This window comes from Candidatus Accumulibacter sp. ACC012 (genome assembly GCF_907163155.1).
Classification (GTDB): Bacteria; Pseudomonadota; Gammaproteobacteria; order Burkholderiales; family Rhodocyclaceae; genus Accumulibacter; species Accumulibacter delftensis.
In genome coordinates, this window is sequence record NZ_CAJQUC010000014.1 from 1 (window position 1) to 228,837 (window position 228,837).

The window sequence follows — 228,837 nt, forward strand, 5'->3', positions numbered from 1 at the left end:
GAACATTTTCCTGCCCTTCCGGGAATGCTAAACTCCCGCCCCTTATAGTGCGGCATTCACATCGGCGAGGCACAACCTTGAGCGACGAAAACAAGCGGCTGGCGCCCGAAGCGCTGGAAAAAGGACTCGCCGACGTTCATCTCGACGAGGTGCGTTCGCTGCTCTCGCTGCAAAAGCGCGTCGAGGAACTCGTCGAGCCCTTGTTGCGCGACCAGGACAGCCTGGCGCTCGACGAAGCCAGCGCCGAGATCCAGCAACAGTATCGCCGCGAACTGCGCCAGAAGCTCAGGCTGATGCCGCCGAAAGAAGTTGCCTATATCATTGAAGCGCTGGAGCCCAACGAGCGCCTGGTGGTCTGGGAAGAAGTCAAGGAAGGCGCCGATCCGATCCTGGCCATACTTTCCGACGATATCCTCGAAGAGTTGATCGACGACAGCCATTACCGCAACGAGAAAACGGCGGTCACTGCTTTCGAACTGCACGCCGGCCACCTGCGTCAGATCGCCATTACCCGCCCCGAAGACCTGCAGGGCGTGCACCCGATCTGGGTGGACCTGATCGCGCCCACGAAGAAAATCCGCAACTGGATTGGCCGCCGCTTCGAAGTCGACTTGCCCGACCCCCGGCAGCCTCACCGATCTGGAAGCCAGCGCCCGTTTCTACGTCGATGAAGAAGGACATATTCACCTGCATTCGGACTTTCTGCTCGATACCAGGGAAGAGTCGCGCAACGTCCCGGTGGCCCTGATTCTGCAGAACGACATCCTGTTCACCATCCGCACCGAGGAATTGCCGGTGTTCCGCCTGCAGCGCGCGCGCGCGCGCACGCGGCCCGGCTATGTGACCGACGGCAAGGACGTCCTGCTCGACCTCTACGCCGCTGACGTGGAGTACTCGGCGAATGCGCTGGAGGATGTGTACGCGGAACTCGAGCGGGTCGGCAGGCAGGTGCTCCGTTCACACGTCACCGACCAGGAAGCAACGCAGATCCTGGCGGCCATTTCCGAGGCCGAGGACATCAACGGACGCACCCGGCGCAACGTGCTCGATACCCGCCGCGCCCTGTCGTTCCTGCTGCGCGGCCGCTTCCTTTCCGACGCGCAGCTGACCGACGGAAAGGAAATCCTGCGCGACATCGAGTCGCTCGACGGCCACACCGCCTTCCTGTTCAACAAGATCAACTTCCTGATGGATGCCACCGACAGCGCGATCAACATCAACCAGAACAAGGACATCAAGCGGCTGACGATTCTCAGCGTCATCTTCATGCCGATCAACGTCCTGGCCGGCATGGGTGGCATGTCGGAGTTCACGATGGTGACCGAGGGCATTCCCTGGCCGATCGCCTATTCGGCACTGCTCGTCGGCATGGTGGGCATCGGCAGCTGCATGTATTTCGGGCTGAAATATTTTGAGAAGCGCAGACTCAAGAGCAACCGCGCCGCCAACCGCAGGACCGCCTGAATACAGGGCTGCCCTGCCCACGCTGCACCAGGCGGCCAAACACCATCCCCATCACCAGGCCTTGAACAGCGCTTCGGCAGCAGCGACAGTCGCCGCAATATCGGCCTCCTCATGCGCTGCCGAAACGAAACCGGCTTCGTAAGCGGCGGGAGCGAAGTAGTGGCCGGCGTCGAGCATACCGTGAAAGAAGCGGTTGAAGGCATGCACATCGCAACTCATCACTTCGGCGTAGGTCTGCGGACACTCGGAACGGAAGTAGAGTCCGAACATGCCGCCCACTGCCTGCGCTGAAAACGGGACGCCGTTTTTGGCTGCCGCAGCTCGCAAGCCATCGGTCAGCTGCCGGGTACGCTGCGTCAATTGCTCGTAGAAACCGCTCGCGCGGACGCGCTTCAGAGTCGCCAGGCCCGCCGCCACAGCCACCGGATTTCCGGACAGGGTGCCCGCCTGATAGACCGGACCAAGGGGCGCCACCTGGGCCATGATTTCCCGACGACCGCCGAAGGCACCCACCGGCAGGCCACCGCCGATCACTTTGCCAAGCGTGGTCAGGTCCGGCGTGATGCCGTACAGCCCCTGCGCGCCCTTGAGGCCGACCCGGAAACCGGTCATCACCTCGTCGAAAATCAGCACTGCGCCGTGCTCGCTGCACAAGTTGCGCATCGTCTGCAGAAATTCCGGCCGCGGCATGACCAGGTTCATGTTTCCGGCGACCGCTTCGACGATTACCGCCGCGATCTTCGCGCCGTGCTCGGCAAACGCCGCTTCGAGCCCGGCGCTATCGTTGTAGTCGAGAACCAGGGTTTGCCGGGCAAGGTCAGCAGGCACGCCTGCGGAACTCGGATTGCCGAGCGTCAGCATCCCCGAACCGGCCTTGACCAGCAGACTGTCGGAATGGCCGTGGTAGCAGCCCTCGAACTTGATCAGCAGGTCACGCCCGGTATGGCCGCGCGCCAGGCGGATGGCGCTCATCGTTGCCTCGGTCCCGGAACTGACCAGGCGCACCATTTCCAGCGAAGGCAGCAACTCACACAACAGATCGGCCATATCGACCTCACTTTCGGTCGGCGCGCCGAAAGACAGCCCGCGCAGCGTCGCTTCCTGAACCGCCGCCAGCACGCCCGCATGCGCGTGCCCGAGAATCAACGGCCCCCAGGAGCCGACATAGTCGATGTAGCGCTGACCGTCGGCATCGGTGACATGGGCGCCGGAGCCGGCAACGAAGAAGCGCGGCGTCCCGCCGACCGAACGAAAAGCACGCACCGGCGAGTTCACGCCACCCGGTATGTGCTTCTGGGCACGCTCAAAGAGTTGTTGATTTTGGGAGATCAAGAGCATTTTCCTCGAATAGTTGTTGATAAGCGGCGGCGCGCGACGCCACGTCGGGGGCCTCGAAGAGATCACTGATCACCGCCAGCAGATCGGCACCGGCAGCCAGCAGCGGCGCGGCATTCTCGACGGTTATACCGCCAATGGCACAGGCCGGCAGCTGCAATTCGGCGCAACAGCGAGTAATCAGCGACGGCGAGGCACGCACCGCCAGCGGCTTGCTGGACGAGGGGTGCATGGCGCCAAAGGCCAGGTAGTCCGCGCCAGCCGCCGCGGCAGCGCGGGCGCGCTCGAAGTCGTTGTAGCACGAAGCGCCGAGCAGACGAGCGCCGCCAAGCGCCTCGCGCGCGGCCGACAGCTGGCCATCGGCGGCGCCCAGGTGCAGCCCGTCGGCGCCTACCGCCAGCGCCAGCGCCAGGTCGTCGTTGATCAGCAAACGGGCGCCGAACTGCCGGCAAAGCACGAGCAAAGCGCGCGCGGTCTCCGCCCGGCGAGCCGCGTCACCGCCCTTGTCGCGATACTGGACAAAGGCCGCGCCGCCCTGCAAGGCCTCCCGAACCCGCTCCAGCAGGACGGTCGCGGCCAGGCAATCAGGGGTGATCGCGTAGAGGCCGCGCAGCGGCTGCTGGGGATCCTGCTTCCGTTGCTGCATGAGCGAGCAAATCGTGTCAGACAAGGAGAGCTCCGCTGCCAGCGCGCAAGCGGAAGAAGCGATCCGGCAGGTACTGGCCCATGCCCGCACGAAAACCGGCCGCCAGTGCTTGCCAGGTGTACGCCTGCGCCGCCTGCACCGCCTCGCTCACCGGCAGGCCACTGGCGAGATGAGCGGCTATCGCCGAGGCCAGCGTACAACCCGAACCGTGATAGCTGCCGGGCAGGCGGTCCCAGACGTCGCTGCGCAACAGCCCGCTCTCGCGGCCGTAGAGGCTATTGACAACGCGTGGCGTATTGTCATGCGTTCCAGTCAATAACACGTACTGGCAACCGAAGGAAAGCAAGCGCTGCGCGCAGTCATCTAGGGCCCGGGGCGCATCCATGCCCTCCCCTTCTTCCGCCTCGTCAGCGAGGCGACGCGCTTCCAGCGAATTCGGCGTCAGGATCGTGGTCCGCTGGCCAGCAAGACCTCGCGCAGCGTGGCAATCATTTCGTCATCGGCCAGTTCGTCGCCGCGCCCGGAGGCAGTACCGGGTCGAGAACCACCGGCACATGCGGGTAATCGGCGAGAATTTCGGCGATGACGTGCATGTTCTCGGCACTGCCCAGGAGGTCCGATCTTGAACGCTGCTACCGGCATGTCCTCCAGCAGGGTTCGCGCCTGACGTTCGACCCATGTCGGCAGCGATGGCGAAAATACTGGCGACTCCGAGGGAGTCCTGAACCGTCAACGCCGTGATTACCGATAAAGCGTGACAGCCGAGCGCCGAGGCAGTCATCAGGTCGGCGAGAAGCCGGTCGCGCCAGAGGGGTCGCTGCGCCCGCGAAACTTTCAATCAATGATCGGTGGAGGCATGTGCACAGGGGCATAGGTGGTCATCAATAAGCAAACACGCGGGGTTACTAACGCGAAAGAAGTTACAGAATTTCGTGTCTCCGAACAAGAATTAACCTTGGCAGCAGAAGGGAGAGAGGGGGGGTTGGCTAGAATCGAACGGGGTTTTTTCGCTATTCTAATCCAAAAACTGAAGGTAGCCAGTATGAACACTAGCAAACGAACATACCACTACTAACCGGGAATGTGCCTCACTCTGCGATTAATTTATGACGAAGCAGCCGGCAGCCCGACGAAGTTGGCCTCGCCCCTGGCACTCGCGGTTAAGGTAGTTCAATCAACTGGAAATGTCCAGATGTTGCGGTGCGCGCAAGGAAGAACTTCGAATGGTTCGAGATTTTGTGGAAGACAAGTTGCGTTATAGTAATGTAAGAAGGAGAAGATGACGTCCGAACGCGAATCGTCTTCAAATAAAAACCTGAAGCCACCCTGGAGGGAGACCAATTGGCTGAAGCGGCAAGCGCGCGGCTCAAGGTCAGGGTCATTGACGACAGCCAATAAATACGCCGTTTAGCGCGGAAAATTTTCCTGTTAAGTGCCGGCTGCGGGGTTGCTGCTGGCAGAGGACGGTTTCGATGCCTTGCAAAAATCGGGGGGACCATTCAGCCAGAACGGCATTTCTGGGACATCGCCTAATGCCACGACTCGACTGGCTACAGACCTGTGCGTGATAAAGAAGAGAACCAGCGGTTTTCGTCTACACGACATTTTTTGGATCATGCCTGTCACGAAGGATGGCTTGTCTCGACCGTGCGCGCGGCGCATGCTCGGCTCGGACCAGTACTTCTGACCAAGCCATTCACCAAAGACAGCCTCCTGCAAGCGGTCGCCACTTTTGCACGCCGTCAGCCTGAGGAAGCCCAACGCCATGACCATCAAGAAAATTCTCGTCGTTGACGATTCGCCTACCGAGCGCCATGTCATGAAAGCACTACTGACCAGCAGCGGTTATGAGGTCATTACAGCCAACAGTGGCGAAGAGGGAATCGCCAAGGCGAAAAGCGAATTGCCGGACCTGATCCTGATGGACGTGGTCATGCCAGCCTGAATGGCTACCAGGCAACCCGCACCTTGACACGTGACGAGGCGACTCGCAACATCCCCGTCATCGTGTGCACCACCAAAGGGCAGGAAACCGACAAGATCTGGGGCTTGCGCCAGGGCGCGCAGGATTACCTGGTCAAACCCGTCAACGGCCCCGAGCTGCTGGCCAAAATTGCAGCACTCTGACTGCCAGCAAGCGCATGACCAAAAAGATCAGCCTGCACGATTTTCAGTCTTACCTGGCGGCACGGCTCGCCGGCATGGGCAATCAGAGTTCCGCCGGCTTGTTGGGTATTCAGGCGGGTTCGGACTACTGGCTCCTGGACCTGACCGACTCCGGCGAAATCGTTCCGCTGACCCCGCTGACGAGCGTTCCCTTGACCCAGCCGTGGTTCGCCGGCGTCGCCAATATCCGCGGCAACCTCTACTCGGCAGTCGATCTGTCAGCCTTTCTTGGCAAGGAAGCGACGCCGCAGAATGCGAGTTCGCGCCTGTTGTTGATCGGCACCCGCCACGGCAGCAACGCCGCCTTGCTGGTCACGCGCATGATCGGCCTACGTAACGTCGAAGCCTTGCACCTCGAAGCGTCCGATCCGGCAGCGCCGGCCTGGGCACAGGAGTCATACAGCGACAACGAAGGGCGGCGCTGGAAGAAACTCAAGGTGCGGGAACTGCTGGCCGACGAGGCGTTCATGGACATTGGCGTGTGAGCCACATCCATGAATAACTCCTCGGCTACCATCAGTAACACCGTAGCCACCGTGTAACCGGAGAAGCAATATGACGTTGAAGTCCAAGCTGCCGAGTTTCTTGTCCGGTACGACAGACCCGGCCGGCGAGACCCTGGATGCTCGCACGGTGATGGATGCACACCAGCCGACGAGCGGCGATCAAGGGAAGACCCCATTTCCGCTGCCTGTCCTCGGCCGCTACCCGGTTGCCAAACAACTACAAATTCTTGGCGGCACGCTGCTGCTGGTGATGCTGATCATTGCTGCCGTGGTTTATCGTGACGACCGACAGTCAACCTACGGCACCGCCTACATCGCCACTGCCGCTGACATGGGCATGCTCTCGCAGCGACTGGCCAAGGCATCCAGCCTGGCTTTGCTTGGCGATGCGGCGGCTTTCAAGCAACTCAGGGATTCGCGCGACAGTTTCGTGACCAGCCTCGACCGACTGATCAATGGTGGCGAACTGGGCGCTACACTGGTGCCCGCATCGCCGGCAAGCGTGCACCCGCAGTTGCTGTTCCTGACCGAGGCCTGGAAGAAGACCGACACCAATGCCGGCCGCCTGCTGGAGATGGAGAAAAACCTGATCTCGCTCGGCAAGGACGTCGCCTCGATCAACGACAAGAACCCGCAACTCCTCGACCGCTCGGAGCAGATCGCCGCACTCAAGCTGCAGAACAGTGCCGGCATCCGCGACATAGCCGTCGCCAACCAGCTGGTGATGCTTACTCAGAGGATTGCCAAGAACGCCAATGCACTGCTCGTCGGCGACGCCATCGACGCGGAGGTCGCCTTTCTCCTGGGCAAGGACACGAACACCTTTCGTGACCACATCAATGCCTTGAGCAAAGGCAGCGAGGTGCTGCGCATCAGTGCCACCACCGACGCCGATACCAAGCAGAAGCTCGGCGAACTCGATACCAGTTTCAGCGAATACCGGACTGCCGTTGGCGGCATTCTCGGCAATCTGCAGCGCCTGGTAATTGCCAAGCAGGCAGGTTCGCAGATCTTTCGTGACAGCGAGGAGCTGCTTCATGCCACTGAGCAGCTGGCCCAGGCTTACCAAGCCAACGTCATGAAGCGCACCGGTTACGGCTTCGCTCTCGCCGGCCTGATCGTGCTTGCCATCGGCCTGCTGTTCCTGTTGGCTAGGAGCTATCTTACGGAGAGCAAGCGACAGGCGGAGACCGCCGAACGCAGCCGCCAGGAAACCGAGGCGGTGAACCGCCAGAATCAAGGCGCCATCCTGCGCCTGATGAACGAGCTCGGCGACCTCGCCGACGGCGACCTGACAGTCACCGCGACCGTCTCCGAGGACATCACCGGCGCCATCGCCGACTCCATCAACTACACCATTGAAGAGCTGCGCGTCCTCGTCGGCCGCATCAACGATGCTGCCAGCCGCGTCACCGACGCCACCGGAATGGCGCAACAGACCTCTGCCGAGCTGCTCGCCGCTGCCGAGCGGCAGACCACCGAAATCAAATCGGCCGGTCAGTCGGTGCTGAGCATGTCAACGTCAATGACCAACGTCTCCGGCGATGCCAAGCAGTCGGCTACCGTCGCCCGGCAGTCCTTGGCGGCGGCCGCCAAAGGCACCAAGGCGGTCGAGGACTCGATCAAGGGAATGAACAAGATCCGCGACCAGATCCAGGAAACCTCGAAGCGGATCAAGCGTCTCGGCGAGTCGTCCCAGGAAATCGGTGAAATCGTCGAACTGATCTCGGACATCACCGAGCAGACCAACGTCCTGGCGCTCAACGCCGCCATCCAGGCGGCCTCCGCTGGTGAAGCCGGGCGCGGCTTCACGGTCGTTGCCGAAGAGGTGCAGCGCCTCGCCGAACGTTCGGGCGAAGCGACCAAGCAGATAGGTGCGATCGTCAGGACCATTCAGACCGACACTCAGGACACCGTCTCGGCGATGGAGGAATCGACCCGCGGCGTGGTCGACGGCGCCCGACTGTCGGACGCCGCAGGTCAGGCCCTGGCCAAGATCGGTGAAGTTTCGAGCGAGCTCACGGCCTTGATCGAAACCATCGCCGGCGCCACCCGTCAGCAATCGGAATTGGCCACCAAAGTGGCCCGCAAAATGCAGGACATCCTGCTGGTCACCGGGCAAACGACGGCCGGCACACAAAAAACTGCGACGGCAATTGGCGAGCTGGCCGGTCTGGCGACAGAACTGAAAGGCTCGGTTGCCGGTTTCAAAGTTACTTGAACGCCCGCGGCTATAGACTGGAGTGGAGAACCCTTCCCGGATGAATGCCCAGACGGACTTCGATATCGGCCCGCTGACCTGGGTCAAGAGCGAGATCGACCTCGCGCTGGAGCGTGCCGACAAGGCACTGCATGAGCTTGCGGCAAGCGTGGCCGTCGCCAACGCCGACCTCGGCCAGGTCAGATTCTGTCGTACCCACCTGCACCAGGTGCAGGGCGCGCTGACCATCGTCGGTCTCGACGGCGTCACCCAGTTTACGGAAGCGCTGGAGGCCCTCCTCGAGGCGGTCGAACGTCAGGAGCAGCCGTGCAGCGCAACCCACATCGAGCTGGCACGACGCGCAATGGCCAGCCTTCGTCACTACCTCGATGACCTGATCGGCGGCCAGCCAAACCAAGCCCTTCGCCTGCTACCCGTGTATCGAGAACTGCAGGCGGCGCGCGGACAAGAACGTGTTCTGGCGACCGATCTCTTCTTCCCCGACCTGCGCGTACGCCCCCCCCGTCGTAACGGCAGTAGCCCGAAAATTGGCGGCGGCGAGTTTCACAGTCGCCTGCGGCAGCAGCGCGCTTACTTCCAGCGCGGCCTGCTGTCGTGGTTGCGTGCGCCGCAGAGCGGTGCCGGGGTGCCGGAAATGCTCAACGCCGTCAAACGCATCGATGCCCTCCAGGAACTACCCTCCGCCCGTGCTTTCTGGTGGGTAGCCACCGCCTTCCTGACCGCGCTGGCCGAACGGGCGCTGCCAGCGGATGCCGATGCCAGGCAACTGTGCACGCGCATCGACCTGCAGATTCGGCGACTGCTCGAAGGTTCGAGCAATGTCGCCGAACGTCTGATGCGCGACGCGCTGTATCTGGTCGGCAACGCGGTCAGCAAGCAGCGCGCCGTCAACCGCGTCCAGGAAGCCTACCAGTTGGCCGCGCTGCTGCCCGGTGCGGCGCCCGAAACAGCGGTCGCTGAGGAATCCGTCCGCCGTCGCTTGCGTGAAGCGATCGCCGGCACAGAAGAGTCCTGGAACAAGTTTTGTGCCGGCAGCACGCAGGCACTGCCGACGTTCCGCAGCAACGCCACGGCCTTGGCCGCGGTGGTCGAAGAACTTGGCCAGGCCGACTTTTGCCGCCTGGTTCAGGCCATCGGAGAGGTGGCCGAATTCCTGCTCAAGGCGCCGATAAAGCACAGCGAAGCGCTGGCCATGGAAACGGCTACGGCCATCCTGCTGGCGCTGAATGCGCAGGGAAACATCCAGTACCTGGACGGCAGCTTCACGCACCAGGTCAATGTAATGGTCGATCGGATTCATGGCTGCCTTTCCGGAAAGCCACTGTCACCGGAATCGGAACTGCCATCACTCGACGAAATGTCTCGCCAGGCGCAGGAAAAGCTGCTGATCAGCCAGGTGGCCCGGGAGATCCAGAACAACCTGACGCACGTCGAACAGGTACTCGACGGTTTCTTCCGGGACGTCGACAAAGGCGCCGATCTTGAAGGCCTGGAAACGCCGATGCGACAGGTCATCGGTGCGCTGACCATGATGCGCCACGAGACGGCGGTTGTGGTGCTGAAAAAGTGCGCCGCCGACATCAAGGCTTTCTCCGCAGCAGACTATGTGCCGCTGGAGACCGACTTCGAGCAACTGGCGGAGAAACTGTCGCTGCTTGGCTTTTTCGTCGACGCCCTGCAGCACGGTGCGACGGACTTCGATGCCTTCGTCAGAAAGATGGAGTCCAGCACTGGCCGCGAGGTACTCGTCGAGGAACCCGCAGCGACGGTCGAAAAGGAACTCGAGCAGCAAAAACTCGACGCGCACGCCTTGCTGCAAGCGCTCAAGGAACAACCAGACGATGCCCAGCTGCGCAAGCAAGTCGCCAAACATCTCGCGGCCCTGCAAAAAGACAGCGATCTAGTAGGCGACAAGGACGGCGGACCACAGATCAAGCAACTGCTGTCGGTGCTGGCCGCCGCTGGCGACGCCGGCGCTCAGCTCGACGCGACAATGGCCGCGCTCAAGCCGCAAACCACCGAGACACCACTCCCCTCGGCTGAAACGATCCAGCTCTCACAGGCCACTAACGAGGAGTTAGACGCCGAAATCCTGGAAATTTTCCTTGCCGAGGCGGAAGAGGTACTGGCCAGCATCGACCACAACTTCCAGTTGCTGAAGACGCAGCCGCACGAGACGGCGTTGCTGACCGCCATCCGCCGTGCAGTGCATACACTCAAAGGCAGTGGCCGGATGGTTGGACTCAGGGATTTCGGTGAAGCGGCGTGGTCGGTCGAACAGGTTCTCAACCTGTGGCTGCGCCAGGAGCACGAAGTCACGCCAGCGCTCGTCGACCTACTCGGCCAGGGCTACAGCGTCTTTGTCATCTGGGTCGAACATCTGAAGACCGGCAAGGTTCAGGCGCCCGATGCCACGGCAATGATGGCCCTGGCCGCGTCGCTGCTGCGCGCCAGCGAGGACAGCAGCGCCATCGAAACGCCTTTGCCGGAAGCAGCGGCAGAACCCAATGATCGCGCCGGCGATGAACGCAGCCTACGCCAGAGGCTGACCATCACCTCGGCGCTCGCCGAGATTTTCAACGAAGAGGCGGGAGCTCACCTGGCAACGCTGCAGCATGAGTTCACGGTTCTCGAAAGCGACCCACTGGCACCCACCACGCACGAGATGTACCGTGCCGCTCATACGCTGGCCGGCATCGCCGGAACGGTAGGTATCGAGCCAGTGAATCACCTGAGCATGGCCCTCGAACACGCCGTGTCGCGGCGCAACCAGGCGGCCAATCCGGATAGTGTCGGAGCGCTGGAAACGATCCGTCAGGCAATCGCCGGGCTGGCCTTGATGCTGACGGACGTCGCCGGCTTCCACGAGCCCGAAGCAGCACCGGTACTGATTGATGCGCTTGCAGCGCTGTACCTGGAGCTGTCCGTCGAAAAACGGGCAGCGCTTGCCGAGGAGGGAGGCGACGCCGGCAGCGGAGACAGCGAAGGCGGTGAAACCAGCGCCGCAGCCCTGGATGGCGAAGTACTGGAGGTCCACGAGCGGGTATCAGCAACGGCCGGACCACAGCTGGCGCCGGTCACGGCAACGCAACCGTCAGCGGCAGCGCTGAGCGGAAGCGGACTCGAGGTCCCGGAAATGCAGGATGAGCTCGACGAGCAGCTCCTGCCGCTATTTCTGGAAGAGGCGCTCGATCTCACCCAGAGCATTGCCACGCAATTGCGCGCCTGGCGCAGCAAGCCTTCCGACAGCGATGCCCTGCGGCGTCTGGCGCGCCTGTTCCACACCCTCAAGGGTAGCGCACGCATGGCCGGCGCGATGAACCTTGGCGAGCTGACGCATGCCATCGAAACGCGCATGGCGGAAGCGCAGCAGGCGGAAAATTCGCCGCTCGAACTGATCGACGACATCGACAACGCTTTCGACGTCATCGTCCAGATTGTCGAACGGCTGCAACGTGGCGAGCTCGGCGACGCCCCGGTCGACGTCCCCGACGAGGCCGTCGGAAAAATTGCCTCGGACGCCGAGTTGGCGTGGACGGCTGCCGACCACGATGCGCCTGCGGAAGCGCCCGAGCAACAGCAGGAAGGCGAAAGCGATGGCGGCGAACAGCGTGCCTTGCTGCGCGTGCGCGCCGACCTGATCGATCGCCTGGTCAATGAAGCCGGCGAACTCTCGATTGCGCGGTCGCGGATCGAAGGCGAAATGCGGGCCATCAAAGGCTCCCTGCTCGACCTCACCGAAAACGTGATCCGTCTGCGCCGGCAATTGCGGGATATCGAACTGCAGGCCGAATTGCAGATGCAGTCACGCACTGCGCTGGCCGATGAACGCCGCCCGATCGATTTCGACCCGCTCGAATTCGACCGCTTCACGCGTTTTCAGGAACTGACCCGGATGATGGCCGAATCGGTCAACGACGTCGCCACCGTGCAACAGAATCTGTTGAAAAACCTCGACGACGCCAATGCGGCCATCCTCGCACAATCGCGTCTGAACCGCGAACTCCAGCAAGAGCTGATGTCGGTGCGCATGGTGCCATTCAGCAGTATTGCCGATCGCCTGTACCGAATTGTCCGCCAGGCCGGCAAGGAACTCGGCAAGCGCGCCAATCTGGAAATCAGTGGTGGCCAGTTGCAGCTCGACCGCACGGTCCTCGACAAGATGCTGGCGCCGCTCGAACACATGCTGCGCAACGCCATCGCCCACGGCCTTGAAAATACGCCGCAGCGTCTGGCCAAGGGCAAGCCGGAAATCGGCGAACTGTCTCTGAAGCTGACGCAGGAAGGAAACGAGGTCATTGTCGCCTTTGCCGATGACGGCGCCGGACTCGACCTGCAGCGCTTGCGCGAGCGCGGCCTGGCCGCTGGCCTGCTCAACGAGGAGCAGGCCGCGGACGAAGCGCAGATCGTGGAGATGATCTTTGCACCAGGCATCTCGACGGCCAGCGGCATCTCGCGCCTGGCCGGGCGCGGCATCGGCATGGATGTCTTGAAGAGTGCCGTCGTCAGCCTTGGCGGCCGCATTGAAGTCCTGTCCACGCCCGACCAGGGGACGACCTTCCGCCTTTATCTGCCACTGACGCTGGCGGTCACCAAGGCCTTGCTGGTGCGCTCCGGCCAGCGCGAGTATGCAATTCCGGCGGCAATGATCGAGCAGGTACTCGACCTCAGGGAAAAGGGGTTGACACGTATTCGCGAGGCCAATGCCGCGCTGTGGAGCGGTAATCCCTATCCCTTCCACTATCTGCCACACCTCCTCGGCGAGCCACAAGCGCTGCCCGAACGGCATAGCCAGTACTGGGTCCTGCTGCTGCGCAGCGGCACCCGCCGCGTAGCGCTACAAGTCGACGAAGTACTGGGCAATCAGGAAGTGGTGGTCAAGAATATCGGACCACAGCTGGCGCGGGTCATCGGCGTGTCGGGAGCGACGGTGCTTGGCAATGGCCAGGTGCTACTGATCCTGAATCCGGTTGCGCTGGCCAGTCGCCCGCGTACGGCGATCCCCGTTTCGCCGCTACCGACGCTACGCCATGCGGCGAGTACCGGCAGTGTCGCCGCCACCCTGCCGACGGTGATGATCGTCGACGACTCGCTGACCGTGCGCAAGATCAGCAGCCGCCTGCTGGCCCGTGAAGGCTACCAGGTGATGACCGCCAAGGATGGCGTCGATGCCCTCGAACAACTGGTGGCGATCGTCCCCGATGTGCTGCTGGTGGACATCGAAATGCCACGCATGGACGGCTTCGAGTTGACGCGCAACGTGCGTGCCGACGAGCGCTTGCGGGGCGTCCCGATTGTCATGATCACCTCGCGGACGGCCGAAAAGCACCGTCACTACGCCTTCGAACTGGGCGTCAATCACTACCTGGGCAAGCCTTATCAGGAAGAGGAGCTGCTGCGCCTGGTGGCCGCACACGTCAGGGAGCAGCGAGGCCCTTGACGACCGCGTAGCGCTGCAGGGTCAACTGCCTGGCCTGCTGATGGTCGACCAGCGGTGCCGGCGTATCGCGTCCGACACGCACTCCGCAAGCAACCTGCTCAGACAGGCTCATCCGCCATGGCGCGTGGATGAAGCGGTCGGGGACGGCAGCCAGTTCCGGCAGGTAGCGGCGAATGAACTTGCCGGCGGGGTCAAAGCGCTCCGACTGCAGCACTGGATTGAAGATCCGGAAATAGGGTTGTGCATCGCAGCCACTCGAGGCCGCCCATTGCCAGCCGCCGTTGTTGGCGGCGAGATCGAAATCATTCAGCTGGGCGGCAAAATAAGCCTCACCGCGCCGCCAGTCGACACCCAAATCCTTGCTCAGAAATGAAGCGGTCAGCATGCGCAGGCGATTGTGCATGTAGCCCGTGCCATTGAGCTGGCGCATCGCGGCATCGACTAGCGGATAGCCGGTACGGCCGGCGCACCAGGCGGCGAAGGCCTGCTCGGCAGGCGGCCCTTGCTCCCAGGTGATGGCCTCGTAGGCCGGTTTGAATGCACGCTCGGCAACCTGCGGGAAGCGATCGAGAATCATGAAGTAGAAGTCGCGCCAGACAAGCTCCGAAAGCCAGGTCGCAGCGCCCTCATGGCCGGGCCGCAAGGCGCCCGCGGCAATCGCTTCGGCGACCAGCTCGCGAATCGAGAGGGTCCCGAAACGCAGGTGGACCGAGAGGTAGGACACCCCTTTCACAGCCGGAAAGTCGCGCTGCTGCCGGTAGCCAGAAATTCGCCCGAGAAAATCGGCCAGCAATTGCCGCGCGCCCGACATCCCCGGAACAAAGCCCAAGGCGCGCAGGTCGGTGGCGGCAAAACCGAGTTCCGCCAACGCAGGCAGCCGCTGCACATTGGACGGCCTGACCAAGGTCCCGGCACCGCCCTCGCCGGGCTGCACGTCGTCCTCGGTCAGGCGCTTCAGCCAGGCTTTCTTGTACGGGGTAAACACCGTAAACGGTCGCCCAGCCTGGGTCAGCACTTCGTCGCCGTCAAGCACCGCCTGGTCCTTGAAAGACTCGAAGGCGATACCAACGGCGTTCAAGGCAGCGCTTACCGCGGCATCGCGGCGCTTGGCTTGCGGCTCGTAATCACGATTGGCAAAAACCGCGGCGACGCCGAGCTCGCCAGCCAGCCGGGGGATCTCCTCAACAGCCCAGCCATGGCGTACCAGCAAGCCGCCGCCGCGCCGGCGCAGAGCGGCGTCGAGCTCAAGCAAGGATTCACGAATAAACTCGACGCGTCGGTCGGTGCGCCTGACCAGGGAATCGAGAATTTCGCGATCGAAGAGAAACGCGCAATGGACGCGCCTTCCTCGCCGCAGGGCTTCGCCAAGCGCAACGTGATCAATGTCACGCAGATCGCGCCGAAACCAGACCAGAATGGAATCGAGCATGGATTACCTTTGTGTCCGCCGCCGCCGCCGATTAAAATAAGACCATGAAAAGCATCAACCTCACCGACCATTTTCTCATTGCCATGCCGGCCATGGCAGATCCGTATTTTGCCAGGACCTTGGTCTACATTGCCGAACACAATGCGCGTGGAGCGCTGGGTGTGATCGTCAATCGACCGATCGACATGAGTCTGGGAACGCTGCTCGGCAAAATCGACGTCCCGCTGGCGAGCGAAGGCTTTGCCCAGCTGCCGGTTCTTTTCGGGGGGCCGGTACAGACCGATCGTGGCTTCGTCCTGCACCGACCGCTCGGCCAATGGCAATCGACGCTGGTGATCAACGAGCAGGTCGGCCTCACCAGTTCGCGCGACATACTGCAATCGGTCGCCGAGAAAGGCCAACCGCAGGACTTGATGGTCACCCTCGGCTACTCCGGCTGGTCTGCCGGCCAACTCGAACACGAACTGGCCCAGAACGCCTGGCTGACCGTCGCTGCCGAGCTGCCGATTCTCTTCGACTTGCCCTACGAGGAACGCCTTGCCTCGGCACTGGACCTGTTGGGGGTCAGCCTTACCAACCTTGCCGACCAAGTCGGTCATGCCTGAGAGCAGCGGCCAGGCAACTGGCGCCGTGCTCGCTTTCGACTTTGGAGAAAAACGGATTGGGGTCGCGACGGGCGAGTGGCAAGTACGGCAAGCGCACGCGCTGACCACCATTCACGGCGAGGCGAACGCACCGCGCTTCGCCGCCATCGCCACCCTGATCCAGGAATGGCAGCCGCGCTCCCTGGTCGTCGGACGACCCCTGTCGCTCGACGGCGACGAACACGCCATGACCGCTCGCTGCGAACGTTTCGCCAATCAGCTGCGCGGCCGCTTCGGGCTCAGCGTCGACTACGCCGACGAACGGCTTTCATCGGTCGCCGCCCAGGAAAGCCTCCGTTCGGCCGGGCACAACTCGCGCAAGGCCAGCAAGCATCTTGATGCCGTCGCCGCCCAGTTGATCTTGCAGGACTATTTCGACAGCCGTAGCGACAGCGGTGCGAGCCCCTGATGCAGCAGTCTCCATAGGCGCCAAAACACGCCTTTTCCGACACCCCTACATGCCTTCACCAGCCCCTGACGAGCAAACAGATGCCAGCCATTGAACTCCCCGACGCCGACGTGCAATGCCGAGAACTCGCTGAACTTATCCGCCCCCGGCTGCGACCGGACACGGTCCTGGTCGGCATTCACAGCGGCGGCGTGTGGGTTGCCCGACGGCTGCGTGATCTGCTCGAACTGAACAACGAGATCGGCCTGATCGATGTCTCCTTCTACCGCGATGATTACGGCGAGAAAGGCCTGCATCCACGCGTCCGGCCGACGTCGATCCCCTTTGATGTCGAAGGCCGGCCGCTGATCCTGGTCGACGACGTGCTGTACACCGGACGCACGACACGGGCGGCAATCAACGAACTGTTTGACTACGGTCGACCGGCGAGTATTCAGCTCGCCGTACTGGCCGATCGCGGCCAGCGTCAGCTACCTATTTGCGCCGACTTCTGCACCTGGCAGGTCGATCTCGACCCGACGCAGGAGCTGCTGCTCTCTGCGGATGCCGACGCTCAGCTGCAGTGGAGTCTCGCCGGCAATGCATAACCCACAACTCAACGCCAATGGTGAGCTGACGCACCTGCTGTCCATCGAGGGTTTACCGCGTGAACTGATTCATCAGATCCTCGATACTGCGTCGAGCTTCATCGAAGTCTCGGATCGTGACGTCAAGAAGGTACCCTTGTTGCGTGGCAAGAGCGTCTTCAACGTCTTTTTCGAGAATTCCACGCGCACGCGGACCACTTTCGAAATTGCCGCCAAACGCCTCTCCGCGGACGTCATCAACCTCGACGTGACGCGCTCGTCGACCGCCAAGGGTGAAACCCTGCTCGACACCGTCGACAACCTGATCGCCATGCATGCTGACATGTTTGTCGTACGGCATGCGGCCAGTGGCGCCCCGCACCTGATCACGGAGCATCTGCGCCGCCTCGGACGAAACGACGTGCACGTGGTCAATGCCGGCGACGGACGACACGCCCACCCGACGCAGGGTCTGCTCGACATGTACACCATTCGCCACTACAAGAAGGATTTCAGCAATCTGGTAGTCGCGGTAGTCGGCGACATCCTGCACTCCAGGGTCGCACGCTCGGACATCAACGCGCTGACCACGCTCGGCGCCGCCGAAGTACGTGCCGTGGGACCGAAAACCTTGCTGCCCGCCGCGATCGAAAGAATGGGTGTGCGCGTCTGCCATGACCTGCGTGAAGGGGTGCGTGATTGTGATGTGGTGATCATGCTGCGTCTACAAAACGAACGCATGAACGGTGCGCTGCTGCCTTCCGCCCGCGAGTACTTCAGCTGTTACGGACTGACGCCAGCGATCCTCGCACTCGCCAAACCGGACGCCATCGTCATGCACCCGGGGCCGATGAACCGGGGCGTGGAAATCGACTCCGACGTCGCCGATGGACCACAGGCGGTAATCCTGCCGCAGGTGACCTTCGGAATCGCCGTGCGCATGGCCGTACTGGGCATTCTGGCAGGGAACTGAACGATGAACAGGCAAAACCTCCACATCCGAAATGCGCGGCTGATCGATCCCAGGAACGGCCTCGATGAGCCGCTCGACCTGTTCGTCAGCGACGCACGCATTGCCGCCATCGGCCAGCCGCCCGCCGGCTTCTCGGCGGACCGCAGCGTCGACGCCAGCGGACTGATCGTCTGCCCTGGCCTGGTCGATCTGTCGACCAGGCTGGGCGGCATCGAACCCGAACTCGCCGCCGCCGTCGCTGGCGGCGTCACCTCGCTGGCCTGCCCGCCGGACACCAAGCCACCGCTCGACGAGCCGGGGCTCATCGAACGCCTGGTACGACGCAGCGAAACGCTTGGTTTGGCGCGCGTCTATCCGATCGGCGCCCTGACGCAGGCCCTGGCAGGCCAGCGGCTTGCAGAAATGAACGGCCTCGCGCGTGCCGGCTGCATTGGCTTCTCGCAGGCCAACCAGCCGATTGACACGCAGTTGCTGCTGCGTGCCATGCAGTACGCGGCCACTTTTTCGTACGCGCTGCGCCTGCGACCGCAAGACCAGTTTCTCGCCCGTGATGGCGTTGCCCACGATGGCGAAGTCGCGTCACGGCTGGGGCTGACCGGGATACCCGTGTCGGCGGAAACCGTGGCCATCGCCACGGCGCTGCAACTGGCTTCCGAAACCGGGGTCCGCCTGCATCTTTCGCGTTTGTCCTCGGCTGCCGGCGTCGAACTGGTCCGGGCAGCAAAGCGTTCGCAGCTGCCGGTCAGCTGCGACGTGTCGATCCACCACCTGCATCTTTCGGAAATGGACATCGGCTACTTCGACAGCAACGCTCGCTTCGACCCGCCGCTGCGCGCACAGAGCGACCGTGACGCGCTCCGCGCCGCCGTTCGGGAGGGCCTCGCGGCCATCTGTTCGGACCACACCCCGGTCGATGCAGATGGCAAGCAACTGCCATTCGCCGAGGCCACACCCGGGGCCACCGGCCTGGAGCTCTTGCTGCCACTGACACTGCTGTGGGCGCAACAGGTGCAGCTCCCATTGGCCGAGGCGCTGGCCCGCATCACCTGCGATCCGGCCGAAATCCTCGGCATCGACGGCGGTTCGCTGAGCGTCGGCAGTCGCGCCGACATCTGCATCTTCGACCCTGACGAAGCTTGGCGCGTTAGCCCCGAGGCCTTGCGCAGCCAGGGCAAGAACAGCCCCTACCTGGGTTACGAAATGAGCGGCAGAGTGCGCATGACGCTGGTCGGCGGACGCATCGTTTTCGAGGCTTAGGCGATTGCCGGAAAAGAACATACCAGATTGCGCCGGATTTTCGGTCGGCTTCAAGGCGCGACAACAGGCGCATAGTCGAACTATGTAACTGCTGTCGCAACACAGAAGACGGGCGAAAAGACAAGCAGGATGGTAGGTTTTTTGACAGAAATCGCCTTAAGCGCCGCTCACTGCCCGAGAAGCCGCCGTAGCGTGTCCGCCGACACGCCGCGCAACATCAAGACCTTGCGACGCGAGTTGTGGCCACTCTTCAGCTCGACCAGCGACTTGGCCAGCCCCAGCCGCTGCGCTAAAAATTCGAGCAGCGCGGCATTCGCGCGACCGTCGATCGCAGGCGCCGCCAGGCGGACTTTCAGCGCGTCCCCGTGCAGGCCAACGATTTCGCTACGCTTTGCTGCCGGCTGAACATGGATGCTGAGGGTCAGCGTAGCGCCGCTCTCGCGTAGCCAGTCGGCCACCGACTAGAGAAACATCAGCACTAGCTGCGCCAGGACGATGGCGATCAAGGGCGACAGGTCGACCACCCCGATGCGCGGAACGAAACGCTGAATAGGCTCGAGAAAAGGCCTGGTCAGCTGCCCGACAGGCTGGCTCAGAGGCGAATACGGACTGACCCACGACAATACGGCCTGTACCAGCAGGGCACCAATCAGCAGATAGATACTCATGCGCAGGGTAGCCAGCACGCCCTGCCAGAGCAGAATCGGCAGCAAGTCCAGCGCTGACCGGGCTTCGCTCCCGCCCTGTAGTGAAACGACGGCGACGACAAGAACAAGCTGCAGCAGATACGCCGGCAAAAGGCTCGCCAGATCGAGTCCCCACAGGCCGGGCAGCGCTTTGCGCAGAGGCTTGACCAGCCAGTTGGTCAGGTCGACAACGAAAGTGCCGACCTGATTGTTGAACGACACCCGAAAAGCCTGCATGTAAAAGCGCAACAGCAGCGCAACGCTCAGCACACCGGTGACCACCTGCAACAGAAACAAAACCGCCTGCCCCGCCATCAACTATCCTTTCCCAGCAGCACGCCCAGTTCACGACTGCGCGCGTTGGCCGCCTGCACGCCAGCGATGAAGCCTTCCCTGACGCCGCGGTCTTCCATCACTTGCAGGGCGGCTTCGGTCGTTCCGCCTTTCGAGGTGACACGCTCACGTAGCACGGCGGCGGCTTCATCTGACTGCACCGCCAGCTTGGCCGCACCGAGTACCGTTTCGATGGCCAACTGGCGCGCCTGGACTGGCGTCAGACCGAGTTCCGTCGCGGCCTGCTGCAAGGTCTCGATGAACAGGAAGACGTACGCCGGCCCGCTGCCAGAAACCGCGGTAACGGCGTCCATTTGCTCCTCATCGGCCACCCACAGCGTACTGCCGACGGCTTGCAGGATGCGCTCGGCACCCAACCGCTCGGCCATCGAGACCGCCGGCAGCGCGCACAGGCCGGTGATGCCGGCACCGATCAGTGCCGGGGTATTGGGCATCGCGCGCACGATCTTGCTATAGCCGCCGAGCCAGCGAGCAATGTCTGCCAGGCGCAAGCCGGCAGCAATGCTGATGATCAATTGCTGCTTGAGGCGCTTGGGGAGCGTCGCACAGGCAGCGTGCATTTGCTGCGGCTTGACCGATAGCAGCAGCGCATCGCAGTCGAGCGCAGCGGCTGTTGGTGCCTCGTAACAACGTATTCCGTACATTAGGCGCAGCTTGGCGCGCCCCTGCGCACCGACCTCGATAACGGCGATATCGGCGGCCGAGAACCCGGTTTTCACCAAGCCACCGATCAAGGCGTTGGCCATATTGCCGCCACCCAGGAAAGTAATTCTCATGCTTTGTGTCTCTCACCAAAAATCGCGGTACCCACACGCACCAAGGTTGCTCCCTCGGCGATCGCCGCTTCCAGATCGTGCGACATACCCATCGAAAGCGTATCCAGCGCCAGCCCGCCGGCTTGCAGTTGTTCGGACAGTTCACGCAGCATGCGAAACGGACGGCGCTGTTCCAGAAAGACGTCACTGCGCGCAGGAACGGTCATCAGCCCACGCAAGCGCAAGTTTGGCAGCACGCCAACCGCCTGCGCCAAGGCCAAGGCTGCGGCAGGCGAAACCCCGCCCTTGCTGGCCTCGCCACTGACATTCACCTGCAGACAGACCGACAGTGGCGGCAGTGACGCAGGCCTTTGTTCGGAAAGACGTTCGGCAATTCGCAAGCGGTCGATAGAATGCACCCAGTTGAAATTCTCGGCAAGCAAACGGGTCTTGTTACTCTGCACGGCACCGATAAAATGCCAGTCCAGCCCCAGGGAAGCTAGTGCCCCCACTTTCTCGAGACCTTCCCGGACAAAGCTCTCACCAAAAGCAGCCTGCCCGGCAAGTGCCGCCTCACAAACGCACGCAGCAGGCCAGGTCTTGCTGACCGCGAGCAGGCGAACATCGCCAGGGTCACGTCCGTACTGCCGCGCGGCGCTGGCGATTCGCGCGAGAACGGCTTGCAGCTTGGCGGAGAGTAAGGTCATAATCGGGAGCTACGCAGGTTACCGCGAGTATAGCACCGCGCCCCGCCCACCGCCCGAGGACCGAACCGGATGGACATCACCGAACTACTGGCCTTCAGTGTCAAGAACAAGGCTTCCGACCTGCACCTGTCATCGGGCCTGCCGCCAATGATCCGGGTCAATGGCGATGTGCGCCGCATCAACCTGCCGGCGATGGAGCACAAGGACGTCCACGCCAGGGTGTACGACATCATGAGCGACGGCCAGCGCAAACAGTACGAAGAGACGCTGGAATGCGACTTTTCCTTCGAAATCCCGAATCTGGCACGTTTTCGCGTCAACGCCTTCGTACAGAACCGCGGCGCCAGTGCCGTCTTCCGGACGATTCCGTCGAAAGTGCTGACCCTTGAAGAGCTCAACTGTCCAAAGATCTTCCAGAGCATCTCCGAGTTTCCCCGTGGCATCGTGCTGGTCACCGGCCCTACCGGCTCAGGCAAATCAACCACCCTGGCGGCGATGGTCAATCATGTCAATGAGAACATGTACGGCCACATCCTGACCGTCGAGGATCCCATCGAGTTCGTTCACCAGTCGAAGAAGTGCCTGATCAACCAGCGCGAAGTCGGACCGCATACGCTGTCATTCCAGAATGCGCTGCGCTCGGCGCTGCGCGAGGACCCGGACGTCATCCTGGTTGGCGAAATGCGCGATCTGGAAACCATCCGCCTGGCACTCTCCGGCGCCGAAACCGGACACCTGGTATTCGCCACACTGCACACATCGAGCGCGGCCAAGACCATCGACCGTATCGTCGACGTCTTCCCGGCTGCCGAGAAGGAAATGGTTCGCTCGATGCTTTCCGAGTCGCTACGCGCGGTGATTTCGCAAACGCTACTGAAGAGCAAGGATGGCCAGGGGCGGGTCGCCGCGCACGAGATCATGCTCGGCACGCCGGCAATCCGCAACCTGATCCGCGAGAACAAGGTGGCGCAGATGTACTCGGCACTACAGACCGGTCAGCAACATGGTATGCAAACGCTTGACCAGAACCTGGTCGAACTCGTCCGGCGCAATATCGTTTCGGCAGTGGAAGCCAAGAGCAAGGCCGCCAACAAAGACACCTTCGCCAACGTCTAGACCCGCTTCGCGAGCAGGAGAGAAAGCATGGAGCACGACCAAGCGCTGAAGTTCATGCACGAACTGCTGCGGCTAATGACGCAGAAGAACGGTTCCGACCTGTTCATCACCGCCCATTTCCCGCCGGCGATCAAGATCGACGGCAAGGTCATGCCGGTATCCAACCAGCCGCTACTGCCGCAGCACTCTGCCGAGCTTGCACGCTCGATCATGAACGACCGTCAAGCGACCGAGTTTGAAGAAAAAAAGGAATGCAACTTCGCCATTTCACCATCGGGCATCGGTCGCTTTCGCGTCAATGCGCTGGTGCAACAGGGGCGCGTCGCGGTGGTCTGCCGGACGATCAACCTGGTGGTGCCAACCCTGGACGAACTGGCCTTGCCAGCGGTCCTCAAGGACATCTCACTGACCAGCCGCGGCCTGGTCATCTTCATCGGCGGCACCGGCACGGGAAAAACCACGTCACTGGCCGCACTACTTGATCACCGTAACTGCAATAGCTATGGCCATATCATCACCATAGAAGACCCGATCGAGTTTGTGCACGAGCACAAGAAGTGCATCGTCACGCAACGCGAAATCGGCGTTGACACCGACTCCTGGGAAGTGGCGCTGAAGAACACCCTGCGGCAGGCACCGAACGTGATCATGATGGGCGAAATCAGAGACCGGGAGACCATGAACTACGCCGTTGCTTTCGCTGAGACCGGGCACCTCTGCCTGGCCACGCTACATGCCAACAGCAGTAATCAGGCGCTCGACCGGATCATCAACTTTTTCCCCGAAGAGCGCCGTCACCAGTTGTTGATGGACCTTTCCCTGAATCTGCGTGCGCTGGTCTCGCAGCGCCTGCTGCCGAAGAAGGACGGCAAGGGACGAGTACCAGCAATCGAGGTGCTGCTGAACTCGCCGTTGATCTCCGACCTGATCTTCAAGGGACAGGTGCACGAGATCAAGGAGGTCATGAAGCGCTCGCGCGAACTGGGCATGCAGACCTTCGACCAGGCGCTGTTCGATCTCTACGAAGGCGGTCAGATCAACTATCAGGACGCCTTGCGCAACGCGGACTCGCTCAACGATCTACGCCTGCAGATCAAGTTGCACGGCAAGGAATCGCAAGACCGCGACCTCACCGCCGGCATCGGCCATCTGGATATCGTCTAACGGTCATGACAATGCATACACCTCAGATCATGAAAGTCATGACCGTTTTCCCTCTTCCCCGACCCTTCTCCCGCGAGGGGAGAAGGGAGCTTGGTGAGTCGCTTGCGCGACTTTCACATTAAGACGGCGGGCGGCACGCGCGCCCAATCCACTACACGGCTTTCACCCCGGCCTTGCCGCGGTTGCTGCCGGCGACCATTTTGAATTCGTACAGGCGGCAGTCAAGCGCACCGTTGAACAAGGGCGTCTTCTTGCTGGGAGTCAAGCGCATCATCTTCGGCAAACGGGTGTCGGCGCTGATCAGATAACAGGTCCAGCCGGCAAAGCCTTGCTTGAGCGCCTGGCCCAGCAAGGGGTAGAACGCGGCCAGTTCGTCATCACTGGAGACGCGCTCGCCGTAAGGCGGATTGCTGACCATGATTCCGCTGCCAGCAGGCGCCTCGATGTCAAGCAAATCCCCCGACCGCAGGCTGACCGCAGGCAGCAGCCCGGCACGGTCGAGGTTGGCCAGCGCAGCGCGCACCGCCACCGGCGAAATGTCACTGCCGAAAATTCCGGCACTGGCAAGCGGTTTTTCGCCGGCGCGCGCCGCGTCATAGAGGGTTTTCCAGGCCACCGAATCAAAATTGCGCAGCTCCTGGAAAGCAAAATCCCGCCTGGCCCCCGCTGCCACGCCAAGCGCTATCTGGGCGGCCTCGATCAGAAAAGTGCCACTGCCACACATCGGGTCAAGCAGAGGAATGCCTGGCTGCCAGCCGCTGAGGCGCAAAATGCCGGCGGCGAGGTTTTCGCGCAACGGCGCTTCGACGCTCTTCTGGCGAAAGCCGCGCTGATAGAGCGGCGCCCCCGAAGTATCAAGATAAAGCGTGCACTCGTCGCTGCTGATGAAGCCCTGGATACGCACGTCCGGTTGCCGCGTGTCCACGCTTGGACGGCGGCCGAAGTCACGGCGAAAACGATCACAAACCGCGTCCTTGATCCGTAGCGTGACAAACTCGATGCTCTTCAGAGGACTCTTAACCGCATTGACATCGACCCGAATCGTTTGCTCCGGAACGAACCATTTTGGCCATGCGGTCTCGAGCGCCAATTGGTAGATATCCTCCTCCTTCGCATAACGGCCGTGCGCCACCCGGCACAGGATACGGGTGGCAATTCGCGAGTGAAGATTGGCGCGGTAGCAGGCCCGCCAGTCGGCGAGGAAATGCACCCCACCGGAGATCTGTTTCAAATCACGCCCACCGGCCGCCAGCAGATCGTCGGCGAGCAGGGTCTCGAGACCACGCGGGCAGCTTGCAAAGAAGGTTTCCACGATTGTCTCCGATCGCTACGAACTAAAAAGGCTTGAAGACGGCGAGATAAATCGCCGCCAGCAGCAAAAGCACTGGCACTTCATTGAACCAGCGGAACCAGACATCACTACGCTTGATGCGGTCATCCTTGAAGCCCTGTAACAGGCGACCACAATAAGCGTGATAGGCAATCAGCAACGCCACCAGCGCGGTCTTGGCGTGCAGCCAGCCACCCGAAAAACCGTAGCCAAACCACAACCAGAGACCAAGAGCAATCGCCAGAACGCCGATCGGCGTCATGAAGCGGTAGAGCTTTTCAGCCATCATCAATAGGCGCTTGCGCTCTTTGTCGCTACCGCGCTCGACCATCGCCAGATTGACAAAAATACGCGGCAGGTAGAACAGGCCGGCGAACCAGCTGACCACCATCCACAGATGCAGAACCTTGGCTAGCAGCACGCAGACTTCCTTTCCTTAATGTGAAAGTCGCGTACGCGACTCACGAAACTCCCGTCTCCCCTTGCGGGAGAAGGGCCAGGAGAAGAGGGAAACGGTCATGGCTTTCATGATGTGGGGTGTTTCCACGAGTCATGACCGTTAATGTGAAAGTCATGACCGTTTGCGGCCGCGGCCACACCGTCCTCGACGCGCGGATAGTGCAGCCTGACCCGGAGCTCTTTCTTGACGCGTTGGTTGAGCAGCCGACGTGATTCACTCATGAACGACAGTTGTAGGGCCGAGAGCTGCTCTTGCGCCTCGTCACGCGACAGACGTGGCACTCTGGGCAAATCAAAACGATCGGCAACGAGATCAAAATAGTCGCCCATCCTGATCTCTGAATCATCCGTTGCGTTGTAGGCGCGGTTACTGCCGCCGTAGCGCAGCGCGGCACAGGTCATCATCGCCAGATCATCGGCATGGATGTGATTGGTATAGACATCGTCGGCCTCGCGCAGCGCCGCGACGCCGCGCCGCAGACGTTCGATCGGCAAACGGTCAGCGGCGTAGATCCCGGGCACCCGCAGGATGCTGACGGCGACGCCGCCGTGCCGGCCGAAAGCTCGCAGCTGACGTTCGGCATCAACGCGGCGGTGGGCGCGGGCGGTGCCTGGGCAGAGTACTCGCGTCTCGTCCACCCGTTCGCCGGAGCAGTCGCCATAGACCCCCGACGTACTTATATACACGATGCGCTGTGGTAGACTCATCCCACTTGCAAGTGCGGCAAGTAGCCAGCGGGTGCGGGTGTCGCGCCGATCGCTCGCCCCACCTGTCGGCTTGCACGTCGCGGGCGGCGCCAGATGGATGATGATCTGCGCCAGACCGGCAATACGCCGCAGGCTATCGGGTCGATCAAGGTCGGCAAGCACGGGTCTGGCGCCCTTGTCGCGCCAGAAGGCGACTTGTTCCGCGTCGCGGACCAGGGCGAAAACGCGGTAGTGGCCAAGCAGCCGGGGCAGGAGACGGCGGGCAATATCTCCACAACCGACGATCAATAGTTTTTGCACCGCGCAATTTTACCGGATTCGTACAGCAGCGGAGAGGCAATGAGTTTTCAGGTCAGCGTTCAGCCGAGCCAGCACAGTTTTCAAGCACAGCCAGAGGAAACGATTCTGGATGCTGCGCTGCGCCAGGGCCTATGCCTTCCCTACGGCTGTCGCGATGGCGTTTGCGGCTCTTGTCGGGGCAAAGTGCTGAGCGGCCAGGTAGCGCATGGCAAGGCAGCGCTCGATGTCCTCAGCGAGGCCGACCGCCATGCCGGTGACGCCCTCTTCTGCTGCGCCATGGCGTGCAGCGACCTGGTCATCGAAAGCCGGGAGATCCGCTCCCTCGATGACATTCCGATCCGAACCCTGCCCGCACGTGTGCATAGCCTGACCCGAGCGGCCCCGGATGTCATGATCATCGAACTCAAGCTGCCGGCCAGCGAGCGTCTGCAGTTTCTCGCCGGGCAATACGTGGACATCCTGCTCAAGGAAGGCAAGCGGCGGGCTTTTTCCATTGCCAATGCGCCGCACGAGGACGCTTTTCTGCAATTGCATGTCCGCCACATACCCGGGGGACAGTTCACCGGGCACGTATTCGACACCCTGAAGGAACGCGATTTGCTACGCCTGCGTGGGCCGCAGGGGAGCTTTTTCCTGCGCTCCGACTCGCACAAGCCGATCCTCCTGGTCGCCGGCGGTACCGGCTTCGCACCGATCAAGGCCATCGTTCAACAAGCAATTGCGGAAAAGAACGAGCGCCCGATGTTCATCTATTGGGGTGGCCGCCAGCCAGCCGACCTCTACCTCTTGCCGCTCGCCGAACAGTGGCCGGCGCAGCATCCACAGTTGCGTTTCATCCCGGTACTCTCTGACGCGCCCGCGGACGAGTGCTGGAAGGGCCGCCGCGGCCTCGTTCATCAAGCCGCTATGGCAGACCATCCCGACCTGTCCGGCTATCAGGCCTACGTTTGCGGCTCGCCAGCGATGGTCGCCGCCGCCAGGCAGGATTTCCAGACGCTCTGCCACTTGCCGGCGGAGGAGTTCTTCGCCGACTCTTTCGACTTTGCGTCCGACACCGTCGCGGCGATCGATACCATCAATACTACGGACCGAAAGGTCGGCCAATATGAATAAGGTCTTCATGTCCCGCCAACCGCTGCTCAATCGTCAGAGCAGGATCATCGCCAGCCGTCTCACGCTCCACCTCGGCAAGCACGCGAGCATGCAGGATGCCGCGAATGCTCTTGGTGCCCTGGACGACATCTGGACGCGAAGCGAGAAAACGGTGTTCATCAGCTGCGGCAGCAAATGCGACGCCGGCTTGCTGGACTGGTCGGCCCCCGACAACGCGGCCATTGAACTACCCGCCGCAGCCCTGCTCGGTGCCGACGGACCCGACCTGATTGCTGCCCTGCAAACCTGGCAGCCAACCGCCTGTCTGCTTTTTGATGCGCAAGCCACGAAAGCGCTAGCGGTCGATGTGCCGTTTCGCTTCATCGCCTTTGACGCCAAACAGTTCACGCTCGCGCAGCTGAAACTGCTGGCGGCACGCACCAAAAACTACGGCATGGGGATCGCTTTGAATATCCAGAGCAGTGAGGATTTCCGAGCCTGCATGGATGGCGGCATGACCGCTGCCGCCGGATGGTTCTTCACCAGGCCGAGCGTCCAACTCACCAAGACGCTCACTCCGGCGCAGACGAACATCGTACGGGTACTCAATCTGGTCCGTCAGAATGCTGACACTCGGGACGTCGAGGCCGCGCTCAAGCACGACGTAGCGATGTCTTACAAGCTGTTGCGCTACATCAACTCGGCCGGCTTTGGCCTGTCCTGCGAAATCCAGTCCTTCAGCCACGCCGTCAACATGCTCGGCTACGACAAGCTAAATCGCTGGTTGTCACTGCTGCTGGCCACCGCCAGCAAGGACCCGATGGCACCGGCGCTGATGTACACCGCCTTGCTGCGAGGCCGGCTGATGGAGTTCCTCTCAGCCGGACTGGTCGACAAAGCGGAGTACGACAACCTCTTCATTACCGGGGCTTTCTCCTTGCTCGACGTGTTGCTTGGCGTCGGCATGGAGCAGGCACTCGACGCCATGCGCCTACCCGATGCGATCTGCGATGCGCTGCTCGGACATGGCGGTCGCTATCTGCCCTTCCTCGAACTGGCCCTGTCCAGCGAAGGTGATCAGGGCGAGTTGATTGCCGAACAGGCGGCAATGCTCGGCCTGACGGCAGACCAGTTCAATCGCGCGCAACTGCAGGCACAGGCGTTCGCCGAAGCGATGGAGTTCTAGCAGGCAGGTAGAGCGATCGGTCTGCTGCTATCGCCGCAAGCGGCGGCAATGGCGTCGCGATGACTGCGGCTCTGCGACTCTGCGGCGACTCTGCGGCACTACTCGCCGAGGTAGGCGGCGCGTACCTTCGGGTCGGCGAGTAGTTTCTTCGACTCGTCGGTGATGGTAATTTCGCCGCTCTCCATGACGTAACCACGCTGACTGACCTCCAATGCCAGCTTGGCGTTCTGCTCGATGAGCAGAATGGTCATACCCTCCCGCGACACCGTACGAATGACCTCAAAAATCTTCTGCACCATGATCGGCGCGAGACCCATCGAAGGTTCGTCGAGCAGCATCAGCTTGGGTTTGCTCATCAGCGCGCGACCGATGGCCAGCATCTGCTGTTCGCCACCGGAAAGGGTCCCGGCGATCTGTTGGGCGCGCTCCTTGAGACGAGGGAAGTGGGCCAAAACGTGCTCCAGATCGCGTTCGATTTCGGCCTTGTCATTGCGGGCATAGGCGCCCATGCGCAAGTTTTCGAGGCTGCTCATGCGCGGAAAAACACCGCGGCCTTCGGGCACCAGCGCGATCCCTTCGCCGACCAACTGATACGGCGGCAGCGAGACAAGCTCCTTCCCACGATAGCGAATACTGCCGCCCACAGGATCGAGCAACCGTGCCAAGGCGCGCAGGGTACTGCTCTTGCCGGCGCCGTTGGCACCGATCAGAGCCACCATCTCGCCCTCATTGACGTGAAACGTGATGCCGCGAACGGCCTGGATCCCACCGTAGGAAACGCGTAGTCCGGTAACTTCAAGCATTATTTTTCTTTTCCTTCAGGCGACCGAGCCACCGAGGTAGGCCTCGACGACGCGAGCGTCCTTCTGCACCACCGCGGGGACGTCCTCACAGATCTTTTCGCCGTAGTCGAGTACCGCCACCCGCCCGCACAAACCCATCACCAGCTTGACGTCGTGCTCGATCAGCAAGACCGTCACGCCATCCCGGCAAATGCCCTCGACCAGTACGCGCAAGGCTTCGGTTTCGGTGCCGTTCATCCCCGCAGCGGGCTCATCGAGCGCCAGCAACTTGGGTTCGGTGGCCAGGGCACGGGCAATCTCGAGCCGGCGCTGGTCGCCGTAGGAAAGGTTCTTGGCCAGATCGTGCGCCCGTTCGTGAATACCGACGTAGTGCAAAAGCTCCTCGGCACGCCGAGTAATCGCCGCCTCTTCAACCATCGTCGCCCGATTGCGAATGATCGCACCAAGCACTCCCGCATGCGTACGCAGATGCCGTCCGACCATCACGTTCTCGATCGCCGACATATTGCCGAACAGGCGAATGTTCTGAAAAGTGCGCGCAATCCCGACTTCGGCCGCCTTGTGCGGAGCGTCGGCGGCCAGCTTTACGCCGTCGAAGACGAAATGGCCGCTCTCGTTCTTGTAGAGACCGGTCAGGCAGTTGAAAAAGGTCGTCTTGCCGGCTCCGTTGGGACCGATCAGGCCGTAGATCTCACCTCGCCGAATGGTCAGCGAAACATCGTGCAAGGCTTTGACGCCGCCAAAATGCTTGGCCACGTCGTGGGCTTCGAGAAGAATCTGTGGTTCGCTCATGGTCAACGCGTGCTCTCGGCAAGTTCGCGACGGCGTTGTGGCGAAGGCCACAGACCAGCCGGCCGAAAGCGCATCACGAGCACCATCGACAGGCCGAAGATGAGCATTCGCAAGCTTTCCGGATCAATGATCATGCGCCCGAAGAGGGCATCCTGCAGCGGCTCGATGCCATAGCGCAAGACCTCGGGAAGTGCGGTCAGCAGGATCGCCCCGAGAATGACACCGGGGATATGCCCCATGCCGCCGAGAACGACCATCGCCAGGATGGTGATCGACTCCATCAGCGAGAAACTCTCGGGGCTGACGAAGCCCTGCATCGCCGAAAAGACGCCGCCGGCGATGCCTCCGAAGGAAGCCCCCATGGCAAAAGCCAGCAGCTTGATGTTACGGGTGTTGATCCCGCAGGCTTTGGCGGCCACCTCATCCTCGCGAATCGCCTGCCAGGCACGGCCGACCCGAGAATTCTGCAAGCGGACATTGACGATGATCACCATGATCGCCAGCGCCACCAACAGGTAGTAGTACTTCTGGGGTCCCGAGATTTGCAGGCCAAAGATGGTCGTCGTGTCGGCAAACGAGAAATCACCGATCCTGATCGGGTCGATCAGGGTAATCCCCTGCGCACCATTGGTGACGTTGATTGGCGCATTCAGATTGTTCAAGAAGATGCGCACGATCTCGCCGAAGCCGAGCGTGACGATGGCCAGGTAGTCACCCCGCAACTTAAGCGTCGGCGCACCGAGCAGCATCCCGAAGAGACAGGCGACACCGGCTCCGAGCGGCAAAATGACCCAGAATGGCAGGTGCAGCCCGAAGTGTGGCGATGCCAGCAAAGCATAGACGTAGGCGCCGACGGCGTAAAAGGCAACGTAACCGAGGTCCAGCAAGCCGGCGTAGCCGACGACGATATTCAGGCCCAGCGCCAGGAAAATATAAAGAATCGCGAAGTTCGCGATGCGTACCCAGGCCTGGCCACCCAGGGCGGCAACGAAAGGAACGGCCAGCAGGACCACGGTGATCAGCACCACAGCCAGCCAATGCCGCTGCCAGGGAACAGACGTCTTGACTTGGCCGTTCATGCGCGATCTCCCGTACGTTCGCCAAAGAGACCCGAGGGACGGAACATGAGAACCACGATCAGGACCACGAAGGCGAAAATGTCCTGGTAGTGGCTACCCAGAAAGGCACCCGTCAGTTGCCCGATGTAGCCCGCGCCAAGGGCCTCGATCACGCCCAGCAGAATACCGCCAGCCATGGCCCCGGCGAGGTTGCCGATACCGCCCAGAACAGCTGCCGTAAAAGCCTTCAGACCGAGCATGAAGCCCATCTGGTAATGCGCAATTTCGTAATACGAACCGACCATACAGCCAGCAACGGCACCCAGCGCCGAGCCGATGATGAAAGCCATGGCAATGACGCGATTGATATCGACGCCCATCAGCGAGGCCACCTGCGGGTTCTGCGCCGTTGCGCGCATGGCCATGCCGAGGCGCGTACGGTGCACCAGATAGATCAGACCGGACATCACCAGAGCGGCGATGGTAACAATGGCCACCTGCACGTTGGTGAAAGTCGCGCCACCGATATGGAAAATGTGCTTCTCGATCATTGGCGGAAACGTAATGTAGTTCCGGCCCCAGATGATCATGGCCACGTTCTGCAAGACCATCGACATACCAATAGCGGTGATCAGCGGCGTCAGCCGCGGCGCACCACGCAGAGGGCGATAGGCGACCCGTTCCAGGAACCAGCCGAGCACCATGCACACCAGCACCGAAATCAGCAGGCCAATGCCGAGAATGAGTAGCGGCGGCATGCCGGAACCGGCAAGCGAAACAATGACCGTGAAAGCGACCATCGTGCCGATCATCACCACTTCACCGTGGGCGAAGTTGATCAGGCCGATAATGCCGTAGACCATCGTGTAGCCGAGAGCGACAAGCGCGTAGACCGCGCCGAGAGTAAGGCCGTTGATCAGTTGCTGGAGGAGAGTGTCCATGGTCGAGCTTTCCGCAACAAGGTGCGTGGGGCGAACCGCAGGTTCCGACTCATGGCGCCAGGAATCGGGCGTGCGGGCATCAGGCCCGGCTCATGCTGAGCGGATGCAGGTAAGCGCGGGGACGGCAGCAAAGCTGTCGTCCCCGGGTGCCGGTTGCCAGGTTTACTTCTTGGCTTCCGTAGCGGGAGCAGCGGCGGGAGCAGCTGCAGCCATGGCGCCGCCTTCACTCTTCAGAGTGACCAGCTTGCCATCCTTGATCTCGAAAACGGTGATTGCGCCGTTCTTGATGTCGCCTTTTTCGTCGAACTCGACTTTGCCGGTCACCCCGTCGTACGAGGTCTTGCCGACTTCCGGCAGATACTTGACGGGATCAACCGAATTGGCGCGCTTCATGGCGTCGATCAGGACCATCACGGCGTCGTAGCTGTACGGCGAGTAAATCTGAATCTGGCCATACTTGCTGGTGAAGTCGGCGAGGAATTTCTGACCATTCGGGAGTTTGTCAGCGGGCAAGCCGGCCTGCGTACAGATGACGCCTTCGGACGCCACCCCGGCAAGCTTGATCAGCTCGGGCGAGCAACCGCCGTCACCGGTGGTGAACTGTGCGTTGATGCCCAGTTCCTTCATCTGCTTGAGCATCGGGCCGCCGACCGCGTCCATGCCGCCGAGGAAGATCACGTCGGGATTGGTTGCCTTGATCTTGGTGAGAATGGCCTTGAAGTCGATGGCCTTGTCGTTGGTAAACTCACGCGCAACGACTGTCGCGCCGTTGGCCTTGGCAGCCTTCTCGACTTCGTCCGCCAGACCCTGCCCGTAGGCCGTGCGGTCATCAATGATGGCGATGGTCTTGGCGCCCAGGTCCTTGGCCGCGTAGGTACCGACCACCGAGCCCTGTTGAACGTCGTTGGCCATCACCCGGAAGGCGGTCTTGAAGCCCTGCTGGGTGTACTTCGGATTGGTCGCCGATGGCGAGATCTGCGGCAGGCCAGCCTGGTTATAGATGGAAGAGGCCGGGATGGTGGTCCCCGAATTCAAGTGACCGACGACACCGACGACCTTGGCATCAACCAGTTTCTGGGCAACGACCGTGCCGGTCTTCGGGTCGGCCTGATCATCCTCACCGAGGAGTTCGAACTTGACCAGCTTGCCGTCGATGGTGATTTTTTGTGCATTGGCGTCGTCGACCGCCATGCGAGCACCGTTCTCGTTATCCTTGCCGAGGTGGGCGATCGGGCCGGTCAGCGGCGCAACGTGGCCGATTTTGACAATCATTTCCGCCGGCGCCGGCGCGGCAGCTGCCGCAGGTGCCGCAGCTGCCGCGGCCTTGGGCTCTTCCTTCTTGCCACAACCAATCAGCGCCACAGACGCGGCCAGAGCGATCAGAACGCCAGGCATACGTACTTGATTCATAGGTGTCATCTCCAATTTTGTGTTTTTAATAAGGTAGCGAACGGGCGATTGTCCAAGCACATCATGAGCTTGTCAACATGCATATCTGCTTTCGAGATGCATGGCGCTTGCTTGGCGGCCCAAAAACAGGAAACCGGCACTGGGCCGGTTTTTCTTCATGCAGCGATCACTTCAGGCTGAGGACCCACTTGGCCAGGGTGTTGGCCTCTTCGGGCGTGACCTTGTTCGGCGGCATCGGCACCGGGCCCCAGGCCCCCTTGCCACCCTTGATGATTTTCTCGGCGAGCATGGGCTCATCCTTGGCGGTGTACTTGTTGGCCACGTCCTTGTACGACGGACCGACGACCTTCTTGTCCACCTGGTGGCAGGTCATGCAGTTCTTGGACTTGGCCAGGGCCGCTGCGTCTTCAGCCTGGACGGCACCGGCAGACATTACGCCGGCAGCAGCCAGCAGGCTCACGTAGATCGCTTTCATACTCTTACTCCGTTCAGAAAGATGGTTTGGTACGCCGCGATATTATTTCAGTTTGGCCCGCTTGCAAAGCCCGTTGATTCGCGTTACCGGTGGCGCAAACGTTAGCGCACATAACGCATTTCCAGCACGGAGCGTTGACAGCGCCCGGCAGTTGCTGCCCGCCTCGCGGCCGCTACGGCCGGTGTCAATGCCTGCTCGAAGCGCCGAGGAGGAGACCTGCGATGATGAAGAAGCCCCCGAAAAGACGATTCTGCGTCCGCAATGCGCGTGCGTCGCGCAGCCAGCGGCGCAGTCGCGACACCAGCAGCGCATAGCCGGACATGACGAGGATGTCGACCGCACACATGGTAATCCCGATGAGCAGGAACTGCGGCCACTGCGGGCTTCCCGCGTCGACAAACTGCGGCACCAGCGCGGCGATGAAGAGAATGGCCTTCGGATTGCTCAGATTGACCAGCAAGCCCTGCCAGAAAAGACCGTTGGCAGGGGCCGGCACAACCCCTGCCTGATCGATTCCCGCTATCGGCGCCCGCCATTTTTCGATGCCCAGCCAGATCAGATAGGCCGCACCAGCGAGCTTGACCAGATCGAAGACGAAAGCCGAAGTCGCCAGCAACACGTTGAGCCCGGCCGCGACGACCATCAGCTGTATCAACAAAGCGGCCTGCAGGCCGAGGATTGCGCGCAGAGCGACCCAGTAGCCGTACTGCAATCCGGCACTCATGCTGGTCACCGCTCCCGGGCCCGGTGTAACCGAGATCACCAGCGCCGCCAGCAGGAAACCGAGCCAGAGGTCAAAGGGCATTGGCGCTCCCAGATCAGCGCCTCTTCAGCTGTTCCAGATCGCGCACGGCGCCGGTCGCCGCCGATGTCGCCATCAGCGCATACGCCTGCAAGGCTTTTGAAACCACTCGCTGACGCGTAGCTGCGGGCTGCCAGGCAGCGTCGCCGCGGGCGTCCATGTCGGCACGACGCCTGGCCATTTCGGCTTCCGTTATGGCCAGGTGAATGCGGCGACCAGGGATGTCGATTTCGATCACATCCCCCTCTTCGACCAGGCCGATCGCCCCGCCTTCAGCGGCCTCCGGTGAAGCGTGCCCAATCGACAGACCGGAAGTGCCGCCCGAAAAACGGCCGTCAGTGAGCAGGGCGCAGGCTTTTCCCAGCCCCTTGGATTTCAGGTAGGACGTTGGATAAAGCATTTCCTGCATGCCCGGGCCGCCTTTCGGCCCTTCGTAGCGGATGACCACCACGTCACCCGCCTGGACCAGGTCGCCAAGAATCGCCTGCACGGCATCGTCCTGACTTTCGAACACCCGCGCCTTGCCGGTGAACACCCAGATGCTTTCGTCAACACCCGCAGTCTTCACGATGCAACCGTCGGTCGCCAGATTGCCATACAGCACGGCCAGGCCACCATCCTGTGAGTAGGCATGCTCCCGGTTGCGAATGCAGCCATGGGCGCGATCCACGTCGAGGTCCGGATAGCGCCTGTTTTGCGAGAAAGCGGTCTGCGTCGGGATGCCGCCGGGTGCTGCCCGGAAGAATTCGATCAGCGCCGGGTCCTGGTTGCGAATCACGTCCCAGCGGTCGATCGCCTCACCGAGGGTGCTGGCGTGCACCGTCGGCTGCTGGCGATGGATCAGTCCTGCGCGGTCGAGCTCGCCGAGAATGGAGAAAATTCCGCCGGCACGGTGCACATCCTCGATATGGTAATCGGGTGTCGCCGGCGCCACCTTGGCCAGGCACGGCACCTTGCGCGAGATGCGGTCGATGTCGTCCATGGTAAAGTTCACCGCGCCCTCCTGCGCCGCCGCCAGAATATGCAACACGGTGTTGGTCGAGCCGCCCATCGATACGTCGAGCGTCATGGCGTTCTCAAAGGCTTCGAAACTGCCGATCGCACGCGGCAGCACCGAGGCATCGTCGCGCTCATAGTAGCGGCGACACAGTTCGACGATCTGCCGGCCCGCTTCGAGAAAAAGCCCCTTGCGATCCGCGTGCGTGGCGAGAACGGTACCATTGCCGGGGAGTGAAAAGCCGAGCGCCTCGGTCAGACAGTTCATCGAGTTGGCGGTAAACATCCCGGAACACGAACCGCAGGTTGGACAGGCCGAGCGCTCGAAGGCGTCGACTTCGTCGTCGGAACAATTGCTGTCGCCACCCTTGACCATGGCATCCACCAGGTCGATGGCAATCACCTTGCCGCCCCAATCGACCTTGCCGGCTTCCATGGGGCCGCCGGAGACGAAGATGGTCGGGATGTTCACCCGCATCGCCGCCATCAGCATCCCCGGCGTGATCTTGTCGCAGTTCGAGATGCAGACCATGGCATCGGCGCAGTGGCCATTGACCATGTATTCGACCGAGTCGGCGATCAGGTCGCGCGAGGGCAGCGAATAGAGCATGCCGTCGTGACCCATGGCGATGCCATCGTCGATGGCAATGGTGTTGAATTCCTTGGCGATGCCGCCAGCGGCCTCGATCTCGCGCGCCACCAGCTGTCCCATGTCCTTGAGGTGCACGTGACCCGGGACGAACTGGGTAAAGGAATTGACGACAGCGATGATCGGCTTGCCGAAGTCGCCATCCTTCATGCCCGTTGCGCGCCACAGGGCGCGGGCGCCAGCCATGTTGCGACCGTGGGTCGAGGTGCGGGAACGATAGTCAGGCATTGCCAATCTCCAATCCGAAACGCGCCTGAGGGTGGCACGATATAATGCGAATTCTATCCGAAAGCCTCCGAGTCCTCGCACCGTGTTGATCCATCCCCAGTTCGACCCCGTCGCGCTTGCCCTCGGCCCACTGAAAGTGCACTGGTACGGACTGATGTACCTGGCCGCCTTCCTGCAGTTCTGGTGGCTTGGTCGGCAGCGCATCCTGAGCCATCCACAGCTCTCCGCCAGCGGCTGGACGGTGCGCCAGCTCGACGACCTGCTCTTCTATGGCGTTCTCGGCGTCATCGTCGGCGGCCGTCTGGGCGAGATTCTCTTCTATCAGCCAGGCTACTACCTGCAACACCCGCTCGAGATTCTCGCCGTTTGGCGGGGTGGCATGTCCTTCCATGGCGGCTTCCTCGGCGTCCTCGTGGCGATGGCCTTGTACGCCCGCAAGATCGGCAGGACCTGGTTCGAAATCACTGATTTCATTGCCCCGCTGGTGCCGCTCGGTCTCGCCGCCGGACGCATCGGAAACTTCATCAACGGCGAGCTGTGGGGCCGCGTGGCGGACCCTGCGCTGCCGTGGGCGATGGTTTTTCCCTGGGTCGACAACTTGCCTCGCCACCCCTCGCAGCTCTATCAAGCGGGCCTCGAAGGGCTGGCCCTGTTCGTTCTGCTCTGGTGGTACTCGGCCCGAGCGAGACCGCGCGGTGCCATTTCGGGTGTCTTTCTCATCGGCTACGGCAGCCTGCGCTGGCTCGCCGAGTATTTCCGATCTCCTGATGATGGTATCCTTGGCCTGTCATTTACCGTCAGCATGGGGCAGTGGTTGTCCCTGCCGATGATTCTTTGTGGTCTGCTTTTGGTCGTCCTCGCCCATCGCCAACGCATCTGAGCGAGACGCGCCGCTTGCCGCGGGACGGAGGAGAAAAGGATGTCAGAGGGCTTTGTTGTCCGGGGGCTGCGCCGGGTGCGCAAACTGCTCGAGAGTCCCGGCCCACTCGAGCTGGAAGGAAAACCCCTTGGTCGCGTTCGCGATCTTTTGCGCGAGTGCGCCAGTGGCGTCGGCGGTGAAGTCTCGGTCCGCCAACGCGCCGCCCTGCTGTCTGAAACCTATCAGCACCTCAATGACGACGGCCGCACCACTTTCCTGAGCACCATCGCCAATGACTTCGGTCCCGACCCGCAGTCGGTTGCCAGGGCCCACGCCGACTATCAGGCGGCGGTCGGTAGCGATCAGCAGTGGACCGCCGAATCGGCCCTGCGTAAGGCCATGCGCTCGTCGCGACTGCGCATCCTCACGCAATTCAACGCCCTGCCGCAGGGGGTCAAGTTTCTCGTTGATCTACGCGCCGATCTGCTGCGCTTTCTCGACAAGGATCCCGCCCTGCGTTCGCTCGACCGCGAGCTCGAGTCCCGCCTGAGTGCCTGGTTCGACGTCGGCTTCCTCGAACTGCAGCGCATCACCTGGAGCTCGCCGGCCGCCCTGCTGGAAAAGCTGATCCAGTACGAAGCGGTGCACGAAATCCGTTCCTGGAGCGACCTCAAGAATCGTCTCGATTCCGATCGCCGTTGCTACGCTTTCTTTCATCCGCGCATGCCGATGGAGCCGCTTATTTTCGTCGAGGTCGCCTTGACCGAGCACCTGGCCGACAACGTTCAGGCACTTCTCGACGAGCATGCGCCGGTATTCGACGCGCAGCGTGCCAACACGGCGATCTTCTATTCGATTTCCAACACCCAACCGGGCCTGCGCGGCGTCTCCTTCGGCAATTTCCTGCTCAAGCGGGTGGTCGACGACCTGAAACGGGACTACCCGAAGCTGACCAACTTTGCCACGCTTTCGCCGCTGCCCAACTTCCGACGCTGGGCCGAGAGCCAGCCGGAAGCCTGGCCAAAAGCATTCACCGACGCGGACCTGGCCAAGATCAAGCGGCGGCTGCCGCCTGAGATGGCGCCAATTGCCAGTGCTGCCGATCTTGCCGCGCTGCTTTCTGCGCAGAACTGGGCCGCGGACGAGCAGCTGGCCGCCAGCCTGCAGCACGGGCTGACACGCCTCGCCGCACGTTACCTGCTAACCGCCCGCAAGGGTGAGCAAGCGTACGACCCGGTCGCCCGCTTTCACCTCGGCAACGGCGCACGCATCGAACGCCTCAATTATCTGGCCGACACCTCCGCGCGCGGCGGCCAGCAGTCGTACGGACTGATGGTGAACTACGTCTACGACCCTGATACCATTGAAGAGAATGTCGAAGCGTTTTCCCGCAGTGGTGAAATTGCAGCCGCCACCGCCATACGTCGTTCCGCTCGCGACTGAGGTCGCGCAGCGAGCGCTTTTTTTCCTTCCGCCACAGAGAAAGAACTCCCTATGAGCCAACGTCCCTTCAAAGTCCTCGGTATCCAGCAAATCGCCATCGGCGCCCCTGACAAGATGAAACTGCGCAAGTTATGGATCGACATGCTTGGCCTCGAAATCACCGGCAACTTCGTTAGCGAACGCGAGAACGTCGACGAAGACATCGCCGCGATCGGCTCCGGCCCGTTCAAGGTCGAAGTCGATCTGATGCAACCGGTCGACCCGGACAAGAAACCTGCGGTGCATGTCACGCCACTCAACCACATCGGCCTGTGGATCGACGATTTGCCGAAGGCAGTCGAGTGGCTTTCGGCCAACGGCGTGCGCTTCGCACCGGGCGGAATCCGCAAGGGTGCGGCCGGCTTCGACATCACCTTCATGCATCCGAAAGCCAATGATGAATTCCCGATCGGTGGCGAAGGCGTCCTGATTGAAATGGTCCAGGCCCCCCCCGCAGTCATCGAAGCTTTCGCCAAACTGGCCTGAACGCCGGGCTTCACCCAAAGCCTCGCTTCCCGCAAATCGTTCGCCGACAGCGGCCACACCGGCGGACGGCTGGCGCAGAGAAAGCAAGCCTGAGCACAGCGTCCGCCTGCTCTCCGAACGCCGCGGAAACAGCAACGAGCGCCAGCCCAGCTGGTGCTCGTTTTTTTTTGCGACTCTGTCGAACACGCCGCCAAGACGGCGATCGGCAACAACTGGTGCCGAACTTTTTTGTAGTTGCAAAGGTCAATTGCACGTTTCGTGCGCCAAAATCTTCATCTCTGCGGAAAAATGCATGATAATTGCCGCCCATGGTCGTTCAGGCGCAACGAGAAAAAGAAGCATGCCAGTAATTCACGGTCGCACTGAACTATCTTTTTCCCGGCAACGAGAACGCTGCCGTCGCTTGGCGCTGCAGTTCGCGGTTTTCCGGTTGCCGCGGTATCGCTAAGGGAACATCACATCCCCATAAACTGCAGCACCGCCGAGCACGCGCTTTCATCCCCAATCCGCTTTTTAGCCACACCAAGGAGGCATCAATGAGTGAAGTCAATACCGAGCAAGCAGAGGTCGTACCCACAAGCGATCAAGCCAGCACCGAAAGCGTGACCGTGGACCAGGCCGCGCCTCCGGCCAGCGCTCCGGCCAAAGCGGCAGCCAAGCCGGCAGCGAAAGTCGCCGCAGAAGAAGCGAAGAAGGCGCCGGAAAAGGCAAAGGCAAAGGAGGAGAAAGCCGTGAAGACAGCGAAAGCGAAGCCGGCAGCCGAAAAACCGGCAGCAGCCACGGCAGCGACAAAGGAAGTGGAGAGCATCAAGAGCACGCGCAAGACGCCGCTGAAGACGAAGAACTACGAGAAAGCACTGGCGAAACTGCAGGTCGAACTCGTCAAGCTGCAGGAGTGGATCAAGTTCAAGAAACTGAAAGTCGTCGTCCTCTTCGAAGGGCGCGACGCCGCCGGCAAGGGCGGAACGATCAAGCGCATCACCGAAAGCCTCAGTCCGCGAGTCACCCGCGTCGCCGCTCTGCCGGCGCCCACCGACCGGGAAACCGGCCAGTGGTACTTCCAGCGTTACGTGCAGCACCTTCCCGCCGGCGGCGAAATGGTGCTCTTCGATCGCAGCTGGTATAACCGGGCCGGCGTCGAACAAGTGATGGGTTTTTGCACCGACGAGGAATACCGCGAGTTTCTGCGCAGCTGCCCGGAGTTCGAGCGCATGCTCGTGCGCAGCGGCATCATCCTGATCAAGTACTGGTTCTCGGTCAGCAACGAGGAGCAGGAGCGCCGTTTCCAGAAACGCATTTTCCATCCGGAAAAGCACTGGAAGCTCAGCCCGATGGACCTGCAATCGCGCGCCCGCTGGGTCGAGTACTCGCGGGCCAAGGACAACATGTTCGCCCATACCGACATCAAGCAAGCGCCCTGGTACGTCGTCGATGGCGACGACAAGAAGCGCGCCCGCCTGAACGTGATCACCCATCTGCTCAACATGATCGACTACGAAGACCTGACGCCAGAGCCAATCGTCCTGCCGCCCCGGCAGGAGGAAACCGGCTACGTGCGGCCGCCGATGTCCGATCAGACTTTCATTCCGGAAGTGTACTGAGCGACGGAGCGCTACCGACCACACAAAAAGAACCCCGCCGTAGCGGGGTTTTTTTGTCTCACGCCAATCACGGCGCTACACCAGTGGCAAGCAATCTCGCGGGTCCGGCGGCGAGAACTCTACTTGTAATAGCCGACCGCACAAACCTGGTCGCCGACCTTGGTCACGTACACCACCTTGTTCACCGGATCGGTCTGGCCGGGACGCGGCCACATATAGGAGACTTCGACAATCACTCCATCCTTGGCGGCCGCGTAGACCTCGACGCCGAGGGGCTTGCCGGCCTTGTCCTTGAGATCCTTGAGGCTCTTGCCGACCAGCGACGGATGGGCAGTGAAATTGCCGTCAGGCCCACCGCAATAGGGATACAGGTCGCGGTCCTTGAAACCGCCCTCGCCCTTGCTAAACATCGCCAGGGCCTGGGCCTTGTCGGCGTTCACCGCGGCGACCGCCTTCTGGAGCATGGCTTTGGCTTCGGCCGGCGTACCGTATTCGCCTGCCCAAGCGCTACCTGCTGCTAAAACCGCGAATGCTGAACCTATGGCTAATTGACGTAGCATCGAAACTCTCCTTGAAAAATTAAGGGATAACGACAAGCAACTGCAACAGTCCTGCAGGCGAGGGATAACACCCCTCAATGAACATGGTAGCTCAAAAACACCCTGCCGGTGACTGGCGTCGTGCAACCGACCCTATGGCGACTTTTACGGTAAGGAACCCGGTGCCAGAATGCCACTACATATTGAAACCCCGCTCATCGAATCCCGGCCGCTGAGCAGCACGGCCAATTGTTCCGTCTGGCTCAAGCTGGAAGCGCTGCAGCCACCCGGATCGTTCAAGATTCGCGGCATCGGCGCGGCCTGCGAGGAGTACAGCCGGCGTGGCGCACGCCGCTTTGTTTCCTCCTCCGGCGGCAATGCCGGACTGGCGGTCGCCTATGCCGGCCGCCGGCTGTCGACCCCGGTCACGGTGGTGGTGCCGGAAACCACCTCCGCAAGAGCCAGAGAGCTGTTGCGGCAGGAAGCAGCCGAGATCATCGTCCATGGTGCTTCCTGGCACGAAGCCAACCTCCTGGCGCAGTCGATGATCGAGGAGGCAGACGCCTTTCTCCACCCCTTCGACGACCCGCTGCTGTGGCATGGGCATGCGACCATGATCGACGAACTCGCCCGCTCGACCATGACGCCGGACGCCGTGGTCCTGTCGGTCGGTGGCGGCGGCCTGCTCTGCGGGGTCATCGAAGGCCTGCGACGCAACGGTCTCGGGCAGGTGCCGGTGATCGCTGTCGAGACCGCCGGCGCAGCGTCGTTCAATCGCTCGCTGCAGGCCGGTAAGCTGATCGAGCTCGCCAGCATCAGCAGCGTTGCCACCTCGCTCGGCGCCAAGCGCGTTTGTGAGCAGGCGTTTCAGTGGTCAAAAACGCATTCGATGCGCAGCGTCGTCGTCTCCGATCACGCCGCGCTCGAGGCCTGCGAGCGTTTTCTCGCCGATCACCGACTGCTCGTCGAACCCGCCTGTGGCGCCAGCCTGGCCTTGGCCTACGCAGGCTCACGGGCGCTCGCCGGCTTTTCTCGCGTGCTGTTCATCGTCTGCGGCGGCGCCACGGCGACCATCGATCAGATTCGCGAATGGTCGACGAAGGCAGCTGCGCGCCGGGAGGACCTATAATCGCCTGCCTGAGCACCTACCCCGCAGACAAAAAGGTCGACACATGAATTCTCTGGATCCAAGCACCACCGAAACCGACAAGGACCTTCCCCTGCGCGAGGACATTCGGCTGCTGGGCCGGATTCTCGGCGACACCGTCAGTCAGCAGGAGGGTAGCGAGGTCTTCGACGTCGTCGAAGGTATCCGCCAGAATTCGGTGCGCTTCGATCGTGATTTCGACGAAGACGCGCGCGCCGAGCTGGAGAGAATCCTCGCCGAGCTACCACGCGACACGATGCTGGCGGTCATCCGCTCCTTCACCTATTTCCTGCATCTGGCCAATATCGCCGAGGACGAGCACCACGTCCGTCGCCGCCGAGCGCACGAAATGATCGGCTCACCCGCACGTGACGGCAGCCTGGAGCTGGCGCTGACCCGCCTGCAAGCCGCCGGCATTGACGCCGAAGGCCTGCGCGCCTGCCTCGAACAGGCGCTCATCTCGCCAGTGCTGACCGCCCATCCGACCGAGGTCAGTCGCAAGAGCATTCTCTTCTGCCAACACGAAGTCAGGGGCTTGCTCGACGACCGCGATCGGCTGCGCCTGACGCCGAGCGAACTCGCCGACAACGAGGTCGCCTTGCGCCGTGCGGTGCTGACACTGTGGCGGACGCGCATGGTGCGTTCGACGCGCCTGGCGGTGATCGACGAGGTCAAGAACGGCATCAGCTACTTCGACGAGACTTTCTTCGTTGAACTGCCGCGCCTCTACTGCCAGTTCGAAGACCAGCTTCGGCAAGCTTTTCCTGGCCAGAAGTGGGCACTGCCCAACTTCTTCCGGGTCGGCTCGTGGATCGGTGGCGACCGCGACGGCAATCCCTTCGTCACCGCCGAGGTGCTGCGTGAAAGCCTGCGCCGGCAGTCGATAGCCGCTTTCGACTTTTATCTGGGCGAGATCCACGCGCTCGGTCGCGAGCTGCCGCTGTCACACACCCTGGTCGAAGTTTCCGACGCCCTCGCAGCGCTCGCCGAAGCTTCACCGGACAGCGCGCCGCAGCGCCTCGACGAGCCCTACCGGCGGGCGCTGACCGGCATCTACGCGCGCCTCGCAGCGACCTCCAGCGCGCTCGACCAGCACGAGTCGCCGGAACACGCCGTTGGCATCGCAGAAGCCTACGCCAATCCCGAAGAAATCGTCGCCGACCTGCAGGTATTGGTCGATTCGCTGATCGCCAACGGCGCCGAGCTGATCGCCGCTGGCCGCCTGCGCAGCCTGCTCCGTGCGATCGGTGTCTTCGGCTTCCATCTGGCGCCGATCGATCTGCGCCAGAATTCGGAGGTGCACGCCCGTACGGTCAGCGAACTCCTTTTGCGGGCCAAGTGCTGCGCCAACTACGCCGATCTCGACGAGGCGGCACGCATTGCCTTGTTAAGCGAGGAGATCACCAGCCCGCGACCACTCTACTCGCCACACATCGACTATTCACCCGAAACGCGTGGCGAACTGGCGATTTTTTTTGCCGCCCACGAGCTGCGTCAGCGCTACGGTGCCAGCGCCTTGCCAAACTGCATCATCTCGAAAACCGACGGCGTCTCCGATCTCCTTGAAGTCGCCCTGCTCCTCAAGGAAGGCGGTATGCTGGTGCCCGGCGAAAGGCCAGGGCTGGCGCTCAACATCATCCCCCTGTTCGAAACCATTGACGACTTGCAGCGCGCGCCGGCGGTGATGCAGCAGCTCTTCGCGCTCCCCGCCTACCGCGCGCTGGTCGCCGCGCGCGGCGACGAACACGAGGTCATGCTCGGCTATTCGGACAGCAACAAGGACGGCGGTTTCCTGACCTCGGGCTGGGAGTTGTACAAGGCCGAAATTGGCTTGACGCAGGTATTTGCCGAGCACGGCATCCGCCTGCGCCTGTTCCATGGCCGCGGCGGCAGCGTCGGCCGTGGCGGCGGACCCAGCTACGATGCCATCCTGGCGCAGCCGCCGGGAGCCGTGGCCGGCCAGATCCGGATCACCGAGCAAGGCGAAGTCATCGCCTCGAAGTACGCCAATCCCGAAGTCGGCCGCCGTAACCTCGAAATCCTCGCCGCCGCAACGCTCGAAGAAAGCCTGCTCGGCGTCGACCGCGACGACCTGCCGACCGCCGCTTTCCATCAAGCGATGGAAGAGCTGTCGACGCTGGCTTTCCAGGCCTACCGCCAGCTGGTCTACGCAACCCCCGGATTTACCCGCTACTTCCGTGAATCAACGCCGATCCTCGAAATCGCGACACTGAACATCGGTAGCCGGCCAGCCGCGCGCACCGCCTCCGAGCGCATCGAAGACCTGCGCGCGATCCCCTGGGTTTTCTCCTGGGCACAATGCCGGCTGATGCTCCCCGGTTGGTACGGCTTTGGCAGCGCTGTCAAGCGCTGGCGTGAAGGACGGCCCGACGGTCTGGCACTGCTCCAGGAAATGTACCGCCATTGGCCGTTCTTCCGGACGCTGTTGTCGAACATGGACATGGTGCTCGCCAAGTCCGACCTGGCGATCGCCTCGCGCTATGCCGAACTGGTCAGCGACGCCGAATTGCGGAGCAGCATCTTCGCGCGCATCAGCGCAGAATGGCAGGCCACGCGCGCAGCGCTGCTGGCCATCAACGGCCAGGACGAGCTGCTCGCCGACAACCCGCTGCTGCAGCGTTCGATGCGCAACCGTTTCCCCTACATCGACCTGCTCAACCACCTGCAGGTCGAACTGCTGCACCGCCTGCGCGCCGGCGACGACGACATCCGCCTCAAGCGCGGCAGCCTGATCACCATCAACGGCATCGCCGCCGGGCTGCGCAACAGCGGCTGAGCAATGACGCGGGAGGGCGGGGCAGCGGTACCCGTAGCAGCCTCGCTCTCCCGCTCTCCCCGCTCCCCCCCACTCACCTGCAGATCACGGAGTTCCTTCAACGCCACGTCTTTACCTGTCTTTGCAAACCACGACGGCGGTTAACCCGCCAGTGGCAATAATGTCTGCTTGGTCTCCAGAAACGCGATTGATGATTGATGGCCAAGCCACTGCTCGACCCGGCCAGCCGCCATTGCGCAAAGGCCGAAGCCGGCGGCGAGAACCCTTGCCGCGGCACGCGGCCTTTGCCAGACATGCGAACACACCCGCCCAACGCCCGTCTCACTGAAATCCGATGCCCTCCTCTTCTCCCTCCAGAACTCGCCTGACCACCGTCCTCAGCGTCGCCGTACTCGTGCTCGGCGCGGCCTTCGCTGCCTTTTATTTTGCCTCTGAGCGCAGCCACAGCGGCAGCGGCAACGCCAAGGCCGCTAGCGCAACGCCGACTTCTCCTGCCAAGCGCACGGCGCTGGCGGTGAGCACCGTACAAGCGCAACAGACCACCTGGTCGCAGCAACTGAGCGTCAGTGGTGGCGTCTTCCCGTGGCAGGAGGCGGTGATCGCCGCCGAGACCAGTGGTCTGCGCGTGCTCGAGGTCGCCGTCGACGTCGGCAGCGTCGTGCGCCGTGGTCAGTTGCTCGCCGAGCTCGCGCGCGACAGTGTCGACGCCAGCCTGGCGCAGCAGGAGGCGAACCTGGCAAGGGCCAGGGCTGCCGTCAGCGAAGCCGAGGCCAACGCCAACCGCGCGCGCCGGGTCAAGGGCAGTGGCGCCATGTCCGAGCAGCTGATCAATCAATACCTGATCGCCGAGCAGAGCGCGAAAGCGTCGGTCGACGCAGCGGCAGCAGCGCTCAAGAGCGAGCGTGTCCGCCTCGCGCAGACGCGCATTGTCGCCCCTGACGACGGCGTCATCAGCAGCCGCAACGCCACGCTGGGCAGCGTGGTGCAAGCCGGCAACGAACTGTTCCGCATGCTGCGCGGCAATCGCCTGGAGTGGCGTGCCGAAGTTTCTGCCGAGCAATTGCCGCGCGTGGCGCCCGGCCAGACGGCCAGGCTGCATCTGGCCGATGGTGCGCAGATCAATGGCCGTGTGCGCATGCTGGCACCAACGCTCGACCCGACGACGCGCAAGGCGCTGATCTATGTCGATCTGCCGACCGGCAGTGCTGCCCGCGCCGGCATGTTCGCCAGCGGCGAGATTCTCACCGGCAGCAGCTCGGCAAACGCGCTGCCCTCTTCGGCGGTGATCCTGCGCGACGGTCACAGCTACGTCTTCCAGGTCGACGCGCAGAATGTCGTCCGCCAGATCAAGGTCGACACCGGTCGCCGCCAGGACGGCCAGGTCGAAATCCTCGCAGCGCTGCCGGCCGACGCACGCTTCGTCGCCAGCGGCGGCGCCTTCCTCAACGACGGCGACGCGGTACGCGTCGAAGCGGCAGCAAGCGCCGAGGCGGCAGGCGCAGAAGCGCCCCAGCAAGCGCAGGCCAGGCCAGCAACGCCGGCCGCCGAGGCGCAGGCAGCAACGCAGCCGGAGGCGGCCAGATGAACTTCTCTGCCTGGTCTATCCGCAACCCGGTTCCGGCAGTGCTGCTCTTCGCCCTGTTGACCTTCCTCGGCATCAGCAGCTTCCGCTCGCTGGGCATCCAGAACTTCCCCGACATCGAACTGCCGACGATTACCGTCGCCGCCACTTACGAAGGCGTTGCACCGGCGCAGATGGAAACCGAGGTGGCGCGCAAGATCGAGGATCAGGTCGCCTCGCTGGGCGGCATCGAACACATCACCACCACCCTCACCGACGGCTCGGCATCGATCAAGGTCGCTTTCAATATCGACAAGAACGCCGAGATCGCGCTCAACGAGGTGCGCAACGCGCTGGACACCGTGCGCGCCGACCTGCCGGCGGCGATGCGCGACCCGGTGGTCTCCAAGGTCACCACTTCGGGCAGCGCCATCCTCACCTACGCCGTACATTCCGAGCGCAGCGACGAAGAGGCGCTCTCGTGGTTCGTCGACAACGACGTCGCCAAAGCCATGCTGGCGGTGAAAGGCGTCGGCAAGGTCGCCCGTATCGGCGGCGTCGACCGCGAAGTACAGGTCGATCTGGACAGCGCCCGCCTGGCCGCCCTGGGCGTCAGCGCCGGCGACATATCGACCCTGCTGCGGCAGGTGCAGCAGGACGCCTCGGGCGGCCGCGGCGACATCGGCAGCGGCATCCAGTCAGTGCGCACGCTGGCGGCGGTCGGCACGGTCGCCGAGATTGCCGCGCTGAAGATTCCGCTGTCCGGCGGGCGCAGCGTCCGCCTCGACGAGGTGGCGAAAGTCCGCGACGGCGTCGCCGAACGCAGCACCATCACCCTGCTCGACGGCCAGCCGGTGGTCAGCTTCGAGGTCACGCGCATCAAGGGCGCCAGCGAAGTCGCCGTCGCCGCAGCGGTACGGCAGGCGGTGCTCAAGCTGCAGGCGCAACACCCGCAGTTGCAGATCGAGGAAGCGTTCAATACCGTCGCACCGGTGCAGGACAACTTCGACGGTTCGATGGAACTGCTCTTCGAAGGCGCTTTCCTGGCCATCCTGGTGGTCTGGTGGTTCCTGCGTGACTGGCGTGCGACGCTGGTGTCGGCGGCGGCGCTGCCGCTGTCGATCATTCCCACCTTCGCCGCCATGTACTACTTCGACTTCAGCCTCAACACGCTGACCCTGCTGGCGCTGGCGCTGGTCGTCGGCATCCTGGTCGACGACGCCATCGTCGAGATCGAGAACATCGTCCGCCATCTGCGCATGGGCAAGACGCCGATCGAAGCCGCCACCGAAGCTGCCGACGAAATCGGCCTGGCGGTGATCGCCACCACCTTCACGCTGGTCGCGGTATTCCTGCCGACCGCTTTCATGGGCGGCGTGCCGGGCAAGTTCTTCAAGCAATTCGGGATCACCGCGGCGGTTTCGGTGCTCGCCTCGCTGCTCGTGGCGCGCCTGCTGACGCCGATGATGGCCGCCTACTTCCTCAAGGCGCACGGCGCGCAGCCGGCCGACAGCCGCCTGATGACCCGTTTTCTCGCCTCGGCAGCCTGGTGTCTGCAGCACCGCAAGACGACCGCGCTGGCCGCGATCCTCTTTTTCGTCGGCTCGCTGTCGCTGCTGCCGCTGCTGCCGACCGGCTTCGTTCCCGCTGCCGATCGCGCGCAGACCAAGGTAAACATCGAACTGCAACCGGGCAGCACGCTCGAGGAGACGCTGGCCGTCGCCGCGCAGGCCCGCCGGCTGCTCGAGGAAATGCCCGAGGTAACGGGTGTTTTCAGCGCCGTCGGGCGCAGTTCGGGCGGCAACGACGGCCCGTTCGCGGGCGCTAGTGGCAGCGATGTGCGCAAGGCCATCCTGACCGTGAACCTCGTCTCGCGCCACGACCGTGCCAAACAGAAAGTCATCGAAGCCGACATCCGCAAGCGCATGGCCGTCCTGCCCGGCGCGCGGGTCTCGGTAGGCGCCGGGCAGACCGGCGAAAACCTCAAGCTGGTGCTTGCCGGCGAGGACCCCGAAGCCTTGCGCCTGGCCAGCCAGGCCGTCACCTCCGAGCTACGCACCGTCAAGGGCATCGGTAACGTCACTTCCGGCGCCAGTCTGCAGCGCCCGGAAATCCACCTCACGCCCGACTACGCCCGCGCCGCCGACCTCGGCGTCACCGCCGCCGCCATGGCCGAAGTGATCCGCATCGCCACCGCCGGCGACTACGACGCCAAACTGCCCAAGCTCAATCTCGCACAGCGCCAGATTCCCATCCGCGTCCGCCTCGACGAGGACCTGCGTCACGACCTCGACGCCGTGCGCCAGTTGCGCGTAGCGGCCAACAAGGGCGCCGTGCCGCTGGAGGCGGTGGCCGACATCCGCCTGGGCAGCGGCCCGGCGCAAATCGACCGCCTCGACCGCCAGCGCAACGTGACCATTGACGTCGAACTCGGCAGCCGCGACCTCGGCGCCGTCGTCGCCGAAGCCAACCAGTTGCCCGCGCTGAAGGGCCTGCCGCCCGGAATCAGCCGCCCGCCATCAGGCGACGCCGAGCGCATGGCCGAGCTCTTCGGCAGCTTCGGTTCGGCGATGCTGATCGGCGTCCTGTGCATCTACGTCGTCCTGGTCCTCCTCTTCCACGACTTCCTGCAACCGGCGACCATCCTCGCCGCGCTGCCCCTATCGGTCGGCGGCGCCTTCTTCGCCCTGCTGGTGACCCACAACAGCTTCTCGATGCCGTCGGTGATCGGCCTGCTGATGCTCATGGGCATCGTCACCAAGAACTCCATCCTGCTCGTCGAATACGCGGTGATGGCCCGGCGCGAGCACGGCATGGCGCGCTTCGAAGCCCTCATCGACGCCTGCCACAAACGCGCCAAACCAATCCTCATGACCACCATCGCCATGGTCGCCGGCATGACCCCGATCGCCCTGGGGATTGGCGCCGAGCCGAGTTTCCGCTCGCCGATGGCCATCGCGGTGATCGGCGGCTTGCTGACGTCCACGGTGCTGAGTTTGCTGGTGATTCCGGTGGTGTTTACCTACGTGGATGATTTGTTGCTGTTGCTGAAGCGGCTTGCCGGAAGGCTGCATCGGGCGAATCACGGGGTGGGGGTCAAGGAATCCTGAATCAAGCGTTGCTAGTCGGCAGACGGTTCCGACTCGCCCCGCATCGCATCGCATCGCGCGTGTAGTGTTGCACGCAGTAGCGAAGCTATAAATTCCGGCTACCGCGCGGGTTTCGCGCCGCTGTCATGCTTGCTGAAGGCCGCGTCGGGAATGGTGAACGGTGAACGCGGCACCACACCACCCCCCACGTCATTGCGAGGAGGCGCAGCCGACGCGGCAATCCAGTTCCATCCTCTCACTATTTCCCAGCGCCTTGACATGGTGACCACGCGCAAAGCCAAACCTCTGCATTGCCGCGTCGGCTTCGCCTCCTCGCAATGACGGAGGGTAGGAGAGGCTTGCCGAAAGTCTCATCAAGAACGCAACACGACGCTGGTCAAAGCGTCGAGCAGCCTGCGCACCCCTCGCCCGCCCTTGTTGAGTACCTGCGTGCAGATCATCGTCGTCGCCACGTCGGCACGTTGGCACGCCCGAGGAGTTTCTGTACCGTGCGCATGTCGTAGCCACTTTTACGCAGTAAGCTCGCAGATCTGCCACCACCGCCTCGGGCAACATGGTCACCCGATCCTGCGCAGCTTTGCCGTCACGCATCAGGATTTCGCCACGCTCGCAATCCACGTCTTTCACCCGCCAACGGATCACCTCCATCAGGCGCCTGCCGGTGCCGCAAAGCAGGCGGGCAAGCAAGGCATGGACGCCCTCCATGCGCTCGAGCACCCGCGGGACTTCTGCGCGCGAGAGAAACACCGACATACGCTGCCGCCGCTTTGCCCGCAGCACGTCATCCAGCCACGGTAAATCGACGCCCATAAGCTCGCGATAGAGGAATAGCAGCGCCGACAAGGCCTGCGTCTGCGTCGCCGCGGCGAAGTTTCCGCCGACTACCAGATGCGCAAGAAACGCCGCCACCTCGGTAGCACGCATATCCCGGGGGTGACGCTGGTGGTGGAAGAGAATATACCACCTGTCACAGTGGACATACGGGGCCTCGGTTCGTATGCTGTGTTGCTTGAGGCGGATGCAATCTCGAAGTTGGTCGAGGAGCTCAGGTTCAGAAGCTGTGTTTTGCGACTCATCAGGTGCGCGCATGTCTGACGCCCTTATGCAAATCAGTGACTTACGCCTGCCGGACAAGCGTATACACTTGGGCGCGCCGAGATATATGCCGAAATCGGTGTCGACTAAACCTTGGGCCTGACACATGGAAATCAACACCGTTGGCGAGTTGCTGCACTGGTCATACGCGAACCTTGCGATGGCGCACTCATCCATTACCGCGAAAGCCGAAAAGTACGGGCGCACACAGTTCATGATTCGTTCTCGCCTCTACAAAGGCCTGAATAATCAGACCATGAGCATTGGCCCTCTAGCTGACGATGAACGCTTGAAGATGGTGCTGCCCCAGGCTTGCTGCTACTGCGGGAGTCGCGACTATTTGTCTATTGACCATCTCATTCCAACAAAGCGGGGCGGCGCAAACACCGGCGACAACCTCGTCTGGGCGTGCCGTTCATGCAATAGCTCAAAGTGCGCCCGTGACGCGCTCGAATGGCTAGTGGAGAAAAACCAATTCCCCCCTATCTTGCTTCTTCGCCGTTACCTGAAACTCGCGATTGAAATGAGCCGAGAAAGAAATCTCATGGATACACCGCTTGCCGAAGCACTAGAACTGCCATTCTCATTATCTGCAATTCCGCAGGCATTCCCACAGCCCAGCCAATTACGGTTGTGGGTGGTGGAAATGGCCCAACCCGGCGTTCCAGGCGACCTTGCGCATAAAACCGCGCAAGTCGCCTGAACTCTACGTTAGCGATTTTATTGATATGCGTATCGAAGGCACTCTCTCAAAATGGGATGATGAACGAGGTTTCGGATTCATCACACCAACAAAGGACGGCACCGCTGAGGTCTTTGTCCATGTTTCAGCCTTTCCTCGGGATGGTCAGCGTCCGTCCATAGGTGAGTTACTCTCTTTCGAGATAGAAACAGACAAGAATGGAAAGAGAAAAGCAAAAAACCTCTTGTGCCCCAATCGCGTGATTCGGCTTTCTAACCAACAGCCAGCGACCCGTAGTCGCCACGAAAAACCTAGCCTTCTTGGGCGCATCGTTCCCCTTGTGATTATTGGTGCCTTGCTCGTCTATAGTTACGGTGAATACTCTCGTCGCGCTATGCGGCAAGCGCCTGCCGCAGTTCAACACAACGATCAATTGGCGCCATCGGCCTTTCGGTGCGACGGTCGGACTCATTGCTCACAGATGACTTCCTGCACCGAGGCCACATTCTTCTTGAGAAACTGCCCAAACGTCCAGATGGATGGCAACAACGATGGCGTACCGTGCGAGCAACAGTGGTGCCGTTAGTGAGCGCATTCCTATGTTTCATTACCCACAAAGGGCTAACCCATTCATTAGCAAAAGGGCCCAGGCCCGATTTAACTGGAAGAGCCTGCCATCCTCAACGACATGCCCCGTCGTCCCCGCATTCATCTCCCAGGTTTTCCCCTGCACGTCGTTCAGCGGGGATATAAGCGCGACGCCTGCTTCTTCGCTGAGGAAGACTACCTCGCCTACCGCGAATGGCTGGGCGAGGCGCGCCAAGCCACCGCTTGCGCGCTGCACGGCTACGTCCAGATGACCAAGCACGTGCACGGCTTGCTGTCTGCGCCGGAATCCGAGGCTGTCTCCCGGCTGATGATTTCGCTGGGCCGGCGCTACGTGCAGTACATCAACAAGTCGTACCGTCGCACCGGCACCTTGTGGGACAGCCGCTACCAGTCTTCCCTGGTGCAGGCCGATTTCTATCTACGCCTTTGTCAGCGCTATATCGAACTCAATCCCGTGCGCGCAGCGATGGTCGATGACCCGGCGCACTATCGCTGGAGTAGTTATCGGACGAACGGACTGGGGCAGAGGGACTCATTGCTGACTCCGCATGCGCTGTATTCCAGTCTGGGCGCAAACGAGGCTGACCGGCTGGTGAACTCTCGCTCCTTGTTCCGCCCGGTACTGGATAGCGAGGCAATCAGCGACATCCGCATGGCCTTGGATCAGGGACAGCCGCTCGGGGATGCTCGGTTTATCGACAGCATCGAACGGGCCACTGGACAGCGGCGCGAAATTTGCCCGCGGGGTCGGCCGCGGAAGGCAATGCTTGAAGAAACGGGACCACAGGACCAGAAGTCACTGGATATGTGAGCCTGGCCCCTGTTTTTTCTTTCTTTTTTTTTTGCTCTCTTAATGTAAAAGTCGCGCAAGCGACTCACGAAACTCCCTTCTCCCCTCGCGGGAGAAGGGTCAGGGGAAGAGGGAAAACGGTCATGACTTTCATGATTTGGTGTGTCTCCACGTGTCATGACCGTTAATGTGAAAGTCGCGCAAGCGACTCACGAAACTCCCTTCTCCCCTCGCGGGAGAAGGGTCAGGGGAAGAGGGAAAACGGTCATGACTTTCATGATTCGGGGTATCTCGACATGTCATGACCGTTAGCCCTGCAGTCGCCGACTGTCGCTGCCCTCATCAAGCACGGTCAATCGTCGCCCAGGCCCCGACCAGCTCGCTGACAGCTCGCGCCGGCAAGACCATGGTCGCTGCCGCCCACCAGCAAACCCGTGCCGGCCTGGTCGATGCAAGGATCGGAGCTTCCCTGACGAGTCACGATGCTTCCCTGACGCGTCGGGATGCTTCCATGAGGCGTCACGATGCTTCCCTGACGCGTCGGGATGCTTCCATGAGGCGTCACGATGCTTCCCTGATGCGTCGGGATGCTTCCATGAGGCGTCACGATGCTTCCCTGACGCGTCGGGATGCTTCCACGAGGCGTAACGATGCTTCCCTGATGCGTCGGGATGCCTCCCGGATGCCTGCGGCCGCCTCCCTGGTCATGCAGTAGCCGATTCGGCAGGAGAGATTGCCGGCACGGATCAAGCTGTGCGCATTATCAGCGGGCCCGGTGGCCGCTGCGCGCACGCGCCACGAAACGTGTTGACAATTTTGGCGGCCCGGTCCTAATCTCTTCTCCGAGGGTAATCCGCTCCTCGGCAACTTCACTTTCCGGGAGAAAAAAATGGCAAAGAACGAGAACGTTCGTCTGCAGGCAGAAATACTCCAGGCGGATGAAAGAACCTTCTTGGCGGTCAAGGCGATCACCGATTACAGCCCGGCCAACCCGGCCTACAGTTTCGCCACCCTGGCCGCCAAGAACGAGGCCCTGCACGCCGCCCAGGAAGCCGAGCTGCGCGCCGAGAACGCCTTCAACGCCGCTCGCGACGCCAACGTTGCCATCCAGTGGGAGTATCACAATCTCATTCTCGGCGTCAAAGACCAGGTCATCGCCCAATTCGGCCCCAATTCCGACCAGGTCGCCTCGCTGGGCCTGAAGAAGAAATCCGAGCGCAAGTCACCGGCCCGCGCCAGCAAACCTGCCGCGTAGATCGGCGCCTGTGATTTGGCACGCGTTCAGGATGGCGGGAAACAGGGGAGGCGGGAAACAGGCGGAAACAGCGGAAACAGGCGACGCACCACGGTTTTCCGGAGCCAGGATCGCATTCACGACGCCCAAAACCCGGTTCTAAACCATGATCTGTCCCCGAATCTCCGAATCTCCGAACCGTGGTCTGTCCCCGAATATCGCCGAATCTCGCCGAATCTCGCCACTTGAGGCTGCGATGAGTTCATCGATTTATTGAACCTGATTCGCGTTTGGTGACTACTCGTAGAATACCAAGGAGTTTCCGTTATGACTTACTCTGGACAGTGCTTATGTGGCGCCATTCGATATCAGCTCTCGGGTGAACCAAAGGTCGTTGCCTTGTGCCACTGCAGCGACTGCCGACGAAGCGCAGGCGCGCCCATGGTGGCTTGGGCAATGTTTCCAGAAACTGCCTTGACCCTGACGAAAGGGCAGCCGAAGACGATTAACTCGTCAGGTACTGCCATGCGGAGTTTCTGCGCTGACTGCGGAAGCGGGTTGTTCTACCGGAATGCAGACGTACTCCCTGGAATTGTCGACGTACAGTCCTCAACGCTTGACCATCCGGAGGCACTACCACCAACAGTGCAAATACAGACGGCCGAACGGCTGGAGTGGATGGAGCATATTCATGAACTTCCTTATTTCGAGAGATTTCCAGTGTAGGCCGAAGATGACGCCCAACCCGGCTGTCGAGTGGGACGGCCAAGCAGCTGCGCTGCTTGCTTCCCTCCGCGCTGCGCGATTCGGCCGCCCCTCCCTTCCACGTTGGGCATCGCCGGTTGCCTATCGCAGAGCGTAGAATGATAATCTGCTTTCGCAAATGATTTCGGAGCCAGCCATGAAAGTCTATTCAGCGGTAATCGAACGCTGCCCACAAACAGGCCTGTTCGTCGGTTTCGTTCCCGGTTTTCCCGGTGCTCATTCCCAGGGAGAAACCTTGGATGAAGTCAATCACAATCTCCACGAGGTAGTCACAATGCTTCTGGAAGACGGTGAACCCACTCTTGAGTCCGAGTTTGTTGGGGTTCAAAACGTTGCCGTAGCTTGAGCTATGGGCAACGTTCCCGTCCTCAAGCCCACCGAGGTCATTGCCATTCTTCTCCGACTCGGCTTCTCGGAAGTCCGCCAAACCGGCTCGCACAAGCCATTTCGCGATGCTGTCGGTCGCTGCACCACCGTGCCGTTTCATCAAGCTCGAGACATCTCACCGATCTTGCTCCGTCAGCTCGCCAAAGACATTGGCCTCGCGCTTGATGAGTTGCTCAAACACAGATAGCCCTACCCGGCAGTCCACACGGACGCTGCGCGATAAAGCCGCGCAGCTGCGCTGACGTCTACCTTGGGCCGTGTACCCGAAGCACCGTGGGTACCCACACGGCGAATGCGAAACATTGATGCCGAGCAAAGGAGCGATATGTCGAAAGTTGCTAAAAATACGATTTGCCTTTGGTACGACGCTGACGCCGAAGATGCCGCAGCATTTTACGCCGCTACTTTCCCCGATTCTTCGGTCGACGGTGTTCACCGCGCGCCAGGCGATTTCCCTGGCGGCAGGGAAGGTCAGGTGTTAACTGTGCTCTTCACTGTGATGGGAATACCTTGTCTAGGAATCAACGGTGGTTCCGCATTCAAACAGACCGAGGCGTTCTCATTTCAAATTGCAACCACGGATCAAGCTGAGACCGATCGCTACTGGGATGCAATTGTCAGCAATGGCGGGACTGAGAGCGCCTGTGGCTGGTGCAAGGACAAATGGGGCCTTTCATGGCAGATTACCCCGTTGGCCTTGACTGAGGCAATCATCGATCCAGATCGCACTGCGGCAAAGCGCGCATTTGAAGCGATGATGTCCATGGGAAAAATTGATATCGCGACCATTGAGGCCGCACGCCGTGGAATTGCGCCAAATTAGAACTTAGGCGATTGCCGGAAAAGAACGTACCAGATTGCGCCGGATTTTCGGTCGGCTTCAAGGCGCGACAACAGGCGCATAGTCGAACTATGAAACTGTTGTCGTAACACAGAAGACGGGTGAAAAGACAAGCAAGATGGTATGTTCTTTGACAGAAATCGCCTTAAGACCGTACAGATCGAGCTTGAGCGAACTCCCGGAGTGCGTTTCACGCAGCTCGGCAAAGTAATCCAGCAGGTCGGCCTCGCTCAGATCGTCGATCTGATGAGCGAAGTAGTCTCCCACCCGGCGCACGGCGCGCGAATACGCGTCGATTGTCTTCGGCTGCAAGCCCTTGCGTTTCAGGTGCTTCTGGTGCTTCTGGTGCAGCTCGTAGTTCGTGTCAAAATTCGTCGTGGCGACAACGGACATCTCTTCCATCTTGCGGTAACCTCGCATTCGTCATGAACATCCCTCGGATGAGGGGCGAGGTCACATCTTGACTTCAGCACGACTACAGCACCGCGCTTTCCTCCGCGTAGCGGCTTCGTCCAACCCGGCAGCCAAGCTCGCGCCGTTCGCTCGCTGGACGCTGCGCGATAGCGTGCCGCGCAATGTCGCTTACCTTGCGCTTACCTTGAACGTCGGGCGTAGCCATGCCTAGCCCCGCCTCCAAGAGCAAGGGAAAGGGAAAGGGAAAAACCGTGCCGGAAATCATGAGCGACCCGGTCGCGGAACTGGACGCGAGAATCGGGGCTTACCCTGAGCTGCTACTGCTCAGCCAGCAGTGGAATCCCGAATCGGGCCTCATCCAGTTCGCCGACGGCGAGGAGGTCTACGTCCGTGCCAAGGCGACGCTCATCGGCAGCTGGGGACATTCCGGGAGCTGGCGATGGGCGTGGCCGAACGAGTCGCTACCTGCGGCCGCGCGCAAGGCTTCGCTGCGCCTGAAGGAACTCGCGCAGGTCACCGGTCGCGCCGAATTCCTGAACGAAAATTCCTTCCCCGCCACAGCGCTGGAAGCGAGGAAGCTGGTGGCCGAGGTCTGCCATCACCTCGCTGCGGCCGCTGCCTGCAACGTCGGCGCGGAGCAGGCTGTGTGGTGGTTCGCGCTGCACGCTATCGAACACCTCCGGCCGCTCGACGCGCTGACGCAGCGCGCCGGCGAGAGCGCAGCTCAAGTCCTCGCGCAGGGACATAGCGTCATGATCCTGAACGCTCTGCGGGCTCGCTTCCCCGGGCTGAGGCTGCAGCTCATCGGGCGCGACCTGCGCGGCGATCCGCAGCCGTGGGCGCATGACCTGCACGCGCAGATTCTGTTCGATTACCAGCGCCTGACTACGCACAAGGTACGCGACTTCAGCGGTGCCAATCTCGCGCATGCGCGATTCGACGACTCCATTCTGCGCGGCATCGTCCTCCAGGAAGCGACTTTCGAGGGGGCCACGCTGGTGGACACCGACCTCTCGCGAGCCGACCTGCGCGGCGCATCGTTTAGGCATGCCTTCCTCAACGGCACCAACTTCAACCGCGCACAACTCGCTGGCGCCGACTTCACCGGCGCCGAGCTGTCCGGCACCCTCCTCACCGACGTCGACCTGTCGGACGTGAAAGGGCTCGACGCGGTGCATCACATGACGCCGAGCGAGATCTCGCTGAGCACGCTCACCGCGTCGCAGTTCAAGCTGTCGCCGGCGTTCCTGCGGCGGGCCGGCGTCTCGCGCGGCCTGATCGAGGACCTCGCGAAAGGTCAGCGCTTCGCCCGTCAGTACGAGACCTGCTTTCTCTCCTACAGCTCGAAGGACACGCCCTTCGCGGAGAAGCTGTACCGGTCGCTGCAAGACGCCGGTGTGCGCGTGTTCTGGGACCGCTTCGACGTGCTTCCTGGCGAGTCGCTGCGCGACCAGGTCATCGAGGCCATCCACCAGCACGACCGCCTGATCGTTGTCCTGTCCGACAACGGCATGGCAAGCGACTGGGTGCGCCAGGAGATCGAGCTAGCGTGGCACCACAAGCGCGACTCGCTGGTGCCCATCCGCCTCTGTGCAATCGAGAAAGTTCAGGCATGGACGACAAAATACGAGACCTTGCCCGATCTTGCGGGGCTCTTCCCGATCCTCGACTTCTCGGCCTGGCGCAAGAAAGGCGACTACGCGCGCACCGTCTCGCTGCTCCTCAGGTCACTTGCCGGAGGAGCTGAGTTCTGTCCCCGGTAAGCCCCGCTCATCCCCACCGACGCCACGGGCTGTACAAAGCGCCTGGCAGGACGGGCTGGAACTCGGCGCATGCCTTGCGTGAAGAGCATCGGAAAGCGGTGTACGGGGAAACTGCATGCACGGTCTGATGAGCAGAGGGCAGGTGAAAACCTGCCCTCTACCCTGCCCTACCCGTTATGGGTAAGCCCGCGGCTATGCGGATAGCAGCCCGCTTCAGCCTATGCCCGTCGCCGCCGGCCAGACAAGAGTGCCAGCAGCGCCGAACCGGCAAGGAGCAAGCTTCCGGGCTCCGGGACATCCACAGGAGGAGCAATCTCCAGGGTAGTGGTGATGGCGAAATTTGACTCCGTAGTGTGCCGCTCGGCGAAGAATATGTCGAGATCGTAGGAGGTAGCGGCGGTCAGCCCCAATAATTTCAGGTCCTCCTCGGTAAAGCTGCCGCTTACCGCACCATGCACGCCGCCAAGATCCATCACGAGTTTTCCATCGACGAAGATCCACAGGTCGTCGTCGCCGGTGAAGGTGAAGATCTTGTCCGCACCGAGGGTGGGATCGCTGAAAGACAGCAGTCCCTCCAAGTGCATGGTGAAGTGGTAATTATGTGGGTTGCCCTGGTTGCCGTACAGCAAGCCGTCAATGGGAAAGAAAGCGCTGCTGCTGTAACTGAAAGTTCCGGCGGGACCCTCGCTCAAGGAGAGCGAAGTGGGGGTCGAGAGATTGAAGCCGGTGGAGTCGACATACCATTTTGCAAAGTTCGCCACCGTCGATCCACCGGTTACGATAGCCCCACCCGCTGTCGGCAGCCCGCCCGTCAGGGTTGAGGCCACCATTCCCGTTGTCAAACCCGGTATGGCACCTTCGAAGTCTGTCAGCCGTGTACAAGTAGTGCCGATACTCGGCGCGCAAAAGTCCCGAATCGTCCCGGTCAAGGTCACGCCCATGGCTCCCGTACTCCAACCCAAGCTCACCAGAGCCAGCGCAGCCAGCGCCCGACTTCCACTTCGGCAGTTCTTGATATTCATTACTCATTCTCCAAGAGAAAAAATTGTATGGAAGGGTACCGGCGCGTGCACCATTTGCCGGACCGACGAGAAGGCATCGATCACCTGTTGCGATGTTGGCTGCTTCGTGTCATAGAGCAAATAGCAGGTTTCGTGCCATGGCCCACAGATCGCCGACAATACTGTTTTAAATCCTTGTCCTGGATGTTGTTCACGAGGTCTTTACAGGCTCTGGACAAGTCTCCCTCCCGTTTGACTGTAAAGTTTGCCGACACGGTCGTCGCTTCTGACAGCAGGGTCACCCATTTGCCGGCCTCGGCCATGCATCGAGTAGGGCGAGAACAGGGTTAGCGATAGCCGGGCGATGCGCGTAAGCCCCCTGCGCGAGACGAGCTGATCGTCGCCGCCTACACGAGCGGCGCTACACGCATAGGGACATTGGCGATTGTTTCGGCTTACACTACGCCCTTGGGAGCAAGCTCCCAGCATTGGCAACTCTGGCGCCAAACGGGCAACAGGGAAGAGCTGACCCGGTGATCTGCCGCTTGGCCGTTGTCTGACGTCCGAGGCGCTTCGCCGGGAGTGCTGGCTTGCTCGCACATTCGTCAAGCTGCACGCCATATATCAATCAGGGGATGAACATGTCAGAAAAGAAGTCCGGAATCATTTACACACTCACCGATGAGGCGCCGTTGCTGGCGACCTGCGCCTTCCTGCCGATCATCCGGACTTTTGCCGGGCCGGCCGGCGTCGAGGTCGAGACCAGCGACATTTCCGTCGCGACCCGCATCCTCGCCGAATTCCCCGACTACCTGAGCGACAAACAGAAGGTTCCGAACACCCTCGCCGACCTCGGTCGTCGCACCCTGCTGCCGGAAACCAACATCATCAAGCTGCCGAACATCAGTGCCTCCCTGCCGCAATTGATGGCGGCGATCAAGGAACTGCAGGCGCACGGCTTCAATGTGCCCAATTTCCCCGAGAACCCGAAAACCGCAGTGGAAGAAGATATCAAGGCGCGCTATTCCAGGTGCCTGGGCAGCGCGGTCAATCCGGTGCTGCGCGAAGGCAACTCCGACCGCCGCGCACCGCAGGCCGTCAAGGGCTATGTGCGCAAGCACCCGCACTCGATGGCCAAGTGGAGCATGGCTTCGCGCACGCACGTGGCGCACATGACCCATGGCGACTTCTACCATGGCGAAAAGTCGATGACGCTGGACAAGGCGCGCGACGTCAAGATGGAGCTGCTCACCAAGAGCGGCAAGACGATGGTGCTCAAGCCCAAGGTCTCGTTGCTGGACGGCGAGATCATCGACTCGATGTTCATGAGCAAGAAGGCCTTGTGCGAGTTCTATGAAGAGCAGCTCGACGACGCCCGCGAAACCGGTGTCATGTTCTCGCTGCACGTCAAGGCCACGATGATGAAAGTCTCGCACCCGATCGTCTTCGGCCACTGCGTGCGGATTTTCTACAAGGAGGCCTTCGAAAAGCACGCCGAGTTGTTCGCCGAACTGGGGGTCAATGTCAATAACGGCATGTCCAACCTCTACGACAAGATCGCCACCCTGCCCGAGTCCCGCCGCGAGGAAATCCTGCGCGATCTGCACGCCTGCCATGAGCACCGTCCCGAGCTGGCGATGGTCGACTCGGCCAAGGGCATCACCAACTTCCACTCGCCCAGCGATGTCATCGTCGATGCCTCGATGCCGGCCATGATCCGCATCGGCGGCAAGATGTGGGGCGCCGATGGCCGCCCCAAGGACACCAAGGCGGTGATGCCGGAATCGACCTTTGCCCGCATCTATCAGGAGATGATCAACTTCTGCAAGACCAACGGCAGCTTCGATCCGGTGACCATGGGTACGGTGCCCAACGTCGGCCTGATGGCTCAACAGGCCGAGGAATACGGCTCGCACGACAAGACTTTCGAGATCCCGGAAGCGGGCGTGGCCAACGTCACCGATCTGGCGACCGGCGAAGTGCTGCTGACGCAGAACGTCGAGGAAGGCGACATCTGGCGCATGTGCCAGGTCAAGGATGCGCCGATCCGCGATTGGGTCAAGCTGGCGGTCACCCGGGCACGCAACTCCGGCATGCCGGCAATTTTCTGGCTCGACCCCTATCGTCCGCATGAAGCCGAGCTGATCAAGAAGGTCGAGACCTACCTCAAGGATCACGACACCAGCGGTCTCGACATCCAGCACATGTCCCAGGTGCGCGCCATGCGCTACTCGCTGGAGCGGATCATTCGCGGCCTCGACACCATTTCGGTGACCGGCAACATCCTGCGTGACTACCTGACCGACCTCTTCCCGATCATGGAACTGGGCACCAGCGCCAAGATGCTCTCCATCGTTCCCTTGATGGCCGGTGGCGGCATGTACGAGACCGGCGCCGGCGGTTCGGCGCCCAAGCACGTCAAGCAGCTGGTCGAGGAAAACCACCTGCGCTGGGATTCGCTCGGCGAGTTCCTGGCGCTGGCCGTCTCGCTCGAAGACCTGGGCATGAAGACCAACAACGCCAAGGCCACGCTTCTTGCCAAGACGCTCGATGAAGCGACCGGCAAGCTGCTCGACAACAACAAGTCGCCGTCGCCACGTACCGGCGAGCTCGACAACCGGGGCAGCCAGTTCTATCTCGCGATGTACTGGGCACAGGCACTGGCCGCACAGAGCGAAGACCAGGAACTGGCGGCGCACTTCACCCCACTGGCCAAAACGCTGACCGAGAACGAGGCAAAGATTGTCGAAGAGTTCCGGGCAGTCCAGGGCCGGCCGGTCGATATCGGTGGCTACTACGCCGCCGATTCGGAGAAGTGCAAGGCTGTGCTGCGCCCCAGCGCAACCTTCAACCAGGCATTGGCCGCAGCACGCGTCTGACCTGCGACACGGCCTTCGGGCCGTGATCCTTGGCAACTCCGGGGTCCCCACGGCCCCGGAGCCAGCTCCTTTCAGCTCCTTTCAGCTCCTTTCAGCTCCCTCCCGGATCCGGCTCACCCGCCGCCAGCGAGCCCGGCGCAACTTCTCTCCTTCTCGCTCATGCATCGCTACGTCTATCTCCTGCTGGCAGCACTCAGCGCCGCCTGGATCAGCAGCCAACCGCTGACCGCCCTGCTCACTCCTGCCGCCGAGCGTCCGTGGGAGTTCTATGTGGCCCTGCTCCACGGCAGCGGCTATTTGTCGGCGACCTTGATGTCGGTGGCCATGCTCCTGGCGCTGCGCGGGCCGCGCCTGGAAGCGCTCGTCGGCGGACTGGACCAGTTGTATCGCGTTCACCGGCAAGTCGCCTTGCTCGCCATCGGCCTGGGCGCTACCCACTACGCGCTCAAGCTCGCCAGCAAGGCCCTGCGCCGCAGCGGCCTCCTCGCCAAGCCGGAAGATGCCAAGAGCCTGGCGCTGCAGATCTTTGAGTCCTGGCGCCCGATCGCCAAGGACTTTGCCGAATGGGGCCTCTATGTGGCCCTCGCTCTGGTCGCCGTAGCGCTGCTGCGACGCATTCCTTACCGCTACTTTGCCCGCCTGCACCGATTGATGCCAATCCTCTTCCTGCTCTTCGTCGTGCACTCGGTGGTGTTCATGCCGTCGCCGTTCTGGACCGCAATCGCCGGCCCACTGGCGGCGCTGTTAATGCTCGGTGGCACGGTCGCCGCCATCCTCTCACTGAGTGGATGGATAGGCGCCCGTCGCCGCACACTCGGCGAGGTCAGCGAAGTCCGCCCGATCGGCCTCGGCGTGCTCGAGGTACATGCCCGGCTGCGGGGCTGGAAAGGTCACCAGAGCGGCCAGTTTGCCCTGGTCACTTTCGACCCACGCGAGGGCGCGCACCCGTTCACGATTGCCTCGGCCTGGCAGGGTGACGGACAGGTGCGATTTGGCATCAAGAGTCTCGGCGACTACACGCGCACACTGCCCAGTCGGCTGCGGGCCGGCGACCCGGTCATCGTCGAGGGACCCTACGGCCGCTTCGATTTCGTCGCCGCGCAGGCGCGCCAGATCTGGATCGCCGGCGGCATCGGCCTGACCCCTTTTGTCGCCCGTCTCGAAGCACTCGCCAGCGCGGGCGGCAAGCCCCCTCCGATCGATCTCTTCTACTGCACACGCCAGGTCGACGCCGACATCGTGGCTCGCCTGAGCGCTGGCGCCGCGGCTGCCGGCGTCTGCCTGCACGTAATCGACAGCAGCCGCGGCGATAGCCTGAGCGTCGAGCGGCTGCTCGCCGACGTACCGGCCTGGGCCGAAGCCAGTATCTGGTTCTGTGGTCCGACGGCTTTCGGCCTCGCCATGCGTGCAGGACTGACCGCCCGCGGACTTGCCCCTGGCGCCTTCCACCAGGAGGCCTTCGAGTTTCGCTGAAACTTGCGCCAGTCTGCCCCTGCTCAGTCAGGTCCAAGGCCGGCCCGTGCTAAAGTCGAAGCCGGCATGAAAACCAGACGAATCCATACCCTGCACCGACCAGCCGTCGGCCCGACGCGTTCGCCGCGGCTCCTTTTTGTCCATGGCGGCTACGCCACGGCGGGCTGCTGGGACGCCTACTTCCTACCTTACTTCAGCCGTCTCGGTTTCGATTGCCGGGCGCTTGATCTCGCCGGCCACGGCACCAGCGACGGCCGCGAGCGGCTCGACTCCTTCGGGCTCGACGACTATGTCGAAGACGTCACGCAGGTCGCGCAAGGGATCGCGGAGCCGCTGATCCTGATCGGACACTCGATGGGCTGCGTCGTCGTCGAGCGCGTCCTTGAACAGCAGCCGGCGCAAGCCGCGATCCTGATGGCGCCGGTACCGCCCGGCGGCATTCTTGGTGCGACGATGAACATCGCCTGCAGCCAACCGTCGTTCTTCGGCGAGCAGGCGCGCGCCACGCAGGGCGAGTACAGCGAGAAAACATTGCGCACGATACGCGACGTGTACTACTCACGCGACACGAAAACCGAGGATCTGCTCCGCTTCGGAAAGCTGTTCCAGTCCGAATCCCGGCGCGCCCTCCTCGATCTGACGCTACTGGCGATGCGCATCGGCGGACGCCGGCCGAAGCTGCCGGTTCTGGTTGTTGGCGGCGAGGCCGACGCAGTTTTCCAGGCGAGCCTGCTACGCTTCACCAGCAGCCGCTGGCAGGCGCAGGAGGCCGTCATTCCGGCCGCCGGCCATACCCTGATGCTCGACGCCCATTGGCAGGCTGGGGCGGCGACGATCGCCGCCTGGATCGAGCTGCTGCCGTAGCGGCTTGGCAGCAGCTTGAAAAGCGGGCTGCGCCATGCCTGTGCGCAGCGCTTTCGCGCTCAGCCGCCAGGCGTCGCCGCCTGGCAGTCCTTGAGCTGCCGACGCTGCTCGGCGTCGAGCCTCCAGACGGTTCGTTTTTCATCGGCAAATGCAATCGCCTGCTCGGGGAGGAATGCATAGCGCTGCGCCTGCGCGGTTTTCCCCCACACCCACAAGGAAGCGCCGCTGTAGGCGCACAATCGCGCCACGAACTCGCCGGGGAGAAGCAGGACGGCACGCATTCTTGCGGGGTCAAACTGGCCAGCGTCATAGAGCTCCTTGCGCCAGTTGTCGTGGGCCGCAATCGCCGCCACATCCTGCCAGCCGCTGACCACCCAGACGTCGTTCTCGGGCCGCAGATAGAAGGGCAGGTCGTACTCGTACTCGTCGATCATCACGATCTGCTCGTCGGGGCTGTACAAGGGCGCCACCTGCTTGCTCAAGCTTCTCGTCGAGGTCGAATCAAACACCAGCACCAGAGCAATCAAGGAAACGCACAGGCTGCCGGCAAGGAGCAGGCTGCCGCCCAGATAGAGCGAGCGCTCGGCGCGCGACGCCTGCGGCTCCTGCCCCTCCAGTCCATCCGTTCCCACCTCCTTGCGCTGCTGCAGCCAGCCAAGCAGCACGTCGGCGATCAGGAAGGCCAGCGGCGGCAGCGCCGGAAGGACGTAGCCGAGGAGCTTTGAATTCGGCAGCGAGAAGAAGACGAGAATGCCGAGCATCCACACCAGCATCAGGCTGCGGACCTCGACCCTCGCCGGGTCCACCAGGAACTTCCAGGAGCAGGCGCGCACGATCCACGGCGACCACGGCAGCGCGCCGAGAAGCAGCACCGGGACATAGAACCAGAAGGGCTGGGCATTGCTGAAGCCGGTCTGCGAGAAGCGCTGGAAGTGGTGATAGACGAAGAAGTAGTCCCAGAAACCGCTGTACAAGATCTGCATCCAGACGAACCACGGCGCAGCAACAGCAAAGAAGAGGCCGATCATCGGCAGCGACAGCAGCGCCGGGATCAAGCGGTAACGCTTGCGCAACAACACCCACGCCAGCAGGATCGCGCCGGGAAGGACAAAGCCGATCAAGCCCTTGGCAAGAACGCCCAGGGCAGCAAAAACGTAGGCTGCGGCCAGCGCAGGGCGATACGACTGGCCGCTAGCGAGGCGCAGAATGGCGCTCGCCCCACAGACGATGGTCGCCGCGATCATGCCGGCGACGAGCATGTCGAGATTGGCATACTGGGCGCCGGCAAAAAACATGGGCTGGGTCACCAGCACCGCCACCGCCAGGGTCGCCAGGCGTTGCTCGGCATAGCGCCTGACAAAGAAGAACAGCCCGCCGACGGCGACCAAGGCACCAAAAACAGACGCCAGGCGCCCCGCCCAGTCGTTGACCCCGAAGAGCTTCAGAGACAGTCCGGTCAGCCAGTAGAAAAGCGGCGGCTTGTGAAAATACGGCAGGCCATCGAGGGTCGGCGTCAGCCAGTCGCCACTGCTGAGCATCGCCCAGGCAACCCCGATATAGCGCCCCTCGTCAGGCAGCATCAGCGACCTTGTGCCGGCCAGCATGGCCAACCACGCGGCACAGAGGAGGAGCACGAGAAACTTGCTCCGCGCTTCGAGGAGGCTCGCCGCCACGGCGGAAAGAAAGTGCTTCATTTCTCTACTCGACAGGAAATGTTGCCGGGTTCAGGCCGCTGCCGCCCGGCGGCGCCGGCAGGGAGACAGCCGTCGCAGCGTTGGACGCCCGCCGCCCAGGCCTCGAGGCGATCACGAGAGAAGGTGCAAGGCGAGGCAATGGAGGTCATGGCGATCATGGGGACGTTGGGGACGTTGGTGGCAAGGAGACAGCGCTCATTTTTTTTGCGGCCGGCGGCTACGCGCCGTCTCGAGATGCTGGCAGAGCAATTCGGCGCCCTCGAGCAGGCGCGGCGTGTGGCGCTGGATCAGGTCGGGGGGGACGAAGAACAGATTATCGCGCGCTACCGCCTTGATCGACGTCCAGCCTTGCCAGTCATTGAGCCACTCGGGGCGCGATTCACTCATGCCACTGGCGACGATCGCTTCCGGATTGGCCGCAATGACCGCTTCGACAGTCACCGTCGGCGCCATCGTCTCGAGGCTGCCGAACACATTCTCGCCACCGCACAGGCGGATGACGTCGGAGATGATCTGGCGACGGCCGACGGTCATCAGGGGTTGCTTCCAGATCTGATAGAAAGTGGGCACCGGCGGCCGCTGGCCGTAGCGCTTCTGCAGTGCGGCCAGACGCTGGCGAAAGCTGGCCGCGGCCGCGTCGGCGACCGCCTTGCTGCCAGCCAGCACGCCAAGGCGCTCGATCTCGCTGGCCACGTCCTCGATACGGTCGGGCTGCGAGACGTAGACCGCGAAACCGAGTGCCCGCAAGCGCGCGAGATGGGCAGCGGCGTTGCCGCTCTGCCAGCCGATGATCAGGTCCGGGCGCAGCGCGATGACGCGTTCGAGGTCGATCTGCGAGTAACTGCCGACGCGTGCAATGGCGGCTGCCGCCGGCGGGTAACTACTGTACTCGACACTGCCGACGATGCGCTCGCCGGCGCCCGCGGCAAACAGCGTTTCGGTCAGGTGCGGTGCCAGGCTGATGATGCGCTGCGCCGGCTGAGCAAGGCGCAGCCTGGTGCCGACATCATCGATCACCTCGACCGCCTGCTCCGCCGCGTGCAGCAGACCGACGCTGCTCAGCAGGCAGATGGCAAGCGCGAGCCGCAAGGACGCAGCAAGCATATCAGGCAACCCAGGTGGCGAGAGCGGAAGCCAGGCGCTGCCACTCACTCTCGCGGCCGGGCAAGCCGCAGCGCAGCAAGCCGTGCGCCGGAAAATACCGGGTCAGAATGGCCTGCCGCGCCAGGTGTTCGAAGAGCGAGGCCGCGTGCGGCGTCGCCAGGCTGACGAACAAGGCGGTGCCGCCGAGCTCGCCGAAGGGCTGCAGCAGCACCGTCAGCCGCGCCGCGGCAGCGGCCAGTTCCTGGCGCGTCTGTGCCTGCCAGCGGCGATCGGCCAAGGCCAGTCTGGCCACCGCACGCGCCGGACCGGACAGCGGCCAGGGACCGATTGCTTCGCGCAGTAGCGCCAGCTTGTCGTCGGCAGCGAAGACAAAACCGACGCGCGCCCCGGCCAGGCCGAAGAACTTGCCGAGCGAACGCAGGACGATCAGATTGGGTAGCTCGGGGCTACCGGCCAGAGCGGCCAGGGAGTTCTCGGGCTCGGCGTCAGCAAAAGCTTCATCAACCACCAGCCAGCCACCGCGCTGCTGCAACTGCTGTGCCGCAGCGAGCAGCTCGGCGGCCGGCAAACGCCTGCCGGTTGGGTTGTTGGGGTTGCAAAGCACGATCATCGGCGTTGCCACGGCGAGGGCGCGCGGCAGCGAAACGTTCTCCAGGCGGCGCACCCGATGGCCGGCACGTTGCCAGGCCTGGGGATGTTCTTCGTAGATTGGCGTCATGCAGGCCACCGCCAAGGGCGCGAAAAGCGCTGGCAGCAGCTGAATCGCAGCCTGTGAGCCGGGCAAGGCGAGCAGCCGCTCACTGCCATAGTACGCGGCAGCAGCCGCGTCCAGACCATCGTCGTCCTCAGGCAGGCGTTGCCAGCACTGCGGGTCGATCGCCGGCACCGGGTAGGCGTGCGGATTGATGCCGGTCGACAGGTCTAGCCAGTCGGCAAGCGTCCAAACGCCGCAGGCCGCATAGTGCTCGGCAGCGGCGCGCAGCCGACCGCCATGTTCAAGCACGCGCCAGGCCCCAGCAGACGAGCAGCGCCAACCACAGCAGCATGCTGCGCCGGACGAGCGTCAAGGCCTGCGCAATATCCTCGGCAGCGGCCGGCCGGCCTTGGCCGAGGGGCGGTCGTTCCTCAAGATGGCCGTGATAGCAGGCCGGCCCGCCCAGGGCGACTCCCAGGCTGCCGGCGCCGGCAGCCATTACCGGGCCAGCGTTGGGGCTCTTCCAGTTCGCAGCCTGCTCGCGCCAGCAGCGCAAGGCGCTGCGCGTGCGCCCGCAGAGGGCGTAGGAAAGCGCGGTCAAGCGCGCGGGAATGAAGTTGAGCAGGTCATCGAGACGTGCGGCCGCCCAGCCGAAGTCGGCAAAACGCGGGTTGCGGTAACCCCACATGGCATCGAGCGTATTGGCCAGGCGAAAAAGCAGCGCCCCCGGCCCACCGAGCAGGGCGAACCAGAACAGGGCGCCGAAAATGGCGTCGTTACCGTTCTCCAGCGTCGATTCGAGGCAGGCACTGGCGACGCCGCCAGCGTCGAGGTCCTCGGTCTGCCGCGAAACCATCCAGCCAACGTGCTGCCGCGCCTGTCCCAGATCGCCGCTCGCCAGATCATCGGCAACGCGCTGAGCGTGTTCGCCGAGGCTGCGCGCGCCGAGCGCCAGGGTAAGCAAGAGCACATGCAAAAACCAGCCCAGCAGGCCCGCCGGAATCAGCCATTCGGCCAGAGCAAAAAACGGCAGGATCAGCAAGGACCAGGCCAGCAGACCACACAGGCGGCGCCCGCCACCGACGTTCAAACGGCGCTCGACGGCGTTGGCCAGGGCGCCAAAGCCGACCAGCGGATGCCAGCGCCGCGGCTCGCCGAACAGTCGATCGAGCCCGACGCCAGCCAGCGCGGCGAGCGGCAGGAAGAGGGCGGCGGGTATCTGAAGGGCAAGGAATGCTGAAGAGGACACGGTCGGCATGCGAAAATGGGAGCAACGAAAACCTGGATTCTACGATGAACGAGCGTTCCACCCCCAGCCTGATGGTTCAAGGCTGTACTTCCGACTCCGGCAAAACGACGCTGGTCGCCGCCTTGTGCCGCATCCTGCACCGCCGCGGCGTGCGCGTTGCGCCTTTCAAACCGCAGAACATGGCCCTCAATTCAGCGGTCACCATCGACGGCGGCGAGATCGGCCGCGCACAGGCGCTGCAAGCGCTGGCGGCCGGTATCCCGACGCACTCCGACTTCAATCCGGTCCTGCTCAAACCGGCGACCGACAAGCGGGCGCAGGTGATCATCCACGGCAAAGCCTTGACCGACCTCGACGCGCGCGACTACCACGCCTACAAGCCGCGTGCCATGCAGGCGGTGCTCGAATCGTGGCAGCGCCTGGGTGCACAGTACGAATGCCTGCTCGTCGAAGGCGCCGGCAGCCCGGCGGAGATCAATCTGCGCGACCGCGACATCGCCAACATGGGTTTCGCCGAAGCCGTCGATTGCCCGGTGATCCTGATTGCCGACATCGATCGCGGCGGCGTTTTCGCGCATCTCTGCGGCACCCTCGACCTGCTCTCGGCATCCGAGCAGGCGCGCGTCAAGGGTTTCGTCATCAACCGTTTTCGCGGCGACATCGGCCTGCTCGAAAACGGCCTGCGCTGGCTCGAGGAGCGCACTGGCAAGCCAGTGCTCGCCGTCCTGCCCTATCTGCACGGCCTCTACCTCGATGCCGAAGACGCCTTGCCCCGCGAAGCCCTGGCCAAGAAGGACGCGGCGCTGCGCGTGGTGGCTCCGGTGTACCCGCGCATTTCGAACCACAACGACCTCGATCCGCTGCGCTTCCACCCGGAAGTCGATTTTCGCTTCATTGGTCCCAACGAGGCCGCGCCGGCCTGCGACCTGATCGTGCTGCCGGGGTCAAAAGCGGTGCAGGCCGACCTCGCATGGCTGCGCGCGCAAGGCTGGGAGGAAGCGATCCGGCGGCACCTGCGCTACGGCGGCAAAGTGATCGGCATCTGCGGCGGACTGCAGATGCTCGGCCACCAGTTACACGATCCGCTGGGGCTCGAAGGCCCTCCGGGCAGCTCGCCGGGGCTTGGCTGGCTGGACTACGAAACGCGGCTGGCGGTCGAAAAAACCCTGCAGAACGTCCAGGGCGAGTTGTTGCTGCCGGGTGCGGCGAGTGTCAGCGGTTACCGCATCCACATGGGCGTCACCCAGGGCGCGGCCCTGGCCACGCCGGCCCTGCGGCTCGCCGGCCAGCCGGACGGCGCGCTGTCGAGCGATGGCCAGATTCTGGCCACCTATTGCCACGGCCTCTTCGACTCGCCAGCCGCACTGGCCGCCTTGCTGACCTGGGCAGGCCACCGGCCAAGGCAGGATTTCGACGCACAGCAGCGCCGGGAAGCCGACATCGATCGCCTCGCCGACGCCGTCGAAGCGCACCTCGACCTGCGTCAGCTGGCGGCCTGGCTGCCAGCGCAAGCGCTGCTGCCCGCGCCGTGCACGGCTCAACTCGACAGGTGGTGACCGTTAGTCGACCGGATCTTCGCCGCGCACCAGCAGCAAGGACCTGCGCCCCTTGCGAACCAGGCGCTCGGCGACGCTGCCAACGAAAAAGCGCTCGATGCCGCGGCAGCCGTGCGTGCCGACCACCAGCAGGTCGGCACGCCATTCGGCCGCCGCCTCGATGAGCATGTCGGAAACATGTTTCTGCTCCGACTCCACGACCTTGATCTCGACCTCGAGTCCGGCCGCGCGCGCCTTTTCGGCAGCCTTGCCGAGAAAACCTTCAGCCCCCATGCGCAAACGTGCTTCGGTCTTGCCGACACTGTTCGGCAACATCATCGCCACATCACGTTGGGCAAGCACGGTTTCGTCAATGGCATGGCAGATGGCTACCTGCGCACCGGTGCTCTTGGCCAGTTCGATGGCTGTTTCCAGTACCCTGTCGGTCATGAAACTCTGGTCCAGGGCGACCATGATTCGCTTGTACATTGCTCACTGCTCCTCGCTGGGCAGACAAGTTGTCTGACAACCTGGAGAATAGCACTCATCACGCTTGTCGAAAACAGCGCCGGATCAACGCAAGATCAACGCAAGGTCAGCGGCAAGCCGGCGACCACCAGCGTCACCCGCTCACATACCGCCGCCACCCGCTGGTTCAAGCGGCCCTGCTCGTCGGCAAACAGGCGCGACAGCGCCGCCATCGGTACGATGCCCCAACCAACCTCGTTGCTGACCAGGATGATCTGCCCGGGTAAATGCGGCAAGATCTCGACCAGGGCGGCGGTAGCGCCAGCAAAGAGCGGGCAGGAAACGCTTTCGCCTGCTTCGACCTGGCGCGCGGCGTCGCCGGCAAAGAGCAGGTTGGACAACCACAGGGTCAGACAATCGACCAGCAGGCAAACGCCCGGTGCCGCGTGCCTGCGCAAGGCAGCGGCCAGATCGACGGGCTCCTCGATCAGCCCCCAGTCAGCGCGGCGCCGTTGCCGATGGTGCGCGATGCGCTGCGACATTTCGCCGTCGAGCGCCTGCGCCGTCGCCAGGTAGACCACCTGCAGGCCACTCTCGCTGGCCCGGCGCTCGGCCAGGGCACTCTTGCCCGAACGGGCTCCACCAATGATCAGTTCTCGCATCCGGCGAAGATTAGCATGCCGGGGGGCGGGTATAATCGACCCTTTGCCGGGGCTCGCCAGACGATGCACTTCTCCATCCCGCCGACGATCCCGCTTCCCGCGCTGCAGGCGCGCATCGATGGCAAAACCAAACCTCCCGGTTCGCTCGGCCAACTCGAGCGCCTGGCACAGCAGATCGGCCAGCTGCAGCAATCGCTGACGCCGAGCCTCGGGCAGCCGCAGCTGCTGGTCTTCGCCGGCGATCACGGCGCCGCCCGTGCCGGCGTTTCGGCCTACCCGCAGGAAGTGACCTGGCAGATGGTCGAGAACTTCCTCGCCGGCGGCGCAGCAATCAATGTCTTCGCTCGCCACAACGGCTTGCAACTGCAGGTCATCGACGCCGGCGTGGCGCACGACTTCGGCGCCCGCGACGGCCTGGTCGACGCCAAGATCGGCTTCGGGACGAACAACTTCATCGAGCAGGCAGCAATGAGCGAGGACGACTGCCAGGCGGCCATCGCGCGCGGCGCGGCGATCGCTCGCCAGCTCGCCGATGACGGCTGCCAGGTGATCGGTTTCGGCGAAATGGGCATCGGCAACACCGCCGCCGCAGCCCTGCTTACCCATCAGCTCACCGGCACGCCCTTGGCCGACTGCGTCGGCCGCGGCACGGGCCTCGACGACGCCGGACTGGCACGCAAACAGGCACTGCTGGCACGAGCTGCGGCCCGTGCGGCACTGGCGCCTGGCGCACCAGCGCTGAGCGTGCTCGCCGAGTTCGGCGGTTTCGAAATCGCCATGATGGCTGGCGCCATGCTCGCCGCAGCCGAGCGTGGCATGCTCCTGCTGATCGATGGCTTCATCGTCACTTCGGCACTCCTGGTCGCCGCCGAAATCGCTCCGGCGATTGGCGACTATTGCGTTTTCTGTCACCGTTCTGCCGAACCGGGTCACCAGGCCCAATTACGCGCCCTGCACGCCGAGCCCTTGCTCGATCTCGGACTGCGCCTTGGCGAAGGAAGCGGCGCCGCGCTGGCCTGGCCTCTGGTCCGCAGTGCCGTCGCTTTCCTCAACGAAATGGCCAGCTTTGAGTCCGCCGGGGTCAGCACGCAGGCCTGACCGGCACCTAGTCCAACTGGGTAACTGTGCCTGTGTCGCCGCAGGGAAGGCGCGACACCAGCGCGCCGTCTACTGGCCAACCGCAGGACGCCCATCGAGTCTCTGCCCCGCCTGTTCGAACTCGGGACGAAGCTGACTCGCACCGCGGTAGCGCGGCTGGATGTGCGCTTCCGGCGTCGGGGCCACGTCACGTGGCAGCGGCGAAAACTGGACGGGTGGCGGATTCGGCGCAAAACGCCCACCGTAGTTGCGCTCGTAGCGATCGAGGAAGCGTCGCAGTTGCCCGTAATTCGCACAGTTCAAAGCCGGGCAAGGTGCAAACGAGTCGTCGGCAAACGACGGCGGAAAAACTGCGCCGTAAGGTGCGTACCGAGGCCCGACGATTACTGCGCCAGAAACGGCGAAATTTCCCGCAGTGGCGTCGACGAGAGTCGTCGCCAGTGCGGCGGCAAGGAGAAGAGTCGGGCGCATGTGGCGCAGTGTAGCACCCCAAGACCGCCCACTCCGGCAGCAGGCCCGTGCCGACGCACCGAGCACACCCGGGTCAGAGAGCGCCGACAAAAAATCCGACAAGGCAAGGCGAAGAGTGACAATCTGCACAGACAGCTGCGGAGGAATCCCTAGAATCAAGCTCATCGCGCACGGATTACCGACCACTCTTTGACCTCCGTTGCGGGGACTCAAAGCAACGATTGGAGCCTTGGCCTAAATCATGAAATGCCCTGACTGTAACTCCAAAGACATCCGCCGTTCAAGGCGACGCGGCCTATGGGAAGGAATGATACTTCGGCGCAGGAACGAGGCTCCATTTCGTTGCTGCGCCTGCGACTTGCGTTTCATTGCCAGGAACGAGGCGCTCGATCCCGGCCGCACTGACCACTACGTGCCCTTCGCTGGCTATCTCGGTCTGGCGGGATGGCCCAGGCGGGTATTTACCGATCAAATGATCTTGAGTAGCCTGCTGGTCGCGACGCTGCTGGTCCTTGCGCTCGCCGTCATCGCCCTCGCTTTCAGTTGGATTGACCCTGCTCTCCTGCGCCTGGACGGAGCCACCCCGCCCCCAAACCGCTAAGCGATCGCCACCATCAAGGGCAGCGCCAATTGCCGAGCGGATGCGCGCAGCCCATACTGCGGCGCACAAATTTTGCTCGGCCCATAGCGACAAGCGGTGTTAAAATAGGCCCTTGGTCGATGTGCACTACGGTCAACCGTTTGCCTTCATGATCGTTGTACACCCTTTCACCGTCGCTAAGGAACCCCCCTATGAAACGCTCGCTACTCCTCGCTGCACTGCTCGCTCTTGCCGTTACCGCCTGTGGAAAGAAAGAAGAGGCCAAGACCGTCGCAGCTCCTGCGCCCGCTCCGGCCGCTGCTCCTGCTCCTGCTCCTGCTGATGCTGCTCCTGCCGCCGCTCCTACTGCTGCTCCTGCGGCGGCTACTCCGGATGCTGCTCCTGCACCGGCGGCTGCGCCTGCCGACGCCAGCAAGTCCACCACCGACGAGGCCATGGACAAGGCCAAGGAAGTTGTCGACGCCGCAGCCAAGGGCGCTGGCGATGCTGCCCAGGACGCAATGAAGAAGTAATCGTTGCGCTTCCAGAGCAAGCAAAGAAAAGCCGGCGCAAGCCGGCTTTTCTTTGCCGACCCGCTGCGTCCCCTCTTAATGTGAAAGTCGCGCAAGCGACTCACGAAACTCCCTTCTCCCCTCGCGGGAGAAGGGGCTGGGGAAGAGGGAAACGGTCATGACTTTCATGATTTGGGGTGTCTCCACGTGTCATGACCGTTAATGTGAAAGTCGCGCAAGCGACTCACGAAACTCCCTTCTCCCCTCGCGGGAGAAGGGCCGGGGGTGAGACGGGGAATTCTGCGCGCATGCGCCCAGCCCGTCGAACGATTCCGGCGTGCAAGCCGGAATGCGCACTGCAAGTGAGAGGGAAAACGGTCATGGCTTTCATCATCAGGGGTGTCTCGACATGTCATGACCGTTAGCCTGACAAGCGTGCGGCTTCTTCAGCTCAACTGCCGCCAGGCGAAGCCGCCCTCCTGATCAGCGACGCCGATCCAGTCATCGCTGCAGCCGAGGGCCGCGGCGAGCGCAGTGACGGCCAGCTGCGGACGATTGTTCTCCTGGCTGAGGTGAGCCGCCACCAGATGTTGCAGGCGGGCGCCGTCGATCTGGCGCACAAGACTTGCCGCCTGACTGTTCTCCAGATGCCCGAAACGTCCGCCGATCCGCTGTTTGAGGACCGCCGGATAGCGCGACGCGGCGAGCAGGGCGCGGTCATGGTTGCACTCGAGCACGAGCGCGTCGCAGGCGCCCAGCACTTCGACGATGTACGGCGTAATCGAGCCGCTATCGGTGAGCACGCCAAGGCGATGCTGGCCATCATCAAACCGGTATTGCACGGGTTCGCGTGCATCGTGAGGAACCGGGAAAGGCAGCACTTCCAGGCCGTCAATCGCAAAAGCCGTGTGTCCGTCGATCAGTCGACACTCAGGCAAACTCGCCGAGCCTCGCGTAGCCGCCGCATGCGTACCGTGCGTGAGATAGACCGTGAGCCGATGACGACGGGCAAAGGCGAAGACACCGCCCAGGTGATCACCATGCTCGTGGGTGACCAGTATCGCCGCCAGTTGATCGGGGGTGGCGCCCAGACGGGCCAGCCGGGCCGTCGCCACGCGAGTCGAGAAACCGCAATCGACCATCACCTTCGTCTCGCCGGCCTCGACAATCAGGGCGTTACCCTGACTGCCGCTGCCCAGCGACGCGAAACGCATCACTTCAACTGTTGGTAGAGCAGGTTGAGGATTTTTTTCGAGGTTTCGGATTGATCGACGCCACCTTCGGCCGTCAGTACCTGGACCGTCGACCGACTGCCCGCATCCTTAACGAAGATCCGGTACTGAATCTTTTGCTTTTCGGCCGGATTGTCCTTGAACGGATTCAGCTTGGAGAAGAAACCGGGCTCCTGCTTCGCGTCGTCCGTTTCAGGATCAACATAGCGAACGAAGTACAGGCCCCTGGAGCGATCGCGGTCGATGACGGTAAAACCGACACGATCAAGCACCAGACCGACTCGCCGCCAGGCGCGCTCGAAGGACTCATCGACATCCAGGGTGCCGGCCCCGTCTGTACCGCGCGAAAGGGAAGCACGCTCGACGGGTTTTTCCTGGGCCGCCTGAATGGCTGCCGTCGCGCGCTTCTCGTCGCTGCCCAGGCGAATCATCAGGCGACGCAGCATCTCGGCTTCAAGTTCCGGATCGGGCGGGCGCGGCTGCCACTTGGTCTGTTCCTTGCCCTCGGAGACGAAAATCTCGTACATGCCGCGATGACTGATGAAGATGTCGGTCGTGCCGGGGGTGATTCCCGGTTCCAGACGAGTGCGGAATTTGTCCCTCTCGGCCGTCGAGTACACCGAATCGATGACCTTGCCGAGGATGTTACGAATGAAGTCCTGCGAAATCTTGGCGCGGTTTTCGGCCCAGTCGGTCTCCATCACGCCGGCATCGGGCAGATCGAGCTTGAGGACAAAGCCGGTTTCCTGCCAAAAGTCCTTGACCGGTCCCCAAAGCTTGTCGGGCGAGCCTTTGACCACCAGCCAACGCTCGTTACCGGCGCGTTCGATGCGCGCGTTGTCGACTTCCGGCAGGACGTCGCTCTTCTGCTGAGCCAGCGCCTCTGGCGAACGTTCGGCGTTGTACGCGGAGTAGGTCGCCGACCCTTTGCCGCCACCGGTGTCGGGAACGGCGTAACGATCATCGCGCGTCGGCGAAGTCAGATCAGGCGGTATTTCGAGCGTCGGCACCTGGCTCTTGGAGGCCGTCTTGTAGTCGATTTTCTTGGTCTCGAAGGTCGTGCTGCAGGCCAGCAGCAGCAGCGGCGCCATCAGCAAGCCGGCAAGTCGAACGTGCGCAACGATAGGACTCATTTGGCAACTCCGATCTAGGCGAGTACGCCAGCCTGGCGCATGGCAAGGCGAACCCGCTCGTGACAAGCGGGCGATAGTGGCGTCAGCGGCAGCCGTAGTCCAGCCTCGATCAGGCCCAACTCCTGGCACGCCCACTTGACCGGAATCGGATTCGCCTCACAGAACAACTGCTGGTGCAGGCCGAGCAGGCGCGCGTGCAGCGCGCGCGCGACGATCGCGTTTCCAGCCAGCGCCGCGGTACACATTTCATGCATCAAACGTGGCGCCACATTGGCCACCACCGAGATGTCCCCCTGGGCACCCATCAGGATCAAGGCACAGGCACTGGCATCGTCGCCGCTATAGACGGCAAAGCCTGCGGGGGCACGGGCGATCAGGTCGGTACCGCGTTCGATGTTGCCGGTAGCGTCCTTGATGCCGACGATATTCTCGATCTCGGCCAGTCGCAGCGCGGTGTCATTGCCCAGATCGGCAACTGTCCGCCCCGGCACATTGTAGAGAATCACCGGGATCTCGACGGCTTCGGCAATGGCCCGGAAATGGCGATAGAGGCCTTCCTGGGTCGGCTTGTTGTAGTACGGCACCACCGACAGCGCGGCGTCGGCACCTGCCTGGTGGGCGAAACGGGTCAGCGCGATGGCTTCAGCGGTGGAATTGGCGCCGGTCCCGGCGATCACCGGGACGCGGCCAGCAGCCTGCTTGACGGTAACCCGTATCAGTTCGCAGTGTTCGTCGACATTTACCGTCGGCGATTCGCCGGTCGTGCCGACAATGACGATGGCGTCAGTCCCCTCCTGCACGTGAAAGTCGACAAGACGGCGCAGAGCCGGCAGGTCGAGGCTGCCATCGGCGTGCATCGGGGTGACGATCGCGACGATCGATCCTGTAATCATGGTCATGGGTGGGCGCCCGAGCAAGAGCCGAAAGGGTTCGGCCGTGGAAAATCAAGCCTCCAATTTTAACTGAAGGCACGCGCCTTGGCCATGAAAATGGCCAAGCACCGGGGCGCAGGAGAAAACACCGTTGACGGAAAAACACCGTTCACGGAAAAAAAACAGCCTCAGAAATCAGCCAACACCCGCAAGTGGGCGACGACGCTGCGCGCCAGCGCGGAGAGTGCGTAACCGCCTTCGAGCATCGACACGATGCGCTTTTGCGCGCACTCTTCGGCGAGCTCGGTCAATTGGCCGGTGACCCAGGCGTAATCTTTCTCGAGCAGCCGCAAGCCGCCCATCTCGTCTTCGTAGTGCGCATCGAAACCGGCCGAGATGAAGATCATCTCCGGCTGAAACTCGCGCAGACGCGGCATCCACAACTCACTGACCACCTGCCGAAACTCTTCGCCGTCGGTATCACGGCTGAGCGGCACGTTGAGCATGTTCGAAGCCGGTTTCTCGGTGCCGCTGTAGGGGTAGAAGGGATGCTGGAAGGTGCTGACCATCAGCACGCGTTGATCGCCCTTGAAGATGTCCTCGGTGCCATTGCCATGGTGCACATCGAAATCGACAACCGCCACCCGCGACAGCTTGTGCTCTTCCAGGGCATGCGCCGCAGCGACGGCGATGTTGTTGAAGAAACAGAAGCCCATCGCCGACGCGCGTTCGGCATGGTGACCGGGCGGGCGCACCGCACAGAAAGCGTTCTGCACCTCACCGGCCATCACCAGGTCGACCGCCAGCACCCCTGCCCCAGCCGCGCGCAGCGCCGCTTTCCAGGTATGCGGGTTCATTGCCGTATCCGGATCGAGGTGCACGATACCCAGCTCTGGCGAGGCACGCTTGACACGTTCCAGATGCGCCGCCGGGTGCACCCGCCGCAGATGCTGAAAGCTCGCCAGCGGGGCATCGTGATAGGCAAAATACGAATCAACACCCTGCGCAATCATGTGATCACTGATCGCGGTCAGGCGATCCGGGCATTCCGGATGATACGAGCCCATGTCGTGTAACTGGCAGTCTCGATGGGTGATGAATGCGGTACTGGTCACTATTGCCTCTCTGCCGCAATCGGAGGTCGCCATGGACATCGGGATCTGCGGGAAATCAAGTTATCTGATGATGGTTTATTATCGTCGCAATTGCGCCACTACGACAAGCCATGCGACCAATCACCCGACAATCTCCGCTTGACGAAATCCTTGCCGCCGCCGACCAGGTGATTCTTGGCAAGAGCCGGCAGACCCGCCTGGCCCTGTGCTGCCTGCTGGCCAAAGGTCATCTGCTGATCGAAGACCTCCCCGGCGTCGGCAAGACAACGCTGGCGCATACCCTGGCTCGCCTGCTCGGTTTCCAGTTTTCGCGCGTCCAGTTCACCAGCGACATGCTGCCGGCCGACATTCTCGGGGTTTCGGTCTTCGACCGCGACCGCGGGGATTTCCGCTTTCTGCCCGGCCCCGTGTTCTCGCAGGTCGTGCTTGCTGACGAGATCAACCGCGCGACGCCAAAAACGCAGAGCGCACTGCTCGAAGCCATGGAAGAGGGACAGGTGACCACCGAGGGCGAGACACGCCCCCTGCCGCAACCGTTTTTCGTCATTGCCACGCAGAATCCCTCGAACCAGATCGGCACCTTCCCCTTGCCCGAATCGCAGCTCGATCGCTTCCTGCTGCGCATCGAACTCGGCTACCCGGATCACGCCGCCGAACGCGCGCTGCTCGAAAGCGGCGGCCGCCGCGAGCAACTGCCAACGCTTAGCGCGCGCCTGAGCGCGAGCGATTTTGCGGCACTGCAACAGCAGGTGGCAGCGGTGCATGCCTCGGCCGCCGTTCTCGACTATCTGCAGCGCGTGGTCGAAGCGAGCCGTGAAGACGCCCGCCTGGTGCATGGCCTGAGTCCCCGCGCCGCCTTGTCACTGCTGGCAGCGGCGCGCGCCTGGGCGTTTACCGCCGGCCGCGAGATGGTCCTGCCCGAAGATGTGCAGGCCGTCCTGCCGGCCGTTGCGCGCCACCGGCTGCAACTGCTCAGCGGCAGCCATGCCGGCGCGGAAGACATCGCCGCCCTGATCCGCGCCATCCCGGTTCTCTGATGCCGGCGCTGGCCTCCTTCCAGCGCTGGCTGTTTCGCCTGGCTCCTGACGAGCAGTTACCGATCGTCCTCAGCCAGCGCCGCATCTTCATCGTGCCGACGCGGGCCGGCATCCTCTATGCCGTCGTTCTGATGGTCATGCTGATCGGGGCCATCAACTACAACCTCAGTCTCGGCCACGCGCTGATTTTCCTGCTCGCCGGACTGGGTATCGTGGCCATGGTGCACACCTTCCACAACCTCTTCGGCCTGCGCCTGACGCCCGGGCGAGTGCCCGCAGTTTTCGCCGGGGATCTGGCGCACTTCCCGCTACAGCTCGAAAATACCCGTCGGCAAACGCGTCGCGCTCTCGACTTTTCCTTTGCCGGACAAGCGACGAGCAGTGTCGACCTGCCCGCAGAAGGGCGCGCTTCGGTCGCTGTCCCCTTTGCCACGCAGCGGCGAGGCCGCCTCGACCCGGGTCGGGTAACACTCGCCACGCGCTATCCGCTGGGGCTCTTCCGCGCCTGGAGCTACCTCCACCCGCGCTGGTCGTGCATCGTTTATCCACGGCCCATACGAACAGCGCTGCCCGCGCCGTCGCCGACCATGCACGCCGATCATCTGCACGGCGACAACGGCCAGGAAGATTTTGCCGGCTTGCGGCCGCGCCAGCTCAGCGACCCGACCCGGCACATCGCCTGGAAAGCGGTCGCCCGGCGGTCGGACGAACAACCGCACCTGGTCAAGCAGTTCGCCGGTGGCGCCGCCGAGGAACTGTGGCTAGCCTGGTCGCTGACGGCGAGCGAGGACGGCCCCGAAGAGCGGCTGTCGATACTGACCGGCTGGGTATTGAGCGCCGACGAAGCGCAGGCACGCTACGGACTCAAGCTGCCCGGAAAACAGCTCGCCGTCGGGCAAGGCGAGGCACACCGGGCGAGCTGCCTGCAAGCCCTGGCGCTGCATGGTGAAAGTGGTGATCAAGCTGAAAGCACTCGGCAAGCTTAATGTGAAAGTCGCGCACGCGACTCACGAACCTCCCTTCGCCCCTTGCCGGAGAAGGGTCGGGGTGAGGCGGGGAATTCAGGGAGCATACTCCCTGCCCGGCGAACGATTCCGGCGTGCAAGCCGGAATGCGCACTGCAAGTGAGAGGGGAACGGTCATCACTTTCATGATCAGCAGTGCCTGGACCACTCATGACCGTTAGCGCCAGGCCGGGGTCGCTGCCCATGCTGACGCTCGAACACGGCGCCATACCGTGGCTGCTCGCCGTTGCCCTGGCGACTGCCGGACCGCACGCCGCGCACCTGCCCTGGTGGCTGTCGCTGCTCGTCGGCGGCACGCTGCTGTGGCGCGCCTGGCTATGGCAGCAGCGGCGCCCGCTGCCACCGCGCTGGGCGCTGGCGCCACTGGTCATCGGCAGCATCGCAGCCATTGCCTGGCAATTCGGCACCCTCCTCGGCAAGGATGCGGGGGTCGCGCTGCTGGTCGTTTTCATGGCCTTGAAACCCATGGAGATGAGCAGCCGGCGCGACGCGCTGGTGGTCGTCCTGCTCGGCTATTTTCTGCTGCTCACCCATTACCTGTACTCGCAGAGCATCCCCACCGGCGCCTGGCTGCTGGCCGCCATCGCCCTGCTCACCGCAGCCTTGATCCGGCTGCACGGCGGTGCCCAGCCGGTCGCCACCATCCTCCGCCATGCCGCCCTGCTGCTGGCGCAGGCGCTGCCTTTCATGCTCATTCTCTACCTCCTCTTCCCTCGCGTTGCGGGCCCGCTGTGGGGCTTGCCGCAGGACGCCTACTCCGGACTCAGCGGCCTCTCCGAAGAGATGTCACCCGGCACCATCAGCCGCCTGACCCTCTCCGGCGCCATCGCCTTGCGCAGCCGTTTCGCCGGTGAGCCGCCGGAGAAATCCGACCTCTACTGGCGCGGTCCGGTATTCGACGAGTACGACGGCCATACCTGGCGCGCACGCGCCCTGCCGGCCAAGGCGGCGCAGCAGTTGCCGGTGGTCACAGGAATCGGCGCGCCGCTGGCCTACAGCAGCATCCTCGAAGCCCACAACCGGCGCTGGTTGCTGGCCCTGGACATCGCCACCCGCCTGCCGCCCGACAGCGCGCTGGCGCCGACGCTCGAAGCCCTGGCTCGCGAGCCGCTACGCGTACGCACGCAGTTTTCCTTTGCCTCGTCAATCGACTACCGCGCCAATGTGATCGAAGCACCAGCGATCCTGCAGCAAGCGCTGGCTTTACCGAAGGAAATCAATCCGCGCAGCCGCGCACTGGCCAGCGAATGGGCCTCGCGCCCGCCCGAAGAAATCGCCGCAGCGGCACTGGCAATGTTTCGCAACGAGGACTTCTACTACACCCTGCGTCCATCGCTGCTCGGCGCGAACGCCATGGACGAGTTCCTCTTTGACAGCCGCCGCGGCTTCTGCGAGCACTACGCGTCGGCCTTCGTCTTCCTGATGCGCGCAGCCGGCGTTCCGGCGCGGGTGGTCGCTGGTTACCAGGGCGGCGAGCTCAATCCGGTCGACGGCTATGTCGTCGTGCGCCAGTCCGATGCCCACGCCTGGGCCGAAATCTGGCTGGCCGGACAAGGCTGGGTGCGCTTCGATCCGACCGCCGCCGTAGCCCCCTCGCGCATCGAACAGGGAATCGACGCCGCCTTGCCGGCAGGCGAGCCCTTGCCGATGATCGTCCGCCTCGACAGCGACTGGCTGCGCCAGTTGCGCAACCGCTGGGAAGCGGCCAACAACACGTGGAATCAGTGGGTACTCGGTTACAATCCGCAACGCCAGCGCGAAGTGCTCTCGCGCCTCGGCTGGCGTGACCCCGACTGGCGCGGCATGAGCGCCTCGCTGGCCATACTCTGTGGCCTCGCCCTGTTGCTCGTCATCCTGTGGACGCTGCCGCGACGACTCGCCGCGGACCCGGTGCAACGCGCCTGGCAAAAGTACTGCGCAGCGCTCAAGGGGCGCGGAATACTGCGCGCCGAATGGGAAGGGCCGCTCGATTTCGCGCGCCGGGTGGACCGCGAAAGACCGGATCTTGCCGCCCTCACCAGCGAAGCAGCGGGCTATTATGCCGAGCTGCGCTACGGTCGCAGCGCCGGCAACAGCCAGCTGCTGCGACGCCTGCAACAGTGCGTACGCCGCCTGCCACCGCGAAGGAGAAAACACTCTTGAAAATAACACTCACCGGCCTGCGCTGCCGCCTGCTCGCTGCTCTGCTCACCACTCTGCTGCCACTTTCCGGCCACGCCCAGCAGTCCGCCGCCTTCAGCGAACAAGCAGAGGTGCAGGCCTTCATCGTCGACATGCACAAGCAGCACGGCTTCGACATCAGCGCATTGACCAGCCAGTTCGCCAGCATTCACTCGAACGCCACGGTGTTGCGCCTGATCCGCCCGCCGGCCCGCCCGAGCAAACAGCGCTCGTGGCAAAGCTACCGGCAACGCTTCGTCAACGGCCCGCGCGAAGCGGGTGGCCTGCGCTTCTGGGAAGAGAACGGCGCCCTCCTGCAGCGGGCCGAAGCAATCTACGGAGTTCCCGCCGAAATCATCGTCGCCATCATCGGCGTCGAGACTTCGTACGGACAAAACACCGGCAGTTTCAGCGTCCTTGAAGCCCTCGCCTCACTGGCTTTCGATTACCCGCCGCGAGCCGAATTCTTTCGCAGCGAGCTCGAAAACTTCTTGCTCCTGAGCCGCGAAAACGGCGACGACCCGCTCGCCATCCAGGGTTCCTACGCCGGCGCCATGGGCATCCCGCAGTTCATGCCCAGCAGCCAGCGCAACTACGCGGTGGACTTCGATGGCGACGGTCGTATTGACCTGCGCCACAGCACCGCCGACGCCATCGGCAGCGTGGCTCGCTACCTGCAGCAGTATGGTTGGCAGAAAGGCGCTCCGGTGGCCGTGCCGGCACGCGTCGACGGCGACCCCGCAGCGCTGATCGCAGCCGGAATCAAGCCTGCGCTGACGGTCCAGGAACTGAGCGCGCGCGGCGTCTTCATGGCCCGCCCAGCCGACGCCGACGCCCAGCGAGCGGCAGCGCTGATCGATCTGGAAACGCCGGGCCGGCCAACACAATACTGGCTCGGCTTCGACAACTTCTACGTGATTACCCGCTACAACCGCTCGAGCTTCTACGCGATGTCGGTTTTCCAGCTGGCAGAAGTCGTGCGCGATGTGCGCCACAACCGGCTGGCAGCGACGCGCTAGAGCAGGTTGTCGCGCGTCACGCCGCCGCGTCGAATGATGCGCCGTAGCTGATCGAGCGCTTCGATCTGAATCTGGCGAACGCGTTCGCGAGTCAGGTTCAGGTCGCGGGCGATTTCTTCGAGGGTGGATGTCTCGCCACCGTCAAGTCCGTAGCGGCGTTGCAGCACCTGCTGCTGTTTCTCGGCGAGTTGCCCCACCCAGGTACCGAGCAGGTCACCCACCTCGCTGCACTGCAACAGTTCGTCGGGATCCATCAGGCTGTCATCGGCGATCACCTCGCCGATGGTGCGGCTGGGGTCGACCTGTAGCGGCGCATCAAGCGAAGCGATGCGCTCGTTGAGGGCCAACACGCGGCGCACGTCCTCGACTGGGCGGTCAATCAGATGCGCGATCTGGTCGACGCCGATATCCCGCCCGTTCGCCGCTTCCAGGTGGCGAACAGCGCGCAGCACGATGTTGATTTCCTTGACCACGTGCACCGGCAGGCGGATCGTCCGCGATTGATTCATGATCGCCCGAGCGATGCCTTGCCGGATCCACCAGGTGGCATAGGTCGAGAAACGAAAGCCACGATCGGGCTCGAATTTTTCTATCGCATGGATCAGCCCGAGATTCCCCTCTTCGATCAGGTCGAGCAGGGGCATACCACGGTTGAGATAGTGCTTGGCGATGTTCACCACCAGGCGCAGGTTGTGCTCGATCATCTTCTGCCGCGCCAGAAAATCTCCGGCGCGGGCGCGTCGTGCCCAGGCCGCTTCCTCGGCCGGCGAAAACAGCGGCTTGGCGCCGATGTCGTTCAGGTAGTGCTGGGTGACGTCGTTGAGCAGTTCGGCTTCGGGCGACTGCAAAGCCTCTTCGGACTCCGGCTCGACGAGCGGGAGCGGCTCAGCGCCTAAAAACTCCGGTTCGTCGAGATAACTCTCCAGGCGACCCTCACGATCAGAGTCGGCATCGGAATCGAAGCGTCCGGACATTGGCGATCAGCGCGCCGGTAAATGCTTCAGTGGATCGACCGGCCGGCCCTGCTTGCGGACCTCGAAGTGCAACTTCACCTGGTCGGCATCGGTATTGCCCATTTCAGCGATCTTCTGCCCCTTGACGACGCTCTGGTCTTCCTTTACCAAAATCTTCTGGTTATGCGCGTAGGCCGTCAGGTAAGTGCTGCTGTGCTTGACAATCACCAGTTTGCCGTAGCCACGCAAGCCAGTGCCGCTATACACCACCTTGCCGTCGCTGACGGCCAGCACCGGGTCACCCGCCGCGCCGGCGATATCGATGCCCTTGGCGCCGCCTTCGCTGAAGGTACCGACCACCTTGCCGCTGGCCGGCCAGATCCAGTTGCTGTTGGCACTGTCCGCAGCAGCCTCCGCCTTGGCGTCTGCCGCAGGCGCAGGCGCAGCTTTCGAGGTGGCTGCCGGCGTCTTCCGCTGCACCTGTGCAAGAGCCCGTGCCAGGGTCTGCTCAGAGTAGCTTTCCTTGCCCACCTGCGGCTCACGTTTCAGGGTGTCGCCGCTGCCGCTCTGGCTTTGCTGCTCGACCGACGAAGATCCCGGCGACTGCGTACGCAGCCCCTGCCCGACAACAATGTGATTCGGATTGTCAATATTGTTCCAGATCACCAGGCTGCGGAAATCCACGCCCAGCGCGGCGGCGATGGAGTGCAAGGTATCGCCCCTCTTGACGACATAGACGTCCTTGCCGGAAGCGACAGCAGCGCCATCGCTGACCGCCGACGGCGGCTGGCTGGCACAGCCGGCGAGCAGCAGCACGGCCAGCAAGGCCAGACACCCCGGGCATCCCGGTACGGACCCACGAGCAGAGAAAAAGCCCTTATCCTTCATTCGATTCCCGTCAATAGCGGAACGAAACGCACGGCATCGAGACGGGTTTCGACAAGCGCCTCGCCCTGCTTTTCGATCAACATCAACTGCTGCGTCGCCACCCCCAGCGGCAGGATGATCCGCCCGCCGGGCGCGAGTTGCTGCACCAATGCCGCGGGCACACGCGCCGCCGCCGCGGCGACGATGATGCTGTCAAAAGGCGCGGCTTCAGGCAGGCCCAGGCGACCGTCAGCGTGCTTCAGGCGAATCTTGAGCTGCTTGATCGCGCGCAGGTTGAGCCGGGCCTTGGCCAGCAAGGGCGCGATGCGCTCGATGGCAAAAACCTCGTCCGTCAACTGCGCCAGCACCGCCGCCTGATAACCGCAGCCGGCGCCGATCTCCAGCGTCTTGCCCAGCGGGCGACCACCCGCACAGAGCGCCTCGATCATCCGTGCCACCACATAAGGCTGCGAGATCGTTTGCGCAAAACCCAGCGGCAGCGCGGTATCCTCGTAAGCGCGCGAGGCCAGCGCCTCTTCAACAAAGACATGGCGCGGTACGGCGGCGATCGCCGCCAGCACTTCTTCATCGTCGATTCCCTGCTCGCGCAAGCGCTCGATCATCCGCGCCCGCGTGCGCTGCGAAGTCATGCCCGTTCCGGAAACGACGCGATTCATGCTGCCAACCAGCCACGCAGCAGCGCCAGCTGGGCGTTGTGGGTCAGATCGACCTGCAGCGGAGTCAGCGAAACCTGCTTGTTCTGCACGGCATGGAAATCGGTCCCCTCGCCGGCATCCTGCGCCTCGCCCGCAGCACCGACCCAGTAAACGGTCTCGTGCCGTGGCGACAGCGCGCGCACCACCGGCTCCGCCTTGTGGCGTTTGCCAAGACGGGTAACAACGGTCTCGCGCAATTCCTCGTAGGGCACATCGGGAACATTGACGTTGAGCAGCACCGGCTCACGCAGCGCCTGTTTCTGCAGCATGACCACCAAATCGAGCGCCACCCTTGCGGCGGTCGCGTAATGCTCCCCCGCCTTGCTGCACAGCGAAATCGCCAGCGCGGGAACGCCGAGCAGAAAGCCCTCGGTAGCCGCGGCGACGGTCCCCGAGTAGATCGTGTCGTCGCCCATGTTGGCGCCAATATTGATGCCCGAAAGCACCATGTCCGGCAATTCGTCGAACATGCCGGTGACCGCCAGATGCACGCAGTCGGTCGGCGTCCCGTTGACGTAGTAAAAACCATTGGCGGCACGCTTCAGCGACAGGGGCCGATCCAGGGTCAGCGAATTGCTCGCCCCGCTACGATCGCGTTCGGGAGCGACAACGGTGATCTCCGCGATGTCCGACAGCACCCGTGCCAGGTGCTCGATCCCGGGTGCGAAGTAACCATCATCATTGCAGAGCAGGATGCGCATCATCAATCCACGAACACGGGCAAAGGGACAAAAAAACCGGCAAGCTGCCGGCCTTATCAAAATCGGCGCGGGCGATTGTCGCTCGCCCGGAGCGCACAGGACAGCGCCCGGCAGCCTTTGCAGAAAACCTTTGCCGGCGACATTCCGCGAGACCCGACCACCACCACTACGCCGACGTCAATTATAACCGCCTGCGCCGGACACGGAAAACTCAGTTCGCGCGCCCGGCGGAAGAGCAAGCAGTGCGCCAATAGCCCCTCGCCCCTCGCCACTCGCGGGAGAGGGGTTGGGGAGAGGGGGCCAGTGGCAATCGCCACTCCCGAAACAGGCGTGACCAGGAAAGCCCCCCTCTCCCCCAACCCCTCCCCCGCAAGGGTGGAGGGGAGCAGAGCGGTGGCTGAACGAGGCCGCCGGGGCTTACTGCCAAGCTGTCGCAGGCGGTCATTTCTTGCCTCCCGGCCCTCAACTTCGCCGCCCGGATGCCGCTAAAAGTCTTACACGGCGCGCACAAAGAAAATTACTAAAGTTTTCCGGCAGGCCGTCGTAAGTAAAGTTGTCAGCGAACAAATCGCCACACAGGATCGACCGGCAGAAGCCTCGCCAGGCAGTCACCGGCAACTGAAGTCTGAAGTCAAATTGACAGTGATAGGAGAAGCAAAATGCCCCAAGTCATCAATACCAACGTCGCCTCGCTCAACTCACAGCGTAGCCTCAACATGTCGCAGACCTCACTGGCGACTTCCCTGCAACGCCTCTCGTCCGGCCTGCGCATCAACAGCGCCAAGGACGACGCCGCCGGCTTGGCCATCTCCGACCGCATGAACGCCCAGATCCGCGGTATCAACCAGGCGACACGCAATGCCAACGACGGCATCTCGCTGGCGCAAACGGCTGAAGGCGACCTCGATCAGATCGGCAACAACCTGCAGCGGATGCGCGAACTCGCCGTCCAGGCCGGCAACGCCACCAACTCCGCATCCGACCGCGAGGCACTCAACCTCGAAGTCCAGTCGCTGGCCGCCGAAATCGACCGCGTCGCACAGAATTCCTCCTTCAACGGCACCAAACTCCTCGATGGCTCCTTCGTCGCCCAGAACTTCCAGATCGGCGCCAACGGTACGACCAACGACCGCCTGACCATCACCTCGATCGGCAGCGCAGCGCACCTCGGCCCTCGGCGGCACCGGCACCAGTTTTGCGGCTACCAAGCAAGGCACGGCAACTTCCGACGCACTCTCCGCTGGCGACCTGACGCTGAACGGCTTCCAGGTCGGTGCCTCTTCCCTCGGTAGCGGCCCTGGCCAGAGCGCTGCCAGCGCCTTCTCGATCGCTGCGGCGATCAACGGCATCTCGTCCAACTCGGGTGTGACCGCCACAGCCGATCCCAACAAGGTCGAAGGAGCAGCAATAGATGATACAGACGCTGGCGCAATTGCCGCGAACACCTTCAGCATCAATGGCATCAAAGTCGGCGCGATTGCCGACGGCACGACTGGTGCTGGCCAAGGTGCCAACATCGCCGCCGCCATCAACGCCATCGCAACACAAACCGGGGTTACCGCTTCCGCTAACGCAACCGACGGCAAGCTGACATTGACCGCCGCCGACGGACGCGATATCAGTATTGGCCTGAACGGCACAGCAGTCGACGATGCTACCGCGGACAGTGACAGAGACGACTTTCTCGCACAAACGGGTCTCGCAGACGCCAATGTCGGAACAAAAGCGGGTGACCTCCAAACTGCGACAGCCGAAGCCAATCACGGCACCGTGACCTTGAACAGCACCAGCACCGACGGAATTGTCTGGGGCGGCGCGCACGCTGACTATGCTGGTTTTGCTGCCGGAGGCGGCGTCACGAACGCTACGGTGTCATCGACGGTTTCCAGCATCGCCAAAGTGAGTGTCCTCACCGCCAACTCCGCCACCAACGCCCTGTCAGCCATCGACGGCGCCCTGGCCACGGTGAGCAACGCTCGCGTTTCGCTCGGTTCGTATCAGAACCGTTTCGCTTCGGTAGTTTCGAGCCTGCAAACGACGTCGGAGAACCTCTCGGCCTCACGGAGCCGCATCGTCGATGCCGACTTCGCGGCGGAAACGGCCAACCTGACGCGTTCGCAAATCCTGCAGCAGGCGGGCACGGCGATGCTCGCGCAGGCCAACTCGCTGCCACAGAACGTGCTCTCGCTGTTGCGCGGCTAAGCGAAAGGTTTTAAATAGCGGTAACATCGGGGCGCGCTCGCGGTCACGCGGTCGCGCCCCGGCGTCTCTTCACCAAGGAGTGTGAGATGAACATCCCACCCACAGTCTCTTCAGCTTCTTCGCCAGCGCCACAGGGCCACCAGGCGATCAGCGCGGCCGCCCGGGAAGCAAGGGCCACGGCCAGCGGCAACAACGCGGCGGCGCCGGCCAATCAGGCGCAGGCCCTGCAGCAGGTACAAGCGCACCTGCAGGCGCAGGCGCCGGTGCAGGCGCCACCCGACAGCGAGAAGCTCGAGACCGCCATCCAGAGCGTTCGCGAGTTCGTCAAACCGACCAACAGCAATATCGAGTTCAGCGTGGACGACGACAGCGGGCAACTGGTGGTCAAGATCATCGACCGCTCGACCAAGGAAGTGATCCGCCAGATGCCGTCGGAAGAAATGATGGCCATCGCCAAGACGCTGGACAGCATCAAAGGCCTGTTCGTCACGCAGACGGCCTGAACAACGCGCGCTCGTGCCCCATGCAAGCAAGCATGCCGGTAGCGGCGGCAGGAGAAGATCATGGCGCTTTCCTCACCGGGCCTGGGCTCGAATCTTGATGTAAACAGCATCATCAGCCAGTTGATGTCGCTGGAACAACGGCCGCTGACCGCTTTGTCGCAGAAGGAAGCAAGCTACCAGGCCAAGATTTCGGCGCTCGGTTCGCTGCAGGGAACGATTTCGGCGCTGCAGACCGCTGCGGGAACCCTGGTCCCGGCGACCGGCACGACGGCGACGCAGAAATTCACCGTTTTCGCAACGACGCTCAGCGACTATTCAGTCGCTGCGGCGAGCACTTCATCGAGCGCAGTCGCCGGCAGCTACAGCCTGGAAGTCAACCAGCTGGCCAGGCAGCACAGCGTCGCCAGTGGCACCGGTGCCGTGACGCCCTTCTCCGGCACCGGCGATACGCTGCCGCTCGGCGGCACGCTGACCCTGTCGCTCGACAGCCTCGGCGGCAGCAGCCCGCACAAGAGCACCGACATCAGCATCGCCGACGGCGCCACGCCGGAGACCATCCGCGATGCGATCAACGGCGCCAACGCCGGCGTTTCTGCCCTGGTGATCAACGGCACCGCCGGCAAGCAACTGCTGCTGACCAGCAACGACGCCGGCAGCAACCAGTTCATCAAGCTCTCGGGAATCGCCGGCCTGGCCTACGATCCCGACGCGGCACCGGCGCCAAGCGACACCTTCGTGCAGTCGCAGGCGGCGCAGGGCTCGGCGTTCAAGCTCAACGGCATTGCCGTCGAAGGGGTCAGCAATCAGGTCAGCACGGCCATCGACGGCATCACCCTGAACCTGCTCAAGGGCCCGGAATCACCGGCGACGGCGCTGAGCACGACGCTGACCATCAGCAAGGACCACTCCAGCCTGACTACCGGCGTCAACGCGCTGGTCAAGGCCTTCAACGACTTCAGCAGCACCGCCAGCAGTCTCGGCACCTACAATGCGGCAACCAAGACAGCCGGCGCACTGAACGGCGACAGTACCCTGCGCACGGCGCAGAACAGCTTTCGCAGCGTCCTTGGCAACATCCCGGCGGCAGTTGCCGGCAGCAGCTTCCAGCGCCTCTCGGACGTCGGCGTCAGCCTGCAGAAAAACGGCACCCTGAGCGTCGATTCCACCAAGCTGAGCGCCGCGATCAGCAAGGATCTCTCGGCAGTCGCCAACCTGGTAGCCGCCTTCGGCAGCGCGTTCAAGGACGCCGCCGAGGGACTGGTCGGCAGCAACGGCCTGATCGCCGCGCGCCGCGCCGGAATCACGACCTCGATCGCCAGCCTCGGCAAGCAGTCGGACGTGATTGTGGACCGCCTGGAGGGGATCGAAGCGCGCTATCGCAAGCAATTCACGGCCCTCGACACCTTGATCTCCGGGATGACCAGCACCAGCAATTTCCTCGAGCAGCAGCTCGCCATCCTGCCCACTTATTCTCTCTGAGGAACTGAAGATGTTCGGCAATGCAAGACACGCGATTTCCGCCTATCAGAAGGTCGGCGTCGACGCCGCCATCGAGGTCGCCGACCCGCACCGCCTGATCCTGCTGCTCTTCGCAGGGGCGCAGGCGGCGGTCGGCAACGCGCGCGCGGCGATGCAGGACAAGCGCACGGCGGCCAAGGGCGAAGCCATTTCGAAAGCGATCGACATCATCGGCAACGGTCTCAAGGTGAGCCTCGACCTCGAAAAGGGCGGCGAGATCGCCGAGCGCCTCGACGCGCTGTACGACTACCTGGTCCTGCGCCTGCTGCACGCCAACCTCGACAACGACCTGCCGGCGCTGGAGGAAGTTGCCGCCCTGCTCGAGGAGATTCACGGCGCCTGGCGCGCGATTTCGCCGAGTGCGACGCCGCAGAAAGCAGCCGTGGCATGAGTGCCGGGCTGAGCGCGCTGGAGCAGCTGCTGGCCTACTCCGAGGCGATGCTTGGCGCCGCAGAAAGCAGGGACTGGCAAGCCCTCGCCAGGCACGAGGCAGATCGGCGCGCGCTGGCCGACAGCCTGCCCGACGCACTGAGCGCCGAACTGCCGGCAGAAGAACAGCAGCGCGCCCGCGCGCTGATCGAAAGCAGCCTGCGCTGTGACACCTTGATTCAACCGCGCCTGGCGAGGCGCATGGATGAACTGCGCGTACTACTGCGCGCGGCAGCACCCGCCGCCGAATGATCGTCCCAGAAATCAGCACCCGCGTTCAGCCGAGCGCCGACCTCGCCCTGCGGCCGACGCCGCCAGCGCAGGAAATCACCGACAAGTTACCGGGGCTGGCCGCTGGCCAACGCCTGCTGGCCGAAGTGCAGGCCCTGCTGCCGAACGGCACCTACCGCGCGCTGATCAACCAGCGCAGCGTCACCCTGGCACTGCCCTTTGCCGCCAAGAGCGGCGACACCATCGAGCTGGAAGTCTCCGAGAGCAATGGCAAGCTGACCCTGGCCGTCGTTGCCCGCGGCTCGGCGGAGGGAGGGAGGGCGGGGAACGAATCGACCGCCACGCAGTTGAGCCGCACCGGGCAACTGATCGGCACGCTGCTGGCCGGTGCGCGTGACGGCAAGGGCGGCGCCGCCGTAGCACTGCCGCTGAACGGCAAACAGGCGATTGCTGCCAGCCCGCCGAATAGCGGCACCGATCTCCTGCCGCTGCTCAAACAGGCCATTGTGCAGAGTGGCATGTTCTACGAAGCGCATCAGGCGGAATGGGTCGAAGGGCGTTACAGCAAGGCGCAGCTGCTGCAGGAACCGCAAGGCAGGTTGCCGCCGACAACGACGCCTGCCCAGCAGGGCGCGAGTGCCCAACAAGGGCTGATGACAGCGGCGGGCAGTGAGAACGCCGCGGCGCGCAACAGCGGCGAGCCGGCAGCCGCCGCAAGGCCGCAAGCACCGCCGGCCTCGAACGAAGCCGCAAACCGAGGCGCCACGGCGGCCAGCCAGGCAAACCTCAGCAGCCAGCCAGCCGCCTCCTCGCCAGCGCCGCCAGCGGTCGCACCGCAGCTGCAGGCCATCGTCCAGCAGCAACTCGAAGCTTTCGCGACGCAGAATTTTTCCTGGCAGGGACAGGTCTGGCCCGGCCAGCAGGTTCTCTGGGATATCGACAACGCCAACCACAGCCGGCACAGCGATGGCGAAGGCGAGGCGAGCAGCGAGAGTTGGCAGACGCGACTGCGTCTGTTCCTGCCCCGGCTGGGTGAAGTCGATGCCCGGCTGCACATCCAGGGGCAGCAGATCACGCTCAGCGTCGTCGCCAATGACGCCGCAACGCGGCAGCTGTTGAGCAGCGAAACGGCCGGCCTGCGCAGCCAGCTGGAAAAAGCCGGACTCGACCTCGCCTCGCTTGGCGTCACGGCACCACGTGCAGGCGAGGAGCATGGCCAAAGCGCCGGATAATTCCCTCAAAAACGCCGTCGCGCTGACCTACAGCCAGACCGACGCGGCGCCCCGCGTCGTCGCCAAGGGACGCGGCCTGCTCGCCGAGCAGATCATCGCCCGCGCCCACGAACACGGCGTTTACGTACACGAATCGGCCGAGCTGGTCTCGCTGCTGATGCAGGTCGACCTCGACCAGCACATCCCCCCACAGCTCTACCTGGCTGTCGCCGAGTTGCTGGCCTGGCTGTATCAACTGGAAAACGGCGCCACGCCCACCCCGCCACCGCTCTTTGCAGCCCCTGCCGAAGTTCCCGCCAAACCCTGACGTGGCGGCCACCGCCCATAGCCCCTATCCCCTCGCGGGGTTGGGGAGAGGGGGGAAGCGCGCACAGAGAAGCAGTAAAGCCCCCCTCTCCCCCAACCCCTCCCCCACCAGGGTGGAGGGGAGCCGAGCACGGGCCGACGCAGGCTCACAATTGCGCCGCAAGCCGCCACGCTCGCTTACCCCGACCCCGCTTTTGCATTAAACTTCCCGCTCCAGGCGTTTGCAGGAAGGCAGATGGAAAATACGGACCTTGAGCCGAGACGGAAAGAGGAAACCCGCAGCCTCGAAATCGAACAGGCCGAGGATTACAGCGAGTATCTGTTGCACTCGAAAGCCGAAATTGTGGCGGTATTGCGTTCGCTGATTCAACGACGAGCGCTGGTCAGCGCCTATCTCGATCATGGTAGGGACTTCCTGTTGACCTCGCTGCTGGAGATCGACGCGGGCAACGGCGAACTGGTCCTCGACTGTGGTCGCGACGACGCGGTCAATCGCCAGGCGCTGCAGGCCAGCCAGCTCGTCCTGAGCGCGATGGTGGACAAGGTCAAGGTGCAGTTTACCCTGACCCAGCTTGCCGAGACGCTTTGCGATGGTCGCCCGGCTTTTCGCGCGGCGCTTCCCGACAAAGTGCTGCGCTTGCAGCGTCGCGAGTATTTCCGCCTGTCGACACCGATCGCCAAACCGGTCAAGTTCGTCACCACGATCAAGCGCATGGACGGTAGCACGCTGATCGCCGAAGCGTCCTTGCTGGACATCAGCGGTGGCGGTGTCGGACTGATGGCCACGCCCAGTCTGGCGGCCCTGCTGCCGAGCGGCATGGTGCTCGGCGACTGCAAGATGACACTTCCCGACGAGGGTCTGCTGGTCGCCAATCTGTGTATACGCAACAAGTTCGACGTCACGACCCGCGGCGGCGCACGCTACGTTCGCGTCGGCTGTGAGTTCGTGGCCATACCCGGAGCCAGGATGAGCATGGTGCAGCGCTACATCACGCGCGTCGAACGCGAACGCAAAGCCCGCCTCAGCGGCATGACCTAGGCGAGAGGAGGGGACTGGATTGCCACGTCGGCGACGCCTCTTCGCCATGACAGAATGACCACGGGGCCGGGCAGCTTTACGGCGTACCCGACCCCGCTTTACGCTTTACACCCCCGACAGCTAGAAACCGATGGCCAGCAAGGTATAGGCGGTGATCAGCGTCCCGACCATGGCCCCACCGTAGAAAATCAGCTTGGCAACGATACCGGCGTGAATACCGACGTCGTGCAGACTGTGAAAGATGCGATGGGCTGCGTGCCAGAGAAAGAGCGAAATGATCGCGAAGATGAAGCCCTTGCCGATAATGTTCTGGGCAAAAGCGAGCATGTTCGCGTAGCTCATGGTGTCGGCCGGCAGTAGCATGCCGAGCGGAACGGCCAGGCCGGTGATAAACACCAGGATCGGGCCAAGCAGCGCCGACAGCATGCCGCCAGCGCCGAACAGCGCCCAGAAGATGGGAGCGTTGGAACGTTTCAGTGTCTTTTTCATCGTGCCATCCCCCATACCAGGCCCAGCATGGCAAGGCTGGCGGTCGCGGCGACGGCTAGCCCGCTACCGGTAATTGCAAAATCCGGCAGTCGTTTTCCGCCGACGATGACCGGCGGCATGGTCCGCGGCATGATCTTGAACCAGGTGTAGGTGTGGTAGCACATCGCCGCCAGCGTCAGCCAGTGGAAAGCGATGTACCAGGGGTTTTTCAGACCTTCGAGCCAGATGTTCCAGGCCGCTTCGCCGCGCGAAAGGTAAACCAGCCCGGTGAGCAGGATCAGGGCATAGGCGGCCACGAAGAGGGCGGTTCCCTCGTGAATCATGTACTCGACGAAGAATGGATTTTTCCGCCACCATCCGGCCATTGGACGAACATAGGGACGACGCTTGTTCACTTGGCACCCCCCTTCGGAGTAAGGAAGCGCAGGAAATAATCGGCCGCGCTATTGGTCTTGTTCTGGTTGACGGCGTTGGCCGGGTCGACGTGCTTCGGGCAAACCTCGGAGCAGTAGCCAACCGCAGTGCAGTTGAACACCCCCTCTTCGGAATTGACCAACTCCATGCGCTCGGCCTTGCCAGCATCGCGCGAATCGATGTTGTAGCGGTGCAGCAGGGCCATCGCGGCCGGTCCGATGAACTCTGCATTGAGTCCGAACTGCGGGCAGGCGGCGTAGCACAGCATGCAGTTGATGCACGAACTGAACTGCTCATAGCTCGCCAGTTGCGCGGGCGTCTGCAGATACTCGCCTTGCGCCAGCGTGCGCTCTTCCTTGGGGATGATGTAGGGCTGGATGCTTTCGAGTTTCTCGATGAAGCCCTCCATGTTGATGACCAGATCTTTCTCGATCGGGAAATGCGCCAGCGCCTCGACACGCACCCGCGCCGGGTAGTAGTCGCGCAGGAACGTCTCGCAGGAGAGGCTGGGTTCGCCGTTGATCATCATCCCGCAGCTGCCGCAAATCGCCATCCGGCACGACCAGCGGAAGCTCAGCGAGCCGTCGAGATAGTCCTTGATGTACTGCACGCCCTGCAAGACCGACATGTCGTCCGTAAAAGGTACCTCGAAGACCTGCTTGGACGGCTCCTTGTCGGTCTCCGGGTTGTAGCGCAGCACCTCGATTTCGATGATTCTCTGATTTTCAGACATTGGATGCCTTCCTTTCCTGCTCTGCCTTTTCGCCTGCAGCACCGTAGGCGCGCGTGCCCGGCTGCGACTTGGTAATCTTGACCGCGCCATAGTCGATGCGCGGCGCTCCGCCGGCGACATAATGCGCCTGCGAGTGCTTCAGGAAGTTCTCGTCGTCACGTTTCTCGAAACCGTCGAGACGTTGGTGCGCACCGCGCGACTCGCGCCGATTGAGGGCCGAATAGGCCATCGTCTGCGCTACGTCGAGCTGGTACTCGAGTTCGATGGCCAGTAGCCACTCGGTGTTCCAGACGCTCGCCTTGTCCTCGACATTGACGTCCTTGAAACGCTCCTTGAGCTCGTCGAGCTTGTTGCAGGTCTGCTGCATGGTCTCGGCCAGGCGATAGATGCCGCAGCCGTCCTCCATGGTCTGCGCCATTTCCTTGCGCAGCGTGGCGATGCGCTCGCTGCCGCCGGTTTTCATCTTTAGCCCGACGAGTCGCTGTTCAACCGCCTGCGCCTGCTTGAGCAGACTGGCCGAATTGCCCGGCGCCACCGCTTTGGCGAAACGCGCCGCTTCCTCGCCGGCGACCTTGCCGAAAACGCACAGCTCGGACAGCGAATTCGACCCCAGACGGTTGGCACCATGGATGCCGACGCTGGAGCATTCACCGGCCGCATAGAGGCCCGGCAGCGGCGACGCACAGAGCCCGTCGACCATGATCCCGCCCATGGTGTAGTGCACCGCCGGTCGCACCGGGATCGGCGCGCGCGCCGGATCGACGCCGAGAAACTGCTCGGCGAGCTCGTAAATCTGCGGCAGGCGCTCGCGCAGCTTGGCCTCGCCGAGGTGGCGCAGGTCGAGATGGACGACCGAGCCGTGCTGGCCTTCGATGGTGCGCCCCTTTTGCTGCTCGTACCAGAAGGCCTGGCTGAGGCGATCGCGCGGGCCAAGTTCCATGGCCTTGTTGCGCGGTGAAGGCTCGGCCGGGCCGAGACCATAATCCTGCAGGTAGCGATAGCCGTCCTTGTTCACCAGAAAACCGCCTTCGCCGCGGCAGGCTTCGGTAAATAGCAGTCCGGTGCCGGGCATGCAGGTCGGGTGGTACTGGACGAACTCCATGTCCCGCAGCGGCACGCCGTGGCGGTAGGCCAGGGCCATGCCGTCACCGGTGACGATGCCACCATTGGTGTTCTCGCGGAAGACGCGCCCGGCGCCGCCGGTGGCGATGACCACCGATTTTCCTTCGACCAGCGCCATCTCGCCCGAACCGATCTCGATGGTGACCACCCCCTGGACACGACCGTCCTCGACCACCAGATCGACGCAGAAATGCTCGTCGAAACGTTTGATCGACGGATACTTGATCGACGTCTGAAAGAGCGTGTGCAGCATGTGGAAACCGGTCTTGTCGGCGGCGAACCAGGTGCGCTCGATCTTCATGCCACCGAAGGCGCGCACATTGACGTGCCCGTCCGGGGTGCGACTCCAGGGGCAACCCCAGTGCTCGAGCTGGGTCAACTCTTCGTTGCAGTGGGCAACGAAGTATTCGACCACATCCTGCTCGCACAACCAGTCGCCACCGCCGACGGTGTCGTTGAAATGGTACTCGAGGCTATCGGTGGGCAGTTTCACACCTGCCGAGCCGCCTTCGGCGGCCACGGTATGGCTACGCATCGGATAGACCTTCGAGATCAGCGCGATCTTGAGGGCAGGATCAGACTCCGCCACAGCGATGGCGGCCCGCAGGCCGGCTCCGCCGCCGCCCACAATCACTACATCTGCCTTGTAACTCTCCATGCTTCATCCTTTCTCACGCCGGCCATTGCCAGGCGCGACCAACAATCCGAGAAGCCCCGCAGGAGCACGCTCCTGGCGCAGGGCCGGCTGATTATGCACGCGTCAGCTTGCCGAGCCTGCTTGCGGGCCAACAATCTTGAGCGTCAACATTTGATACATACCACCGAAGAAACGCTGATCGCCGACGCTCACGAAGGAACTGTCTTTCGGCAACCAGGCAGTGACCTGTTCACTGAACAGGTCGTGCGCAAAGGGCTCGAGCCGGTCGAGGACCGGCTTCCAGAGGTAACGCATGGGATTCATTTTGCTGAGCGGCGCGTAGTCGACGATGGTCAGCGTGCCACCCGGACGCACCACCCGCAACGCCTCGGCGAGCGTTTTTTCGCGCACCGCCTGCGGCTGCTCGTGCAGCAGGAAGAACAGTAATGCACGGTCGAAACTCGCGTCGGCAAAACCAAGCGCCGCCGAATCCATGCAATGCAGCTGGACGGGCGCATCCTTCGGCAATTTCTTGGCCAGATTCTCGAGCTGGATCGGCAGGATATCGGCGATCTCGAGCGAACCACCCGGCGCCACGCAGTCCACCAGCCGCGGCGTCAGGTCACCGTAGGCACAGGCAATCTGCAGCGTACGGCCGCCCAAATCGTGGCCGTAGTCGTGCAGCACGGCGTTGCACAAACGCTTGTAATTGCCCCAGAGAATCAGATTTACCAGCCACTGCCGCTCGAATATATGCACCGCCCGCGGATGGACATAGGCCCACCAGTAATGCGCTTGCAGATAGTGAGGTATGTCAGGGAGGCTGTCCTTGACAGCCACGCACGTAGCCGCCGGTCGATCCAGTTGGTTTTTCATTATGAGAGCTTGGCAATGGTTGTTTTCAGCAAGAGGCGATGGCAGAGCGGTAAGCTTGACCGAGGCTTACGCAATAGCCTTGCGCTGCCCAGAGAAGCACCGCTCTCCCGTCCTGCTCATTCATCATTCATTATTCATTGGCCCGCTGCTCACTCGCTGCGAAATATCGGAAGCCCGAAGCCGTCAGGCGCTAACGTACCCGATCGGCCAATCAAACGCAACCGAGGCAGAACTGCGTGCGCGTTGGCCGAAGTCGCGTCGGCCAGATCGGCGACACCCATGTCGCGCAGGCCGGCCAACGAGGCAGCGATCCGCGGCAACTCGGCGGGCGCATTCCTCCCCCCCGCCAGCCACGCCGGCGGCATGTCCGGGGCGTCGGTTTCGAGGACGATGGCTTGCAGCGGCAGGGACGCGGCCAGGCGACGAATACGCGTCGAGCCGGAGTAGGTCATGGCGCCGCCAAAACCGAGTTTGAAGCCTAGCTTGATGAACTCGTCCGCCTGTTGGCGACTGCCGTTGAAGGCATGCGCGATGCCGCCCCTGACGCGGATCCGGCGGAGCTGCTTGAGCACCCGATCAACAGCACGGCGAACGTGCAGGAGCACCGGAAGATCGCATGCTCGGGCGATCTTCAGTTGTTCAATGAAAAAGTGCTCCTGGCGGTCGAGCGCCGGATCGGCGATGAACAGATCGAGGCCAATCTCGCCGATGGCGACCGGCCGATCCGATCCGGCGGGCAGCTGCTGCAGCCACTTCTGCAGGTGCCCCAAATCGGCGTCGCTGGCGTGCTGGACGGCAAGCGGATGAATGCCGTAGGCCGCCACACAGCCGGGGTAGCGCTGGCAACAGGCGTGCACCGCGGTAAAGCTGGCGACATCGACGGCCGGGACGACGATTGCCGAAACGCTGGCGGCTGCGGCCGCCGCCAGCACCGCATCGCGATCGTCGGCGAACACCGCTGCGGCAAGGTGGCAGTGGGTATCAACCAGCATGCTCAGGCCTCGCCTGGATCAAAGGAAGCGGAAAGGCGGCTCAGGCTTGCGGCCACTGACAATGTCGGCCAGGGCAGCGCCCGAGCCACAGGCCATCGTCCAGCCAAGCGTACCGTGACCGGTGTTGAGGTATAGATTGCTGATTGGCGAGCGTCCGATCAGCGGCACATTGGATGGCGTGGCCGGGCGCAGCCCGCACCAGAATTCGGCCTCGGCGGCTGGTCGCAAGTCGGGAAAGAGCTCTCTGGTCCGGCGCATCAGGGCGTCGCAGCGGACGCTGTTGAGCTCGGTATTGTAGCCATTGAACTCGGCGGTTCCGGCAATGCGCAGGCGTTGGCCAAGGCGCGAAAACACGATCTTGTGGCCATCGTCGGTGAGGCTGACACTCGGCGCGATGCTCTGTGCCCCAAGCGCAACCGTCGCCGAGTAGCCTTTCGCCGGATAGATGGGCAAACGCAGGCCAAGCGGGCGCAGCAACAGGGGAGTGTAGCTGCCCAGCGCGACGACGTAGGCGTCGGCCTGGTGCAACTCGCCGCCGACCAAGGCACCCGCAATGCGGCCGCCCGCGGCAAGCAAGCGGTCGATCTTGGCAGCGTAGCGAAAAACGACACCGTTCGCCGCACAGCGGGCGGCGAGTTGCTGCGTGAAGCGGTGCGCGTCGCCGGATTCATCGTCGATGGTGTAGTCGCCGCCGACCAGTCGCTGCCGCACTGCAGCGAGCGCCGGCTCGATGGCCAGGCACTCGTCAACGCTCACCGTTTGCCGGTCGCAACCAAAGCCACGCATCACTGCCGCGGCCGCACTGGCGACCGTGAATTCGCGTCGATCCGTATAAATATGCAGGATGCCACGTTCGAGATGGTCATAGTCGAGCGAGGTTTCGGCGCGCAGCGCCTGCAACTGGCAGCGGCTGTACAAAGCCAGTGCGACGATGTCGCGCATGTTGGCGCGCGTACGCCGCGCAGTACACTCGCGCAGGAAGCGCAGACTCCAGTCCAGCAGGCCCGCATCCCAGCGCAAACGAAACAGCAGCGGCGCGTCCTCGCGGCGCATCCAGGCCAGGGCGCGCAGCGGTGCATGCGGGTTGGCCCACGGCTCGGCGTGCGAAACCGAAATCTGGCCACCATTGGCAAAGCTGGTTTCCAGGCCGGCCGCCGCCTGGCGCTCCAGTACCGTCACCTGATGCCCGGCCCGGGCCAGATACCAGGCGCTGGTGACGCCGACAACGCCGGCGCCGAGGACGACAACTTTCAAGCCGAAAACCGCTGCGGCGCAGCTGCGCCGAGAAAGCCGCGCGGGTAAGGTGCAAGCCGCCGGAAGGTTCGCTCGCAACAGGGGATGCGCGAAGGCATGGCATGCGCTTCCGCGAGAGCGAGGGGAAACACTGGGAAAAGGGAATGCTGGCTCAACGGCTGTTTTCAGGTTCAGGCCGCCGGGAGCCCTTGCTCGCGAGCGATACGGACCACTTCGGGAATGCGGCGCAGGCTGCGCATCAGGCGCGCCAGTGAGGTGCGATCAGCGACCTGGACCGTAAAATGCAAGGTCGTGTACAGCCCGGAGTCTTTTTCGTCCATATGGACATTCAGAATATTGGTTCCGGAACTGGATATCTCGGTGGCAATCCTGCCCAAGGCACCGAGGGTATTCTGGACCACGACCTGCAGGCGGACACTGAACAGTTGGCCCGCTTCCGGCGCCCACTCGACATCGATCCACTTCGCCGGTCTGGCCTTGCGGGCTCTGCGGATCGCAGGGCAATCATGGGTATGAATCACCAGCCCCTTGCCCTTCCAGATCGAACCGATGACCGGATCGCCGGGGATCGGCTGGCAGCAGGGCGCAAACTGAACAGCCATCCCTTCACTGCCACGAATGACCAGGGAACTGCCCGGCTTGCTCTTGTCGGCAGGCAGCGACGCGCTCTCCTTGTTCAACAGGCGGCGAGCGACCACGCCGGCCAGGCGGAAACCGAGCCCAATGTCGGTGTAGACCTCCTTGACCAGTCGGTTTCCGGAATCGCGCAGCACACTCCTCCAGCGCGCCACTGGCACCTCGGAGGCGCTGATGCCAAGCGCCCGCAACTCCTGCCCAAGCATCTTTTCACCCAGCGCCGTGGACTCGTCCTGGTGCGCCGTTTTCAGGTAGTGGCGAATTTTGCTGCGCGCCCGACCCGTCTTGACGTGCGTCAGCCACTCGGCACTCGGGTGAGCATCGGCTGCGGTAACGATATCGACGCTATCGCCACTGACAAGCTCGGTGGCCAGAGGCACCAGGTTGAAGTTGACCCGGGCAATGACGCTGTGATTGCCGATATCGGTGTGCACGGCGTAAGCGAGGTCGACCGCCGTCGCACCGCGCGGCAAGGCGATGATCTTGCCCTTCGGGGTGAAGACGTAGATCTCGTGCGGGAAGAGGTCGACCTTGACGTGTTCGAGGAACTCCGAGGAATCACCGGTTGAACTCTGCAGCTCCAGCAAAGAGTGAAACCACTTGGTCGTTTTCTGTTGCAGCGCTTCGCCGAGCGAGTCGCTGCCCTTGTACAACCAGTGCGAAGCGATCCCTTCCTGCGCCACTTTGTCCATCGCCGCCGTACGAATCTGCACCTCGAACGGCGTCCCGTGCGGACCGATCAAGGTGGTGTGCAAAGACTGATAGCCGTTCGGCTTGGGGATGGCTATATAGTCCTTGAACTTCCCCGGCACCGGCTTGTAGAGCGCATGCAGCGAACCGAGGGTGAGATAGGTGGTAGGCACGTCCTTGACGACGACGCGAAATCCGTAAACATCGAGCACCTGAGAAAACGACAGGCGCTTGTCGAGCATCTTGCGATAGATCGAATAGAGACTCTTCTCGCGACCGAAAACCTGCGCCTCGATATCGGCAGCGTTCAGTTTGCCCTTGATGCCCTCGAGAATCCGCGACAGCAACTCGCGCCGGTTGCCACGCGCCGCTTTCAGGGCGCGCCCAAGAACACGCGCGCGCATCGGGTAGATCAGCTGGAACGACAGATCCTGCAGCTCGTTGAAAAGCGTACTGAGGCCCAGCCGACCGGCAATCGGCGCATAGATTTCCAGCGTCTCGCGGGCGATGCGACGGCGCTTGTCGACGCGAACCGCCGCCATCGTCTGCAGGTTGTGGTGGCGGTCAGCCAGCTTGATCAGCACCACGCGCAGGTCGCGTGCCATGGCCATCAGCATCTTGCGGAAGTTCTCGGCCTGCGCATCTTCCTGCGACTGAAACTCGATCTTGTCGAGTTTCGACAGGCCATCGACCAGGTCAGCGACCGGTTTGCCGAAGTGTTCGACGATCTCGGCCTTGCTGACCGCCGTATCCTCCATCACGTCGTGCAGCAGTGCAGCGACCACTCCCTCGACGTCGATCTTCCACTCGGCGATGGCGCCGGCCACCGCCAGGGGATGCGTGATATACGGCTCTCCCGACTTGCGGACCTGTCCGCGATGCGCTTCCTCGCCAAACAGATAGGCCTTGCGAACCAGATTGATTTCGTCCTCCGACAGGTAATTCAGGCTGTCGATGAAGACGCTGTACGCGGGATCATCCTCGGGAGGGAGGAAGTCCGAGGGCTTGTCAGCCACCGCTAGCTCAGCTGGGGCAGCTGAAATGCTCGCGGTGACCACTGGATCCACGGTGACACACGGAAAACTGGTCCGCGAGGTTCAGGCTTGACCGCGGTTGAGAACTTCCAGACCGACCTTGCCAGCGGCCAACTCGCGCAGGGCAATTACCGTTGGCTTGTCACGGCCACCATCAACCAGCGGTGTTGCGCCGGCAGCAAGCTGACGGGCGCGGTAGGTCGCGGCCAGGGTCATCTGAAAACGATTTGGTATGCGCTGCAGACAGTCGTCTACGGTCACTCGTGCCATGCAAAATCTCCCAGGAGAATCAAAGCATTGTTGCGAAAAGGATGGAATGGCGCCGGCGCTGTACGGGGCAGCGAAGCCGCGAGGCGTGAACCACCGCCAATAGGTCGAGCAGCGCTCGCTGTAGATCGTCGTTGATAATAACATAGTCGAATTCGTCGACATGGCGCATCTCTTCCCGCGCCGCGGCGACGCGCCGGGCAATCGTCTCGTCGCTGTCGGTCGCGCGCCCGCGAAGACGACGCTCGAGCTCGCCAAGCGACGGTGGCAGGATGAAGACGCCGATTGCCGCCGGAAATACGCGACGTACCTGCTGCGCACCCTGCCAGTCGATCTCCAGGAGCACGTCCTGGCCGGCTTGCAGGGCCGCTTCGATGCCGCTGGTCGATGTCCCGTAATAGTTGCCATGTACCTGTGCCCATTCGAGGAAGCCGTCGCTCCCGACCTTGTCGAGAAAATCCTGGACGCCGATGAAGTGGTATTCGAAACCATCGCGTTCACCAGCTCGCGGCGCCCGCGTGGTATGAGAAACCGACACCCGGATGCGCGGATCGTTCTCAAGCAAGTGTCGCACCAGGGTCGTTTTGCCAGCGCCTGAAGGCGCCGTGACAATGTAGAGATCTCCGATCATGGTTCTTCCTGGCCAGCTAATGGTCACCACATGTTGAGGGACCTCCAATCATGAAAGTCATGACTGCCCCCCCTCTTTCCCGACCCTTCTCCCGCAGCGGGGAGAAGGGAGATTCGTGAGTCGCGTACGCGGGTTTTACAGTGATGCGAAAGCGCAATTGTACCCGCGCGCGCGCCAGGCGAGCGCCATCGCCGCGCCGCTTGCTGCTTCGGCGGCATGGACTCGCCGAGCCGTACAGTGGAGAATCACAGCCTTCAGTTCTCCACTTGGCGAGGAACCACTCGATGTCCCGATGCAAGTTCACACAGCGCACCGCCCTTTTGCTTGCCGCCCTGGCCGCCAGCAACGCTGGCGCGGTCACGATTCCAGTCAAGATGCTCGACCTCGACGACATGTCGTGCCGTGCCTGGACGGAATCCAAAGCCGACGCCGACGAGCGCGCACTGTATGTCGCCTGGATACGCGGCGTGCTTACCGGCCACAACTACGTGAATCGCAGCCAGCAGGTGTCGGCGATGTCCAGCGGAACCGTCGAGAAACACGTCACTCGCTACTGCAATGACAACCCGCGTGGCGAAGTCAGCGATGCGGCATTTCGCCTGAGCGACCGCTTTTCGGGTCGCAACGAAGCGATCACCAAATAGACGAAGAGCCGCTTGCGCGGCTCTTCTGGCAACGATCCCACCAACACTCCCAGCAACAGTCGGCCCGCTCGGTGCGCAAGGCCCGATGGTCGTTCCGTAGCCTCGTTGCTATTGTTGGTTCTTGCCCTTGATGTTACCGGCCGTGGCGCCAATTACGCCGCCAATTGCCGCTCCGGTCCAGCCGTTACCGCCGGAGATGGCGGCAATGCCCGCCCCCGCAGCCGCGCCAATCGCCGCTCCACTGACCGTTCCCTGCTCGCGCGGCGTCATGTTGGTACAACCGAGAACGGTCAATGCGGCCGCCGTTGCCAAAGCCAATCCAGTTCTTTTCATCTCTCGCCTCCGTTATTTGCTTTTGTTGAGTCCGGGCACGACCAGCTCGAACCAGATCGTCTCGACCACCGGGCGTTGCAACTGATCGGGATGCGCCGCGTACCAGTTGTCAAGGGCTGCGAGCGTCGTGTCCAGTGTCTGACCCTTCATCCCCTTGGCAACTTTCGGCGAAAAGTCGCTCATGGTCGCCTTGGGGTTGTCTGCCTGATAGGCGACGTCGACCAGGATGGCATTGGACAGACCGACCAGATAGGCCTTCTTGACCTCCGGAGCAGACTTCGTCCAGTGCGTACCAGTGACCAGTGGCACCTCCTCGGTGGCGCCAACCGTACCGGCGGTAAGCAGCAATGCCGCGCACACGGCAGATGCTGCCTTCCTCAATGTGAAACGACTCAATCCAATAGGCATAATCTTTTCCTCCATGACAGGAAGCTCCAAACTATCACAGCTCAGCGGCCTTTTGAAGCGAAACTTTGCCGCCAGAACAACCACGAAAGTCCTTGCTGGCGCTTGGCGCGCTGGCCCGGCATCGCTGATCACTCCAGATTCTGCACCTGCTCGCGCATCTGTTCGATGAGCAGCTTGAACTCGATCGCCAGTTGCGACAACTCGGCAACCAGCGACTTGGAGCCAAAAGTATTGGCTTCCCGCATCAGTTCCTGCATCAGGAAATCGAGACGTTTGCCGCTGGCGCCGCCGCTCCGGAGAACGCGCTCGACTTCATCGAGATGGGTCGCCAGGCGCGCCAGTTCCTCGGCGACATCGATGCGCGCCGCGAAGACCGCCACCTCCTGTCGAATCCGGTCGTCGCTCACCGTATCGAGCGCATCGAGCAGGCGCTGCCGCAGCTTCTCGTTGAACGCGATCAGGGCCGCCGGGATGCGCGGCTCGATATCGCGCAAAAGCCCGCGCATGCAGGTAACTTTGTCCAGGATCACGGCGGCGAGCTTCTCGCCCTCACGCGCCCGACTGGCCACGAAGTCGTCAAGTGCCGCGCGGGCCAGTTCCCGACAAGCCGGCAACACGGCTTCGATATCGAGCGAGACGTCACCGAAAATGCCCGGCCAGCGCAGCACGTCGCTGACCGCCAGCGGCGCGGCCAGCGGTAGCTCCGCGCGGATCTGTGTATCGAGCCGGCCCAGGCGGGCGAGCAATTCGGCGTTCAGGCTCGCTTGCTGCGCCGCACTGGCAGTGGCGATAAAACTGACCCGACACTCGAGCTTGCCACGCACCAGGCGCGCGCCGATCAGCTCGCGCAGCGCGGGTTCGGCAATGCGCAGCTCGTCACAAACGCGAAAGTGATAGTCGAGATAGCGGGAGTTGACACTTTTTAACTCGATTTGTACGGCGCCGCCCTTGACGGCGCACGCTGCCGCGGCATAGCCGGTCATGCTGTAGATCATTGGAATCCTGACTGGTGGACGGAGGTAGGTCCGCAGCCGGCTTTACAGCCCACCCCCAAAGACCGGACAATGGCCGACACTCTGAATGATAGCTTCGACACCTATGGTGCAACAAGCAAACCACCCCCTTCCCCCAGCGTTCCAACTCGATGAGTACTGCATTGAGCATCAGCTCTCACTGGGTGGCTTTTCGATTGTCTATGTGGCCACCGATAGTCACGGCACGCGCGTCGCCATCAAGGAGTACCTGCCCAACACGCTAGCCTTGCGCGGCGAAGGAAAAACGGCGCCGGTGATCAGCGAAGATCATCTTCCGGCGTTCCGCTACGGGATGAAGTGTTTCTTCGAAGAAGGCAGGTCACTGGCCGGTCTCTCGCACCCGAACGTGATCCGCGTCCTGAACTTCTTTCGCGCCAACGACACAGTTTACATGGTCATGGAGTACGAACACGGCCGCACCCTGCAGGAACTGATCCAGAAAAACAGGGCCGGGGTCACCGAAAACTTCATTCGCAACGTCTTCACCAAAATGCTCAACGGCCTGCGCGAGGTGCACTCACACCGCTTGCTGCACCTCGACCTCAAGCCGTCGAACATCTACATGCGCAACAACCAGACCCCGGTGCTGATCGATTTTGGCGCGGCGCGCCAGACGCTAGCCTGCGACACGCCGATGCTCAAGCCGATGTACACACCGGGCTTCGCCTCGCCGGAGCATTACAGCCAGCGGGAACTCCTCGGCCCCTGGAGCGACATTTACAGCGTCGGCGCTTCGATGTATGCGTGCATCTCGGCGAGCACCCCACAAGCAGCCGACGGCCGTCTCGAAAAGGATCGCCTGGTCCCGGCGATGGTCCGTTGGGAAGGTCAGTACTCGGACCAGTTGCTGGAAACGATCGACTGGTGCCTGTGCCTGAACCATCGTTACCGGCCACAAAGCGTCTTCGCGCTGCAGAAAGCGCTCACTGAAGCGGTCATCCCACCGACGCCACAGCAGAAAGCAAAGTGGCTCGACCAGATGGTCGGCAAATTTAAGAAATCCAGAAGCCCATGAAATTCACGATCTACCAAGAGAGCCGCGCCGGCAAGCGCGCCAATAACGAAGATCGGCTGGCACACTGCTATTCCCGCGACAGCCTGCTGATGGTCGTCGCCGACGGCATGGGCGGTCACTACTTCGGTGAAGTGGCTGCCCAGATCGCCGTACAAACGCTGACCGAGTCCTTCCAGCGCCAGATCACGACGCCCATTCGCGACCCCTTTCTGTTTCTGCAGACTGGCATGCTCAACGCGCACCGCGCCATCCTCGATTTTGCCGGCAAGCATCAGCTGCAGGACTCACCACGCACCACCTGCGTCGCCTGCTTCGTGCAGAACAACATCGCCTACTGGGCGCACTCGGGTGATTCTCGACTTTATCTACTGCGCAAGGGCCGAGCCCTGGCCCAGACCAAAGACCACTCCCGCGTACGCTTGTTACTCGAACAGGGCATAATCAATGAAGAGCAGGCCAGCACGCACCCGGACCGGAACAAGATCTACGGCTGCCTGGGCGGCCAACAGACGCCCGAGATCGAGTTTTCGCGCAAGACGACACTCGAAGCCGAAGACGTGCTGGTCCTCTGCACCGACGGCGCCTGGAACGGACTACCTGACAAGCTGCTAGCCACGGCCCTGAAGACCGCCAATCTGATGCATGCCGTACCGACCCTGCTTGCCCAGGCAGAAACCCGTTGCGGGCCGCATGCCGACAACCTGTCGATGATCGCCGTGCGCTGGCAGGACAGTTACGTCGACGAGAGCAGCGCCGGCGGCAGCCTCATTTCAACCAAATCAATGCCTCGCGACACGGTAACCACGCGTCTCGACGAGTTCGGGCGCAACCCGCGCCACAAGACCGAACTCAGCGAAGAGGAGATCGAACTGGCCATCGAAGAGATCCGCTCGACCATTCAGAAGTACGCCAAATAGGAATTTTCATGCGCCCCAGTCACCGTCAAGCTTCGCAACTGCGCAAGGTCACCCTTGCGCGCCGATTCACCCGCCACGCCGAAGGCTCGGTGCTGATCGAAATGGGCGACACGCGCGTGCTGTGCACGGCCAGCATCGAGGACTCCGTCCCCGCTTTTCTACGCGGCGGCGGAAAGGGCTGGGTTACCGCCGAATACGGCATGCTGCCACGCTCGACGCACACGCGCAGTGGCCGCGAAGCGGCCAAAGGCAAGCAATCCGGTCGCACGCAGGAAATACAACGCCTGATCGGTCGCGCGCTGCGTGCGGTCACCGACCTCAAGCTGCTCGGCGAACGCCAGATCACGCTCGACTGCGACGTCCTGCAGGCCGATGGCGGGACGCGTTGTGCGGCGATCACCGGCGCCTGGCTGGCGCTCAACGACGCCTGCGAACATCTGCTCAGCACAGGCAAGGTGAGCAGCAACCCGCTGCGTGATCATGTCGCCGCGGTGTCGGTCGGCATCTATAAGGGCGTCGCGGTGCTCGACCTCGACTACGCCGAAGACGCCAACTGCGACACCGACATGAACGTCGTGATGACCGGTAGCGGTGGCATTGTCGAGGTACAGGGGACCGCCGAAGGCGAGCCTTTTACGCGTGCCCAGATGATCGAACTGCTCGACCTGGCCGATGCCGGCATCGGCCGCCTGATTGCCGAGCAGACAAGCGCCCAGGCCCTATAGCAGCCATGAAACTCGTCCTCGCTTCCAACAACGCCAAAAAACTCAAAGAACTCGACACCATTCTCGCGCCGCTCGGCTGGGAACTCGTTCCGCAAGGCGAGCTCGATGTTCCCGAAGTCGAAGAACCGCATTGCACTTTTGTCGAGAACGCGCTGGCCAAAGCCCGCCATGCCTCGCAACTGACCGGCCTGCCGGCGCTGGCCGACGACTCCGGCCTGTGTGTGGACGCCTTCGGTGGCGCCCCTGGCGTGTACTCGGCGCGCTACGCCGGCGAGCCACGATCGGACGCGCGCAACAACGAAAAGCTGCTCGCCGAACTCGGCAACAGCCACCAGCGCGCCGCACACTACGTTGCGGTCATCGTCTTCGTACGTCACGCGGACGACCCGCAACCGATCATCGCCGAGGGCGAGTGGCACGGCGAGATCCTGCCCGCCGCGCGCGGCGAAAGCGGCTTCGGCTACGATCCGCTGTTTTACGTCCGCGCACTCGACAAGAGCGCCGCCGAACTCGACGCCGCCGAGAAAAACCGCCGCTCGCACCGCGGCCAGGCACTGGCTCGCCTCGTCGAACGTCTGCTGGCAAGTCGCTGATGGCCGCGCCGACGAGCCGGAGCGGCAGAGTCATTCCGCTGATCCCGGTTCAGGAGGTGGCAGCGGCCGGGCAGCGGCAGATCCAGTTCCGCAACCCACCGCCGCTGGCGCTCTACGTGCATATTCCCTGGTGCGTACAGAAGTGCCCCTACTGCGATTTCAACTCACATGCCGTGCCGGGGACGCAGAATGCCGATCGATCGGCGCCGGCGATCCCCGAAGACGACTACCTGACGGCGCTGATCGCCGACCTCGAAGCGGCACTGCCGACGATCTGGGGGCGCCGGGTGGACAGTATTTTCCTGGGAGGCGGCACCCCCAGCCTGCTCTCCGGCGAGGCCGTCGAGCGGCTGCTGACGGCCCTGCGCAGCCGGCTGCCACTGCTGCCCAACGCCGAAATCACCCTGGAGGCCAATCCGGCGAGCGTCGAGTCCGAAAAATTTGCCGCCTTTCGCGCCGCCGGCGTGAACCGCCTGTCGATCGGCATCCAGAGCTTCAACCCCCGCCATCTCCAGGCGCTCGGTCGTGCCCACGACGATCACGACGCCCGGCAGGCGATCGCAATTGCCGCGCGGCACTTCGACAACTTCAATATCGACCTGATTTACGGCCTGCCCGGGCAGACGCTCAGCGAAGCGCGCGAAGATGTCGAAGCAGCACTCGCCTTCGCACCGCCGCACCTCTCGTGCTATCAGTTGACGATTGAAGCGAACACCGCCTTTGCCGCGCAGCCGCCGACCCTACCCGAGGCCGACAGCTGCGCCGACATGCAGGACGCCATCGAAGCCCGGCTGGCCAGCGCCGGTTACACGCATTACGAAACCTCGGCCTTCGCCCGCAGCGGGCAGCAATGCCGACACAACCTCAACTACTGGCATTTCGGCGACTACCTGGGGATCGGCGCCGGCGCACACAGCAAGCTGACCCTGCACGACCGCGTGCTGCGCCAGATGCGCTGGAAGCGGCCCGAGCAGTACCTGGCCAAAGTCACGGCCGGGACGCCGATCCAGCAGGAGTCCGCCATCGCCGCCGTCGACCTGCCCTTCGAGTTCATGCTCAACGCCTTGCGCCTGCTGCAGGGTTTCGACAGCGCCTTGTTCGAGTCGCGTACCTCCTTGCCGCTGCTCAGCATCGAGAACGAACTGCGCCAGGCCGAGTGCGACGGCCTGATCGAGCGTCCGCTGCAACGCATTGCGCCAAGCGACCGTGGCCGCCGTTTTCTCAATCAGCTACTCGAGCGCTTTCTCGTCGACCGCCACTGAAGAGAAACCAGCTTACTGATTACTGCATCCCTTGGACCGCCTGGTAAAGCTGCTGCCGGAGGTCGTCAGCGGCTTGTCCCTGCGCCTCGGCGAGGCGAATCTGGCGCAACAAGTCCGACACCTGCGCCGCAGCCGCGCTCTGTGCTGGCGACGGCAAAGCGGCGGGACTCGCCGCCTTGCCTGTGCCGGCAGGCGTTGCCGCGACGCCCTGCCCGGCAGCTTGGCCTTCGACCATCAGTTGCGCACGCTCGGCGCCCGGCCGGCCACGCCGGGCGGTAATGACCATCGACGGCGGCATGTAGGGACGCGGCATCGCTTTCTGTACCGCCGGCCTGGGGCTGGCGTTGCTGGCACTGCGCAGGGCCCTGGTGGTCGCCAGGAGTTGTTTGTGCAGGTCTACACTCGACCTGCCTTCGGCTTCGGCAGCGCGAATCTCCTTGAGGATGACGTCAATCTCGGGGGGAACGGCGGCCGAACGGACGGCTTCACCAAAACTCTCCTTCGGCGCCTTGACCGCAATTTCGAACTCCTCCGGTGACGAAATCATTTTCGCCAGGCGCAGATGGTCGTAGCGCATGGCCATCGTCAGGGCGCTGTCACCCCAGTCGTTCCTGGCCGTGGCATCAGCCCCCGATTCGAGCAGCCGCCGTGCCACTTCGTCGCGCCCTTCGCGCGCAGCCAGGATCAGCGGCGTCGACAGGTTCGGTGAAAGTGCGTTGACGTTGGCCCCGCGCGCGATCAGGTCCTCGACCAGCTGCTGGTGGCCGTTGAATACCGCGTAATGCAACGCCCCCCAATGGTTGCCCTGGCGTTCGAGTGGCGCGCCGTGCTCCAGGAGCCAGCGCATTGCCTCGAGATGCCCGCCCCAGGCGGCCAATTGCAGTGCCTGCTCGCCGTTGCGGTTGCTGCGCCGCACATCGGCGCCGCGTTCGACGAACAGGGCCATCATCTCGATGTGGCCATACCAGGCGGCGACCATCAAACCCGTGCCAATATGCGCGGCCTGGTACTCCGGGTCCAGGCCTTCGTCGAGCCAACGGGTCACGGTACGCAAGTCGCCGCGTTCGACCGCAAAACCGAAAGTGATCGGGTCCGGGCTTGCGGTCGACATCTGCGCCGAGGCCGTCCCAGCCAGCAAGCAGCAAACCAGCAACAGCCATCTGCCGACGGTGCAACCAAAGCAACTCTCGAAGTACCTCACTCGCCTTCTCCCTGCGGACCCGACAGCGCGGTTCTGTCTGTTCCGTTGCACGCTTTTTGGTTCACAATGGCAAGCCCATGCCGCCCCGCCTGATTCTTGCCCTCGCCCTGTCGCTCGCCCTGCACGCCAGCCTGCTCCTTCCGGAAGCGTACATGCGCAGCCCAGCGCCGCCACCACCGATACTGCAAGCGATGTTACGCCTGCCGGTCAAGCCGCCGCAGGTCAGCGCCGAACCGCTGTTGAAGAATACCCTGGCGAGCACCGAATCCCCGCCCGTCGTCAAACCGCCGCCGCCCCCGAAAGTGCCGACCCCACGCCGCCCGCCGACGACCAAGGCAAGCACCAGGCACGAAGTCGAAGCGGCGCAACGCAAGCTTTCGGAACACCTTTACTACCCGGAGGAAGCCGTCGCCCGCGGCATCGAAGGCGAAGTCCGCCTGATCCTCACCGTCAGCGACAACGGCAGCATCACGGATGTCCATGTCGGCGTCAGCAGCGGCCACGCGATCCTCGACAAGGCAGCCGAAAGAGCGGCCTGGGCGATGGGCAAGGTGAACTGGGCGTACTCACGCGAGCTGATTCTGCCGGTCATTTTCCGCCTTGAATGAAGCCGGCTGAACGGCCTCGGGCCGCCGCCGAAAAACCAGATCCCAGACGCCGTGCCCCAGCCGCAGGCCACGCTGCTCGAACTTGGTTTGCGGGCGATAGTCCGGGCGCGGCGCAAACCCCGGCGCGGTGTTTTCGAGCAGGGCCTCGGACGAGAGCACGAGCAGCATCTGCTCTGCATAGTCCTGCCAATCGGTTGCACTGTGCAGGTAGCCACCCGGACGCAAGCGGCTGGCCAGGAGTCTGACCAGCGCCGGCTGCAGCAGGCGTCGCTTGTGGTGGCGCTTCTTCGGCCAGGGGTCGGGAAAGAAAATGTGAATGCCGGCCAGCGTCGCCGGCGCGATCATCTCGCGTAGCACTTCGACCGCGTCGTGCTGAATAATGCGCTGATTGGCCAGGCCCATCTCGGCAACCAGCTTGCACAGGCTGCCGACGCCAGGCGTGTGCACTTCGATGCCCAGATAATCCTGTTCCGGATGGTGGGCGGCGATTGCCGCCGAAGTCTCGCCCATGCCGAAACCAATTTCCAGGATCTGTGGTGCCGAGCGCCCGAAGAGGGCATCGAGATCGACACGTGCGGCGACGTAGGGAACGCCGATGCGGCCCATCATCGCCTCACGGTAGCGCTGCTGGGCGGCCGAGACACGCCCCTGGCGAAGCACGAAACTACGGATATGTCCGGGCCGATCGACGCTGCCATCGGCCTGCTGATCGGCCATGCCTAGGAACCGATCAGACCGGTCGTCGGCGACGAGGGATCGGCCGAGTAGAACTTGCGCGCCATGCGCCCGGCGAGAAAAGCCTCGCGCCCGGCCTCGACGGCCTTCTTCATGGCGCTGGCCATCAGCAGCGGATCACGGGCGTGGGCGATGGCGGTGTTCATCAGCACGCCGTCGCAACCCAGTTCCATGGCTATCGCCGCGTCGGAAGCGGTACCGACCCCGGCATCGACCAGCACCGGCACCTTGGCCTGGTCGATGATCAGGCGCAGATTCCAGGGATTGACGATGCCCATCCCCGAGCCGATCAGCGAAGCCAGCGGCATCACAGCGACGCAACCTATTTCCTCGAGCATCTTCGCCTGGATCGGGTCGTCGGCGCAGTAAACCATCACCGCAAAGCCTTCCTTGACCAGCGTTGCCGCCGCCTTGAGCGTTTCCGGCATGTTCGGGAACAGATTGCCCGGATCGCCAAGGACTTCCAGCTTGCACAAGGGATGCCCATCAAGCAGTTCGCGCGCCAGACGCAGAGTGCGCACCGCGTCATCGGCGGTGTAGCAGCCGGCGGTGTTGGGCAGGATGGTGAACTGCGAGGGCGGCAGGGCATCGAGCAGGTTCGGCTCAGCGGCGTTCTGGCCGATGTTGGTGCGCCGGATGGCGACGGTGACGATCTCCGCGCCGGAGGCATCGATCGCCGCCCGCGTCGCGGCGAAATCCTGGTACTTGCCGGTGCCGACGAGCAGACGCGAACGATAGGTCTTGCCGGCAATCGTCAGGCTATGGGGAGATGCGTGCATGCGTCCTTGTCTTTCCGAATGAGGCTCAGCCACCGCCGACGGCCACGACGATCTCGATACGATCACCGTCAGCCAGCGCCGTTTCGGCGTGACGACCGCGCGCTACGATGTCGCCGTTGCGTTCGACGGCGATCCGCTTGCCGGCGTGGTTCAGCGCGGCGACCAGTTCAGCAACCGTAAGCGGCGAGGGAAATTGGCGGCTTTCGCCATTGATCACGAGTTCCATAGAGCCGCAATCTTATCACGCCGCAAGCCTGTCACCCGGCCAACACCCCTTGCCCAGCACTCAACTCGAGTCCCTCGCTGCAGCTGCCATCGTCGTATGCAAGTGCGACGGGAGGATACGATTGACCAGATACAGCGGACGTCCCTTGACCTCGTTGAAGATCCGTCCAATGTACTCGCCAAGAACGCCGACCGCGATCAGCTGCACACCGCCAAGGAAGAGCACCGCCACCAGCAGCGAGGGGTAACCGCGAACCGGGTCACCGTACATCAAGGTCTTCCAGATCACGAAGGCAGCGTACAACAAGGACAGGAAAGCAACCGAAATGCCCAGGTAGCTGGCAATTTTCAACGGCGCGATGGTGAAGGAGGTAATCCCCTCGAGAGCGAGGTTCCAAAGCTTCCAGTAATTCCATTTGGTGACCCCGGCCAGACGCGGGCTACGACGATAAATGAGCGGCCGCGAGGGAAAGCCGACCCAGGCGAACAGCCCCTTCATGAAGCGATGTTCCTCACGCAGCCGCGAAAGTTCGCGCACCACCCGCCGGGTCATCAAACGAAAATCACCGGTGTCGCGGGGAATCTCGACACGACTGACGCTACCAATAAGACGATAGAAGAGCTGCGCGGTAGTTTTCTTCAGCCAGCTTTCTCCCTCACGGTCGCTACGCACGCCGTAGATGACGTCGTAGCCCTCGCGCCAACCCTCGAGCATTTCCGGAATCAGTTCCGGGGGGTCCTGCAGGTCGGCATCGAGAACGACCACCACCTCGCCACTGCAATGATCGAGGCCGGCACTGAGCGCGATCTCCTTGCCGAAGTTCCGCGACAGGTCGACCACCATCACCTGCGGGTCGTCTGCCTGCAAGGCGTGCATCAGCGCCAGCGTCTGGTCACTGCTTCCGTCGTTGACCAGCACCAGCTCGTAGGGAGCACCAATGGCACGCAGGTTCTCGCTGACGCGCCGATGAAACTCAACGATTACTTCCTGCTCGTTATAGGCAGGCGCAACAATCGAAATGCTGGGCAGGGCATCATCCGCGCGCGGGCTGAGTCTGCTTCGTTGCGCAAGCGTGGCTGGCGAATCCGCGCTCGCCGCGGGTCCTCTGGTCATCGGTGGCACCTGCGTATGTTCAATCGAAAAGAAATACCTCGCTTTCGCTCGGCACTGACTTCCAGGAGCAGCGGCCCCGGATGCGCTAGCCAGCGCGCGCTCTGAACGTCCAGAAGCGGTTGGCGAAGAAGTTCCAGACCAGAACCAGACTGGTAACGATGACTTGCACCAGCAGATAGTGAATGTCGAGTCGGGACAACAGGATAGCCATGAGCAGGCCATTCAGCAACCAGCCCGCGGTGGCCACGAGCATGAATTTTGGGAGCGCATCGTGGTGTTTTTTTCGGCTGCGGAAGGTGAGCCGGTAGTTGAGCCCGTAATTGACCAGGGCGCCAGTCACGGCACCCACGCTCGACGCGGGCAGCGGGCCGAAGTCAAGCTGTGAAACGAGGACGAAAAGAACGAGGAAATGAGCAGCCGTGCCAAGCAGACCAATCAGGGCGAAGGAGAGAAACTGCTGCAGTAGCCGCGGCGACAACGATGCCTCAGCTGGGGAGCGGCGCAAAGAGCGCGGCGATGTCCTCGCTGCCAAACTTGGCGCGCACGCTGCTGTCTGCGGCAAGAATGCTCGCCGCAAGAGCAGCCTTGCGTTCCTGCAGGGCAAGGATCTTCTCCTCGATGCTGCCGGCGATAATCAACTTGTAGACGAAAACCGGCTTGTCCTGGCCGAGACGATGGGCGCGATCAGTGGCCTGATTCTCCACCGCCGGGTTCCACCAGGGATCGTAGTGGATAACGGTATCGGCAGCGGTCAGATTGAGTCCGACCCCCCCGGTCTTCAGGCTGATCAGGAAAACCGGCACGTCGCCGGCCTGAAAACGGCTGATCTGCGCTTCGCGATCCTTGGTATCGCCGGTGAGCAGAACGTAGTCAATGCCGGCCAGCTGGAGTTCTTGTTCGATCAGCGCCAGCATGCTGGTGAACTGCGAGAAGAGCAGAATCCGCCGGCCCTCTTCGACCTGCTCGGGGAGCATGGTCATCAACAGATCGAGCTTGGCGCGCTCCTTGACTTTCTGCGCGGCCTTGGCCTTGACCAGGCGTGGATCGCAACAGACCTGGCGCAACTTCAGCAGCGCGTCGAGAATGACGATCTGGCTGCGGTTGAAACCCTTGCTGGCGATTTCCACACGCACTTTCTCGTCCATCGCCACGCGTACTGTTTCGTACAGGTCGCGCTGGCTGCCAGCGAGTTCGACCCTGCGCACGATGATCGTTTTCGGCGGCAGCTCGCGCGCCACCTCCTCTTTCTTGCGGCGCAGGATGAAGGGCCGCAGGCGGCGCGAGAGCAGGTCACGCCGCTCCTCGTCGCCCTGCTTTTCGATCGGCGTGCGCCAATACTTGGTGAAGTTCTGGTTGCTGCCGAGAAAACCCGGCAGCAGGAAATCGAACTGACTCCAGAGCTCGCCGAGGTGGTTTTCCAGGGGCGTACCGGTCAGGCAGAGGCGATGCCGAGTGATAATCTTGCGCACCACCTCGGCTCCCTGACTGCGCGCGTTCTTGACAGTTTGCGCCTCGTCGAGAATCAGCAGATGGTAGCGGTGTTTGGTCAGTTGCCCGGCGTCACGCCAGAGCAGCGGGTAGGTGGTCAGCACGACGTCGTGTTGAGCGATCCGGGCAAAGTGGCTCTTGCGTTCGGGACCGTGCAGCGAGAGGATCGACAGGCCGGGCGCAAAACGCGCCGCTTCGTTTTTCCAGTTGAAGATCAAGGAGGTCGGCAGGACGATCAAGGCCGGGCGATCGAGCCGCCCAGCCTCCTTTTCGAGCAACAGGTGCGCCAGTGTCTGCGCGGTTTTGCCGAGACCCATGTCGTCGGCAAGAATTCCGGAAAGGTTCTGGGCGCGCAGAAATTGCAGCCAGGCGACCCCTTCGGTCTGGTAGTGGCGCAATTCGAGACCCAGGCCAGCGGGCGGATCGATATGCGCAATGCCCTGCGCTGCGCTCAGCTGATCGGCCAGCGCCAGGACATCGCGCTGCCCCCGGAACTCCCAGCGACTGCTATCGTTGAGCTCCGCCAGACGCGGGGCATCGAAACGCGACAGGCGCAGGGATGTGCCGCCGGAAAAACCGTCGAAAAGATCGATCAGCGTCGCCGCCAGCGGTTTCAAGCGCCAGGCCGGTGCCCGCACGCGCTGCCCGGTCGGCGTCACCAGCTCAATCATCTCGGCATCGGCAATTTCCGCCAGCTGCGTGGCCTCCAGCCAACGCCCGTCACGGCGAAAGAGTGCGGCGAGCAGCGGCGCCAGCGGCAGGCGTTCGCCCTCAACGAAGATGCCCATGTCCAGGTCGAACCAGCCATTTTCCGACTCGATGAGGTCTGCATCCCAGGCCTCGACTTCGAGTTGGCGATGGCGAAAATCGTCGGCGAACTCGATCTGCCAGCCGGCACGGCGCAGACGCGGCAGCTCGTCGTGCATGAAAGATGACCACAGGCTCTCAACGGCCAGTCCATAGGCATTGTCCGGCGGCCTGCCGAAGGTCTGCAGCACGTAGCCCGGAATCTTCTCGAGACCGCAGGCGGTCGACTCGTCCATCCACCGCTCTTCGCGCGCGCGCTGACGCTCGATGCGAACCATCTCGCCGCTCGCCAGAATCGAGAAATCGCGCGTATCGTCAGGTTTCACCTCGACATCGGCGTAACGGAAAACCGGCAAGGCGACGTCGAAAGTGCCACCGCTGAACGTCGCAGCGTAGTCTCGCCAACTGCGGTTGCCGTGGGTGTTCAGAGTCTGCAGGCGGAGCACCGGAAGCGGTTCGGCAACGATGCTGCGCAGATTGACACTGGCCGTCTCGGCGGCAGTGGGCAATTCACGCGCCGGTTCGCTCAAGGCCTCGCCAACCAGCGCGGCGGCCATGGCCGACAGGGGTGGCAAGGAGAACAGGCGCGCCACGACGGCCGGATTGCCATCCACCTGCAACGGCCCGATCAGTCTCCGCTCGAGGTCGATGTACCACGGTGTCGGCAAGGGAATGACCAGGCATTCCTCCGGCTCGGGAGTGAGCAGCGGCACCCGGCGCCCCTGCTCATTGACCAGCCAACTGACCACGGCCGGACGCACCACCGCCAGGGTAAGGCTGGAAAAGTCATCCTTGCGGCACAAACGGCCAGTCTCGGCCATCAGTTGCAGCACCTCACTGCCGTGCGCGGGTCCAAGGCCAAAAGCGCGCAGGCCGGTATCGAAAGAGCGCTCGGCCCACAGGAGGCGCAGAATCACACGATCTTCGTCACTGACGAAACGCGGCGGCTTGCTCAGCGCACGATCCAGGCTCCACAGTTCCTCGGCGCTTTCCGGATCGCGACCTTTGTTGACCGTAACCCCGAAACCACGTGCGTCGGTGGTCCACTGCAAGAGATAGAAGAGGCGCTGGCGATTGGCTGCTGGACTGCGGTCCTTCTTGCTGACCGCCATCGTCACCTGGCGCAACTCCTCGGTCCAGGAAAAAACGCTGCGCTGGGCTTGCTCTGCCGGCACCGGCGCGTCGCCGGGCTTATACACGTGCAAGGCCATGCCAGCAGGGAGCACTGCTGCGCGGTCGAAAAATGCATCGACGCTGCAAACGGATCGGAAGAGCTTTCAAATCTGGACTCGCAACACAAGAGTCATCGGCTGTCCGCGGTTTCAAAACGCCAAACAGCGCGTTTCTGGTGCGAACGAGAACCAGCTAGGGTAGCACAACCGAGGCTCGAGTTGCGGCAAGAATGCGCTGCAGAAGGGATTCGCCGCTGCGGGCCAGAGCGCCCGCGCTTGCCGCGGCGCCCCGCGAACAGCCCGGGCACAGCAGCCGAAGTACACGTGCAAGCGACCTGGCGATCTTGCGAAGTGCCAATCAGTCGCGGAAATTGCCGTATTTGATCGGAAAATCGGTGATCGCCTTGGTCACCATCGCGATACAGGCCTGCAGTTCGTCGCGTTTGGCAGCGCTGACGCGTACCGCATCGCCCTGAATCGATGCCTGCACCTTGAGTTTTGAATCCTTGATCAGCTTGACGATCTTCTTCGCCAAATCGGACTCGATGCCGATCTTGATCTTCAGCTCCTGCTTGACCTTGTTGCCCGAGATCTGTTGTACCGCCTGGGCGTCCAGTCGCTTGGTGCTCTCCTTTTCTTTCTTTTCCATGGCTGGAAAGAGCAGATCCTTGATCTGGTCGAGCTGAAAATCGGAATCGCCGTGCAGCGTGATCAGCTTGTCTTTCTCGTTCAGCTCGACTTTGGCACTGGTCGCCTTGAAGTCGTAACGATTGTCGATAGCCCGCTTGGTGACGTCTATAGCGTTGTGCAAAGCCGCCATATCGGCTTCCGAAGAAAAATCAAATGAAGGCATGTAAAGTCCTGTCGAGAGAGGTTTTGACAATCGAGCCCGTCACCCGGGTGATTCGGTCAGCACGCCACACGTCGCACCGTGAGCGGCCAAGCGTCGGCGAAGAGGCTGATGGCATTTTCGTCCCGACCTTGCCGGCGAGCAAGGCAGGGCCGAGGCTCAAGCCAGACCGATAGTAGCAAAAAGAGGCCAGCGCTTGCGAAAGCAGGCCAGCGCGCACAGGAATGCCCGATCATTTGCCGGCCAGGCGGCCTTGACGACCTGGGGAGCTGGGTTTTCGCGACCCTCAAGAACAAGCGCGCGGATCTGCGACCCCGGTCAAACGTCAAACGGCATCATCGGATGGCCGCGGCACACGGCCTCCATGAAGATGACGCCCTGATTCGGCTCGCCGAGCTCGCCAGCCAGGAAGATCTGCGCGAAAATGTCGTCGGACTGCGGCGCCTCGACCAGCACCATCACCACATCGCGCTCGGTCCAGAGAAGCGAACCGGGCTGCCGGCGACCCGTGCCACGCGCATGGTGATGACTGACCGACAACACGCCCGGCTCGTTCTCCACCAGCTTGGTCAGCTTCATGCCTTGGCCGCTGACGACAATCGCCGTGATCAGCTTCTTCTCGACTCCGTAGCCGATGTGCGCCAGGACACTCATCCTGCCGCGCGCTCCGTGTGTACGCCAAAGCGGGCCGCCACATCGTGTGGCACATAGGTGGACATCTTGTCGAGTCGGGTCATCCACAGGATGCCCATGCCCGGTGTGTCCATCTTTGCCGAGACGAAGATACGTTCGAACATGGTGTCCGCCTGTTCCGACGGCACCACGATATAGATGATCTCCTTTTCGGTATTCACCGTCAGCCCGAGGATGCCGAGATGCTTCTGGCGAACGCCGCTACCGTGCGCATGAAAAACGGTCGCCCCCTGCGCCCCGGCTTCAACGGCGACCTGGACCACCTGGTCGGCAACACCCCGCTGGACGACGACGGTGATCAACATCACATCCGTGAGGACAATCAGCTCATTTGTTTTCTTGCTCATGCTTTCCTGCTCCTTCTCTTGCGTCCGCGAGTCTTCATGTCGATCCACAGGCCAGTCCCCAGAACCGAAATGATCGGGCCGACCGAACACATGGCGAGAATGCCAAAGCCTTCGGCGGCCCCGACCACTTCGCCGAGGCCGATGCCGAGTGCCAGCAGCAAGGGCACGGTCACCGGACCGGTGGTGACGCCGGCGCTGTCCCAGGCGAGGTTGACGATCTCTTCTCGCGAAACGACGGTCAATGCCAGGGCAATCGAATAACCGCCGAGCAGCAGCATCCACACCGGCAGGTGGAAGAGGATGCGGGCAACGCCCAGCGCGGCTCCCACGCCAACCCCGGCAGCAACGGCATGAATCAGCATGCGTTTGCGGAATGCCCCGTCGGTGAGGTTCTCGACCGTCATGCCCATGGCGTTTAGCGCCGGCTCGGCCACGGTTGCGCCGAAGCCGATGGCGAAAGCAAAAGCGAGGGTCAAGCCAATGCCCAACGCGAAAGGATAAAGCGGCGGCGCGCCGGTTTCCCGATTTTCAGAGAACGCCCAGGGAACATTGTTGCCGGCCTGTTCGCCGAGCGCCACCAGCCCCTCGGTCAAACCAAGATTGAACAGCAACATGCCCGCCACGGCCATCGAAATGCCATAGATAAAGATGTCGCGCTGACGAATCTTCTGGCCCAGCAAGCGCGTCTGGACAAGCACCAGCAGCAGAACCAGCGGCACGATGGCGCGCAGCGCGCCGATAATCTCGGCGAAAGGGGTCTCCTTGTACCAGCCACCAACTGCCGGTGGCTGAATGGGCAGCATCGCCCCCGGACCCTGACTGGTCAGATAGATCGCCGTAGTGAGCACGGCAAGAATCGGGAAAATCGACGCCAGAGTGACGATCCCGAAACCCGACAACGGGTTATCGCTACGCCCCGTCGAGGCCGCCACACCGACCCCGACCGCCAGCACCAGGGGCACGGTAACCGGGCCGGTAGTCACCGCGCCGCAGTCCCAGGCAAGACCGATGATCGACGCCAGTTCGGGCTGCTGGGCGCACCAGGCGGTCAGCCCGAGAGTCAGCGGCATGATCAGCAAGATCATCGTCTTGAGCTTCCAACCGAACATCGTGCGCAGCATCCCGATGCTCACCGCCAGGCCGACCCCGCCGGCAATGGCCAGAACCAGCCAGTGGGAGTAGGGACCGAGCAGCTGGCGCAGCCACGGTGAACGCTCGGGAGAAATGGAACTGGCCGCAGCCTGTAGCGCCCCGATGGCCGGTTCGGCAAAAGTCGCCGCAACACCCAGCAGCAGGCTGAAAGAGAGCAGAACAGCCGGGTTCGTCTTGCCCGGCATCTGGAAGCCGACGTTCTCGGCGAGGGGCATCAAGCCGATCTTGACCCCTTCCATGAAGAACATCAGACCGATGATCACCGCCAGGATGCCGAGCGCTACGGAGTCGGCGTCGAGCAAGGAAGTGCGCAGCGCGAGGGCCTGAAAACCGATCAGCATCAGAGCCAGCGGCACGACTGCACGCAGTTGCTCGCTGAAGCGCACCGAAACGTAGGGCGTCAGCAAACGGTGCAGATCGATGGCCCGCAGTGGGGGACGTTTGGGCCGTAAGCGCTCGGCGTCGAGAAGCGCAGCGAAGCTGATCTGTCGCTTGTGACGCTGCACGGCGCCAAGATAGACCCCGTAGCGTAACTTGCGTTCTGCCAATGTTCTTCCTCCCACGCCAATCTACCATAGAAGAAGGGATCACGTTCCCGGCCAGGCGTTCCTCACCAAGGTCCTGGGGCGAAAGTCCCAACGGTCATGACAAGTCGAGACGGCCCTGCTGCTGCCGGTCATGACTGTTCCCCGCCATTTGCAGTGCAACAGCACGCTCATCCCTGCCCTCAGGCAAGGGCGCCCGGCCGCGACTGTCGCTCAAAGCGCGTCCTTGACAACGTCCGCCGTGCTCGAGCACTGATAGCTCGTCGTACAACTGCTAAGCGAACAGACGCTCTCCGTCTTGACAGCCAGCTGCTTGCGCTGAGCGCACAGACTTTCGGCGCGGGCCCGAACGTCCGCGATGGCCTTTTCCGAGTTCGGGTGATCGAAGAGCAGAAAGTTGGTATCGTCACCATAGCTCAAGAGCCGGCTATCCGAGCAACTCGAGAGCAGGAGGACCAGCAGCAGCGCGCGGCTGGGCATCGACTTGCTAACGGTCATGACAATCGAAACACCCCAGATCATGAAAGTCATGACCGTTTTTCCTCTTCCCCGACCCTTCTCCCGCGAGGGGAGAAGGGAGGTTTGTGAGTCGCTTGCGCGACTTTCACATTAAGCAGGCACAGGAAATTCAAAGCAGACTCCAAGAATAAGACTGGCCATGATGGCGACAATCGAAACACTATACACAATCGCCAAGTTCATGCCGAGCGCCTCGCCTGGCTCACCCCCATAGAGGCGAGCCAGCCACCGCTCACCGCCGACGCCCGACCGCGGCCGGTTTCGCAGCCCATGCTTCAGGGCTGGCCAAACGCCGCCGCTGCCAGCAGCTTGAGTTCACGGCCAGACGAAATACAATGGGTGGCGCAACAAGCCACGCTCACCCACGCCTTGACGGCTTCACTCACCCGATCCCAGGCATGCGGGGAGGCAGATTCGCCAGTTGCCTAATCGCAAGAAGACTTTATGGCAGATCAGAAGAAATGGGTCAGCGGCAGCTTGCCGAAGCGGGGTAGCGCAAGAACTGCCAAGCCGGCGGCGTATGGGGCGGCAGTCATCGAGCGTCTGCTGCGCACGCAACAGCGACGGACTGTCGGGCGTCCTCTGGCGACCGCGATTGACCGCGAAGCCGACGCCGGTAGAGGCCTGCGGCCGGCACTCCTGTCGATTCCCGGACTGATCGCCATGGCCATCGGCGTGCTGGGAGGTCTCCTTGCCACCGTGCAGGCAAGCCTGCCGCTTGCCGGACTGGCGATCGTCTCCTTTGCTGGCGGCCTAGGGCTGGTGATGCGTGCCAGAGCGGCACGCCGCGGACGTTCCGGAAAAGCGGCGGACATCAGCAAAGACGCCGCCAAGCTGGATACCTTTCTCGCCCAGGTAGCCCCCAGACTTCCGCATGATGCAGCGCGATCCCTTGCGGGCCTGAAAGAAACGCTGGCGAGAGCGGTCGACGTGCTGGCGAACGAGCAAAAAGCCCTGGTCGTACCCGTCGAAGAGCAGTTTTTTGTCAGAGAGGTCATCGCCCGCTACCTCCCCGATATGTGCCGGCACTATCTGTCCGTGCGCGATGCCAGCAAGGGCCTGAGCGTCAGGCCGGGCGAAAAAACGCCCGAGGAATCGCTACAGAATCAGCTGGATGTCCTGCATGGCCGCTTGCGAAAGGTGCTCGAGCTTGCCGCGGCAGACGAAGTTCGCAAACTGGCTAACCACGAGACCTTCATAAACAGCAAGCGCTAGTCGCATCCCACTGTTTCAGGAAGCGTCGCCAGGCCGGCACCCGTCTGGCGATGAGACGGCGTCTATCGTTCCACCGCAGGCGCTTGATCGTCGGCAAACAACAAGGCCTTCTCCGTGCTCGACGATTCGAGAATATCGGCTTCCTGCTTGTCACGAACCAACTTGGCAAGGGTGAAGGCGGCGCTGACCAGAAACAGCCAGCTGACAACCATGTAGCTCTTTTCCCAGGTGCCAATTTTCATCCGAAAGAGGCCCCATGCAGTGAGCACGACGGCGACGAGGAAGCCGATCCACACGGTCATGATCCAGGGGGTGGTATCGACACGCTCGTCGCGATTGTCGCGGATCATCTTGGCCAGCGTAAATGCTGAAAAGAGACAAAAGAACAGGCCGATGGCCAGAAAAGCGCGATCGAGCTCTTCGCTGGGCATGCTCCATACGCCGATCGCACAGGCCAAAGCGGCAATCGAGAAGGATAGCCAGACCTGCAAATTCCAGGCCGAGGTGTCACGCCGAATCAGGTAGTGCTGCGTCATTTGTGTTTCCCCTTAGGCGGTTGCCGGAAAAGAACGCATCAGATTGCGCCGGATTTTCGGTCGGCTTCAAGGCGCGACAACAGGCGCATAGTCGACTATGTAACTGTTGTCGCAACACAGAAGGCGGGCGAAAAGACAAGCAAGGTGGTATGTTATTTGACAGAAATCGCCTTATCAAGACCACCGACGAGTGCAAGGGCGACGAAATCTTCTACAGCCTGACCGGCCCTTCCAGGCCAGGGCTACCCAGCGCGCGGATTTGCTCCTGGCGTGACTTGTCCAGGTAAGTCTGCGCTTTGGCCAACTGGTCGCGCATGACAGCATTGTTCTGACCCATCACCTCGAGCGCTCGACTGCGGAAGTTGTCCATCGTATCCATCGCCTTGAACGTCAGGGCGAACATTTCCTTGAGTTTCTCGATCCCCAGCAGCGGGCTGCCACCGAACGCCGCGCTACGTTCGACATGGTTATTCAATTGTTTGCCGGTTTCGACAATCATGTTCTCGATGGTGCTGTTCACGCCGGAAAGCATGTCCATGACCTTGACCTGATTGCCCGTAGCGCGCGCCACCGTCTGCGCCACGGCCAGTGCCGACATGCCGGTGGTGGCAACCCGCTCGCAACCGTTGATCAACTCGCGGCAGGTCTTCTTGAGCACATCCATGGCCAGATAGCCGTTCACACAAACGGCCATCTGGGTGAGCATGTCCTGCAGATTCTGCCGCGCAGAGTAGAGAACTTCCTGCTCCAGCGCCTTGGCGCGCTCCGGATCGCTGCTTCTGGCCGCGGCAACTTTCTCTGCCAAGCGGCCGTCAAGCTGTTCGGCAAAACGTATCGAAGCCTTCAGATGCTGCATGGCTTCCCATAAGCTGACCCGCGTAGCATCGATGTCGATGCCGTCGCGCTGCAGGTCGTCCCGGGCCGCGTAGATCTGGCGCATGGCGGTCTGCAGCTGCTGACTGGCACTCTGGAATCTGCGGAAATAGGCTTTCAGCTTGTCGCCGTAGGGAATCATTCCGAGCAGCTTGTTCTGCGAAAGCAAGTCGCCTTCCTTGCCGGGGTCAAGCTCGTCAAGATGCCGGCGCATTTCGCTGATCGCCTTGAATGCGGTCGAATCCTCCATACCGACCATGTTGCGCGCCATGAAGCGTCCGCTCATCAAATGTGCGGTCGCGGCGATTTCTTCTCTGCCCAGGCGGAACGCCGAGTCGACCTTTGCCCGGAACGCGTCGCTGTGCACATCTTCGCTGAGCAAGGCACTGATAAAACGCTCGACCTGAGCATCGACCGCGTCCGCGAGTTCCGCCGGCAAGGACGTTGCCTGCGAGGCGCGTTTTTCATCGACCAGCTTGATCGGTTCCGGCGGCGTCAGAACGAATCCCGGCTCGTCCGTTTTAGAGGTTTCGGACCCACTCGTCGAAGCAACCATCTTCCGGTCTCCACAAAGGGAAAATCGTGAACCATCGGGCACCGCCAAAACCGGAAGCAGGTCCCTGACAGGGGGACCTGGCCGATGCAATCCGCTTGGCATGATATCAGTTTTCCTTCGAAGCCACCCCCAAGCGCAACTCGAAACCCACAGCCACGGCGAATTCGTTCCCCCACTGCCGTCACGCCGAAACATGCCCTGGCAATATACGTGGTCGCCCTGCAGGCGAAGCGTCGGTTAGGGGGAAGTGCGGATGGCGACTCAGGGAAGATTCCCATCCCGTCGCAATTCCGATAACGCCACACGGCTTCGACGGTCTGATAAGCCTCCTGCTGTCGTCGATTCTCGTTTAATGTGAAAGTCGCGCAAGCGACTCACGAATCTCCCTTCTCCTCTCGCGGGAGAAGGGTCGGGGAAGAGGGGAAACGGTCATGACTTTCATGATCTGGGGTGTCTCGATTGTCATGACCGTTAGAGCTACCATTGCTCTAGCCTCCTCCATACGCGACTTGAATCATCGGCAGCTTATGGAAGCGACTTTTTAGCGGTACACTGCCTCGCGCCTGCATCCTTAGGCCAGCGCGATTCCTTTTGTCAAAGCCCACTCTCGGGTTCTGTTATTTATCTCAGGAGAAGAATTATGAAAGATATAGTTTGGGACAAGATACTAAGCGTTGGGGTCGACGAAATAGATGACGATCACCGTAAGTTGGTTGATATTTTCAACCTGCTCAATCATTCCGTAATGGACGAGGAGCCCCAAGATTATATCGCGGCGACCTTGGAAGAGCTGATCAATTGTACGGTTTGGCACTTCAGCCACGAGGAACGCTTGATGCTCAAGCATCGTTATGAGGGAATTGAAGAACACCAAGCGGAGCACCAGGAATTGATTCAGGGCGCCAGGGAACTACAGCAAGCAATCCTTCAAGCGGACAAATATGTGGTGGACGAACATATCGAATTTCTGGAGCGCTGGTTAACCGAGCACATACTCACCACCGACTTGCGACTAGGCTCTTATCTTTCCCAAGTGATGTAGACATCGCTTAGCGGGGGCGGCCGAAAAGCATTTCAATTCAGGCTGCCTGCGCTACAAAGACAGAGCTTGCGTCAATGATTCAGGGAGAGAATCTCCATACAAGGCGTTTTCTGTCAAAAGGCAAGCAAGATGGCATGCTCTTTTCCGGCCATCGTCTTAGAGGAGTGCGAAATTCATGAATGGAGCGCAGGCGCTGATCAAGACGCTGCTGGAGGGTGGCATCGAGGTTTGTTTTGCCAATCCCGGCACGTCGGAAATGCAGTTGGTTCAGGCGATCGACCAGATCCCTGGGATACGGCCGATTCTGGTCCTTTTCGAAGGGGTCGCAACCGGTGCTGCCGATGGCTACGCACGCATGGCGCGCCAGCCGGCGTGCACCTTGTTGCATTGCGGACCCGGCCTGGCCAATGGCGTGGCGAATCTGCACAACGCGCACAAGGCCCTGAGTCCGATAGTGAATGTGGTCGGCGATCACGCCACTTATCACCGGCGCTACGATGCGCCGCTGACGTCGGACATCGAAGCAATCGCGCGACCGGTCTCCGACTGGTTGCACAGTGCCGCGACCGCGGCCGACCTGCCACGCCTGGGCGCAGAAGCGGTCGCCGCTGCGGGCGGTGTGCCGGGCAAGATTGCGACGCTGCTGGTGCCTGCCGACAGTGCCTGGAACGAGTTGCCTGCGGATTACCTGCCCCCGCTTGCGCCCACTCTGCCCACACCGAACGCCCTGCCGACGCTCCCCTCGATGCAGGTCGATCGAGCAGCAAAAGCGCTGCGGCAAGCCCACCAGCCGGTCTTGCTGCTGGGCGGAGAAGGCCTGCTCGGCGAAGGCGCGACGCTGGCCGGGCGAATCGCCGCCGCGTTGCCGCTGCGTCTCCTGGCGGAAACTTTCAATCGCCGTCTGGAGCGCGGCGCAGGCCGCGTACCGATCACCATCCTGCCCTACTTCGGTGAAGATGCGCTCGCAGTGCTGGCTGGCGCCGATCTGATGGTTCTTGCCGGTGCCAAACGCCCCGTCGGCTTCTTCGCCTACCCGAACAAGCCGAGCGTGCTGGTGCCAGCAGCTTGCCAGGTACTGACGCTGGCGGGCCCCGCCGACGATGTCGTGGCGGCCTTGAGCGCGCTCGCCGACGCGCTGCATGCGCCGGCTCAGCCGCGGCTGCTGCAGACTGCGGCCGATCTCGTGCCAGCCACCGGCGTGCTCGATGGCCGCGTCGCCGCAAGCGTCATCGCGCGCTGCCTGCCCGAAGGTGCGATCATCGTCGACGAAGCGATTACCTGCAGCCGCTTCGCACAAATGGCCAGCGTGGGCGCGCCGGCGCACGACTGGCTGCAGCTGATGGGAGGTTCGATCGGCAACGGACTACCGCTCGCCGTCGGCGCCGCCGTGGCCTGCCCGCAGCGCCGGGTGATTTGCCTGGAAGGTGACGGCAGCGCGATGTACACGCTGCAATCGCTGTGGACCATGGCCCGCGAAAAGCTCGATGTAATCAACGTGATTTTCGCCAATCGCAGCTACGCCATTCTGAACATCGAGTTCGAGCGCGTCGGCGTCGGCACGCCTGGCGCACGCGCGCTGTCGATGCTCGACATCGGCAATCCCGCGCTGCGCTGGACGGATATCGCACGCGGCATGGGGATCCATAGCGAGCGAGTGGAAAGCGCCGAAGCGTTCGAAGCCGTTTTCCGTTCCCTGCTCAAGATCCCTGGCCCGGCGCTTGTTGAAGTGCTGATCTAAGAGACGACGGCGTCAGGAGTTGCGCTTCTGACCCGGCGACCAGCGCATCGAGAAGGCGACAAAGCGCGGAATCCAGCCGCTCAATCCAACCGCTCAAAGCGATTCAACGGACCGGCAGTGAGCGCAGGATGTTTGCCGAGGTATTGCGCGAAGGCGTCCACGTCCATCATGCCGGTGCGCCGTTCCCGACCCTGCAAGAGAATGCTGAAGTTATCGCCGCCACCGGCCCCAAATAGCGGCTCACGGTCACCCGCTAGTCGGCGCGCGGATCGAGCGGCGTTCCGCCCCGCGGTGGCAGGAGTACAGGCGCCCCGATCCAGGGCCGTCGAAGTGGCTTACGTGGGATGCTGCTTTTCTTGCGTGCTCGCCACCAAGGCCACAGCGCGGGCGATCATCACCCCCTTCCACCTTGGCAATCGTTTCCCGGCCGCGTTTTCGTCGGTAGTGTGCGACAGAAGCACGGACTTCAGTTGCACCATCATGTGCTTGCATGTCGGTTTGGTTTCGCTGCTGGAACGCTATTCAGGGGCTTCCAGGCCAAAATGCGAAATTGCCGCCGCTTGATGAAGGGCCCTATACTCTCGTTGCTAGCGGCCCGAACTTGGCCACACCGGGCTTACTGAACGCCGACGGCTTGCGTGTTGCCAGCGCCAAGCGCACGGCGAGCAACTGCGTGCCGATGGTGTTCAACCGATTTGACGATCGACGATCTGCCACTCAGACCCGCGTTTTTTTGTCTTGTGGCTTATTTTAATATGATCTGGTAACGGTACAACAGGAGCGATGCTTTGGAAAAGCAGTGGTCTTTGGAAGCTTTCGGAACAGACGATGCCCGTGCCGACTTCGTGATTACCAAGCTGCCTTGTCGAATCGGCCGTGGCAAGGAGAATGACCTGGTGATTCCGAACCTCGGGCTGAGTCGTTTCCATGCCGTGCTGGTCCGGGACATCAGTGGTAAAATTCGACTCGTCGACGAAAACAGTACCAACGGCACCTTCGTCAATCGTCATCGAATCGAAGGTTACTGCCTGCTCAACGATAACGACACCATTCATTTTGCCAGTGCCGAGTTCAAGCTGCACCTGCATTTTGTTGATCACCGCATCATGCAACCATTCGACGAGATGAACACCATGCTCATGTCACGAGTTATCTCGTGGTCGGAGTGTTTTGCGCCTAATGAGTCTGAATTTGACGAACTGCTCATGGGCCGCGGCCTGTCTGGCGCCGTCCAGCCCATCGTTGATGCCCATACACGGCAGATTGTCGCCTATGAGTTTCTTGGTCGTGCGAATCATCCGCAGTTGCCAAAAACGCCGATCGAACTCTTTAATATGGCGGAGTCGATGGGTCGTGAGATTGATCTGAGCCAGGCTTTCCGCGAATTTGGACTTGACAAGATGGCTCCGCACGTCAAGGACAAGGCCCTGTTCATTAACGCACACCCCAGGGAAACATTCAGCGGTATTTTTCTGGATTCACTCGAACGTCTTCGCAAATCTTCACCGGAACTCGATATCGTCATCGAGATTCACGAATCAGCAGTGACCAACATCGCCAAGCTGCGGGAATTTGCAGGCGGCCTAAGGCATTTGGAAATCCGCTTTGCATACGACGATTTTGGCGCCGGGCAGGCGCGTTTGCTGGAACTGGCCGACGTACCCGCGCACTTCGTGAAGTTTGACATAGCCTTGATTCGCGACCTGCACAAGGCTAGTGAACGTAAGCGGCAAGTCGTCAGGGATTTGGTGCAAATGGTTCTGGCGACGGGTGCCGTGCCGCTCGCTGAGGGTGTGGAGGATGAAGAAGAAGCACAACTCTGTACCGCCATGGGCTTTCAGTTGATTCAGGGTTACCTCACAGGCAGGCCAATCCCTGAAGATTCGCTTTGATGTTCGTCACGTGAATTCCCTTTGGGTCATCCAGAAACGGTAGATGTCGGTTACCGCCTGCGGCAGGCCTTCCTCGCATTCGGCTTCGACTTGCGCGCGTTCTGCGCCTTGAGGCCATTCTTCGCCGCTTTCGTTCCCTTCGTCCCAGCCTCGGTCAGGCACCACGCCTTCCTTCGCTCGCGCCGTTCATGGGATATGTGACGCCGTCAGCTCCTGGAGAGCGGCGGACGTAACAGACCCACCGATGCGATTCCTCCAGACGCCTTAACTAGGTGCCTCAGCGCCAGCCGGCGCTGGCAATCCCGAGCCAACTCCGCATCGTTCTAACGGTCATGACATGTCGAGACCCCCCTGATGATGAAGGCCATGACCGTTTTCCCTCTTCCCCTGACCCTTCTCCCGCGAGGGGAGAAGGGAGTTTCGTGAGTCGCTTGCGCGACTTTCACATTAAACGGTCAAAAATGGCCGATTGCACTCATTCGGCATGTTTTTACAACAGCCCTTCAGGGTGCCTTCGGAATGAGTGCCGCGCCCAGCCAGGCGTTTGTCGTGCAGAGGTTCTTGGTCAGATCTGGGGTGAGTCGGGCGACGGCGGTGGCGGCAGCAGAGAGCGGGATATGCTTCGAGGCGCAGAGCGCCAGACGGCGCGTGAGCGTCGGGTTGTCGACGGGAACGGCACACAGCGTGCCGGCCGCCAGTTCATGCTGCAAGGGCATCACCGGCAGCAGGGTGTGACCGAGGCCGGCGAGCAAAGTCGTGCGCAGGATGCTGACCGAGCTGATGTCGGCGATGACGTTCGGCCCCGCTAGCCCATGCGCGCGCGCCGCCGCCTCGATGATCGGGCGCACGCCGTGTGGATTGGCGGGCAGGATCAACGGCAGCAGCAGAGCCTGCTGCAAGCTCACCGCCGCCTGCGGGCGATCCGCTGCCGAGGCGGGCGAAATCAAGGCCAGAGCTTCGTCGAGCAGGTACTCGCAGGCAAACTCGGCGATGCTGCCGTCGTCGAACAACAGGGCCAGGTTGATCTGGCCGCTGCGCAGTTGCTGGACGAGGTTGCCTGTCAGCTCTTCCGTCAGTTCGAGTTCGACCTTCGGCAAGTGCTGGCGGACGGCCTGCAGTAACGGCAAGGCCAGTGCATTCGAGGCACTGTGCGGTACGCCGAAAACGACCTTGCCGCTCGGATCGCCGGCGTTGTTGCGAACGCTGGCGATGGCGTCATCCACCTGCCGGAGGATGGCCATGGCGTGAGCGAGGAAGATGCGGCCGGACTCGCTGAGTTCGACCCCGCGCCGCGAGCGGTGGAGCAGGCGCGTCCCCAGCTCTGCTTCGAGCTGCGCGAGCTGATGGCTGAGCGCGGACTGGGCGACGAACACCTGCTCGGCCGCCTTCGAGAAGCTGCCGTGCTTGGCAATGGCCACGAAGTATCGCAACTGGCGGAGTTCCATGGTGACGCAATGGTACACGTTCAATCGTAATTCGAGATACGACTATCTCCATTCAATGTTTTTCAGATGCGCCGTGTTCGGGTCTAATAGGGCCATCTGACCAACGCGAACACCTGCAGCCACCCGCTGCCAGAACCCAGGCCCACCCGGCCACCGTTCGCCGAGGAAACACTTTCTACAGAAAGTGGGATCGCAAGGCTCTCAAGCCCGAGCCTGCTGACGGAAGCCAAGCAAAGGCCCGCATATGGCGGGCCTTTGCTGTTTCTGCGCGCATCGCCCCCGTTGGCATGAACACTTCCGTGAGACCATTTGGCGTCGCCGCCCTGTCGACTGCGCGGGGGCCAGCAGCAATGGCAGGACGGGCGGTGGTCATGGCGAACGACGTGAAGCGATCCAGGAGCAAGGTTTGTCGCGGCGAGCCAGCTTTCATGGCCGTGCCTGCAAGCTTCACTGGTCGACTTGGCAAGCCCCCCCCGCAACGGATAAGCTAGACGAGCTAGTGGCTCGCCTGGCGGGCGCATCCTGCCCAAGCACAGTTGTATGTAACCCTTGTCGCTTCGCTCGTAAATCGTTGTTTTGTACCCGAGGATCCTTGATGAACTCAAAAACCTCCCGATCCTGTGCGCTGCTTACAGCACTGATATTCGCGCTTTCCCCGACGCTGGCCCAACAAGCGCCGTCAGCGCCGCTAGCCGAGCCAGCGTCGACGAGTGCGGCGCAGAAAAGCTTCTCGCAGGAAGACCTGGACCGGCTTCTGGCGCCCATTGCCCTCTATCCGGATGCGCTGCTGGCGCAGATCCTGATGGCTTCGACCTACCCGCTCGAAGTCGTCGAGGCGGCACGCTGGTCGAAGGCCAACCCCGAGGTCACCAACGAGAAGGCGCTTGAGGACGCAATGGCCCAGCAGCAGTGGGATCCGGCGGTCAAATCGCTGACGGCGGTACCGGAGGTCCTCAAGCAGATGAACGACAACCTCAGCTGGACGCAGAGACTTGGCGACGCTTTCCTCGCCCAGCAGGCGGCAGTGATGGACACCGTGCAGTCGCTGCGCGCCAAGGCCGACGCCACCGGCAACCTCAAGACGACGCCGCAGCAGGTGGTCAGGACCGAGACACAGGGCAGCCAGACGATCTATGTCGTCGAGTCGCCAAAGCCGGACGTGATCTACGTACCCACTTACAATCCGAGCGTGGTCTACGGCAGCTGGTGGTATCCGACACCGCCTTACACTGTCTATCCGCCGGCCTACGTCTATCCACCCGGCCTGGTCTTCGCCACCGGCCTGCTCGTTGGCGCAGCAATCTGGGGAGGCTGCAACTGGGGCTGGGGCCGCGGCTCGGTCGACGTGAACGTCAATCGCTACAACTCGTTCAACCGCAGCAACATCAGCAACAAGAACTGGAATCACAACGTCACTCACCGCCGCGGTGTCGCTTACGGGGACAGGAACGTGGCGCGCCAGTACAACCGCGGCGGCGACGCCTCCGCAGCCAATTCGCGCGAGAACTTTCGCGGTCGCGCCGAGAGCGGGCGCTCGGAGCTCAAGGGCATGGATCGCAAGCAGCTGAACGATCGCGTTCAGAACGCTGATCGTGGTGCGAGAGCAGCGACACGCGACAAGGCCGCCGGTGCCGGTGCCAGCGCTGGCGCTGGTGGCAGAGGAGCAACGGCAAGCGACCGCATGCAAGGCGGCGGCGGAGCGCGAGCATCGGCAAGCAACCGCATGCAGGGTAGCGAAGCACGGTCGACCGCCAGCAACCGCATGGCTGGCACTACCGCGCGCAACAATGCGAGCAGCAGCGCGAGGGGTAGCGGTTTCTCGGGCGCCGGCAACGGACACTCGACACGCGAAGCCAGCCAGCGCGGCAACGCCAGCCGCGCACAGATGAGCAACCGCGGCGGCGGAGGTGGTCGTGGTGGCGGTGGTGGTGGACACCGTGGCGGCGGTGGTGGCGGCCGTGGTCGCTAAGCAGCCCTGCCCCCCACCCCCACTTCTGCGGAGAACAAAACGATGAAACTCAAGCACACGCTCAAGGCACTCGCTGCCGCCCTGTTGATCGCGACAGCTCCCCCGACCTTCGCCGCGACAGCCAGCAAGGCTGCGCCGGCGCCGAAAAAAGTCATCAGTGCTTTTGCAACGCCTGACGATGCCGCCATGGCGCTCGCGGCAGCGGTCCGCGCGCAGGATGCGAAAGCACTGCTGGCGGTCGTCGGCCCGAACTCGGGAAGCTGGCTTTTCAGCGGCGACAGCGTCGCCGACCGCGCGGACTGGAAGAAATTCCTGGCCGCGTACGATGCGAAGCACGGCATCAGCAAACAGGCGGATGGCCATGCACAGCTGGTCGTCGGTGACGACGACTGGTCCTTCCCGGCACCGCTGGTGCACAGGGCCGACGGCTGGGTTTTCGACGCCGATGCCGGACGCGAGGAGATCACCAGCAGGCGTATCGGCCGCAACGAACTTGACACCATCCAGACCTTGCTGGCGATCGTCGATGCGCAGCGCGACTACGCCGCCGACGATCTCGACGGTAACGGATTCAACGACTACGCACGCCGTTTCGTGTCGACCAAAGGTAAGCGAGATGGCCTTTTCTGGCCGGTGCAGGAAGGCCAGCCGGCGAGTCCCCTCGGGCCACTGATCGCCGACGCCACGGACGAAGGCTATGCCGTCAAGCAGTCGAAAGCCAAGCGTTATGAGCCAAAGCCCTTTCACGGCTATCTCTACCGCATGCTGACCGCCGAGGGCGAGAACTCCCCGGACGGCGCCTACAACTACCTCGTTGCTGACAAGATGATCGGCGGTTTCGCCGTTGTCGCCTACCCCGCCAAATACGGAGCGTCGGGGGTGATGACTTTCCTCGTCAACCACAATGGCGTCGTCTACCAGAAGGACCTCGGCGATGACACCACGCCCGCAGCCAGCACCATGAGCCGTTTCAATCCCGACTCCAGCTGGACGGCAGTGCCCTAAGCCAGGCACGTACAGTCGCCGGCATGACGACTGACGACGACGACAACCATGCCGCGCAGAGCGCCGCCGGGCAGTTCTGGCGCCCTAAGCGCCTGGCTGACGCTCGAAAAGGGCGATCGACTCGACGTGGGAAGTGTTGGGAAACATGTTGACCACGCCCGCGCCACGCAGGCGGTAGCCCTTCTGGCTGACCAGAATCGCCGCGTCGCGCGCCAGGCTCGGTGGACTGCACGAAATGTAGACGATGCGCCGCGGGCCGTCAGCCGCCAGTGACTTGACCAGCTCCAGCGCCCCATCGCGCGGCGGGTCGATGAGCATCCTGTCGAGCCCGCCGAAGGCGGCAAAGCTCTCCGTAGTCACTTCGAAGAGATTCGCAACACGATATTCAACGCGTCCATCGAGGCCGTTCGCAGCGGCATTCTCGGCCGCCCGAACGACGAGTTCAGGACTGCCTTCGACACCGAGAACCTGCGCGCCCGAACGCGCGATGGCCAGCGAGAAGTTCCCCAGCCCGCAGAACATGTCGCCGATCCGCTCGCCTGGCCGCGGTTCCAGGAGACTCATTGCTCGCCGCACCAGGACGCGATTGATCGCCGGATTGACCTGCGTGAACTCGGTCGGCGAGAAGAAATGCTCGACGCCGAAGTCGGGCAGCAGATAGGAAAGCGGTGGCCCCTCCTGCGGATGGAAGCGGTAGGCCGTTGCCGGCCCCTTCGGCTGCAGATAGAAGACGACCCCGTAGCGGTCGGCAAAGTCGCGCAGCAGAGCCTCGTCATCCGGACTCGGCGCTTCCAGCACGCGCAGAACGAGAGCCGTTACCCGCTCACCGACGGCGACTTCGATCTGCGGCAGGCGATCGCGGATCGAGAGCGCCCCGATCAACTCGCGCAGCGGCAACAGCATCGCCGAAAGATGTGGCGGCAGCACCGCGCACTGCTGCATATCGGCGACGTAACTGCCTCTCCGCTCGCGAAAGCCGACCAGCACGCCGCCTTTCTTGGCCACGAAGCGAACCGACAGCCGCGCGCGATAGCGGTAAGCCCATGTCGGACCATGAATCGGCGCGTACAGCTGCTCGGCACTGATCTCGCCAAGATGGCGCAGATTGTCTTCGAGCAAGCGCTGCTTGGCCGCCACCTGCGCACTGGCATCGAGATGTTGCATGCTGCAACCGCCACAGACGCCGAAATGCGGGCAGCGCGGCGTCACGCGATCCGCCGACGGATCGAGAATACGCAGCGTCCGCGCCTGTTCGTAAGTCGGTTTGCGGCGATGGACGACGTATTCGACGCGCTCGCCCGGCAAGGCGCCTTCGATGAAAACCGTCGTGCCGTCGACCACGATCAGCCCGCGCCCCTCGTGGTCCAGCGAGTCAATAATTCCGGTGGGCATGCTCTCTATCCGCAAAATAACGGGCGATTCTACCGCAACGGCAATGACTCATCGGAAGACCACGACAAGGAAAGCCACTCGCTTGCAGCCAGCTGGATTCGCTTACCCGATGCCCAAGCTCAGCAAAGTCGACGATCACCGCCCGGTGCCGCCGACGACAATCGACGATGGCTTGCCTGGGTGGCGGCAAGCCTGCTATCTTCGCCGGCGAATGGCCTGAAAGATTCGCCGTTAGGCGCTTGCCGGAAAAGACAAGCAAGATGGGTTGCCCTTGGACAGAAATCGCCCAAGGCACGCGGAGGACTCCTGATGACCAGTCGCCTGCTCACCACCTGGACCGAACACGACAGCGCGGTACAGGAAATTCTGGACCTGTCAGCGAAGAGCTTGCTGATCTTCGACGAAGACCTGTCACGCCTCAAGCTTGAAAACCCGGCGAGAATTGCCGCCCTGAATCGTCTGCTGAGCTCCCGGCAGCAAGGCAGTCAACTGACGATCGTCGTTCAGAAGACCGAGTTCGTCCGGCAATACAGCCCGCAATTGATGAAGCTGTTACGTGTCTATTCGCCGACCCTGCAGATCATCGACGCGCCACCGCAGCTCGAAGCGCGAAATGACTCCCTGCTGATCGCCGATGACAAACACGCGCTGCTGCGCTTCCACCGCGACCATGCCCGATCCCGGCTGATTACCGACGATGTCCACGAGTGCAAGCCCTACCGGAAGCGCTTCGACGAGATCCTCGGCGAAGGCGGCGACCCGATCAGCGCGACCACGCTCGGGCTGTAAGCGCCGCGCCAGCATCTGCCAAGGGCGGCCGACCACCTGGCGCCGATCTGGTGAGTCCGCCAGGCACTTCACGAGTGCGGCGAAGACTGCCAATTCGGCTACACTTGCCGGCTTTTCCCGGAAACCTTCACCTTGACTCGCGCCCAGGCCAATCTGCTGCTGCTCGCCGTCGCCCTGATCTGGGGTTCGGCTTTCGTCGCCCAGGCCGAAGGCATGGCCGGCGTTGGGCCGCTGACCTTCACCGGCACCCGCTTCCTGCTCGGTACCGCCGTCATCGCCCCGCTCGCCTGGCGCGAGTGGCGCCAGTTGTCGCTACGCCAGGCGCAGCCGCGGCCCACCGACGCCCTCGGCATCAGCGCCCTGGGCGTGCTGCTGATGCTTGGCGCCGTCTTTCAGCAGATCGGCATCATCAGCACCACAATCACCAACGCCGGCTTTCTCACCGCGCTTTACGTGCCGCTGGTACCGCTGCTCGGCTGGATGCTGCTGCGCACACCCGCGCACTGGGCGGTGTGTCCGACGTCGATTGGTTGCCTGGCCGGCACCTGGCTGCTCTCCGGCGCGCAAGGTTTCGAGCCCGTCGTCGGCGACCTGTGGGTGATGGCCAGCAGCATCTTCTGGGCCTTGCATGTGATCTTTGTCGGACGCATCGCCGAGCGCCTGCACGCGCCGTTCCTGATCGCCAGCGGGCAATTCCTGGTCTGCGGTGTCATCAGCCTGCTTTGGGCCTTACTCAGCGAAAGCATTACCCTGAGCGGAGTCGTCCAGGCAGCGCTGCCGATTGCCTACGCCGGCCTGGTGTCGGTGGGCATCGGCTACACCACGCAGGTGGTCGCGCAAGGCTATGCACAGCCCGCCGACGCGGCAATCATCCTCTCCGCCGAAACCGTCTTCGCCGCCCTGTTCGGCTTCCTGCTCATGGGTGATCGGCTTAACGCCAAAGGCATCGCCGGCTGCGTGCTGATCCTGGTGTGCATCGTCGCCGTCCAGATCGTGCCCCTGGCCGCAGCCGGCAGGCAAGCGCTTGCCCGGCGAGCGCAATAGGACGGAAAGCGCGGGAAGACCGTCCCCTTCTCGCGACGAATGGCATCGAGGTTGTTGACGTTGTCGTTGAGGACGATGCCGTCGATGACACGCCAACTGTGAAGTCGATCACCTTCTCGGCCTCTCAAGCACCGTCTGCGAAAACGTCGTCGAGATTGGCTGCATCGAGCAGTTCAAGACCCCACCTTTCGAGCTGAGCAGGACTGGCCTGCGCCAGTCGTTCCGGCACCCAGGCCGGTAGCACCCCAAAACGGCGCGCGAGTTGTTTTTGCAGCAGGGCTGCCTCGCCCTGTTGCATGCCCTCCTGGCGACCCTCCTGGCGACCCTCCTGGCGACCCTCCTCGCGACCCTCCTGCAGACCCTGCTGCAGACCCTGTTGCAGACCCTGCTGCCGCCCCTCGCGCAGGCCATCCGCTTTCCACTGCCGGGTCCATTCTTCGACGGTTTCTGCGAGCATGGTATCAATCTCCTGTAATTCCTTGACTTCGGGTATTTCCTGCCCGGGCATCAGCCGGCGAAGGACTACGCGGTTGATCCAGACGACGAAAGCGCGGCGCAGGCTCGCATATTGCGGCCCCCGCAAACGCTTCTGCAATAGTGACACCGCTCGCCGCACGTCCGCTGGCGCGCGGCTAGCTTCGAGACGAATGATACCGGCGACCGTGTTCTCCGTGTCGGTCAGCTCGTCATCGCCGAGCGCCGCCTCCTCCAGCAGGAAATAGCGTTGCGCCGGGTGATAAGGCTTCAGGCTGGCCGGCAAGGGCTCGATCAGTTCGCTGACTTCGCGTGCCGCGGTCCAGCGACGGCGCCCGTTGTAGAGAACGAGCGGGAAAACCGCCGGCAGCTTCTGCTGGCTGCCGATCTCGCCGCTCTTGATCAGATCCTGATACAGCAATCCGGTATAGACCATGATGCGCAAGGCCATCCACGGATCAACGCTGCTCTGGAACTCGAGCAGCAGGTACACATAGAGCCAGTCGCCGCGGTGGCGCAGGCGCCAGACGATGTCGTCCTCACGCTCGCGCAAATCGTCGCTGACGTAACTGGCAGCGACTTTTTCGAGCGTCGCGAAGTCAAGCTCGGCGACCCAGTCCTCGGCGACGAAACCGCGCAACAGGTCTTCGACGACCTGGGCGTGCGAAAAGAGCAGCTTGTAGCCCGAGTCGTAGCTTGCGGCGGCGGGCGGTGGCGAGTCGGCAGGCATGGGGTCGATGGCTTCCAGACTGGAGATCGTTGCTCGTGCGAATGCGCTTCGACGTACATTCTCGCACAGCGAGCCATTTTCGGGCAGCCACGGTAACGATGGCAGACAATGCGCCGCCAGGCGCGGTCGCCACCGGCGACCACCTGCCGAAAATGGTTTTCGGCTAACGGTCATGACAATCGAGACACCCCAGATCATGAAAGTCATGACCGTTTTCCCCTCTTCCCCGACCCTTCTCCCGCGAGGGGAGAAGGGAGATTCGTGAGTCGCTTGCGCGACTTTCTCATTGAAATCGAAGCTCCGCAGCACGCCAAGCAACAAGTAGACGCCCGCTCTTCCCTCTCTCCCATCGTCAGCCATGGACATCCTCCAGCAAGCAAGCGAACTGTTGCGACCCCTGATGGACGCAGGCCGCCGTGATACCTGGCTGAGCCTCGCCTTTCACGACCAACATCGCGACATTTACGATTCGATAGACCAGAGCGGTGCGACGCGAGAGTTCACCCTGCGCTGCGTCCGTAATCTGCTCGAACGCGGCTTCGCCGGCTCGCGGCATTCGTTGTGCTGCTGCTGGAGGTCGTGCAGCGCGATGCCGGCGACGAGAAACACGCGGACTACGGCGCACTCGTTCGCGCGCTCGACGCGCTCAGCGAGCGCCCGCCCGACGCCGACTGCCCCTACCGCGACCTGCGCGCTTTCCGCGAAGAAGAACAGCCGCTCTTCTTCGGCCGCGACGCGTTCACCAGCGAACTCGCCGCCGCCCTCGTCGGCGCTTCGGGCAGCGGCAAGTCGTCGGTGGTGCAGGCCGGGCTGATCCCGGTGCTGCGCGCTCGCGGTGGCTGGGCGGTGGGCATCTTGCGGCCCGGTCCCGAACCCTGGCGCAGCCTCGCCGCCTGCCTTCTCGAACTGATCGAAGGCGAGCCAACCGCCGACGAGCGCGTCAAACGGGTGATCGCCACGGGCGAACTAGCCGCCAGGTTTGCCGATGTCGGCGACCAGCCGCTGCTCGAATTCTGCCTGACGCAACTGTACGCCCGCAGTCGGGACGGCACCCTGTGCCAGGCCGCTTTCGAAGCCATCGGCGGCGTCCGCGGCGCCATCGTGCAACGTGCCGACAGCGTCATCGACGCCATGGAGAGCGAGCATCCAGGCCGCGCGGCGATGGCCCGCGACATCTTCCTGCAACTCGTGCAACTCGGCGAAGGCAGCGAGGACACCCGCCGACGCGCGCCGCTAGTCGACTTCGACGATGTAGCGCGCGCGCTGATCGGTGAGTTGGCGACCGCCCGTCTGCTGGTCACCGGCCGCGACCCTGGCAGCGCAACGGAGACCGTCGAGGTCGCCCACGAAGCGCTGATCCGCAACTGGCACCGCCTGCACCAGTGGCTGCAGGAAGACCGCACCGATCTGCACCAGCGACGCGAAATCGGACGTGCCACCCTGGCCTGGCGGGCGCACGGCGACAGTTATCGCTGGCCCGACGAGCGGGTGATTCGCGAAACCGCGCCGATGCTGCCGCGCCTCGGATCGCGTTTCGAGCTGAACGACGCCGAGCGCGATTTCCTCGGCCCGCTCGCCGCCGACGCAATGCTCGCGCTGCTCGACGAGGCCTCCACCCCGCAGGCCTTGCGCGCGCAGATCGGCGACCGCCTGGCGCTGCTCCCCCGCGGCCACCCGCGCCCCGGCGTAGGCGTCGGTGCCGACGGCCTGCCGGAGATCGCCTGGCACGCGATTCCGGGCGGCGAGGTCGAACTGGACATCGACGCCACTGGCCTGTGGAAGCGCTGGCGCGGTCGGCCGCGCTTCCAGGTTGCGCCTTTCCACATCGCCCGTCATCCGCTGACGATCGCCCAGTGGCGCGTCTTTCTCGAAGCCGCCGACGGCTACGACGAACTGCTGCGCAAGGTTTACAGCTGGCTGCCAGCGTTTCAGCGCGGCAGCGACAACCAGCCGGCGGGGAATGTCACCTGGATCGAAGCAATGGCTTACTGCCAGTGGCTTTCTGTGACGCTTGGTTTTCCCGTCCGCTTGCCGACCGAGTGGGAGTGGCAGCAGGCGGCGACCGGCGGCGACCCGCGCAGCGAGTTTCCCTGGGGCGAGTGGCAGGAAGGACGGGCCAACACGGTCGACAGCGAATTGGGCCGGATGACTGCCGTCGGCCTATATCCGCAGGGAGCAAGCGCCCAGGGTGTGCTGGACCTTACCGGCAATACCTGGGACTGGTGTCTCAACAAGTTCGATACGCCGAGCGATGCGACACTGGCTGTTGACGCCCGGCGCGTGGTTCGCGGCGGCTCGTGGGGCGGCGATCGTCACCACGCGCGTTGCGCCTCCCGCCTCGACTACGCGTTCTCGTCAACCGCGACCACTATCTCGGCTTTCGGGTGTTGTGTGTTTCCCCCATCCCGAAGCGCTGAGCACCGCAGCTCTGATCTCTGTCAACTCTGTTTCGCTGACCCTCTGGAACACCGCGCAGCGGCGTTCTGCGGGCGCGCAGCGCCCCGCGCCTATGCCGTCGGATAGCCGGCCTCCTCGATGATCTCGCGGATGTCGCTCTCACTCACCATTGCCGTGTGCTCGATGACCGCCTCGCCGCTTGCCAGCGAGACCTCGACGTGGCCGATACATGGCAGATCCTGGATCGCATTCATCACCAGGCGCTGGCAGTCGTCGGATTTCATTCCGGTGACTTTCAGGGTAGTGGTCGGCATCGCAAGCTCCTCTTCGGTGTGGCCGCTCATTGTATTCGCTAAGCCCAGCGTCACCGCAATCCACCCCCTTCCCCTTCCCCTTCCCCTTCCCTCCCCCCTCGCGCCGACCTTTACCCTCACACAAGTCAAAGATGTCGGATTCCCGATCGCCGATGCTCACCAGCAGGGTATTCGCACACAGCGCCTGGATCCCGGAGAGCCGGGCGAAGCTGTTCAGCCACTTCATGCTCGGCTCGATGGGCAGCTCCTTGCACCGGTCGCGCTCCGCCAATCGAGCCACGCGCACACCCGACGCGACAACGCGCGGGGGGATATGTCCGGCACCGACACGACCACCTCTCGGATTCACTCTCGCTCTGGCATTCGCTCCAGGATGTCGAGGGAGAACTCCTGCCCGCAATTCCGCATGACCATACGCTACGGCTCCGCTGCCACGGAGTTAAGTGTGTGCGACGATCAGCCCGCGAGGGGGAGCGCGGCCTTGGCTCACCGGGCCGTTTCCTGCGCTCTGGGGACGCCCACAAATTGGCGCCGCGTTCGCCGCCTGGATGGCGTCGTGGTTTACCCGCAATCCTCTCTGGCTGGTCGCGCAGCGCTGGCTTATGGGCTGTGTTCTCGCCGGGCTCGCCGTACGTCTGGCGCTGGAAGAGCGGCGAAACCTTCAGGCTCGATGGTCGGAAAAAGCGTTCCCGACACAAGGAGGCGAACGTCCGCGTATCACCAGGAGTAGAGCTTGCCACCTCGGACTTGAGTTCCTGACCCTGCTTGCAGCCCGGCGAGGCGCAAGTATCCGAGGTCAGCGCTTTGACCCACACCTGGCGGGGCGCGCTGTGATAGGACTGGCCAGGGCGGGCAACAAACTCCCACCCGTCACCAGTGCTAGAATCGCGCCTCGTACTTTCCCGTCCGGTGTTGGCTTCCCTCTCGCACCTCACACACCGCCGGGGCAAACAACAAGCCAACAACAAGGAACAGCACACGATGGCTGAGGAAGGTCAGTTTTTTCGCCCGGTGAAGGATTTCTGCCAGCGCACGGTCGTCACCTGCAAACCGGATGACGCACTGGTGGACGTGGTTGGCATCATGCGCGAGAAGAATATCTCCAGCGTCGTGGTCTGCGATCAGAAACGACCGAGCGGCATCTTCACCGACCGCGACCTGCGCAACAAGGTGGTCGCCTCGGGTGTTGACCCGTTGACGCTCACCGTCAGCGCGATCATGAACAGCCCGCTGGCAGTGATCGGCGAGGATGACCTGCTCTACGAAGCCCTGTATCGCATGTCACGCCAAAAGATTCATCGCCTGGCAGTGGTCGATGGCAAGGGCAGACTCTCCGGAATCATCACCGACAGCGACATCATTCGCCTGCAATCGCACTCGCCGCATCAACTGGTTCTGGACATCGAAGTGGCCCAGGACATTGAGGAAGTGAAGGTGGTGTACGGCAGGATCCAGAGCCTGGTCCTGCACCTCAGTGGTAGCGGCACCAGCACTCGCGACATGGTGCGACTGATCGCCCACCTCAACGACCAGATCCTCTTGCGGCTGATCGCGCTGATGCGCGCCGATCATTTTTCCGACTTGCCTGCGCGCTTTGCCTTTGTGGTCCTTGGTAGCGAGGGACGCGGCGAGCAGACGCTGCTCACCGACCAGGACAATGCCATCGTCTACGGCGACGAACTGGGGCCCGAAGAAATCGCCCGCATCGAGGCCTTCTCCGAAGAGCTGGTCGCGTCGCTGATCGCCATTGGCATCCCGCCCTGCCCGGGCGGAATCATGGCCAAGAACAAGGAGTGGCGGCGCAGCATCGGCAAGTGGAAGGAGCAACTCGACCGCTGGCTACGCACGCCGACGCCGAAACACGTTCTCAGTTGCGGCACCTTTGTCGACATCCGCACGATCTACGGCGATCGTTCGTTTGAACAGGAACTCAAGGCGCAACTCTACGAGCATGTGCAGCGCGACAAATTGTTCCTGATGCGAATGGTCGAGAGCACCTTGCGTTTTGCCCCCCCGCTGGGTTGGTTTGGAAAAATCAAGGGCGAAAGCGGCGGCGAGCATTCCGGAATGCTGGAGATCAAGAAAGCCGGCATCTTTGCCATTTCCGAGGGCGTGAAAGCGCTGGCCATTCTCGCCGGCAAGCTCGAAGGCAGCACGCACCAGCGCCTTGAAGCGCTGGTCAAGGAGAAGGTGCTCAATCCGACGATGGCCGAAAACATTGCCGAAACCTTCGACTTTCTGGTTCTGATGCGGCTGCGCGGTCAGGTCGAAGCAGTACGTGAAGGGCGCAAACCGGACAACTACATTCCCCTCAAACGTCTCAACATGATGGAGCTCGGCCGCCTGCAACTGGCGCTGAAGGGGGTCGAGAAATTCCAGGAGTTCGCCAAATCCCACTTCAACCTGAATCTGCTCAGGTAGGCCTGTGCCGGCGGGGCCGGGGTCGCCCCCACGCGGGTCTTTTCGAGCAACGCCCCCCTTTGGCGCGCAGAGCAGCGAACTCAGTAATTGTTGGTCTCGCTATTGTCGTCGGCCTTTTTTACACCCGGCTTGCGCCCACGCGCCGGCGTCGGCGGATCGCACGACAGCCGGCAGCTGGTACCCTCAATCTTCCGACCGTCGATGAAACGGGTCACCCGGCAACAGATCAGGTCCCCCGATGAAGCGAGCCGCGCGACCTCGTCGCGTAGTTCGGCGATCGGAATATCGAGCGACGCTGCCATGTCGACATCGAGCTGCTCGCCGTTGGCTCTGAGGAAAGCAAGGATCGAATCGGTCATCTGAACTCCCAATAAATGCCTTTGCCAGTCGGCAAAATGTGTCAGTGTGCGCCGCAGATGCCATTCTGGCAAATCGCGCCCGGGCACAAGCCGGTTCTGACGCCTGCGCAGGGCGAATCACCGCAGCTATGCGCCGGCATAAAAGCAACGCGGAAACGCCCACTGTGCCAAGCGCAAAAAAGCCCAGTGCTGTAACACCGGGCTTGAACGAAGACAGCCGCCAGAAAGCAGTGGCGACTGGTCGGTCTGGTCAGGCAGTCTTGGCAATCATTTTCACTGCCGGTTCGGCACTGACTTCGGTCGCCGGCTTGGCGATCTGGGCCAGGTTGGCAAGCATCGAGTTGACCGTCGACAGCATAGCTTTGCCCGACGACACCGCAAAGTCCACACCCGGAGGGGTGTTCTTCTTGGCTTCCTGAAGGAATCCGACTGCACCCCTGCCGGCCTGCGACAACTGGCCACCCAAGACCTGGACGACGGCTGACGAAGTCTCGTTGGAAATATGGTAAGCACGACGCGAAAAGGCGACCGACTGCGAGACGGCAGCAACCGCCATGGGTTGTTGCAGCGCCTTGAGGCCGTCCATATCGCGAACTTCGGACAAGGCCTTGAAATTCTCGGCCCCCTGTTTGGCGACGGCACGTGCCGTATGAAGATTCAGCGCAGCCAGTTTGCCCATTCCGTCGAGCGACGCATTGACCACCGACTTCCACGCTTCCAGGCCGACCTGGCTCTTGCTGGTGAATTGCTCAGCTACGTTGTACACGGTACTCTCCTTGAAATTGCGAAACCAAAAACACCGCCCAGGCTGCTGCTGCCTGAAGCTGTTTGCTGCACTGCAGCGGATGACCCATTCTAGCCTTCGGGCAGTGATTGTCAAGCCTTTTTGTTGCGTTGCAACAAACACAATTCAGCGAGCCGCGGGCGACCGACCGAAGGCAGCCAAGCGCGGACCACTCGCAATATTCGGCACAGCGACCAGCACACCCGCGTTGCAGCACATCATCGACCTTGAGTGAGCACCATGCAGGAACAGACGCCCTACCTCCTTATCGGCGGCGAAGCCACCGTTGCCAGCCTCTGCGAACGCTTCTACGAACTGATGGCAACGGTCCCCCAGTTCGCAACGATTCGCGCGCTGCACCCTGCCAACCTGCAGTCCTCGCGTGACAAGTTGTTCATGTTTCTTTCCGGCTGGCTGGGCGGACCCGACCTCTACGTGCAGAACATTGGCCAGCCGATGTTGCGCCGACGTCACCTGCCTTTTGCGATCGGCGAGGCCGAGCGTGATCAGTGGGTGGCGTGCATGCTGCTGGCCATGGAAGCGGTGGGAATCGAGGAAGCACTTCGCCAGAAGCTGCTGCTTTCCTTCTTCAAAACGGCCGACTTCATGCGCAACCAGGCCACCTAGGCGAGCGGTATTTTGCAGCGCAGCACGGTTTGCCCGCCTGTGATAGAATAACCGCCCCTGTTGAGAGGCTTGACCCCTTATGTCCCGTGCCATCCGTAACATTGCCATCATTGCCCACGTCGACCACGGCAAGACCACGCTGGTCGACAAGCTGCTGGTTCAGGCGGGCTCCTTCTCCGCGCACCAGCACATCACCGAGCGGATGATGGACTCGAACGATCTCGAGAAGGAACGGGGGATCACCATTCTGGCCAAGAACCTGGCGGTGGACTACGGCGACGTGCACATCAACATCGTCGATACGCCGGGACACGCCGACTTCGGTGGTGAAGTCGAACGGGTGCTGTCGATGGTCGATGGTGTCCTGCTGCTGGTCGACGCCGTCGAGGGTCCGATGCCACAAACGCGCTTTGTGACCAAGAAAGCGCTCGCCCTCGGTCTGAAACCAATCGTGGTGGTCAACAAGATCGACCGCGACGGCGCGCGGCCGGACTGGGTGGTCGATCACACTTTTGACCTCTTCGACAAACTCGGCGCCAGCGACGAGCAGCTCGACTTTCCGGTGATCTATGCTTCCGCGATCAACGGCTATGCGACGCTGGATCTGGCACAACCCTCGCCGGACATGCGGCCGATGTTCGAGACCATTCTCAAGCACGTTCCGCCACCGCACGCCGACGAGATCGATGGGCCCTTGCAACTGCAGATTTCAGCGCTCGATTACTCAAGTTACGTTGGGCGCATTGGCATTGGCCGCCTGCAGCGTGGCCGCCTGAAGCCGGCCCAGCAAGTCACCATCATGTACGGCCAGGCAGATGCCGACGGAAATTTCGAGCACGGCGCACCAAAGACGGCGAAAGTCAATCATGTGTTCGGTTTCCAGGGCCTGGAGCGAGTACCGATGGACGAGGCTGTTGCCGGCGACATCGTGCTGGTAACCGGCATGGATGACCTCTCGATCGGTTGCACCATCACCTCCACCGAGCAACCCGAAGCACTGCCGATGCTGCGCATCGACGAGCCGACACTGAACATGACTTTCATGGTCAACAACTCGCCCTACGCAGGTACTGAAGGCAAGTTCGTCACCAGCCGGCAAATCGGCGAGCGCCTGCGCAAAGAGCTGCTCACCAATATGGCGCTGCGGGTCGAGGAGACGACCGACACGGACAGCTTTCTGGTTTCCGGTCGCGGCGAATTGCATCTGACGATCCTGCTCGAGACCATGCGCCGAGAGGGTTACGAACTGGCCGTCGGGCGCCCGCGGGTGATCGTCAAGGAGATCGACGGCGAGGCGTGCGAGCCCTATGAAATGCTCACTCTCGACGTCGAGGAGGCGCATCAGGGCGGGGTCATGGAAGCGCTCGGCTATCGGCGCGGCGATCTGCAGGACATGTCTTCGGACGGACGCGGCCGCGTCCGTCTCGAATATCGCATCCCGGCGCGCGGCCTGATCGGTTTCCAGGGCGAGTTCCTCAACCTGACGCGTGGCACCGGGCTGATCAGCCACGTTTTCGACGAGTACGCACCGGTCAAGGGCGACATTCCGGGCCGCCGCAACGGCGTCCTGATCTCGGCCGAGCGTGGTGAAGCCGTCGCCTACTCGCTGTGGAAGCTACAGGATCGCGGGCGGATGTTCAGCAGCCCTGGCGACAAGCTCTATGAGGGCATGGTGATCGGTATCCACAGCCGCGAAAACGACCTGGTGGTCAATCCAATCAAGGGCAAGCAATTGACCAACGTCCGCGCCTCGGGCACCGACGAAGCGGTGCGCCTGGTGCCACCGGTGGCGCTGAGCCTGGAGTCGGCCGTCGAGTTCATCGCCGACGACGAACTGGTCGAAATCACCCCCAAGAACATTCGCATCCGCAAGCGCCTGCTGACCGACAACGAGCGCCGACGCGCCTCGCGCTAAAGCTGATCGCCGGCAAAGGCGGGCCGCTGACCGGATAGCTCGGCGGTGTTTGAGCGTTTTAGCGTTTGTCTACGCGCGCTGTCTGCGGAAGTGCTCGGCGAAGGCCACGGCTGCCGGAAAGAACTCGAGGAAGTCGCTTTCAAACTGGGCGTAGCGCTGCATAAGCTCGCCACCCGCGCCGCTCAGCGTGTTGCTGCGTTTGAGCCGGTGCACGGCGATCTGGTCGAGCGCCCGGCCCACCGCCGCCGGCTCACGATAACTGGCCAGCCAATCCTCCTGGCGCATTCTGGGCAGAATCCCGGCCAGACGATCGGGGAGCCGTCGCCGGGAGAGCAGCGCATAGACGGCGGCAGAAAAGGATTCCAGCGGCTGCGTCGAAAAACGCGCCCAGTGCGCAGCCAGGAAATGATCGTAAAACATATCGACGACGATGCCGCTGTAGCGACGACGCTCGACGCTGACCCGTTGCCGGCTGCGCGCAAAAGCCCGGTGCGCATCCGCGAAACTGTCGGTCCGCCGGTGCAATAGCAGACCTTGCACGACGGCCGCGCTGAACTGTGGCGGCGCTGGCGACAGCGGCCCCTTGACGAAATCGCCGAGCAAGCCACCGAACCGGTAGTCGTCGTCGGGCCCGGCCAGCAGCGCGTGTGCCAGGTAGTTCAAGACGGCAGGCGGGGAAACGGTCGATTCTGCTCGTCGTCTGCCGTGCCTACCAAGCGCAGACGCGACCGCTCCGAGTGCGGCAAGTGCAGCGCCACCAGCTCGCTGCCGAGCAGCGTTACCTGACCATTGCGACGATTGTTACCGGTATCGCTGAACTCGAAACGATAGACGCGACGCAGTCGCAAGCGACCCTCATCATCGCGTCCCGGGCGCAAGGAAGCGAGTGCAACGGTGTCGTCGAGAAGCAGCAGATCCTCGGCAGCACAGGCCGCGCGAACGGCTCGCATGCCAGCCTCACGCGACTGGAAGCTGTCGAACCACAAGGCACAGCCGGCAAGCATCGCCAGCAGGCTGAGTACCTCCACCCAGGGCATCAGCGGCTGCCGCGGCCGCGGCCAGCGACAGACATGCTGCCGCCGGAGATGGCGGCCCGGCGGCGCCGGGCGCCGAAACCTGAGCACTTTAATGTCATCACCAATGGCCTCATTATCGTAAGTCGCGGCAGCGCCGGGTCACCGCCTGCGCGGCTGCCACATTTACCCATCGGAAAAGCGACGCCGAGCGCATCGCTCCACTGCGATCGCGACGAGCTTGGCTATACTAGCGAAAAATGGCCATCACCACATCCCGACCGGCTTCGCTGCCACCGCCCGCGGCTCGCTTCCTCGCCCCCCTCGTCATCCTGCTCGCTGCGCTTCCCAAGCCGCTTTCGGCCCTGGAAGCGAGTGATCCCTTTGCCACCAGGGCCATCACCCCACCTCGCCCGGCCCTCGATCTCACTGCCACAGAGAAGGCCTATCTGCCATGCCAGGCGCTGCCCAGCGACACCCCTTACGGCGTCCTCGAAGTCGTCGACCTGGCGCTGTGCAAGAACCCGACGACGCGCGAAATATGGGCCATCGCTCGCCTACAAGCGGCTGAGGTCGGCGTCGCGCAGGCCCAGTTCCTGCCGGCGATCGACGGCCAACTGGCGGTCAATCGCCTGCACGGCAAGTCGCGCAGCGCCACCCCACGCAATGCGTCGCTGACCCTGTCCTGGCTGCTGGTCGATTTCGGTGCCCGCTCGGCCAATCTCGAAGTCGCCCGGCAGCTGCTCAGCGCCGCGTCGGCAACGCTCGACGCCACCGTGCAGAGTGTTTTTCTCAGCGCCCTGCAGTCCTATTTCAACACCCAGGCGGCGCGGGCTGCAGTCACGGCTGCGCTGGAGTCGGAAAAAGCCAGTCGCGAAAGCCTGACCGCCGCCGAAGTGCGCTACCGCGTTGGCAGCGGCACGCCGGCCGACCGCCTGCAGGCACAGACCGCCTGGTCGCAAGCGACGCTCAACCGAATCAGGAGCGAGGGCGTGCTACGCAATGCGCTCGGCAGACTGGCCAAGGTGATGGGCCTGGACGCCAACCATCCGCTGCGTCTCGACGACATCCCAAAGACCCTGCCCGACAGCGGTTTCGACCGCGACGTCGCGGCGCTGATTAGCGAAGCGCGCCGACGACGACCCGAGATGCAGGCCGCCGCAGCGGAACTGAAAGCGGCTGAAGCGGGCATCGACTACGCGCGCGCCGCCGGTCGGCCGACGATCTCACTGAGTGGCGGCCCGCAATGGGAACACCTCGACGGTCTTTCGGGCCAGGGCAATTCGATCGGCCTGAGCGTCCAACTACCGATTTTTTCCGGCTTCAACACCACCTACCAGATACGCGCCGCAGAGGCGCGCAGCGAAGTTCAGGCTGCGCGCCTCGAAAACACTCGCCAGCAGGTGGCGCTGGAGGTTTGGGAAAACTATCAGAGCCTGAGCACCGCCACCCAGACCATCCGCAGCAGCGCCGACCTGCTGAGCAGTGCCGAGCAGTCCGAACGCGTTGCCCTGGGGCGCTACAAAGCCGGCGTCGGCAATATCCTCGACGTCCTCAACGCGCAGAGCGCACTCGCCGCGGCGCGCCTGCAGCGCATCCAGGCGATGCTCGACTGGCAGGTCTCGCGCGCCGCACTGGCCAGATCGATCGGCGCCCTCGACAGCAGCCTGCTGCTCTCGGTCAGCGCAGAACCAAATGCCCGTAAACCATGAAAATCTCACTCACAAAATCGCTTCTTGGCCTATTCGCCGTCACCCTCGCCACTGGCGGCATGTACTGGCAGCACAAGAACGCCACCCTGTCGCCGGAGCAGCGCTACAAGCTGCAGCCCATCGAGCGTGGCGAGATCACCCAGACCGTATCGGCCAACGGCACTCTCAACCCGGTAGTGCTGGTGAACGTCGGCACGCAGGTCTCGGGAACGGTGACCCGGCTATATGTCGATTTCAACGACAAGGTCGAAAAGGGACAGGCCTTGCTCGAACTAGACGACTCCTTGCTCGCCGCCCAGGCTCGGCAATCGGCGGCCAACGTGCGTAACGTCTCGGCAGCACTCGATCTGGCACGCGCCAACGAAGCACGCATGCGCGCCCTGTTCGCGCAGGAGTACGTTTCCCGCCAGGAATTCGAGCAGTCGATCCAGACGCGCCGCTCGTCCGAGGCGCAGTTGGCGCAGGCCAGGGCAGCGGCCGACAAGGATCAGGTCAATCTCCGCTACACCACGATTCGCTCGCCGGTCTCAGGCGTCGTCGTCGACCGCGTCATCGACCTGGGCCAGACGGTCGCCGCCAGTCTGCAGACACCGACGCTGATCAAGATTGCCCAGGATCTGTCCGAAATGCGCATCGATTCGAGCTTCGCGGAAGCCGACATCGGCAAGATCCGTGAAGGACAAGCCGTGCGCTTTACCGTCGATGCCTTCCCGGAGCGTAGTTTCGAGGGCCGCGTGCAGCAGATTCGCCTCAATCCGACCACGCAGCAGAACGTCGTCACCTACAACGTCCGCGTTTCGCTCTCCAACCCCGAACACATTCTTCTGCCCGGAATGACCGCCTACGTCAGCATCGCCGTCGCCCAGCGCGACGACGCTCTCCTGGTCCCCAACGCGGCGCTGCGCTTCAAGCCTCCGGAGGACGCCAACAAGTCGCTCCCCGCGGAATCGGCGGAGTCTGCGGAGTCCGCGGAGCGCCCCGCAGAGGCCAGCAAGGGCACCGGCAAGGGCCGCACGCGCGAAGCCAACCGCGGCGGCAGCAGCGGCACCGTACACATCGTCGATCGAGGCCAGCTGAAAGCCGTACGTCTGCAACTCGGCATTACCGACAACCGCAACAGTGAAGTCCTCGCTGGCGAGCTGAAGGTCGACGAGCGGGTGGTCATCGGCGAGAACGCGCTCAATTCGGGCGGCAAGCCGAGCAGCGTCGGCCTGCGCTTGTTCTGATGCCGCCGCCACTGATTCGGGTCGCCGCACTCGGCAAGTCCTACGCCACGGCTGCCGGACCCTTCGCGGCGCTCGGGGGCATCGATCTGAGCATCGAAGCCGGCGAGTTCGTGGCCATCATGGGTCAGTCCGGATCCGGCAAGTCGACCCTCATGAACGTGCTCGGCTGCCTCGACACACCGACCAGCGGCGATTATTTTCTACTCGGCCGCAATGTCGCCCATCTCGGCCACGACGAACTGGCAGCGCTGCGCAACCGCAGCATCGGCTTCGTCTTCCAGGGTTTCAATTTGCTGCAGCGGATGACGCTGACCGACAACGTCGCCCTGCCGCTGGTCTACGCAGGCGTCGAGCGCGCGCAGCGACGCCTGCGAGCGCAGCAGGCACTCGACCGCGTCGGGCTCGCCGGCTACTTCGACTCGCTGCCCAGTCGCATCTCCGGCGGCCAGCAGCAGCGCGTGGCAATCGCCCGCGCGGTGGTCAATTCGCCGGCACTGATTCTCGCGGACGAACCAACCGGCAACCTCGACAGCCATACCAGCGAGGAAATCATGGACCTGTTTTCGGAGCTCAACCGCGCCGGGATCACTATCGTCCTGGTCACCCACGAGGCCGACATCGCCGCCTATGCACGGCGGCAGGTGCGTTTCCTCGACGGGCTCATCGTCAGCGATGTCGCCAGCCCGGCAAGAGCGCTCGGCGAATGCTGAAAGCCATGCTCGGTGAAGCCTGGCAGGCGATGGGTGCCAACCGCATGCGCACCGCCTTGACCATGCTCGGCATGGTCATTGGCGTCGGCTCGGTGGTCCTGATGATGGCCATCGGCCAGGGTGCGCAGTACGCCGTGGCACAGACCATCAGCACCATGGGCAGCAATCTGTACATCGTGATCTCGGGATCGACCAGCTCCGGCGGTCTACGCAGCGGCGGTGGCGGCGGCCCATCGCTGAACGTTGCCGACGCCGAGGCGATAGCCCAACTCGACGGCGTCAGCCACGTGGCACCGGTCCACCAGGGGCGACAACAACTGGTGCATGGCGCGAACAACTGGAGTGCGACGGTGGTCGGCACGACACCCGCGTATTTTGACGCACGTGCGTGGGCGGTGACCAACGGTTATCTTTTCGGTGACTCCGACCTGCGCTCGGCGACCCGCGTCGCGCTGATCGGCCAGACCACCGCCGCCAACCTTTTTGGCAGCGACGACCCCGTCGGCAAGACCATCCGTATTCAGCAGAGCCCCTTCCTGGTCATCGGCGTTCTCGCCAAGAAGGGCCAGAACCTCGACGGACGCGATCAGGACGACACGGTCATCGTGCCGCTGAGCACCGCCCAGCGCAAGGTTTTCGGCACGCCCTTTCCCGGATCGGTGCGCGTGATGCTGGTCCAGGCCGTGTCCGCCGAAGCCATGTCAGGCGTGGAAACCAGCATGATTGCCCTGCTTCGCCAGCGCCACCGCCTGCGCGACGGACAGGACAACGACTTCTACGTTCGCAATCTGACCGCTGCCGCCGACTCCGCTGCCGAGACGACGCGCGTGATGTCGCTGCTGCTCGGCGCCATCGCTTCGGTATCACTGCTCGTCGGCGGCATCGGGATCATGAATATCATGCTCGTTTCGGTGACCGAGCGAACGCGCGAAATCGGCATTCGCATGGCCATCGGCGCCCGCCAGAAGGACATCCGCAGCCAATTCCTGCTCGAAGCACTGATGATCTCCATCGCTGGCTGCCTGATCGGCCTGCTGCTCGGAATCGGCGGCGCGCTGCTGATCAACGCCATCTCCGATATGGTGATCGTCATCTCCGGTGGCTCGGTGCTGATCGCTTTCGGCGTTGCGGCGGGGATCGGCATTTTCTTCGGCTTCTACCCGGCGCGTCGGGCCGCCGCGCTCGACCCGATCGAAGCACTTCGCCATCAATAGTCCTGGCAACTCCTTACAGGCTACAATCTGCAGTCCGCAACGACCGCGAGACCCCTGCCATGCCCATTTACGCAATCGGCGCCCGCCGCCCGCAACTCGACCCGCAGAGCTGGGTCGCCCCCACGGCGATCGTCATCGGTGACGTCCGCTTGGCAAAGAATGCCTCGATCTGGTGGAACGCCACACTACGCGGCGACAACGACCCGATCAGCATCGGCGAAAACAGCAACATTCAAGACAACTCGGTGCTGCACACCGACGAAGGTGTGCCACTCATCGTTGGCCGCAACGTTACCGTCGGCCACCTGGTCATGCTGCACGGCTGCAGGATCGGCGACGGCTCACTGATCGGCATCGGTTCGGTGCTGCTCAACCATGCGGTGATCGGCAAGGGCTGCATCGTCGGGGCCAACACCCTGATTCCCGAAGGCAAGGTCTTTCCCGACTACTCGCTGATCATTGGCTCACCGGGCAAGGTGATCCGACAACTCAGTGACGCCGAGGTCGAGCGCCTCGCGCATAGTGCCGACCACTATGTCGCCAACTGGCAGCGCTACCGGCTTGAGCTCGCAGCCCAGTAGCGGACGGGCGGCCATTAGAGTAAGCGTTTGGGTCCAACATCTCACTGAAGCGACGAAAGGAGAACATGGACATGTTTGACTATCATGACGCCTTTTCGAGAAATATCGGCTGGGTTACCGAAGCCGAACAGGAGAAACTGCGCAACTGCAGAGTGGCGATTGGTGGGCTTGGCGGCGTTGGCGGCGTTCACCTGCTGACGCTGGCGCGCCTCGGCATCGGCCGCTTCACGATTGCCGACTTCGATGTTTTCGAGATGGCGAATTTCAATCGCCAGGTCGGCGCCCGAATGAGTACCCTGAAACGCCCCAAGATAGACGTGATGGCCGCTGAGCTTCGCGATATCAATGCGGACGCAGAGCTCCGCTGCTGTCCGGCGGGAATCAATACAGAGTCACTCGACGACTTCCTGGATGGTGTAGATGTTTACGTCGACGGCCTCGATTTTTTTGCTTTCGCCGCACGTCGGATGACGTTTGCCGCGTGCGAAAGGAAAGGCATTCCGGTGGTCACCGCAGCCCCTCTCGGCCTGGGGACCGCAGTAGTGAGCTTTGCGCCTGGTGGGATGTCCTTCGAGGACTACTTCGGATGGGACGATAGCGACGAGCTGGAGATGTCGATCCGCTTCCTGGTCGGCCTGTCGCCAGCGATGCTGCAGCGCGGCTACATCGTAGACGAAACGCGGGTGAACCTGGCCGAACACCGGGGCCCCTCAAGCATTGCCGCCTGTCAGCTCTGCGCGGGAGTCGCCGCGGTTGAGGTCCTGAAGCTGCTGCTCGGTCGTGGTGGCGTGCGACTGGCTCCGTGGGCGACCCAATTCGATGCGTATCGCATGCGTCTGGTGCGCACTTGGCGCCCCTGGGGCTACCGAAACCCGCTGCAGCGCCTGATGATCATGCTGCTCAAAGTGCAGCTCAAGGCGATGGTGCAGCGTGCAAGCAAGCGGAGCGCGCCATGAATCGTGACATCCTGCTGCAAGTGATCGACCTCGCCCGCTGGGCGCCGAGCGGCGACAACACCCAACCATGGCGCTTCAGCATCGTCGGTGAGCAACATCTGCGCGTGCACGGCCACGACACGCGCGACGAAGTTCTCTATGACTACGAGGGCCGCGCCAGCCACATTGCGCACGGCGCACTGCTCGAGACGCTGCGTGTCGTGGCCTCGAGTTTCGGTCTGGCAACGCACTGGACAGTCGAAGCCGATAGCGAAGCGCGCAGCCCGGTCTACGACGTTCATTTCTCGGCACAGTCGGATATGTCGACCGACCCACTCTTCCCGTACATTGAAAAACGCGTCGTACAACGACGGCCGATGCGGACCACTGCGCTAACACCGACGCAGCGCGCCGCCATTCAAGCATCGGCCGGTGACGAACTGGAGGTCCAGTTTTTCGAATCTTTTTCCGAGCGCCTGGAAGTGGCGTCGCTGCTTTGGCACAACGCCAGAATCCGCCTGACCTGCCCGGAGGCATTTGCCGTGCACAGAAAGGTCATCGAGTGGCGGGCTCGTTTCAGTGAAGATCGCATCCCAGAGCAGGCGGTCGGCGTCGATCCGCTGACCGCGCGCTTGATGGAATGGGTCATGCAGAGCTGGGAGCGCGTGCGCTTTTTCAATCGCTACCTTCTCGGCACCGTCGCCCCGCGCGTCCAGCTCGATTTCCTGCCAGCCGTTTTTTGTGCCGCACATCTGCTACTGCGCCCCGCCCGCGCACCCACCGAACTGGAAGACTGGGTACGTCTGGGAATATCCCTGCAGCGGCTCTGGCTAACGGTCACCAAGGAAGGACTACACCTTCAGCCCGAACTAACACCGGTGATCTTTCGCTGGTACGCGCGCGACAATCGCCGCTTCTCGTCCGCTCCGGCACTGTTCGAAGATGCGCAACGCCTGTCGCATGTCTTTGAGCGCCTGGCACAGTGCGGGCCGGACGAGCCGTTCTTCTTCTTCTGCCGCGTCGGCGTGTCGGCGGCGCCCTGGAGTCGCTCTCTGCGCCTGCCACGCGAGCGGCTGATGCGCTAGCGGAAAGCTGCCGGACTGCCGGCAGTGTATGTGCCCGATCAATGTACGACCGCACCGAGAGCAAAGTTTTCCCGTACCGACTGCGCGCTCACCGGCCCGCCATGCCCCAGAAAATACTGCCGGATCGGACGCTTGGCGAGGGCGACAATGTTGGCATGATTCTGCGCTACGTTCTGGTGGAAATAATGCTCACCGGCGCGATGCGGGAACAGTGCGCCACCGAGCCAGCCACCAAGGATCATGTCGCCAACGAACGCGCGGCCATCGTCGAGTACGACGACCAGCGACCCGGGCGTATGTCCCGGCATAGGCAGGGCGCGACCCGCTAGGCCGTAGACCGACAGGTCAAGCTCGGTGTCGACTTCGATATCGGCGCTGAAAGGCTCATAGCGAGCGTCAAGTGGGAACATCAGGATCAGCCTGGCGAAAAGGCCGGTCGGCGTCACCGGGTCATTGACGCCAGCGGCCATCATCAAGCGATCGCCCCGCCCGGCAATCAGCACGGCACCGCTGCGACGACGTATCTCTGCCGCCAGGCCGGCGTGGTCGGCGTGCCCGTGCGTGAGAATGACAGCGCGCAGATCCTCTATGCGCACACCCTCCTCCGCCAACGCCGCGACGAGAGGAGCCATCTCGTTCTTGGAGCCGGAGTCCACCAGCACCGGCCCCCGCGCCCCCTTTAACAGATAGACGTTCGACATGCTCAGGCGGACGTGGACGACCTGCGCGGCAGTGGCCGCTTCTGCCGGCGCGGCTCCCGCGGCGATTAGCAAGCCCAGGTGGAGAATCCTGTACCAGGTCTTTATCACTCGGTCAGCGCCACGATCTGTGGTCCCAGCCGCGGTCAACCCGTCCGGCGGCACCATCCAGGAAAGCATCGAGCGATTCTGCTTGAATGTCTCTTTGACCCACAAAGCAGTCGCGCGCGAACGTGTTGGCATCGAGCTTTCTTGCTCTCCTTGCCCACGTGTGCCACTGCAAAGTCTCCGTCGTAGCGCTGACGTAACACCGACACCAGCGCTGTCGAGAGGAGCGAAGCAGGCCTCTCGAAGGCGCCCGGAAGGCCAGCGTGCCAAGGCCAAGGCCGCGAACCGGCAGTCGCTGCATCAAACCGGGAAGCCGTCTCTCCAGGACCCACGAGACCCAGTCGGTAGTTTTTGAAAGCGCCGGATGGTAGTAAACGGCCGCCATGTTCTCGTCCTCTCCCCGAAATCACGCCGGATTAGGTTTGGTAGTACAATTTCCAGCCCTACCATCCTACCATTCTTCCTCGGAGCATGGCCCGCGTGCCAATGAGCAGCTTTCTGATGATGGACTTGCGCCTCGCCGCGCGAAGCCTCAGGCGCAACCCCAATCGAACGCTGGTTGCGGTCTTGACGGTAGCAATGGGAATAATAGCCTTTCTGCTCGCGGGCGGATTCATCGAGTGGATATTCCAGAGCATGCGCGAAGCAACGATCCGCTGGCAACTGGGCCATGTCCAGATTGTCAGGCCCGGGTACATGGTGAAGGGAGTGGCGGATCCGTACCGCTTTCTTCTCCCGGCAACTTCCCCCGAGTTCGAGACCATCCAGCAGGCAAACGGAGTCGTCAGCGTTGCGCAACGACTTGCGTTCAGCGGATTGCTCAGCCACGGGGACTCGACAGTCAGCTTCATCGGTGAAGGAGTCGAACCCGAAAGGGAGGTCGCCATCAGCGATGACATCAACCTGCGCTCAGGAAAAAAGCTAAGCCGCTCGGACGAAAAAGCGGCCTTGCTCGGCGAAGGCCTGGCCAAAAACCTCGGCGTGGAGCCGGGAGACGATATCGTCCTGTTGGTAACAACGGCAAGCGGCGGGCCAAACGCGATCGAGATCAAGGTTGCCGGAATCTTCTTTACCGCCTCAAAGGAGTTCGATGACAATGCCTTACGTTTGCCAATCGAGCTGGCTCGCAAGCTGATGCGCGTGGACGGTGCCACGTCCTGGGTGGTCTTGCTTGACAGAACGGAGCAAACAAAGGCCACGGTTGAGCACCTGCGCGAGGTTCTCCCAACCGAGAGTTTTCAGGTAATCCCGTGGACCGATCTGGCAGACTTCTACAACAAGACTGTTCTTTTGTACAGCAAACAGATCAACCTGATGAAATACATCATCGCGACGCTCATCCTCCTTACGATTTCCAACACTCAGACCATGAGCGTCCTTGAACGAACAACCGAGATTGGAACAATCATGGCAATTGGGCAGCGTCGATCGCGAGTGCTGTCCACTTTTCTTGTCGAGGGCGTCTTGATCGGCGTGATTGGTGGCGTCGTCGGGGTTTCCGCCGGCTGGTTACTGGCTACCATTATATCTGTGGTTGGTATTCCCATGCCGCCTGCACCTGGAATGACCACCGGCTTTACAGCAGAGATCCTTGTTACGTCTGGAATGGCAATTGACGCTTTTGTCTTGGCACTGGTGACGACCCTGCTGGCAAGCACATTGCCGGCTGGGCGGGCCAGCCGCATGAACATCGTAGACGCGTTAAGGTTTAACCAGTGAGGTTCGCTGCTACGGGTCGATTCGCGCTCGCCATGCGAAATATCTTCCGCCATCGTACACGCACGCTGGCAACGTTGGCGGCGATCGGTCTCGGGGTCGCCAGCCTGATTGTTGCTGGCGGCTTCGTTCAAGACAGTTTCATACAGCTCGGTGAGGCCACCATTCATTCGCAGACTGGGCACATACAGCTGACGCAAGAGGGATTTCGTGAAAGCCGGAGGCGCGCATCCGACTTGCACCTGATTTCCCAGCCAGAGCGTATCAAGAGCTTGCTTGCCGGAGAACCGGGAATCGAGCAGGTGGTTTCCCGGATAAACTTTTCTGGAATGTTGAATAATGGCAAACGCGACCTCGGCATCATAGGGGATGGCATCGAGCCCGACGGAGAGGCGAAAATCGGTAGCTTCTTGCGCTACATCGAAGGGCGCGCCCTCACCGACAATGATCTCGATGGGATGGTCGTCGGAGAAGGCGTCGCGCGCACTCTGGACCTCCAAGTAGGAGATCGTGTCACCCTTGTCGCCAGCGTCGCACAAGGCGCCCTGAACACGCAGGACTTCCTGCTGGTCGGCGTCTTTCAGAGCTTTTCCAGAGAGTTCGACGCTCGATCGGTGCGCATTCCTCTGTCTGCGACACGCCAGCTGCTCGACACTGAAGGCGCACACGTGGTGGTCATAAGCCTCGAGCACACGCATGATACGCTGCGCGCCGTCAATGCCGTTCGGGAGAGGATGTCCGGACAACAGCTTCAGGTCATGTCTTGGATGGAGCTTTCGGACTTCTACGAGAAAGCCGTCGAACTGTATGCCGCACAGTTTGGTGTGCTACGCCTGATCATATTGGCAATGGTCCTGCTGAGCGTCGCGAATAGTATCAACATGACGCTCTTTGAGAGAACGCGAGAATTTGGAACACTGCAGGCGCTGGGCGACAGACCGGCACGCGTATTTCAGCTGATCATTTTGGAAAGTACGCTGCTCGGCCTGCTTGGTGCCACCGTCGGTATGGCGCTCGGAGTGGTGTTAGCCTGGATCGTTTCAGCCATTGGCATCCCCATGCCCCCTCCCCCGAATTCCAACATCGGCTATACCGCTGTTATTCGCCTGAATCTTGATGACGTATTGAGTGCTGGTAGTGTCGGCCTTATTGCCACCTGCCTGGCGGCTATTATTCCCGCTCGCCGGGCATCACGCTGGCCTGTGGTTGACGCACTACGGCAGGGCGCATGACAAAGCGCTGGACAATTCCTGCGAGTATGAGACCAAGGAACGGTGTTCGGGACAGAAGCGATACGCTCACCTTGACCATGGCGTCGGCAGCCTTGGCTCAGTGCACACCGTTTTCTCAGGACTCCGGGGGGCGCCAGTGAAGCCGCACAAGAAGCGTATTCTAATGTTCGCCGAAGCGGTAACCTTGGCGCATGTCGTTCGACCGCTCGCTTTGGCTTCCACTCTCAACCCCCTGGACTATGCGATTTGTATTGCCAAGGACGACCGCTACGACGCCTTGCTCGGTCGGCACCCTTTTGCCAGCCGCCAGATCAGATCCATACCGACACAGGACTTCTTGCAGGCCCTCGCCAAGGGGAGCCCCGTCTATGATGTCGAAACCCTGGAACGTTATGTGCAGGAAGACTTGGAAGTCATGCACGAATTCGATCCCGACATCGTGATTGGGGACTTTCGCTTATCTCTTTCGGTAAGCTGTCGTCTGGCGAAAAAACCTTACATCGCCATCACCAATGCCTATTGGAGTCCCTATGCGCAACCCCGCTACACCGTGCCCGACCTACCCATGGTTGGATTATTCGGCAGCGGCGTAAGTCAACTCATTTTCGACATCACCCGACCGCTAGCCTTCGCATACCATTGCCATCCGCTTAATCGCGTACGCCGCCGGCATGGGCTCCGCAGCCTCGGCCATGATCTCCGCCGGACCTACACCGATGCCGATCACGTGCTCTATGCCGATCTGCCCGAATTGGTCACCACGCATGCCTTGCCGCCCAATCACCACTACATTGGGCCAGTCCTCTGGGAACCCTCCATGGATCTCCCGGATTGGTGGCACACTATTCCCCTGGACGAAAAGACGCTGTTCATCAGCCTGGGCAGTTCCGGTCCGGTGGCGTATCTACCCGAAATTCTCGCCGGCTTATCGAGCCTTCCGGTCCACCTGCTGGTGGCTACTGCGGGGCGAATGCCCATCGACAGGGTATATGGAGAACGACTCCATGTGGCGAATTACCTCCCCGCAGCCCAGGCCATCGCCCGGTCCGATCTGGTGATCTGTAATGGCGGCAGTCCGACCAGCTATCTTGCTCTCGCGGCGGGTCGTCCGGTCCTTGGGATTCCCGGCAATCTCGACCAGTTCCTCAACATGCGTTACCTGCAAGACTACGGCGCAGGTATGATGGTACGCAGTGAACAGGCCTCGGCAACCGCGCTGGCAGGCTTGGTCATGGCCATGCTGGCAGACGAGAGCCCCTATTGCAGGTCCGCACGACAGATTCAGACACTGTGCTCAAAACGCCGGGTCGAAGAAAGCTTCCCCGCTCTGCTTGCCAGCCTCCTGTCCTAGCAATGAGAGGCGCCTCAGCAATGAACCCAACCGATCAAACGTGGGACGTGGTTATTGTCGGCACCGGCATGGGCGGGGCGACGCTGGGCTACGCACTAGCCAAGGCGGGTTTGAGCGTACTGTTCTGCGAACGAGGGCGATCGTACCCAGGGAGCGGGGCGAAGAACAGTCTCTGCGGAGACTATCCCGAGACTTTCGCCGACGACCCGTGGCATGATCAGGTCGAGTTCAAGGACATTCTCAGGCGTGGAGGCCGTCACGACGAGGAGATTCTTGACCGTTCCGATCGCCGCAGCAAGCCATTCATCCCGTTTATCGGCTCGGGAATCGGGGGCTCCAGCGCACTTTACGGTATGGCGCTGGAGCGCTTCTTCCCCGCCGACTTCGTCCCGCGCCGGAATCACCCGGGCGCATACGGAACCGACCTGCCCGAGTCCTGGCCCATTTCTTATCAGGACCTCGAACCTTACTACGCTCGAGCCGAGGCCCTCTACCGCGTACGAGGAGAAGCAGATCCGCTGCGCAACGAAGCGCCCGGTCAGTTGCTGACGCCTAGCCCGATGCCTGGCGGCCAACAGGAGTTGTTCGATTTTCTTGCGGGCCGTGGCCTGCATCCCTACCGGCTACATATGGCCTGTGAATATGTTGCCACTTGCCAACTCTGTCAAGGTTACCTGTGCAAGCAAGGCTGCAAGAACGATAGTGCACGCATCTGCCTTGAACCCGCGCTTACCCAATACGGTGCGACCTTGTTGGATGAATGCCAGATCGTTTCGCTGCAGGCCTCGGACACCCGGGTCACAGGCGTAAACTGTATCCGCAAGGGTCGACAGTTTTCTGTTCAAGGAAAAATGGTGGTACTCGCGGCAGGTGCCCTGCACACCCCCGCCATCCTGCTTGCTTCAAAATCATCGCAGTGGCCGCTCGGCTTGGCAAACACCTCCGGATTTGTTGGCAGATGCATGATGCGCCACTACGTTGATCTTTATGTCATGAAGCGGAATCGCTCCGATGGCAACGCGGACAAGACGATCGCCTTTAACGACTTCTATCAAATGGGGGACGAGAAGCTGGGCTCGGTGCAGTCTTTTGGCCAACTGCCTCCGGCGGCCCTGCTGGCTGAAAACCTCTGCAGCGATATTCGCAACGGTCCGGCACCATGGTTGCTAGGGCCGTTCAACCTGCTCAAGCCTCTCGTAACGGCGTTTCTTCACCGTCTCTCGGAACGCGGCGTAGTGTTGGCCAGCCTCATGGAGGACTTGCCCTATTACGAAAACCACGTCTCACTGGAGGAGGGCCAACTGGCGTTTCAATACCGCATCCGCCCCTATGACAAGGAGCGGATCAAGGCCATGCGGGCGCTCCTGCGGAATACCCTGGGCCCCCGCCGACCGATGCTGATCAAGCAGGCGGAGAATAATGAACGGATCGCACATGTGTGCGGCACCTGTCGCATGGGGACGGACAAGGCCGATAGCGTTCTTGACCCGGACTGCCGGGCGCATGATATCGACAACCTATATATCGTTGACGCCTCGTTTTTCCCAAGTAGCGGCGGAAGCAATCCCGCGCTGACGATTGCCGCCAACGCCTTGCGGGTCGCTGAGCGAATCCTTGCGTAAGCTTCACCACGAGCATCGAACATGCCAATGAAGGATCGACAAATGCCATCTGACACACCCGCTATTGCATGTGCCCTCTGTGGTCATGTTGCCGAACCCCTGCTAACAAGGGAATATGGTAGCGTCAGGGGAAATACCGCGCGTTTCCTGGAACGGCTATTCCGACTATGGAAATGCCCGCAGTGCCTCACCCTCCACAGCCTGGATGCGGTGGATATGGTCGACATCTATCGCGACTATCCTCCCAACAAGCGACGTCTGGACGTCTTCGCCAGGGGCACCCTGAACAATCTGTTAAGCCGTCTCACGGAGGCTGGTCTTAGCAAGGATGCGGCAATTCTGGACTACGGCTGTGGTAACGGTATTTTCCTTGAGTTCTTAGAGCGGCGCGGTTACCGAAAGCTGACTGGATACGACCCATACGTAAGGGAATTCTCGCGGCCGCCCACAGGGCAGTTCGACTGCGTGCTGGCAAACGACGTCATCGAGCATGTGGACGACCCGCGCGCGATGCTGGCGGATTGTGTCCGCCATGTGCGACCAGGAGGGCTACTCTATGTCGGCACCGCTGATTCGGAGCCGGTGGACATGAGCAATCTGGCGCCCCACCTGATGCGACTGCACCAACCTTTTCACCGTGTGATCCTTACCGAACAGGGACTACAGCAGCTCGCTGCCGAAACAGGCATGAATCTGGTGCGCAACTGGCGACGGTCCTACATGGATACCCTCATTCCTTTTGCCAATTACCGTTTCCTTGATGAATTCAACGCGGCGCTAGACCACAACATGGACCGGGCCATGGCTCCGGACGCGGCAAGAGTTTTGCTGAGACGACCGAGCCTCATCTTTTACGCTTTTTTCGGCTATTTCGCCCCTTCCGCATGCGAGCCAGCGGTGCTCCTGCGCCAGCCCGCGCCTGATTGAGGAATTACCCATGAAGATGAACAGCGTCGAGAAGTTCCTGATGAACAACCCGATCCGGGCGGCCTTTCAGCGCCAATACGAGGCCCCTCTCTTGGAAAAACTGGGCGGCCGCACCGACGGACTAGTGGTCCTGGAGGTGGGTTGCGGCCGCGGCGTAGGCACGGAGGAGATCCTGGAACGCTTCGCTGCCAAAGAAGTCCACGCCCTCGACGTGGATCCTGACATGATCAAGCTGGCCCGCAAGAGGCTAGCTGGCTATCCCAGCGACCGCCTGCGCTTGTCGTTGGGCGACGTGACCCAACTTGATGTCGAGGATGCCACCTATGATGCCGTTTTTGACTTCGCTATCCTGCACCATGTCCCGGTCTGGCAGGATGGCGTGGCCGAAATCCGCAGGGTACTGAAACCCGGGGGCCGTTTTTATTTTCAGGAGGTGACCCGCCACTTCCTGGACAAGTGGTTCGCTCGAACCTTCCTGGAGCATCCTGCCGAGAACCGTTTCAGCACACAGGAATTTATCGCGGAACTGGAGCGACAGCGTTTTTGCGTCGGGAACAACTGGGTCGAGAAGGGGGGAGGCGACTACGTGTACGGTGTCGGGTGCTGCACATGACTTTCCACAGCCACACGGAAGGGCTCGCATGCATCTGGAGGATCTGAAAGGGGACTGGGCCCTGGTAACCGGCGCCTCATCGGGAATTGGCCAGGAGTTCGCCCTGCAACTGGCGGCTGCCGGGGTTAACCTGGTATTGGTCGCGCGGCGCGCCGATCGGCTGAAATCCCTCGCCACAAACCTGCGTGCGCGACACGGCATCGAGGCCTTGGATCTACCCATCGATCTCGCGCAAGCAATGGCTGCGGAAGAACTGCACCAGCTTTTGCAGCGGCAGGGGATCAAGATCCGGCTTCTTGTAAACAATGCCGCCCTCGGCCATTGGGCACCCTTCGAAACCGGTACGACACAGGCCTACGAAGCGCTGATCCGGGTTAACGCCCTGGCCGTCGTCAATCTATGTCACAACTTCCTGCACGACCTGGCTTCACATCACGATAGCGCGATCATCAACGTCTCCTCGCCGGCCGCTTATCAACCGGTCCCGTTCCTGGCCGTCTATGCAGCGAGCAAGGCCTTCGTGCACAACTTCAGTCAGGCCCTGCACGAAGAGTGGCGCAAGCACGGGGTGCTGGTGCAGACCCTGCTCCCCGGTCCAACGCCAACCGAATTGCCAGGCGCACAGGCAGGTACTCGTGGAAAAGGCATTGGCACGACAGTAGGGGCCTCCTATCCGGTACGCCTATCGCTGCGACATCTCGCGAAGGCGACAGCAGTGGTGACCGCCGCCCGTGGCACGCTGTGGCAACGGCTATTTGCTTTGCTCCCTGCCAAATTCGTGATTCGACAGGTCAGCCGGATGTTTTCCCCCGGCAGCTAAGCACTAAGCACGGAGAAAACCGCGCCCTTGCGAACATGCCCGTCAGTTTGACGAGGCGCGGCAGCAGATCGACTTACGACGGTGACTTGCACCCGCAAGAGTGCGCCCATGCTGGGCGCACCACAAAAAAAAACCCGACCTCGCGGTCGGGTTCCGGGGTTGCCAAGTATTGGCGAACTCCGTGCTGTCAGGCCTGGCGGCGGCGCGTAGCGCCAAGACCCAGCAGCCCAAGTCCAAGGAGCACGAGGCTCGCGGGTTCCGGTACATCCATTGGGACAGTGAACTCGCTCTGGCCATCGACTTTAAGCAGCAGGTCGCAAGTGGTGGCGCCAGGCGTGCAGGGAACCACGGCATAGCTGGGATACATAGGGTCCCCACCAACATGAAAACCAATCGTCGACGAAGTACCGGACGGGTAGTTGAGGTTGCTTTGGAACTCAGAGTCCCAGATGAAATCAAGCAGGCCCTGGAAATAGTTCTCGTCGACAAAGTCACCGAAAGCCAAGTCCTTGGCGGCATGTATCTTGGCCGACCCTTGCCCGGTACCCGCCCCTGGGCCTGCGGTCGTCGCAAGGAAACTGCTCAGCGTCGCGAAGCCCGGAACACCGGTATCCACGGTCATGCGCAGGACTTCCAGGCCGTCATCGAAACCGGTGCCTGTTGCGGTACTAGCATTAAGGCCGCCGCCCGCCGCCGAATCGTAGTAGATCGAAATGGAACTGTGCAGAGACGTATCAAGCCCAAAAGATGCGAAGTAGCCGACGTCTGGATCGCCTGGAGCGCCTGGAATCGCAGTAAGGGTATCCACGACCTCGTTGATCGTGGCAACCAGCGTGAATTCGAAGCTGCTAGGCGAGGCCCAGACACCATTGGAGCTGGTGTCAAGACCCGCAACAGGAGTACCGGTCGGGTTCACGTTAACCAGGTTGGACTGGTAAAGGAACTGGAATTTCTGGCCCGGCAGCAAGGCGGGGACGTTCCCGAAGGGACCGCGGCCCTTGGCGACGCCGCTACCCTGCTCGTTCCAGTCAAGGCTGGTCTGGTTCAGGGCCAGATTTCCGGGCACACCGTTACCCCAGTTGAAATTGGTTTGCCCAGCATGGGCGCTGCCGGCCAGACTCAGTCCAGAGACAACCAGAGCCGACAGAAGAGATTTCTTAAATTTCATATTTACCTCCAAGGGACTTATCGTGTTAATCGTGTGGTGCCACTAACGCTGCACCTGTCAAGAACAAAGCAATCTCCATGCCAGTCTTTTTTTTTCTTTTAGGTCAATCACTTACACAAAGACAACCCAGACACTCTTACAAAAGTGTAAAAAATACCGACAGTGGAAACTAGTGCAGGAGCCATAGAACGTTCGCTGGCAGCCGCGTCGTTCAGCCGTGCTGGCGCAGTGTCTCTCCCATGCCTCGATCTAGCCAACATCTGATCGATACGGCAGGGACGCGCTCGTGGAGGACCGAGCAATACCGACAACATCGATTGTGCTTGATGCTGAAGGCGCACGCAAGCCAGTCCGCGGCGATTCCAGACCGCTTGCGCGCGCAGATCATCCTGCCGGCCTCCGCAGACCAGAAACCGGAAACCATCGGCGCCGCATTGAGTGTGACGCGGGTGAGCATGGATCATCACTGGTGCCGGCGCGTTGCGCAACAGCGACCTGCTCGCCTGCCAGATGCCGCCGACCGGGGCCGGAAGCCAAATGTACCCACGCTGGCAGTCGGGCAGTTGATCGAGACCGCTGCCCGCAAACGGTGGGACGCAGGAGCTGCCGCGGCATGGCTGCCGGCACCGGCAAGAAAACTTCTGGGTAACGGCACCCTCACGCCATTCACCGAACTCTCTGGAAGGCGAACTGATCACGATCAATGGCGAGCGGCAGCTGCATCATGGAACGTTTGCCCTTCCGCAAGAAAATCGACCGTGAAACCTCCAAAGAATTGCCCATCCGCTTGGTCGGCAACAACCATGCGAGCGATAAGCATGCTGAGGTAAAGGCCTGGCTGCAGGCGCATCCAATCCACACGTTCACGCGCACTTCGCACGGACCTCATCGTCCGGGCTCGATCTGACGGAACGATTCTTCGGCGACGTTTCAATGCGCGGCACTGCCGATCGCTTTGCTTCCGTCAAGGAACTGGCGAACACCATCACCAGTTTTCTGACGGAGCGCAGCGACCATCCGACGCGATACGTCTGGCGTCTGGCGTGCCAGCGGCGAGGGATCCAGCGCGCCCGCGAAGCGATCGGCGCGCCACCGGCACCGACCGCAGCCCAACAAGTACGTAGCTTTTTTTTGAGGCACTCTAGACCCGTGCGAAACTCGCCGCCGGCACCGTCGTGGCACGCCGTCCGCTCCTTCTCAAGGAAAGCGCCACCAAGCCAATGCCGACAAGCAGCCAGCTGCCAGGCTCGGGAATCGCCGACAGCATACCGTTCGCCAGAATCCGCTGGGTAGCAGCACTCGGATGGTTGATGTCCCAAAACAGGAACTCGTCGGGGTTGGGGCAAACTGTGACGGGCTCAGCGGGATCGATGGCGCCGCCGACGAAGAAATTCACCAGGCACGGCTCGGTCACGTTGGTGAATCCGAAGTCGCCGGGGTGAGCGGCCACCTGTTGCAACAGAGCAAAGGTATCGAAGGAATAAACGGTAAGGTTGGGGTTGATGCTGAACAGACCCGCGATGATCCCCTCGAGCGCAGCATTGTAGGCCGCCGACAAGCCGGTGGCCAGGAACGCGGCTCCAGGGCTCACATTAAGCTCGGGAGTCAGACCCAGGTCCGGAACGTTAGGTACCAACAGGTACTCGGCGCCAGCGGTGACCAGGCCACCGAGCACCGTCCCGACATCCTGCAGCGCTTCTTGCATGCGAAGATTGACATTGGCAAACGGGTCAGCGGCAGCGGGGTCGAACAGCAGCAGCGCGTCGCCGACGTCGTTCGAACCGGACCAGACGACGAACAGTGCGCTGGGGTCGACGAACAGTGCGTCGGGATCGACACTACCGCTGACGTCCATCGCAAACTGGGCAAATTGTCCACGCAGACTGAACGGATAAAAAGTGGCAGCGCCTAAAGGCGTAGTCACCGGGGGCACGAGTCGCTGCGTTTTCGGATCGGTTGGTACGTCAAAGCGGTGGTAACGCGAACGGGCGCCACCGACAGCGTAGTTGGTCCCGGCCGGAGGATTCGGGTCGAGCGCAGGCGGCCCCCACGGCAACAAGCCCCGCGGCTTGAGGTCGCCCCCAGCCGGCAGGTGATTGGCGGCCTGCAGCCCAGTCCATAGCAGTTCGGAATAACTTGGACCATTCTGGAAGCGCCCTGGCGAGTACGGTGGTGCGACTGGAATCGGCGTCACGCCAGTAACCGGGTTCGGAGCCCCGGTCCAGCCATACAGATTGCCGTTGTCGGACAAACTGTCGCCAAAAACGTACATGTTCGAGAAACCTGCCAAGGCCGCAACAGGCATGACAAGTGCGACGGCCGCCAAGCAGCCAATGAGATATCTACGCATGCGTAAGTCCCCCCAAAACAACATTCACCCGGATGGATTTGCTGCCCAGCACCGCCCCGACTGCCACGACCCGCCTACTGCTTTGTCACCAATCGAGACAAGTCGACAGCGCCCGGACCCTGGGATGCAAAAAACGTGCCATCTATATATTTCATACACTTAGCAGCCGCACAGCCTGAGACTGTAAAATTTCCCGACACCTACGAGTGCCATTGCGTCTTGGCGACGCAGGGACCAGGCTCGCTTCGGGAGGCCGGGCAGCGCGCGCCTGCAATGCCTCAGGCGTGTCGACGTCGGCTGATCGCCAAGCCCAAACTGGCCAGCGCAGTCAGCGAAACAATCGGCAGTGCGAGGAGGTTGAGCGTCGCCCAGCCACCGTCGCTGATCAACAGGCCGGCGGCAAATGAGGTCAGCCCCTGTACGCCAAGCACGATGAAATCGTTGCTGCCCTGCACTTTCGCTTTCTCCTCGGGGCGGCAGCTTTCAATCAGCAGGGTCGTGCCGCCGACGAAGAGGAAATTCCAGCCGATGCCGAGCAGCAGCAAGGCCCACCAGAAGTGCATCAGGCTGACACCGGACAGCGCAACACCGATGCACACCAGCACCAGGGCTGCACCGACGAGCAGCACAAGGAGCACGCCAAAGCGCTTGATCAGGTGGCCCGTGAAGAACGATGGGGCGAACATGCCGATCACGTGCCATTGCAGGATGAAAGCGGTGTCGGCGAAAGGCAGACCACAGATATCCATCGCCAAGGGCGTCGCCGTCATCAGCAGGTTCATCGTCGCGTAGCCGCAAGCGGCAGCGAGGACGGCGACGATGAATGTCGGCTGGCATGCGATCTCCGCGAACGGGCGCCCGGCAGCCTGCTGTTCGCGAACAGCCAGCAACGGAATATCGAGCCGGCTGGCGATCAGCATCGCCAGCGCAGCAAATGCGGCCAGCGCGACGTAGCTCGCCAGGTAGGTCGTTGGCAGCAGATGGCGGGTCAGTATGCCGACCTGCGGGCCAATGACGCCACCGACGATGCCGCCGGCCAGAGTCAGCGAAATCGCCTTGCTGGTCCAGTCGGCCGGCGCAGCGTCGACGGCGGCAAAGCGATACTGCTGGCCAAAAGCGTTGTAGACGCCGGCAAAGACGGTTCCCAAGCACAGCAGCCAGAAGCTGGCCGCGTGCACTGCGAAAGCGGACAACAGCGCGCCAGCGATCCCGAAAGCTGCGCCAAGCATGAAACCGGCGCGCCGCCCATGGCGCTTCATGAACAGTGCCGCCGGCACGGCCGCCAGCGCAGCACCGATGACGTAGGTGGTGATCGGCAGGGTCGCCAGGCGCTGGTCGGTCGCGAGTTGCAAGCCGAGCAGGCCATTGATCGCCACCAGCGTTACCCCGTTGGTCAGCAGCAAGGCCTGCGCGGCCGCCAACAGGCCAATATTTCGCCGATAGTGCGGTGCAGCCACCGTCACCGCAGTCATCGTCACGGAGCGCCCCTGCAGACGACCGGCAAATGGCTCGCCGCGGCAGCCGTCGCCCTGCGCCCCCGCGCCGCGACTGCGCTGGACAGCACCCGGTTCAAGCGATGACGCCGCCGCCGAGGCAGACCCGGCTTTCGTAGACCACCACCGACTGGCCCGGCGTGACGGCCCACTGCGCTTCGGCAAAGCGGATCTGGCAGGAATCCGCGTCGACGCGCTCGATTTCGCAGGCGGCGTCGGCCTGGCGGTAGCGCGTCTTGGCGGTGTACACCCAGTGCGTATGTGCTGCTGCGCCGGCCACCCAGGAGAGATCCTCGGCACGCAGTTCATCGGCCAGTAGCGCCGCATGCGCGTGCCCCTGCACGACGTAAAGGGTGTTGCTGGCAATGTCCTTACGGGCCACGAACCAGGCGTCGTGGTCGCCACTGTCACCACTCTTGCCCCCTTTGACGCCACCGATGTGCAGGCCCTTGCGCTGGCCGATGGTGTGATAGGCAATGCCATCGTGCTCGCCCAGCAGGCGCTCGTCATCGAGGCTGCGAATCTCGCCCTTCTGCGGCGGCAGGTAGCGCATCAGGAACTCCTTGAACGGCCGCTCGCCGATGAAGCAAATACCCGTCGAATCCTTCTTGAGCGCGACGTGCAAGCCGGCCGCCTCGGCCCTCTTGCGTACCTCGCGCTTGTACAGACCAGCCAGCGGGAACAGCGTCTTTGCCAACTGCTGCTGATTTAGGCGGTGCAGGAAATAGCTCTGGTCCTTGGTACCGTCCTCGGCCTTGAGCAACTGGAAAGCGCCGGCAAACTCGCGCACGCCGGCGTAATGTCCGGTGGCAATATAATCGGCACCGATGCTCACTGCATGCTCAAGAAAAGCGCTGAACTTGATCTCCGAGTTACACAGCACGTCCGGGTTCGGCGTGCGACCGGCCTGGTATTCCTTGAGAAAGTGGGCGAAGACGCGCTCCTTGTAGGCGGCAGCGAAATTCACCACTTCGACGTCGATGCCGATCCTATCGGCAATGCTGATTACATCGACCAGGTCCTGTCGCGAGGAGCAGTACTCATCGCTGTCATCGTCCTCCCAGTTCTTCATGAACAGGCCGAGCACATGCCAACCCTGCTCCTTGAGCAGCAGGGCCGCCACCGCTGAATCGACGCCGCCGGACAAGCCGACGACCACTGTCTTTGCCTCGTTCATGCCATTGCCTTTGCTAGGGTTCAACATTCTGTTCCTTGCCACGACCATCGAGGACGATCTTCGGCTGCGCCCCTTCGTCCCGTCCAGCGTCGCCATCCCCGTCATCCTGGCCATCGAACCAGTCTTGCAAACCGATCACCACCGCCGGCCGACCATTGTCGCGAAACCAGGTATCGACCACATAACGGGCCTGCTCGGCCCCTGCTTCGGCTTGCTTGGCCACGTCAGCCGTGTCGCTTGCCGGCTCGCTTGCCGCGATCTCTTCGATCTGCGCCGAATAGTGCACCTGGAACACGTAAAGAACGCGCGATACCGGCTCCAGGACACGATGGAAACGCAGCCAGCCGCGCTCCTCCAGCAAGCGCAACAGGCGTGTGGTCGTGGTCGAGTGGTCGATGCAATCCATGCGCCCGTAGACGCCATCGTCCGCCGTGTTGCCACCACGGTCGGCAGCAATCGGCGTCTGCCGGCCGGCCCAGCCATGCAACTGGCCAATCGCCAGCGCCAGCTTCTCGCGCTCGTCGCTGGCGCTCGTTGCCGCGCCGAGAAGGGCCTGCACCTGCGCCAGTTGCGCGTCTACGTAATGCACTTGGGACTGTGCCAGACAAGCGTAGTTGTAACAGACGCTGATCGTCTCGCCAGCGCTTGCGGGTGCCATCGCCGCCAACAGCGGCAGCGCCAGCAGCCATTTCATGAGCAATGGGTCAGCAGTTCCAGTGGATAGCGCTTGCCCGCCAGCCAGTCCTCGATGCAGCGCAGAACCAGCGGGCTGCGATGCTGCGCCTGCAGTGCGCGGATCTCGGCAAGCGTCAGCCAGTGCGCGGCAAGAATGCCGTTGTCAAGCGGTCGATCGGGATCATGAGCGAGGATCTCGCCGCCGAAGCTGAAGCGCAGGTAGGTCACGTCACGAGCGTCGTTGCGGCAGTTGTAAACGCCAAGCAGGTACTGTGGATTCAGCGTATAGGCCGTCTCTTCGAGCGTTTCGCGGATCACCGCAGCAAGCAGCGATTCGCGGCATTCGAGGTGGCCTGCCGGCTGGTTGTAGCAGACACCGTACTCCGTTTCCTCTTCGACGAGCAGGAAGCGGCCATCGCGTTCGAGCACCGCGGCGACGGTGACGTTGGGTTTCCAGACCATTCGACAAGCCCTGCGAATAGAGACAACACGCCATTTTACCGCCAACCGAGAAGCGAAATCGGCTAAACTTTCCGTTTCAGCATTTCCAGCAAAGGGAGAGCAAACCATGTCCATGGCGGATCGCGACGGATTCATCTGGCACGACGGCAAGCTGGTGCCGTGGCGCGAGGCAACGACGCACGTGCTAACCCACACCCTGCACTACGGGATGGGCGTGTTTGAAGGCATCCGCGCCTACAAGGCCGATAAGGGTACCGCCATTTTCCGTCTCGAAGAGCACACCGACCGGCTGTTCAATTCGGCGTACATTTTCCAGATGAAAATGCCTTATGACAAGGAAACACTGCTCGAAGCGCAGAAGGAAGTGGTCCGCGCCAACGCACTCGAGTCGTGCTACATCCGGCCAATCGTCTTCTACGGTTCCGAAGCCATGGGCATCGCCGCCACGGCGATCAGTACGCACGTGGCCATCGCCGCCTGGCCGTGGGGCGCCTACCTTGGTGCCGAGGGCATGGAAAAAGGTATCCGCGTCAAGACCTCTTCATTCACTCGCCATCACGTGAACATCAACATGTGCCGCTCGAAGTCGGTCGGCACCTACACCAACTCGATCCTCGCCCATCAGGAAGTGGCGCACGACGGCTACGACGAGGCACTGCTGCTCGACGTCGATGGCTATGTCGCCGAGGGTGCCGGCGAGAATATTTTCATCGTCAAGCGCGGCAAGCTGTACACCCCGGACCTGACCTCCTGCCTCGAAGGCATCACCCGTGCCTCGGTGCTCCAACTTGCTGATGAACTGGGCATTCCGGTGATCGAAAAGCGGATCACGCGCGACGAAGTGTATTGCGCCGATGAAGCCTTCTTTACCGGCACCGCTGCTGAAGTGACGCCGATTCGTGAACTCGACAATCGCCAGATTGGTGCCGGCCACCGCGGGCCAATCACCACCCGCATCCAGAGCCTGTACTTCGACTGCGTGAACGGCCGCATTCCGGCGCATGCAGACTGGCTCGCCTACGTCTAACCCAGTTTGCAAGGTTGCCACCATGCCCCAGAACATCCAGCAGAAGCCCATCGCGATCGGCGCCAAGGATTTGCCCCTGCATTGCCCAACCAGCGACGCACCGCTCTGGGCTCGGCATCCGCGCGTATTTCTCGATATCACCCACACCGGGGAGGCCGTCTGCCCGTACTGCAGTGCGCACTACGTGCTGACCGGCGAATTGCCAAAGGGCCACCACTGATCGTCGGCGGCTGCCGGCGACGGATAGCCGACTGAAGCAAGGCTCATGAAAGCACTGATTGTCGCCCCGTCGTGGATCGGCGACACGGTTCTCGCGCAACCTCTATTCCGGCGGCTACACGAACGCACGCCAGGCCTGCAGCTTGACGCTCTCGCGCCACGCTGGGTGGCACCGGTCCTGGAGCGCATGCCGGAAATCACAAAGCTTGTCGACAGCCCCTTCGCCCACGGCGAATTGTCGCTGCAAGCACGTCATCGTCTAGCGCGCCAACTGGCGGCGGCCGGCTACCAGCGGGCCTACGTCCTGCCCAATTCACTGAAATCAGCGCTGGTGCCGTTCTTCGCCGGCATTCCCGAACGCATCGGCTTTGTCGGCGAGAAGCGCTACGGCCTGATCAACCAGCGCCATACGCTCGACAAGACTCTGCTGCCGCAGATGGCGGAACGCTTCGCCCAACTCGCCGAAGCCCCCGGCGCTCCGCTACCGCGACCGCTACCCTTGCCGCGACTGACTTCGAGCCGCGAACAAGGCGCCGCAACCCGCGCCGAACTTGCCGTAGACCGCCCCGAAAAACTGGCGGTATTCTGCCCCGGCGCCGAATACGGCCCGGCCAAGCGCTGGCCGGCACGTCATTTCGCGACCTTAGCCGACGCACTGGCAGCACGTGGCTACGCCATCTGGCTGCTCGGCTCAGCAAAGGACCGGCCGATCGCCGACGAGATCACCGAGCTGGCCGATCGGGCCAGCGCGCCACGCAACTTTTGCGGCAGCACTTCGCTGCGTCAGGCGATCGACCTGCTGGCCGCGGCCTCTTTCGTCGTCTGCAACGATTCCGGCCTGATGCACGTCGCCGCCGCCCTCGGCCGACCGCTGATTGCCGTCTATGGCTCGTCGTCGCCCGGCTTCACGCCGCCGCTGTCGGAGCGGGCGCAGGTCATCAGCCTCGCGCTTGCCTGCAGTCCCTGCTTCAAGCGCGAATGTCCGCTTGGCCATCTCGACTGCCTGAACAAGCTCGAGCCGCTGCGCGTGCTCGACGCCTGCCTGTCGAGGAGCACGGCATGATCGCCACCTTCGCCAGCCCCGCCGACGTCGAAGCCGCTTTTTACGACGCCATCGCCCGCGCCGATCTGCGTGCCCTGATGAGCGTCTGGGCCGACGACGAAGACATCGTCTGCATCCACCCGACCGGCCAGCGGCTGAGCGGCACAGTGGCCATCCGTGACAGCTGGCGCAGCATTTTCGCCAACAACGCGCGCCTGAAAGTGCGCCTGTCGCGCGTCCTGCGCTGGAACAGCATGCTGCTGGCGGTACACAACGTCGTTGAAACGCTGTACATCGGCGACGAGGAAAAGGCACATGGCCCGATGCTCGCCACCAACGTTTTTCAGCGTGGCACCAACGGCTGGCGCCTGCTCGCGCATCATTCGTCGACCGCCGCCGATCGCGACCTGGCCGACAAGCGCGCCGGTGAGCGCGAGGAAACCAGCCAACGGGTTTTGCATTGACCGGCTACCCAGCGCCTTCCTGGCTCCCCGGCGGTCACGCCCAGACCATCTACCCACTGCTCATCAAGTCACCTTCTCCGGGTTATCGCCGCGAGCGCTGGCAAACGCCCGACGATGATTTCATTGACCTTGACTGGAGCGATCCCCGCCCGCCGTGCCTGGCGCCGGAGATTACGACCACCGCTGCGACCAACGCTGCGCCGAACTCCGCGCCGCTGCTGGTGCTGTTTCACGGTCTTGAAGGCAGTTCCGCCAGCCACTACGCGAGCTCGCTGATGCGCGCCACCGCGGCCATCGGCTGGACCGGCGTAGTGGTGCATTTCCGCGGCTGCTCGGGCGAGATAAATCGCCTGCCGCGCGCCTACCATTCCGGTGACAGCGACGAGATCGACTGGATTCTGCGCCGCCTGCAACAGCTCTTCCCGCACCGCCCGCGCTACGCCATCGGTGTCTCGCTAGGTGGCAATGCGCTGCTCAAATGGCTCGGTGAACGCGAAACGGATGCCGCCGACTGTCTGCGTGCAGCAGCAGCGGTCAGCGCCCCGCTCGACCTCAACGTCTCCGGCCACCAGCTGGCACGCGGCTTCAACCGCCTCTATACCCGGCACTTCCTGCACACGCTGAAGCGTAAGGCAGCCGACAAGCTGCGCCGTCACCCTGGCATTTTCGACGAGCGGCGGATGCGGGCGGCGAGCAATCTGCACGACTTCGACGAGGCAGTCACCGCGCCGCTGCACGGCTTCGCCAGCGCCGACGACTACTGGCGACGTGCCTCGAGCAAGCCCTGGCTGGCCAGCATTTGCCTGCCGACGCTACTGCTCAACGCGCGCAACGATCCCTTCCTGCCAGAGCAGGCGCTGCCCACAGCCAGCCAGGTATCGGCCAGCGTGCAGCGCGAATTCCCGGCGCGTGGCGGCCATGTCGGCTTCGTCGCTGGCCAGCCGCCTGGGCACCTTGATTGGCTGCCGCAGCGCCTTCTTCACCATTTCCAGAACGAGGTTTGAAATGCCCCCTCCCCCCCAGCCAAGCGCCACTCCACTCCCTGCAGAGATCTTCAAGGCCTACGACATTCGCGGCATCGTCGGCAAGACGCTGACCAGCGACACTGTCCGCCGCATCGGCCACGGCCTGGGTTCGCTGGCCGCCGAGCGCGGTCAGCGCGCAATTGCCGTCGGCCGCGACGGCCGCCTTTCCGGACCCGAGCTGGCGGCAGCACTGATGGAAGGCATCCGCCTGGCGGGGATCGACAGCATCGACATTGGCTGCGTGCCGACGCCGGTCGCCTACTTCGCCGCCCATGAGCTGGGCTGCGATAGTTGCGTGGCGGTCACCGGCAGCCACAATCCGCCTGACTACAACGGGCTGAAGATGGTTGTTGGCGGCGAGACCCTGGCCGGCGAAACAATCCAGGGCATCCGGCGGCGTGTCGACGCCGGCGAGCTGCGCAATGGCAGTGGCCAGGCCAGCAACGCCGATGTCCTGCCAGCGTATCTGGCACGCGTCGTCGCCGACGTTCGCCTGGCACGACCGATGAAGATCGTCGTCGACTGCGGCAACGGCGTTGCCGGCGTGATCGCCGGGCAACTTTTCCGCGCGCTCGGCTGCGAGCTGGTCGAGCTCTTCTGCGAGGTCGATGGCAACTTTCCGAATCACCATCCCGACCCCTCGAAGCCCGAGAATCTGCAGGACGTGATCCGCGCCCTGCGCGACACCGACGCCGAGCTCGGCCTTGCTTTCGACGGCGACGGCGACCGTCTCGGCGTGGTCACCAAGGACGGCCAGATCATCTACCCGGATCGTCAGCTGATGCTTTTTGCGGCCGACGTCCTCAGCCGCTGCCCAGGCCAGCCGATCATCTACGACGTCAAATGCACCCGCCAGCTGGCGCCGTGGATTCGCGAGCATGGTGGTGAACCGCTGATGTGGAAGACCGGGCACGCGCTGGTCAAGGCCAAGCTGAAGGAAACCGGCGCGCCACTGGCCGGTGAAATGAGCGGGCACGTGTTCTTCAAGGAACGCTGGTTCGGTTTCGACGACGGCCTCTACGCCGGAGCCCGGCTGCTCGAGATCCTGTCGCGCAGCAGCAACGCCGACGCCGCCAACGCCCTGCTAACGGTCTTGCCCGACAGCAGTTCGACGCCGGAACTGAACATCGCCATGCAGGAAGGCGAACCCCTGGCGCTGATCGAAGAGCTTCGCCGTGATGCCCATTTTACGGGAGCGCGCGAGATCATCACCATCGACGGCCTGCGCGTCGAATACGCCGACGGCTTCGGTCTGGCGCGGCCGTCGAACACCACACCGGTGGTAGTCCTGCGCTTCGAAGCCGACAACCAGGCGGCCCTCGAACGCATCCAGGCGGATTTCCGTCGGGTCATCCATGCCGCGCGTCCGGGCCTGGCACTGCCCTTCTGAGAACTCCGATCGAGCACTTCGCCGAAAGGCAGTGCTAAGATGAGCAACCGGGATCCGCCAGATAATGGAATGCATAGCGCAGACAAGCATGCCCAATGAGTGATCAATTCCTGCAAAACGCATTCCTCTTCCGACAGCCGATCCTGAACCGCAGACAGGAGCTGGCCGGCTACCAGTTGTCGTTCCATAGCGGCGAGGAAGTCGGCGATGATGACCCGACCGCCCGCCGCGGTGCTGGCGCACCACTCTGTGCCGCCTATTCCGAACTCGGCATGCGCAGCGCCCTGGGCAATACCAGTGCCTACCTCGGCGTCGATGCCAACTTCCTGCAGCAGGAAGCGATCGAGCTACTGCCACCGCAAGGCGTCGTCCTCGAATTGCTGCTTGATGGCGCACCCACGAAGCCGACACTGACACGCTGTCGCGCCCTCGTCGACCGCGGCTACTCACTGGCATTGAGCAACTACCAGGGCATCGACGATCACAGCCGACCGCTGCTGCCGCTGGTTTCGGTCGTCAAGATTGACCTGCACCATGCTGACCAAGCCCGCCTTGAGGAGCTGGCGGGCTCCCTGCGCCAATTGCCGCTCAAGCTTCTCGCGCAAGCTGTCGACAGCCACGCGCAGATGGAATGTTGTCGAAACCTCGGCTTCGCCCTCTTCCAGGGGCGCTACTTTGCGCAGGCCGAAATCGTCAGCGGCCGCCGCCTCTCGGCGGCACATGCGACCTTGATTCGCCTGTGCAACCTGGTCGGCCGTGACGTCGATACCGCCGTCATCGAGGATGCCTTCAAGCACGAGCCGGCGCTGACGCTCAACCTGCTGCGAATTGTCAACTCCGTCGGGCGCCTCGGCAACCGGTCCACGCAACCGGTAACCTCATTGCGCCACGCCATCACCCTGCTCGGCAGGCGCCAATTGCAGCGCTGGCTGTCGCTGCTGCTTCTGGCGCCTGGCAACCATAGCAACGATTCGCTCGACCCGAGCCGTTCGCCGCTACTGCAAGTGGCCGCCCTGCGTGGGCGAATGATGGAGCTGCTGGTCGCCGTCGGCAAGCCAAGAGACCACAAACTGTCCGACCTGGCGTTCATCACCGGCATCCTGTCGATGATGCCCGCAGCGCTCGGCCTGCCCATTGAGGAAATTCTCGAACAGATCGCGGTCGAGCGCGAAGTCGGCAAGGCCCTGCGCCAGCACGAAGGCCTGCTGGGAACCATCCTGGCGCTGCTCGAGTGCTTCGACAACGACGACGCCGCCTGCTGCGACGGCCTGTTGTCCAGGCTGCCCGGCAACTTCGACCGCCAGACCCTGAATACCGGCCTGAGCGCCGCGCTAAGCTGGTTGAACGGCAATGACGACTGAAGAACGGCTGCCAGCGCCACAATGCCCCAGCAGCAAGGGCCGGTCTGCAGGCTTCAAACCCTGCGTTTCTTGTCGACCAATCTCTTGACGATACGGCGCAGGAGTTTTTTTGACTCCACACTCAGATGATCTTCGTCGCGATAGGCCAGGAAGAATCTGAGACGATCAGTCCTTGACCAGCCTTCAGCGCAGCGATACAGCGAGTACAAATCGCGTGTCGCGATAATCGACCTGATCGGCCGCCACTTGGCTTTTTCCAGATCGATCAGGCGCACGTCAGCGGCCCCGCCGGGCTCTTCCTTGACGAAGATATGCTTGAGGTACAGGCAGTTATGTTGCAGGCGTGCATCGTGCATCTGACGCAGCGTCTTCGCCACTCGGGCAATCAATGGCCGGCGTCTGCCTTTAGCTAACTGGTCTATTGGTTTGTAGCACGGCGCATCGAAGGGCTGATAGCCTGCAAGCTCCCGGGTAACCACAATGGCTCGCAGCTTTCCGGCAACGGTCTTCTGACAGTAGTAGATCGGTTCCAGCGTGGGCACGCCAAGCTTGCGAAAGTTGAGAATATTTCGGAATTCTCGTTCAAAAGTGGCCGTGAGCCGGAAAAGATTTCGCCATGAGCGGAAGAAATGATTTTCCTGACGCTTGATGAAAACCCCGACGTCTCCGCCCTCGGGGAGAGCGATACTTGTTCTGATGACACCGCTCCAGCCACCTCGCCTGTAGTTTGGCGGCTCGAACCAGTCATCCTTGTTCAGCTCCCACAGGGCTTCGAAGCTCTCCAGATGGTTGTGCTGAAGGATGGGCAACCAGGCGTCGTTGAAATATTCCTTGAGCACGGTCTACGACGCCAGTCAGATCTTCTTGAGCACGTAGGTGCGCCACATGTGGTAATACTTGATGAAATCAAGGCTGGCCTCGACTCTGAAGCCGCTGTCTTTGAACTCCTGCTCAATGCGCTTTGCGGGAATCACCAGGCGATTCTGGTACTGATGCGCACCCCTGGCTTTCTCGCGTCGCCTTCTAATCCAGGACTTGTAGTTGCCATCAACCCAAAGTGAAATAATCACCGAACTCGACGCCACCCGGTGGAATGTCTTGAGAAGAGTCATACGATCTTCAGCTTTCGCCAGATGGTGCACAAAGCGAATACAGAAGACACATTCCACAAAATCGTCAGGCACTGGCAAGCTGAATGCGGATGCCTGGAAAGAAGACTGGATACGCTTGCTGATGGCGGCAGGGCGGTATTTGAGGCCAGCGTCGATCATGTTCTGGCTATAGTCACTGGCATGAATGATGCGGTCCGGCTGTTCCGCCAGAACGTCCCAGAACCGGCCCGTGCCACACGGCGCATCAAGAACCGATTTTGGATCGCCTGCAAGTTTCAGGGCTTTCCTGGCAATCTGATGGTCGCGCCAGTTCGAAAGCTTGCGCCAGAATTCATTCTCATGCTTGTCAAAATAATACTTCGCATGCGCTTCATCATACTTTCCCGAGAACTCCAAGTTCGGGACGGGCTGTTCTTCCATGATCTGGCCTTGGTAAGTCGTTGAGGAACGGTTCTCTGTTGGCAAGGCGACATTATAGGTCAAGACGGCGCGCTGCCGCGACCACAGGTCTAGCAGCCGGCAGGGCCCGGCCCCGGGCGGCGGCGCCAATGGCAAAGCTGGGCCGTACCGGCGAACGCCTTCAGACCCCAGAGCGCCGAGCCAACCAGTCACTCACTGCCAACCCGGTCCCGAAATCCCAGGGCTTCAGCTTCTCCGGTGCAATCAGCCGGAACTCGGCAAGCTCTTCGTTGAGACCGATCTCCCCTTGCCCGACGACATGGTAGGCGATGATCACTTCGTGCTTGCGCGCGAAGGGATAGACGCCGATCAGCGTCGTTGCCAGTGTGTTCAGGCCGAGTTCTTCCTTGACCTCACGTGCGACACCGGCGACCGGGTCTTCGCCACGCTCGAGAAAACCGGTGATCAGCCCGAACGCCCCTGCGGCCCAGGCCCGGTTGCGCGCCAGCACGACCCAGCCCTGATACTCGACCAGGGCCGCCAGCACCGGTGCCGGGTTGTCCCAATGCACGAAGCCGCAGCCGGCACTGCACGCCAGCCGCGGCAGTCCACCCTCCTCGCAGGCCGCGAGGCGCGCGGCACAGCAGGGGCAGAACTGCCAGCCAGGGGTCACGAGCTTGCCGGCAATGCCGACAACGCGCGGACGTCGTCCAGAAAGCGATCAACGGTCTCCGGCGCCGTATCCCAGCCGCACATCAGGCGTGCGCCGCCGGCGCCGATGAAGGTGTAGAAGAGCCAGCCGCGCTCGCGCAGGCCCTGCTCGACGACGCGCGGCAGGTGTACGAAAACGCCATTGGCGTCGACCGGAAAAAGTGTCTGCAAACCAGCGATTTCTGCCAGGCCGCTGGCCAGTTGCCGGGCCATTGCGTTGGCGTGCGCGGCGTGGCGTAACCAGCTGTCGTTTTCGAGAATTCCAAGCCACGGTGCGGAAAGGTAGCGCATCTTCGACGCCAGCTGGCCGGCCTGCTTGCAGCGATAGGCAAAGTCTTCGGCCAGACGGCGGTCGAAGAAGACGACCGCTTCGCCAATCGGCAGCCCCATCTTGGTGCCGCCAAAGCAGAGTACGTCGACACCGGCGCGCCAGGTCAGCTCGGCCGGCGCAACGCCAAGGCTGGCGACGGCGTTGGCAAAGCGGGCGCCATCCATATGCACCCGCAGCCCCAGCTCGCGTGCCGTCGTGGTGATAGCGCGCAATTCATCGGGACAGTAGACGGTGCCGACTTCGCTGGCCTGGGTCAGGGTCACGACTTTCGGCTTGGGATAATGGATATCGCTGCGCCGGGTCACCGCTTCTTCGATCACCGCCGGCGTCAGCTTGCCCTCTTCGCCGGCGAGCGCGAGCAACTTGGCGCCGTTGGAAAAGAACTCCGGTGCGCCACACTCGTCGGTTTCGACGTGCGCCAACTGGTGGCAAATGACGCTGTGGTAAGACTGGCAGAGCGCGGCAAGCGCCAGCGAATTGGCCGCCGTCCCGTTGAAGACAAAGTACACGTCGCACTCGGTCTCGAACACTTCACGCAAGCGGTCGGCAGCGCGCAGCGTCCACTGGTCGTCGCCGTAGGAGCGGACGTGGCCAGCGTTGGCCGCCAGCAAGGCGGCCAGGGCCTCCGGACAAATGCCGGCGTAGTTGTCACTGGCGAAGTGCTGCATTGTTGGCGTCGTTATCATTCCGATTCCAGGTCAGATCCTTGCCCGCGGCTGAATCACAGGCGCTGGTCGACCCATGCCGCCACCGAGGCCAGTGCGGCCGGCAGCTTTTCCGGTTCGTTGCCGCCGGCTTGCGCCATGTCCGGCCGACCACCACCTTTGCCGCCGATCTGGCGGGCGACCATATTCACCAGCTCGCCCGCCTTGAGCTTGCCGGTCAGGTCGGCGGTGACCCCGGCGATCAGCGTTACCTTGCCTTCGCTGGTCGAGGAGACGACAACAACTGCGCTCTTCAACTTGTCACGCAACTTGTCGACCGCGGCGCGCAGGGCGTTGACGTCGGCGCCTTCCATGAGCGTCGCGAGAACCTTGACCCCCTTGACATTGACTGCCTGCGTGAGCATGTCGTCGCCTTGCGCGGACGCCAGCCTGGCCTTCAGGCGCGCCAGTTCCTTTTCCAGCGCACGAACATTGTCGAGCACCTGCGCGAGCTTGGCCGGGACTTCGGCGACCGGCGCCTTGAAAGCCGCGGCCGCTTCGGCCAGCATCGCCTGCTGCTGCTGCACCAGCGCCAACGCGACATCACCGGTAACCGCCTCGACACGCCTGATGCCGGCCGCGACGCCGGTCTCGGAGACGATCTTGAAGAGACCGATATCGCCCGTGCGGCGAACATGCACGCCGCCGCAGAATTCGATCGATGAACCGATCGTCTGCACGCGCACCTGATCGCCGTATTTCTCGCCGAAAAGCATCATCGCCCCCGACTTACGAGCCTCGTCGATGGCCATGATGCGGGCCTCGGCAGCGGCATTGGCGAGAATTTCGTCATTGACGATGCGCTCGACGCGGCGAATCTCCTCGGCACTCATCGGCGCATTGTGCGCAAAGTCGAAACGGGTCTTTTCCGGGTCAACCAGTGAGCCCTTCTGCTGCACGTGCGCACCAAGCACTTCGCGCAGCGCCTTGTGCATCAGGTGTGTCGCCGAGTGGTTGCGCACGGTGCGTGCGCGCGCGACGACATCGACGCGGGCGGCAAACTTGTCGCCAACGGCGATCGCGCCGGTTCTGACGATCCCCTGATGACCGAAGACAGCGGCCTGGATTTTCTGCGTATCCTCGACGGCGAAAATACCCTGCGCACCCTGCAAGACGCCGCGATCGCCCACCTGACCACCCGACTCGGCGTAAAACGGCGTCGCGTCGACAACGACGACGCCCAGTTCGCCTTCCTTGAGTTCATCGACCGGGCTGCCATCCCTGTATAGCGCCAGCACCTGGCCATTGAAGTCAAGCGCGTCATAACCGTGAAAGGCCGTCTCCGGACCGCTGTAGTCGAGCGCGGCGGCCATCCTGAACTTGCCGGCGGCGCGTGCCTGCTCTTTCTGATGGGCCATCGCCGCATCGAAAGCGGCGACATCGACGCAGACCCCCCGCTCACGGCAGACGTCGGCAGTCAGATCAAGCGGAAAACCAAAGGTGTCATGCAGCTTGAAGGCGATGGCACCGTTGAAAACGCCGTCACCGGCCAAGGCCGCGAGTTCGCTCTCGAAGAGGCTCATACCGTGCTCGATGGTCTCGAAAAAGCGCACCTCTTCCTGGCGCAGCACTTCGCTGACACGCTCCTGGCTGCTCACCAGTTCGGGGTAGGCAGCGCCCATTTCAGCGACCAGGTCGGGCACCATGCGGTGGAAGAAAGCGGCGCGTGCCCCAAGCTTGTAGCCATGTCGAATGGCTCGCCGGATGATCCGCCGCAGGACGTAGCCGCGGCCTTCGTTACCCGGAATGACGCCGTCGGCGAGGAGAAAGGAACAGGCGCGAATGTGGTCGGCGAGCACCCGCAGCGATGGGCTGTCGCTATCGGCCGACGCGGTTTCGCGAGCCGCGGCAGCAATCAGGCGGGCAAAGAGGTCAATCTCGTAGTTGCTGTGCACATGCTGCAGGACCGCCGCCGTCCGTTCGAGCCCCATGCCGGTGTCGACCGAAGGCTTTGGCAAGGGGTGCATGACGCCGGCCTCGTCGCGGTTGAACTGCATGAAGACGTTGTTCCAGATCTCGATGTAACGGTCGCCCTCTTCGTCGGCCGAACCGGGGGGACCACCAGGAATGTCTTCGCCGTGATCGTAAAAAATCTCGGTGCACGGACCACAGGGACCGGTATCGCCCATCATCCAGAAGTTGTCGGAGGCGTAGCGCGCGCCCTTGTTGTCGCCAATGCGGATCACCCGCTCGGCGGGCACGCCGATCTCTTTGGTCCAGATTGCGTAGGCTTCGTCGTCCTCGGCATAGACGGTCACCCACAGCCGATCTGCAGGCAGGCCATAGACATCGACGAGCAATTCCCAGGCGTAGCGGATCGCATCCAGCTTGAAGTAATCGCCGAAGGAGAAATTGCCGAGCATTTCGAAAAAAGTATGGTGACGCGCCGTGTAGCCGACATTTTCGAGGTCGTTGTGCTTGCCACCGGCGCGAACGCACTTCTGGGACGTCGTCGCCCGCTCGTAGGGACGCTTGTCGAAACCGAGAAAGACATCCTTGAACTGGTTCATGCCGGCGTTGGTGAACAACAGCGTCGGGTCGTCATGCGGCACCAGCGAACTCGATGCGACGATCTGGTGGCCTTTGGATGCAAAGAACTGGAGGAACTTCTCGCGAATTTCGGCGCTGCTCATGGGGGGGCTTTTCATCGTCGTCCATACCCGCTCGGGGTCGTTCAAAAGCTGCGATTTTAACGTGAAAGCCGCAGCCACCACCGGCCAATGCCGGGCAGTCGCCCGGCGCAGCCCGGCTCAGCTGTCGCGCACGCAGTCGATGCGATCGCTGAACACCGCTATCACGCCACGTCGAAAAAGTGCTTCGGCGGCAAGCGGCTCATTAACCGTATAGCAGAGCACAGGTATGCCGTTGGCTCGAGCGCTGCTGAGTACGCTGTCGTCAAGACGCTCGGCATCACAATGCAGGCTCAGCGCCGCGACACGATTGATGCGCGTCGGCCAATCGTCCGGCGGAGCTTCGTAGAGCGCGCCGAGCGGCAGTTCGGGCGCCGCCGCGCGCGCCGCCAGCAGCGCCTCTTCCGAAAACGAAGAAACCAGTGGCAACTCGGCGCCAGCCCAGAGTTCGCGCACCTGCCGAGCAACGACCTCGCCGGTCAGCGCCTCAAAACCGACGGCTGGCTTGATTTCGACGTTGACCATCAACCCCAGCTGCCGACAGAGCAAGGCCGCCGACTCGAGCGTGGGAATCGGCTCGCCCAGAAAAGCCGCGTGCTGATGCGCCCCCGCGTCGAGGGTCCGCAAGCTCGCATCGCGCGTCTCGCAGACCCGCCCGAAGCCATTGCTGGTGCGCTCTAGCCCTTCGTCGTGTAGCAGCCACGGCGAGCCGTCGGCCGACAGCATGACGTCGAACTCGACTGCCCGCACGCCCATGCGGGCAGCGACGCGCAAGCCAGCCAGGGTGTTCTCCGGCGCCAGCGCACCACCGCAGCGGTGCGCGAAAACGCGCGGCAGCGCCCAGCCGAGCCGCGGACGAATCACTTCAACAACTGCACCTTGAGCGCCGCCGGCAACACCTCATTGCCACGCTCGACGGCATTATCGAGCGCCTCCTTGGCCGGCTTCCGACCATCCCAGGCCGCTTCCAGCTCTTCCTCGACGATGACCCGCACCGGTTCGATCTGCGAAACACGCAGCGGGTGCAAAGAGCCCTTGCCTTGCAACTGCAGGTAAGCGACGTCGAGATTGGCAACGTCGGCCTGCAAGAGCTTACTATTGGCGGCCGCGCGGGCCACTGGAGTCATCGGCAGAAAGCCTTCCATGGCGGTGAACTCGACCTGCAGAGCCGGTTCCAGCAGGAAGCTGATAAACATGGCCACGCCCTTGTACTCGTCGGCATTCTTGCCGCCCCCGACCCACAGCGAAGCGCCGTCGGCCAGCGTCTGCTGTGGCGAGCCTTGCACATCATCGTGATAGGGCAGCGCCGAAACACCGGTCTCGACCTTGCGGTCATCGCGCAGCGCGCCGTAGAGTGAAGAGGTACTGGTCAGCATGCCACACTCGCCTGCCGCAAAACGCCGATCAGCCTCGTCACGACGACCGAAATAGGCAAAGAATTTGGCCTTCGACCAGGTCGTCAGCATCGCCGTGTGCTTGACCTGAACCAGGCCGTTGAAGTCCAGCTTGCCCTTTGCATCGGCAATCTCGCCACCATTCCAGGCGCTCAGATTATCGATATGCACCCACGCCGGCCAGGACGTGGTGTAAGGGCAGTCGCTGCCGGAATCGAACAGCTTGTCGGCCGCTTTCTGTGCCTCGACCCAGGTCTTCGGTGGCTTTTCGGGGTCCAGGCCAGCCTTGCGGAAAGCATCCTTGTTGATGTAGAGAACTGGCGTGGACAAGGCCACCGGCAAAGCAAACAAATTCCCCTTGGCATCGTCAAGGCCAACACGCAAGTCAGGCGACAGCTTGCGGCTGTCGAAAGGCTGTTTCGCCTGCTTCATCACCTGGTAGAGAGGCTTGAAATCGGCCTTGCTGGCTTGAAATTTGGCCTGTTCTTCGCGGGTAACCAGATTGATGTGTTTCGGCGCGTCACCGTCGACGCGGCGCGTGATGTTGATCTGATAGTCTTTCTGCCGCTCATTGAAACGTGCGACGAATTTCTCGAGTCTTTCGCCCTGTCCTTCATCCAGGCGGTGCGAGAGATCAATGGGTATCGGTGCCGCGGACACCGAGAAAGCAAGCGGGGCAGCAAGAACGATTGCCACTGCAGACGGGAGAAATTTGAGTAGGCGCATCTCGATCCTGAAAGTAAGTGAAACAGCCCACCATTATAGCCGCAGCTTGCAGCAAGCGATGGGGGGTGTTCATTTCAGTTAGCGGATACGGTCGCCGCCGTCCTCCATGCCTTGATAGCTTTCAACAATGGCGTGCACGCTCGAAACGCGACCCATCTCATTTGCCGTTCAGCGTGCAGCAAGAGAAGTGAGGCCTCTTGTCTTCCAAGCGCAGAAAGTCCGCTAGTATGGTCAGCGGTAGCAAATTGTCCCTTGGTCACTATCGAGGAAAAAGTTATGGCGACTGTAGATCTGAAGCTGAACCTTCCGGACAGTGTCGTCTTGGAGGCAAAGCGGGCGGGGCTGCTCACCGATCAAGCCATTGGACGCCTGATCGAGGAGGCAGTACGACGGGAGGCCGGCAAGCGCTTGCTCGAAGCGATGAGTCGTCTGCGCGAGGCCAACGCCCCTCCTCTCACTGAAGACGAGATCGCCGCGGAAGTTGCGGCCGTGCGCGTCCAGCGAAAAGCAGCGAATGCGACGGGTCACTGAAACCAACGTCGTGGTGTCAGGACTATTGTGGCTGGGCAATCCCGGACGCTTGCTGGAAGCCGCCGCCCTCCGCCAGGTCACGCTTTACACCAGCCCGGCATGGGTGGCAGAACTGAGCACGACCCTGAGCACGCCGAAACTCGCTCGTCCGATCGTGCGCAGCGGGCTGACCTTGGGCGATCCACTCGAAAGCTACCTGGATGTAGCCATAGTGGTGCAACCGCTTGCCGTGCCGCGCGTGGTGCCCGACGACGCCGACGATGACGAGGTCCTTGCCTGCGCGCTTGCCGCCAACGCCGACCTGATCGTTTCCGGAGACAGGCATCTGCTCGATTTGGGCACCGAATACCATGGCATCCGAATCGTCACACCTTCCCAGGCCGTCCAACTGATCGACAGACAGGTAGACGGAGGCCGAGTGACGACCGACGTCTAATTCGTCGACCGCGGATGGCGAATATCCAGCACCAGCGAAGCGATTCGACAGCTGGAATCGGATAGCTCCGCAGCCTGCCCTGCCAAACACGCCTGCAGAGCTTCCCGATTCACGCCTTTTTTGCGAAACGCTTGCCGTCTGTCGTCGTCGCGAGACCAGAAGTCGCAGTCAACGTAGCCGACCAAGTAAATGCCCTGCCGCCAGGCATGCGGTTGCAGGTAGCGCTCCTTGAGCTGCGTACGCATGTTCGTCAACAAGTCTCTGTTCCAACAACCCTTGCTTTCGATGATCACCACGGTCGACGAGCCGTCCTCCGTGCGTGCTTCCACTTTCAGGTCCGTGCGTTCGCCGATACCGCTTTCTCTGGCGTTGAGTACCTGCACCTCGCGATCAATGACCGCGCCGGGGAGATCTCGTCGCAAATGATGCAGGACGAAGTCGGAGAAGCGGTCCTCGCTCTTCGGCCTTCCCGAGCGTCCATCTTTCCCCACGTTCCAGAGAAAAGGGGCCAGCGGCGTATCGCCCTGCAACAGGTGCTGAAGCCGTTCCAGCGAGGCGATCACCGCCTCGCTCAACTCAGCCGCATCGCGAACGAAACGCTTGTCCGTCTGTTGAACGAAAGCGATCAGCTTTCGCGGGCAAAGTGGACGCCACTCCTTTTCACGTCGAGCCGCGCGAGCCGCGTGCAGTCGCTCGCGCCAAGCCGGCTGACCGGGAAATCGATCTGCCAGGCGCTCGATGGCCTCAATCGCCTGAATCGTACCAAACGCCACCAGGCGACGGATGCAGGCCTCGCGCAAGTCGGCGAGGTCGTCGCGAGGACTTGGCGTATAAGCCTGTCCAGAACGATGGACCCGATCACCCGCTGCCGAAAAACGCTCCTCCAGCCAGCCATAGAATTCGCTCAAGTCGGCTTCCTGAAACACCGCCCAGCAAGCGTCGTCCCAGTTCAATGAACGGACCAGGTGCGTCCAGAGAGCGACGCCGTACACGGGGTACGATCGCGTGCGTGTCCACAAGGTGGGCCAGGCGGCACTCGGCACACGCTTCATCAGCAACAGGGCCATCTCAAGCGAGTGATGCCATAGCGCATCGTCCGGACGTTCCACGGCACCCCTAAACTCGTCGAGCGCCAGCGACACGGCGTCGGCTTCGTGCTGATCGAGCAACACCATCAAGAAAGCCCGACGCTGAGCGGGGTCGGTCAGCGACCGCAAGTGCCGGCGAACAAGTTCGGCGCAATCTGCAGACCAGATCGCTTGCAAATCATCCAGTCCGCTCAAGCATGAGCGTCCGGCAGCGATTTCGTGGGTCAGTTTGCGGCCGATTTCCGCCAGCGCCACATCGGGACACTTCTGGCAAGCGATCTGCAGGAGCATTCCGCGGCTGTCGTCACCGTGATCACAGGGAAAAAACACAAGCCCGGGAATCCAGACCACCCATCGTTCGGCCGTCGCCTCCTGCAAAACATTTGGCCGCTGATGCGCCAGCAGAGTGAGGGCAAGCCAGAGGCCAACGTCGGGCCTGGAGCCGGGTTCACCCGGTACGCCCAAATCAATTTCGGGCATAGGGGTCTCCGTCGCCCACGCTGCGGCGCAGTCGACGATTCGTTCTTGCTCCTCTCGGCTGGAGCGCAGCCAACCTGGCGTCTTCGGAATCCGGCACCACCCATACGGGTACTCCAGCGCGTCATCCGCCAGGCCAAGATCCGGCCAGAGGCGCATCCAGGCCCCGATGTAACCGGCGACGAAATCTGCCAAGTCGGCCGCCACTCTGGCTGCAGGCGAGGGGTCCAGCCCCTCGGGGCTGGAGCTTTCAAAGCTCACCCGCCGCTGGTAGAGGTCACGGGCACGCCTTTCGGCCTCGCTACCGAAGTAGATCGGCTCCATGAAGACAGCTAGAAAATCAGCCAATGGCGAAAACGCGTTGCGTGCGTCGCGGCAAGCGACGTCGACTAGACTGTCGCTCCAGTGGCCAAAGATATCTGGAGAGAAGAGATTCTGTATGCAATGAGTCAGTCGTGATTTTTGCCGGTCGTCATCCGCATGCTCGTACTGATCCACCAACCACGGCAAATCTTCCTCGAACAATAGGCGATCTTTGGTCAAAACCAGCTCGACCAAATCGCTCTCGGGCTGGTCAGCCAGAGGCAAGATGGCGAGAAGCAAACGCCTCCTCTTCTCGCAGTCCGTCGCGAAAGGATGCGGAGCGTCCGTGCCCTTGTGGCTACGCTCGAAAATCCCCACGTAGCGCTTCAGGCATCGCCAGACGACATGGGAAAAAACGTGCATTACGCCGGGATCATCCAACAGCTCCCAGGCGCGAGCGGCAATAGCGTAGGCCAGGCGATTGCTGTCAAGGTCAACATGAGACGGCACGGTCTCCCGCAGCCAATTCAGGGCAATTACAATATCGATCGCGCTGAAACGATCGAGTAGTTCGTCAGCAGCGTAACGGTATCCGCCCAGGCATTGCCAACTGCCTGTCACGTGACGGGCCTCAAATAGCTCTTCCGTACTCACGTGATCGGGCCATAGGCGCGTCAAAAGGATGGACTGCAGCTCGTCTGTAGCCGCCGGGCCGACAGCCAATGGCCGTAAGCGCGCTAGCTGCCCTGGAGAGCCATGGTTTGCAACCAGGCGAGCCGAGGCATGGCGAATGCGGGCGGTTTCTTCGACAGCCAACGCCAAATCTGCTGCCAGATCGGCGAGCTGCGTTACTTTGCAGGCCAGTGCGATCGCCAGCGCGGCGGCTCGAAACTCGACTGGCAAGCCGCGATCGGCAATCCACGGACGCAACTGATCTGCGAGACCAGCGTAAGCGAGCTTGGCGAAATTCCGCCGACTTTCCCATCGCCAGACAGTCGGTTCCTCCTCCTGAACAGCAGCCAGGAGGCCGCCCACCAGCTTCTCTTTTCTCGCCCCATCAAGCGCGGTGAGATCGCTCCTCAAGAGGAGTGCCGGTTCGGTAATCGCCAAGGCGTCGAAAACGGGCAATGACAGGCTCGCCAACCAGGCGGCCAGTTCGGACAGTCGCGGCGGGATACGACGGTCTTCAGCCCAGCGCAACAGGGAAAGCAATCGGTCCGCGTCCTTGACTCGTTCCGCGAGGTAAGCGGCAGCCAGATACTCGGCCCAGCTCTGGTGCCCAAAGCCGAGTCGCTGGCTACCTCGCGCGGAGAATAACGAGGTGTTCAGCACTTCGTAGAGGACATTGCGATCGATGGCGAACGTCAAGCCGTCCGCACGCTCGCCATCGCCGTAGACATCCTCCGGGGAGAGGTCATCATCGGCGATATCGAGCCCATTTCCCAACCAGAGCGACTGCCGGCTTCCCAGCAGCAGCATGGCGGCTATCCGGCCCGCCACTGCCAGGCGTTGACCGGCACTTAGATCCCCACGACATCCTGCTTGGAGACGGCTGCCAGCGAGTTCGTCCGCCAGCTGGGTACATCCGTCGCGGAAAATCTCGGCTCTCGCGTCAGGCAGGTTGCCCTTGCTGCTGTAGATGCGCAAGAGCATGCGCAAGGTGTTGGGCAAAGCTGCAAAACCCTCGATGTCCCGCCCATGCACCTGCTTCAGGAAGTCAGACGGATCGACGTGATAGTCTCGCGCCGCCTGCTCGACATCTTTTCGCCTCAGAAAGACCAGTTCCCAAACAAGAGCACTGTCGGCCTTGACCTCCGGAGCGTATCCTTGGCTCGCGGTCTCCCGCGGTACAGGCTCGGTGTTCTCCTCGTCTCTCGCCCACATGCGGGCCAATTCGTCCTCGGCACCCCACGGCCACTCACTGGTTCGGCAACTCAGGCGCAGACATAGTCGTTCCGTAGGCAGGCGAGCAAGTTCCTGCATCAGGATGCGGAGCACATTGGGCATAGGCAGCGTCAGACGGCTCTCGTCCAGGCTGTCGAGGAGAAGGAAGAGCCTGCCGTCTCCCCGGCGCCAATCCTCTACCTCCTGCGCCTCGCAAACGGTCGATACGACATTGGAAGCAGTGCATTCCTGAAGGCGTACAAGATGAACACGCTCCCCCACTGCGTGCAACTGTCGACACTCGTCTTCGAGGGCCGTCGATTTGCCACATCCGGGTTCGCCCACGAGGACCAGGATCGGTATGTCGCGCAGGGAATCCAGCCGTCGCAAGGCCGGATTGTAATGACAGCCGAAAGTGTCCTCGGGGTCCGGGAGAAAGCCGTCAGCTTCGAGAGTCAGGCTCTCGGTGATCGGCAGCCAGTATCGCGGCCACTCGTGGTGAATTTCTTTTTTCAAGAAGGAATCCACTCCCCAAAAAGGAAACGCCGCCGCACTTCACGTGCGGCGGCGTCATTGTAGGGCTGGAGGAGAAGCCCCGTTACTTCTTCTTCATCGCCGGCAGGTCGGTACACACGCCCTCGTACACTTCAGCCGCCATGCCCACCGACTCACCCAGTGTCGGGTGCGGGTGGATGGTGTGGGCAATGTCGGCAGCGTCGCAGCCCATTTCGATCGCCAGGCAGATTTCACCGATCAGGTCGCCAGCCTCGGTGCCGACGATGCTGCCGCCGATGATGCGGTGCGTCTCTTCGTCGAAGATCAGCTTGGTGAAGCCCTCCTCGCGACCGTTGGCCAGCGCACGACCCGATGCTGCCCAGGGGAAGACGCTCTTGCCGTACTTGATCCCTTCGGCGCGGCACTGCTCCTCGGTCTTGCCGGCCCAGGCGATTTCCGGATCGGTATAGGCAACCGACGGGATCTGCAGGGCGTCGAAACAGCGCTTGCTGCCGTGCGCAGCCTCGGCGGCAACGTGCGCCTCGTGCACACCCTTGTGCGCCAGCATTGGCTGCCCGACGATGTCGCCGACGGCGAAGATGTGCGCTACGTTGGTACGCTGCTGCGTATCGACGGCAATGAAGCCGCGGTCGCTGACCGCGACCCCCGCCTTCTCGGCCGCCAGCTTCCTGCCGTTCGGCGAGCGACCGACAGCGACGAGCACCAGATCGAAGCTTTCCTTCTCGTCGGTGCTGTAGGTGACTTCGATGCCATTGCTGCTCGCCGTCGAGGCGACGACGCCGGTGTTGAGCAGGATACGATCGAAACGGTGCGCGTTTTTCTTCTCCCAGACCTTGACCAGATCTCGATCCGCGCCGGGCATCAGCACCGATCCAAGCTCAACCACCGTGATTCGCGAGCCGAGCGCCGAGTAGACGCTGGCCATTTCGAGGCCGATGATGCCGCCGCCGATGACCAGCATGCGCTTGGGTATCTGGCGCAATTCGAGGGCACCGGTCGAGTCCACGACCCGCGCGTCGTCGTTGGGCATGAAGGGCAGGGCCACGGCTTGCGAACCGGCGGCGATGATCGCTTTCTGGAACCTGACGACCTTTTTGCCGCCGTCGGCAAGCGTCACTTCGACGTGATTGGGGTCGAGAAACTGCCCGACGCCGCGCACCACTTCGACCTTGCGGCCCTTGGCCATGCCGGCCAGACCGCCGGTCAACTTGCCGACGACCTTGTCCTTGTGCGCCCGCAACTTGTCGAGGTCGATCGTCGGAGCGGCGAAACTGACCCCGCAATCGGCCATGTGCTCTGCCTCCTCCATCACCCCGGAGATGTGCAGCAGCGCCTTCGAAGGAATGCAGCCGACGTTCAGACAGACGCCGCCTAGCGTTGCGTAACGCTCGACGAGAACCGTCTTCATGCCCAGGTCGGCGCTGCGGAAAGCGGCTGAATAGCCGCCCGGGCCGGCACCGAGAACGAGCATCTCGCACTCGATGTCGGCACTGCCGCTGATCGCTGCTGCGGCCTGCGGTGCCGGAGCGACAGCTGCCGCCGGCGCTGCGGCGGCGGCAGCCGGTGCCGCGGCTGCCGAGGCCGGCACGGCCTCGCTGGTCTCGATCAGAACCACCACCGCGCCCTCGGAGATCTTGTCCCCCAGCTTGACCTTCACTTCCTTGACGACGCCAGCGACGCTGCTCGGAACATCCATCGTCGCCTTGTCGGATTCGAGGGTGACCAAGGCATCGTCGAGCTTGATGGTATCGCCAACCGCAACGCAGACGTCGATCACCGGCACGTCCTGGTAGTCACCGATGTCGGGCACTTTTACTTCAATGATCTGGCTCATGGTCTTCTCCCGATCAAAGCAGCACGCGTCGCATGTCGGCGAGCAACTGGGCAAGGTAGACGTTGAAGCGAGTGGCCAGCGCGCCGTCGATCACACGGTGGTCGGCGCTCAGCGACATCGGCAGGATCAGCCGCGGCGCGAACTCGCGGCCGTTCCAGACCGGTTTCATCACCGACTTGTTGACCCCCAGAATGGCCACTTCCGGCGCATTGACGATCGGCGAGAAATAGGTACCGCCGATGCCGCCCAGGCTGGAGATGGTGAAGCAGGCGCCGGACATGTCGGCCGGACCGAGCTTGCCGTCGCGCGCCTTCCTCGCCAGTTCGCCGCTCTCGATGACGATCTCCGTCACCGATTTCTGGTCGGCGTTCTTGACCACCGGTACGACCAGTCCGTTCGGCGTGTCGGCAGCGAAAGCAATATTGAAATACTGCTTCATTATCAGATTGTCGCCGTCCAGAGAGCTGTTGAACGCCGGGAACTTCTTCAGCGCCATGACGCTGGCCTTGATCAGGAAGGCGAGCATGGTGATCTTTGTCCCTGACTTCTCATTCTCCTTGTTCATCGCCACGCGAAAGGCTTCGAGGTCGGTTATGTCGGCGTCTTCGTGATAGGTCACGGCCGGGATCATCACCCAGTTGCGTGCCAGATTCTGTGCCGAAATCTTCGCGATCCGCGACAGAGGCTTGACTTCGACAGCGCCAAACTTGGCGAAGTTGACTTTTGGCCAGGGCAGCAGATCGAGACCACCGCCCAGCGCAGCAGCGGCGGCAGCCGAAGCGGCCGGCCCAGCGCTCAAGACGCCCTTGACGTAGGCGCTGACGTCTTCCTTGAGGATCCGTGACTTGGGGCCACTCGGAGTGACCTTGGACAGGTCGACACCGAGCTCACGGGCCAACAGACGCACGGAAGGACTGGCGTGGGTCTTGGCGCCGAGGGCCAGACCAGCGGCTGGCGGCACAACGGCCGCTGCCGACGGCGGGCTGGCGACTGCGGCCGCGGCCGCAGCCGGGGCACTCGCTGGCGCACTCGCCGCAGTGGCGGCAACGGCAGCAAGCGAAGCGCCGCCCGCGCCCTCGAGAACGACGACCACCGCACCAGCGGAAATCTTGTCGCCGAGCTTGACCTTGATCTCCTTGACCACGCCGGCCGCCGATGACGGCACGTCCATGGTCGCCTTGTCCGACTCAAGCGTCACCAGCGCATCGTCGAGCTTGACCGTGTCACCGACCTTGACGCAGATGTCGATCACCGGCACATCGCTGTAGTCCCCAATATCGGGGACGCTGACCTCGACCACTGCTCCGCCAGCGGCTGCCGGAGCAGCTGCCGGGGTGGCGACTGGAGCAGCGACTGGAGCGTCGGCAGCTGCAGCCACCGGCGCGGCTGCGGCAGTTTCGCCGGCCGCTTCGAGAACGACGACCACCGCGCCTTCCGAGATTTTATCACCCAGCTTGACGCGCACTTCCTTGACCACCCCAGCCGCCGAAGACGGCACGTCCATCGTCGCCTTGTCGGATTCCAGGGTCACCAGAGCGTCATCGACCTTGACGACGTCACCAGCCTTGACACAGATGTCGATCACCGGCACGTCGCTGTAGTCACCGATATCAGGGACTTTTACTTCGATCATTTGACTCATCAGAGGGCTCCCTTAAACCGTCATCGGATTGGGTTTGTTCACGTCGATGCCGTACTTGGCGATCGCCGTGGCAACCGTCTGCTGCTCGATCGCTCCCTCGTCGGCGAGGGCTTTCAACGCGGCCACGGTGACCCAGCGGCGGTCGACTTCGAAGAAGTGACGCAGTTTCTCGCGCGTGTCCGAGCGGCCGAAGCCATCGGTACCCAGGGTTACGTAGCGACGGTTGATGAAGGGACGAATCTGTTCGGCGAACAACCTCACGTAGTCGGTCGCAGCGACGACCGGACCGCGCGTCTCGCCGAGACATTTCTCGACGTGCGACAGACGTTGCTTTTCGGTCGGGTTGAGCATGTTCCAGCGCTGCACGTCATTGCCCTCGCGTGCCAGTTCGCCAAAGCCCGGGCAGCCCCAGAGGTCGGCATCGACACCCCAGTCGTTCTTGAGCAGGTCGGCGGCGGCAATGACTTCGCGGAAAATGGTTCCCGAACCGAGCAACTGCACGCGCGGCGCCGCTGCCTTGCCCTCCGCGGACGCGCCGCGGCGCAGCAGATACATGCCCTTGAGAATGTCCGCCTCGGCGCCTGCCGGCATCTCCGGATGCTCGTAGTTCTCGTTCATCACGGTGATGTAATAGAAGACATCCTCCTGCTCCTGGTACATCCGGCGCATCCCTTCGCGCATGACCACGGCGACTTCGAAGGAGAAGGTCGGGTCGTAGCTGATGCAGTTCGGGATCAGACCGGAGAGGATCAGCGAATGACCGTCTTCGTGCTGCAGGCCTTCGCCGTTGAGCGTCGTCCGGCCGGCGGTACCGCCGATCAGGAAACCGCGCGCGCGCTGGTCGCCAGCCGCCCAGCAAAGATCCATGACGCGCTGGAAACCGAACATCGAATAGCAGATGTAGAAGGGAATCATCTGCACGCCGTGCACCGAGTACGCGGTCGCCGCAGCGATCCAGTCGCTCATTGCGCCGGCTTCGTTGATTCCTTCCTGCAACACCTGGCCGTCGATCGACTCCTTGTAGAACATCAGCTGGTCGTGGTCTTCGGGGACGTACTTCTGGCCTTGCTGATTCCAGATGCCGATCTGCCGGAAGAGACCTTCCATGCCGAAGGTGCGCGATTCGTCGGGGACGATGGGGACCACGTGGCGGCCGACCTTCTTGTCCTTGAGCAGGATGTTCAGGAAGCGGACGATGGACATGGTGGTCGATACTTCACGCCCCTCGCCCGACGCCTTGAGCAGCGCGTCGAAAGCCGACAGGGCGGGGATATCCAGTGCTTCGGCACTCCGGCGGCGTTTCGGCAGGTAGCCACCGAGGTCCATCCGCCGCTGGCGCATATAGGTCAGTTCCGGCGAGCCTTCCTCGAACTTCAGGTACGGCAGTTCCTTGAGCTGGTCGTCGGCAACCGGCAGGCTGAAGCGATCGCGGAAGCGCTTGATCGCCTCGTAATCGAGTTTCTTCTGCTGGTGCGAGATGTTCATCGCCTCGCCGGCCTGGCCCATGCCGAAGCCCTTGATCGTCTTGGCCAGGATCAGCGTCGGCTGGCCCTGGTGCTCGACGGCCGCCTTGTAGGCGCTGAAGATCTTGAAGATGTCGTGACCACCGCGGTTCAGCCCCCAGACCTGCTCGTCGGTCCAGTCGGCGACCAGTTCCCTGAGTTCCGGAGTATTGAAGAAGTGCTCACGGACGTAGGCACCGTCCTTGGCCTTGAAGGTCTGGTACTCGCCGTCGACGGCGTCCATCATGCGCTGCTTGAGGATGCCCTTCTTGTCGCGCAGCAGGAGCGTGTCCCATTGCGTTCCCCAGACCAGCTTGATGACGTTCCAGCCGGCGCCGCGGAAAGTGCCTTCGAGTTCCTGGATGATCTTGCCGTTGCCGCGCACCGGCCCGTCGAGACGCTGCAGGTTGCAGTTGATGACGAAGATCAGATTGTCGAGCTTTTCGCGTGCGGCCATGCCGATGGCGCCGAGCGATTCGACCTCGTCGGTCTCGCCGTCGCCGAGGAAAGCCCAGACCTTGCGGTCGCCGGCTTCGATGAAACCGCGGCTGTCGAGGTACTTCATGAAACGCGCCTGGTAGATCGCCTGGATCGGGCCAAGCCCCATCGACACCGTCGGGAACTGCCAGAAATCAGGCATCAGCCAGGGGTGCGGGTAGGAAGACACCCCCTTGCCATCGACTTCCTGCCGGAAGCAGTCCATCTGCTCGTCGGTCAGACGCCCGAGCAGGTGCGCCCGCGCGTAAACACCGGGCACCGAGTGCCCCTGGAAGAAGATCAGGTCGCCGCCGTGCTGCTCGGAAGGCGCGTGCCAGAACCACGAGAAGCCGACATCGTAAAGCGCCGCCGCCGAGGCAAAGGAAGCGATGTGGCCGCCGACGTTGCTGTCGCGGTTGGCGCGCACAACCATCGCCATGGCGTTCCAGCGAATGTAATTGTGAATCCTGATTTCGAGATCGGCATTACCGGGATACTTGGGCTGCTGATCGACCGGGATGGTATTGACGTACTCGGTCGTGGCGCTGTAGGGGATATCGATTCCCTCCTGGCGCGCCTGCGAAATCAGGCCGTCGATCAGGTAGTGAGCGCGCTCGGCGCCTTCCCGATCGATTACCCCGCTCAGTGCGTCTTGCCATTCCTGTGTCTCTTGCGGGTCGGCATCGGTGATGCCGGCCGACGGCGCGTTTTCGGGCAGAGCTGCCATGGAATTGTCTCCTGGTCTGCAGAATCATGAAGTGAATAGTTTTGCTGGACGCCCAAGCGAACGTCAGCACAGAGGGTAAACGCTTGCGTCACTACAAAGTACCGCAGCGCAGCAATCCTTGTTGTCCCGCATTGTAAAACACACTTTTGCATCGTGCAATTTCACATGCGCCAGAAGGCCCTTGCGGGTGTTTTGGCACCCCCTATTGACCGTGTCACGGCCAGGAAGTTGATCTGTATCAACGTGGAATCGTCAATCAGCCGCCAAGTGGCCGGCTTTGTAGGCATTTTCCCCTTCCAGGAAGGTAGGCAAGCGCACAAGCGGCGAACTCGGAAGCGGCAACGGACGCCACCTGATTTGCGATAGAATCGCTCTCCTCCGAGATCGATGCGAAGAGACGACGCGCGCCTGGAGCGCCTCGCGTTTCTCGCATTGCCTTCTGGCCACTCCAGGAAACCACGAAATGACAGCAAAAATCCTCGACGGCACCGTGCTGGCACAAAAGCTGCGCGCCGATTTCAAGTCCCGCGCCGAAACGCTGGCTGCGCGCGGCACCCGCCCCGGACTGGCCGTGATTCTGGTCGGCGAAGACGCCGCTTCGCAGGTCTATGTACGCAACAAGGTCAACGCCTGTGCGCAGGCCGGTTTTCACTCCGAAAAAATCACTTATCCGCCGACTGTCGAGCCGGCGCTGGTGCTGGCCAAAATCGCCGAGCTCAACGCCGATCCAAAAATTCACGGCATCCTGGTGCAACTGCCGCTGCCGAAGCACTTTGACAGTGATGCGGTACTCAAGGCGATCTCCCCCGCGAAGGACGTCGACGGTTTTCACGCCGAAAACGTCGGCGCGCTGATGCAGGGCAATCCGCGTTTCATTCCTTGTACGCCCTACGGCATCATGAAGTTCTTCAGCGACGCCGGCATCGAACTGAAGGGCAAGGAGGCAGTCGTCCTGGGACGCTCGAACATCGTCGGCAAGCCGATGGCGATGCTCCTGATGCAAGCCAGCGCGACGGTCACCATCTGCCATTCGCAGACCCGTGACCTGCTGTTCCACACCCGGCGCGCCGACATCCTGGTTGCGGCGCTCGGGCGTGCGCGCTTTGTCACCGCCGAGATGGTCAAACCCGGTGCGGTGGTCATCGATGTCGGCATCAATCGCCTGCCGGACGGCAAACTCTGTGGCGACGTGGACTTCGGCCCGGTCAGCGAGGTCGCCTCGGCGATCACGCCGGTCCCCGGTGGCGTCGGGCCGATGACCATCACCATGCTGCTCGCCAACACCCTCGAAGCCGCAGAAAGAGAGGCGCACTGATGGCACAGCAGCAGGCGCCGCTGGTCGGCGTCGTCATGGGCTCCGATTCCGACTGGCCGACGATGCAAGCGGCGGCAGTGATGCTCAAGGACTTCGGCGTCCCTTTCGAGACCCGCGTCGTCTCCGCGCACCGCACCCCGGATCTGCTTTTCGACTACGCTTCGACGGCCGCCGAGCGTGGCCTGAAGGCGATCATCGCCGGCGCCGGCGGCGCCGCGCATCTACCCGGCATGCTGGCCGCCAAGAGCATCCTGCCCGTCCTCGGCGTGCCGGTGCAATCGAAGGCGCTGTCCGGTAACGATTCGCTGCTGTCCATCGTGCAGATGCCGAAAGGCATACCGGTGGCCACTTTCGCCATCGGCGAGGCCGGCGCGGCCAACGCGGCGCTGTTTGCCGTCGCCATGCTCGCCACAAGCGACGCGGCGCTGGCGCAGCGCCTCAGCGAATTCCGTCAAACCCAGGCCGCCAAAGTGCTGGCCATGAAGCTGCCGGAAGTGTGAGCGGCCGCAGCCCGAACGACAGCCCCGCTCCCGGCCAGGGACTTCTCTCACCGGAGAGCGCTGTCGCTGACCGCCTGCGGCGCGCCAGATGAGTACAAGACGATGATTCTTCCCCCGGCTACTCTCGGCATGCTCGGTGGCGGCCAACTCGGCCGCTTCTTCGTCGCCGCCGCACACGAACTCGGCTACCCGGTCTGGGTTCTCGACCCTGACCCGCACAGTCCCGCCGGACTGATCGCCGACCGTCATCTGGTCGCCGGCTACGACGATTATCCGGTGCTCGACGAACTGGCACAGGGCTGTACGGCGATCAGCACCGAGTTCGAAAACGTCCCCGCCGGCAGCCTCGACTATCTCGCCAAATTCGTCCTCGTGCGCCCGGCGGCAGCCGCGGTCAGCGTCTGCCAGAATCGCATCGCCGAAAAAGAGTTCCTGCGCCGACACCATCTGCCGATTGCCGACTTCATCGCCGTGCACAGCGAACACGACCTGCGTGCTGCCCCGCTCAGCCTTTTCCCGGCGATCCTGAAAGTCGCTCGTTTCGGCTACGACGGCAAGGGGCAAGCCGTCGTCGCCGGTCGTGATGAGGCGATCGCCGCCTTCCAGCACTTCAAGGGCGAAACCTGCGTCCTCGAACAGAAACTCGCGCTCGGCAGCGAAATCTCGGTGGTCCTGGCGCGTGACGAAGACGGCCAGGTGAAAAGCTTTCCGAGCGCCGAGAACAGCCACCGCAAAGGCATTCTCGACGTCTCGCTGGTGCCGGCACGCCTTTCGCCGATGCTGCGCGCAGAGGCCGCCGAACTGGCTGAAAAGATCGCCGCCGGCCTCGGCTATATCGGCACCCTGGCAGTCGAATTCTTCGTTGTCGAGGACCAGCTGGTGGTCAACGAAATGGCGCCACGCCCGCACAACAGCGGCCACTACACGCTCGATGCCTGCCTGACCAGCCAGTACGAGCAGCAGGTGCGCGCCCTCTGCGGCTTGCCGCTGGGCGACCCGCGCGCGCACTCGGCGGCAGCGATGGTCAACCTGCTCGGAGACATCTGGTACGAAACCGGCCCTGCCGGCACTCGCTATCGTGAACCCGACTGGTCACGCCTGCACGCCTTTCCCGGCCTCAAGCTGCATCTCTATGGCAAGCACCACGCCAGGCACGGCCGCAAGATGGGGCACTTCACGGTGGTCGACGAGGACCCGGAGAAAGCCCGCGCCGTGGCGCTGGCGGCCCGTACGGCGATCGGGATCGTCGATGCCCCCTGAGCAGGCGGACATCGAGCGCGCCGTCGCGCTACTGCAGGCCGGCCAACTGGTCGCTTTCCCGACCGAGACGGTCTATGGGCTGGGCGCCGATGCCGCCAACCCGCCGGCGCTGGCCCGCATCTTCGCCGCCAAGGGGCGACCCGCCGAGCACCCGCTAATCGTCCATCTGGCCGGTGCCGGCTGTCTCGACCGCTGGGCGTGCGATATTCCAGCGCTGGCATGGGAGTTGGCCGAAGCTTTCTGGCCAGGTCCGCTGACCTTGATCCTCAAGCGCGCCGCGGGAGTGCCCACTGCAGTCACCGGCGGCCAGGACAGCATCGGCGTCCGCGTGCCCGCACATCCGGTCGCACTGGCTCTACTGCGCGCCTTTGCGCAGGCCGGCGGCGGCGTTGCTGGCATGTGTGGCCTGGCCGCCCCTTCTGCCAACCGCTTCGGCCGCATCAGCCCGACCGACGCCGCGCATGTGCGCGAAGAACTGGGCAACTCCGTCTCCCTGGTGCTCGACGGTGGCCGCTGCCCAGTCGGCATCGAGTCGACGATTCTCGACCTCACGCGCGATCCTGGGCTGCCGCCACGGCTGCTGCGTCCGGGACACGTCACCCCGGAGCAGATCGCGTCGGTCATCGGCATGCTGCCCGAGGTCCTCACGCAAGCGGCGGATGACGGCAGGCCGCGGGTCTCGGGTTCGCTGGCCGCACACTACGCGCCAGCGACGCCGCTGCGCCTGGTGGCCTCGACCGAGCTTGCCGAAGTCGTCGCCGAACTCCGTCAAACGGGCCGCCACAGTGCCATCCTGTGCCACAGCGAGTTCCCGGGCGTCGCGGCGACGCTTGCCGTTCGCCAGCTGGCTGCGCATCCCCGCGGCTACGCGCGCGCACTCTACGCGGCACTGCGCGAACTCGACCAAATGGCCGCCGACCTGATCGTCGTCGAAGCGGTTCCGGCGACACCCGCCTGGGCAGCAGTCGCCGATCGCCTGCGCCGGGCCGCCGTCGGCGCCGGTCAAACGACTGACTCGGCAAACAGGCATCGCTGATCCCCAGTCACCGGCCAGCGCAGCTGGCTCGACAAAGCAGGAGCGCACGGAACCAAGGCGATTCCTGTTCAAAGACAAGCGCTCCTGTTGCGGCCATCGCCTAACGGTCATGACATCTCGAGATACCCCGAATCATGAAAGTCATGACCGCTTCCCTCTCACTTGCAGTGCGCATTCCGGCTTGCACGCCGTAATCGTTCGCCGGGCAGGGAGCATGCTCCCTGAATTCCCCGCCTCACCCCAGACCCTTCTCCGGCGAGGGGAGAAGGGAGTTTCGTGAGTCGCTTGCGCGACTTTCACATTAACGACCGAAGCGGTGTTTCCAGAAGAAATCCAGCGCATTGTCGGAGCCGACGCGACCGACGACGTAAAAATTGCGCTTGAGGAAGAGAGTCAGCGTAACGACGCTTTCCGCCGTGGTCAGCGACTGCTGGTAGCCGATCAGCACATCCGAAGACAGCCGTTTGCCGACGCTGACGATCTGCCCGGTCGTCGTCGTGCTGGAACCGAAGGATCCGGTGTTGGCAATGCTGCTGGTCTGCGAACGGCCGGAGCCATCGATCGAGCCACTGCTGACCCCGAATTCGTCAATGCCCAGACCGCGCTGCAGTTTCCCCAGGGTACCGCCATCCTGGCCACCGAAAAGCGCCTGCGCCGCGGCCAGCAAGGCACCCGACCCTCCTCCTCCCCCCTCCTGATCGTTGGCCTGCCCGAGAACCAGCCACGAGAGCTTCTCGGCATCGGGCACCACGGGATCGGACACCAGCCTGATGATCGGTCGTCTGGCGGTACCGGTGACTTCGACGCCCGCTTCGACCGGCAGATTGCTACGAATGGCGCGGATGTTGAGGCCCGGATTGTCGATCAAGCCCTGGAAGTTGAGAATGCCGCGCTCGATGGCCAACTTCTGACCATAGGCATCGAAACGGCCGCCGACGGTGCGAATCGAACCATCCGCCCGCGGCATTCCCGATCCGTCCGACTCGATCTTGAGCGAGCCCGCCAGGCGGCTTTCGACGCCGGCGCCGCGAAAATGAAAGTGCCGTCCCAGGTCGGCGTCGATGTTCAAGGACAGCAGACGAGCCGCTGGCGCCACCTTGGCCTTGCCATCCCCCGCGCGGATGATCACGACATCATCGGAAAGCTGCGGTGTGCCGCTCTTGGCCAACTCCCAGTAACCCGCGTCGACCTTGAACTTGCCGAGGACGTCGAGCACTTTCTCGCCGAGGGTCAGCTTGGCATCGCCGGAAACGAGCATCCATTGATTCGCGCGCTGCGTCACACCGATACGATCGGCGCGCAGGGTGAGAAGGCCGTCGTTACTTCCCAGATGCAACTCGCCACTGGCCTCGACGCTACCGGGTTTGCCGGTCAGGGCAGCCACGTCAATGCCCGGATCGAGGGCCAGGGTGCGCGGCATCGGCTGAAAATCGCTCTCGAACACGAGTTGCTTGAGGAGCAGACGCACGTCACCCGGCTTGTCGCCGGTCAATTGCAGCAGCAGCTTGCCGCGCTCCAGACGCATGCCATGGTCCAGGGCACGCACGGCCAGGTCGTCGCCGCGCCATTCACCGCTGAGCTGAGGTTTGCCTGGCGTTCCGGCAAGCTCGACTTCGCCCGCCAGACGCCCGCCGAGTTGCCAGCCGGCTCCCAGCAAGCGGGCCGCCCAGGCCAGATCCGGAACCTTCAATTTGAGCTGACCCTGCCATGGCGCCCGCTGATTGATCAAGGTATCCGCAGAACTGGCCGCGCTCAGCTGGCCACTTAGCTCGCCGAGTTTCTTGCCGCGCAACTGGAGTTCGGCGTCGAGACGGCCGTTCCTGGCCTGCAACTCGACACGCCCCTCCTCCAGACCCAGGGGCACCGTACCAATCGTCAGGTCGCCGCTCTCCCGCCACAGGCGCAGGCTACCCGTCGGCAAGGCGCCCCGCGGCGCATCGCCTTTGCCGGCCGCACGACCGCTGCCGCGGTTACCCAGATCCCATTCGGCATTCAGACGTAGCGCCTCGCTGCTGCCCTTGGCCGCCGCGATGGCCGAGTCGTCAAACAAATCCGGAAACTCGGCGAGTGTCGCCAGCAGCGGCAGGCCGCGCAAATTCCCGGCAGTCTGCCAGCGCTGGCTCTCGTACCGCGCACGTTCGAGACGCAGCGACCAGGCTGGGCCGAGGAACTCGCCAGGACCGGCGCTGACGCGCTCCGCGGCCGCCTGCAGCGGTAACGGCCCGGCGAGACGAACGAAGGGCTTGTCCTTGTCGACCAGTGAAGACAGGCTCAGCTCGCTGAGCGTGCCGGTCCACACCATGCCGCTCGCCGGAGTCGCCAGGCCCCCGGCGAGCAACAGACGCAGATCACGCTTGCGCGGCAGAGCCATCTCGCCGCGCAAGCGGTGCGCACTGCGCACGCCGTCGGCCTCCAACAACAACTTGCCAAGCAGGGTACTGCCATCAGCCAGATCGAGTCGGGCGAGCTGCAGCTTGCCGGCCAGGACCCCGTCCTTGCCATCGCCGAGGCGGGCGCCGAGATCGAGCCCGCGAATCTCGCCAAAATCCTTGGCCGCCAGGCGCACCGAGCGCAGATCCGCCGACACTTCCGGCGCCTTGCTGCTACCGCTGAGAACGAGCGTGCCGCTGAGGTCCCCATCAACGCCAAGCGGATCGAGTTTCGGCGCCGCAATGGTCACCGTCAAGCGATCGCCACGGGCGCCGAAAGCACCTTTCGCGGCCAGTCGGTTGCCGGCGGCGTTGAGCTCGACATCGGCCTTGCGCAGCCGCTCGCCGGCGAGATCGACATCGCCTTTGCCGGTGACCGACTGACCTTGAAAACGACTGTCGTGGAGCTGAAAGCGCAGGCCGAGAACGAGCTGCGGCTGGCTGCTGCCGGTGACCTCGAGTTCGGCATTCAAACGTGCCGCGGGCAGGTCTGCAAAGCGGCTGGGGTCGAAATTCTTCAGCTTTCCCTGCACCGCAAACTTGCCGCTGTCGACCAGGCCGAGCTTGCCACTGGCAAGGAAACTCGCATCGCCGCTCTGCAGTCGCAGCCTGTCGACGACGATCTCGGTCGGCGCAATGGCGATCTTGCTGTCGACAGTGAACTGCGGATCACGCAATTCGATCTCGAGCAACTGCCGATCCGCGCTCAGGCTGGCGCGCAAGGGTCCGGCAAGCCTTGTCCGCCGCAGGCTGCCGTACAGGGCACTCGCGTCGAGTTCCGTCGCTGCCAGACGCAGCGTCAGTTCGCTGTCACGCAGCAGGCCGCTGCCGCGCAGTCGGCCGCCGCCCGACAAACGGAGATCGAGATCGGCCAGCTGCAATTCGTCGTCGCTCAGCCGCAGCCCGGCCTGCAGCGAGACGACCGGCAGGAGTTGCCGGTCGACGCCACCTGGGCGCCGATTGCTCATCGTCAGGCGCCCACCCAGGCCGTCCGACGGCTCGCCCAGAGGCCGCAAATCAACGCTCAAATCGAGCGCCGCCTGCGGCGCACCGGGGCTCCACACAGCCGGGTCGACGCCCGAAAGCTGGGCGACGAGCTCGAGGATGGGCTGCGCCCCGAAAGGATTGATCCTTGCCGTGAGCTGACCGGCGAAGCTTTCACCGGCTTTCGCGTCGACTGGCCGGCCGCTGCCGCGGATGACGAGTTCTTCGAGCGAACCGTCAGCGGTGAGATCGAAGGCCAGAGTTCGTCCCGCCGCCTCGCCCTCGATAGCGGCTTTCGCCATCAGTGCATACGGTTTGTCGGCGGCCAGAGAAAGCTCCCCGCTCACCGCCAGTCCGCTGACACTGGCGCGCAATGCGGCGACGCGATGCAGCAAGCCGTCGCTGCTCAGTGTCGCTTCGAGCGCTTCGACGACGGGCGCCACCTTGCCTTCAGGCAGTGCGTAGTCGCCAACTTCGATGCTGCCGACCCTTAGCTGCTCGATGTCGACAGGCAGCGGCAGGCGCAGGCTGTCCGGCAGCGTCGACGGCTCGTCGCTGGGCAAGCTCGCAAAGCGCAGGCTGGCCACCGCCAGGCGAGCGACCGAGAGTCGCTTCTGCAACAGCTCGGCCGGCCGCCAGTCGAACTGCAGCTCCTGCAACTGAACGTCGAGCGTCGCATCCCGCCAATGTATCGACTGCACGGTAAGCGAGCCCGCGAGCGACCCAGTTGGCGCCGTCAGCGTCAGCTGACCACCGGCAAGCTGCTCGAGGCCTCGGCAGCTGAGACGAAAACCAGCCTCGCTGCCAAGCAGCCAGGCAAGTGCGGCGAGTAGCGCCAAAAGGGCGGCAAGCGGCGCCAGCCACAGCCAGCGGCGCGACTTTCGCAGCGGCGGCGGTGGCTGTGGCGGTGCTGGCGTTGACGATGGGGCGGAGCACTCGTCGCTGCCGCGCTCGGGCGGCTCAAGCGTGCTCATCAAAACGGCACCGCCAGCGAAAAATCGAGGCGCAGCTTGCCTTCGCGCTGGCCGTATGCGAGGTCCACGCCAAGCGGTCCAAGCGGGCTCTTCCAGCGCGCGCCAAGACCGTACCCCACGGCCAGATCGAAAGCGTCGCGACTGTCCTGGGCGTCGCCGGCGTCGACAAAGCCCGCGGCACCCCAGGACGGCGTGATCCAGTGCGTGTATTCAGCACTCATGGTCGTCAGATAACGCCCACCGACAACCGCCGAGCCGTCGGGCACGCCGAGGCTTTGATAGGCGTAACCGCGCACCGAGTTGCTGCCACCGGTGCGAAAGAGAAAATCCTGCGGAATGCCAGTGCTTGATGGGGCAAAAGTCACGCCCAGCTCGGCGCGCAGCAGCAGGCCATCGCTGGCGCCAAGAGGCACCCCCTGCGCATAGCGCAGATAGGTGCGCAGGAAGTCCTGATCGGAAAGCAGCTGCTTGCTGCCGCCGCCGACCTGGAACTGCAGCGCAATCCCCTCTGCCGGGTTCAGCGGATCCGGCGCGTGCCGCCAGGTCCAGCCAGCCTGCGCGGTCAAGGCCTGGTTGGTCGTTGTCGGCGAACCCTTCGGAGTCTGCTTTTCTTCCAGCCAGTTCAGCGCCAGGCGCTGCTCGACGCTACCGCGCTTCTGAACGCGCGTGGCACCCACCGAGTAGCCCTCGAGCGCCAGGTCTTCGATGTCGGATTTCTGGAAAGCGATGCCGACACCATCGCGACGCCGGCGCTGGTCGGGGGGAAGGAAGACGTCGGCGTACGCCGTCTGGCGCAGTTGCTCGATGCGCACCCCGCTTTGCAATTCCCAGGCACGACCAAAGAGATCGTTGTTGCGATAGCTGGCTTCAACGCGCGCGCCAGTGTTGGTGCTGTAGCCGGCGCCCAGCGACACCTGATAAGGCGCACTCTCGCGGACATGCACCACTACCGGCGCACTCACCCGCCCATCATCACCCACGGGCGAACCACCGCCTACCGCGCTGCGCTCAAGGGCAACGGTCACTGAGCCGAAGAAGGGCGTGTCCTGCAGAGCAGTCTGCAAAGCCAGTAGCCGATCCTCACGATAGGGCTCCCCGGGTTGAACGCGATGGTTGTAGCGCTCGACCAGCGCCGCCGAGTAGCGCTTCAGGCCACTGATCTTCAGCTCGCCAAAACTGTAGGGCGGGCCGGCAGCAAGGACGACGCGCAGCTCAACCCGACGCGCCTCGGGGTCGACTCGGGCAGAACTGTCCTGTAGGCGAGCCCCCGCAAAGTCCACCGACAGCAGCTCGGCGAGCAGCGATTGCTTGGCGTCGTCCCAGTCAGCTTGCCGAAACGGCTGGCCGCTTTTCAGTTTCCAGCTCTTGGTCAAGGTCTCGCGCCGTGCCACGTCGACTTCGCCAAGGATTTCGATGTGCACACTGTCGACCGTCGAGCGCGGCCCGGGATCGACTTCGATGAGCAGCTTTCCGTCACCCTCCCTGACCACCACCTGCGGCGAGAAATAGCCTTCGGTCGCCAACAGCGGCGGCACTTCGCGCTGCATGCGGCGCTCGAAAGCCGCCTGCTCCGGCGCATCGGCCACCTCGCCGAGCTCCAGGAAGTTGGTCAGCAATTGGTGCACCTCTTCCGGTGCCTGCAATTGCGGCACAGCGGCGGCCGCTGGCAGGGCGAGCAGCAGCGCTGCCAGAGCGACGAACTTGTACATGGACAGGTAGTGGAGCGGGTGTGGAAAACGGGACAAGGAATGGCGGATAGCGTAACGTTGATGTGGCGGACGCGCCAGGCGCGAGATTCGCGACGCCAGCAGGCGTGCCTGAAGCGCTTCCTGCAGACCGCATAGCATAGACGCTTTGGCATCGATTTTGGCAAGATCTGCAAGACAAGCACAGAAGTAGCATAGCCGCCAGCCAGCACAGCCCGCTCATCCTTGGCAGCTTTCAGGCCTCTCCAGGCGCGCCACATCCGCGCTCGATGCGATGTCCGAGATGCTCAAGCGACGCAACATGGTCGTCTTCTTCTCATGGTGAGCTTCCATCCGCATCAAGACACCGCGCAGGAAGTGAAGCGTTTGCATGATGTAGGGTCCCTTGTTGAGCATTACGCATTCAGCGCGAACCCCCATTGCCGCATCGGTGACTTCCGCACGCGACGGCGTGCCTCCCTTGGCCAGCGATTCGAGTATCTGCGTTGCCCAGATCACCGGGATATGCGCGGCCTCGCAAATCCAGAGAATCTCCTCCTGCACCTCCGACAGCCGTTCAAATCCGACCTCGACACCGAGATCGCCACGGGCCACCATGACCGCGGCTGATTGGTGGCGCATGACCGCCAGCAACAGGCTTGGCAAACGGCTGAAAGCCTTCTTCGTCTCGATCTTCAGCACGATGCCCAGATGGGAAGCATCGAGGCGATCAAGGGCGCCAATCAGATCTTCGATATCCTGCGGGCGCTGCACGAACGACAGGGCGACCATGTCGGCGTGGCGAGCAACGAAGGCAAGGTCTTCCCTGTCGACCGCGCCAAGCGCCGGCATGTCGATCTCGGTATCCGGCAGGTTGATTCCCTTCTCGGCACGCAGTTTGGCGACACCTCCTGCGGCATGGGTGATCGCGACGGCGAAGCGGTCAGGCAGCACTTTCCCGATCTTTCCGGCGATCTTGCCATCGTCGAAGAAGATTCGCTCTCCTTCACGAACGCTGACGAAGGCCTCGTCGAGCGAGCAGGCAATACGCGCGCGCTCAACAAGATTGCCAGCGTCATCGAATACAGCATTCCGTCCGAGCACCTCGCCTTTGACCACATCGAGCATGTCTCCTGGTTTCAGCAACACGGCTTGCGGCATGGGTGGCAAGACGCCGACCCGGGCTTTGCCAATCCGCTTCGTCTTTCGACGCAGCTTGAGGTGGGTGCCTTCGCTGACATACGCAGTGCGCACCCCCTGGCACAGACAGGCATCCGCGGAAACACCGATGACTTCGAGTCTCCGGGCACGCCCCCGTGCATCCTGCAGCTCGATGTAATCGCCTTCTCTGACCTTGCCCAGCAGGTCCCCTCGAAGCGGGACGCCGTCCCCTTCAGACGAGGCTTCACTGGCTTCCTTGACGAAGCGGACGAGCGCCGGCCCGATCGTCTGACCGAAGGCATTCCTCTGCGGCCGCCACTTGACGACGCCCTCGGTCGGCTCCACCGGGTCGGTTCGTAACTTGGGCCCGGCCAGGTCGCAACACACATTGCACGAACGCCCAAGCGCCTTTTCCGCACGCCGCAATTGCTCGACCATGCCTCCCCAGACCTCGGCACTGTCATGGGCACAATTGATGCGCATGATGTCCATGCCTTGTGCCAGCAGGTTGCTGATGAACGACGGGTCGGCAGCGGCTTCGCTGGGCATGGTGACCATGATCCGTGTCTTGCGATCGTCTGGCAGCGGCCCCAGGATCTCCTTCGCGTGCCTGGCCAGAACCTGATCGCCTTCCTGGAACAGGATCCTTGGCGCGACCTTGACGCGATCGGGAACAGGGTTCCTGCCGAGTCGGCGTAGCACATCCGCGACACTGTCGAGCGAGGCCATGACGTGCGCCTCCGTGCGGCCCAGAGAACTCAGACCCAGACGACCCAGTTCGCGCTGCAAAATACGGATATCGACTCGCCGCACGGCCAGGTAGTGCGCCAGGTTGCGCGCGCTCGCCCTGAATCCCGGCGACACGATACGCAAGCTCGCGTCCAGTTCGTCTTCAATGGCCATCGCGTCTTCGCGAAGCCGCTCGATGGCCAGCGCCACCCGCCGCACGAGGATGTCGCGCGATGACACGTCCCCTGTTTCTTCTTGCTCACTTGCCATGCAGGCTTTCCCCAATCGACTCGAAATGATGTGCCCAAAGGCGGGATTGTTGGCTAACAAGGTTGCGGTTGTATGACGCCAAACGACGAACGCTGGTCAGATCGATGCGCCAGTGATCATCGTCGAACTCATGCAGGAGCAACATGGCCGTAGCAACGAGAAATGGCTGACCTCGCCAAGCGGCGGTCGCTACAGCGCCCAAGCCTCAAGCTCCGGGAGGCACGACGCTCGGAATCGCGGGGGACGAAGGCGAGACTGACGCGGACGGAACCATTACGGATGGCTCGGGCAAGACACGTCTGATGCCTTCTGCATTCCGATTTCCGGGTCGAACGTTCCATCCAACCCTGCCGACAGTCCTCCGGCGACAGACCGTGGAATCGACGTTCAGCACAATTTCCTTCGCGGAACAGGTGCGATCACGACGTCACGCTGGCCTGACAACGGGGCTACGCTCGGCGAACGTCCAGTTCCCGCCTGATCGCCCGAATTTAGCGCTGACGGCCATTGCACCATGCGAGCTGAATTGGGTATGATCGTACGGATAAGTTTGTGCAGGCGTTTCTACCAAATCACTCCCACGGAGCCCAATTATGGCAAAAGCAGAAAAAGTAAAGAAATCGAAGAAATCGAAAGACGTTGCAGATACCGTACAAGCCGAAATGACGGCTGTCGTCACCCCGGATTTCGTCAAGATCAGCAAGGTTGTCGGGCGGCAGATCCTCGATTCACGGGGCAACCCGACCGTTGAAGTCGACATCACACTTGACAATGGCTATATGGCTCGTGCAGCCGTCCCGTCCGGTGCATCAACCGGCGAATTCGAAGCCTGCGAACTGCGCGACGGCGACAAGAAGATCTACCTTGGCAAAGGTGTCCTGAAAGCCGTTGCCGCGGTCAACGGCCCGCTCGCAAAACTGCTCAAGGGCAAGAACCCGCTTGATCAGCGCGCACTCGACGAGGCGATGATCGCCCTCGACGGCACGGCCAACAAGTCGAGCCTCGGCGCCAACGCCCTTCTCGGCGCTTCGATGGCCATCACCATGGCCGGCGCCAACGTCAGCGGGATGCCGCTCTGGAAGTACATTGGCAAGATTCACCGCAACCGTGATTTCTGCCTGCCGACGCCGATGGCCAACATCATCAATGGTGGCAAGCACGCCGACAACCTGATCGACTTCCAGGAATTCATGATCATGCCGGTCGGCGCACCGAGTTTCTCGGAAGGCCTGCGCTGGATCACCGAGATCTTCCACGCTCTGAAGAGCATCCTGAAGAAAGGCGGCCATGTCACCGCGGTCGGCGACGAAGGCGGCTTCGCGCCCAACCTGACCAACGACCAGTCGCTCGAAGTGATCATGGAAGCAATCGTTGCCGCCGGCTACAAGCCTGGCAAGCAGATCGGCATTGCGCTTGACTGTGCTTCTTCCGAGCTCTTCGACGAAGGTGACCGCAAGGGCTACAAGTTCTGGAAGTCGAACCCGGACAAGCTGTTCACTGACGACGAGATGATCCAGGTGTACAGCGACTGGTGCAAGAAGTACCCGATCGTGTCCATCGAAGACGGTCTTGACCAGAGCGACTGGGACGGCTACGTCAAGCTGACCAAGGAACTTGGCGAAACAGTGCAGATCGTCGGCGACGACTTCTTCGTCACCAATCCGGTTCGCCTCAAGCAAGGCATCGACATGAAGGCGGCGAACGCCATCCTGATCAAGGTCAACCAGATCGGTACCGTCACCGAGACGCTCGACGCCATCAAGATGGCGCAGAAGGCTGGCTACGGCGTAATCTCCTCGCACCGCTCGGGCGAGACCGAAGACGCCTTCATTGCCGACCTCGCCGTCGGCACTGGCGCCGGCCAGATCAAGACCGGTTCGCTGTCGCGTACCGACCGCATCTGCAAGTACAACCAGCTGCTGCGTATCGAAGAGCAACTGGGCAGCAAGGCCGTTTACAAAGGCCTGAAGTCGATCAAGGGCGCCGGCTTCTAAGCCGGGTTTGCAGCCACAAAAAAAGGCATCGCCAGGCGATGCCTTTTTTTTTTACGCGGCACGCGGAGAATTATTCGCCCGCATCGCCGAGCTTGATCGGCTTGCTGCGCGGACCCATTTGACGCGGCAGCAGCAAGGACAGCAGGCCGGCCACGAGGACAAATGCCGAGGACGCCCACAGGCAGGCAACCAGCCCGTTGCTCGCTCCGCTTTGCAGCCCCCACTGATAGAGGGCCCCCGAGAGGACGGTGCCGGCCAGGCGACCGGCAGCATTGGCCATGTAGTAGAAACCGACGCTCATCGCCACTTTGTCACTGTCGGTGTAGGCCAGGATCAGGTAAGAGTGAACCGCCGAGTTGAGCGCAAAGACGGCACCAAAGATGATCAGGCCGGCGACAACGACAATCGTTGGCGCCACCCCGGCGCTCAAGGCCAAGGCAATACCGGCGGGCAAGGCGGCGAGAATGAAGGCGAGGATCGTCGCCGTCCGCCCGTCGGGCTCGTGTTGTTCCTGAACACGGCTGCGCAACAGACGCGGCGTCGCCGCCTGCACGATGCCGTAGCCGATGACCCACACCGCCAGGAAGCCACCCGACTGCCAGAAGGTCCAGCCGAGCACGCTCGAAAGGAACACCGGCAGGCCGACGACGAACCACACGTCGCGAGCGCCGAAGAGGAAGATGCGCGCCGCGGCGAGTTTGTTGACCGCGGCGTTGCGCGAGAACATCTGGCCGAATTTTGCTTTCCTGTTGGCCTGACCAAGACCACCACGCATCAGGACGGCGGCAACGAGCAGCGTGACGCCGACCAGCACGACCAGCAGCTTGAGCGCCGTCTGGAAATCGAGCACCGTCAGCAACAGACCACCGACGAAGAAACCGACCCCCTTCAAGGCGTTCTTCGAGCCGGTCAGGATCGCCACCCAGCGGTACAGGGTCGCCGACGAATCCTCGGGGACAATCAGCTTGACGGCGCTCTTCGAGCTCATCTTGGTCATGTCCTTGGCGATCCCGCTCAAGGCCTGCGAGGCCATCACCCAGGCGACGACCAGCCAGGCCTCGGGCGCAAAGGCGAGCATCGACAGCGCGACGAGTTGCGTGCCGAGACCGATGAACAGCGTCGTCTTGAGCCCGAAGCGGGCACCGATATAGCCGCCGAAGAGGTTGGTCAGGATGCCGAAGACTTCATAGAAAATGAACAGCGAAGCAACGGCCAGCGGCGTGTAGCCGAGATTGTAGAAATAGAACAGGACCAGCATGCGCGTCGCGCCGTCGGTGACCGTATCGGCCCAGTAGGCGCCAGTCACCAGCACGTAGTTGCGCAGGCCGGCACGCGACGCCTCACTCCTGCTTGCAGATGGATTGTTCACTGCTCCCCTCCTGTCAACTGCCGATGGGTTGCCGTCGGCGTCCGACGGACGCCGACTCGCTCCCCTGCAGCGCTGCGAAAACCAAGTAAGGGCACGGACCTAGAGCGACCGCGCCAGCTTGCGCGCCAACTCGGCGTAGCGATTGGCATAGCCCCACTCGTTGTCATACCAGGCGTAAATCTTGAGCATCGTGCCGTTGACCACCAGCGTATGCGCGGCGTCGACGATCGACGAACGCGGATCGCCCAGATAGTCCATGGATACCAGTGGTCGCTCCTCGTAACCGAGGATTCCCTGCAGCGAACCCTCGGCAGCCGCCTTGAACAAGCCGTTGACCTCGGCGGCCGTTGTCGGCCGCTGCATTTCGAAGACGCAATCGGTCAGCGAAGCGTTGAGCAGCGGCACGCGCACCGCATGGCCGTCGAGCTTGCCCTGCAGCTCCGGAAAGATCAGCGCGATCGCCGTCGCCGACCCGGTCGTCGTCGGGATCAGCGACAGACTACCGGCACGGGCGCGGCGCAAGTCCTTGTGCATCTGGTCGTGCACCACCTGTGTGTTGGTCGAGCTGTGGATGGTGGTGATCATGCCGTGGGCGATACCTATCGCCTCGTGGACGACCTTGACCACCGGCGCCAGGCAGTTGGTGGTGCACGACGCGGCGGTGACGATCCGGTCGCGCGCCGGATCGTAGAGATGGTCGTTGATGCCCATGACGATGTTCAGCACGCCGCCATCCTTGACCGGCGCGGCGACGGCCACCTTCCTGACTCCGGCGTCGAGATAGGGGGTCAGCTGATCGACGCTGCGCCACTTGCCGCTGGCTTCGAGAACGATATCGACGCCGACGTCGCTCCAGGGCCCGCCGGCAACGTCCTTGGCGCTGCTGTAGCTGATCGACTTCCCGTCCACCAGAATGCGTCCGTCGCGCACCTCGATGTCGCGCCGCCAACGGCCCTGTACCGAATCGAATTCGAGCAGGTGCGCCGCCGACTCGACCGGGCCGTTCGCCTCGTTGATATGCACGAACTCCAGCTCCGGGAAATCCCAGGCCGCGCGCAGCGCCAGCCGGCCCATGCGTCCGAAACCGTTGATGCCAACCTTGATAGCCATTTTTAGTTCCTCCGAGTGGTGACCTGGTGCGTGCTGCCTGGCCGGAACGTAGCGAGTCGGCGAGGCTAACGCGGCCAACGCCGCAAGCAGCAGTGCCCTGCGGCACGTTTCCATAATGCTAGAATCTTCGAAATATGTAAAGCCGCCCATCGTTGCGGCTGTCGCCAAGGCCGGGGGTAGAGCATGTCGGACCACGGCCGTGCGGACCGGGCGCTGAACATGAGCGGCGAATCGCCGGGCAAACGCTTTGCGGCAGCGCCAGTATTTCGGTATTGTTGGAACCATGAACAATACCAATGCCGTCACCGCGCTTGCCGCGCTGGCGCAGGAAAGCCGTCTCGCCGTCTTCCGCTTGCTGGTCCAGAATGCCCCTGCCGGCCTGACCGTGGGGCTGATTGCCGAGCAACTGGAGCTGCCCGCGCCGACGCTGTCCTTCCACTTGAAGACGTTGACCCACGCCGGCCTGGTGAGTACCGTACAGGAAGGCCGCTTCGTTCGCTGCCACGCCGACATGCGTCGCATCGACGCCCTGATCGGCTTTCTGACCGACAACTGCTGCGGCGGCCATCCGGAGATCTGCAAGCCGGCGGCGCAGGGAGAACGGTAGATGCCGTTTCCGGAAGCTTGCCGATCGCCGACCGCTGCACCGCCGCCTGGCTGCGTGCGCGCGCATTGGCGATGGCCGGGCCAATGAGTTTCTTCGAGCGCTGGCTGACGCTTTGGGTGTTCCTGTGCATCATTACCGGAACGATCATTGGCGTCGCCGCTCCCGAACTGGCGCAGACCGTCGGCCGCCTGCAGATCGCGCAGGTCAACCTCCCGGTCGGGCTCCTGATCTGGGTGATGATCATCCCGATGCTGATGAAGGTCGACTTCGCCGCGCTGCATCAGCTGCGCAGCCAGAAGAACAGCATCGGCATCACGCTGTTTGTGAACTGGGCGGTCAAGCCGTTCTCCATGGCGCTGCTCGGCTGGATATTCATCCGCCACGTTTTCGCGCCTTTCCTGCCCGCAGCGCAGGTCGACAGCTACATCGCCGGCCTGATCCTGCTTGGCGCCGCGCCGTGCACGGCGATGGTTTTCGTGTGGAGCAATCTGTGCCGTGGCGATGCCAATTTCACGCTCACGCAAGTGGCGCTGAACGATCTGGTGATGGTCTTCGCCTTCGCGCCGATCGTCGCCCTGCTGCTTGGCGTTTCGGCAATTCCCGTGCCATGGGAAACGCTGTTCCTGTCGGTGGTGACCTACATTGTGCTGCCGCTGGCAATCGCCCAATTTGTCCGCCAGCGTCTGCGCCGACATGGCGAGGCACTTTTCCAGCGCGCGCTTAGCCGCATCGGCCCGTTCTCGATCATCGCCCTGCTGGCCACGCTGGTGCTGCTTTTTGCCTTCCAGGGCCAGGCGATCAGCGAGCAGCCGCTGATCATCGCCATGCTTGCCGTGCCCATTCTCCTGCAGGGCTTGCTGATTGCCGCCCTTGGCTACTGGCTGAACCGGAAATTCTGCGTGGCGCATGCCGTTGCTGGCCCATCGACAATGATAGGAGCATCAAACTTCTTCGAGCTGGCGGTAGCCGTGGCAATTGCCCTGTATGGCTTCGATTCCGGTGCTGCACTGGCCACTGTCGTCGGCGTCCTGATCGAGGTCCCGGTGATGCTCTGGCTGGTGCATCTGGTGAATCGCAGCAAGCCTTGGTACGAAGCCGGCCTGCGCCCGCGCGAGCCGCTTCGCGAATCGCACTGAGCAAGGACCAGCACCCGCAAGGCCTGGGCAGACGGCGCTTGACGAGTCGCTGTGCGAACGAGATACTTCCAGTGAACCGGTCAACTACACTGGCCGTGCTCCCCTCGCTTCTGAACCCTTTCGATCAACCGAATCTGGATAAGAACTCATGAATGCCAAAAACATCAAACCGGGTGTTGCCACCGGCGACCAATTGCAAGCGATCTTCGAACTGGCCAAGGAAAAGCAGTTCGCTCTTCCAGCGGTGAACGTCATCAACAACAGCACCGTCAACGCAGTCATGGAAACCGCCGCCGAGCTCAACGCACCGGCGATCATCCAGCTGTCCAACGGTGGCGCGCAGTTCTACGCCGGCAAGGGCCTCGACAATGCCGGTCAGCGCGCCTGCATCGCCGGTGGCGTCTCCGCCGCCACGCACATCCATCAGATCGCCGAGCTCTATGGCGCAACCGTGGTCATGCATACCGACCATGCCGCCAAGAAACTCCTGCCCTGGATCGACGGCCTGCTCGACGCCGGTGAGCAGTACTTCAAGGCCAATGGCAAACCGCTGTACAGCTCGCACATGCTTGACCTCTCGGAAGAGCCGATCAACGAAAACATCGACATCTGCAGGCGCTACCTCGAGCGCATGAGCAAGATGGGAATGACCCTCGAAATCGAACTTGGCGTCACCGGCGGTGAAGAAGACGGCGTCGACAACACCAACGTCGACAGCTCCAAGCTGTACACCCAGCCCGAAGACGTGGCGCTGGCTTACGAAGAGCTGTCCAAGGTCAGCGATCGGTTCACCATCGCTGCCGCGTTCGGCAACGTGCATGGCGTCTACAAGCCGGGCAACGTCAAACTGCAGCCGATCATCCTGAAGAACTCCCAGGAATTCGTGCAGAAGAAATTCGGCACCAAGGCGCACCCGGTGAGCTTCGTCTTCCATGGCGGATCGGGTTCGACCCTCGAGGAAATCCGCGAAGCGATCTCCTACGGCGTCGTCAAGATGAACATCGACACCGACCTGCAGTGGGCGTTCTGGGACGGCGTGATGGGCTTCTACAAGAAGAACGAAGGCTATCTGCAAGGCCAGATCGGCAACCCCGAAGGCGACAGCAAGCCGAACAAGAAGTACTACGATCCGCGCGCCTGGCTGCGCAAGGGTGAAGACGCTTTCCGCGCCCGCCTGACGCAGGCCTTCAAGGACCTGAACAACGTCGGTACCCTGGCATAAGCAAGCGCTGAGGACGCCGAAACGGGCTGGCCCAGGAATCTTGTTCCGGGCTGGCCCTTTTTCGTGTTGGTCGAGAGCGCTGCCAGGCTGTTGAAAACACGCAGCCAGCGAGCCGCCGCGGGATTGGCAAGCCTTCCCGAGCGCTGACCCGGCCGGCCCGCCGCCGGTACTCCGACAATACACTTCCCGCAAACCGAGGACCCAAGCATGAGCACTCTGGCAGAACAGCTAATCAACACCGAAGCGCACAAGTCGATTTTCGAATCCGCAGTACGCCAACTTCCCCTTCCCGTCTGTGCCGCCTTCGGCTCGTCCGACAAGCCGCAGCCGGTCAGCTTCAGCAGCACCGATCGTGTCCTGAGCACCAAGGACAGCGACGCCGTCGCCAAGCAGTTTCCGAAAACGGTCGCCGCTTCGGGCAACGTCGTGCTCACCTCCGCGGGCAGCCGGACCACCAGCATCAAGGGCAAGCGCGTCGCCGTCCTCTTCTCGGGCGGTCCTGCCGCCGGTGGCCACAACGTCGTTTGCGGCCTGAAGCGCGTTCTCGGCGCCGGCAACACGCTGCTCGGCGTCAAGGCCGGCCCGAAGGGCCTGCTCGAAGGCTCGCTGTTCGAAATCAGCGATGCCGATGTTGACTTCGTCCTCAACACCGGTGGCTTCAACTTCCTCGGTTCGGACCGCACCAAGATCAAGAGCGACGCCCAGTTCGCACAGGTTCGCGAAACCTGCATCAAGCACAATCTCGACGCCATCGTCGTCGTTGGCGGCGACGATTCGAACACCAACGCCGCCGTGCTGGCGGAGTCGCTTTTTCGCGGCGTCAAGGCCGACGGCTCGGGCGTGCAGGTCATCGGCGTGCCCAAGACCATCGATGGCGACCTGCAACTCGGCGACCTGCTGGCCATCTCGTTCGGTTTCGATACCGCCACGCGGATCTACAGCGAAATGGTCGGCAACATCCTCCAGGACACCAGTTCTTCGCTGAAATACTGGCACTTCGTCAAGCTGATGGGCCGCTCCGCATCGCACGTGGCGCTCGAAGTCGCACTGCAGACCAAGCCGGCCATCACCATCATTTCCGAGGAAGTGTCGAGCCGGAAGATGTCGCTGGCCAGCATCATCGACAGCATCGCCAAGATCGTCGTCGAGCGCTCGCACAAGGGAATGAACTACGGTGTACTGCTGGCCCCGGAAGGACTGATCGAGTTCATCCCCGAAATGAACGCCATGATCGCCGAACTCAACGATGTTCTGGCGCATGAAGCGACGGCTTTCGCCGCCCTCGCCGACGACGCCAAGGCGGCTTTCGTCGAAAGCAAACTGAGCGCCGACAACGCGAAGTTGCTGGCCTCGCTGCCGCACTACATCGTCGCCATGCTGCTCGCCGAGCGTGACTCGCACGGCAACCTGCAGGTCTCGCTGATCCCCACCGAGCAGCTCCTCATCGACATGACCAAGGCGCGCGTCAAGGAACTCGACGCCAAGGTGCCGTTTGCCGCGCACAGCCACTTCCTCGGCTACGAAGGTCGTTGCGGCGCACCGACCCTGTTCGACGCGGCGTACACCTACAATCTCGGCCTCACCGCCGGCTCGCTGATCCTCGACGGCCACAGCGGCTACATGGCGACGATCACCGGACTGACCAGCGGCGGAGTTCCCCAGGCGATCCCGCTCGCCGGCCTGCTCAACATCGAGCGCCGGCACGGTCAGGACGAGTTCGTGATCGAGAAGGCGCTGGTCAGGATGGACTCGCCGGCGATGACGTTCTTTGCCTCCCGACGTGACGAGTGGGCCGCCAGTGACCTGTTCACCTCGCCCGGCCCACGCCAGTTCTGGGGCCCGACGACGCATCAGCAACCGATCAGCGTCGCCCTCAACTCGGGGTCGAAGTCGCTGATGTTCAAGATCGGCTGACCGCGCGCCCGCCTGCTGCAAACCGGGGCCATCGGCTGACGATGGCCCTTCTTCTTTTTCCATCACCGCTTGTCATGGCCCCGCCACCGGCCAGGGAGAAAGAATGAAAGTGATCGTTCTCGGTGCCGGCGTCGTCGGCATCGCCACCGCCTACTACCTGGCGCGTGACGGCCATCAGGTCAGCCTGGTCGACCGCAACCAGGGCGCCGCGCTGGAAGCCAGTTACGCCAACGGCGGCCAGCTGAGCTACAGCTACGTAGCACCACTGGCGGACCCGGCGGTGTGGCCGAAACTCGTCCCGTGGCTGCTCTCGCCAAGCTCGCCAGTACGTTTTCGGCCGCAACTCGACGCCCGGCAATGGCGCTGGTGCCTGCAGTTTCTCGCCGCCTGCCGCAGTTTGCGCAGCGCCGAAACGACCCGCCACCTGCTCCGGCTCGGGCACGCCAGCCGTCGCCTGATGCACCAATTGCTCGCTGACGATCCGGCGCTCGACTTCGCCCACGCCAACAGCGGCAAGCTGGTCGTCTATCGCGACGCGGCAGCGCTGGAGAGCGCGCGCCGCCAGGTCGATTTCCAGCAACGCCTGGTGCGCGACGACGACTATCGCCAGGAGGTGCTCGACAGCGCGGCGTGCATGGCCATCGAACCGGCGCTCGACCGCCTGCGCGGAGAGATCGTCGGCGGCGTGCACACGGCGAGCGAAGACACGGCGGATTGCTATCGCTTCAGCGTCGATCTACTGGACAGGATTCGTGCCGCCTCGCCGGAGAACCGCTGCTTCTTCGCCACGTCCATCAACGGACTGAGCGTCCGCCAGGGCGAAGTCGTCGGCGTGGAAACCAGCGCCGGACGGCTGGAAGCCGACGCCTACGTCCTCGCCGCCGGCTGCGACAGCGAGCGCCTGGCGCGCCGGGCGGGCTTGTCGCTGCCCATCTACCCGCTCAAGGGCTATAGCCTGACGGCGCCGATCAGCGACCCGAAGGCGGCACCGACGCTGAGCGTCACCGACTTCCAGCGCAAGATTGTCTACGCCCGCCTCGCGGGTCGATTGCGCGTGGCCGGCATCGCCGACATCGGCGGCTACGACTGTTCGATCGCCCCGCGGCGGCTGGCGACGCTGCTCGGCGAAGCGCGCGGCGCCTTCCCTGGCGCGGCCAATTACGAGCAGGCCGAGGCCTGGGCCGGTCTGCGCCCGGCGACACCGAGCGGACGGCCGATCCTCGGCCACAGCCCGTACCGCAAGCTGTGGCTGAATGTCGGCCACGGCGCACTCGGCTTCACGCTGTCGCTGGCCAGCGGCCGTGCACTCGCCGACCTGATCGGCGGCCAGTCGCCCTTCGTCGCACTCGACGGCTTCACCTTGCCCGGCGGGCCGGGCAAGGCAGGCGCAAGCGCGTGCTGAGTGCTTGCGCCCGGCCGGACGATCTACTCGGGCAGAGCATTGAGAAGGACCATCACCTTCAGCACTTCGCCCGGGTTGCCAAGCGGCCCGAACCATTTCTGGAGGACGGGGCCGATTTCGCCAGTGCGATACAACTGTGCCAGCGAGCGATCGACGGCCAGGCGCATGTCCGAATCGCGGCGCATCATCAGACCGTAGGGCTCGTAGGTAAACTGATTATCACCGATGGAGTATTCCGTACCGCCGCCACCGAGCAGCGCCGTGGTGATCAATACCGTGCGATCCGCGGCATAGGCGGTCGCCTTCTTGCTCTTCAGGGCCGCCAAGGCTTCCTTATGGTCCTTGACCTTGAGCACCTGCAGTCCCAGATTCTTGTCGGCGGCGAGTAGGTCCATTGCTTTTTCGGTCGTCGTTCCGGCGACGACGACAATACGCTGCCCCTTGACATCCTCTAGCGACTTCGGATTTCCATCGCGGAGAAAGAGCATGCTGGCGCCATCGACAAAAGTCGTCAGGCTGAAGTCAAAGTCCGCGCGGCGCCCTATCGTCTGGGTCGTGTTGCCGCATTCGATATCGATATCACCATTCTTCACCGCGTCGAAGCGGTTTTCTGCACTCACCGCCACCCACTCCACTTTCAGATCCGGAATACTCAACTGCTTGGCAATGTCATCAGCCACGCGCAGGCACAGATCGACGCTGTAGCCCATTGCCTTCTTGTCGTCGCCAACGAAGGAGAACGGTGGCGAGTTCTCCCGGTGGCCGAGCTTGATGGTCGACGTTTCCTTGATTCTGTCCAGAGTGGATTGATCAGCCGCTGCCGGGGTGGCAAGAAAACATGAAGCTGCGACAGCGCCAGCGACGAGAGTGCGAAATATCATTTTCAGTCCTTGGTTAGAAGCATAGCCTTATACACAACTTTAGGTTTCGTCTGTAAGCTGTCGTTTTTCCTTGAGAAGGCATCATGGCGAGGTGGGCTGAGGAGGAACTGAATGGAATCAACCTGGGTGATCGCCGTCGGGACAAACGAGCGATCGCGTTGCTGGATACGCTTTCTGCGAGACCGACGGCGAGTATCCCGGGGGCGTGTTCGGACTGGTCGGAGACGATGGCGGCTTACCGCTTCTTCGGCAACGATGACATTACCTGGGAGGCGATCCTCACGCCCCATTGGTCTTGCTCCCGAAGACGGATCGCGCAGCACAAAGTGGTGCTGATGCTGCAGGACACCACCGAACTGGACTTCAACGGGCAGAGCATCTCTGGCTTGGGGCCGCTGAGCTACGAAGCTCAGCGGGGCCTGTACGTGCATCCGACGTATGCGGTCAGCGTCGATCGCGAGCCGTTGGGCGTTCTGGATGCTTGGATGTGGGCGCGCGAACCGAAGGACGCCGACGGCCGGCGCCCGGGGATCAAAGAGAGTACGCGCTGGATCGAGGGCTATGAACGGGTCGCCGAACTGGCGACGGAGTTGCCAACGACCCGGCTGGTCTACGTGGCCGACCGCGAGTCGGACATGATCGAATTGATGGCTCGGGCCAGCGAAATGGGCCAGCCAGCTGACTGGCTGCTGCGTGCTCAGCACGATCGAGCGCTGCCCGACGGTCAGAAGCTGTGGCAGACGGTGACGTCCGACGAAGCGCTCGGGGGAATCGCCTTCACGATGCCCGCGAGGCAGGGCCAAAAGGCACGTCCGGTACGTCAGCAGCTTTGGGCGCGTGTCGTCGATCTTCCTCATGGCAAGAACCAGACAATCCGGGCCACCTGTGTGGTGGCCAAGGAGATCGATCCACCGGCCGGCAGTCGCCCGGTCGAGTGGCGCTTGCTGACCAATCGCCCCGCCGAGACGCTCGAACAGGTGACGGAACTGATTGACTGGTATCGCGCACGCTGGGAAATCGAGATCCTCTTCCACATCCTCAAGAACGGCTGCCGCATTGAGGCTCTGCAACTGGGAACCATCGCTGGTCTGCAACGTGCCATCGCACTCTACCTCATGGTCTCCTGGCGGATTGCTGTGCTGATGCGATTCGGCCGAACCTGCCCCGAATTGCCCGCCGACTTGTTCTTCCACGAAGATGAATGGCATGCCGCCTACCTCCTTCACAAGAAGAAACCACCCGCTGACCTCCCAACTCTCAACCAGGTCCTGAGATTGGTCGCCATGCTCGGCGGCTTCCTTGCACGCAAAGGCGACGGAGAACCGGGCGTCAAAACCATCTGGCTCGGTTTGCAGCGTGTCATGGATTGCGCTATCGGCCTCCAGTTCATGCGTCAGGCAGATCCTGGGTAAGTTGTGTATAAGGCTATGGGTTAGAAGCCCATTCGGGCCATTAAAAAACAACAAGCTGCCAGATGACTGGCCGTTCGCAAGCGCGTTCAGCCGGCGATGAATCCCTGTTTCTTCAATTCGCCATCAATGAGGCCCGCGACCTCCTTGATCAGTTGCTGACGGGAATCCGGACTTACCGATTCGGTGGTCATCGTCCACAGCATCTTCCCGCCTGGGATTTGGTAAAGAATCGTCTCGATCATGTACTTGCTCTCCTGATAGGTATAGCCGGGAACGGTATATACCGAAGCGTAGGCAAAGGTGCCATAGCCGTAGAAAGACCCGTATGGCCCGAGCATCGTCGGCGCCAGATAGGTCTGTGGCGGCATATAGACATTCTCTTTATCCACCGAGGCCAGGCGCGCCGTCAGCGCACCGTCGAAGCCTTCCTTCTGAAGACGCGCGGCGATCGCTTTCTCGTTCTGCGCGTTGATCTCCTTCGCCTCCGGGAAAAGCGTATAGCTCGGCACCGCCTGCGTGCCCTTGGGAAACGACGCCGCCAGACGATCCTCGGCCGTGCGCCGGGTGGCGTCTTCGCTCGCCGCGACGTAGATCAGGATCTTCTTGAGCGCCGCGCCGTGATAGCCCGGATCGCGCCACTCGGAGATCACCGAAGTCGATGAACAGGCGACCAGCAGAGCCGTGAGAAGCGCGGCAAACAGGGTGCGGCGGAGCAGGCTGAAGCGCATGGCATATTTCCAGATTGAGTGAATTGGGGAAAGAAGTATAGCCCAGGGTTTGTCACCCGGCGACCGGGTGAGGCAGTGAGTATTTTCTCGAGTTCCCCGTGTTTGGGAAGAATTGCAGGCCAGATATCAGAACTTGGCGAATTTCCACGGCTGGAAATACTCCGCCATTCGATAATGTAGCGCGCACGGACAAAATGAGAAGCGGCGGACTCGCCGGCGCAATTCCCCACCGCCCCGTATCAAGGCACGCACTTGCCTACGGCGCACCACAAAAGGGGGCGCCCGCAGCGACCGCCTGCGTGTCACGCCCTCCAGATCAACCACTTGCAGCCATGGCACGGCTGTTGCTTTGCACAAGCAGGAGCAGGAAACCATGCACAAACAAGTCAAATCCACCTGTTGTTACTGCGGCGTCGGCTGCGGGCTGCTGATCGAGACCGACAAGGACCGCATCGTCGGCGTGCGCGGCGACCCCGAGCACCCGGCCAACCTTGGCCGCCTGTGCACCAAGGGTGCCTCGCTGCACCTCACGGCGCGCCCCGACTATCGCCTGCTGCATCCCGAGCTGCGCCGTCAACGCCAGCTTCCGCGCCAGCGCGTCGGCTGGGAGCAGGCACTCGACCATGCCGCCGAGCGCTTCGCCGAAATCATCGCCGCGCACGGCCCGGACAGCGTTGCCTTCTACATTTCCGGACAGCTGCTCACCGAGGACTACTACGTTTTCAACAAGCTCGCCAAAGGGTTGATCGGCACCAACAACGTCGACACCAACTCGCGCCTGTGCATGTCGTCGGCGGTGGCCGGCTACAAGCAGACGCTCGGCGCCGACGCGCCACCGTGCTGCTACGAAGACATCGCCGCCACTGACTGCCTGCTCATCGCCGGCGCCAACCCGGCGGTCGCCCATCCCATCGTCTTCCGCCGCATCGAAGATGCGCGCGCCGCCAATCCCGATCTGCGCATCATCGTCGTCGACCCGCGGCGCAGTGAAACCGCCGCCATCGCCGACCTGCATCTGCCGCTCAAGCCAGGCACCGACATTGCCCTTTACAACGGCCTGCTGCACGTGCTGCTCGCCGAGGAACTGGTCGATCGCAACTACATTGCCGCGCACACCGAGGGCTTCGCCGCGCTGGAACAGACGGTCGCGGCTTTTCCGCCGGCGGTGGTGGCCGAAATCTGCGCCCTCGCCGAGGCCGAGATCATCCAGGCCGCGCGCTGGTTCGGCAAGTCGGCGGCAGCGCTGTCGCTGTACTGCCAGGGCCTCAACCAGTCCTCGCACGGTACGCACAACAATGCCGCGCTGATCCACCTGCACCTGGCCACCGGGCAGATCGGCCGGCCCGGCGCCGGCCCCTTCTCGCTGACCGGGCAACCGAACGCCATGGGTGGCCGCGAAGTCGGCGGCCTGGCCAACCTGCTTTCCGCACATCGCGACCTCGCCAACCCCGAACACCGCGCCGAAGTCGCACGCCTGTGGGGCCTGCCCTCGGTTCCCGCGCAGCCCGGCAAGGCAGCGGTGGAACTCTTTGCCGCACTCAAGCGCGGCGAGATCAAGGCGGTATGGATCGCGTGCACCAACCCGGCGCAATCGCTCCCCGACCAGAGCGAAGTGCGC

204 protein-coding genes and 3 pseudogenes (1 of these 207 only partly in view) are annotated in these 228,837 nt (G+C 62.6%); 108 read left to right on the forward strand and 99 right to left on the reverse strand.

The genetic code is table 11. From position 1 onward, the window contains the following. Positions 1–77: 77 nt before the first annotated feature. A complete protein-coding gene (locus tag QZ648_RS14175) occupies positions 78–671 on the forward strand; it encodes a hypothetical protein (protein ID WP_291997435.1) in 594 nt (197 codons plus the stop codon). Further along, the gene (locus tag QZ648_RS14180) at positions 589–1,464 is read left to right on the forward strand and encodes a CorA family divalent cation transporter (RefSeq protein ID WP_291997436.1); all 876 of its coding nucleotides are present in this window, start codon (positions 589–591) and stop codon (positions 1,462–1,464) included. Before QZ648_RS14175 ends, QZ648_RS14180 begins: the two co-directional genes overlap by 83 nt. Positions 1,465–1,515: 51 nt before the next feature. Here the strand turns inward: QZ648_RS14180 and hemL are convergent, their stop codons facing one another. From hemL to QZ648_RS14195, 3 genes and pseudogenes are all read right to left on the reverse strand, one after another. Beyond that, entirely contained in the window at positions 1,516–2,796 is a 1,281-nt protein-coding gene (hemL, locus tag QZ648_RS14185) for a glutamate-1-semialdehyde 2,1-aminomutase (protein ID WP_169067441.1), read from the reverse strand. Next, positions 2,768–3,445: a thiamine phosphate synthase gene (thiE, locus tag QZ648_RS14190; protein WP_169067479.1), complete on the reverse strand. Its 678-nt coding sequence runs from the start codon at positions 3,443–3,445 to the stop codon at positions 2,768–2,770. The genes hemL and thiE overlap by 29 nt, the downstream gene beginning before the upstream one ends. Before the next feature lie 16 nt (positions 3,446–3,461). After that, positions 3,462–4,264: pseudogene (locus QZ648_RS14195) on the reverse strand (hydroxymethylpyrimidine/phosphomethylpyrimidine kinase); the annotation flags it as partial. A gap of 946 nt (positions 4,265–5,210) precedes the next feature. On the opposite strand from QZ648_RS14195, the pseudogene QZ648_RS14200 reads away from it, so the two are divergent. From QZ648_RS14200 to QZ648_RS14215, 4 genes and pseudogenes are all read left to right on the forward strand, one after another. Beyond that, a pseudogene (locus QZ648_RS14200) lies at positions 5,211–5,572 on the forward strand (response regulator). A 14-nt stretch (positions 5,573–5,586) separates the two neighbouring features. Continuing rightward, positions 5,587–6,096 carry a chemotaxis protein CheW gene (locus QZ648_RS14205; RefSeq protein ID WP_169067436.1) on the forward strand — a complete coding sequence of 170 codons (510 nt, stop codon included), beginning with the start codon at positions 5,587–5,589 and terminating at the stop codon, positions 6,094–6,096. 70 nt (positions 6,097–6,166) lie between these two features. After that, the gene (locus QZ648_RS14210) at positions 6,167–8,338 is read left to right on the forward strand and encodes a methyl-accepting chemotaxis protein (RefSeq protein ID WP_169067435.1); all 2,172 of its coding nucleotides are present in this window, start codon (positions 6,167–6,169) and stop codon (positions 8,336–8,338) included. A gap of 40 nt (positions 8,339–8,378) precedes the next feature. Continuing rightward, positions 8,379–13,778 carry an Hpt domain-containing protein gene (locus tag QZ648_RS14215; protein WP_291997437.1) on the forward strand — a complete coding sequence of 1,800 codons (5,400 nt, stop codon included), beginning with the start codon at positions 8,379–8,381 and terminating at the stop codon, positions 13,776–13,778. Here the strand turns inward: QZ648_RS14215 and QZ648_RS14220 are convergent. Continuing rightward, positions 13,756–15,207, reverse strand: a complete 1,452-nt coding sequence (locus QZ648_RS14220) for a deoxyribodipyrimidine photo-lyase (RefSeq protein WP_291997438.1) — start codon at positions 15,205–15,207, stop codon at positions 13,756–13,758. The genes QZ648_RS14215 and QZ648_RS14220 overlap by 23 nt on opposite strands. A gap of 44 nt (positions 15,208–15,251) precedes the next feature. Here QZ648_RS14220 and QZ648_RS14225 point away from each other — a divergent pair, with 44 nt between their 5' ends. From QZ648_RS14225 to QZ648_RS14245, 5 genes are all read left to right on the forward strand, one after another. Beyond that, positions 15,252–15,812 carry a YqgE/AlgH family protein gene (locus QZ648_RS14225; RefSeq protein WP_169067432.1) on the forward strand — a complete coding sequence of 187 codons (561 nt, stop codon included), beginning with the start codon at positions 15,252–15,254 and terminating at the stop codon, positions 15,810–15,812. Continuing rightward, positions 15,805–16,260: a Holliday junction resolvase RuvX gene (gene ruvX, locus QZ648_RS14230; protein WP_291997439.1), complete on the forward strand. Its 456-nt coding sequence runs from the start codon at positions 15,805–15,807 to the stop codon at positions 16,258–16,260. The genes QZ648_RS14225 and ruvX overlap by 8 nt, the downstream gene beginning before the upstream one ends. A gap of 80 nt (positions 16,261–16,340) precedes the next feature. Beyond that, positions 16,341–16,847, forward strand: coding sequence for a bifunctional pyr operon transcriptional regulator/uracil phosphoribosyltransferase PyrR (gene pyrR / locus QZ648_RS14235; RefSeq protein WP_211203779.1), 507 nt, complete (start codon positions 16,341–16,343; stop codon positions 16,845–16,847). Continuing rightward, entirely contained in the window at positions 16,840–17,799 is a 960-nt protein-coding gene (locus tag QZ648_RS14240) for an aspartate carbamoyltransferase catalytic subunit (RefSeq protein ID WP_169067430.1), read from the forward strand. Before pyrR ends, QZ648_RS14240 begins: the two co-directional genes overlap by 8 nt. A 3-nt stretch (positions 17,800–17,802) precedes the next feature. Beyond that, positions 17,803–19,056, forward strand: a complete 1,254-nt coding sequence (locus QZ648_RS14245) for a dihydroorotase (RefSeq protein WP_169067429.1) — start codon at positions 17,803–17,805, stop codon at positions 19,054–19,056. 167 nt (positions 19,057–19,223) lie between these two features. On the opposite strand, the gene QZ648_RS14250 is transcribed toward QZ648_RS14245, so the two are convergent. Genes QZ648_RS14250 through QZ648_RS14265 form a run of 4 tightly spaced genes read right to left on the reverse strand, consistent with a single transcriptional unit; the run spans position 19,224 to position 21,558 of the window. Further along, positions 19,224–19,514, reverse strand: coding sequence for a DUF167 domain-containing protein (locus QZ648_RS14250; protein ID WP_291997440.1), 291 nt, complete (start codon positions 19,512–19,514; stop codon positions 19,224–19,226). 3 nt (positions 19,515–19,517) lie between these two features. After that, positions 19,518–20,057: a YggT family protein gene (locus QZ648_RS14255; protein ID WP_169067427.1), complete on the reverse strand. Its 540-nt coding sequence runs from the start codon at positions 20,055–20,057 to the stop codon at positions 19,518–19,520. Continuing rightward, positions 20,057–20,872 carry a pyrroline-5-carboxylate reductase gene (gene proC, locus QZ648_RS14260; protein ID WP_169067426.1) on the reverse strand — a complete coding sequence of 272 codons (816 nt, stop codon included), beginning with the start codon at positions 20,870–20,872 and terminating at the stop codon, positions 20,057–20,059. The genes QZ648_RS14255 and proC overlap by 1 nt, the downstream gene beginning before the upstream one ends. Then, positions 20,869–21,558 (reverse strand): YggS family pyridoxal phosphate-dependent enzyme, encoded by a 690-nt coding sequence (locus QZ648_RS14265; protein ID WP_169067425.1) that lies wholly within the window; start codon positions 21,556–21,558, stop codon positions 20,869–20,871. The genes proC and QZ648_RS14265 overlap by 4 nt, the downstream gene beginning before the upstream one ends. 69 nt (positions 21,559–21,627) lie before the next feature. Here QZ648_RS14265 and QZ648_RS14270 point away from each other — a divergent pair, with 69 nt between their 5' ends. After that, entirely contained in the window at positions 21,628–22,674 is a 1,047-nt protein-coding gene (locus QZ648_RS14270) for a type IV pilus twitching motility protein PilT (RefSeq protein WP_169067424.1), read from the forward strand. Between the two features lie 27 nt (positions 22,675–22,701). Then, a complete protein-coding gene (locus tag QZ648_RS14275; protein WP_291997441.1) occupies positions 22,702–23,838 on the forward strand; it encodes a PilT/PilU family type 4a pilus ATPase in 1,137 nt (378 codons plus the stop codon). 151 nt (positions 23,839–23,989) lie between these two features. On the opposite strand, the gene QZ648_RS14280 is transcribed toward QZ648_RS14275, so the two are convergent. The 3 genes from QZ648_RS14280 to QZ648_RS14290 form a co-directional block, all read right to left on the reverse strand. Beyond that, positions 23,990–25,153, reverse strand: coding sequence for a THUMP domain-containing protein (locus QZ648_RS14280; protein WP_291997596.1), 1,164 nt, complete (start codon positions 25,151–25,153; stop codon positions 23,990–23,992). A 19-nt stretch (positions 25,154–25,172) separates the two neighbouring features. Further along, positions 25,173–25,589: a CopD family protein gene (locus QZ648_RS14285; RefSeq protein ID WP_291997442.1), complete on the reverse strand. Its 417-nt coding sequence runs from the start codon at positions 25,587–25,589 to the stop codon at positions 25,173–25,175. Between the two features lie 104 nt (positions 25,590–25,693). After that, positions 25,694–26,635 (reverse strand): NAD-dependent epimerase/dehydratase family protein, encoded by a 942-nt coding sequence (locus tag QZ648_RS14290; protein WP_291997443.1) that lies wholly within the window; start codon positions 26,633–26,635, stop codon positions 25,694–25,696. 39 nt (positions 26,636–26,674) lie between these two features. On the opposite strand from QZ648_RS14290, the gene QZ648_RS14295 reads away from it, so the two are divergent. Continuing rightward, complete coding sequence (locus QZ648_RS14295; RefSeq protein WP_291997444.1) at positions 26,675–27,748, forward strand: CDP-6-deoxy-delta-3,4-glucoseen reductase; 1,074 nt, start codon at positions 26,675–26,677, stop codon at positions 27,746–27,748. Continuing rightward, complete coding sequence (locus QZ648_RS14300) at positions 27,741–28,913, forward strand: HDOD domain-containing protein (RefSeq protein ID WP_291997445.1); 1,173 nt, start codon at positions 27,741–27,743, stop codon at positions 28,911–28,913. Before QZ648_RS14295 ends, QZ648_RS14300 begins: the two co-directional genes overlap by 8 nt. A gap of 98 nt (positions 28,914–29,011) precedes the next feature. On the opposite strand, the gene QZ648_RS14305 is transcribed toward QZ648_RS14300, so the two are convergent. From QZ648_RS14305 to ilvD, 8 genes are all read right to left on the reverse strand, one after another. Beyond that, positions 29,012–29,716, reverse strand: coding sequence for an ABC transporter ATP-binding protein (locus tag QZ648_RS14305; RefSeq protein ID WP_291997446.1), 705 nt, complete (start codon positions 29,714–29,716; stop codon positions 29,012–29,014). A gap of 15 nt (positions 29,717–29,731) precedes the next feature. Continuing rightward, positions 29,732–30,508: an ABC transporter ATP-binding protein gene (locus tag QZ648_RS14310; protein ID WP_291997447.1), complete on the reverse strand. Its 777-nt coding sequence runs from the start codon at positions 30,506–30,508 to the stop codon at positions 29,732–29,734. Positions 30,509–30,510: 2 nt separating this feature from the next. Next, a complete protein-coding gene (locus QZ648_RS14315) occupies positions 30,511–31,587 on the reverse strand; it encodes an ABC transporter ATP-binding protein (RefSeq protein WP_291997448.1) in 1,077 nt (358 codons plus the stop codon). Further along, positions 31,584–32,507 carry a branched-chain amino acid ABC transporter permease gene (locus QZ648_RS14320; RefSeq protein ID WP_291997449.1) on the reverse strand — a complete coding sequence of 308 codons (924 nt, stop codon included), beginning with the start codon at positions 32,505–32,507 and terminating at the stop codon, positions 31,584–31,586. Before QZ648_RS14320 ends, QZ648_RS14315 begins: the two co-directional genes overlap by 4 nt. A gap of 162 nt (positions 32,508–32,669) precedes the next feature. Next, positions 32,670–33,917 (reverse strand): branched-chain amino acid ABC transporter substrate-binding protein, encoded by a 1,248-nt coding sequence (locus QZ648_RS14325; protein ID WP_291997450.1) that lies wholly within the window; start codon positions 33,915–33,917, stop codon positions 32,670–32,672. A 166-nt stretch (positions 33,918–34,083) separates the two neighbouring features. Then, positions 34,084–34,392: a c-type cytochrome gene (locus QZ648_RS14330; protein WP_169068291.1), complete on the reverse strand. Its 309-nt coding sequence runs from the start codon at positions 34,390–34,392 to the stop codon at positions 34,084–34,086. A 184-nt stretch (positions 34,393–34,576) separates the two neighbouring features. Beyond that, on the reverse strand, positions 34,577–35,197 hold the full coding sequence (locus QZ648_RS14335) for a LysE family transporter (RefSeq protein WP_169068290.1): 621 nt from the start codon (positions 35,195–35,197) through the stop codon (positions 34,577–34,579). A gap of 13 nt (positions 35,198–35,210) precedes the next feature. Beyond that, positions 35,211–37,067, reverse strand: coding sequence for a dihydroxy-acid dehydratase (gene ilvD / locus QZ648_RS14340; protein ID WP_291997451.1), 1,857 nt, complete (start codon positions 37,065–37,067; stop codon positions 35,211–35,213). 82 nt (positions 37,068–37,149) lie between these two features. Here ilvD and lgt point away from each other — a divergent pair, with 82 nt between their 5' ends. The 4 genes from lgt (at position 37,150) to ppk2 (ending at position 41,495) form a co-directional block, all read left to right on the forward strand. Then, a complete protein-coding gene (lgt, locus tag QZ648_RS14345) occupies positions 37,150–37,947 on the forward strand; it encodes a prolipoprotein diacylglyceryl transferase (protein ID WP_169068288.1) in 798 nt (265 codons plus the stop codon). 39 nt (positions 37,948–37,986) lie between these two features. Further along, entirely contained in the window at positions 37,987–39,369 is a 1,383-nt protein-coding gene (locus tag QZ648_RS14350) for a malonyl-CoA decarboxylase (protein ID WP_169068287.1), read from the forward strand. Between the two features lie 51 nt (positions 39,370–39,420). Then, positions 39,421–39,894, forward strand: coding sequence for a VOC family protein (locus QZ648_RS14355; protein ID WP_169068286.1), 474 nt, complete (start codon positions 39,421–39,423; stop codon positions 39,892–39,894). Positions 39,895–40,691: 797 nt separating this feature from the next. Then, positions 40,692–41,495: a polyphosphate kinase 2 gene (gene ppk2, locus QZ648_RS14360; RefSeq protein ID WP_291997597.1), complete on the forward strand. Its 804-nt coding sequence runs from the start codon at positions 40,692–40,694 to the stop codon at positions 41,493–41,495. A gap of 119 nt (positions 41,496–41,614) precedes the next feature. Here ppk2 and QZ648_RS14365 read toward each other — a convergent pair whose 3' ends face one another. Further along, a complete protein-coding gene (locus QZ648_RS14365) occupies positions 41,615–42,055 on the reverse strand; it encodes a cache domain-containing protein (RefSeq protein ID WP_169068284.1) in 441 nt (146 codons plus the stop codon). A gap of 169 nt (positions 42,056–42,224) precedes the next feature. Here QZ648_RS14365 and QZ648_RS14370 point away from each other — a divergent pair, with 169 nt between their 5' ends. From QZ648_RS14370 to QZ648_RS14385, 4 genes are all read left to right on the forward strand, one after another. Continuing rightward, positions 42,225–43,163 carry a pyridoxal-phosphate dependent enzyme gene (locus tag QZ648_RS14370; RefSeq protein ID WP_291997452.1) on the forward strand — a complete coding sequence of 313 codons (939 nt, stop codon included), beginning with the start codon at positions 42,225–42,227 and terminating at the stop codon, positions 43,161–43,163. A gap of 43 nt (positions 43,164–43,206) precedes the next feature. Beyond that, positions 43,207–45,978 carry a phosphoenolpyruvate carboxylase gene (gene ppc, locus QZ648_RS14375; RefSeq protein ID WP_291997453.1) on the forward strand — a complete coding sequence of 924 codons (2,772 nt, stop codon included), beginning with the start codon at positions 43,207–43,209 and terminating at the stop codon, positions 45,976–45,978. Positions 45,979–46,312: 334 nt separating this feature from the next. Beyond that, entirely contained in the window at positions 46,313–47,563 is a 1,251-nt protein-coding gene (locus tag QZ648_RS14380; RefSeq protein ID WP_291997454.1) for an efflux RND transporter periplasmic adaptor subunit, read from the forward strand. Then, on the forward strand, positions 47,560–50,649 hold the full coding sequence (locus QZ648_RS14385; protein ID WP_291997455.1) for an efflux RND transporter permease subunit: 3,090 nt from the start codon (positions 47,560–47,562) through the stop codon (positions 50,647–50,649). Before QZ648_RS14380 ends, QZ648_RS14385 begins: the two co-directional genes overlap by 4 nt. Positions 50,650–50,838: 189 nt before the next feature. On the opposite strand, the gene QZ648_RS14390 is transcribed toward QZ648_RS14385, so the two are convergent. Then, the gene (locus QZ648_RS14390) at positions 50,839–51,738 is read right to left on the reverse strand and encodes a phage integrase N-terminal SAM-like domain-containing protein (RefSeq protein WP_366144149.1); all 900 of its coding nucleotides are present in this window, start codon (positions 51,736–51,738) and stop codon (positions 50,839–50,841) included. A 112-nt stretch (positions 51,739–51,850) separates the two neighbouring features. On the opposite strand from QZ648_RS14390, the gene QZ648_RS14395 reads away from it, so the two are divergent. The 8 genes from QZ648_RS14395 to QZ648_RS14430 all read left to right on the forward strand — a co-directional run bounded on the left by QZ648_RS14395 (position 51,851) and on the right by QZ648_RS14430 (position 57,034). Then, positions 51,851–52,447, forward strand: coding sequence for an HNH endonuclease (locus QZ648_RS14395; protein ID WP_291997456.1), 597 nt, complete (start codon positions 51,851–51,853; stop codon positions 52,445–52,447). A 25-nt stretch (positions 52,448–52,472) separates the two neighbouring features. Then, a complete protein-coding gene (locus tag QZ648_RS14400; RefSeq protein WP_291997598.1) occupies positions 52,473–53,012 on the forward strand; it encodes a cold shock domain-containing protein in 540 nt (179 codons plus the stop codon). A 102-nt stretch (positions 53,013–53,114) separates the two neighbouring features. Further along, positions 53,115–53,846, forward strand: coding sequence for a transposase (locus QZ648_RS14405; RefSeq protein WP_291997457.1), 732 nt, complete (start codon positions 53,115–53,117; stop codon positions 53,844–53,846). Positions 53,847–54,714: 868 nt separating this feature from the next. Continuing rightward, the gene (locus QZ648_RS14410; RefSeq protein ID WP_169066390.1) at positions 54,715–55,080 is read left to right on the forward strand and encodes a hypothetical protein; all 366 of its coding nucleotides are present in this window, start codon (positions 54,715–54,717) and stop codon (positions 55,078–55,080) included. A gap of 306 nt (positions 55,081–55,386) precedes the next feature. After that, positions 55,387–55,785, forward strand: coding sequence for a GFA family protein (locus tag QZ648_RS14415; protein ID WP_169066389.1), 399 nt, complete (start codon positions 55,387–55,389; stop codon positions 55,783–55,785). 175 nt (positions 55,786–55,960) lie between these two features. Continuing rightward, entirely contained in the window at positions 55,961–56,170 is a 210-nt protein-coding gene (locus tag QZ648_RS14420) for a type II toxin-antitoxin system HicB family antitoxin (RefSeq protein ID WP_291997458.1), read from the forward strand. A 3-nt stretch (positions 56,171–56,173) separates the two neighbouring features. Then, a complete protein-coding gene (locus tag QZ648_RS14425; RefSeq protein ID WP_291997459.1) occupies positions 56,174–56,398 on the forward strand; it encodes a type II toxin-antitoxin system HicA family toxin in 225 nt (74 codons plus the stop codon). 138 nt (positions 56,399–56,536) lie between these two features. Continuing rightward, positions 56,537–57,034 (forward strand): VOC family protein, encoded by a 498-nt coding sequence (locus tag QZ648_RS14430; RefSeq protein ID WP_169066399.1) that lies wholly within the window; start codon positions 56,537–56,539, stop codon positions 57,032–57,034. An 87-nt stretch (positions 57,035–57,121) separates the two neighbouring features. Here QZ648_RS14430 and QZ648_RS14435 read toward each other — a convergent pair whose 3' ends face one another. After that, positions 57,122–57,454 carry a phage integrase N-terminal SAM-like domain-containing protein gene (locus tag QZ648_RS14435; protein ID WP_366144150.1) on the reverse strand — a complete coding sequence of 111 codons (333 nt, stop codon included), beginning with the start codon at positions 57,452–57,454 and terminating at the stop codon, positions 57,122–57,124. A gap of 215 nt (positions 57,455–57,669) precedes the next feature. Here QZ648_RS14435 and QZ648_RS14440 point away from each other — a divergent pair, with 215 nt between their 5' ends. Then, on the forward strand, positions 57,670–59,229 hold the full coding sequence (locus QZ648_RS14440; protein ID WP_169066385.1) for a toll/interleukin-1 receptor domain-containing protein: 1,560 nt from the start codon (positions 57,670–57,672) through the stop codon (positions 59,227–59,229). 218 nt (positions 59,230–59,447) lie between these two features. Here the strand turns inward: QZ648_RS14440 and QZ648_RS14445 are convergent, their stop codons facing one another. After that, entirely contained in the window at positions 59,448–60,251 is an 804-nt protein-coding gene (locus QZ648_RS14445; protein WP_291997460.1) for a fibro-slime domain-containing protein, read from the reverse strand. A 620-nt stretch (positions 60,252–60,871) separates the two neighbouring features. On the opposite strand from QZ648_RS14445, the gene QZ648_RS14450 reads away from it, so the two are divergent. From QZ648_RS14450 to QZ648_RS14460, 3 genes are all read left to right on the forward strand, one after another. Next, the gene (locus QZ648_RS14450) at positions 60,872–63,109 is read left to right on the forward strand and encodes an NADP-dependent isocitrate dehydrogenase (RefSeq protein ID WP_291997461.1); all 2,238 of its coding nucleotides are present in this window, start codon (positions 60,872–60,874) and stop codon (positions 63,107–63,109) included. 159 nt (positions 63,110–63,268) lie between these two features. Beyond that, positions 63,269–64,582, forward strand: coding sequence for a ferredoxin reductase family protein (locus QZ648_RS14455; protein WP_291997462.1), 1,314 nt, complete (start codon positions 63,269–63,271; stop codon positions 64,580–64,582). Between the two features lie 66 nt (positions 64,583–64,648). Then, positions 64,649–65,446 (forward strand): alpha/beta fold hydrolase, encoded by a 798-nt coding sequence (locus tag QZ648_RS14460; RefSeq protein ID WP_169066382.1) that lies wholly within the window; start codon positions 64,649–64,651, stop codon positions 65,444–65,446. Positions 65,447–65,505: 59 nt separating this feature from the next. On the opposite strand, the gene QZ648_RS14465 is transcribed toward QZ648_RS14460, so the two are convergent. The 4 genes from QZ648_RS14465 to cbiB all read right to left on the reverse strand — a co-directional run bounded on the left by QZ648_RS14465 (position 65,506) and on the right by cbiB (position 70,196). Then, on the reverse strand, positions 65,506–67,140 hold the full coding sequence (locus tag QZ648_RS14465; protein WP_291997463.1) for a glycosyltransferase family 39 protein: 1,635 nt from the start codon (positions 67,138–67,140) through the stop codon (positions 65,506–65,508). Between the two features lie 195 nt (positions 67,141–67,335). Continuing rightward, entirely contained in the window at positions 67,336–68,244 is a 909-nt protein-coding gene (locus tag QZ648_RS14470) for a cobalamin-binding protein (protein WP_291997464.1), read from the reverse strand. Position 68,245: 1 nt separating this feature from the next. Then, the gene (gene cobD / locus QZ648_RS14475; RefSeq protein ID WP_291997465.1) at positions 68,246–69,247 is read right to left on the reverse strand and encodes a threonine-phosphate decarboxylase CobD; all 1,002 of its coding nucleotides are present in this window, start codon (positions 69,245–69,247) and stop codon (positions 68,246–68,248) included. Then, positions 69,240–70,196 (reverse strand): adenosylcobinamide-phosphate synthase CbiB, encoded by a 957-nt coding sequence (gene cbiB / locus QZ648_RS14480; protein ID WP_291997466.1) that lies wholly within the window; start codon positions 70,194–70,196, stop codon positions 69,240–69,242. Before cbiB ends, cobD begins: the two co-directional genes overlap by 8 nt. A 35-nt stretch (positions 70,197–70,231) precedes the next feature. Between cbiB and QZ648_RS14485 the strand changes: the two genes are divergently transcribed. Next, on the forward strand, positions 70,232–71,743 hold the full coding sequence (locus QZ648_RS14485) for a cobyric acid synthase (protein WP_291997467.1): 1,512 nt from the start codon (positions 70,232–70,234) through the stop codon (positions 71,741–71,743). 3 nt (positions 71,744–71,746) lie between these two features. Here QZ648_RS14485 and QZ648_RS14490 read toward each other — a convergent pair whose 3' ends face one another. Beyond that, complete coding sequence (locus tag QZ648_RS14490; RefSeq protein ID WP_169066377.1) at positions 71,747–72,211, reverse strand: universal stress protein; 465 nt, start codon at positions 72,209–72,211, stop codon at positions 71,747–71,749. Positions 72,212–72,306: 95 nt separating this feature from the next. Further along, entirely contained in the window at positions 72,307–72,852 is a 546-nt protein-coding gene (gene cobU / locus QZ648_RS14495; RefSeq protein WP_291997468.1) for a bifunctional adenosylcobinamide kinase/adenosylcobinamide-phosphate guanylyltransferase, read from the reverse strand. 63 nt (positions 72,853–72,915) lie between these two features. Here cobU and cobT point away from each other — a divergent pair, with 63 nt between their 5' ends. Further along, positions 72,916–73,950 (forward strand): nicotinate-nucleotide--dimethylbenzimidazole phosphoribosyltransferase, encoded by a 1,035-nt coding sequence (gene cobT / locus QZ648_RS14500; protein ID WP_169066375.1) that lies wholly within the window; start codon positions 72,916–72,918, stop codon positions 73,948–73,950. A gap of 69 nt (positions 73,951–74,019) precedes the next feature. Here cobT and QZ648_RS14505 read toward each other — a convergent pair whose 3' ends face one another. After that, entirely contained in the window at positions 74,020–74,421 is a 402-nt protein-coding gene (locus QZ648_RS14505; protein ID WP_291997469.1) for a hypothetical protein, read from the reverse strand. A 358-nt stretch (positions 74,422–74,779) separates the two neighbouring features. Between QZ648_RS14505 and QZ648_RS14510 the strand changes: the two genes are divergently transcribed. Further along, positions 74,780–75,022, forward strand: coding sequence for a hypothetical protein (locus QZ648_RS14510; protein ID WP_169066373.1), 243 nt, complete (start codon positions 74,780–74,782; stop codon positions 75,020–75,022). 191 nt (positions 75,023–75,213) lie between these two features. Continuing rightward, a complete protein-coding gene (locus tag QZ648_RS14515) occupies positions 75,214–75,534 on the forward strand; it encodes a hypothetical protein (RefSeq protein ID WP_169066372.1) in 321 nt (106 codons plus the stop codon). 425 nt (positions 75,535–75,959) lie between these two features. Here the strand turns inward: QZ648_RS14515 and QZ648_RS14520 are convergent, their stop codons facing one another. From QZ648_RS14520 to QZ648_RS14535, 4 genes are all read right to left on the reverse strand, one after another. Next, a complete protein-coding gene (locus tag QZ648_RS14520) occupies positions 75,960–76,727 on the reverse strand; it encodes an MBL fold metallo-hydrolase (RefSeq protein WP_169066397.1) in 768 nt (255 codons plus the stop codon). Next, positions 76,727–77,878 (reverse strand): outer membrane protein assembly factor BamC, encoded by a 1,152-nt coding sequence (gene bamC, locus QZ648_RS14525; RefSeq protein WP_291997470.1) that lies wholly within the window; start codon positions 77,876–77,878, stop codon positions 76,727–76,729. Before bamC ends, QZ648_RS14520 begins: the two co-directional genes overlap by 1 nt. Before the next feature lie 14 nt (positions 77,879–77,892). Further along, complete coding sequence (gene dapA / locus QZ648_RS14530; protein WP_169066396.1) at positions 77,893–78,771, reverse strand: 4-hydroxy-tetrahydrodipicolinate synthase; 879 nt, start codon at positions 78,769–78,771, stop codon at positions 77,893–77,895. Positions 78,772–78,938: 167 nt separating this feature from the next. Then, positions 78,939–79,865 (reverse strand): histone deacetylase family protein, encoded by a 927-nt coding sequence (locus tag QZ648_RS14535; protein WP_291997471.1) that lies wholly within the window; start codon positions 79,863–79,865, stop codon positions 78,939–78,941. 110 nt (positions 79,866–79,975) lie between these two features. Here QZ648_RS14535 and QZ648_RS14540 point away from each other — a divergent pair, with 110 nt between their 5' ends. From QZ648_RS14540 to mltB, 4 genes are all read left to right on the forward strand, one after another. Further along, on the forward strand, positions 79,976–80,902 hold the full coding sequence (locus QZ648_RS14540; RefSeq protein WP_169066369.1) for an AAA family ATPase: 927 nt from the start codon (positions 79,976–79,978) through the stop codon (positions 80,900–80,902). Continuing rightward, positions 80,902–81,888 (forward strand): DUF58 domain-containing protein, encoded by a 987-nt coding sequence (locus tag QZ648_RS14545; protein WP_291997472.1) that lies wholly within the window; start codon positions 80,902–80,904, stop codon positions 81,886–81,888. Before QZ648_RS14540 ends, QZ648_RS14545 begins: the two co-directional genes overlap by 1 nt. Positions 81,889–82,077: 189 nt before the next feature. Further along, on the forward strand, positions 82,078–84,069 hold the full coding sequence (locus tag QZ648_RS14550) for a DUF3488 and transglutaminase-like domain-containing protein (RefSeq protein WP_291997473.1): 1,992 nt from the start codon (positions 82,078–82,080) through the stop codon (positions 84,067–84,069). Then, positions 84,066–85,106, forward strand: a complete 1,041-nt coding sequence (gene mltB, locus QZ648_RS14555; RefSeq protein WP_291997474.1) for a lytic murein transglycosylase B — start codon at positions 84,066–84,068, stop codon at positions 85,104–85,106. The genes QZ648_RS14550 and mltB overlap by 4 nt, the downstream gene beginning before the upstream one ends. On the opposite strand, the gene rpoS is transcribed toward mltB, so the two are convergent. From rpoS to surE, 4 genes are all read right to left on the reverse strand, one after another. Beyond that, positions 85,103–86,080, reverse strand: coding sequence for an RNA polymerase sigma factor RpoS (rpoS, locus tag QZ648_RS14560; protein ID WP_291997475.1), 978 nt, complete (start codon positions 86,078–86,080; stop codon positions 85,103–85,105). The genes mltB and rpoS overlap by 4 nt on opposite strands. Before the next feature lie 6 nt (positions 86,081–86,086). After that, a complete protein-coding gene (locus QZ648_RS14565; protein WP_366144159.1) occupies positions 86,087–86,875 on the reverse strand; it encodes a peptidoglycan DD-metalloendopeptidase family protein in 789 nt (262 codons plus the stop codon). A 68-nt stretch (positions 86,876–86,943) separates the two neighbouring features. Continuing rightward, positions 86,944–87,603 (reverse strand): protein-L-isoaspartate(D-aspartate) O-methyltransferase, encoded by a 660-nt coding sequence (locus QZ648_RS14570; RefSeq protein WP_291997477.1) that lies wholly within the window; start codon positions 87,601–87,603, stop codon positions 86,944–86,946. Next, on the reverse strand, positions 87,600–88,343 hold the full coding sequence (surE, locus tag QZ648_RS14575) for a 5'/3'-nucleotidase SurE (RefSeq protein ID WP_169066363.1): 744 nt from the start codon (positions 88,341–88,343) through the stop codon (positions 87,600–87,602). The genes QZ648_RS14570 and surE overlap by 4 nt, the downstream gene beginning before the upstream one ends. Positions 88,344–89,002: 659 nt before the next feature. Between surE and QZ648_RS25025 the strand changes: the two genes are divergently transcribed. The 9 genes from QZ648_RS25025 (at position 89,003) to QZ648_RS14615 (ending at position 95,803) form a co-directional block, all read left to right on the forward strand. Next, positions 89,003–89,635, forward strand: a complete 633-nt coding sequence (locus tag QZ648_RS25025) for a hypothetical protein (protein ID WP_366144152.1) — start codon at positions 89,003–89,005, stop codon at positions 89,633–89,635. Positions 89,636–89,708: 73 nt separating this feature from the next. Continuing rightward, positions 89,709–90,545 (forward strand): flagellin, encoded by an 837-nt coding sequence (locus tag QZ648_RS25030; RefSeq protein WP_366144153.1) that lies wholly within the window; start codon positions 89,709–89,711, stop codon positions 90,543–90,545. Between the two features lie 86 nt (positions 90,546–90,631). Continuing rightward, a complete protein-coding gene (locus tag QZ648_RS14585; protein ID WP_291997478.1) occupies positions 90,632–91,048 on the forward strand; it encodes a flagellar protein FlaG in 417 nt (138 codons plus the stop codon). Between the two features lie 60 nt (positions 91,049–91,108). Further along, on the forward strand, positions 91,109–92,527 hold the full coding sequence (fliD, locus tag QZ648_RS14590) for a flagellar filament capping protein FliD (RefSeq protein WP_291997479.1): 1,419 nt from the start codon (positions 91,109–91,111) through the stop codon (positions 92,525–92,527). 10 nt (positions 92,528–92,537) lie between these two features. After that, on the forward strand, positions 92,538–92,957 hold the full coding sequence (gene fliS / locus QZ648_RS14595; protein WP_169066359.1) for a flagellar export chaperone FliS: 420 nt from the start codon (positions 92,538–92,540) through the stop codon (positions 92,955–92,957). Then, on the forward strand, positions 92,954–93,247 hold the full coding sequence (locus QZ648_RS14600; RefSeq protein ID WP_169066358.1) for a flagellar protein FliT: 294 nt from the start codon (positions 92,954–92,956) through the stop codon (positions 93,245–93,247). Before fliS ends, QZ648_RS14600 begins: the two co-directional genes overlap by 4 nt. Beyond that, the gene (locus tag QZ648_RS14605) at positions 93,244–94,458 is read left to right on the forward strand and encodes a flagellar hook-length control protein FliK (protein ID WP_291997480.1); all 1,215 of its coding nucleotides are present in this window, start codon (positions 93,244–93,246) and stop codon (positions 94,456–94,458) included. The genes QZ648_RS14600 and QZ648_RS14605 overlap by 4 nt, the downstream gene beginning before the upstream one ends. Next, entirely contained in the window at positions 94,439–94,765 is a 327-nt protein-coding gene (locus QZ648_RS14610) for an EscU/YscU/HrcU family type III secretion system export apparatus switch protein (protein WP_169066355.1), read from the forward strand. Before QZ648_RS14605 ends, QZ648_RS14610 begins: the two co-directional genes overlap by 20 nt. A gap of 234 nt (positions 94,766–94,999) precedes the next feature. Further along, positions 95,000–95,803 carry a flagellar brake protein gene (locus QZ648_RS14615; protein ID WP_169066354.1) on the forward strand — a complete coding sequence of 268 codons (804 nt, stop codon included), beginning with the start codon at positions 95,000–95,002 and terminating at the stop codon, positions 95,801–95,803. Between the two features lie 120 nt (positions 95,804–95,923). Here QZ648_RS14615 and frdD read toward each other — a convergent pair whose 3' ends face one another. From frdD to gmk, 10 genes are all read right to left on the reverse strand, one after another. Further along, entirely contained in the window at positions 95,924–96,292 is a 369-nt protein-coding gene (gene frdD, locus QZ648_RS14620; RefSeq protein WP_211203698.1) for a fumarate reductase subunit FrdD, read from the reverse strand. Next, positions 96,289–96,687, reverse strand: coding sequence for a fumarate reductase subunit C (locus QZ648_RS14625; RefSeq protein ID WP_169066353.1), 399 nt, complete (start codon positions 96,685–96,687; stop codon positions 96,289–96,291). The genes frdD and QZ648_RS14625 overlap by 4 nt, the downstream gene beginning before the upstream one ends. Beyond that, on the reverse strand, positions 96,684–97,439 hold the full coding sequence (locus tag QZ648_RS14630) for a succinate dehydrogenase/fumarate reductase iron-sulfur subunit (RefSeq protein ID WP_169066352.1): 756 nt from the start codon (positions 97,437–97,439) through the stop codon (positions 96,684–96,686). Before QZ648_RS14630 ends, QZ648_RS14625 begins: the two co-directional genes overlap by 4 nt. Further along, positions 97,432–99,219, reverse strand: coding sequence for a fumarate reductase (quinol) flavoprotein subunit (gene frdA / locus QZ648_RS14635; protein ID WP_291997481.1), 1,788 nt, complete (start codon positions 99,217–99,219; stop codon positions 97,432–97,434). The genes QZ648_RS14630 and frdA overlap by 8 nt, the downstream gene beginning before the upstream one ends. A gap of 102 nt (positions 99,220–99,321) precedes the next feature. Further along, positions 99,322–100,074 (reverse strand): rhodoquinone biosynthesis methyltransferase RquA, encoded by a 753-nt coding sequence (gene rquA, locus QZ648_RS14640; RefSeq protein ID WP_291997482.1) that lies wholly within the window; start codon positions 100,072–100,074, stop codon positions 99,322–99,324. A 149-nt stretch (positions 100,075–100,223) separates the two neighbouring features. After that, on the reverse strand, positions 100,224–101,066 hold the full coding sequence (locus tag QZ648_RS14645; RefSeq protein WP_291997483.1) for a TatD family hydrolase: 843 nt from the start codon (positions 101,064–101,066) through the stop codon (positions 100,224–100,226). An 18-nt stretch (positions 101,067–101,084) separates the two neighbouring features. Further along, the gene (locus QZ648_RS14650; protein ID WP_291997484.1) at positions 101,085–102,320 is read right to left on the reverse strand and encodes a D-amino acid dehydrogenase; all 1,236 of its coding nucleotides are present in this window, start codon (positions 102,318–102,320) and stop codon (positions 101,085–101,087) included. A gap of 170 nt (positions 102,321–102,490) precedes the next feature. Then, positions 102,491–104,662 (reverse strand): bifunctional (p)ppGpp synthetase/guanosine-3',5'-bis(diphosphate) 3'-pyrophosphohydrolase, encoded by a 2,172-nt coding sequence (locus QZ648_RS14655; RefSeq protein ID WP_291997485.1) that lies wholly within the window; start codon positions 104,660–104,662, stop codon positions 102,491–102,493. Between the two features lie 81 nt (positions 104,663–104,743). After that, positions 104,744–104,950: a DNA-directed RNA polymerase subunit omega gene (gene rpoZ / locus QZ648_RS14660; RefSeq protein WP_169066350.1), complete on the reverse strand. Its 207-nt coding sequence runs from the start codon at positions 104,948–104,950 to the stop codon at positions 104,744–104,746. Between the two features lie 19 nt (positions 104,951–104,969). Next, the gene (gene gmk, locus QZ648_RS14665; RefSeq protein WP_291997486.1) at positions 104,970–105,578 is read right to left on the reverse strand and encodes a guanylate kinase; all 609 of its coding nucleotides are present in this window, start codon (positions 105,576–105,578) and stop codon (positions 104,970–104,972) included. A 284-nt stretch (positions 105,579–105,862) separates the two neighbouring features. Here gmk and QZ648_RS14670 point away from each other — a divergent pair, with 284 nt between their 5' ends. Further along, complete coding sequence (locus QZ648_RS14670) at positions 105,863–106,222, forward strand: HdeA/HdeB family chaperone (RefSeq protein WP_169066348.1); 360 nt, start codon at positions 105,863–105,865, stop codon at positions 106,220–106,222. A 108-nt stretch (positions 106,223–106,330) separates the two neighbouring features. On the opposite strand, the gene QZ648_RS14675 is transcribed toward QZ648_RS14670, so the two are convergent. Genes QZ648_RS14675 through QZ648_RS14685 form a run of 3 tightly spaced genes read right to left on the reverse strand, consistent with a single transcriptional unit; the run spans position 106,331 to position 107,958 of the window. Continuing rightward, positions 106,331–106,555 (reverse strand): YMGG-like glycine zipper-containing protein, encoded by a 225-nt coding sequence (locus QZ648_RS14675; RefSeq protein WP_291997487.1) that lies wholly within the window; start codon positions 106,553–106,555, stop codon positions 106,331–106,333. Between the two features lie 12 nt (positions 106,556–106,567). Then, positions 106,568–107,095: a hypothetical protein gene (locus tag QZ648_RS14680; RefSeq protein WP_291997488.1), complete on the reverse strand. Its 528-nt coding sequence runs from the start codon at positions 107,093–107,095 to the stop codon at positions 106,568–106,570. Further along, on the reverse strand, positions 107,092–107,958 hold the full coding sequence (locus QZ648_RS14685; RefSeq protein ID WP_291997489.1) for a YicC/YloC family endoribonuclease: 867 nt from the start codon (positions 107,956–107,958) through the stop codon (positions 107,092–107,094). The genes QZ648_RS14680 and QZ648_RS14685 overlap by 4 nt, the downstream gene beginning before the upstream one ends. Positions 107,959–108,061: 103 nt before the next feature. Here QZ648_RS14685 and QZ648_RS14690 point away from each other — a divergent pair, with 103 nt between their 5' ends. The 5 genes from QZ648_RS14690 to hemW are packed head-to-tail and all read left to right on the forward strand — an operon-like array spanning position 108,062 to position 112,509. Further along, complete coding sequence (locus tag QZ648_RS14690) at positions 108,062–109,012, forward strand: serine/threonine-protein kinase (RefSeq protein WP_291997490.1); 951 nt, start codon at positions 108,062–108,064, stop codon at positions 109,010–109,012. Next, complete coding sequence (locus QZ648_RS14695; protein WP_291997491.1) at positions 109,009–109,929, forward strand: PP2C family serine/threonine-protein phosphatase; 921 nt, start codon at positions 109,009–109,011, stop codon at positions 109,927–109,929. The genes QZ648_RS14690 and QZ648_RS14695 overlap by 4 nt, the downstream gene beginning before the upstream one ends. 8 nt (positions 109,930–109,937) lie before the next feature. After that, on the forward strand, positions 109,938–110,654 hold the full coding sequence (rph, locus tag QZ648_RS14700) for a ribonuclease PH (RefSeq protein WP_291997492.1): 717 nt from the start codon (positions 109,938–109,940) through the stop codon (positions 110,652–110,654). 5 nt (positions 110,655–110,659) lie between these two features. Next, on the forward strand, positions 110,660–111,247 hold the full coding sequence (gene rdgB / locus QZ648_RS14705; protein WP_169066334.1) for an RdgB/HAM1 family non-canonical purine NTP pyrophosphatase: 588 nt from the start codon (positions 110,660–110,662) through the stop codon (positions 111,245–111,247). Beyond that, positions 111,247–112,509 (forward strand): radical SAM family heme chaperone HemW, encoded by a 1,263-nt coding sequence (hemW, locus tag QZ648_RS14710; RefSeq protein WP_291997493.1) that lies wholly within the window; start codon positions 111,247–111,249, stop codon positions 112,507–112,509. Before rdgB ends, hemW begins: the two co-directional genes overlap by 1 nt. Before the next feature lie 19 nt (positions 112,510–112,528). Here the strand turns inward: hemW and QZ648_RS14715 are convergent, their stop codons facing one another. Beyond that, complete coding sequence (locus QZ648_RS14715) at positions 112,529–113,620, reverse strand: ankyrin repeat domain-containing protein (RefSeq protein WP_248595341.1); 1,092 nt, start codon at positions 113,618–113,620, stop codon at positions 112,529–112,531. Between the two features lie 167 nt (positions 113,621–113,787). Between QZ648_RS14715 and QZ648_RS14720 the strand changes: the two genes are divergently transcribed. After that, on the forward strand, positions 113,788–114,318 hold the full coding sequence (locus QZ648_RS14720; RefSeq protein WP_291997494.1) for an energy transducer TonB: 531 nt from the start codon (positions 113,788–113,790) through the stop codon (positions 114,316–114,318). Here the strand turns inward: QZ648_RS14720 and trmB are convergent. From trmB to QZ648_RS14775, 11 genes are all read right to left on the reverse strand, one after another. Further along, entirely contained in the window at positions 114,277–115,035 is a 759-nt protein-coding gene (trmB, locus tag QZ648_RS14725; protein WP_291997495.1) for a tRNA (guanosine(46)-N7)-methyltransferase TrmB, read from the reverse strand. The two genes, QZ648_RS14720 and trmB, sit on opposite strands and share 42 nt — an antisense overlap. 2 nt (positions 115,036–115,037) lie before the next feature. After that, positions 115,038–115,832: a thiazole synthase gene (locus QZ648_RS14730; RefSeq protein WP_169066329.1), complete on the reverse strand. Its 795-nt coding sequence runs from the start codon at positions 115,830–115,832 to the stop codon at positions 115,038–115,040. 25 nt (positions 115,833–115,857) lie between these two features. Beyond that, entirely contained in the window at positions 115,858–116,058 is a 201-nt protein-coding gene (gene thiS, locus QZ648_RS14735; protein ID WP_169066328.1) for a sulfur carrier protein ThiS, read from the reverse strand. A gap of 60 nt (positions 116,059–116,118) precedes the next feature. After that, positions 116,119–117,171: a glycosyltransferase family 2 protein gene (locus tag QZ648_RS14740; protein WP_169066327.1), complete on the reverse strand. Its 1,053-nt coding sequence runs from the start codon at positions 117,169–117,171 to the stop codon at positions 116,119–116,121. A gap of 85 nt (positions 117,172–117,256) precedes the next feature. Then, complete coding sequence (locus tag QZ648_RS14745; protein WP_291997496.1) at positions 117,257–117,649, reverse strand: GtrA family protein; 393 nt, start codon at positions 117,647–117,649, stop codon at positions 117,257–117,259. Positions 117,650–117,656: 7 nt separating this feature from the next. Further along, entirely contained in the window at positions 117,657–120,665 is a 3,009-nt protein-coding gene (locus QZ648_RS14750) for a DEAD/DEAH box helicase (RefSeq protein ID WP_291997497.1), read from the reverse strand. 331 nt (positions 120,666–120,996) lie between these two features. After that, positions 120,997–121,491, reverse strand: coding sequence for a YajQ family cyclic di-GMP-binding protein (locus tag QZ648_RS14755; protein ID WP_169066324.1), 495 nt, complete (start codon positions 121,489–121,491; stop codon positions 120,997–120,999). 315 nt (positions 121,492–121,806) lie between these two features. Further along, positions 121,807–122,142: a hypothetical protein gene (locus tag QZ648_RS14760; RefSeq protein WP_291997498.1), complete on the reverse strand. Its 336-nt coding sequence runs from the start codon at positions 122,140–122,142 to the stop codon at positions 121,807–121,809. Then, positions 122,139–122,528, reverse strand: coding sequence for a P-II family nitrogen regulator (locus QZ648_RS14765; protein WP_169066322.1), 390 nt, complete (start codon positions 122,526–122,528; stop codon positions 122,139–122,141). Before QZ648_RS14765 ends, QZ648_RS14760 begins: the two co-directional genes overlap by 4 nt. After that, positions 122,525–124,228: a DUF1538 domain-containing protein gene (locus QZ648_RS14770; protein WP_291997499.1), complete on the reverse strand. Its 1,704-nt coding sequence runs from the start codon at positions 124,226–124,228 to the stop codon at positions 122,525–122,527. The genes QZ648_RS14765 and QZ648_RS14770 overlap by 4 nt, the downstream gene beginning before the upstream one ends. Positions 124,229–124,438: 210 nt before the next feature. Further along, complete coding sequence (locus QZ648_RS14775; RefSeq protein WP_291997500.1) at positions 124,439–124,756, reverse strand: hypothetical protein; 318 nt, start codon at positions 124,754–124,756, stop codon at positions 124,439–124,441. 432 nt (positions 124,757–125,188) lie between these two features. Between QZ648_RS14775 and QZ648_RS14780 the strand changes: the two genes are divergently transcribed. Further along, a complete protein-coding gene (locus QZ648_RS14780) occupies positions 125,189–125,959 on the forward strand; it encodes a hypothetical protein (RefSeq protein ID WP_291997501.1) in 771 nt (256 codons plus the stop codon). Positions 125,960–126,021: 62 nt separating this feature from the next. Here the strand turns inward: QZ648_RS14780 and QZ648_RS14785 are convergent, their stop codons facing one another. Both QZ648_RS14785 and QZ648_RS14790 read right to left on the reverse strand, forming a co-directional pair. Then, positions 126,022–126,495, reverse strand: a complete 474-nt coding sequence (locus tag QZ648_RS14785; RefSeq protein WP_169066318.1) for a YiaA/YiaB family inner membrane protein — start codon at positions 126,493–126,495, stop codon at positions 126,022–126,024. A gap of 211 nt (positions 126,496–126,706) precedes the next feature. Then, positions 126,707–127,924, reverse strand: coding sequence for a toxic anion resistance protein (locus tag QZ648_RS14790; protein WP_291997502.1), 1,218 nt, complete (start codon positions 127,922–127,924; stop codon positions 126,707–126,709). Between the two features lie 640 nt (positions 127,925–128,564). Here QZ648_RS14790 and QZ648_RS14795 point away from each other — a divergent pair. The 3 genes from QZ648_RS14795 to QZ648_RS14805 all read left to right on the forward strand — a co-directional run bounded on the left by QZ648_RS14795 (position 128,565) and on the right by QZ648_RS14805 (position 132,596). After that, positions 128,565–128,966: a bacteriohemerythrin gene (locus QZ648_RS14795; RefSeq protein WP_291997503.1), complete on the forward strand. Its 402-nt coding sequence runs from the start codon at positions 128,565–128,567 to the stop codon at positions 128,964–128,966. 175 nt (positions 128,967–129,141) lie between these two features. Next, positions 129,142–130,704, forward strand: coding sequence for an acetolactate synthase large subunit (locus tag QZ648_RS14800; RefSeq protein ID WP_291997504.1), 1,563 nt, complete (start codon positions 129,142–129,144; stop codon positions 130,702–130,704). 788 nt (positions 130,705–131,492) lie between these two features. Then, positions 131,493–132,596: an EAL domain-containing protein gene (locus QZ648_RS14805; protein WP_291997505.1), complete on the forward strand. Its 1,104-nt coding sequence runs from the start codon at positions 131,493–131,495 to the stop codon at positions 132,594–132,596. 6 nt (positions 132,597–132,602) lie between these two features. Here QZ648_RS14805 and QZ648_RS14810 read toward each other — a convergent pair whose 3' ends face one another. Further along, positions 132,603–132,758: a hypothetical protein gene (locus QZ648_RS14810; protein WP_291997506.1), complete on the reverse strand. Its 156-nt coding sequence runs from the start codon at positions 132,756–132,758 to the stop codon at positions 132,603–132,605. Between the two features lie 341 nt (positions 132,759–133,099). Then, positions 133,100–134,059 (reverse strand): LysR substrate-binding domain-containing protein, encoded by a 960-nt coding sequence (locus QZ648_RS14815; protein WP_366144160.1) that lies wholly within the window; start codon positions 134,057–134,059, stop codon positions 133,100–133,102. Between the two features lie 577 nt (positions 134,060–134,636). On the opposite strand from QZ648_RS14815, the gene QZ648_RS14820 reads away from it, so the two are divergent. Together QZ648_RS14820 and QZ648_RS14825 are read left to right on the forward strand one after the other, a co-directional pair. Next, a complete protein-coding gene (locus QZ648_RS14820; protein WP_291997507.1) occupies positions 134,637–136,010 on the forward strand; it encodes a DUF3300 domain-containing protein in 1,374 nt (457 codons plus the stop codon). Between the two features lie 42 nt (positions 136,011–136,052). Continuing rightward, on the forward strand, positions 136,053–137,015 hold the full coding sequence (locus QZ648_RS14825; RefSeq protein ID WP_291997508.1) for a DUF2950 domain-containing protein: 963 nt from the start codon (positions 136,053–136,055) through the stop codon (positions 137,013–137,015). Positions 137,016–137,099: 84 nt separating this feature from the next. Here QZ648_RS14825 and rlmD read toward each other — a convergent pair whose 3' ends face one another. Beyond that, positions 137,100–138,407 carry a 23S rRNA (uracil(1939)-C(5))-methyltransferase RlmD gene (gene rlmD / locus QZ648_RS14830; RefSeq protein ID WP_291997509.1) on the reverse strand — a complete coding sequence of 436 codons (1,308 nt, stop codon included), beginning with the start codon at positions 138,405–138,407 and terminating at the stop codon, positions 137,100–137,102. Positions 138,408–138,716: 309 nt separating this feature from the next. Between rlmD and QZ648_RS14835 the strand changes: the two genes are divergently transcribed. Both QZ648_RS14835 and QZ648_RS14840 read left to right on the forward strand, forming a co-directional pair. Next, positions 138,717–139,196: a hypothetical protein gene (locus QZ648_RS14835; protein WP_291997510.1), complete on the forward strand. Its 480-nt coding sequence runs from the start codon at positions 138,717–138,719 to the stop codon at positions 139,194–139,196. 132 nt (positions 139,197–139,328) lie between these two features. Further along, the gene (locus tag QZ648_RS14840; RefSeq protein ID WP_291997511.1) at positions 139,329–140,240 is read left to right on the forward strand and encodes a DMT family transporter; all 912 of its coding nucleotides are present in this window, start codon (positions 139,329–139,331) and stop codon (positions 140,238–140,240) included. 124 nt (positions 140,241–140,364) lie between these two features. Here the strand turns inward: QZ648_RS14840 and QZ648_RS14845 are convergent, their stop codons facing one another. Then, a complete protein-coding gene (locus QZ648_RS14845) occupies positions 140,365–141,651 on the reverse strand; it encodes an Rpn family recombination-promoting nuclease/putative transposase (protein WP_291997512.1) in 1,287 nt (428 codons plus the stop codon). Positions 141,652–142,005: 354 nt separating this feature from the next. On the opposite strand from QZ648_RS14845, the gene QZ648_RS14850 reads away from it, so the two are divergent. Next, positions 142,006–143,967, forward strand: coding sequence for an SUMF1/EgtB/PvdO family nonheme iron enzyme (locus tag QZ648_RS14850; RefSeq protein WP_291997513.1), 1,962 nt, complete (start codon positions 142,006–142,008; stop codon positions 143,965–143,967). Here the strand turns inward: QZ648_RS14850 and QZ648_RS14855 are convergent. Further along, complete coding sequence (locus QZ648_RS14855; protein WP_291997514.1) at positions 143,952–144,155, reverse strand: heavy metal-associated domain-containing protein; 204 nt, start codon at positions 144,153–144,155, stop codon at positions 143,952–143,954. The genes QZ648_RS14850 and QZ648_RS14855 overlap by 16 nt on opposite strands. Positions 144,156–144,685: 530 nt before the next feature. Between QZ648_RS14855 and QZ648_RS14860 the strand changes: the two are divergent. Beyond that, positions 144,686–144,817: pseudogene (locus QZ648_RS14860) on the forward strand (LysE family translocator); the annotation flags it as partial. A gap of 319 nt (positions 144,818–145,136) precedes the next feature. Beyond that, the gene (locus tag QZ648_RS14865) at positions 145,137–146,576 is read left to right on the forward strand and encodes a DUF294 nucleotidyltransferase-like domain-containing protein (RefSeq protein WP_169065735.1); all 1,440 of its coding nucleotides are present in this window, start codon (positions 145,137–145,139) and stop codon (positions 146,574–146,576) included. An 80-nt stretch (positions 146,577–146,656) separates the two neighbouring features. On the opposite strand, the gene QZ648_RS14870 is transcribed toward QZ648_RS14865, so the two are convergent. Both QZ648_RS14870 and QZ648_RS14875 read right to left on the reverse strand, forming a co-directional pair. Beyond that, complete coding sequence (locus QZ648_RS14870) at positions 146,657–146,935, reverse strand: ArsR family transcriptional regulator (protein ID WP_169065696.1); 279 nt, start codon at positions 146,933–146,935, stop codon at positions 146,657–146,659. 250 nt (positions 146,936–147,185) lie between these two features. Then, a complete protein-coding gene (locus tag QZ648_RS14875) occupies positions 147,186–147,701 on the reverse strand; it encodes a phasin family protein (RefSeq protein ID WP_169065697.1) in 516 nt (171 codons plus the stop codon). Between the two features lie 258 nt (positions 147,702–147,959). Between QZ648_RS14875 and QZ648_RS14880 the strand changes: the two genes are divergently transcribed. Both QZ648_RS14880 and typA read left to right on the forward strand, forming a co-directional pair. Continuing rightward, entirely contained in the window at positions 147,960–148,346 is a 387-nt protein-coding gene (locus QZ648_RS14880; protein ID WP_169065736.1) for a group II truncated hemoglobin, read from the forward strand. Positions 148,347–148,425: 79 nt separating this feature from the next. After that, positions 148,426–150,261, forward strand: coding sequence for a translational GTPase TypA (gene typA / locus QZ648_RS14885; protein WP_291997515.1), 1,836 nt, complete (start codon positions 148,426–148,428; stop codon positions 150,259–150,261). 69 nt (positions 150,262–150,330) lie between these two features. Here the strand turns inward: typA and QZ648_RS14890 are convergent, their stop codons facing one another. Together QZ648_RS14890 and QZ648_RS14895 are read right to left on the reverse strand one after the other, a co-directional pair. After that, entirely contained in the window at positions 150,331–150,924 is a 594-nt protein-coding gene (locus QZ648_RS14890) for an ACP phosphodiesterase (RefSeq protein WP_169065698.1), read from the reverse strand. Next, positions 150,921–151,298, reverse strand: a complete 378-nt coding sequence (locus QZ648_RS14895; protein ID WP_169065699.1) for a DUF3301 domain-containing protein — start codon at positions 151,296–151,298, stop codon at positions 150,921–150,923. Before QZ648_RS14895 ends, QZ648_RS14890 begins: the two co-directional genes overlap by 4 nt. Before the next feature lie 236 nt (positions 151,299–151,534). Here QZ648_RS14895 and QZ648_RS14900 point away from each other — a divergent pair, with 236 nt between their 5' ends. The 7 genes from QZ648_RS14900 to QZ648_RS14930 all read left to right on the forward strand — a co-directional run bounded on the left by QZ648_RS14900 (position 151,535) and on the right by QZ648_RS14930 (position 158,737). Continuing rightward, entirely contained in the window at positions 151,535–152,986 is a 1,452-nt protein-coding gene (locus QZ648_RS14900) for a TolC family protein (RefSeq protein ID WP_291997516.1), read from the forward strand. Beyond that, entirely contained in the window at positions 152,983–154,212 is a 1,230-nt protein-coding gene (locus tag QZ648_RS14905) for an efflux RND transporter periplasmic adaptor subunit (RefSeq protein WP_169065701.1), read from the forward strand. Before QZ648_RS14900 ends, QZ648_RS14905 begins: the two co-directional genes overlap by 4 nt. Next, the gene (locus QZ648_RS14910) at positions 154,212–154,922 is read left to right on the forward strand and encodes an ABC transporter ATP-binding protein (protein WP_169065702.1); all 711 of its coding nucleotides are present in this window, start codon (positions 154,212–154,214) and stop codon (positions 154,920–154,922) included. The genes QZ648_RS14905 and QZ648_RS14910 overlap by 1 nt, the downstream gene beginning before the upstream one ends. Then, positions 154,916–156,136: an ABC transporter permease gene (locus QZ648_RS14915; protein ID WP_169065703.1), complete on the forward strand. Its 1,221-nt coding sequence runs from the start codon at positions 154,916–154,918 to the stop codon at positions 156,134–156,136. Before QZ648_RS14910 ends, QZ648_RS14915 begins: the two co-directional genes overlap by 7 nt. Positions 156,137–156,195: 59 nt before the next feature. Further along, complete coding sequence (locus QZ648_RS14920) at positions 156,196–156,717, forward strand: gamma carbonic anhydrase family protein (protein ID WP_169065704.1); 522 nt, start codon at positions 156,196–156,198, stop codon at positions 156,715–156,717. A gap of 65 nt (positions 156,718–156,782) precedes the next feature. Then, positions 156,783–157,673 (forward strand): ThiF family adenylyltransferase, encoded by an 891-nt coding sequence (locus QZ648_RS14925; protein ID WP_291997517.1) that lies wholly within the window; start codon positions 156,783–156,785, stop codon positions 157,671–157,673. Beyond that, entirely contained in the window at positions 157,670–158,737 is a 1,068-nt protein-coding gene (locus QZ648_RS14930; protein WP_291997518.1) for a nitroreductase family protein, read from the forward strand. Before QZ648_RS14925 ends, QZ648_RS14930 begins: the two co-directional genes overlap by 4 nt. 38 nt (positions 158,738–158,775) lie before the next feature. On the opposite strand, the gene QZ648_RS14935 is transcribed toward QZ648_RS14930, so the two are convergent. Beyond that, positions 158,776–159,546 (reverse strand): MBL fold metallo-hydrolase, encoded by a 771-nt coding sequence (locus tag QZ648_RS14935; RefSeq protein WP_291997519.1) that lies wholly within the window; start codon positions 159,544–159,546, stop codon positions 158,776–158,778. A gap of 483 nt (positions 159,547–160,029) precedes the next feature. Here QZ648_RS14935 and QZ648_RS14940 point away from each other — a divergent pair, with 483 nt between their 5' ends. The 7 genes from QZ648_RS14940 (at position 160,030) to QZ648_RS14970 (ending at position 167,824) form a co-directional block, all read left to right on the forward strand. Next, on the forward strand, positions 160,030–161,262 hold the full coding sequence (locus tag QZ648_RS14940; protein ID WP_291997520.1) for an FtsX-like permease family protein: 1,233 nt from the start codon (positions 160,030–160,032) through the stop codon (positions 161,260–161,262). A 32-nt stretch (positions 161,263–161,294) separates the two neighbouring features. Continuing rightward, entirely contained in the window at positions 161,295–162,491 is a 1,197-nt protein-coding gene (locus QZ648_RS14945; RefSeq protein ID WP_169065707.1) for an ABC transporter permease, read from the forward strand. A 136-nt stretch (positions 162,492–162,627) separates the two neighbouring features. After that, on the forward strand, positions 162,628–163,842 hold the full coding sequence (locus QZ648_RS14950) for a glycosyltransferase (protein ID WP_169065708.1): 1,215 nt from the start codon (positions 162,628–162,630) through the stop codon (positions 163,840–163,842). Between the two features lie 20 nt (positions 163,843–163,862). Then, positions 163,863–165,464: a GMC family oxidoreductase gene (locus QZ648_RS14955; RefSeq protein WP_169065709.1), complete on the forward strand. Its 1,602-nt coding sequence runs from the start codon at positions 163,863–163,865 to the stop codon at positions 165,462–165,464. A 216-nt stretch (positions 165,465–165,680) separates the two neighbouring features. Next, positions 165,681–166,391: a methyltransferase domain-containing protein gene (locus QZ648_RS14960; protein WP_169065710.1), complete on the forward strand. Its 711-nt coding sequence runs from the start codon at positions 165,681–165,683 to the stop codon at positions 166,389–166,391. 10 nt (positions 166,392–166,401) lie between these two features. Beyond that, on the forward strand, positions 166,402–167,004 hold the full coding sequence (locus tag QZ648_RS14965) for a class I SAM-dependent methyltransferase (RefSeq protein WP_291997521.1): 603 nt from the start codon (positions 166,402–166,404) through the stop codon (positions 167,002–167,004). A gap of 28 nt (positions 167,005–167,032) precedes the next feature. Further along, positions 167,033–167,824 carry an SDR family NAD(P)-dependent oxidoreductase gene (locus QZ648_RS14970; protein WP_291997522.1) on the forward strand — a complete coding sequence of 264 codons (792 nt, stop codon included), beginning with the start codon at positions 167,033–167,035 and terminating at the stop codon, positions 167,822–167,824. A gap of 187 nt (positions 167,825–168,011) precedes the next feature. On the opposite strand, the gene QZ648_RS14975 is transcribed toward QZ648_RS14970, so the two are convergent. Continuing rightward, the gene (locus QZ648_RS14975; RefSeq protein ID WP_169065712.1) at positions 168,012–168,992 is read right to left on the reverse strand and encodes a PEP-CTERM sorting domain-containing protein; all 981 of its coding nucleotides are present in this window, start codon (positions 168,990–168,992) and stop codon (positions 168,012–168,014) included. 724 nt (positions 168,993–169,716) lie between these two features. Here QZ648_RS14975 and QZ648_RS14980 point away from each other — a divergent pair. After that, complete coding sequence (locus tag QZ648_RS14980; protein ID WP_169065713.1) at positions 169,717–169,899, forward strand: hypothetical protein; 183 nt, start codon at positions 169,717–169,719, stop codon at positions 169,897–169,899. Between the two features lie 234 nt (positions 169,900–170,133). Here QZ648_RS14980 and QZ648_RS14985 read toward each other — a convergent pair whose 3' ends face one another. The 5 genes from QZ648_RS14985 to QZ648_RS15005 form a co-directional block, all read right to left on the reverse strand. Then, positions 170,134–171,342, reverse strand: a complete 1,209-nt coding sequence (locus QZ648_RS14985; protein ID WP_291997523.1) for an SGNH/GDSL hydrolase family protein — start codon at positions 171,340–171,342, stop codon at positions 170,134–170,136. Positions 171,343–171,620: 278 nt separating this feature from the next. Then, complete coding sequence (locus tag QZ648_RS14990) at positions 171,621–172,814, reverse strand: MFS transporter (RefSeq protein WP_291997600.1); 1,194 nt, start codon at positions 172,812–172,814, stop codon at positions 171,621–171,623. A gap of 97 nt (positions 172,815–172,911) precedes the next feature. Beyond that, positions 172,912–174,012: a tRNA 2-thiouridine(34) synthase MnmA gene (mnmA, locus tag QZ648_RS14995; protein ID WP_169065716.1), complete on the reverse strand. Its 1,101-nt coding sequence runs from the start codon at positions 174,010–174,012 to the stop codon at positions 172,912–172,914. Between the two features lie 13 nt (positions 174,013–174,025). Further along, on the reverse strand, positions 174,026–174,706 hold the full coding sequence (locus tag QZ648_RS15000; RefSeq protein WP_291997524.1) for a hypothetical protein: 681 nt from the start codon (positions 174,704–174,706) through the stop codon (positions 174,026–174,028). Beyond that, entirely contained in the window at positions 174,703–175,149 is a 447-nt protein-coding gene (locus QZ648_RS15005) for an NUDIX hydrolase (protein WP_169065717.1), read from the reverse strand. Before QZ648_RS15005 ends, QZ648_RS15000 begins: the two co-directional genes overlap by 4 nt. Positions 175,150–175,255: 106 nt before the next feature. On the opposite strand from QZ648_RS15005, the gene QZ648_RS15010 reads away from it, so the two are divergent. The 7 genes from QZ648_RS15010 to QZ648_RS15040 all read left to right on the forward strand — a co-directional run bounded on the left by QZ648_RS15010 (position 175,256) and on the right by QZ648_RS15040 (position 181,677). Next, positions 175,256–176,176, forward strand: coding sequence for a branched-chain amino acid transaminase (locus QZ648_RS15010; protein WP_169065718.1), 921 nt, complete (start codon positions 175,256–175,258; stop codon positions 176,174–176,176). Between the two features lie 22 nt (positions 176,177–176,198). After that, entirely contained in the window at positions 176,199–176,396 is a 198-nt protein-coding gene (locus QZ648_RS15015) for a zinc-finger domain-containing protein (RefSeq protein WP_169065719.1), read from the forward strand. 45 nt (positions 176,397–176,441) lie between these two features. Then, on the forward strand, positions 176,442–177,458 hold the full coding sequence (gene waaF / locus QZ648_RS15020) for a lipopolysaccharide heptosyltransferase II (protein ID WP_291997525.1): 1,017 nt from the start codon (positions 176,442–176,444) through the stop codon (positions 177,456–177,458). After that, complete coding sequence (locus QZ648_RS15025; protein WP_291997526.1) at positions 177,455–177,901, forward strand: nuclear transport factor 2 family protein; 447 nt, start codon at positions 177,455–177,457, stop codon at positions 177,899–177,901. The genes waaF and QZ648_RS15025 overlap by 4 nt, the downstream gene beginning before the upstream one ends. Continuing rightward, on the forward strand, positions 177,898–178,905 hold the full coding sequence (locus tag QZ648_RS15030) for a hydrolase (protein ID WP_291997527.1): 1,008 nt from the start codon (positions 177,898–177,900) through the stop codon (positions 178,903–178,905). The genes QZ648_RS15025 and QZ648_RS15030 overlap by 4 nt, the downstream gene beginning before the upstream one ends. Position 178,906: 1 nt before the next feature. Then, entirely contained in the window at positions 178,907–180,316 is a 1,410-nt protein-coding gene (locus tag QZ648_RS15035) for a phosphomannomutase/phosphoglucomutase (protein WP_291997528.1), read from the forward strand. A gap of 95 nt (positions 180,317–180,411) precedes the next feature. Continuing rightward, on the forward strand, positions 180,412–181,677 hold the full coding sequence (locus QZ648_RS15040; protein ID WP_291997529.1) for an HDOD domain-containing protein: 1,266 nt from the start codon (positions 180,412–180,414) through the stop codon (positions 181,675–181,677). A gap of 53 nt (positions 181,678–181,730) precedes the next feature. Here QZ648_RS15040 and QZ648_RS15045 read toward each other — a convergent pair whose 3' ends face one another. The 7 genes from QZ648_RS15045 to QZ648_RS15075 form a co-directional block, all read right to left on the reverse strand. Further along, entirely contained in the window at positions 181,731–182,516 is a 786-nt protein-coding gene (locus QZ648_RS15045) for a lipopolysaccharide kinase InaA family protein (protein WP_291997530.1), read from the reverse strand. 15 nt (positions 182,517–182,531) lie between these two features. Next, on the reverse strand, positions 182,532–183,209 hold the full coding sequence (locus QZ648_RS15050; RefSeq protein ID WP_169068084.1) for a class I SAM-dependent methyltransferase: 678 nt from the start codon (positions 183,207–183,209) through the stop codon (positions 182,532–182,534). 160 nt (positions 183,210–183,369) lie between these two features. Continuing rightward, a complete protein-coding gene (locus tag QZ648_RS15055; RefSeq protein WP_291997531.1) occupies positions 183,370–183,861 on the reverse strand; it encodes an NUDIX domain-containing protein in 492 nt (163 codons plus the stop codon). Beyond that, positions 183,858–184,898 carry a low specificity L-threonine aldolase gene (locus tag QZ648_RS15060; protein WP_291997601.1) on the reverse strand — a complete coding sequence of 347 codons (1,041 nt, stop codon included), beginning with the start codon at positions 184,896–184,898 and terminating at the stop codon, positions 183,858–183,860. The genes QZ648_RS15055 and QZ648_RS15060 overlap by 4 nt, the downstream gene beginning before the upstream one ends. Before the next feature lie 53 nt (positions 184,899–184,951). Beyond that, positions 184,952–187,567 (reverse strand): alanine--tRNA ligase, encoded by a 2,616-nt coding sequence (gene alaS, locus QZ648_RS15065; RefSeq protein ID WP_291997532.1) that lies wholly within the window; start codon positions 187,565–187,567, stop codon positions 184,952–184,954. 117 nt (positions 187,568–187,684) lie between these two features. After that, positions 187,685–188,428 carry a glycerophosphodiester phosphodiesterase gene (gene ugpQ / locus QZ648_RS15070; protein ID WP_291997533.1) on the reverse strand — a complete coding sequence of 248 codons (744 nt, stop codon included), beginning with the start codon at positions 188,426–188,428 and terminating at the stop codon, positions 187,685–187,687. Then, positions 188,425–189,684: an extracellular solute-binding protein gene (locus tag QZ648_RS15075; RefSeq protein ID WP_291997534.1), complete on the reverse strand. Its 1,260-nt coding sequence runs from the start codon at positions 189,682–189,684 to the stop codon at positions 188,425–188,427. Before QZ648_RS15075 ends, ugpQ begins: the two co-directional genes overlap by 4 nt. 252 nt (positions 189,685–189,936) lie before the next feature. Here QZ648_RS15075 and QZ648_RS15080 point away from each other — a divergent pair, with 252 nt between their 5' ends. Then, on the forward strand, positions 189,937–190,215 hold the full coding sequence (locus QZ648_RS15080) for a hypothetical protein (protein WP_291997535.1): 279 nt from the start codon (positions 189,937–189,939) through the stop codon (positions 190,213–190,215). Further along, complete coding sequence (locus QZ648_RS15085) at positions 190,199–190,651, forward strand: putative toxin-antitoxin system toxin component, PIN family (protein WP_291997536.1); 453 nt, start codon at positions 190,199–190,201, stop codon at positions 190,649–190,651. The genes QZ648_RS15080 and QZ648_RS15085 overlap by 17 nt, the downstream gene beginning before the upstream one ends. On the opposite strand, the gene QZ648_RS15090 is transcribed toward QZ648_RS15085, so the two are convergent. The 4 genes from QZ648_RS15090 to aceE all read right to left on the reverse strand — a co-directional run bounded on the left by QZ648_RS15090 (position 190,648) and on the right by aceE (position 201,101). Beyond that, the gene (locus QZ648_RS15090; protein ID WP_291997537.1) at positions 190,648–194,919 is read right to left on the reverse strand and encodes a hypothetical protein; all 4,272 of its coding nucleotides are present in this window, start codon (positions 194,917–194,919) and stop codon (positions 190,648–190,650) included. The two genes, QZ648_RS15085 and QZ648_RS15090, sit on opposite strands and share 4 nt — an antisense overlap. A gap of 82 nt (positions 194,920–195,001) precedes the next feature. Beyond that, the gene (gene lpdA / locus QZ648_RS15095) at positions 195,002–196,753 is read right to left on the reverse strand and encodes a dihydrolipoyl dehydrogenase (protein ID WP_291997538.1); all 1,752 of its coding nucleotides are present in this window, start codon (positions 196,751–196,753) and stop codon (positions 195,002–195,004) included. Positions 196,754–196,766: 13 nt separating this feature from the next. Next, complete coding sequence (gene aceF / locus QZ648_RS15100) at positions 196,767–198,395, reverse strand: dihydrolipoyllysine-residue acetyltransferase (RefSeq protein ID WP_291997539.1); 1,629 nt, start codon at positions 198,393–198,395, stop codon at positions 196,767–196,769. 12 nt (positions 198,396–198,407) lie between these two features. Then, positions 198,408–201,101, reverse strand: a complete 2,694-nt coding sequence (gene aceE / locus QZ648_RS15105; RefSeq protein WP_291997540.1) for a pyruvate dehydrogenase (acetyl-transferring), homodimeric type — start codon at positions 201,099–201,101, stop codon at positions 198,408–198,410. A gap of 463 nt (positions 201,102–201,564) precedes the next feature. On the opposite strand from aceE, the gene folD reads away from it, so the two are divergent. The 4 genes from folD to QZ648_RS15125 all read left to right on the forward strand — a co-directional run bounded on the left by folD (position 201,565) and on the right by QZ648_RS15125 (position 205,212). Beyond that, positions 201,565–202,416, forward strand: a complete 852-nt coding sequence (gene folD / locus QZ648_RS15110; protein WP_291997541.1) for a bifunctional methylenetetrahydrofolate dehydrogenase/methenyltetrahydrofolate cyclohydrolase FolD — start codon at positions 201,565–201,567, stop codon at positions 202,414–202,416. Further along, positions 202,416–202,916 (forward strand): 5-(carboxyamino)imidazole ribonucleotide mutase, encoded by a 501-nt coding sequence (gene purE / locus QZ648_RS15115; protein WP_169068474.1) that lies wholly within the window; start codon positions 202,416–202,418, stop codon positions 202,914–202,916. Before folD ends, purE begins: the two co-directional genes overlap by 1 nt. A gap of 102 nt (positions 202,917–203,018) precedes the next feature. After that, a complete protein-coding gene (locus tag QZ648_RS15120) occupies positions 203,019–204,176 on the forward strand; it encodes a 5-(carboxyamino)imidazole ribonucleotide synthase (protein WP_169068473.1) in 1,158 nt (385 codons plus the stop codon). Then, positions 204,166–205,212 carry an L-threonylcarbamoyladenylate synthase gene (locus QZ648_RS15125; protein WP_169068472.1) on the forward strand — a complete coding sequence of 349 codons (1,047 nt, stop codon included), beginning with the start codon at positions 204,166–204,168 and terminating at the stop codon, positions 205,210–205,212. The genes QZ648_RS15120 and QZ648_RS15125 overlap by 11 nt, the downstream gene beginning before the upstream one ends. 301 nt (positions 205,213–205,513) lie before the next feature. Here the strand turns inward: QZ648_RS15125 and QZ648_RS15130 are convergent, their stop codons facing one another. The 3 genes from QZ648_RS15130 to QZ648_RS15140 all read right to left on the reverse strand — a co-directional run bounded on the left by QZ648_RS15130 (position 205,514) and on the right by QZ648_RS15140 (position 213,444). Continuing rightward, positions 205,514–209,599 carry a translocation/assembly module TamB domain-containing protein gene (locus QZ648_RS15130; protein WP_291997542.1) on the reverse strand — a complete coding sequence of 1,362 codons (4,086 nt, stop codon included), beginning with the start codon at positions 209,597–209,599 and terminating at the stop codon, positions 205,514–205,516. Beyond that, positions 209,599–211,446: an autotransporter assembly complex family protein gene (locus QZ648_RS15135; RefSeq protein WP_291997543.1), complete on the reverse strand. Its 1,848-nt coding sequence runs from the start codon at positions 211,444–211,446 to the stop codon at positions 209,599–209,601. The genes QZ648_RS15130 and QZ648_RS15135 overlap by 1 nt, the downstream gene beginning before the upstream one ends. A gap of 78 nt (positions 211,447–211,524) precedes the next feature. After that, entirely contained in the window at positions 211,525–213,444 is a 1,920-nt protein-coding gene (locus QZ648_RS15140) for a pyruvate kinase (RefSeq protein WP_291997544.1), read from the reverse strand. 662 nt (positions 213,445–214,106) lie between these two features. Between QZ648_RS15140 and eno the strand changes: the two genes are divergently transcribed. Next, a complete protein-coding gene (gene eno / locus QZ648_RS15145; RefSeq protein WP_291997602.1) occupies positions 214,107–215,438 on the forward strand; it encodes a phosphopyruvate hydratase in 1,332 nt (443 codons plus the stop codon). Positions 215,439–215,508: 70 nt separating this feature from the next. Here the strand turns inward: eno and arsJ are convergent, their stop codons facing one another. Further along, complete coding sequence (gene arsJ, locus QZ648_RS15150) at positions 215,509–216,807, reverse strand: organoarsenical effux MFS transporter ArsJ (RefSeq protein WP_291997545.1); 1,299 nt, start codon at positions 216,805–216,807, stop codon at positions 215,509–215,511. Between the two features lie 99 nt (positions 216,808–216,906). Next, complete coding sequence (locus QZ648_RS15155) at positions 216,907–217,917, reverse strand: ArsJ-associated glyceraldehyde-3-phosphate dehydrogenase (RefSeq protein ID WP_291997546.1); 1,011 nt, start codon at positions 217,915–217,917, stop codon at positions 216,907–216,909. Between the two features lie 283 nt (positions 217,918–218,200). Here QZ648_RS15155 and QZ648_RS15160 point away from each other — a divergent pair, with 283 nt between their 5' ends. The 5 genes from QZ648_RS15160 (at position 218,201) to QZ648_RS15180 (ending at position 224,198) form a co-directional block, all read left to right on the forward strand. Continuing rightward, positions 218,201–218,524 (forward strand): metalloregulator ArsR/SmtB family transcription factor, encoded by a 324-nt coding sequence (locus QZ648_RS15160; protein WP_291982146.1) that lies wholly within the window; start codon positions 218,201–218,203, stop codon positions 218,522–218,524. Between the two features lie 71 nt (positions 218,525–218,595). Continuing rightward, a complete protein-coding gene (gene arsB, locus QZ648_RS15165) occupies positions 218,596–219,660 on the forward strand; it encodes an ACR3 family arsenite efflux transporter (protein ID WP_291997603.1) in 1,065 nt (354 codons plus the stop codon). 148 nt (positions 219,661–219,808) lie between these two features. Further along, positions 219,809–220,882 carry a class II fructose-bisphosphate aldolase gene (gene fbaA / locus QZ648_RS15170; RefSeq protein WP_291997547.1) on the forward strand — a complete coding sequence of 358 codons (1,074 nt, stop codon included), beginning with the start codon at positions 219,809–219,811 and terminating at the stop codon, positions 220,880–220,882. Between the two features lie 207 nt (positions 220,883–221,089). After that, positions 221,090–222,796: a diphosphate--fructose-6-phosphate 1-phosphotransferase gene (locus tag QZ648_RS15175; protein ID WP_291997548.1), complete on the forward strand. Its 1,707-nt coding sequence runs from the start codon at positions 221,090–221,092 to the stop codon at positions 222,794–222,796. A 103-nt stretch (positions 222,797–222,899) separates the two neighbouring features. Then, complete coding sequence (locus QZ648_RS15180; protein ID WP_291997549.1) at positions 222,900–224,198, forward strand: D-amino acid dehydrogenase; 1,299 nt, start codon at positions 222,900–222,902, stop codon at positions 224,196–224,198. Positions 224,199–224,221: 23 nt separating this feature from the next. Here QZ648_RS15180 and QZ648_RS15185 read toward each other — a convergent pair whose 3' ends face one another. Continuing rightward, positions 224,222–225,079 (reverse strand): amino acid ABC transporter substrate-binding protein, encoded by an 858-nt coding sequence (locus QZ648_RS15185; protein WP_169068087.1) that lies wholly within the window; start codon positions 225,077–225,079, stop codon positions 224,222–224,224. 83 nt (positions 225,080–225,162) lie between these two features. Here QZ648_RS15185 and QZ648_RS15190 point away from each other — a divergent pair, with 83 nt between their 5' ends. Continuing rightward, a complete protein-coding gene (locus QZ648_RS15190) occupies positions 225,163–226,491 on the forward strand; it encodes an IS4 family transposase (protein WP_291995780.1) in 1,329 nt (442 codons plus the stop codon). A gap of 86 nt (positions 226,492–226,577) precedes the next feature. Here the strand turns inward: QZ648_RS15190 and QZ648_RS15195 are convergent, their stop codons facing one another. After that, positions 226,578–227,219 carry a hypothetical protein gene (locus QZ648_RS15195; RefSeq protein WP_291997550.1) on the reverse strand — a complete coding sequence of 214 codons (642 nt, stop codon included), beginning with the start codon at positions 227,217–227,219 and terminating at the stop codon, positions 226,578–226,580. A 373-nt stretch (positions 227,220–227,592) separates the two neighbouring features. Between QZ648_RS15195 and QZ648_RS15200 the strand changes: the two genes are divergently transcribed. After that, on the forward strand, positions 227,593–228,837 hold the 5' portion of the coding sequence (locus QZ648_RS15200) for a nitrate reductase (protein WP_291997551.1). 1,530 nt of this gene lie beyond the right edge of the window; 1,245 of the gene's 2,775 nt are visible here — the first part of the coding sequence; its start codon is at positions 227,593–227,595; its stop codon lies off the right edge, out of view.

What these genes read in the sequence shown, in the direction of transcription:
- QZ648_RS14545 (WP_291997472.1), top strand. Translation starts at nt 80,902, where the DNA reads ATGCCGGCGCTGGCCTCCTTCCAGCGCTGGCTGTTTCGCCTGGCTCCT.
- QZ648_RS14520 (WP_169066397.1), bottom strand. Translation starts at nt 76,727, where the DNA reads ATGCGTTTCGCGTCGCTGGGCAGCGGCAGTCAGGGTAACGCCCTGATT.
- QZ648_RS14410 (WP_169066390.1), top strand. Translation starts at nt 54,715, where the DNA reads ATGGCAAAGAACGAGAACGTTCGTCTGCAGGCAGAAATACTCCAGGCG.
- QZ648_RS14365 (WP_169068284.1), bottom strand. Translation starts at nt 42,055, where the DNA reads ATGCTACGTCAATTAGCCATAGGTTCAGCATTCGCGGTTTTAGCAGCA.
- arsB (WP_291997603.1), top strand. Translation starts at nt 218,596, where the DNA reads ATGGCCGGGCCAATGAGTTTCTTCGAGCGCTGGCTGACGCTTTGGGTG.
- QZ648_RS14350 (WP_169068287.1), top strand. Translation starts at nt 37,987, where the DNA reads ATGTCAGAGGGCTTTGTTGTCCGGGGGCTGCGCCGGGTGCGCAAACTG.
- fbaA (WP_291997547.1), top strand. Translation starts at nt 219,809, where the DNA reads ATGAATGCCAAAAACATCAAACCGGGTGTTGCCACCGGCGACCAATTG.
- QZ648_RS14380 (WP_291997454.1), top strand. Translation starts at nt 46,313, where the DNA reads ATGCCCTCCTCTTCTCCCTCCAGAACTCGCCTGACCACCGTCCTCAGC.
- QZ648_RS14790 (WP_291997502.1), bottom strand. Translation starts at nt 127,924, where the DNA reads ATGGTTGCTTCGACGAGTGGGTCCGAAACCTCTAAAACGGACGAGCCG.
- QZ648_RS14610 (WP_169066355.1), top strand. Translation starts at nt 94,439, where the DNA reads ATGGCCAAAGCGCCGGATAATTCCCTCAAAAACGCCGTCGCGCTGACC.
- QZ648_RS14470 (WP_291997464.1), bottom strand. Translation starts at nt 68,244, where the DNA reads ATGCTTGCTGCGTCCTTGCGGCTCGCGCTTGCCATCTGCCTGCTGAGC.
- QZ648_RS14310 (WP_291997447.1), bottom strand. Translation starts at nt 30,508, where the DNA reads ATGAGCGAACCACAGATTCTTCTCGAAGCCCACGACGTGGCCAAGCAT.
- hemW (WP_291997493.1), top strand. Translation starts at nt 111,247, where the DNA reads ATGGCCGCGCCGACGAGCCGGAGCGGCAGAGTCATTCCGCTGATCCCG.
- QZ648_RS14910 (WP_169065702.1), top strand. Translation starts at nt 154,212, where the DNA reads ATGCCGCCGCCACTGATTCGGGTCGCCGCACTCGGCAAGTCCTACGCC.
- QZ648_RS14570 (WP_291997477.1), bottom strand. Translation starts at nt 87,603, where the DNA reads ATGAATCGCGTCGTTTCCGGAACGGGCATGACTTCGCAGCGCACGCGG.
- QZ648_RS14420 (WP_291997458.1), top strand. Translation starts at nt 55,961, where the DNA reads ATGAAAGTCTATTCAGCGGTAATCGAACGCTGCCCACAAACAGGCCTG.
- QZ648_RS14460 (WP_169066382.1), top strand. Translation starts at nt 64,649, where the DNA reads ATGAAAACCAGACGAATCCATACCCTGCACCGACCAGCCGTCGGCCCG.
- QZ648_RS14900 (WP_291997516.1), top strand. Translation starts at nt 151,535, where the DNA reads ATGGCCATCACCACATCCCGACCGGCTTCGCTGCCACCGCCCGCGGCT.
- QZ648_RS15085 (WP_291997536.1), top strand. Translation starts at nt 190,199, where the DNA reads ATGCGACGGGTCACTGAAACCAACGTCGTGGTGTCAGGACTATTGTGG.
- QZ648_RS14825 (WP_291997508.1), top strand. Translation starts at nt 136,053, where the DNA reads ATGAAACTCAAGCACACGCTCAAGGCACTCGCTGCCGCCCTGTTGATC.
- QZ648_RS14985 (WP_291997523.1), bottom strand. Translation starts at nt 171,342, where the DNA reads ATGCGTAGATATCTCATTGGCTGCTTGGCGGCCGTCGCACTTGTCATG.
- QZ648_RS14775 (WP_291997500.1), bottom strand. Translation starts at nt 124,756, where the DNA reads ATGACTTTCATGATCTGGGGTGTTTCGATTGTCATGACCGTTAGCAAG.
- QZ648_RS14430 (WP_169066399.1), top strand. Translation starts at nt 56,537, where the DNA reads ATGTCGAAAGTTGCTAAAAATACGATTTGCCTTTGGTACGACGCTGAC.
- QZ648_RS15120 (WP_169068473.1), top strand. Translation starts at nt 203,019, where the DNA reads ATGATTCTTCCCCCGGCTACTCTCGGCATGCTCGGTGGCGGCCAACTC.
- QZ648_RS14690 (WP_291997490.1), top strand. Translation starts at nt 108,062, where the DNA reads ATGGTGCAACAAGCAAACCACCCCCTTCCCCCAGCGTTCCAACTCGAT.
- QZ648_RS14940 (WP_291997520.1), top strand. Translation starts at nt 160,030, where the DNA reads ATGAGCAGCTTTCTGATGATGGACTTGCGCCTCGCCGCGCGAAGCCTC.
- QZ648_RS15135 (WP_291997543.1), bottom strand. Translation starts at nt 211,446, where the DNA reads ATGCTATGCGGTCTGCAGGAAGCGCTTCAGGCACGCCTGCTGGCGTCG.
- QZ648_RS15050 (WP_169068084.1), bottom strand. Translation starts at nt 183,209, where the DNA reads ATGGAAGAACAGCCCGTCCCGAACTTGGAGTTCTCGGGAAAGTATGAT.
- QZ648_RS15180 (WP_291997549.1), top strand. Translation starts at nt 222,900, where the DNA reads ATGAAAGTGATCGTTCTCGGTGCCGGCGTCGTCGGCATCGCCACCGCC.
- QZ648_RS14390 (WP_366144149.1), bottom strand. Translation starts at nt 51,738, where the DNA reads ATGCGCGCACCTGATGAGTCGCAAAACACAGCTTCTGAACCTGAGCTC.
- bamC (WP_291997470.1), bottom strand. Translation starts at nt 77,878, where the DNA reads ATGAGTCCTATCGTTGCGCACGTTCGACTTGCCGGCTTGCTGATGGCG.
- gmk (WP_291997486.1), bottom strand. Translation starts at nt 105,578, where the DNA reads ATGATCGGAGATCTCTACATTGTCACGGCGCCTTCAGGCGCTGGCAAA.
- QZ648_RS14300 (WP_291997445.1), top strand. Translation starts at nt 27,741, where the DNA reads ATGAATAAGGTCTTCATGTCCCGCCAACCGCTGCTCAATCGTCAGAGC.
- eno (WP_291997602.1), top strand. Translation starts at nt 214,107, where the DNA reads ATGACGGCTGTCGTCACCCCGGATTTCGTCAAGATCAGCAAGGTTGTC.
- aceE (WP_291997540.1), bottom strand. Translation starts at nt 201,101, where the DNA reads ATGGCAGCTCTGCCCGAAAACGCGCCGTCGGCCGGCATCACCGATGCC.
- frdA (WP_291997481.1), bottom strand. Translation starts at nt 99,219, where the DNA reads ATGGAGAGTTACAAGGCAGATGTAGTGATTGTGGGCGGCGGCGGAGCC.
- proC (WP_169067426.1), bottom strand. Translation starts at nt 20,872, where the DNA reads ATGAGAATTACTTTCCTGGGTGGCGGCAATATGGCCAACGCCTTGATC.
- rph (WP_291997492.1), top strand. Translation starts at nt 109,938, where the DNA reads ATGCGCCCCAGTCACCGTCAAGCTTCGCAACTGCGCAAGGTCACCCTT.
- alaS (WP_291997532.1), bottom strand. Translation starts at nt 187,567, where the DNA reads ATGAGCAGCGCCGAAATTCGCGAGAAGTTCCTCCAGTTCTTTGCATCC.
- frdD (WP_211203698.1), bottom strand. Translation starts at nt 96,292, where the DNA reads ATGAAAAAGACACTGAAACGTTCCAACGCTCCCATCTTCTGGGCGCTG.
- QZ648_RS14320 (WP_291997449.1), bottom strand. Translation starts at nt 32,507, where the DNA reads ATGGACACTCTCCTCCAGCAACTGATCAACGGCCTTACTCTCGGCGCG.
- QZ648_RS15060 (WP_291997601.1), bottom strand. Translation starts at nt 184,898, where the DNA reads ATGCAGCACTTCGCCAGTGACAACTACGCCGGCATTTGTCCGGAGGCC.
- QZ648_RS14955 (WP_169065709.1), top strand. Translation starts at nt 163,863, where the DNA reads ATGAACCCAACCGATCAAACGTGGGACGTGGTTATTGTCGGCACCGGC.
- QZ648_RS14315 (WP_291997448.1), bottom strand. Translation starts at nt 31,587, where the DNA reads ATGAACGGCCAAGTCAAGACGTCTGTTCCCTGGCAGCGGCATTGGCTG.
- QZ648_RS14395 (WP_291997456.1), top strand. Translation starts at nt 51,851, where the DNA reads ATGGAAATCAACACCGTTGGCGAGTTGCTGCACTGGTCATACGCGAAC.
- QZ648_RS14540 (WP_169066369.1), top strand. Translation starts at nt 79,976, where the DNA reads ATGCGACCAATCACCCGACAATCTCCGCTTGACGAAATCCTTGCCGCC.
- QZ648_RS14820 (WP_291997507.1), top strand. Translation starts at nt 134,637, where the DNA reads ATGAACTCAAAAACCTCCCGATCCTGTGCGCTGCTTACAGCACTGATA.
- QZ648_RS14505 (WP_291997469.1), bottom strand. Translation starts at nt 74,421, where the DNA reads ATGCGCCCGACTCTTCTCCTTGCCGCCGCACTGGCGACGACTCTCGTC.
- QZ648_RS14835 (WP_291997510.1), top strand. Translation starts at nt 138,717, where the DNA reads ATGACCAGTCGCCTGCTCACCACCTGGACCGAACACGACAGCGCGGTA.
- QZ648_RS14305 (WP_291997446.1), bottom strand. Translation starts at nt 29,716, where the DNA reads ATGCTTGAAGTTACCGGACTACGCGTTTCCTACGGTGGGATCCAGGCC.
- QZ648_RS15195 (WP_291997550.1), bottom strand. Translation starts at nt 227,219, where the DNA reads ATGCGCTTCAGCCTGCTCCGCCGCACCCTGTTTGCCGCGCTTCTCACG.
- QZ648_RS15000 (WP_291997524.1), bottom strand. Translation starts at nt 174,706, where the DNA reads ATGAAATGGCTGCTGGCGCTGCCGCTGTTGGCGGCGATGGCACCCGCA.
- QZ648_RS14440 (WP_169066385.1), top strand. Translation starts at nt 57,670, where the DNA reads ATGCCTAGCCCCGCCTCCAAGAGCAAGGGAAAGGGAAAGGGAAAAACC.
- dapA (WP_169066396.1), bottom strand. Translation starts at nt 78,771, where the DNA reads ATGATTACAGGATCGATCGTCGCGATCGTCACCCCGATGCACGCCGAT.
- ilvD (WP_291997451.1), bottom strand. Translation starts at nt 37,067, where the DNA reads ATGCCTGACTATCGTTCCCGCACCTCGACCCACGGTCGCAACATGGCT.
- QZ648_RS14685 (WP_291997489.1), bottom strand. Translation starts at nt 107,958, where the DNA reads ATGATCTACAGCATGACCGGCTATGCCGCGGCAGCGTGCGCCGTCAAG.
- QZ648_RS14265 (WP_169067425.1), bottom strand. Translation starts at nt 21,558, where the DNA reads ATGACCTTACTCTCCGCCAAGCTGCAAGCCGTTCTCGCGCGAATCGCC.
- QZ648_RS14780 (WP_291997501.1), top strand. Translation starts at nt 125,189, where the DNA reads ATGGCAGATCAGAAGAAATGGGTCAGCGGCAGCTTGCCGAAGCGGGGT.
- QZ648_RS14880 (WP_169065736.1), top strand. Translation starts at nt 147,960, where the DNA reads ATGCAGGAACAGACGCCCTACCTCCTTATCGGCGGCGAAGCCACCGTT.
- QZ648_RS14945 (WP_169065707.1), top strand. Translation starts at nt 161,295, where the DNA reads ATGCGAAATATCTTCCGCCATCGTACACGCACGCTGGCAACGTTGGCG.
- QZ648_RS14845 (WP_291997512.1), bottom strand. Translation starts at nt 141,651, where the DNA reads ATGACTTTCATGATCTGGGGTGTCTCGATTGTCATGACCGTTAGCCGA.
- QZ648_RS14585 (WP_291997478.1), top strand. Translation starts at nt 90,632, where the DNA reads ATGAACATCCCACCCACAGTCTCTTCAGCTTCTTCGCCAGCGCCACAG.
- cobU (WP_291997468.1), bottom strand. Translation starts at nt 72,852, where the DNA reads ATGCGAGAACTGATCATTGGTGGAGCCCGTTCGGGCAAGAGTGCCCTG.
- cobT (WP_169066375.1), top strand. Translation starts at nt 72,916, where the DNA reads ATGCACTTCTCCATCCCGCCGACGATCCCGCTTCCCGCGCTGCAGGCG.
- QZ648_RS14425 (WP_291997459.1), top strand. Translation starts at nt 56,174, where the DNA reads ATGGGCAACGTTCCCGTCCTCAAGCCCACCGAGGTCATTGCCATTCTT.
- QZ648_RS15190 (WP_291995780.1), top strand. Translation starts at nt 225,163, where the DNA reads ATGGCGAGGTGGGCTGAGGAGGAACTGAATGGAATCAACCTGGGTGAT.
- QZ648_RS15010 (WP_169065718.1), top strand. Translation starts at nt 175,256, where the DNA reads ATGTCCATGGCGGATCGCGACGGATTCATCTGGCACGACGGCAAGCTG.
- QZ648_RS15140 (WP_291997544.1), bottom strand. Translation starts at nt 213,444, where the DNA reads ATGGCAAGTGAGCAAGAAGAAACAGGGGACGTGTCATCGCGCGACATC.
- rquA (WP_291997482.1), bottom strand. Translation starts at nt 100,074, where the DNA reads ATGAAAAACCAACTGGATCGACCGGCGGCTACGTGCGTGGCTGTCAAG.
- QZ648_RS15160 (WP_291982146.1), top strand. Translation starts at nt 218,201, where the DNA reads ATGAACAATACCAATGCCGTCACCGCGCTTGCCGCGCTGGCGCAGGAA.
- QZ648_RS14325 (WP_291997450.1), bottom strand. Translation starts at nt 33,917, where the DNA reads ATGAATCAAGTACGTATGCCTGGCGTTCTGATCGCTCTGGCCGCGTCT.
- ruvX (WP_291997439.1), top strand. Translation starts at nt 15,805, where the DNA reads ATGCCTGAGAGCAGCGGCCAGGCAACTGGCGCCGTGCTCGCTTTCGAC.
- QZ648_RS14715 (WP_248595341.1), bottom strand. Translation starts at nt 113,620, where the DNA reads ATGTCGACCGCAAGCCCGGACCCGATCACTTTCGGTTTTGCGGTCGAA.
- QZ648_RS15035 (WP_291997528.1), top strand. Translation starts at nt 178,907, where the DNA reads ATGCCCCCTCCCCCCCAGCCAAGCGCCACTCCACTCCCTGCAGAGATC.
- waaF (WP_291997525.1), top strand. Translation starts at nt 176,442, where the DNA reads ATGAAAGCACTGATTGTCGCCCCGTCGTGGATCGGCGACACGGTTCTC.
- QZ648_RS14695 (WP_291997491.1), top strand. Translation starts at nt 109,009, where the DNA reads ATGAAATTCACGATCTACCAAGAGAGCCGCGCCGGCAAGCGCGCCAAT.
- rpoS (WP_291997475.1), bottom strand. Translation starts at nt 86,080, where the DNA reads ATGTCCGGACGCTTCGATTCCGATGCCGACTCTGATCGTGAGGGTCGC.
- fliD (WP_291997479.1), top strand. Translation starts at nt 91,109, where the DNA reads ATGGCGCTTTCCTCACCGGGCCTGGGCTCGAATCTTGATGTAAACAGC.
- QZ648_RS14740 (WP_169066327.1), bottom strand. Translation starts at nt 117,171, where the DNA reads ATGACCAGAGGACCCGCGGCGAGCGCGGATTCGCCAGCCACGCTTGCG.
- QZ648_RS14855 (WP_291997514.1), bottom strand. Translation starts at nt 144,155, where the DNA reads ATGCCGACCACTACCCTGAAAGTCACCGGAATGAAATCCGACGACTGC.
- QZ648_RS14415 (WP_169066389.1), top strand. Translation starts at nt 55,387, where the DNA reads ATGACTTACTCTGGACAGTGCTTATGTGGCGCCATTCGATATCAGCTC.
- QZ648_RS14960 (WP_169065710.1), top strand. Translation starts at nt 165,681, where the DNA reads ATGGTCGACATCTATCGCGACTATCCTCCCAACAAGCGACGTCTGGAC.
- QZ648_RS15155 (WP_291997546.1), bottom strand. Translation starts at nt 217,917, where the DNA reads ATGGCTATCAAGGTTGGCATCAACGGTTTCGGACGCATGGGCCGGCTG.
- QZ648_RS14920 (WP_169065704.1), top strand. Translation starts at nt 156,196, where the DNA reads ATGCCCATTTACGCAATCGGCGCCCGCCGCCCGCAACTCGACCCGCAG.
- QZ648_RS14965 (WP_291997521.1), top strand. Translation starts at nt 166,402, where the DNA reads ATGAAGATGAACAGCGTCGAGAAGTTCCTGATGAACAACCCGATCCGG.
- QZ648_RS15175 (WP_291997548.1), top strand. Translation starts at nt 221,090, where the DNA reads ATGAGCACTCTGGCAGAACAGCTAATCAACACCGAAGCGCACAAGTCG.
- folD (WP_291997541.1), top strand. Translation starts at nt 201,565, where the DNA reads ATGACAGCAAAAATCCTCGACGGCACCGTGCTGGCACAAAAGCTGCGC.
- QZ648_RS14905 (WP_169065701.1), top strand. Translation starts at nt 152,983, where the DNA reads ATGAAAATCTCACTCACAAAATCGCTTCTTGGCCTATTCGCCGTCACC.
- QZ648_RS14215 (WP_291997437.1), top strand. Translation starts at nt 8,379, where the DNA reads ATGAATGCCCAGACGGACTTCGATATCGGCCCGCTGACCTGGGTCAAG.
- cbiB (WP_291997466.1), bottom strand. Translation starts at nt 70,196, where the DNA reads ATGCCGACCGTGTCCTCTTCAGCATTCCTTGCCCTTCAGATACCCGCC.
- QZ648_RS14645 (WP_291997483.1), bottom strand. Translation starts at nt 101,066, where the DNA reads ATGCTGGTTGATACCCACTGCCACCTTGCCGCAGCGGTGTTCGCCGAC.
- QZ648_RS14550 (WP_291997473.1), top strand. Translation starts at nt 82,078, where the DNA reads ATGACCGTTAGCGCCAGGCCGGGGTCGCTGCCCATGCTGACGCTCGAA.
- QZ648_RS14970 (WP_291997522.1), top strand. Translation starts at nt 167,033, where the DNA reads ATGCATCTGGAGGATCTGAAAGGGGACTGGGCCCTGGTAACCGGCGCC.
- QZ648_RS14275 (WP_291997441.1), top strand. Translation starts at nt 22,702, where the DNA reads ATGGAGCACGACCAAGCGCTGAAGTTCATGCACGAACTGCTGCGGCTA.
- QZ648_RS14405 (WP_291997457.1), top strand. Translation starts at nt 53,115, where the DNA reads ATGCCCCGTCGTCCCCGCATTCATCTCCCAGGTTTTCCCCTGCACGTC.
- QZ648_RS14455 (WP_291997462.1), top strand. Translation starts at nt 63,269, where the DNA reads ATGCATCGCTACGTCTATCTCCTGCTGGCAGCACTCAGCGCCGCCTGG.
- QZ648_RS14255 (WP_169067427.1), bottom strand. Translation starts at nt 20,057, where the DNA reads ATGGCGGGGCAGGCGGTTTTGTTTCTGTTGCAGGTGGTCACCGGTGTG.
- QZ648_RS14245 (WP_169067429.1), top strand. Translation starts at nt 17,803, where the DNA reads ATGAACAGGCAAAACCTCCACATCCGAAATGCGCGGCTGATCGATCCC.
- QZ648_RS15130 (WP_291997542.1), bottom strand. Translation starts at nt 209,599, where the DNA reads ATGAGCACGCTTGAGCCGCCCGAGCGCGGCAGCGACGAGTGCTCCGCC.
- QZ648_RS14270 (WP_169067424.1), top strand. Translation starts at nt 21,628, where the DNA reads ATGGACATCACCGAACTACTGGCCTTCAGTGTCAAGAACAAGGCTTCC.
- QZ648_RS14765 (WP_169066322.1), bottom strand. Translation starts at nt 122,528, where the DNA reads ATGAGCAAGAAAACAAATGAGCTGATTGTCCTCACGGATGTGATGTTG.
- QZ648_RS14675 (WP_291997487.1), bottom strand. Translation starts at nt 106,555, where the DNA reads ATGAAAAGAACTGGATTGGCTTTGGCAACGGCGGCCGCATTGACCGTT.
- purE (WP_169068474.1), top strand. Translation starts at nt 202,416, where the DNA reads ATGGCACAGCAGCAGGCGCCGCTGGTCGGCGTCGTCATGGGCTCCGAT.
- QZ648_RS14730 (WP_169066329.1), bottom strand. Translation starts at nt 115,832, where the DNA reads ATGCACGCATCTCCCCATAGCCTGACGATTGCCGGCAAGACCTATCGT.
- thiS (WP_169066328.1), bottom strand. Translation starts at nt 116,058, where the DNA reads ATGGAACTCGTGATCAATGGCGAAAGCCGCCAATTTCCCTCGCCGCTT.
- QZ648_RS14205 (WP_169067436.1), top strand. Translation starts at nt 5,587, where the DNA reads ATGACCAAAAAGATCAGCCTGCACGATTTTCAGTCTTACCTGGCGGCA.
- QZ648_RS14450 (WP_291997461.1), top strand. Translation starts at nt 60,872, where the DNA reads ATGTCAGAAAAGAAGTCCGGAATCATTTACACACTCACCGATGAGGCG.
- QZ648_RS15005 (WP_169065717.1), bottom strand. Translation starts at nt 175,149, where the DNA reads ATGGTCTGGAAACCCAACGTCACCGTCGCCGCGGTGCTCGAACGCGAT.
- QZ648_RS14515 (WP_169066372.1), top strand. Translation starts at nt 75,214, where the DNA reads ATGAAACGCTCGCTACTCCTCGCTGCACTGCTCGCTCTTGCCGTTACC.
- QZ648_RS15125 (WP_169068472.1), top strand. Translation starts at nt 204,166, where the DNA reads ATGCCCCCTGAGCAGGCGGACATCGAGCGCGCCGTCGCGCTACTGCAG.
- trmB (WP_291997495.1), bottom strand. Translation starts at nt 115,035, where the DNA reads ATGGCCGATCAGCAGGCCGATGGCAGCGTCGATCGGCCCGGACATATC.
- QZ648_RS14330 (WP_169068291.1), bottom strand. Translation starts at nt 34,392, where the DNA reads ATGAAAGCGATCTACGTGAGCCTGCTGGCTGCTGCCGGCGTAATGTCT.
- typA (WP_291997515.1), top strand. Translation starts at nt 148,426, where the DNA reads ATGTCCCGTGCCATCCGTAACATTGCCATCATTGCCCACGTCGACCAC.
- QZ648_RS14930 (WP_291997518.1), top strand. Translation starts at nt 157,670, where the DNA reads ATGAATCGTGACATCCTGCTGCAAGTGATCGACCTCGCCCGCTGGGCG.
- QZ648_RS14210 (WP_169067435.1), top strand. Translation starts at nt 6,167, where the DNA reads ATGACGTTGAAGTCCAAGCTGCCGAGTTTCTTGTCCGGTACGACAGAC.
- QZ648_RS14445 (WP_291997460.1), bottom strand. Translation starts at nt 60,251, where the DNA reads ATGAATATCAAGAACTGCCGAAGTGGAAGTCGGGCGCTGGCTGCGCTG.
- QZ648_RS14630 (WP_169066352.1), bottom strand. Translation starts at nt 97,439, where the DNA reads ATGTCTGAAAATCAGAGAATCATCGAAATCGAGGTGCTGCGCTACAAC.
- fliS (WP_169066359.1), top strand. Translation starts at nt 92,538, where the DNA reads ATGTTCGGCAATGCAAGACACGCGATTTCCGCCTATCAGAAGGTCGGC.
- QZ648_RS14670 (WP_169066348.1), top strand. Translation starts at nt 105,863, where the DNA reads ATGTCCCGATGCAAGTTCACACAGCGCACCGCCCTTTTGCTTGCCGCC.
- QZ648_RS14400 (WP_291997598.1), top strand. Translation starts at nt 52,473, where the DNA reads ATGCGTATCGAAGGCACTCTCTCAAAATGGGATGATGAACGAGGTTTC.
- ppc (WP_291997453.1), top strand. Translation starts at nt 43,207, where the DNA reads ATGAATTCTCTGGATCCAAGCACCACCGAAACCGACAAGGACCTTCCC.
- QZ648_RS14895 (WP_169065699.1), bottom strand. Translation starts at nt 151,298, where the DNA reads ATGCCCTGGGTGGAGGTACTCAGCCTGCTGGCGATGCTTGCCGGCTGT.
- QZ648_RS15185 (WP_169068087.1), bottom strand. Translation starts at nt 225,079, where the DNA reads ATGATATTTCGCACTCTCGTCGCTGGCGCTGTCGCAGCTTCATGTTTT.
- QZ648_RS15015 (WP_169065719.1), top strand. Translation starts at nt 176,199, where the DNA reads ATGCCCCAGAACATCCAGCAGAAGCCCATCGCGATCGGCGCCAAGGAT.
- aceF (WP_291997539.1), bottom strand. Translation starts at nt 198,395, where the DNA reads ATGAGTCAAATGATCGAAGTAAAAGTCCCTGATATCGGTGACTACAGC.
- thiE (WP_169067479.1), bottom strand. Translation starts at nt 3,445, where the DNA reads ATGCAGCAACGGAAGCAGGATCCCCAGCAGCCGCTGCGCGGCCTCTAC.
- QZ648_RS14915 (WP_169065703.1), top strand. Translation starts at nt 154,916, where the DNA reads ATGCTGAAAGCCATGCTCGGTGAAGCCTGGCAGGCGATGGGTGCCAAC.
- QZ648_RS14605 (WP_291997480.1), top strand. Translation starts at nt 93,244, where the DNA reads ATGATCGTCCCAGAAATCAGCACCCGCGTTCAGCCGAGCGCCGACCTC.
- QZ648_RS25025 (WP_366144152.1), top strand. Translation starts at nt 89,003, where the DNA reads ATGCCCCAAGTCATCAATACCAACGTCGCCTCGCTCAACTCACAGCGT.
- QZ648_RS14240 (WP_169067430.1), top strand. Translation starts at nt 16,840, where the DNA reads ATGCATAACCCACAACTCAACGCCAATGGTGAGCTGACGCACCTGCTG.
- QZ648_RS14785 (WP_169066318.1), bottom strand. Translation starts at nt 126,495, where the DNA reads ATGACGCAGCACTACCTGATTCGGCGTGACACCTCGGCCTGGAATTTG.
- QZ648_RS15025 (WP_291997526.1), top strand. Translation starts at nt 177,455, where the DNA reads ATGATCGCCACCTTCGCCAGCCCCGCCGACGTCGAAGCCGCTTTTTAC.
- QZ648_RS14760 (WP_291997498.1), bottom strand. Translation starts at nt 122,142, where the DNA reads ATGAGTGTCCTGGCGCACATCGGCTACGGAGTCGAGAAGAAGCTGATC.
- pyrR (WP_211203779.1), top strand. Translation starts at nt 16,341, where the DNA reads ATGCCAGCCATTGAACTCCCCGACGCCGACGTGCAATGCCGAGAACTC.
- QZ648_RS14485 (WP_291997467.1), top strand. Translation starts at nt 70,232, where the DNA reads ATGAACGAGCGTTCCACCCCCAGCCTGATGGTTCAAGGCTGTACTTCC.
- QZ648_RS14600 (WP_169066358.1), top strand. Translation starts at nt 92,954, where the DNA reads ATGAGTGCCGGGCTGAGCGCGCTGGAGCAGCTGCTGGCCTACTCCGAG.
- QZ648_RS14980 (WP_169065713.1), top strand. Translation starts at nt 169,717, where the DNA reads ATGGAACGTTTGCCCTTCCGCAAGAAAATCGACCGTGAAACCTCCAAA.
- QZ648_RS14865 (WP_169065735.1), top strand. Translation starts at nt 145,137, where the DNA reads ATGGCTGAGGAAGGTCAGTTTTTTCGCCCGGTGAAGGATTTCTGCCAG.
- QZ648_RS14615 (WP_169066354.1), top strand. Translation starts at nt 95,000, where the DNA reads ATGGAAAATACGGACCTTGAGCCGAGACGGAAAGAGGAAACCCGCAGC.
- QZ648_RS14220 (WP_291997438.1), bottom strand. Translation starts at nt 15,207, where the DNA reads ATGCTCGATTCCATTCTGGTCTGGTTTCGGCGCGATCTGCGTGACATT.
- QZ648_RS14870 (WP_169065696.1), bottom strand. Translation starts at nt 146,935, where the DNA reads ATGACCGATTCGATCCTTGCTTTCCTCAGAGCCAACGGCGAGCAGCTC.
- surE (WP_169066363.1), bottom strand. Translation starts at nt 88,343, where the DNA reads ATGCGCATCCTGCTCTGCAATGATGATGGTTACTTCGCACCCGGGATC.
- QZ648_RS14975 (WP_169065712.1), bottom strand. Translation starts at nt 168,992, where the DNA reads ATGAAATTTAAGAAATCTCTTCTGTCGGCTCTGGTTGTCTCTGGACTG.
- QZ648_RS14385 (WP_291997455.1), top strand. Translation starts at nt 47,560, where the DNA reads ATGAACTTCTCTGCCTGGTCTATCCGCAACCCGGTTCCGGCAGTGCTG.
- mnmA (WP_169065716.1), bottom strand. Translation starts at nt 174,012, where the DNA reads ATGAACGAGGCAAAGACAGTGGTCGTCGGCTTGTCCGGCGGCGTCGAT.
- QZ648_RS14435 (WP_366144150.1), bottom strand. Translation starts at nt 57,454, where the DNA reads ATGGAAGAGATGTCCGTTGTCGCCACGACGAATTTTGACACGAACTAC.
- QZ648_RS14925 (WP_291997517.1), top strand. Translation starts at nt 156,783, where the DNA reads ATGGACATGTTTGACTATCATGACGCCTTTTCGAGAAATATCGGCTGG.
- rdgB (WP_169066334.1), top strand. Translation starts at nt 110,660, where the DNA reads ATGAAACTCGTCCTCGCTTCCAACAACGCCAAAAAACTCAAAGAACTC.
- QZ648_RS14990 (WP_291997600.1), bottom strand. Translation starts at nt 172,814, where the DNA reads ATGACTGCGGTGACGGTGGCTGCACCGCACTATCGGCGAAATATTGGC.
- QZ648_RS14720 (WP_291997494.1), top strand. Translation starts at nt 113,788, where the DNA reads ATGCCGCCCCGCCTGATTCTTGCCCTCGCCCTGTCGCTCGCCCTGCAC.
- QZ648_RS14335 (WP_169068290.1), bottom strand. Translation starts at nt 35,197, where the DNA reads ATGCCCTTTGACCTCTGGCTCGGTTTCCTGCTGGCGGCGCTGGTGATC.
- QZ648_RS14465 (WP_291997463.1), bottom strand. Translation starts at nt 67,140, where the DNA reads ATGAAGCACTTTCTTTCCGCCGTGGCGGCGAGCCTCCTCGAAGCGCGG.
- QZ648_RS14755 (WP_169066324.1), bottom strand. Translation starts at nt 121,491, where the DNA reads ATGCCTTCATTTGATTTTTCTTCGGAAGCCGATATGGCGGCTTTGCAC.
- QZ648_RS14795 (WP_291997503.1), top strand. Translation starts at nt 128,565, where the DNA reads ATGAAAGATATAGTTTGGGACAAGATACTAAGCGTTGGGGTCGACGAA.
- rpoZ (WP_169066350.1), bottom strand. Translation starts at nt 104,950, where the DNA reads ATGGCACGAGTGACCGTAGACGACTGTCTGCAGCGCATACCAAATCGT.
- QZ648_RS14800 (WP_291997504.1), top strand. Translation starts at nt 129,142, where the DNA reads ATGAATGGAGCGCAGGCGCTGATCAAGACGCTGCTGGAGGGTGGCATC.
- QZ648_RS15040 (WP_291997529.1), top strand. Translation starts at nt 180,412, where the DNA reads ATGAGTGATCAATTCCTGCAAAACGCATTCCTCTTCCGACAGCCGATC.
- QZ648_RS14225 (WP_169067432.1), top strand. Translation starts at nt 15,252, where the DNA reads ATGAAAAGCATCAACCTCACCGACCATTTTCTCATTGCCATGCCGGCC.
- lpdA (WP_291997538.1), bottom strand. Translation starts at nt 196,753, where the DNA reads ATGAGCCAGATCATTGAAGTAAAAGTGCCCGACATCGGTGACTACCAG.
- QZ648_RS14295 (WP_291997444.1), top strand. Translation starts at nt 26,675, where the DNA reads ATGAGTTTTCAGGTCAGCGTTCAGCCGAGCCAGCACAGTTTTCAAGCA.
- QZ648_RS15075 (WP_291997534.1), bottom strand. Translation starts at nt 189,684, where the DNA reads ATGCGCCTACTCAAATTTCTCCCGTCTGCAGTGGCAATCGTTCTTGCT.
- QZ648_RS14355 (WP_169068286.1), top strand. Translation starts at nt 39,421, where the DNA reads ATGAGCCAACGTCCCTTCAAAGTCCTCGGTATCCAGCAAATCGCCATC.
- QZ648_RS14490 (WP_169066377.1), bottom strand. Translation starts at nt 72,211, where the DNA reads ATGTACAAGCGAATCATGGTCGCCCTGGACCAGAGTTTCATGACCGAC.
- QZ648_RS14370 (WP_291997452.1), top strand. Translation starts at nt 42,225, where the DNA reads ATGCCACTACATATTGAAACCCCGCTCATCGAATCCCGGCCGCTGAGC.
- rlmD (WP_291997509.1), bottom strand. Translation starts at nt 138,407, where the DNA reads ATGCCCACCGGAATTATTGACTCGCTGGACCACGAGGGGCGCGGGCTG.